This window comes from Allobosea sp. (assembly GCF_030695125.1).
GTDB lineage: Bacteria > Pseudomonadota > Alphaproteobacteria > Rhizobiales > Beijerinckiaceae > Allobosea.
Genome location: NZ_JAUYTP010000016.1, coordinates 1 through 230,686, shown reverse-complemented (window position 1 = coordinate 230,686; position 230,686 = coordinate 1). Strand labels below are relative to the sequence as shown.

At 67.0% G+C, this 230,686-nt stretch carries 198 protein-coding genes, 1 tRNA gene and 1 riboswitch (1 of these 200 cut by a window edge); of the genes, 97 read left to right on the top strand and 102 right to left on the bottom strand.

Annotation, left to right across the window (positions count from 1 at the left end):
* On the top strand, positions 1-1,073 hold the end of the coding sequence (locus tag Q8S38_RS04420) for a transglycosylase domain-containing protein (RefSeq protein WP_305679210.1). 1,075 nt of this gene lie to the left of the window's left edge; the window shows 1,073 of its 2,148 coding nt (coding positions 1,076-2,148); the start codon falls outside the window, past its left edge; it ends in the stop codon at positions 1,071-1,073.
* Positions 1,074-1,077: 4 nt separating this feature from the next.
* Here the strand turns inward: Q8S38_RS04420 and Q8S38_RS04415 are convergent, their stop codons facing one another.
* The 10 genes from Q8S38_RS04415 to Q8S38_RS04370 all read right to left on the bottom strand — a co-directional run bounded on the left by Q8S38_RS04415 (position 1,078) and on the right by Q8S38_RS04370 (position 13,362).
* Entirely contained in the window at positions 1,078-2,274 is a 1,197-nt protein-coding gene (locus Q8S38_RS04415) for a multidrug effflux MFS transporter (protein WP_305679209.1), read from the bottom strand.
* Positions 2,275-2,475: 201 nt separating this feature from the next.
* Positions 2,476-3,216: a M48 family metallopeptidase gene (locus Q8S38_RS04410; protein ID WP_305679208.1), complete on the bottom strand. Its 741-nt coding sequence runs from the start codon at positions 3,214-3,216 to the stop codon at positions 2,476-2,478.
* A gap of 76 nt (positions 3,217-3,292) precedes the next feature.
* A complete protein-coding gene (gene thiC, locus Q8S38_RS04405; protein WP_305679207.1) occupies positions 3,293-5,179 on the bottom strand; it encodes a phosphomethylpyrimidine synthase ThiC in 1,887 nt (628 codons plus the stop codon).
* A gap of 76 nt (positions 5,180-5,255) precedes the next feature.
* A riboswitch (TPP riboswitch) is annotated at positions 5,256-5,360 on the bottom strand.
* Between the two features lie 37 nt (positions 5,361-5,397).
* Entirely contained in the window at positions 5,398-5,595 is a 198-nt protein-coding gene (locus Q8S38_RS04400; RefSeq protein ID WP_305679206.1) for a hypothetical protein, read from the bottom strand.
* A 136-nt stretch (positions 5,596-5,731) separates the two neighbouring features.
* Entirely contained in the window at positions 5,732-6,772 is a 1,041-nt protein-coding gene (locus Q8S38_RS04395; RefSeq protein ID WP_305679205.1) for an OmpA family protein, read from the bottom strand.
* 941 nt (positions 6,773-7,713) lie between these two features.
* Positions 7,714-8,613 carry a polysaccharide deacetylase family protein gene (locus Q8S38_RS04390; RefSeq protein WP_305679204.1) on the bottom strand — a complete coding sequence of 300 codons (900 nt, stop codon included), beginning with the start codon at positions 8,611-8,613 and terminating at the stop codon, positions 7,714-7,716.
* A 161-nt stretch (positions 8,614-8,774) separates the two neighbouring features.
* Positions 8,775-10,478: a dipeptide ABC transporter ATP-binding protein gene (locus Q8S38_RS04385; RefSeq protein ID WP_305679203.1), complete on the bottom strand. Its 1,704-nt coding sequence runs from the start codon at positions 10,476-10,478 to the stop codon at positions 8,775-8,777.
* 160 nt (positions 10,479-10,638) lie between these two features.
* On the bottom strand, positions 10,639-11,568 hold the full coding sequence (locus Q8S38_RS04380; protein ID WP_305679202.1) for an ABC transporter permease: 930 nt from the start codon (positions 11,566-11,568) through the stop codon (positions 10,639-10,641).
* Positions 11,565-12,539 carry an ABC transporter permease gene (locus Q8S38_RS04375; RefSeq protein ID WP_305679201.1) on the bottom strand — a complete coding sequence of 325 codons (975 nt, stop codon included), beginning with the start codon at positions 12,537-12,539 and terminating at the stop codon, positions 11,565-11,567. The genes Q8S38_RS04380 and Q8S38_RS04375 overlap by 4 nt, the downstream gene beginning before the upstream one ends.
* A 121-nt stretch (positions 12,540-12,660) precedes the next feature.
* A complete protein-coding gene (locus tag Q8S38_RS04370; protein ID WP_305679200.1) occupies positions 12,661-13,362 on the bottom strand; it encodes a creatininase family protein in 702 nt (233 codons plus the stop codon).
* 238 nt (positions 13,363-13,600) lie between these two features.
* On the opposite strand from Q8S38_RS04370, the gene Q8S38_RS04365 reads away from it, so the two are divergent.
* The 6 genes from Q8S38_RS04365 to Q8S38_RS04340 all read left to right on the top strand — a co-directional run bounded on the left by Q8S38_RS04365 (position 13,601) and on the right by Q8S38_RS04340 (position 19,377).
* Positions 13,601-14,152: a MarR family winged helix-turn-helix transcriptional regulator gene (locus Q8S38_RS04365; RefSeq protein WP_305679199.1), complete on the top strand. Its 552-nt coding sequence runs from the start codon at positions 13,601-13,603 to the stop codon at positions 14,150-14,152.
* Complete coding sequence (locus Q8S38_RS04360; RefSeq protein ID WP_305679198.1) at positions 14,149-15,741, top strand: ABC transporter substrate-binding protein; 1,593 nt, start codon at positions 14,149-14,151, stop codon at positions 15,739-15,741. The genes Q8S38_RS04365 and Q8S38_RS04360 overlap by 4 nt, the downstream gene beginning before the upstream one ends.
* A gap of 194 nt (positions 15,742-15,935) precedes the next feature.
* Positions 15,936-16,889 (top strand): isoaspartyl peptidase/L-asparaginase family protein, encoded by a 954-nt coding sequence (locus tag Q8S38_RS04355; RefSeq protein ID WP_305679197.1) that lies wholly within the window; start codon positions 15,936-15,938, stop codon positions 16,887-16,889.
* 160 nt (positions 16,890-17,049) lie between these two features.
* Positions 17,050-18,090, top strand: coding sequence for a ketopantoate reductase family protein (locus Q8S38_RS04350; RefSeq protein ID WP_305679196.1), 1,041 nt, complete (start codon positions 17,050-17,052; stop codon positions 18,088-18,090).
* On the top strand, positions 18,063-18,818 hold the full coding sequence (locus Q8S38_RS04345; protein ID WP_305679195.1) for an SDR family NAD(P)-dependent oxidoreductase: 756 nt from the start codon (positions 18,063-18,065) through the stop codon (positions 18,816-18,818). Before Q8S38_RS04350 ends, Q8S38_RS04345 begins: the two co-directional genes overlap by 28 nt.
* Positions 18,802-19,377, top strand: a complete 576-nt coding sequence (locus tag Q8S38_RS04340) for a hypothetical protein (RefSeq protein WP_305679194.1) — start codon at positions 18,802-18,804, stop codon at positions 19,375-19,377. Before Q8S38_RS04345 ends, Q8S38_RS04340 begins: the two co-directional genes overlap by 17 nt.
* A gap of 291 nt (positions 19,378-19,668) precedes the next feature.
* On the opposite strand, the gene Q8S38_RS04335 is transcribed toward Q8S38_RS04340, so the two are convergent.
* The gene (locus tag Q8S38_RS04335) at positions 19,669-21,723 is read right to left on the bottom strand and encodes an NAD(+) synthase (RefSeq protein ID WP_305679193.1); all 2,055 of its coding nucleotides are present in this window, start codon (positions 21,721-21,723) and stop codon (positions 19,669-19,671) included.
* A gap of 289 nt (positions 21,724-22,012) precedes the next feature.
* Between Q8S38_RS04335 and Q8S38_RS04330 the strand changes: the two genes are divergently transcribed.
* The 6 genes from Q8S38_RS04330 to Q8S38_RS04305 all read left to right on the top strand — a co-directional run bounded on the left by Q8S38_RS04330 (position 22,013) and on the right by Q8S38_RS04305 (position 28,586).
* Entirely contained in the window at positions 22,013-23,353 is a 1,341-nt protein-coding gene (locus Q8S38_RS04330) for a nucleotide sugar dehydrogenase (RefSeq protein WP_305679192.1), read from the top strand.
* Positions 23,354-23,409: 56 nt separating this feature from the next.
* A complete protein-coding gene (locus Q8S38_RS04325) occupies positions 23,410-24,348 on the top strand; it encodes a Gfo/Idh/MocA family oxidoreductase (RefSeq protein WP_305679191.1) in 939 nt (312 codons plus the stop codon).
* Between the two features lie 21 nt (positions 24,349-24,369).
* Positions 24,370-24,957: an acyltransferase gene (locus Q8S38_RS04320; protein ID WP_305679190.1), complete on the top strand. Its 588-nt coding sequence runs from the start codon at positions 24,370-24,372 to the stop codon at positions 24,955-24,957.
* The gene (locus tag Q8S38_RS04315) at positions 24,954-26,114 is read left to right on the top strand and encodes a DegT/DnrJ/EryC1/StrS family aminotransferase (RefSeq protein WP_305679189.1); all 1,161 of its coding nucleotides are present in this window, start codon (positions 24,954-24,956) and stop codon (positions 26,112-26,114) included. The genes Q8S38_RS04320 and Q8S38_RS04315 overlap by 4 nt, the downstream gene beginning before the upstream one ends.
* Entirely contained in the window at positions 26,111-27,220 is a 1,110-nt protein-coding gene (locus tag Q8S38_RS04310; RefSeq protein WP_305679188.1) for a glycosyltransferase family 4 protein, read from the top strand. Before Q8S38_RS04315 ends, Q8S38_RS04310 begins: the two co-directional genes overlap by 4 nt.
* 124 nt (positions 27,221-27,344) lie before the next feature.
* Positions 27,345-28,586 carry a glycosyltransferase family 4 protein gene (locus Q8S38_RS04305; RefSeq protein ID WP_305679187.1) on the top strand — a complete coding sequence of 414 codons (1,242 nt, stop codon included), beginning with the start codon at positions 27,345-27,347 and terminating at the stop codon, positions 28,584-28,586.
* Between the two features lie 11 nt (positions 28,587-28,597).
* Here Q8S38_RS04305 and Q8S38_RS04300 read toward each other — a convergent pair whose 3' ends face one another.
* Positions 28,598-30,019, bottom strand: a complete 1,422-nt coding sequence (locus tag Q8S38_RS04300) for a glycosyltransferase (RefSeq protein WP_305679186.1) — start codon at positions 30,017-30,019, stop codon at positions 28,598-28,600.
* Between the two features lie 231 nt (positions 30,020-30,250).
* On the opposite strand from Q8S38_RS04300, the gene Q8S38_RS04295 reads away from it, so the two are divergent.
* From Q8S38_RS04295 to Q8S38_RS04220, 16 genes are all read left to right on the top strand, one after another.
* Positions 30,251-31,213 carry a class I SAM-dependent methyltransferase gene (locus tag Q8S38_RS04295; RefSeq protein ID WP_305679185.1) on the top strand — a complete coding sequence of 321 codons (963 nt, stop codon included), beginning with the start codon at positions 30,251-30,253 and terminating at the stop codon, positions 31,211-31,213.
* 59 nt (positions 31,214-31,272) lie between these two features.
* A complete protein-coding gene (locus Q8S38_RS04290; RefSeq protein ID WP_305679184.1) occupies positions 31,273-34,095 on the top strand; it encodes a glycosyltransferase family protein in 2,823 nt (940 codons plus the stop codon).
* Positions 34,096-34,113: 18 nt separating this feature from the next.
* Complete coding sequence (gene wecB / locus Q8S38_RS04285; RefSeq protein ID WP_305679183.1) at positions 34,114-35,151, top strand: non-hydrolyzing UDP-N-acetylglucosamine 2-epimerase; 1,038 nt, start codon at positions 34,114-34,116, stop codon at positions 35,149-35,151.
* Between the two features lie 47 nt (positions 35,152-35,198).
* Complete coding sequence (locus Q8S38_RS04280; protein ID WP_305679182.1) at positions 35,199-36,176, top strand: NAD-dependent epimerase/dehydratase family protein; 978 nt, start codon at positions 35,199-35,201, stop codon at positions 36,174-36,176.
* Between the two features lie 23 nt (positions 36,177-36,199).
* On the top strand, positions 36,200-38,104 hold the full coding sequence (locus Q8S38_RS04275; RefSeq protein WP_305679181.1) for a glycosyltransferase: 1,905 nt from the start codon (positions 36,200-36,202) through the stop codon (positions 38,102-38,104).
* Entirely contained in the window at positions 38,070-39,053 is a 984-nt protein-coding gene (locus Q8S38_RS04270; RefSeq protein ID WP_305679180.1) for an NAD-dependent epimerase/dehydratase family protein, read from the top strand. The genes Q8S38_RS04275 and Q8S38_RS04270 overlap by 35 nt, the downstream gene beginning before the upstream one ends.
* Before the next feature lies 1 nt (position 39,054).
* Positions 39,055-39,915: a class I SAM-dependent methyltransferase gene (locus Q8S38_RS04265; RefSeq protein ID WP_305679179.1), complete on the top strand. Its 861-nt coding sequence runs from the start codon at positions 39,055-39,057 to the stop codon at positions 39,913-39,915.
* Between the two features lie 56 nt (positions 39,916-39,971).
* Positions 39,972-40,697, top strand: coding sequence for a polysaccharide deacetylase WbmS family protein (locus Q8S38_RS04260; RefSeq protein ID WP_305679178.1), 726 nt, complete (start codon positions 39,972-39,974; stop codon positions 40,695-40,697).
* A complete protein-coding gene (locus Q8S38_RS04255) occupies positions 40,697-41,638 on the top strand; it encodes a methionyl-tRNA formyltransferase (RefSeq protein ID WP_305679177.1) in 942 nt (313 codons plus the stop codon). The genes Q8S38_RS04260 and Q8S38_RS04255 overlap by 1 nt, the downstream gene beginning before the upstream one ends.
* Before the next feature lie 7 nt (positions 41,639-41,645).
* Positions 41,646-42,401, top strand: coding sequence for a polysaccharide deacetylase family protein (locus tag Q8S38_RS04250; RefSeq protein ID WP_305679176.1), 756 nt, complete (start codon positions 41,646-41,648; stop codon positions 42,399-42,401).
* Positions 42,402-42,410: 9 nt separating this feature from the next.
* A complete protein-coding gene (gene asnB / locus Q8S38_RS04245; RefSeq protein WP_267520477.1) occupies positions 42,411-44,297 on the top strand; it encodes an asparagine synthase (glutamine-hydrolyzing) in 1,887 nt (628 codons plus the stop codon).
* A 204-nt stretch (positions 44,298-44,501) separates the two neighbouring features.
* Positions 44,502-45,668, top strand: coding sequence for an ABC transporter ATP-binding protein (locus Q8S38_RS04240; protein ID WP_305679175.1), 1,167 nt, complete (start codon positions 44,502-44,504; stop codon positions 45,666-45,668).
* Complete coding sequence (locus Q8S38_RS04235; RefSeq protein WP_305679174.1) at positions 45,665-46,882, top strand: ABC transporter ATP-binding protein; 1,218 nt, start codon at positions 45,665-45,667, stop codon at positions 46,880-46,882. The genes Q8S38_RS04240 and Q8S38_RS04235 overlap by 4 nt, the downstream gene beginning before the upstream one ends.
* A gap of 58 nt (positions 46,883-46,940) precedes the next feature.
* Entirely contained in the window at positions 46,941-47,675 is a 735-nt protein-coding gene (locus Q8S38_RS04230; protein ID WP_305679173.1) for an ABC transporter permease, read from the top strand.
* Between the two features lie 9 nt (positions 47,676-47,684).
* The gene (locus Q8S38_RS04225) at positions 47,685-48,395 is read left to right on the top strand and encodes a WbqC family protein (protein WP_305679172.1); all 711 of its coding nucleotides are present in this window, start codon (positions 47,685-47,687) and stop codon (positions 48,393-48,395) included.
* Entirely contained in the window at positions 48,388-49,062 is a 675-nt protein-coding gene (locus Q8S38_RS04220) for a formyltransferase family protein (RefSeq protein ID WP_305679171.1), read from the top strand. Before Q8S38_RS04225 ends, Q8S38_RS04220 begins: the two co-directional genes overlap by 8 nt.
* Positions 49,063-49,080: 18 nt before the next feature.
* Here the strand turns inward: Q8S38_RS04220 and Q8S38_RS04215 are convergent, their stop codons facing one another.
* The 5 genes from Q8S38_RS04215 to asnB (Q8S38_RS04195) all read right to left on the bottom strand — a co-directional run bounded on the left by Q8S38_RS04215 (position 49,081) and on the right by asnB (Q8S38_RS04195) (position 56,104).
* On the bottom strand, positions 49,081-50,145 hold the full coding sequence (locus Q8S38_RS04215) for an NAD-dependent epimerase/dehydratase family protein (protein WP_305679170.1): 1,065 nt from the start codon (positions 50,143-50,145) through the stop codon (positions 49,081-49,083).
* A gap of 55 nt (positions 50,146-50,200) precedes the next feature.
* The gene (locus tag Q8S38_RS04210) at positions 50,201-51,142 is read right to left on the bottom strand and encodes an NAD-dependent epimerase/dehydratase family protein (protein WP_305679169.1); all 942 of its coding nucleotides are present in this window, start codon (positions 51,140-51,142) and stop codon (positions 50,201-50,203) included.
* Positions 51,143-51,149: 7 nt separating this feature from the next.
* Positions 51,150-52,109, bottom strand: a complete 960-nt coding sequence (locus Q8S38_RS04205) for an NAD-dependent epimerase/dehydratase family protein (RefSeq protein ID WP_305679168.1) — start codon at positions 52,107-52,109, stop codon at positions 51,150-51,152.
* Positions 52,110-52,135: 26 nt separating this feature from the next.
* Entirely contained in the window at positions 52,136-54,073 is a 1,938-nt protein-coding gene (gene asnB, locus Q8S38_RS04200; protein ID WP_305679167.1) for an asparagine synthase (glutamine-hydrolyzing), read from the bottom strand.
* A 132-nt stretch (positions 54,074-54,205) separates the two neighbouring features.
* The gene (gene asnB, locus Q8S38_RS04195; protein WP_305679166.1) at positions 54,206-56,104 is read right to left on the bottom strand and encodes an asparagine synthase (glutamine-hydrolyzing); all 1,899 of its coding nucleotides are present in this window, start codon (positions 56,102-56,104) and stop codon (positions 54,206-54,208) included.
* Positions 56,105-56,428: 324 nt separating this feature from the next.
* Here asnB (Q8S38_RS04195) and rfbB point away from each other — a divergent pair, with 324 nt between their 5' ends.
* From rfbB to rfbA, 4 genes are read left to right on the top strand one after another with little or no spacing between them, the layout of a single operon-like run.
* A complete protein-coding gene (rfbB, locus tag Q8S38_RS04190; RefSeq protein WP_305679165.1) occupies positions 56,429-57,484 on the top strand; it encodes a dTDP-glucose 4,6-dehydratase in 1,056 nt (351 codons plus the stop codon).
* A gap of 18 nt (positions 57,485-57,502) precedes the next feature.
* Positions 57,503-58,060: a dTDP-4-dehydrorhamnose 3,5-epimerase gene (rfbC, locus tag Q8S38_RS04185; RefSeq protein ID WP_305679164.1), complete on the top strand. Its 558-nt coding sequence runs from the start codon at positions 57,503-57,505 to the stop codon at positions 58,058-58,060.
* Between the two features lie 5 nt (positions 58,061-58,065).
* Positions 58,066-58,959: a dTDP-4-dehydrorhamnose reductase gene (gene rfbD, locus Q8S38_RS04180; RefSeq protein ID WP_305679163.1), complete on the top strand. Its 894-nt coding sequence runs from the start codon at positions 58,066-58,068 to the stop codon at positions 58,957-58,959.
* 6 nt (positions 58,960-58,965) lie between these two features.
* Positions 58,966-59,841 (top strand): glucose-1-phosphate thymidylyltransferase RfbA, encoded by an 876-nt coding sequence (gene rfbA / locus Q8S38_RS04175; protein WP_305679162.1) that lies wholly within the window; start codon positions 58,966-58,968, stop codon positions 59,839-59,841.
* Positions 59,842-59,899: 58 nt separating this feature from the next.
* Here rfbA and Q8S38_RS04170 read toward each other — a convergent pair whose 3' ends face one another.
* The 7 genes from Q8S38_RS04170 to Q8S38_RS04140 all read right to left on the bottom strand — a co-directional run bounded on the left by Q8S38_RS04170 (position 59,900) and on the right by Q8S38_RS04140 (position 67,189).
* Positions 59,900-61,321, bottom strand: coding sequence for a phosphomannomutase (locus tag Q8S38_RS04170; protein ID WP_305679161.1), 1,422 nt, complete (start codon positions 61,319-61,321; stop codon positions 59,900-59,902).
* A 149-nt stretch (positions 61,322-61,470) separates the two neighbouring features.
* Positions 61,471-62,493, bottom strand: coding sequence for an L-glyceraldehyde 3-phosphate reductase (gene mgrA, locus Q8S38_RS04165; protein WP_305679160.1), 1,023 nt, complete (start codon positions 62,491-62,493; stop codon positions 61,471-61,473).
* 202 nt (positions 62,494-62,695) lie between these two features.
* Positions 62,696-63,778, bottom strand: coding sequence for an SGNH/GDSL hydrolase family protein (locus tag Q8S38_RS04160; protein WP_305679159.1), 1,083 nt, complete (start codon positions 63,776-63,778; stop codon positions 62,696-62,698).
* Positions 63,779-63,818: 40 nt separating this feature from the next.
* The gene (locus Q8S38_RS04155; RefSeq protein ID WP_305679158.1) at positions 63,819-65,651 is read right to left on the bottom strand and encodes a carbamoyltransferase family protein; all 1,833 of its coding nucleotides are present in this window, start codon (positions 65,649-65,651) and stop codon (positions 63,819-63,821) included.
* A gap of 8 nt (positions 65,652-65,659) precedes the next feature.
* Entirely contained in the window at positions 65,660-65,809 is a 150-nt protein-coding gene (locus tag Q8S38_RS04150; RefSeq protein WP_267520496.1) for a DUF5989 family protein, read from the bottom strand.
* 12 nt (positions 65,810-65,821) lie between these two features.
* Complete coding sequence (locus tag Q8S38_RS04145; protein WP_305679157.1) at positions 65,822-66,286, bottom strand: SxtJ family membrane protein; 465 nt, start codon at positions 66,284-66,286, stop codon at positions 65,822-65,824.
* A gap of 288 nt (positions 66,287-66,574) precedes the next feature.
* Positions 66,575-67,189, bottom strand: a complete 615-nt coding sequence (locus Q8S38_RS04140) for an HAD family hydrolase (RefSeq protein WP_305679156.1) — start codon at positions 67,187-67,189, stop codon at positions 66,575-66,577.
* Positions 67,190-67,319: 130 nt separating this feature from the next.
* Between Q8S38_RS04140 and Q8S38_RS04135 the strand changes: the two genes are divergently transcribed.
* Both Q8S38_RS04135 and Q8S38_RS04130 read left to right on the top strand, forming a co-directional pair.
* Positions 67,320-68,207 carry a protein-methionine-sulfoxide reductase heme-binding subunit MsrQ gene (locus Q8S38_RS04135; RefSeq protein ID WP_305679155.1) on the top strand — a complete coding sequence of 296 codons (888 nt, stop codon included), beginning with the start codon at positions 67,320-67,322 and terminating at the stop codon, positions 68,205-68,207.
* Positions 68,208-68,271: 64 nt separating this feature from the next.
* Positions 68,272-69,987 (top strand): MFS transporter, encoded by a 1,716-nt coding sequence (locus Q8S38_RS04130; RefSeq protein ID WP_305679154.1) that lies wholly within the window; start codon positions 68,272-68,274, stop codon positions 69,985-69,987.
* An 11-nt stretch (positions 69,988-69,998) separates the two neighbouring features.
* Here the strand turns inward: Q8S38_RS04130 and Q8S38_RS04125 are convergent, their stop codons facing one another.
* Positions 69,999-70,796 (bottom strand): undecaprenyl-diphosphate phosphatase, encoded by a 798-nt coding sequence (locus tag Q8S38_RS04125; protein ID WP_305679153.1) that lies wholly within the window; start codon positions 70,794-70,796, stop codon positions 69,999-70,001.
* Between the two features lie 237 nt (positions 70,797-71,033).
* On the opposite strand from Q8S38_RS04125, the gene Q8S38_RS04120 reads away from it, so the two are divergent.
* The 3 genes from Q8S38_RS04120 to Q8S38_RS04110 are packed head-to-tail and all read left to right on the top strand — an operon-like array spanning position 71,034 to position 73,722.
* Positions 71,034-71,726: a glutathione S-transferase family protein gene (locus Q8S38_RS04120; protein WP_305679152.1), complete on the top strand. Its 693-nt coding sequence runs from the start codon at positions 71,034-71,036 to the stop codon at positions 71,724-71,726.
* Positions 71,624-72,862, top strand: a complete 1,239-nt coding sequence (gene queG / locus Q8S38_RS04115) for a tRNA epoxyqueuosine(34) reductase QueG (RefSeq protein ID WP_305679151.1) — start codon at positions 71,624-71,626, stop codon at positions 72,860-72,862. The genes Q8S38_RS04120 and queG overlap by 103 nt, the downstream gene beginning before the upstream one ends.
* Positions 72,859-73,722, top strand: a complete 864-nt coding sequence (locus tag Q8S38_RS04110; protein ID WP_305679150.1) for an SDR family oxidoreductase — start codon at positions 72,859-72,861, stop codon at positions 73,720-73,722. The genes queG and Q8S38_RS04110 overlap by 4 nt, the downstream gene beginning before the upstream one ends.
* A gap of 16 nt (positions 73,723-73,738) precedes the next feature.
* On the opposite strand, the gene olsB is transcribed toward Q8S38_RS04110, so the two are convergent.
* From olsB to Q8S38_RS04070, 8 genes are all read right to left on the bottom strand, one after another.
* Positions 73,739-74,698: a l-ornithine N(alpha)-acyltransferase gene (gene olsB / locus Q8S38_RS04105; RefSeq protein ID WP_305679149.1), complete on the bottom strand. Its 960-nt coding sequence runs from the start codon at positions 74,696-74,698 to the stop codon at positions 73,739-73,741.
* Between the two features lie 102 nt (positions 74,699-74,800).
* Positions 74,801-76,885, bottom strand: coding sequence for an ATP-binding protein (locus Q8S38_RS04100; RefSeq protein ID WP_305679148.1), 2,085 nt, complete (start codon positions 76,883-76,885; stop codon positions 74,801-74,803).
* A 147-nt stretch (positions 76,886-77,032) separates the two neighbouring features.
* Entirely contained in the window at positions 77,033-78,571 is a 1,539-nt protein-coding gene (locus Q8S38_RS04095) for a YifB family Mg chelatase-like AAA ATPase (protein WP_305679147.1), read from the bottom strand.
* Positions 78,572-78,639: 68 nt separating this feature from the next.
* Complete coding sequence (locus Q8S38_RS04090) at positions 78,640-80,805, bottom strand: TRAP transporter permease (RefSeq protein WP_305679146.1); 2,166 nt, start codon at positions 80,803-80,805, stop codon at positions 78,640-78,642.
* Between the two features lie 207 nt (positions 80,806-81,012).
* Positions 81,013-81,987, bottom strand: coding sequence for a TAXI family TRAP transporter solute-binding subunit (locus tag Q8S38_RS04085; protein ID WP_305679145.1), 975 nt, complete (start codon positions 81,985-81,987; stop codon positions 81,013-81,015).
* A gap of 181 nt (positions 81,988-82,168) precedes the next feature.
* On the bottom strand, positions 82,169-82,723 hold the full coding sequence (locus tag Q8S38_RS04080; RefSeq protein ID WP_305679144.1) for a TIGR00645 family protein: 555 nt from the start codon (positions 82,721-82,723) through the stop codon (positions 82,169-82,171).
* Between the two features lie 68 nt (positions 82,724-82,791).
* Positions 82,792-83,451 carry a peptide-methionine (S)-S-oxide reductase MsrA gene (gene msrA / locus Q8S38_RS04075; protein ID WP_305679143.1) on the bottom strand — a complete coding sequence of 220 codons (660 nt, stop codon included), beginning with the start codon at positions 83,449-83,451 and terminating at the stop codon, positions 82,792-82,794.
* Between the two features lie 81 nt (positions 83,452-83,532).
* Complete coding sequence (locus Q8S38_RS04070) at positions 83,533-83,856, bottom strand: PetM family of cytochrome b6f complex subunit 7 (RefSeq protein WP_305679142.1); 324 nt, start codon at positions 83,854-83,856, stop codon at positions 83,533-83,535.
* A gap of 220 nt (positions 83,857-84,076) precedes the next feature.
* Between Q8S38_RS04070 and Q8S38_RS04065 the strand changes: the two genes are divergently transcribed.
* The 4 genes from Q8S38_RS04065 to Q8S38_RS04050 all read left to right on the top strand — a co-directional run bounded on the left by Q8S38_RS04065 (position 84,077) and on the right by Q8S38_RS04050 (position 86,695).
* Positions 84,077-84,166: transfer RNA gene (locus tag Q8S38_RS04065), tRNA-Ser, on the top strand.
* 115 nt (positions 84,167-84,281) lie between these two features.
* Positions 84,282-84,911, top strand: coding sequence for an ABC transporter permease subunit (locus Q8S38_RS04060; RefSeq protein ID WP_305679141.1), 630 nt, complete (start codon positions 84,282-84,284; stop codon positions 84,909-84,911).
* Positions 84,854-86,104 carry an NAD(P)/FAD-dependent oxidoreductase gene (locus Q8S38_RS04055; protein ID WP_305679140.1) on the top strand — a complete coding sequence of 417 codons (1,251 nt, stop codon included), beginning with the start codon at positions 84,854-84,856 and terminating at the stop codon, positions 86,102-86,104. Before Q8S38_RS04060 ends, Q8S38_RS04055 begins: the two co-directional genes overlap by 58 nt.
* Before the next feature lie 111 nt (positions 86,105-86,215).
* The gene (locus Q8S38_RS04050; protein ID WP_305679139.1) at positions 86,216-86,695 is read left to right on the top strand and encodes a hypothetical protein; all 480 of its coding nucleotides are present in this window, start codon (positions 86,216-86,218) and stop codon (positions 86,693-86,695) included.
* Positions 86,696-86,846: 151 nt separating this feature from the next.
* Here Q8S38_RS04050 and Q8S38_RS04045 read toward each other — a convergent pair whose 3' ends face one another.
* Positions 86,847-87,773: an NAD(P)H-dependent flavin oxidoreductase gene (locus Q8S38_RS04045; protein ID WP_305679138.1), complete on the bottom strand. Its 927-nt coding sequence runs from the start codon at positions 87,771-87,773 to the stop codon at positions 86,847-86,849.
* Positions 87,774-87,997: 224 nt separating this feature from the next.
* Between Q8S38_RS04045 and ggt the strand changes: the two genes are divergently transcribed.
* Positions 87,998-89,560 carry a gamma-glutamyltransferase gene (gene ggt, locus Q8S38_RS04040; protein ID WP_305679371.1) on the top strand — a complete coding sequence of 521 codons (1,563 nt, stop codon included), beginning with the start codon at positions 87,998-88,000 and terminating at the stop codon, positions 89,558-89,560.
* Between the two features lie 159 nt (positions 89,561-89,719).
* Here the strand turns inward: ggt and lepA are convergent, their stop codons facing one another.
* Together lepA and Q8S38_RS04030 are read right to left on the bottom strand one after the other, a co-directional pair.
* Positions 89,720-91,525: a translation elongation factor 4 gene (gene lepA, locus Q8S38_RS04035; RefSeq protein ID WP_305679137.1), complete on the bottom strand. Its 1,806-nt coding sequence runs from the start codon at positions 91,523-91,525 to the stop codon at positions 89,720-89,722.
* Positions 91,526-91,595: 70 nt separating this feature from the next.
* Positions 91,596-92,381, bottom strand: a complete 786-nt coding sequence (locus Q8S38_RS04030; protein WP_305679136.1) for a C40 family peptidase — start codon at positions 92,379-92,381, stop codon at positions 91,596-91,598.
* Between the two features lie 212 nt (positions 92,382-92,593).
* On the opposite strand from Q8S38_RS04030, the gene Q8S38_RS04025 reads away from it, so the two are divergent.
* On the top strand, positions 92,594-93,193 hold the full coding sequence (locus Q8S38_RS04025) for a helix-turn-helix domain-containing protein (RefSeq protein ID WP_305679135.1): 600 nt from the start codon (positions 92,594-92,596) through the stop codon (positions 93,191-93,193).
* The gene (locus Q8S38_RS04020) at positions 93,190-93,795 is read left to right on the top strand and encodes a GNAT family N-acetyltransferase (RefSeq protein WP_371125827.1); all 606 of its coding nucleotides are present in this window, start codon (positions 93,190-93,192) and stop codon (positions 93,793-93,795) included. Before Q8S38_RS04025 ends, Q8S38_RS04020 begins: the two co-directional genes overlap by 4 nt.
* Here Q8S38_RS04020 and Q8S38_RS04015 read toward each other — a convergent pair.
* From Q8S38_RS04015 to hrcA, 3 genes are all read right to left on the bottom strand, one after another.
* Entirely contained in the window at positions 93,765-94,016 is a 252-nt protein-coding gene (locus Q8S38_RS04015) for a DUF3297 family protein (RefSeq protein WP_305679134.1), read from the bottom strand. The genes Q8S38_RS04020 and Q8S38_RS04015 overlap by 31 nt on opposite strands.
* A gap of 94 nt (positions 94,017-94,110) precedes the next feature.
* Positions 94,111-94,725 (bottom strand): ankyrin repeat domain-containing protein, encoded by a 615-nt coding sequence (locus Q8S38_RS04010; protein WP_305679133.1) that lies wholly within the window; start codon positions 94,723-94,725, stop codon positions 94,111-94,113.
* 41 nt (positions 94,726-94,766) lie between these two features.
* Complete coding sequence (gene hrcA, locus Q8S38_RS04005; RefSeq protein WP_371125826.1) at positions 94,767-95,852, bottom strand: heat-inducible transcriptional repressor HrcA; 1,086 nt, start codon at positions 95,850-95,852, stop codon at positions 94,767-94,769.
* A 151-nt stretch (positions 95,853-96,003) separates the two neighbouring features.
* Between hrcA and rph the strand changes: the two genes are divergently transcribed.
* The 5 genes from rph to Q8S38_RS03980 all read left to right on the top strand — a co-directional run bounded on the left by rph (position 96,004) and on the right by Q8S38_RS03980 (position 99,373).
* Entirely contained in the window at positions 96,004-96,720 is a 717-nt protein-coding gene (gene rph, locus Q8S38_RS04000) for a ribonuclease PH (RefSeq protein WP_305679131.1), read from the top strand.
* 149 nt (positions 96,721-96,869) lie between these two features.
* Positions 96,870-97,505: an RdgB/HAM1 family non-canonical purine NTP pyrophosphatase gene (gene rdgB / locus Q8S38_RS03995; RefSeq protein ID WP_305679130.1), complete on the top strand. Its 636-nt coding sequence runs from the start codon at positions 96,870-96,872 to the stop codon at positions 97,503-97,505.
* 14 nt (positions 97,506-97,519) lie between these two features.
* The gene (hemW, locus tag Q8S38_RS03990; protein WP_305679369.1) at positions 97,520-98,701 is read left to right on the top strand and encodes a radical SAM family heme chaperone HemW; all 1,182 of its coding nucleotides are present in this window, start codon (positions 97,520-97,522) and stop codon (positions 98,699-98,701) included.
* 52 nt (positions 98,702-98,753) lie between these two features.
* A complete protein-coding gene (locus Q8S38_RS03985; RefSeq protein ID WP_305679129.1) occupies positions 98,754-99,044 on the top strand; it encodes a type II toxin-antitoxin system RelE/ParE family toxin in 291 nt (96 codons plus the stop codon).
* Complete coding sequence (locus Q8S38_RS03980) at positions 99,044-99,373, top strand: HigA family addiction module antitoxin (protein WP_305679128.1); 330 nt, start codon at positions 99,044-99,046, stop codon at positions 99,371-99,373. Before Q8S38_RS03985 ends, Q8S38_RS03980 begins: the two co-directional genes overlap by 1 nt.
* Positions 99,374-99,383: 10 nt before the next feature.
* Here Q8S38_RS03980 and Q8S38_RS03975 read toward each other — a convergent pair whose 3' ends face one another.
* Positions 99,384-100,592, bottom strand: a complete 1,209-nt coding sequence (locus Q8S38_RS03975) for a penicillin-binding protein activator (protein ID WP_305679127.1) — start codon at positions 100,590-100,592, stop codon at positions 99,384-99,386.
* Positions 100,593-100,782: 190 nt separating this feature from the next.
* On the opposite strand from Q8S38_RS03975, the gene rsmI reads away from it, so the two are divergent.
* The 3 genes from rsmI to gshB all read left to right on the top strand — a co-directional run bounded on the left by rsmI (position 100,783) and on the right by gshB (position 103,121).
* Positions 100,783-101,697 carry a 16S rRNA (cytidine(1402)-2'-O)-methyltransferase gene (rsmI, locus tag Q8S38_RS03970; RefSeq protein ID WP_305679126.1) on the top strand — a complete coding sequence of 305 codons (915 nt, stop codon included), beginning with the start codon at positions 100,783-100,785 and terminating at the stop codon, positions 101,695-101,697.
* A complete protein-coding gene (locus Q8S38_RS03965; protein ID WP_305679125.1) occupies positions 101,694-102,086 on the top strand; it encodes a YraN family protein in 393 nt (130 codons plus the stop codon). The genes rsmI and Q8S38_RS03965 overlap by 4 nt, the downstream gene beginning before the upstream one ends.
* 87 nt (positions 102,087-102,173) lie before the next feature.
* Positions 102,174-103,121: a glutathione synthase gene (gene gshB, locus Q8S38_RS03960; RefSeq protein ID WP_305679124.1), complete on the top strand. Its 948-nt coding sequence runs from the start codon at positions 102,174-102,176 to the stop codon at positions 103,119-103,121.
* Between the two features lie 31 nt (positions 103,122-103,152).
* Here the strand turns inward: gshB and Q8S38_RS03955 are convergent, their stop codons facing one another.
* Positions 103,153-103,932: a HesA/MoeB/ThiF family protein gene (locus Q8S38_RS03955; protein WP_305679123.1), complete on the bottom strand. Its 780-nt coding sequence runs from the start codon at positions 103,930-103,932 to the stop codon at positions 103,153-103,155.
* A 179-nt stretch (positions 103,933-104,111) separates the two neighbouring features.
* Between Q8S38_RS03955 and Q8S38_RS03950 the strand changes: the two genes are divergently transcribed.
* The 9 genes from Q8S38_RS03950 to Q8S38_RS03910 all read left to right on the top strand — a co-directional run bounded on the left by Q8S38_RS03950 (position 104,112) and on the right by Q8S38_RS03910 (position 113,571).
* Complete coding sequence (locus tag Q8S38_RS03950) at positions 104,112-105,113, top strand: BMP family lipoprotein (RefSeq protein WP_305679122.1); 1,002 nt, start codon at positions 104,112-104,114, stop codon at positions 105,111-105,113.
* Positions 105,114-105,240: 127 nt separating this feature from the next.
* Entirely contained in the window at positions 105,241-106,773 is a 1,533-nt protein-coding gene (locus Q8S38_RS03945) for an ABC transporter ATP-binding protein (protein WP_305679121.1), read from the top strand.
* Positions 106,774-106,882: 109 nt separating this feature from the next.
* Positions 106,883-107,983 carry an ABC transporter permease gene (locus Q8S38_RS03940; RefSeq protein WP_305679120.1) on the top strand — a complete coding sequence of 367 codons (1,101 nt, stop codon included), beginning with the start codon at positions 106,883-106,885 and terminating at the stop codon, positions 107,981-107,983.
* A 163-nt stretch (positions 107,984-108,146) separates the two neighbouring features.
* Positions 108,147-109,121 (top strand): ABC transporter permease, encoded by a 975-nt coding sequence (locus tag Q8S38_RS03935; RefSeq protein ID WP_305679119.1) that lies wholly within the window; start codon positions 108,147-108,149, stop codon positions 109,119-109,121.
* A 3-nt stretch (positions 109,122-109,124) separates the two neighbouring features.
* Positions 109,125-109,544 carry a cytidine deaminase gene (locus tag Q8S38_RS03930; protein WP_305679118.1) on the top strand — a complete coding sequence of 140 codons (420 nt, stop codon included), beginning with the start codon at positions 109,125-109,127 and terminating at the stop codon, positions 109,542-109,544.
* A 179-nt stretch (positions 109,545-109,723) separates the two neighbouring features.
* The gene (locus Q8S38_RS03925; RefSeq protein ID WP_305679117.1) at positions 109,724-110,536 is read left to right on the top strand and encodes a purine-nucleoside phosphorylase; all 813 of its coding nucleotides are present in this window, start codon (positions 109,724-109,726) and stop codon (positions 110,534-110,536) included.
* Entirely contained in the window at positions 110,536-111,300 is a 765-nt protein-coding gene (deoC, locus tag Q8S38_RS03920) for a deoxyribose-phosphate aldolase (RefSeq protein ID WP_305679116.1), read from the top strand. Before Q8S38_RS03925 ends, deoC begins: the two co-directional genes overlap by 1 nt.
* Position 111,301: 1 nt before the next feature.
* Entirely contained in the window at positions 111,302-112,630 is a 1,329-nt protein-coding gene (deoA, locus tag Q8S38_RS03915) for a thymidine phosphorylase (RefSeq protein ID WP_305679115.1), read from the top strand.
* Positions 112,627-113,571 (top strand): 2-hydroxyacid dehydrogenase, encoded by a 945-nt coding sequence (locus Q8S38_RS03910; RefSeq protein WP_305679114.1) that lies wholly within the window; start codon positions 112,627-112,629, stop codon positions 113,569-113,571. The genes deoA and Q8S38_RS03910 overlap by 4 nt, the downstream gene beginning before the upstream one ends.
* Here Q8S38_RS03910 and Q8S38_RS03905 read toward each other — a convergent pair.
* A complete protein-coding gene (locus tag Q8S38_RS03905; protein WP_305679113.1) occupies positions 113,565-114,425 on the bottom strand; it encodes an SDR family NAD(P)-dependent oxidoreductase in 861 nt (286 codons plus the stop codon). The two genes, Q8S38_RS03910 and Q8S38_RS03905, sit on opposite strands and share 7 nt — an antisense overlap.
* Positions 114,426-114,658: 233 nt before the next feature.
* Here Q8S38_RS03905 and Q8S38_RS03900 point away from each other — a divergent pair, with 233 nt between their 5' ends.
* A complete protein-coding gene (locus Q8S38_RS03900) occupies positions 114,659-115,315 on the top strand; it encodes a hypothetical protein (protein WP_305679112.1) in 657 nt (218 codons plus the stop codon).
* Between the two features lie 10 nt (positions 115,316-115,325).
* Here Q8S38_RS03900 and nth read toward each other — a convergent pair whose 3' ends face one another.
* On the bottom strand, positions 115,326-116,039 hold the full coding sequence (nth, locus tag Q8S38_RS03895) for an endonuclease III (protein ID WP_305679111.1): 714 nt from the start codon (positions 116,037-116,039) through the stop codon (positions 115,326-115,328).
* Between the two features lie 20 nt (positions 116,040-116,059).
* Between nth and Q8S38_RS03890 the strand changes: the two genes are divergently transcribed.
* A complete protein-coding gene (locus Q8S38_RS03890) occupies positions 116,060-116,602 on the top strand; it encodes a DUF2244 domain-containing protein (RefSeq protein ID WP_305679110.1) in 543 nt (180 codons plus the stop codon).
* Between the two features lie 7 nt (positions 116,603-116,609).
* Here the strand turns inward: Q8S38_RS03890 and Q8S38_RS03885 are convergent, their stop codons facing one another.
* On the bottom strand, positions 116,610-117,008 hold the full coding sequence (locus Q8S38_RS03885; RefSeq protein WP_305679109.1) for a hypothetical protein: 399 nt from the start codon (positions 117,006-117,008) through the stop codon (positions 116,610-116,612).
* A 285-nt stretch (positions 117,009-117,293) separates the two neighbouring features.
* Between Q8S38_RS03885 and Q8S38_RS03880 the strand changes: the two genes are divergently transcribed.
* A complete protein-coding gene (locus Q8S38_RS03880; protein ID WP_305679368.1) occupies positions 117,294-118,190 on the top strand; it encodes a methylated-DNA--[protein]-cysteine S-methyltransferase in 897 nt (298 codons plus the stop codon).
* A gap of 39 nt (positions 118,191-118,229) precedes the next feature.
* Here Q8S38_RS03880 and Q8S38_RS03875 read toward each other — a convergent pair whose 3' ends face one another.
* From Q8S38_RS03875 to Q8S38_RS03865, 3 genes are read right to left on the bottom strand one after another with little or no spacing between them, the layout of a single operon-like run.
* Entirely contained in the window at positions 118,230-119,249 is a 1,020-nt protein-coding gene (locus Q8S38_RS03875; RefSeq protein WP_305679108.1) for a proline racemase family protein, read from the bottom strand.
* Positions 119,250-119,260: 11 nt separating this feature from the next.
* Entirely contained in the window at positions 119,261-120,190 is a 930-nt protein-coding gene (locus Q8S38_RS03870; protein ID WP_305679107.1) for a PfkB family carbohydrate kinase, read from the bottom strand.
* The gene (locus tag Q8S38_RS03865; RefSeq protein ID WP_305679106.1) at positions 120,187-121,365 is read right to left on the bottom strand and encodes a fumarylacetoacetate hydrolase family protein; all 1,179 of its coding nucleotides are present in this window, start codon (positions 121,363-121,365) and stop codon (positions 120,187-120,189) included. Before Q8S38_RS03865 ends, Q8S38_RS03870 begins: the two co-directional genes overlap by 4 nt.
* Before the next feature lie 204 nt (positions 121,366-121,569).
* Between Q8S38_RS03865 and ugpB the strand changes: the two genes are divergently transcribed.
* The 4 genes from ugpB (at position 121,570) to Q8S38_RS03845 (ending at position 125,968) form a co-directional block, all read left to right on the top strand.
* Positions 121,570-122,892 (top strand): sn-glycerol-3-phosphate ABC transporter substrate-binding protein UgpB, encoded by a 1,323-nt coding sequence (gene ugpB, locus Q8S38_RS03860; protein ID WP_305679105.1) that lies wholly within the window; start codon positions 121,570-121,572, stop codon positions 122,890-122,892.
* Between the two features lie 169 nt (positions 122,893-123,061).
* Complete coding sequence (gene ugpA, locus Q8S38_RS03855; RefSeq protein ID WP_305679104.1) at positions 123,062-123,943, top strand: sn-glycerol-3-phosphate ABC transporter permease UgpA; 882 nt, start codon at positions 123,062-123,064, stop codon at positions 123,941-123,943.
* Entirely contained in the window at positions 123,943-124,791 is an 849-nt protein-coding gene (ugpE, locus tag Q8S38_RS03850; RefSeq protein ID WP_305679103.1) for a sn-glycerol-3-phosphate ABC transporter permease UgpE, read from the top strand. Before ugpA ends, ugpE begins: the two co-directional genes overlap by 1 nt.
* 100 nt (positions 124,792-124,891) lie before the next feature.
* Positions 124,892-125,968, top strand: a complete 1,077-nt coding sequence (locus Q8S38_RS03845) for a sn-glycerol-3-phosphate import ATP-binding protein UgpC (RefSeq protein WP_305679102.1) — start codon at positions 124,892-124,894, stop codon at positions 125,966-125,968.
* A 112-nt stretch (positions 125,969-126,080) separates the two neighbouring features.
* On the opposite strand, the gene Q8S38_RS03840 is transcribed toward Q8S38_RS03845, so the two are convergent.
* The 3 genes from Q8S38_RS03840 to Q8S38_RS03830 form a co-directional block, all read right to left on the bottom strand.
* Complete coding sequence (locus Q8S38_RS03840) at positions 126,081-126,722, bottom strand: redoxin domain-containing protein (protein WP_305679101.1); 642 nt, start codon at positions 126,720-126,722, stop codon at positions 126,081-126,083.
* A gap of 36 nt (positions 126,723-126,758) precedes the next feature.
* Positions 126,759-128,915: a protein-disulfide reductase DsbD family protein gene (locus Q8S38_RS03835; RefSeq protein WP_305679100.1), complete on the bottom strand. Its 2,157-nt coding sequence runs from the start codon at positions 128,913-128,915 to the stop codon at positions 126,759-126,761.
* 140 nt (positions 128,916-129,055) lie between these two features.
* Positions 129,056-129,949 carry a hypothetical protein gene (locus Q8S38_RS03830; protein WP_305679099.1) on the bottom strand — a complete coding sequence of 298 codons (894 nt, stop codon included), beginning with the start codon at positions 129,947-129,949 and terminating at the stop codon, positions 129,056-129,058.
* 334 nt (positions 129,950-130,283) lie between these two features.
* Here Q8S38_RS03830 and dnaK point away from each other — a divergent pair, with 334 nt between their 5' ends.
* The 3 genes from dnaK to dnaJ all read left to right on the top strand — a co-directional run bounded on the left by dnaK (position 130,284) and on the right by dnaJ (position 133,725).
* Positions 130,284-132,209, top strand: a complete 1,926-nt coding sequence (dnaK, locus tag Q8S38_RS03825; protein ID WP_305679098.1) for a molecular chaperone DnaK — start codon at positions 130,284-130,286, stop codon at positions 132,207-132,209.
* Positions 132,210-132,272: 63 nt separating this feature from the next.
* The gene (locus Q8S38_RS03820; protein WP_305679097.1) at positions 132,273-132,566 is read left to right on the top strand and encodes a hypothetical protein; all 294 of its coding nucleotides are present in this window, start codon (positions 132,273-132,275) and stop codon (positions 132,564-132,566) included.
* A 31-nt stretch (positions 132,567-132,597) separates the two neighbouring features.
* Entirely contained in the window at positions 132,598-133,725 is a 1,128-nt protein-coding gene (gene dnaJ / locus Q8S38_RS03815; protein WP_305679096.1) for a molecular chaperone DnaJ, read from the top strand.
* A 151-nt stretch (positions 133,726-133,876) separates the two neighbouring features.
* Here the strand turns inward: dnaJ and Q8S38_RS03810 are convergent, their stop codons facing one another.
* Entirely contained in the window at positions 133,877-134,068 is a 192-nt protein-coding gene (locus Q8S38_RS03810) for a CsbD family protein (protein ID WP_066620899.1), read from the bottom strand.
* 223 nt (positions 134,069-134,291) lie between these two features.
* Here Q8S38_RS03810 and Q8S38_RS03805 point away from each other — a divergent pair, with 223 nt between their 5' ends.
* Positions 134,292-136,493 carry an esterase-like activity of phytase family protein gene (locus tag Q8S38_RS03805; protein ID WP_305679095.1) on the top strand — a complete coding sequence of 734 codons (2,202 nt, stop codon included), beginning with the start codon at positions 134,292-134,294 and terminating at the stop codon, positions 136,491-136,493.
* 199 nt (positions 136,494-136,692) lie between these two features.
* On the opposite strand, the gene Q8S38_RS03800 is transcribed toward Q8S38_RS03805, so the two are convergent.
* The 4 genes from Q8S38_RS03800 to Q8S38_RS03785 all read right to left on the bottom strand — a co-directional run bounded on the left by Q8S38_RS03800 (position 136,693) and on the right by Q8S38_RS03785 (position 139,726).
* A complete protein-coding gene (locus tag Q8S38_RS03800; RefSeq protein WP_305679094.1) occupies positions 136,693-137,493 on the bottom strand; it encodes a MetQ/NlpA family ABC transporter substrate-binding protein in 801 nt (266 codons plus the stop codon).
* 185 nt (positions 137,494-137,678) lie between these two features.
* Positions 137,679-138,359: a methionine ABC transporter permease gene (locus Q8S38_RS03795; protein ID WP_371125825.1), complete on the bottom strand. Its 681-nt coding sequence runs from the start codon at positions 138,357-138,359 to the stop codon at positions 137,679-137,681.
* Positions 138,349-139,458 carry a methionine ABC transporter ATP-binding protein gene (locus Q8S38_RS03790; protein ID WP_305679093.1) on the bottom strand — a complete coding sequence of 370 codons (1,110 nt, stop codon included), beginning with the start codon at positions 139,456-139,458 and terminating at the stop codon, positions 138,349-138,351. The genes Q8S38_RS03795 and Q8S38_RS03790 overlap by 11 nt, the downstream gene beginning before the upstream one ends.
* A 7-nt stretch (positions 139,459-139,465) precedes the next feature.
* Positions 139,466-139,726: a hypothetical protein gene (locus Q8S38_RS03785; RefSeq protein ID WP_305679092.1), complete on the bottom strand. Its 261-nt coding sequence runs from the start codon at positions 139,724-139,726 to the stop codon at positions 139,466-139,468.
* 494 nt (positions 139,727-140,220) lie between these two features.
* Here Q8S38_RS03785 and Q8S38_RS03780 point away from each other — a divergent pair, with 494 nt between their 5' ends.
* From Q8S38_RS03780 to cysK, 8 genes are all read left to right on the top strand, one after another.
* Complete coding sequence (locus Q8S38_RS03780; protein ID WP_305679091.1) at positions 140,221-140,709, top strand: copper chaperone PCu(A)C; 489 nt, start codon at positions 140,221-140,223, stop codon at positions 140,707-140,709.
* 40 nt (positions 140,710-140,749) lie between these two features.
* A complete protein-coding gene (locus tag Q8S38_RS03775) occupies positions 140,750-142,066 on the top strand; it encodes a phosphopantothenoylcysteine decarboxylase domain-containing protein (RefSeq protein ID WP_305679090.1) in 1,317 nt (438 codons plus the stop codon).
* A 381-nt stretch (positions 142,067-142,447) separates the two neighbouring features.
* Positions 142,448-144,256 (top strand): type I secretion system permease/ATPase, encoded by a 1,809-nt coding sequence (locus Q8S38_RS03770; protein ID WP_465247589.1) that lies wholly within the window; start codon positions 142,448-142,450, stop codon positions 144,254-144,256.
* 1 nt (position 144,257) lies between these two features.
* A complete protein-coding gene (locus Q8S38_RS03765; RefSeq protein ID WP_305679088.1) occupies positions 144,258-145,574 on the top strand; it encodes an HlyD family type I secretion periplasmic adaptor subunit in 1,317 nt (438 codons plus the stop codon).
* Between the two features lie 367 nt (positions 145,575-145,941).
* Entirely contained in the window at positions 145,942-156,942 is an 11,001-nt protein-coding gene (locus Q8S38_RS03760; RefSeq protein ID WP_305679087.1) for a putative Ig domain-containing protein, read from the top strand.
* Between the two features lie 322 nt (positions 156,943-157,264).
* Positions 157,265-157,819, top strand: a complete 555-nt coding sequence (dut, locus tag Q8S38_RS03755; RefSeq protein ID WP_305679086.1) for a dUTP diphosphatase — start codon at positions 157,265-157,267, stop codon at positions 157,817-157,819.
* A 124-nt stretch (positions 157,820-157,943) separates the two neighbouring features.
* Positions 157,944-158,396, top strand: a complete 453-nt coding sequence (locus tag Q8S38_RS03750; protein WP_305679085.1) for an RrF2 family transcriptional regulator — start codon at positions 157,944-157,946, stop codon at positions 158,394-158,396.
* Between the two features lie 98 nt (positions 158,397-158,494).
* Positions 158,495-159,481, top strand: a complete 987-nt coding sequence (gene cysK / locus Q8S38_RS03745) for a cysteine synthase A (RefSeq protein ID WP_305679084.1) — start codon at positions 158,495-158,497, stop codon at positions 159,479-159,481.
* Positions 159,482-159,556: 75 nt separating this feature from the next.
* Here cysK and Q8S38_RS03740 read toward each other — a convergent pair whose 3' ends face one another.
* The 7 genes from Q8S38_RS03740 to Q8S38_RS03710 all read right to left on the bottom strand — a co-directional run bounded on the left by Q8S38_RS03740 (position 159,557) and on the right by Q8S38_RS03710 (position 168,078).
* Complete coding sequence (locus Q8S38_RS03740) at positions 159,557-160,840, bottom strand: sensor histidine kinase (protein ID WP_305679083.1); 1,284 nt, start codon at positions 160,838-160,840, stop codon at positions 159,557-159,559.
* Between the two features lie 203 nt (positions 160,841-161,043).
* Positions 161,044-161,481 (bottom strand): hypothetical protein, encoded by a 438-nt coding sequence (locus Q8S38_RS03735; RefSeq protein ID WP_305679082.1) that lies wholly within the window; start codon positions 161,479-161,481, stop codon positions 161,044-161,046.
* 4 nt (positions 161,482-161,485) lie between these two features.
* The gene (locus Q8S38_RS03730; RefSeq protein WP_305679081.1) at positions 161,486-161,848 is read right to left on the bottom strand and encodes a glycine zipper domain-containing protein; all 363 of its coding nucleotides are present in this window, start codon (positions 161,846-161,848) and stop codon (positions 161,486-161,488) included.
* Between the two features lie 129 nt (positions 161,849-161,977).
* Entirely contained in the window at positions 161,978-163,114 is a 1,137-nt protein-coding gene (locus tag Q8S38_RS03725) for an AI-2E family transporter (protein ID WP_305679080.1), read from the bottom strand.
* Positions 163,115-163,193: 79 nt separating this feature from the next.
* Positions 163,194-166,232 (bottom strand): DNA polymerase I, encoded by a 3,039-nt coding sequence (gene polA, locus Q8S38_RS03720; RefSeq protein ID WP_305679079.1) that lies wholly within the window; start codon positions 166,230-166,232, stop codon positions 163,194-163,196.
* Positions 166,233-166,346: 114 nt separating this feature from the next.
* Positions 166,347-167,276, bottom strand: coding sequence for a dihydrodipicolinate synthase family protein (locus Q8S38_RS03715; RefSeq protein ID WP_305679078.1), 930 nt, complete (start codon positions 167,274-167,276; stop codon positions 166,347-166,349).
* A 115-nt stretch (positions 167,277-167,391) separates the two neighbouring features.
* Positions 167,392-168,078 carry a fumarylacetoacetate hydrolase family protein gene (locus tag Q8S38_RS03710; RefSeq protein WP_305679077.1) on the bottom strand — a complete coding sequence of 229 codons (687 nt, stop codon included), beginning with the start codon at positions 168,076-168,078 and terminating at the stop codon, positions 167,392-167,394.
* Between the two features lie 217 nt (positions 168,079-168,295).
* Here Q8S38_RS03710 and Q8S38_RS03705 point away from each other — a divergent pair, with 217 nt between their 5' ends.
* Positions 168,296-168,505, top strand: coding sequence for a cold-shock protein (locus Q8S38_RS03705; RefSeq protein ID WP_054142513.1), 210 nt, complete (start codon positions 168,296-168,298; stop codon positions 168,503-168,505).
* A 200-nt stretch (positions 168,506-168,705) separates the two neighbouring features.
* Here Q8S38_RS03705 and Q8S38_RS03700 read toward each other — a convergent pair whose 3' ends face one another.
* Positions 168,706-169,944, bottom strand: coding sequence for a multidrug effflux MFS transporter (locus tag Q8S38_RS03700; protein WP_305679076.1), 1,239 nt, complete (start codon positions 169,942-169,944; stop codon positions 168,706-168,708).
* 250 nt (positions 169,945-170,194) lie between these two features.
* On the opposite strand from Q8S38_RS03700, the gene Q8S38_RS03695 reads away from it, so the two are divergent.
* Positions 170,195-170,911 carry a hypothetical protein gene (locus tag Q8S38_RS03695; protein ID WP_305679075.1) on the top strand — a complete coding sequence of 239 codons (717 nt, stop codon included), beginning with the start codon at positions 170,195-170,197 and terminating at the stop codon, positions 170,909-170,911.
* Between the two features lie 10 nt (positions 170,912-170,921).
* On the opposite strand, the gene Q8S38_RS03690 is transcribed toward Q8S38_RS03695, so the two are convergent.
* The 6 genes from Q8S38_RS03690 to Q8S38_RS03665 form a co-directional block, all read right to left on the bottom strand.
* Positions 170,922-171,869 (bottom strand): lysylphosphatidylglycerol synthase domain-containing protein, encoded by a 948-nt coding sequence (locus Q8S38_RS03690; RefSeq protein ID WP_305679074.1) that lies wholly within the window; start codon positions 171,867-171,869, stop codon positions 170,922-170,924.
* Positions 171,870-172,056: 187 nt separating this feature from the next.
* Positions 172,057-172,632: a hypothetical protein gene (locus tag Q8S38_RS03685; protein ID WP_305679073.1), complete on the bottom strand. Its 576-nt coding sequence runs from the start codon at positions 172,630-172,632 to the stop codon at positions 172,057-172,059.
* A 29-nt stretch (positions 172,633-172,661) separates the two neighbouring features.
* The gene (locus Q8S38_RS03680) at positions 172,662-174,443 is read right to left on the bottom strand and encodes an ABC transporter ATP-binding protein/permease (RefSeq protein WP_305679072.1); all 1,782 of its coding nucleotides are present in this window, start codon (positions 174,441-174,443) and stop codon (positions 172,662-172,664) included.
* Between the two features lie 144 nt (positions 174,444-174,587).
* The gene (locus Q8S38_RS03675; RefSeq protein ID WP_305679071.1) at positions 174,588-176,873 is read right to left on the bottom strand and encodes an NADP-dependent malic enzyme; all 2,286 of its coding nucleotides are present in this window, start codon (positions 176,871-176,873) and stop codon (positions 174,588-174,590) included.
* A 140-nt stretch (positions 176,874-177,013) separates the two neighbouring features.
* Positions 177,014-178,846 carry a methyl-accepting chemotaxis protein gene (locus Q8S38_RS03670; protein ID WP_305679070.1) on the bottom strand — a complete coding sequence of 611 codons (1,833 nt, stop codon included), beginning with the start codon at positions 178,844-178,846 and terminating at the stop codon, positions 177,014-177,016.
* Positions 178,847-178,932: 86 nt separating this feature from the next.
* Positions 178,933-180,756: a methyl-accepting chemotaxis protein gene (locus tag Q8S38_RS03665; protein ID WP_305679069.1), complete on the bottom strand. Its 1,824-nt coding sequence runs from the start codon at positions 180,754-180,756 to the stop codon at positions 178,933-178,935.
* A 287-nt stretch (positions 180,757-181,043) separates the two neighbouring features.
* Here Q8S38_RS03665 and mutS point away from each other — a divergent pair, with 287 nt between their 5' ends.
* Complete coding sequence (mutS, locus tag Q8S38_RS03660) at positions 181,044-183,695, top strand: DNA mismatch repair protein MutS (RefSeq protein ID WP_305679366.1); 2,652 nt, start codon at positions 181,044-181,046, stop codon at positions 183,693-183,695.
* Here mutS and Q8S38_RS03655 read toward each other — a convergent pair.
* The 4 genes from Q8S38_RS03655 to Q8S38_RS03640 all read right to left on the bottom strand — a co-directional run bounded on the left by Q8S38_RS03655 (position 183,692) and on the right by Q8S38_RS03640 (position 187,170).
* Complete coding sequence (locus Q8S38_RS03655; protein ID WP_305679068.1) at positions 183,692-184,564, bottom strand: C40 family peptidase; 873 nt, start codon at positions 184,562-184,564, stop codon at positions 183,692-183,694. The two genes, mutS and Q8S38_RS03655, sit on opposite strands and share 4 nt — an antisense overlap.
* 16 nt (positions 184,565-184,580) lie before the next feature.
* Positions 184,581-185,285, bottom strand: a complete 705-nt coding sequence (locus tag Q8S38_RS03650) for an META domain-containing protein (RefSeq protein WP_305679067.1) — start codon at positions 185,283-185,285, stop codon at positions 184,581-184,583.
* A gap of 64 nt (positions 185,286-185,349) precedes the next feature.
* Positions 185,350-185,703 (bottom strand): MarR family winged helix-turn-helix transcriptional regulator, encoded by a 354-nt coding sequence (locus Q8S38_RS03645; protein ID WP_305679066.1) that lies wholly within the window; start codon positions 185,701-185,703, stop codon positions 185,350-185,352.
* A gap of 81 nt (positions 185,704-185,784) precedes the next feature.
* The gene (locus tag Q8S38_RS03640) at positions 185,785-187,170 is read right to left on the bottom strand and encodes a leucyl aminopeptidase family protein (protein WP_305679065.1); all 1,386 of its coding nucleotides are present in this window, start codon (positions 187,168-187,170) and stop codon (positions 185,785-185,787) included.
* A gap of 115 nt (positions 187,171-187,285) precedes the next feature.
* On the opposite strand from Q8S38_RS03640, the gene Q8S38_RS03635 reads away from it, so the two are divergent.
* Positions 187,286-188,185, top strand: coding sequence for a tetratricopeptide repeat protein (locus Q8S38_RS03635; RefSeq protein WP_305679064.1), 900 nt, complete (start codon positions 187,286-187,288; stop codon positions 188,183-188,185).
* 143 nt (positions 188,186-188,328) lie between these two features.
* Here Q8S38_RS03635 and Q8S38_RS03630 read toward each other — a convergent pair whose 3' ends face one another.
* The 13 genes from Q8S38_RS03630 to Q8S38_RS03570 all read right to left on the bottom strand — a co-directional run bounded on the left by Q8S38_RS03630 (position 188,329) and on the right by Q8S38_RS03570 (position 203,328).
* On the bottom strand, positions 188,329-189,186 hold the full coding sequence (locus Q8S38_RS03630; RefSeq protein ID WP_305679063.1) for a MurR/RpiR family transcriptional regulator: 858 nt from the start codon (positions 189,184-189,186) through the stop codon (positions 188,329-188,331).
* A gap of 264 nt (positions 189,187-189,450) precedes the next feature.
* The gene (locus Q8S38_RS03625; RefSeq protein ID WP_305679062.1) at positions 189,451-190,923 is read right to left on the bottom strand and encodes an alkaline phosphatase family protein; all 1,473 of its coding nucleotides are present in this window, start codon (positions 190,921-190,923) and stop codon (positions 189,451-189,453) included.
* 4 nt (positions 190,924-190,927) lie between these two features.
* Positions 190,928-191,803, bottom strand: a complete 876-nt coding sequence (locus Q8S38_RS03620; protein WP_371125823.1) for an ABC transporter permease — start codon at positions 191,801-191,803, stop codon at positions 190,928-190,930.
* Positions 191,800-192,732 (bottom strand): ABC transporter permease, encoded by a 933-nt coding sequence (locus Q8S38_RS03615; protein ID WP_305679061.1) that lies wholly within the window; start codon positions 192,730-192,732, stop codon positions 191,800-191,802. Before Q8S38_RS03615 ends, Q8S38_RS03620 begins: the two co-directional genes overlap by 4 nt.
* Positions 192,732-193,733: an ABC transporter ATP-binding protein gene (locus tag Q8S38_RS03610; RefSeq protein WP_305679060.1), complete on the bottom strand. Its 1,002-nt coding sequence runs from the start codon at positions 193,731-193,733 to the stop codon at positions 192,732-192,734. Before Q8S38_RS03610 ends, Q8S38_RS03615 begins: the two co-directional genes overlap by 1 nt.
* Positions 193,730-194,725 carry an ABC transporter ATP-binding protein gene (locus Q8S38_RS03605; RefSeq protein ID WP_305679059.1) on the bottom strand — a complete coding sequence of 332 codons (996 nt, stop codon included), beginning with the start codon at positions 194,723-194,725 and terminating at the stop codon, positions 193,730-193,732. Before Q8S38_RS03605 ends, Q8S38_RS03610 begins: the two co-directional genes overlap by 4 nt.
* 13 nt (positions 194,726-194,738) lie before the next feature.
* Positions 194,739-196,373 carry an ABC transporter substrate-binding protein gene (locus tag Q8S38_RS03600; RefSeq protein WP_305679058.1) on the bottom strand — a complete coding sequence of 545 codons (1,635 nt, stop codon included), beginning with the start codon at positions 196,371-196,373 and terminating at the stop codon, positions 194,739-194,741.
* Between the two features lie 145 nt (positions 196,374-196,518).
* Positions 196,519-197,340 carry a sugar phosphate isomerase/epimerase family protein gene (locus tag Q8S38_RS03595; RefSeq protein ID WP_305679364.1) on the bottom strand — a complete coding sequence of 274 codons (822 nt, stop codon included), beginning with the start codon at positions 197,338-197,340 and terminating at the stop codon, positions 196,519-196,521.
* A 287-nt stretch (positions 197,341-197,627) separates the two neighbouring features.
* Positions 197,628-198,563 (bottom strand): metallophosphoesterase family protein, encoded by a 936-nt coding sequence (locus Q8S38_RS03590; RefSeq protein WP_305679057.1) that lies wholly within the window; start codon positions 198,561-198,563, stop codon positions 197,628-197,630.
* A 1-nt stretch (position 198,564) separates the two neighbouring features.
* Positions 198,565-200,124, bottom strand: coding sequence for an ABC transporter substrate-binding protein (locus Q8S38_RS03585; RefSeq protein ID WP_305679056.1), 1,560 nt, complete (start codon positions 200,122-200,124; stop codon positions 198,565-198,567).
* A gap of 83 nt (positions 200,125-200,207) precedes the next feature.
* Positions 200,208-201,101, bottom strand: a complete 894-nt coding sequence (locus tag Q8S38_RS03580; protein WP_305679055.1) for an ABC transporter permease — start codon at positions 201,099-201,101, stop codon at positions 200,208-200,210.
* Positions 201,098-202,036: an ABC transporter permease gene (locus Q8S38_RS03575; protein WP_305679054.1), complete on the bottom strand. Its 939-nt coding sequence runs from the start codon at positions 202,034-202,036 to the stop codon at positions 201,098-201,100. Before Q8S38_RS03575 ends, Q8S38_RS03580 begins: the two co-directional genes overlap by 4 nt.
* Positions 202,037-202,269: 233 nt before the next feature.
* Entirely contained in the window at positions 202,270-203,328 is a 1,059-nt protein-coding gene (locus tag Q8S38_RS03570) for a LacI family DNA-binding transcriptional regulator (RefSeq protein ID WP_305679053.1), read from the bottom strand.
* Between the two features lie 117 nt (positions 203,329-203,445).
* On the opposite strand from Q8S38_RS03570, the gene Q8S38_RS03565 reads away from it, so the two are divergent.
* From Q8S38_RS03565 to Q8S38_RS03550, 4 genes are all read left to right on the top strand, one after another.
* A complete protein-coding gene (locus Q8S38_RS03565) occupies positions 203,446-204,462 on the top strand; it encodes a TRAP transporter substrate-binding protein (protein ID WP_305679052.1) in 1,017 nt (338 codons plus the stop codon).
* A gap of 154 nt (positions 204,463-204,616) precedes the next feature.
* Positions 204,617-205,156, top strand: coding sequence for a VOC family protein (locus Q8S38_RS03560; protein WP_305679051.1), 540 nt, complete (start codon positions 204,617-204,619; stop codon positions 205,154-205,156).
* Between the two features lie 138 nt (positions 205,157-205,294).
* Positions 205,295-206,569, top strand: coding sequence for a ribulose-bisphosphate carboxylase large subunit family protein (locus Q8S38_RS03555; RefSeq protein WP_305679050.1), 1,275 nt, complete (start codon positions 205,295-205,297; stop codon positions 206,567-206,569).
* A gap of 8 nt (positions 206,570-206,577) precedes the next feature.
* Positions 206,578-207,870: a four-carbon acid sugar kinase family protein gene (locus Q8S38_RS03550; protein WP_305679049.1), complete on the top strand. Its 1,293-nt coding sequence runs from the start codon at positions 206,578-206,580 to the stop codon at positions 207,868-207,870.
* Between the two features lie 54 nt (positions 207,871-207,924).
* On the opposite strand, the gene Q8S38_RS03545 is transcribed toward Q8S38_RS03550, so the two are convergent.
* From Q8S38_RS03545 to Q8S38_RS03505, 9 genes are all read right to left on the bottom strand, one after another.
* A complete protein-coding gene (locus Q8S38_RS03545) occupies positions 207,925-208,902 on the bottom strand; it encodes a type II secretion system F family protein (RefSeq protein ID WP_305679048.1) in 978 nt (325 codons plus the stop codon).
* Between the two features lie 10 nt (positions 208,903-208,912).
* Positions 208,913-209,890, bottom strand: a complete 978-nt coding sequence (locus Q8S38_RS03540) for a type II secretion system F family protein (protein ID WP_305679047.1) — start codon at positions 209,888-209,890, stop codon at positions 208,913-208,915.
* A 27-nt stretch (positions 209,891-209,917) separates the two neighbouring features.
* Positions 209,918-211,363 (bottom strand): CpaF family protein, encoded by a 1,446-nt coding sequence (locus tag Q8S38_RS03535; RefSeq protein WP_305679046.1) that lies wholly within the window; start codon positions 211,361-211,363, stop codon positions 209,918-209,920.
* A gap of 106 nt (positions 211,364-211,469) precedes the next feature.
* A complete protein-coding gene (locus Q8S38_RS03530; protein WP_305679045.1) occupies positions 211,470-212,732 on the bottom strand; it encodes an AAA family ATPase in 1,263 nt (420 codons plus the stop codon).
* Complete coding sequence (locus Q8S38_RS03525; RefSeq protein ID WP_305679044.1) at positions 212,732-213,472, bottom strand: CpaD family pilus assembly protein; 741 nt, start codon at positions 213,470-213,472, stop codon at positions 212,732-212,734. Before Q8S38_RS03525 ends, Q8S38_RS03530 begins: the two co-directional genes overlap by 1 nt.
* A gap of 63 nt (positions 213,473-213,535) precedes the next feature.
* Complete coding sequence (locus Q8S38_RS03520) at positions 213,536-214,993, bottom strand: type II and III secretion system protein family protein (protein WP_305679043.1); 1,458 nt, start codon at positions 214,991-214,993, stop codon at positions 213,536-213,538.
* Positions 214,990-215,769, bottom strand: coding sequence for a Flp pilus assembly protein CpaB (cpaB, locus tag Q8S38_RS03515; RefSeq protein ID WP_305679042.1), 780 nt, complete (start codon positions 215,767-215,769; stop codon positions 214,990-214,992). The genes Q8S38_RS03520 and cpaB overlap by 4 nt, the downstream gene beginning before the upstream one ends.
* 147 nt (positions 215,770-215,916) lie before the next feature.
* Positions 215,917-216,426, bottom strand: a complete 510-nt coding sequence (locus Q8S38_RS03510; protein ID WP_305679041.1) for an A24 family peptidase — start codon at positions 216,424-216,426, stop codon at positions 215,917-215,919.
* Positions 216,427-216,586: 160 nt separating this feature from the next.
* Positions 216,587-216,760, bottom strand: a complete 174-nt coding sequence (locus tag Q8S38_RS03505; protein ID WP_305679040.1) for a Flp family type IVb pilin — start codon at positions 216,758-216,760, stop codon at positions 216,587-216,589.
* 468 nt (positions 216,761-217,228) lie between these two features.
* Here Q8S38_RS03505 and Q8S38_RS03500 point away from each other — a divergent pair, with 468 nt between their 5' ends.
* The 3 genes from Q8S38_RS03500 (at position 217,229) to Q8S38_RS03490 (ending at position 219,177) form a co-directional block, all read left to right on the top strand.
* The gene (locus tag Q8S38_RS03500; RefSeq protein WP_371125822.1) at positions 217,229-217,699 is read left to right on the top strand and encodes a pilus assembly protein N-terminal domain-containing protein; all 471 of its coding nucleotides are present in this window, start codon (positions 217,229-217,231) and stop codon (positions 217,697-217,699) included.
* A gap of 231 nt (positions 217,700-217,930) precedes the next feature.
* The gene (locus tag Q8S38_RS03495; protein ID WP_305679039.1) at positions 217,931-218,539 is read left to right on the top strand and encodes a TadE/TadG family type IV pilus assembly protein; all 609 of its coding nucleotides are present in this window, start codon (positions 217,931-217,933) and stop codon (positions 218,537-218,539) included.
* Positions 218,540-218,547: 8 nt separating this feature from the next.
* Complete coding sequence (locus Q8S38_RS03490) at positions 218,548-219,177, top strand: TadE/TadG family type IV pilus assembly protein (RefSeq protein WP_305679038.1); 630 nt, start codon at positions 218,548-218,550, stop codon at positions 219,175-219,177.
* A 121-nt stretch (positions 219,178-219,298) separates the two neighbouring features.
* Here the strand turns inward: Q8S38_RS03490 and Q8S38_RS03485 are convergent, their stop codons facing one another.
* The 7 genes from Q8S38_RS03485 to Q8S38_RS03455 all read right to left on the bottom strand — a co-directional run bounded on the left by Q8S38_RS03485 (position 219,299) and on the right by Q8S38_RS03455 (position 224,885).
* The gene (locus Q8S38_RS03485) at positions 219,299-220,015 is read right to left on the bottom strand and encodes a retropepsin-like aspartic protease family protein (protein ID WP_305679037.1); all 717 of its coding nucleotides are present in this window, start codon (positions 220,013-220,015) and stop codon (positions 219,299-219,301) included.
* 24 nt (positions 220,016-220,039) lie between these two features.
* A complete protein-coding gene (locus Q8S38_RS03480) occupies positions 220,040-220,948 on the bottom strand; it encodes a ribokinase (protein WP_305679036.1) in 909 nt (302 codons plus the stop codon).
* Positions 220,945-221,841, bottom strand: a complete 897-nt coding sequence (locus Q8S38_RS03475) for a 2-dehydro-3-deoxygalactonokinase (protein WP_305679035.1) — start codon at positions 221,839-221,841, stop codon at positions 220,945-220,947. Before Q8S38_RS03475 ends, Q8S38_RS03480 begins: the two co-directional genes overlap by 4 nt.
* 117 nt (positions 221,842-221,958) lie before the next feature.
* Complete coding sequence (gene pcaG / locus Q8S38_RS03470; protein ID WP_305679034.1) at positions 221,959-222,549, bottom strand: protocatechuate 3,4-dioxygenase subunit alpha; 591 nt, start codon at positions 222,547-222,549, stop codon at positions 221,959-221,961.
* Complete coding sequence (gene pcaH, locus Q8S38_RS03465; protein WP_305679033.1) at positions 222,539-223,249, bottom strand: protocatechuate 3,4-dioxygenase subunit beta; 711 nt, start codon at positions 223,247-223,249, stop codon at positions 222,539-222,541. The genes pcaG and pcaH overlap by 11 nt, the downstream gene beginning before the upstream one ends.
* Positions 223,246-224,019 carry a CoA-transferase subunit beta gene (locus tag Q8S38_RS03460; protein WP_305679032.1) on the bottom strand — a complete coding sequence of 258 codons (774 nt, stop codon included), beginning with the start codon at positions 224,017-224,019 and terminating at the stop codon, positions 223,246-223,248. Before Q8S38_RS03460 ends, pcaH begins: the two co-directional genes overlap by 4 nt.
* A 14-nt stretch (positions 224,020-224,033) precedes the next feature.
* The gene (locus Q8S38_RS03455; protein ID WP_305679031.1) at positions 224,034-224,885 is read right to left on the bottom strand and encodes a CoA transferase subunit A; all 852 of its coding nucleotides are present in this window, start codon (positions 224,883-224,885) and stop codon (positions 224,034-224,036) included.
* A 463-nt stretch (positions 224,886-225,348) separates the two neighbouring features.
* Here Q8S38_RS03455 and Q8S38_RS03450 point away from each other — a divergent pair, with 463 nt between their 5' ends.
* From Q8S38_RS03450 to Q8S38_RS03430, 5 genes are all read left to right on the top strand, one after another.
* Entirely contained in the window at positions 225,349-226,950 is a 1,602-nt protein-coding gene (locus Q8S38_RS03450) for an ABC transporter substrate-binding protein (protein WP_305679362.1), read from the top strand.
* Positions 226,951-227,016: 66 nt separating this feature from the next.
* Positions 227,017-227,958 (top strand): ABC transporter permease, encoded by a 942-nt coding sequence (locus Q8S38_RS03445; protein ID WP_305679030.1) that lies wholly within the window; start codon positions 227,017-227,019, stop codon positions 227,956-227,958.
* Positions 227,955-228,869: an ABC transporter permease gene (locus tag Q8S38_RS03440; protein ID WP_305679029.1), complete on the top strand. Its 915-nt coding sequence runs from the start codon at positions 227,955-227,957 to the stop codon at positions 228,867-228,869. Before Q8S38_RS03445 ends, Q8S38_RS03440 begins: the two co-directional genes overlap by 4 nt.
* Before the next feature lie 207 nt (positions 228,870-229,076).
* Positions 229,077-229,808: a Tim44/TimA family putative adaptor protein gene (locus tag Q8S38_RS03435; RefSeq protein WP_305679028.1), complete on the top strand. Its 732-nt coding sequence runs from the start codon at positions 229,077-229,079 to the stop codon at positions 229,806-229,808.
* 30 nt (positions 229,809-229,838) lie between these two features.
* Positions 229,839-230,686 (top strand): MltA domain-containing protein (locus Q8S38_RS03430; protein WP_305679027.1); only part of this gene is annotated, 848 nt, incomplete at its 3' end.

Genomic DNA, 230,686 nt, shown 5'->3' with positions numbered 1-230,686 from the left:
CAAAGCTGCAGTCCTCGGCCGAGACCATCCTGGTCGAGGCGCTGGCGGCGCAGGGCGCCAAGCAGGGCGTGAGCCAGGGCGCGGTCGTCTCGATGGCGAGCGATGGCGGCATCCGCGCCCTGATCGGCGGGCGCGACTACACCAAGAGCCAGTTCAACCGCGCGACAGCCGCCAAGCGCCAGCCGGGCTCGGCCTTCAAGCCCTTCGTCTATCTCGCGGCGCTTGAAAAGGGCCTGACGCCCGACACGATCCGCGACGACAGCCCGGTCTCCTTCAAGGGCTGGGAGCCCGAGAACTATTCGCGCAGCTATCGCGGCCCGGTCACGCTCCAGACCGCGCTGGCGCATTCGCTGAACACGATCGCCGCGCGGCTGATCAACGAGGTGACACCGCGCGAGGTGATCCGGACCGCCCAGCGCCTCGGCATCAACTCGGCACTGCAGTCCAACCTCTCTCTGGCGCTGGGCACGTCGGAGGTCACCCCGGTCGAGCTGACGGCGGCCTATGCGACCTTCGCCAATGGCGGCCAGAGCGTGCTGCCCTATGTCATCCGGGAGGTGAAGTCCTCCGCCGGCAAGGTGATCTATGCGCGGGCGGCGACGAGCTTCGGCCCGGTGATCCAACCGCAGCCCCTGTCGATGATGAACGCCATGCTGCACCAGGTGATGGTCAGCGGCACCGGTGCCAAGGCCAACATCCCCGGCTGGGAGGTCGGCGGCAAGTCCGGCACCACGCAGGATTTCCGCGACGCCTGGTTCGTCGGCTACACGGCAAGGCTCGTGACCTCGGTCTGGCTCGGCAATGACGACAACAGCGCGATGAAGCGCGTCGCCGGCAGCGGGCTTCCCGCCGAGATCTGGGGCAAATACATGAAGGCGGCCCATGCCGGCATGCAGCCGGCCCCGCTGCCGGGTGGCCTCTGGCAGGGCACGCCGCGGTCGATCTTCGATGGCGGCGCCCCGGTCGCCGGCACGCGGCCTCCGGCCAACACGCAGACGGCCGACAGCGACCGCGCCTGGGTGCCGCCCGCGCCGCAGGAGAAGAACTTCCTGGAGCGGCTGTTCGGCGGCTGATCCGTCAGGCCTTGGCGGCACGGATCGCCGCGCTCGCCCGAAACAGCACGAGCGCGGCGACGCCGATCGCCGACATCACCAGAGGCAGCGGCAGTGCGCCGCTCTTCAAGGCCTGCCCGACCAGCAGCCCGACGCAGGCCGAAAACAGCATCTGGCACAGCCCGGTGAAGGACGAGGCCGCGCCCGCCCGATCGGGGAAGGGCATCATCGCCGAGGCCTGGGATTGCGGCATGACCAGCCCGACGCCGCAGGCATAGAGCGCCATCGGCACGATGACGCCGAAAGGCCCCGCGAAGCCCGTCAGCACGCAGAGCAGCATCGCCAGCCCGCCGCCGGCGAGGCAGAGCACGCCGAGCGCGATGACGCCATCCATACCGCGCCGCCCGACGAGGCGCTGGGCCAGGATCGTACCGAGGATGAAGCCGAGCACGCCGAAGCCGAAGGAGAGCCCGTACTGCACCGGCGTCAGGCCGTGGATGCCGATCAGCACGAAGGAAGAGCCCGAGATGAAGGCGAAGAGCCCGCCATAGGCGAGCGAGGTCAAGCCGACATAGACGCGGAAGGCGCGGTTCTGGAGGAGTGTCCCGAAGCCCCGGATGATCGCCATCAGCGAGAGCGGCTCGCGCGAACGGGTGCGGATGGTTTCGGGCAGGAGGGCGATGACGACGCCGATCAGCGCGGCGGCGAAGGCGAGGGAGGCGACGAAGGTCGAGCGCCAGCCGAAGGCCTGCTGGAGCACCCCGCCCAGCACCGGCGCGATCGCCGGCACCACGCCCATGATCATGCCCATGCGGGCGAGTTCGCGCCCGGCGCGGGGCCCCTCATAGAGATCGCGCACCATCGCCCGGCCGAGCACGATCGGGCCCGACGCGCCGAGCGCCTGAACCGCACGGGCGAGCGTCAGCGCCTCGATCGAGGGGGCCAGCGCACAAGCCAGCGTCGCCACGACGAAGATGCCGAGCCCGACCAGCAGCACCGGCCTGCGGCCGAGCCGGTCCGACAGCGGCCCCCACAGGATCTGCCCACCGGCGAAGCCGAAGAGAAAGGCCGAGAGCGTCGCCTGCGCCCCGGCGACATCGGTTTCCATGACGCGGACGATATCGGGCAGGGAGGGCAGGTAGAAATCGGTCGAGAGCGGACCGAGCGCCGTCAGCATGGCGAGAACGGCGGTCATCGCCAGCGTGTCGGGGCGGAGTTTCATGCGGGTTACGGCTCGTCCTGGCTCGAAACCTCCTCGTCATCCTGGCCGAAACGAAGCGGAGCGCCGGGATTCATCATGGGGCGCCGTCGCGACCCTATGATGGATCCCGGATCTGCGCGGCTTCGCCGCTTGTCCAGGATGACGGGTTTGCCCGAGGATTAAGGCGCATTCCTCTAGGCTTCGTGTCAGGGGCTGTCGAGGCTACCCGTAGGCGTGCAGCCCTGCGCCATGGCGCTTGAGCCAGGCCTCCGCCTCCTCCGTGCGCGGGCAGAGCTTGTGCGTCAGCGCCCAGAAGCGATGCGAGTGGTTCATCTCCTTGAGATGGGCGACCTCATGGGCGGCGAGGTAGTCCAGCACCAGCGGCGGGGCCAGGATCAGCCGCCAGGAGAAGTTGAGGTGGCCCTGCGACGAGCAGGAGCCCCAGCGGCTGGTGGTGTCGCGGATCGTGATCTTGCGGGCGGGGATGCCGAGCGCGGCCGTATGCCGGGCAACCGCCGCCTCCAGATCGTCCAAAGCGGCGCGGCGCAGGAAATCCTTGATCCGGCGCGGCACATGGGCGCTCTCGCCGGCGACCGCGAGGATCGACGCGCCGTCCTTGTCCTGCGTGGCATGGGTCACGCCGCGGGCCTTCGACCAATGAACGATCCTGTGCGGCGTGCCGCGAAACGGGATCGTCTGGCCGGGCTCGAAGGGGATGCCCTGGGGGCGCTTGGCGACGCGGGCCGCGATCCAGCCGCCATGGTTCTCGGCGAAGAGCCGGCCGGTGGCGAAATCGGCGCGCTCGGGCAGGGTCAGGGTGATCTCGCCGCTCGCCTGCGAGACGCGCAGCGTCATCCGGCGCGCGCTCGCCCGCCGCTTCACCGCGACGGGATAGAGCACCCCGCCATGAGGAACCTCGATCCGCTCGGGATCGGGCTTGCGCTTGAAGAGGGAGAGCCGCATCGGCCGCGATTGTGCGGGATTCGCGGTCGATGCGGAAGGGGTCATCTGGTGGGCGGCATGCGCCCGCGGGGCAGCCTCACCCGACGGCGGGCCGGTAGAGCTTGCCGCCGCCGTCGCGGAACTCGGCCGATTTGGCAGCCATGCCTTCGCTGCGCTTCGTCTCGATCTCGGCGGCCGCCTGATCGAGCGCGGCACGCTCATTGTCGCCCATGGCCAGAACCTCGGCCCGCAGATCCTGCGTAATCTTCATCGAGCAGAATTTCGGCCCGCACATCGAGCAGAAATGCGCGACCTTGTGGGCGTCCTTGGGCAGGGTCTCGTCGTGATAGGCGCGCGCCGTGTCGGGATCGAGACCGAGATTGAACTGGTCCTCCCAGCGGAAGTCGAAGCGCGCGCGGCTGAGCGCATCGTCCCGGAGCCTGGCCGCCGGATGACCCTTGGCAAGGTCAGCGGCGTGCGCCGCGATCTTGTAGGTGATGACGCCGGTCTTGACGTCGTCACGGTTCGGCAGGCCGAGATGTTCCTTGGGCGTGACGTAGCAGAGCATGGCGCAGCCATACCAGCCGATCATCGCCGCCCCGATGCCGGAGGTGATGTGGTCGTAGCCTGGGGCGATGTCGGTCGTCAGCGGGCCCAGCGTGTAGAAGGGCGCCTCGCCGCATTCGTGCAGCTGCTTGGTCATGTTCTCCCTGATCTTGTGCATCGGCACATGGCCGGGGCCCTCGATCATCACCTGGCAGCCCTTGTCCCAGGCGACCTTGGTCAACTCGCCCAGCGTCTCCAGCTCGGCAAACTGGGCGCGGTCATTGGCGTCGGCGATCGAACCCGGCCGCAGCCCGTCACCGAGCGAGAACGAGACGTCATAGGCCCGCATGATCTCGCAGATCTCGTCGAAACGCTCGTAGAGGAAGCTCTCCTTGTGATGCGCCAGGCACCAGCGCGCCATGATCGAGCCGCCGCGCGAGACGATGCCCGTGACGCGGTTGGCCGTCAGCGGGACGTAAGGCAGGCGCACACCGGCATGGATGGTGAAGTAGTCGACGCCCTGCTCGGCCTGCTCGATCAGCGTGTCCTTGAACACCTCCCAGTCGAGCTTGACCGGGTCGCCGCCGACCTTCTCCAGCGCCTGGTAGATCGGCACCGTGCCGATCGGGACCGGCGCATTGCGCAGGATCCAGGAGCGGATGGCGTGGATGTTGCGGCCGGTGGAGAGGTCCATCACCGTGTCGGCGCCCCAGCGGATGGCCCAGACCAGCTTCTCAACCTCCTCGGCCGCGCCCGAGGTCACCGCCGAATTGCCGATATTGGCGTTGATCTTGACCAGGAAGTTGCGGCCGATCGCCATCGGCTCCAGCTCGGGATGGTTGATGTTAGCGGGAATGATGGCGCGACCGCGCGCGATCTCGCTCCGCACAAATTCCGGCGTGACGAACTCCGGCACGCTGGCGCCAAAACTCTCGCCATCGGCCAGGCGCTCGCGGGCGCCCTCCAGCATGGCGGCGCGGCCGAGATTTTCGCGATGCGCGACATAGATCATCTCGGGCGTGACGATGCCGGCCTTCGCAAACTCGTATTGCGTCGCCATCCGGCCCGTCTGCGCCTTCAGCACGGGGCGCTGTGCCGGGCAGGACGGCACGCTCTGGGCGGCAGCGGCATGGCCGTTGTCGGCTGGCGTCAAGGCGCGCCCTGGAATGGTCTCGAAGCCACGCCGGTCGAGCCAGGCGCGCCTGATCTGCGGCAGGCCCGCATTCAGGTCGACGGCCATGTCGGTCTCGGTATAGGGGCCCGAGGGATCATAGAGGCGCACCGGCGGCTCGGCATCGGTGCTCAGCGACACTTCGCGGAAGGGCACCCTGATCGCATCATCCTGTGGCGCCGGCACATAGATCTTGCGCGAGCCGGTGATCGGCCCGGTGGTGACGCCGGTCGGGGCACCGAAGGTTTTGGTTGGCTGGGAAGGCATTTTTGGATCTCCGCCTTTGAGGTCAGGAGATCCGGCGTCGAAGCGGTTCAAGCGCTGTGATGCGGTCGCAATGCGGGCATGCGCCGCGTTCCAGTCCCTCCGCCGGTATGACCCGGATCAGGTTCGATGGGTTCGGCTTGAAAAGCCGTCTCAGCCCTTGCGGGCACCCCTCGGAACGCGATCGAGGTTAGGCGGGTGGGCGGCGATGCGCAACCGCCTCAGGCGGTGATGTCGACGGCCTGGCCTTGTCCCGCAGGGAGAACGGCCTGCATCTGCTCGGCACTCTGCTGGAGAAGGGCGACGACGCTCTGATCAGCCTGCGCCTGCTGGCTCAGCATGATGGTCTGCAGCGCCTGCTGCGTGGCAGTCGCCTGCGTCGCGGCAAAGGTCTGCGCGATGGCCATGGAATCGCTCATCGGGGATCCTCCCTCGCATCGGTGATAGGCGGGGGATGTTGAGCCTTCGTGAACGCGATGCCGTGAAAGCCGGGTCTTCCCATGCAGGAAGGCCGCCTCGCGGCGGCCTTCCGTATCGAGCGTTTTGCCTGGGCGATCAGCCGCCCTGCCCCGCCAGAAGGGGTGTGATCCGCCGCAGCGTGACGCGGCGATTCAGGCGCTCGGCATCCTGGGTCGCGACCTTGAGATACTGCTCGCCATAGCCCTGCGTCGTCAGGTTTTCCGGCGGCACGCCAAAATCGCGGGTCAGGATCTCGGCCACGGACTGCGCGCGCCGGTCCGACAGCGACAGATTGTCGATCTCGGGGCCGACCGCATCGGTGTGCCCCTCGACGAGGAAGACCTCGTTCGGCGAGGCCTTCAGCGCGCGCTGGATCGAGTCGGCGATGACCGAGAGCCGCTGCGCCTGACCGGGCGCGATGTCCCAGGAGGCGGTCGCGAAGGTCACGGTGTCGATATCGACGCTGCGCATCTGCGCCCGCAGATCGGGCGAATAGCGGACCTCGTCCAGCGTATAGCGGCGCGGGATCGGCCCCAGCGGCGGGGCGACGATGGTGTCGTAGATCAGGCTTTCATCCGCCTGGTCGGCATCGACGACGTAGCGCTCGCGCGGGATGCGCAGCGCCGGTCGCTCCAGCACGACGATCTCGTCGGAGAAGCGGTCGCGCGGCCGGTCGCGGCGGGTGTTGTCGATGATCACGACCTCCCTGCCCTCGCGGTCCAGACGGGCACGCCGCAGCAGGCGACCGTTCTCGTCGGTGATGGTGACGATACGCGTACCATCGGCGCGCTCGAACACCGTGCGGTTCTCGTCGCCGCGACGCTCGGTGCGGGCCTCGAGGCCGAGATCGCGGAAACGCTGCGTCTCGTCGCGGCGGATAATGGTGCGATCATCGTCGCGGATGATGGTGCGGCCGGGTTCGCGGATGATGGTGACGTCGCCCTCGCGCCGCTCCTCGCGGCGACCGCGCACATCCTCCAGGCGGTCAGCGCCCTGCGTGGCCATGATGCCGCCGACGACGCCGGCGCCCAGGCCGATCGCGGCTGCGCCACCAAGACCGACACCGCCGCGGCGACCCTGGCGCGGGTCGCCTGCGGGAGCCTGGCTGGGAGCCGCACCCGGCGCAGCCGGCGGCACGGCCTGGGTCTGGCCGTCACGCGGCGGAGGCGGGGCTCCGGGGGCACGGCCGGAAGCCGGCGCGCCCGGCGCAGCCTGAGGCGCGGGCGCAGTCTGGGGAACTGGGGCGGTCTGCGGCTGAGCGGGCGCAGCCGACGGCGCCGGTGCGGCAGGTGCGGGGGCCGATGGCGCCACGCGCGGAACCGCGGGGGGTGCCGGCGGCGTCGGAGACTGCGGCGGGGCTGCGGTCGGCGCAGCCGGCGCGGAAACACCGGGCGCGGTCGCCGGTCCCCTGAGCGCCGGCGCCGTTGCGGGCGGCGCCGCGGTCGGCGCAACCGGCCGGTTGGGCTCCACTCCCGACGGGCGCGGCGGCGTCGGACGCACCGCGGGAACGCCATCCGCCGGCGGGATCGGGACGGGACGCGCGGCGGGGGCGCCTGGTGCGGGGTTTACCGGAGCGGTGATCGGCGGCACCGGACGCGGCATGGCCGGCTCGCGCCGGGGCTCGGGCGCGCCGGGAGCCGGCGCATCCGCGGGGGGAGCGGCCTGCGCGGGAGCACGCGGCGCCGCGGGCGCCTGGGGAGCGACGGGTCGCTGGACGGCGGGAGGCGCGCCTGCCGGCGCGTTGGGCGCGGCACCGGGGGCCGCAGGCCCGCCGGGGGCACGCGGCACGCCTGGGGCGCGTTCACGGCGCGGCTGACCGGGCTGATCATCGGCCGGGGGCGAGGCCTGGGCGAGCTCGAAGGACGAGGCGGGCGGAATGGTAGGGGCGGCGTTCGTGCCCTGTGCCAGGACGATCGCCGGGAGCATGGTCCCCACCAGTAGCCAGTTCTTATTGCGCGTCATGAGATCCGTTTTCCAGTTCAACTGCGAGCGAGAACGCGCCGAAAGCGCTGAACCCCTCCTGAACCAAAAACGGCGGAAATCCGGCCTTGTTCCTCCCCGACCGTCGCCTTGACCGCTCAGATTCCCGATTCGGCCTTCACGTAACCTGCGATCTCGGCATGGCTGGCGAACCAGACATCCGGCATCTCCTTGATGTGGGAGATCAGCTTCTCGAGGATCCAGATGCGCGAGCGGTAGGTGATGACATGCGGGTGCATGGTCAAAAGGAACAGCCCGCCTTCGTCATAGGCGCGGTCGAATTCGCGGCGGAAGATGTCGAACACGACTTCCGGCGCCGTATAGGGCCGCAGCGCCTGGAAGCGGTTCATGTTGAAATAGACCGCATCGTCGCGGATCCACTCGACCGGCAACTCGACCATGCCGGTCGGCTCGCCCTTCTCGACGATTTCATAGGGGTCGTCATCGGCGAAGAGCGAGGAATCGTAGAGCAGGCCGAGCTCGCGCTCGATCGACAGCGTCACCTCCGAGAAGTCCCAGGAGGGTGTGCGCATGCCGACCGGGCGGACGCCTGTGATCTTTTCCAGCGTGTCGGCGGAGCGCAGGTGGAGTTCGCGCTCAGCCTCGGCCGGGACCGCCGTGTTGACCTCGTGGATCCAGCCATGGAGGCCGATCTCATGCCCTTCCGCGATCACCCGGCGCTGCTCGTCGGGGTAGAGCAATGCGGTGACCGCCGGCACGAAGAAGGTCGCCTGGATGTCCTCCTTCTTCATCAGATCGAGAATGCGCGGCATGCCGACGCGGTTGCCGTACTGCCCCCAGGACAGCCGCCCGACCGACTTGCCGCCGTCGCGCAGTTCGTTGGTCTCGTGGTCGACATCGAAGGACAGCGCGACGGCGCAGCGCGCGCCGTTCTTCCACTTTGCCGGCTTCAGGTTGCGGCCGGCGCGGACGCGATCGACCTTGGCGCGCCAGGTCTCTTCCGGCCACTGCCAGGGGAGGAGTTCGGGTTCGGACATGGGTTGGGCTCCTGTTCATGCGGTTACGCGCGACGTCGTCCCGGGCGTAGCGAAGCGGAGACCCGGGACCCATGCCGGAACCGTTCAGGCATGGGTCCCGGGTCGGCGCGGCTGCCGCCGCTTGCCCGGGACGACGTCGCGGATGGACGAATGCGTCACACTCACGCCACCGGCAGCACCGGCACTGCCGCGAGAAGCCTCTTCGTGTAAGCGTCGCGCGGGTTGTCGTAGACCTCGCCGGCCGGGCCGCTCTCGACGATCTTGCCGCGATGCATGATCGCGACGCGGTCGCAGAGATGGCGGACGACCGAGAGGTCGTGGGAGATGAAGAGCAGCGTCAGGCCGAGTTCCTGCCGCAGCCGCAGCAGCAGATTGATGATCTGCGCCTGGATCGAGACGTCGAGCGAGGCGACCGGCTCGTCGCAGACGACGACGTCGGGCTGCATGGCGAGCGCGCGGGCGATCGCGACGCGCTGGCGCTGACCGCCGGAGAACTGATGCGGGTAGCGGCCGGCGAAGGCGGGGTCGAGCCCGACGGCGGCCAGCCATTGCGCGACATAGGTGCCGGCCTCGGCCCGGCCGACGAGGCCGTGGGCGAGCGGGCCTTCCGCGATGCTGTCGCCGATGCGCATGCGCGGGTTCAGCGAAGCGAAGGGGTCCTGGAAGATCGTCTGGATGCGGGTGGTGATCTTGTGGGGGCGATCACCCGCGCTCATCACCGGCTCGCCGTCGATCAGGACATGGCCGCTGTCAGGCGCATAGATGCCCGCGACCATCCGGCCGAGCGTCGACTTGCCGCTGCCGGATTCGCCGACCAGCCCCAGCGCCTCGCCGCGCGCGATCGACAGGCTGACGGCGTCGACCGCCTGCACCAGCGGCAGCGGGCGGGCGAGACCCGCCTTCTGCGCGAGAACCCGCACCACGCCCGCCTTGCGCTGGAAGCGCTTGCCGACGGTGTCGATGACGACATAGGGCAGATCGGCGCGGCGATGGCCCGACTCCGCCTGACGCGGCAGGCGCGGTGGCGGGGCCGCATCGGTGCCCGCCCCACGGGCCAGCATCGCGCCAGGCTTGGCGCGGGAGGGCAGCGAATCCAGCAGCCCTTGCGTGTAGGGGTGCTGCGGCCGGGTCAGGACCTGCAGCACGGGTCCCGCCTCGACGATCTTGCCATAGCGCATGACGCAGACATGGTCGGCGATCGAGGCGACAGTGGCGAGGTCGTGGCTGATCCAGATCAGCGCGGTGCCGAGCTGCGCGACCAGTTCCTTCATCTCGGCGAGGATCTCGGCCTGGATCGAGACGTCGAGCGCCGTCGTCGGCTCGTCGCAGATGATCAGCCGCGGCCGGTGCAGCAGCGCAATCGCGATGGCGACGCGCTGGCGCATGCCGCCGGAGAACTGGTGCGGGTAGAAATCGACCTTGGTCTCTGGGTCGGGAATGCGGACCTGGGCGAGTGCCGCAATCGCGCGCTGCCGGCGCTCAGTGCCCGTGACGCTCTCATGCGCCTCGAGCGCCAGGCCGATCTGGTCACCGATGGTCAGCATCGGGTTCAGCGTCATCATCGGGTCCTGGAAGACCATCGAGATCGCCTTGCCTCGAATGGCGCGCAGTTCATCGGGCGGCAGGCCGACGAGCTCGCGGCCTTCGAGCTTGACCGAGCCGCGCTCGATGCGGCCCGGCGGATCGAGCAGGCCGATGATCGAGAAGCCGGTGATGCTCTTGCCCGAACCGGATTCGCCGACGAGGCCCATGACCTCGCCGCGCTTCAGGCTGAAGGAAACGCCATCGACCGCCTTCACCACGCCGGCGCGGGCGTGGAAGAAGGTGGCGAGGTCGGTGACGTCGAGGAGGGGGGTGTCGGTCATCCGTTCCTCCTCCCTCCAACCACCGGGGTCATCCCGGGCGACCGAAGGGAGACCCGGGATCCATTCCGGAGCCCCACCTGCAAATGCTCAGGAATGGGTCCCGGGTCTGCGCTTCGCTCCGCCCGGGACGACGGCGCGTTTGGCGCTGGGCGAAAGCCGCTCATCGCTTCAGCCTCGGATTGACCTGGTCGCGGATGCGGTCGCCGACGAGGTTGATGGCGACGATCAGCACGATCAGGGCGATGCCGGGATAGATCGAGATCCAGTAGCGGCCCGAGAGCATGTACTGGAAGCCGTTGGAGATCAGCATGCCCAGCGAGGGCTCGGTCACGGGCAGGCCGACGCCGAGGAAGGAGAGCGTGGCTTCCAGCGCAATCGCGCTCGCCACCTGCACGGTCGCGACCACGATCAGCGGCGGCAGGCAGTTCGGGAAGATGTGCTTGAGCACGACGCGCCAGGCCGGCAGCGGCGTGGAGAGCACCGCCTCGACATAGTCCTTGCCGCGCTCGGCCGAGGCCGCACCATGCGCGGTGCGGGCGAAATAGGCGTATTGCGCGGCGGCCAGCGCCGCGATCAGCTGCATCTTGCCCTGGCCGAGCAGGGCCGAGAGGACGAGCGCCAGCAGGATCGCCGGGAAGGCGAGCTGGAGATCGACGACGCGCATGATGAAGGCTTCCCAGCGGCCGCCGAGATAGGCGGCGCCGACCCCCAGCGTGACGCCGACGGTGAAGGCGAGCGAGCCGGCGATCAGCCCCATCTGCAAGGATATGCGCAGGCCGTAGAGGATGGCCGAGAACAGGTCCCTCCCTTGCGCGTCCGTGCCCAGAATATGGGTGTAGCCGGCCGAGCCGACGAAGCCCGGCGGGCGGCGGGCATCCATCAGGACGAGATTGGCGAGATCATAGGGGTTCTGCGGGGCGACCAGCGGCGCGAAGATCGCGACGCCGAGCATCAGTACCACGACGGCGAGCGCCACGACCGCGACCTTGCTCTCCTGGAACTCGGCCCAGAAGCGCGCGACCGGAGAGATCTCTTTGCCAGAAGAGGACTTTGCGGGCGAAGAGCCTTGCTTGGACAAGGGCTGGCTCATCGCGAGCCCGCCCGGCGCAGCCGCGGATCGAGCCCGACATAGGCGAGATCGACCAGGAAATTGATCATGATGAAGACGAAGGAGACGAGCATCAGATAGGCCACCATCACCGGCCGATCGAGCGAGGTGATCGAATCGATGATCAGCTTGCCGATGCCGGGCCAGGAGAAGATCGTCTCGGTGACGACGGCGAAGGCGAGCGTCGAGGCGAATTCGAGCCCGAACACGGTGACCAGCGGGATCGCGATCAGCCGCAGCACATGCCGGCGCAGCACGGTCCATTCGGACAGGCCGGCGGCGCGGGCGAACTTGACCGTGTCCGACAGCATCGCCTCGCGGGTGCCGGCACGGGCCAGCCGCGTCATCAAGGCGAGCTTGAAGAAGGCGAGGTTGGCGGCGGGCAGCAGGAGATGGCTCAGCCCGTTGGCGGTGAGGAAGCTCCATTCGACGCCGAAGAGCGGCAGGGTCGCGCCGCGCCCGCCGGCCGGCAGCCATTGCAGTTCGACCGCGAAGGCGATGATCAGCACGAGGCCGATCCAGAAGGTCGGCACCGAGAAGCCGAGGATCGAGATCGTCATGATCGCCTTGGCTGCGAGCCCGTCGGGCCGGTAGCCGGCATAGATGCCGGCGGGAATGCCGATCAGGGCGGCGCCGCAGACGGCCGCCAGCGTCAGCTCCAGCGTTGCCGGCAGGCGCGACAGGATCAGGTCCAGCACCGGCATGCCGAAAACGAAGGAGCGGCCGAAATCCCCCTGCAGGATGCGACCCAGGAAGGTGAAGTACTGGACATAGAGCGGCTGATCGAGCCCGTAGCGCGCGATCGTGTCGAGCCGGATGTCCTGGCTGACATCAGGGCCGATCAGCACGTCGATCGGGTTGCCGATGGCGTAGACGCCGACGAACACCAGCGCCGACATCACGAGCATGACGACGAGCGCCTGCCCCAGACGGCCGAGGATGTGGGCTAGCATGGGCGCACTGCCACGGAGGAGCCGGCCCCAACCGTCATTGCGAGCGCAGCGAAGCAATCCGGAGCATGTCGCGCAAGCCCTTCTGGATTGCTTCGCTGCGCTCGCAATGACGTCGTGGCGCTCACGGCCAATCCTCCACCATCGCGGCGCGCGTCTCCTCGACGCCGACCTGCCAGAGGCTGAGCATCTCGTTGTCGGAGCGCTCGTAGCGACCCAGGAAATTGCCGTCGCCGAGGATCTCGCGCTTTTTGGTCGGGTTGGCGGCCTGGTAGAGGGCAGCGTTGAAGGGCGGCTTGACCGCGTCGGGCATGGCGACGCCCTCAAGCCGGGTCCAGGGGAAGTTCTCCATCCATGACGCGTGCGACGCCGCAGGGTCGATGGCCTTGACCGCCTCCTGAAAGCGCGGCCCTGCCCACCAATTGTGCAGCCGCACGCTGGCGTCGGTGCGCCTGCCCATCCATTCCGTCGCCAGCGTCATGATCGGCGCGTTGCCGCCATGGCCATTGACCAGCACGATGCGGCGGAAGCCCGAGCGGTAGAACGCCTCGAGCATGTCCTCCATCAAGGCGACATAGGTGCTCATGCGCAGCGAAACCGTGCCCGGATAGGCGGCGAAGGCCGGGGTCATGCCATAGGCCAGAACCGGGAAAACCGGCAGGCCGAGCGGCTCGGCGGCATCATCGGCGACTTTTTCGGCGAGGATCGCATCCGTCGCCAGGCTCAGATAGGCATGCTGCTCGACGCAGCCGAGCGGGAGGACGCAGCGGTCGTCACGCTGCGCCTGCGCCTCGATCTGCATCCAGTTCATCTGCGCAACACGCACGGCCTGATCCTTGCTAAAGACATGCGAGCGACGATGCTCTCATGGAACGCCGAGCAGCGGGGCTCCTCGACACGCCGCTCGGCCGAAAAACGGTCCGCCAGATCAGGCGGCTCTCGGTGGAGAAACGAATTGCGGGAGGACCGCTGCTCCATCATCCTCAATGCCTGCATCCTTGACTCTGCCCCTCGACAGCGTCAAGTTCCATTTGGAACTAAATTGAAGCAGGGAGGGCTTGGGCATGCGGCGTGCGCCGACGGCTCTGTCGCGGGTCGACCCGGAGCGCGAGCAGGCGCTGCGCGAACTCGATCCGCTGACCGTCACCAAGCTGTGGGACAATCCGTGCTGGTTGTCGTTCCGGCTGAACTTCGTCGCCTTTCGTTTCAACGACCCGGTCTATCGCTGGATCGAGACGCGCTACGGCCTCGTCCGGCCTGAATTCGTCGCACTCTATGCGGTCGGCCTGCGCGACGGCGTCGCGGCCAAGAACATCGTCGCCTCCTCGGGCCTGCCCAAGAACACGCTCAGCCGGTCGATCCAGAAGCTGCTGCAGCGGCGGCTGCTGCGCCGCGAGACCGACCATGACGATCTGCGCAGCTTTGTCCTGTACCTGACGGCACCCGGCCGCGCGATTTTCGAAGAAACCATGCCGCTGATGATCCAGCAGCAGACGGCCATGCTGTCGGCTCTCAGCGATGCCGAGCAGCGCCAGCTCTGCGAACTGATGGACAAGCTGGTCATCGCCTCACCGACCTGGCCCCACGATCTCGAAAAAGAGGGAACCGCACCATGACACCGACCAAGATCACCCGCATTGCCGCCCTGGCGCTGCTGCTGGGAGCCTCCGTCTCCACGGCCGCGCTCGCCCAGAACCTGACGATCGGCGTGCGCGCCGGCCCGGACTCGATCGACCCGCACTTCACCGCCACCGGCACACATGCCGAATCGCTGAAGCACATCTTCGACACGCTGACCTGGTCTGGCGACAAGCTGCAGATCGAGCCGCGTCTGGCCACGAGCTGGAAGGCGATCGCGCCCGACACCTGGGAGTTCAAGCTGCGCTCGGGCGTCAAGTTCCACGACGGGTCGGACTTTACCGCCGAGGACGTCAAGTTCTCGATCGAGCGCATCCCGGTCGTCTCCGGCCCCAATCCGACGACGATCTACACGCGGCGCGTCAAGGAGGTGAAGATCATCGACCCGCTGACGGTCCATGTCGTCACCGACGGCCCGGCACCGAACCTGCCCAACGACTTCATCCGCCTGTTCATCGTCTCGTCCAAGGCCGCTGCCGGACTGACCAAGGACAACGCCAACGAGACGTTCAATTCCGGCAAGGCCGCGATCGGCACGGGCCCCTACAAGTTCGTCTCCTGGACCCCCAAGGACCAGCTCGTGCTCGACCGGTTCGACGGCTATTGGGGCCCCAAGGAGCCCTGGGCCAAGGTCGTCCGCAAGGAGCTGCCCAATGACGCCGCCCGCGTCGCCCAGCTGAAGGCGGGCCAGGTCGACATCATCGTGCGCGCGCCGTCCTCCGACATCGCCACGCTGAAGCGCGACCCGAAGCTCACGGTCGCGACGATCGACACGGTCTATGTCTTCAACATGGAAATCGACATGCGGGACAAGTCCCCGCAGGTCAGCGCCAAGGACGGCTCCCCTCTGCCGAAGAACCCGCTGCAGGACCCTCGCGTGCGCGAGGCGATCGACCTCGCCATCGACCGGCCCGCGCTCGTCGAGATCGCGATGGAAGGCCTCGGCGCGCCGGTCAACCAGCTGGTGACTTCCAGCATCGCCGGCTTCAACAAGAGCCTGCCGCCGCTGAAGGTCGATCTCGCCCGGGCCAAAAAGCTGCTTGAGGAGGCCGGCTACCCCAACGGTTTCAAGACCTCCTTCTCCTTCACCAATGACCGCCTGCCGGGCGACCGCCAGGTCGGCACCTCGGTGGCGCAGATGCTGGCGCGGATCGGGCTCGACGTCACCGCCAATGCCCAGACGGCGGCCGTGTTCTTCCCGGCCCGGACGCGCGGCGAATTCTCGCTCGCCATGTCCGGCTGGGGCACGCTGACCGGCGAGGCCAACTACACGCTCTCCTCGGTCGTCCACTCCAACGACCCGGCCAGGAAGCTCGGCGCCTTCAACGTGCTCGGCTACAAGAACGCCGATCTCGACAAGCTGATCCAGGACGCCGCCGTCGAGCTCGACGAAACCAAGCGCAACGACCTGCTGTCGCAGGCCAATGCCATCGTCGCCAAGGATCGTCCGCGCCTGCCGATCGTCGCAGTCGGCTCGGCCTGGGCGATGCAGAAGGACAAGGTCACGATCGCCCCGCGCGTCGACGAGGACACCCTGGCGATGGACATCAAGCCCGCCAAGAAGTGACACCAGCCGCGTTCCCCTCCCCCTTTATGGGGAGGGGCTAGGGGTGGGGAGCGCAAAGGCAGCGCTCACACTCGATACGAGAGGCCCGACCCTAGTCCCATGTTCCTGTTTGCGGCCGCTCACCCGGTCGTTCGTCCCCCACCCCTTCCCCTCCCCACGAGGGAGAGGGGTTTGCGTCGAGGTTCCACACCCTGATGACCAAACCGATCGCCCTCGCCATCCATGGCGGCTGCGGCACGCTGCCCAAATCCGAAATGAACGAGGCGGAATGGGCTGACGCCCGGGCCGATCTCGCCGCCTCGCTGCGGGCCGGTTGGACCATTCTCAGCGCAGGCGGCAGCGCCGTCGACGCGGTCGAGGCGGCCGTGCGGGTGATGGAGGATTCGCCGCATTTCAACGCAGGCTATGGCGCAGCCTTCAACGCCGAGGGCGAGCACGAGCTCGACGCCTCGATCATGGACGGGGCGACGCTGGCCGCCGGCGCGCTCGCCGGCGTCAAGCGCATCCGCAATCCCGTCAGCGCGGCCAAGGCGCTGATGCTGCGCGGCGACCCGCTTCTGCTCGCGGGTACGGCCGGCGACACATTCGCAGCCCATGAAGGGCTCGACATCGTCGAGAACGGCCATTTCTCGACCGATCGGCGCCGCAAGAACCTTTCGCAGATGAAGATCCGCGAGCTGGTCGGCACGACCGGCGAGGCGAGCGAGGCTGAAAAGCATGGCACCGTGGGCGCCGTCGCGCTGGATGCCGAAGGGCATCTGGCGGCTGCGACCTCGACCGGCGGCTACACCAACAAGCCGGTCGGCCGCGTCGGCGATTCGCCGATCATCGGCGCTGGCACCTATGCCCGCGACGGGCGCTGCGCCGTGTCGGGCACCGGCAAGGGCGAGTATTTCATGCGCTACTGCGTCGGCCACGAGCTGGCGTCGCTGATCGCCTACAAGGGCCTGGGGCTGGAAGAGGCGAGCGCGACCGTTCTCGGCGAACTCACCGCCCACAAGATCGGCGCCGGGCTTGTGGCGATCGGCGCGGACGGCGGCATCGTCGCGCCCTACAACACGCAAGGCATGTATCGCGGCTGGGTGACGCCCGACGGGATCGTCCATGTTGCGACGCATGGCGATGTCGAGATCGCGGGTCGGGCCTGATGGCTGGCCGGTCGTCTTCCTCAGCCCTCATCCTGAGGAGCCGCGCAGCGGCGTCTCGAAGGATGGTTCAGGAGGTTCGCGCATTCACTGGACCATCCTTCGAGACGCGGCTTTCACCCGCTCCTCAGGATGAGGGCTCACACGCTCAGGAGCTGCTCGCATGACCACCGAACCGATCCTGATCTGGGGCGCCGGCGCCATCGGCGGCACGCTCGGGGCCTATTGGGCCCGCGCCGGCATCCCCGTGCTGCTGGTCGACATCGTGCCCGAGCATGTCGAGGCTTGCCGGACGACGGGGCTCTCGATCACCGGCCCGATCGAGGAATTCCGCCAGGTCATTCCGGCCGTGACGCCGGCCGAACTGACCGGGACCTACAAGCGCATCGTGCTGGCGGTGAAGGCCGGCGCGACCGACGAGGCGGTCGCGGCGCTCAGCCCCCATCTGGCGCCGGACGGCTATGTGCTCTCGGCCCAGAACGGGCTCAACGAGATCGCCATCGCAGCCGCCGTCGGCGCGCAGCGGACGATGGGCTGCTTCGTCAATTTCGGTGCGGACTGGCATGGCCCGGGCGAGATCCTCTACGGCAATGAGGGGGCCGTGGTCGTCGGCGAGATCGACGGCCAGATTACGCCGCGTGCGATCGAGATGCACAAGCTGCTGCTCGGTTTCGAGCCGAAGTCGATCCTGACCACCAATATCTGGGGCTATCTCTGGGGCAAGCTCTCCTATGGCGCGATGCTGTTCGGCACCGCGCTGACGGGCGATTCCATGTCGGCGAACTTCGCCGATCCGGCTCGGCTCGCGGTCTGGCTGACGCTCGGCCAGGAGGTCGCGGCAGTGGCGGCCGCGCGCGGCGTCAAGACGCTGGGCTTCGGCGAGTTCGACCCGATGGTCTTCGCACCCGGAAAGCCGGAATATCCCCAGATCGAGACCATCGCCTGGCTCGCCGACTACACCTCCAAGACCGCCAAGACCCATTCCGGCATCTGGCGCGATCTCGCGGTGCGCAAGCGCAAGACGGAGGTCGATCCGCAGATCGGCATCATCGCTCAACTGGGCGCCGAGGCCGGCGTGCCGACACCCGCGATCGAGACGCTGGTCACCCTGATCCACGACATCGAGGACGGCCGTCGGCCGCAATCCCCAGAGACCCTGAAAGTGCTGATCGACCGATGCAAATCCGTTTCGACAACCGCATAGCCCTCGTCACCGGCGCGGCCCAGGGCATCGGGCGCGCCATCGCGACCGCCCTGGTCGAGGCCGGCGCGACCGTCCACCTCGCCGATATCGACGCCGAGGGCGTGGCGGCCACGGCGGCTGCGATCGGCGCGATCCCGCATGCGGTCGATCTCGGCTCGCCCGAGGCGGCGGCGAAGCTCGTCGCCGACATCCTGGCCCAGAGCGGCCGGCTGGAACTCATGGTCCATGCCGCTGGCGGTGTGCGCGGCCAGGTCGGCCGGCCGATCGAGGCGATCTCGGAGACCGACTGGCGGGTGATCTTCGCGGCGAATGTCGATTCCGCCTTCTTCCTCGCCCAGGCGGCGGCACCCGCGATGAAGGCCGCCGGCCATGGCCGCATCGTCACCATCTCCTCGGGGGCGGGCCTGCGCCCGAGCCTGACCGGCATCCAGGCCTATTCATCCGCCAAGCATGCGCTGGTCGGGCTGACCAAGCAGTTGGCCTGGGAGTTCGGACCGCATGGCATCACCGTCAATTCCGTGGCGCCGGGCTTCGTCCGCTCCAACCCCGCAACCGAGCGGCAATGGGAGAGCTATGGGGCCGAAGGGCAGAAGCGCCTGATCGAGGGCATCCACACCCGGCGCCTCGGCACGCCCGCCGACATCGCGGCGGCGAGCCTGTTCTTCCTGAGCGAGCAGGCGGGCTGGATCACCGGGCAGGTGCTCTCGGTGGATGGCGGGCGCTCCTGAGGCTCGACAAGGGCCGCGTGCCGTTCCGCTCGACGAATGGCGTGACCGCGAAAACAAGGGAACGGTCTCCAGTCAGACGCCGTTCAGATCCGGCAGGCAATACTGCGCGCTCATGGAGGTCATCATGCGTCTCGCTGCATTTGCATTTTCATTCGTCCTGGCGGCTGTCTCGGGCGCTGCTCTTGCGATGCCAGCCGCCCCCATGCCGCTGTCGAACGAATTGACCCGCGTCCAGATGCAATGCTCGCCACAGAGCTGCATCGACCTGCGAACCGGCGTCTATACCGAGTCGACATGCGATCGGTATGGCTGCCGGCCGAGCAGCGGGCCGGTCGGTCGCGTCGGAGGCGGTCGCGGCCCGGCTTATGGCGGCGGCTATGACGACGGCTACGATCGCCGTTCGCGCCGGCAGGATTGGGATGACGGCCGTATTCGCGGAGGTGGCGGAATGGATTGCAACGCCAGCCGCTGCATCGACGGCGATGGCCGGGTCTGGGAGAGCACCTGCGATCGCCGCGGTTGCAGGCCCTTGCGGCCGGCCCGCGGACAACGCTGGTAGCTCCCATTCCGATCCGTTTTCCGGCTTCGACCAGCGACGCCGACGTGCGGCCGTCCTCTCCAGACACCTGACGGCGAACTGAACAGCCCCACTCGCTGCGCCGAGGGTGTCGGGATCGACATGGTTGCATCGAGCGAGCAGTCCGAGCACGCGATGCCAGGCAGCCTGGAAAAGGGTGGGCGCACCATCTTCGGGGACATCGGGCCGGGTCGCGATGGCGCTGGCCGGCCTCTGTTGTCGTCATCTGATCCCTGAGGCAGTCATCGGCCCTGCCTTCGGTCTTGCCCTGTGTTATTCCGGAATGCGCGCCAGATCCGCCAGCCAGGCTGCCGCCGAGGCGTCGCTGGGCGCGCGCCAGTCGCCGCGCGGCGAGAGCGAGCCGCCCGACGAGACCTTCGGCCCGTTGGGCATGGCCGAGCGCTTGAACTGGCTGGTCTCGAAGAAGCGGCGCACGAAGACGGTCAGCCATTTCTTGATGGTCGGGAGGTCGTAGGCGACCTGCTTGGCCACTTCCATATGCGGCGGCCAGTCGCCGCGCGTGGCATCGGCCCAGGCATGATGCGACAGGAAGGCGATCTTGCTGGGCCGGAAGCCGTAGCGCGTCGTGTAGAACAGGTTGAAATCCTGCAGCGCGTAGGGGCCGACGAAATCCTCGGTCTTCTGGCTCGGGCCCTCGCCATCACCCGGCACCAGCTCGGGCGAGATCTCGGTGGCGAGGATCGCCTCCAGCGTGGCCGAGGCCTCGGCGCCGAAGCGCTCCGTGCGGGCGACCCAGCGGATGAGATGCTGGATCAGCGTCTTCGAAACCGAGCCGTTGACGTTGTAATGGGACATCTGGTCACCGACGCCATAGGTGCACCAGCCCAGCGCCAGCTCCGAGAGATCGCCCGTGCCGAGCACGAGGCCGTTGTTCTTGTTGGCGAGGCGAAACAGCAGCGAGGTGCGCGCGCCGGCCTGCACGTTCTCGAAAGTTATATCGTAGACGGGCTCGCCCTCGGCGAAGGGGTGGCCGATATCGACCAGCATCTGCCGGCAGGCCGGGGTCATGTCGATCTCGGCGGCGGTGACGCCGAGCGCTTTCATCAGCCGCCAGGCATTGGTCTTGGTTCCCGCGCTCGTGGCGAAGGCGGGCAGCGTGTAGGCGAGGATGTTGGCGCGGGGCAGGCCGAGCGCATCCATCGTGTCGGCCGCGACCAGCAGCGCCTGCGTCGAGTCGAGCCCGCCGGAGACGCCGATGACGATTGTCTCGACGCGGGTGCTCGCCAGCCGCTGGCGCAGGCCATGCGACTGGATGTTGTAGGCCTCGAAGCAGAGCTCGTTCAGCCTGGCATCGTCCGAGGGGACGAAGGGAAAGCGCTCGACCTCGCGCCGCAGGCCGAGATCGCTCTCGCGGTCCGGCTCCAGCGCGAAGGCGATGCGGCGGAAATTCAGCCGGTCGCGCAGCGCATCGGCATTGTCGCCGAAGGTGTTCATGCGGATGCGGTCGAGCGCAAGCCGCTCGAGGTCGATGTCGGCGAGGATCAGCTGCGGCTCGGCCGCGAACCGCGCGGCCTCCGCCAGCAGCGCGCCGTTCTCGTAGATCATCGCCTGCCCGTCCCAGGCGAGATCGGTGGTCGATTCCCCCGTGCCGGCGGCCGAATAGGCGTAAGCCGCGATGCAGCGCCCCGAATGGGCCTTGCAGAGCGCATGGCGCCAGTCGGACTTGCCGATGGTGACGTTGGAGGCCGAGAGATTCAGCAGCACGGTCGCGCCCGCGAGCGCCGCGAAGGAACTCGGCGGCACCGGCATCCAGACATCCTCGCAGATCTCCATATGGAGGGTGAGATCGGGGACGTCCGAGGCGGTCAGCAGGATGTCGGTGCCGAAGGGCACCTCCTGGCCGCAGAGTTCGATCGAGGCGATGCCGGCGCGCTCGCCCGAGGCGAACTGTCGGCGCTCGTAAAATTCGCGATAGTTCGGCAGATAGGTCTTGGGCACGATGGCGAGGATGCGGCCGCGATGGATCGCCACGGCGCAGTTGAACAGCCGCCCCCCGACGCGCAGCGGCGCACCGACGACGGCAACCGCACGCAGCTTTCGGCTCTCCTCGACAAGCGCCGCCAGCGCGTCGCGCACGGCATCAAGGAGCGCGCTTTGCATGTGCAGGTCGTCGATCGCATAGGCGCTGAGGCCCAGTTCCGGGAACAGCACGACGGACGCACCGCCCTCATCGGCACGGCGAAGCAGCGGCAGCGTCTGCGCGAGATTGAAAACCGGATCGGCGACCTTGAGCCGCGGCGCCGCGCAGGCGAGCCGGATGAAGCCGTGGCTGTGGAGGTTGTGGAAGTTCCGATTGCCAAAGCTCATGGAGACCTCTCTCGTTCCAAGCCATCGCCAAGGCCTGGCCGCTTATTGCGCGAGCCGGCCGTTCTGAGCAAGGCACGTGCTGCTCTGGCGCGGCAGGCGCGACCTCGCCAACACCGAAACGCGGCGCTTCCCGCCCGGGCAAACCCCGGCTTACCGCTGATGTCTGCCCTGTTCCGCCAGCATTGCCGGATCCGCCGGCGTGCATTGACGCAGTATGTGAAGTCTGGAAGAAGCAGCCCTTCTTTGAGTGATTTCTGACGATCGATACCTGTCCACCAAGGGGTTAAATGTGAACTCGCCAGTCGCCCAGCGCTTCATCGAGCGGGTCGAAAGCCGAACGGCCGTCATCGGCATCGTCGGCCTCGGCTATGTTGGCATTCCGCTCGCTCTGGCTGCCTTGCGCAAGGGCATCAAGGTCATTGGCTTCGACATCGATCAAAAGCGTGTCGATGACCTCAATGCCGGCAAATGCGCGATCAAGCACATTCCGATGGATCTGATCGTCGAAGGCGTCCGCAACGGACATTTCGTCGCGACGGCCGATTTCGACCGCATGTCGGAGCCGGACGCGCTGCTGATCGCGGTGCCGACGCCGCTGACCAAGCATCGCGAACCCGACCTCTCCTATGTCGTCAAGACGACCGAAGCGATCGCCAAGCGTCTGCGCAAGGATCAGCTGATCGTGCTGGAGTCGACGACCTATCCGGGCACGACCGACGAGGTGATGCGGCCGATCCTCGAGAAGGTGACCGGGCTGAAAAGCGGCGAGGAGTTCTTCCTCGCCTTCTCTCCCGAGCGCGAGGATCCAGGCAACCCCGACTTCGGCACCTCGACGATCCCCAAGGTGGTCGGCGGCGACGGAGCCGACGCTCTTGCCATGTCGGTGGCTCTCTACAGCGCGCTCGTCGTCACGGCGGTGCCGGTGTCGTCGACTGCGACTGCCGAAGCCGTGAAGCTGACGGAGAACATTTTCCGCGCGGTCAATATCGCTCTCGTGAACGAACTCAAGGTGGTCTACGAGGCCATGGGGATCGACGTCTGGGAGGTCATCGACGCCGCGAAAACCAAGCCCTTCGGCTTCATGCCGTTCTATCCGGGGCCCGGGCTTGGCGGTCACTGCATCCCGATCGATCCGTTCTATCTGACGTGGAAGGCCCGCGAATACGACATCGCGACGCGCTTCATCGAGCTTGCCGGCGAAATCAATTCCCGGATGCCCTACAGGGTCGTGAACAGGCTCGCCGAACTGCTCGACACGCAGGTTCGCAAGAACCTCAGCGACGCGCGGATTCTGATCCTCGGCATCGCCTACAAGAAGAACATCGACGACATGCGCGAGAGCCCGGCGCTCAAGCTGATCGAGTTGATCGAAAAGCGCGGTGCCCATGTCGCGTTCCACGATCCCTTCATCCCGATCATTCCGCCGACACGCGAGCATGCCGAATTGACCGGCCGCAAAAGCGTCGGTATTGGCGCCGAGTCTCTGGCCGGGTTCGATGCGGTCCTGATCGCGACGGATCATGACGACGTCGATTATGGCACGATCGTTACCCATTCGAAGCTCGTCATCGATACGCGCAACGCCTGCGCCCGCAACGGCGTCATGGCCGCCAACGTCTTCAAGGCCTGAGCAAACCGGCGATCAACGCGACATCAAGCCAGAACAGACCCAACGAGAGCTGCCTCATGACAAGCTTCGCCCTGATCGGCGCCGCCGGCTACATCGCCCCGCGCCACATGAAGGCCATCAAGGCCGTGGGTGGCGATCTCAAGGTCGCGTTCGATCCCAATGATTCCGTCGGTGTCATCGACAGCCATTTTCCGCAGGCGCATTTCTTCACGGAATTCGAGCGCTTCGACCGGCATATCGACAAGCTGCGCCGCCGCGACGAGCGCATCGACTATGTCAGCATCTGCTCGCCCAACTACCTGCACGACGCCCATATCCGCTTCGGGCTGCGCGCCGGCAGCGACGTCATCTGTGAAAAGCCGCTGGTCCTCAATCCGTGGAACATCGACGGACTGATCGAGATCGAGCAGGACACCGGCCAGAAGGTCAACACCATCCTGCAGCTGCGGCTGCATCCTGCGATCCAGGCCTTGAAGGAACGGGTTGCGGCATCCAACGAGCGCCACGCCGTCGATCTGACCTACATCACCTCGCGCGGCCGCTGGTATCACGCGTCCTGGAAGGGCGACGAGGCCAAATCCGGCGGCGTCGCGACGAATATCGGCGTCCATTTTTTCGACATGCTGGCCTATGTGTTCGGTCCGCTGCAGTCGCAGACGGCCAATCTGCGTGAAGACGGCAGGGCCGGCGGCCTCCTCTGCTACGAGAAGGCCGACATCCGCTGGTTCCTGTCCGTCGACGCCAACGATCTGCCCGATGGCGTGAAGGGCCAGAAGACGACCTACCGCTCGATCACGATGGATGGCGAAGAGGTCGAGTTCTCGGACGGCTTCACCGATCTTCATACCCGCAGCTACGAGGAAATCCTCGCCGGCAAGGGCTATGGGCTCGAGGATGTGCGCTTTTCGATCGAAGTCGTATCGCAGTTCCGCCGCGCGCCTGTCGTGACGGCTGGCGAGAAACATCCCTTCGTCGCCAAATACGTCAAGGGCTGAGCCGTGGCCGGCGCTTCGCAGATGCAAGAGGATGCGCGCTTTCCGGGCGTCGCGATCCACGAAAGCGCCTATGTCGACGAGGGTGTCGCCATCGGCGCCGGCACCAAGATCTGGCATTTCGCCCATGTTCTCGGCCAGACGGTGATCGGCGAGAATTGCGTCCTCGGCCAGAACGTCATGGCGGGTCCGCGCGTCACCATCGGCAATGGCTGCAAGATCCAGAACAATGTCGCGCTCTATGACGGCGTCGACCTCGAGGACGATGTCTTCTGCGGCCCGTCCTGCGTCTTCACCAATGTCAACAATCCGCGCGCCTTCCTGAACCGCAAGTCGGAGTTCCGGCGCACGCTGGTCAAGACGGGGGCGAGCATCGGCGCCAATGCGACCATCGTCTGCGGGCACACGCTGGGAGCATTTTGCTTCATCGCGGCGGGCGCCGTGGTGACGAAGGATGTGCCGGATTTCGCGATGATGGCTGGCGTCCCGGCGCGCCGCATCGGCTGGATGAGCCACAACGGCGCCAAGTTGGGCGCCGATCTCGTCTGCCCCGAATCCGGGCGTCGCTACCGTGAGACGGGGCCCGACACTCTGGAGGAGGTCATCCGATGAGCGAGCGTCCCACGATCGAGTTCATCGACCTGAAAGCCCAGCGCCAGCATATCGGCCAGGCCATGGAAGACGCCATTCTCAAGGTCGTCCACGACGGCAACTACATTCTCGGTTCGCAGGTCGGCGAGTTCGAGGCAGGACTTGCAGCCTTCTGTGGCGCCAAACATGCGATCGGTGTCGCCAACGGCACAGATGCGCTGATCCTCGTCCTCGAGGCGCTGGGGATCGGCCCGGGCGATGCCGTGATCTGCCCCAGCTTCACCTTCGCGGCGACGGCCGAGGTGGTCGCCTGGATGGGCGCCACACCGGTCTTCGCGGAGATCGACGAGGCGACCTACAACATCGATCCCAAAGGCCTTGCCGCCGCGCTCGATACGGCCAGGAAGCACGGACTGAAGCCGCGCGCGCTGATCACTGTCGATCTCTTCGGCCAAGCCTGCGACTACGATCCGATCGAGGCGTTCTGCAAGCACAACGACCTTGTCCTGATTGCGGACTCAGCACAGGGCTATGGCGCCCGCTACAAGGGCCGGGTCGCGGGCGGGATCGGTGATTTCGCCACGACGAGCTTCTTTCCGGCCAAACCGCTCGGCTGCTATGGCGATGGCGGCGCCATCCTCACCAACAGCGACGCGCATGCCGAGCTGCTGCGCTCGCTTCGCTTCCACGGCAAGGGCTCGTACAAGTACGACAACATCCGTGTCGGCGTGAATTCGCGGCTGGACACGATTCAGGCTGCCGTTCTGATCGAGAAGCTCAAGGTCTTCGCCGAAGAGATCGCAAAGCGACAGCTCGTGGCCCAGCGCTACACCGAAGCGTTGCAGGGCCTGGTCAGGACGCCTGACGTCATGCCGGACTGCGTCTCCACCTGGGCGCAGTACACGATCCGGGTCGATGCCGAGCGCCGCGACGCCTTCCAGGACGCGCTGAAGGCCAAGGGGGTCCCGACCACGGTGTATTATCCCAAGCCCTTGCACCAGCAGACGGCCTACAAGCATTTCCCTGTCGCAGGGAACGGGCTGCCGATCTCCGAACGCGTGGCGCGCGAGGTCGTGTCGCTGCCGATGCATCCCTATCTCGACGAAGCGACGCAGGATTACATCATCGCAGCCGTGTGCGAGGTTCTGGCCCCGGCGAGAGAGTCGGCCGTGGTATGAGTCGACCGCGGCGGCTCGCCTATCTGTCGCTCGAGACGCCAAGGCCGGGCCAAGCCTCGCAGACGCACATTGCGGAGATCATCGCCAGCCTCAGGGCCTGCGGCTGGGACGTCGAACTCTTCGCGACGACGCAGGGCGGCGCGAGCACGCGCTCTTCGTTCCTGCGGCGGCTGCTCGACTATGCCCGCGTCCAGATCAGGCTGGCCCGCCGGCTCGGGGAATTCGACGCGGTCTTCGTCCGCTCGCACTTCATGGCCCTCCCGCTCGCCGTGCTGGCCCGATGGCGCACCGTCCCGGTCGTTCACGAGATCAATGGCACGGCGGCCGATATCGGCGTGACCTATCCGGCGCTCAAGCCGCTGGCGCCGGTGTTCTCCTGGCTTTACCGCGTCCAGTATCGCTCGGCCGCGCATTTGATCGCGGTCACCGCGGGCCTGGCCGACTGGGCAAGACGCTTCGCCGGCCACGACCGCGTCAGCATCGTGTCGAACGGCGCGAATACACAGCTGTTCCGACCGGACGGGGCGCAGGCCGGGATCGCCGATCGCTATGTCGTCTTCGTCGGCGGCCTGGTCGCCTGGCATGGCATCGACACGATGCTCGCAGCCCTCGCCGATCCGGCCTGGCCGGCCGATGTGAAGCTGGTCATCGTCGGTGACGGCATCGAGCGCGACAAGGTCGCCGCGGCCACGCGGGACCCCAGGCTCCTCTGGCTCGGCCGGAAGCCTTACGATGACATCCCTGCGATCCTGCGCGGCGCCCTCGCCGCGCTCTGTGTCATCGAAGATCAGGACGGGCGCTCCGCCACCGGCGTCGCGCCGCTGAAGCTCTTCGAAGCGATGGCCTGCGGGGTGCCGGTGATCGCGACCGACCTGCCGTTCCAGGCCGAGATCATCCGCGGCGCCGAGGCCGGCATTCTGGTCCCGACTGCCGCGCCGTCGTCCATCGCCGCGGCGGTGCACGCCCTGGCAGCCGATCCGGAGCACGCTTTGGCCCTTGGCCGCAGGGGTGCCGCCTATGTCGAAAACGAGGCCAGCTGGCGCCAGCGCGGGCGCGAAATCGACAGTGTCCTGCGCAGTTTGGTTTCGCGGGTGGGGACGAAATAACCCGCCCCCGTGCGAAGTTATCGTCAGGGCGCAATTCTCTTTCCTGACCGATCATGATAGCGCGAGCGGGGCACGGGTGTGCAGCTCGGCACCAAACTGAAGATTTGCGCGGATCTGAGATGCGTTGTTTCCTTGCCAGGCCTTCAGCGGCGCGCCGGCCTGCCCGCTGCGCTCAACCCGGGTGCGCAAGGCCGTGGTGACGACACGGATCGCGCTGGTCTGCGTTTCGCCGCTGCAGCACGACTCGCGGGTTCTGCGCCACGCGGCTTTGCTCGCCGATGCGGGCTATGACGTCCGCATCCTCGCGCAGGCCCCTCTCCCTCTGGCCCTGCCGGCTCAGGTTTCGGTCATGCCCGGCCCCGGCAGCGATAGCCGTGTGCGTTTCGGCATGGTGCTGCGGCAGGCGCCGGCGTCGCTGCTGCCGGCCAGCGCCGACCTGCTCTACTGGCTCTCCCCAACCCGTCTGGCGGCGCGGCGCGACCTGCTGCGCTTCAGGCCGGACATCGTCATCGCCAATGACTGGCGCGCTTTGCCGATCGCGCTCGCGGCCAAGCGGGCCAGCGGGGCGCATGTCATCTACGACAGCCATGAATTCGCCAGCGAGGAGTTCTCAGACAGCCGGCGCTGGCGGCTGCTCGCCCGGCGCCATGTCGCGCGGATCGAGGCTCGCCATATCCGCCAGGCCGATGCCGTCGTCACGGTGAGCGCTGGGATCGCCGATGCGCTGGCAGAGCGCTATGATCTGCCACTGCCGCTCGTGGTCTCCAATACGCCGAGCTGGCAGGAGACCGCGTTCAGGCCGACAGGCGATCCGATCACCGTGCTGTACAATGGCGCCGTCGTGCCGCGTCGCGGACTGGACGTGCTGATCGAGAGCGTGCGCCTCTGGCCGGAGGGGTTTCGCCTGATGATCCGAGGCCCTGCGCAAGGTGGGTACGACCAGCATCTGCGCAGCCTGGCCGAGGGGCTGGGCGAGCGTATTGTCTTCGCGCCCGCCGTGCCGCCCGACCAGGTCGTCTCGGCCGCCGCGGAGGCCGATATCGGCATCTTCCTTCTGTCGAACAGCACCACCCATGCGCGCTTCGCCATGCCCAACAAGATCTTCGAGTACATGCAGGCCGGCCTGATGGTGATCAGCAGCGACCTGCCGGAGATCCGGCAGGTGGTGGAGACCGCCAGCTGCGGCCTCCTGCTCGATCGCGACACCCCGCATTCCATCGCCGCCTGTCTCGCGGGCCTCGACCCGGCGCGCATCGATGCCTGCAAGAAGGCCGCGCTGAGGCGCGCCCGCGATCTGAATTTCGAGGGCGAAGGCGCCAAGCTTCTGGCGCTCGTCGCCCGGATGCCGGCTCGCGGACTGGGCTAAGGCCGGGCCCGTTACCGAAGGCCGTCGACGGGCACGACCGCCTGCTCGATCGCGGCGAACAGCCGGTCCGCCTCGGCTTCCCAGTTCAGCACTCTGGCAGCCGCGAGCGCGCGTTCTTTGCACGCGTCGATGCCGGCTCGGTCGAAGCCGTTGATCGCGGTAGCGATCGCCTCTGGCGTCACGTCCGGGATCAGGCGCCCGAGATCGTGCTGGCGCAGCAGCGCCGTCATCTCGGGCAGGTCGGAGACGCACAAGGCAAGCCCGGCCATGGTGTATTCGAAGAACTTGTTGGGCAGGACATGGACGTTCTGCTGGGAATGGCCGGGCAGCGCGAACAGGCCGACGTCGAAGCGTGCGGCTTCCCTGACCAGATCGATCATCGGCACCGGCGGCGCCAGCACCACCCGGCCGCCGAGCCCGGCCGACTCGATGCGCGACGCCAGGGCGGCGAGATAGCCGGCCGGTCCCGGCCCGCGGATGGTCAGATGAAACTCGGGGCGCCACCGGGCCACACTGTCGATACAGGCCTCCAGGCCGCGCCCGACATTGACGACGCCGTGATAGAGCACCTCGATCCGCTCGCCGGTCGGCCGGTAGGGGTGGGCCTCGTATTGCGGCATGTTGCGGATCAGAAGCGGCTTCTCGCGCAGCCCGTAGAGTTGATGCAGGCGATCCGCGATGCCCTGCGAGACGCAACTCGTCACCGCAGAACCGGTAATGCCGGCGCGCTCGATTGCGGCAATGACCGGGCGCTGCGTCAGCCGCCAGACCAGGCGCTCGGCATATTCGTCGACCGCCAGCTCATGGGTGTCATAGGCGTAGGGCACGCCTTGCTCGGCCGCGAGACGCCGCACGATCGGCAGCGCCGTCCAGTCATTGGCGAGCCAGATGTCGGGCCGGTGCTCGCGGGCGATCCGGTAGAGCCTCTCGAAGCGATCGTTGAGGGTCCAGTAGGTCGTCTCGGCATGCGCCGGATCGATATGGACGAGGACGAGGTCTTTGACACGCCTGGCCCGATGGAGGATGGCGAAAACCGGTCTCGTCAACGATTTGAACACAGCAACCGCCGCGCGGCGCTTGTGAGGCGGAATCCGATGCCAGATTGCACGCAAGCCGGAAGGCGACGGTATCGGCAGCCCTGAGCTGCTCGTTGCGGATGGGCCTGTCACCAAGCGCCCCGCAGGTGTTTCGACCAACCCGGGACCCGGGCCCGAGCCAGATGCCCGTGGCGAGGCCGCTCCAGGGTTCTCAATGTCGAAACAGGGCCATGCGGGCAATGGCGAGCGGGCTCCCGGCAATCCGAAGCCGGACACGTCCCACCCCCGGCCGTGAAACAAATCGCCCTGCCGCCGCACGCGCGGATCGTCGGGGATCGCGGAGAGACAGACCAGCCCGATAAATGGCTTCAACCCGCCAATATTCGCGCTATCCATAGAAATTACTCATTTTGAGGCCGCTATCATCGGGTCCAATACGGGATCAATACGCATGCGCAGCCAAGGCACTCGCACTGCGCCTTAGCCAACAAAGCCGTCACCGGCAACTTGCATTTCATCGTAAGGTGACGCACCAGTGGCGCCCGATGGGAGAGGCACTGACTCTCGTCATTTCGACGATCAGACAAAGGTCACTTCGTTACGGAAGTGTCTCCGGAGATATCGATAATGCTGCCAACATGGCTCAGAGAGCGTCTGCGGCCTCGGCCTCCCAGCCACGTCAATGGCGATCCGGCCCCATCCCCCGATCCTGCGGACCGCACGCTCGAAGCGACTGATCCAGGAATCGTCGAAGAGTATTGGACGGACCACAACGTCACCCTGCACCGCACCTTTGCGTCGGCAGAGGATTCCCTTGCAGATTTCTTCTGGCGGAACGATCAGTACTATCGCTATATAGAATTGATGCCGGTCTCTGGCTTCGACGGGCTGAGCGTGCTCGATTTTGGCTGCGGCCCTGGCTACGATCTTGTTGGATTCTCGACCCAGTCGAAGCCACGCCGACTGGTCGGTATTGATGTTTCCCGTTCTTCTCTCGCTGAAGCCAAGGCCAGGCTGGAGTTGCACGGTGCCGAGTTCGAGCTTTTCCATCACGACGTCGCGAATGGGCCGCTGCCAATTGCAGACGCGTCGATCGATCTTGTCCACAGCTCGGGTGTCTTGCACCACATGCCGGACATGGCGCCGGCCTTGTCCGAGTTGCGCCGCGTGCTCAAGCCGGGCGGTTCTGCGCAGTTCATGGTCTATCATCGGGACAGCCTATGGGTGCATCTCTATGTTGCCCATGAGAGGCAGATTCTGCAGCAGATAGACGCGGGCCTCGGGCTTGCCGAAGCGTTCCAGAAATCGACGGATGGCCCCAACTGTCCGATTTCGCGAAGCTATCGACAGCAAGAGTTCATCGAATGCGTTTCAAAATTTGGGTTCGAGATCGAAAGCTTCGGTGTCGCCGTCTCGGCTTGGGAAATGTCTCTGCTGGAAAAGCGCTTCGCTGCGATCATGGACGCGCGTCTTCCACGGGAAAGCCGCGAGTTCCTCGCTGGACTGCGCTTCGATGACCGCAATCTGCCGCTTGCGCGGGAGGGCGTGCATGCCGGAATCGACGGCTGCTATCGATTCAGGGCCGTCTAGAAAACGGCGAGTCGCGCACCATTGGAAGTGCAGAACAACATCAAATAAAAGAAAATAGCATGTCCAATACAGAAATTCGCCCTCGCACCGGCATAGAAATCAATACGGACTTCAATAGGCGGTTCCTGTTGATCTGCTTTTTCGACCCGAACGGTATCGCCACCGTATGGGAAAATATTGCCATCCTACAACGATACAGCCGATACAAATTTGAAATACTGAATTTGTGGCCGGGCCGCGGCGGATATCTGGCGATCCCCGCAACTGTGAATTTGGGCGATTACGCTGGGGTGATGATTCATCCCACGGCGGCTTATAATCCTGACAATCTATTCAATCTGGATAGCCTGCTCGAATTGAATTTCAGGCAGTATGACGGAATCAAAATCCTAGCGAAGCAGGATGAGCACTATAAATCGGCTGCGTTCCCCTCTTTTGTCGAGAGCAACCAGTTCGACATCCTGATGACCTGTATTCCGCTGGATGAAATATCCAAGGTTTATGGCGAAGATATATTGTCGCGCGTATCGGTTTTAAACACGCTGACAGGCTACGTCAGCGAAAAGATTCGTCATATTCCCTCCCTTCCTTACGAGGAGCGGCGGATCGATATTGCCTATCGAGGTTCGCTTCAGCCCGTCTCGTTCGGTCGTCTTGGATACGAGAAATGGCAGATTGGGGCGCAGGTGCTGGCGCATCCGTCCAGCAGCCGTCTTGCGCTCGACATATCGTCCCGCTGGGAGGACCGACTTTCAGGCATCGACTGGCTTGCGTTCCTTGGCCGGTCCCGAGCCGTGCTGGGGGTCGAGTCCGGCTCGAACCTGTTCGACTTTGACGGGAAGATTGCCGCAGCCTGCGACGAGCTCGCACGCGCCCACCCCGAGATGGATCCCTTCTCGGAGGAATTCTATCGCCTCGCCGAGCAGACGATCCTGCACTCCCACGAAGACAATGTGCGCTATGCGCAGATCTCGCCACGCCACTTCGAGGCCGCCGGCGCGCGCGCTTTGCAGATCATGTTCGAAGGCGTCTATTCTTCGATTTTCGAGCCGGGGAAGCACTTCTTTCCCTTGAAAAGGGATATGTCCAACTTCGAGGAAGCGATTGATCTGGTTCGGGATCCGGTCCGGGCCCAGCGCATGATCGACGCGGCCTATGAAGACGTGATCCTGAACGACGCCTATACCTACCAAGCCTTCGTGCAAGCACTGGACACCCGGATTACGGAGCGGATCGAACTCAAGGGCCTCTCTGCCCAACGCGCCAACAAGACATCCGAGAAGGCCAAGCCCAAGGCGCTCGTGATGTGCGCGCATGATCCGGTTGTCGATCCCCGCATCGGATGGTGGGCCGCGAGCTTCAAGGGCGACTACACAGTTTGCGAACTTGGTACCTATCGCTTTTCGGAAAAAGGCGATGCGCCGCGCGTCACGCATGTCGACGACGGTCACTCGCGTGTGCAGGTAGAGCGGACGCTCCACGGATCGCCGTGGAAATCGAGCAATGCCGAGAATGTCCTGAAGCTCGCTGGGGTGCGCGACATCGCATTGCTCGAGATATTTGCCAAATCCTCGGACGCTGAACTGCGTCGAGCGATTGGTGCACTGGATGCCGACGAGGTGGATTTCTATCGCTTCAAGGAACTCTGCCGCTATTTCGTCAACACGAACAGCGCGCTCCTGCAGGCTTCACTCAACATGGGGCGGTTCGATGTGATCGTCTGCGCCGACCTTGAAAGCCTTCCAGCCGCGATCGCTCTGAAGGGCTTGTGGAACTGCCACGTCGTCTTTGATTCACACGAGTACTGGCCGTTCTCGTATACCGATTTCCGCGCTTGGGAGAATGAATTCTGGAGCCAGCTTGAGGCACGTCTCGCAGCAAGCGCCGATCGATGCGTCACCGTTTCGGACACGCTGGCTGCGCATCTGACGTCGGAATACGGCTTACCCTTTTACAGCGTGCCGAATGCGACGCCGCTCGCGGATGCGCAAGCCCAGCTTGAGACCACTTGTTTGGATCGCGCGCGCGCAGAGGGAAGGCGACCGGAACATCACGACAAGGTCGTCTTTCTGTTTCAAGGCAACTTTGCTCCAGGCCGCGGCCTGGACCTGCTGGTCGAGGCTTGGTGCGACGTCCCCGAGGATGCCGTCCTGTACCTGCGCGGTCCGTCGAACGCGTACCGTGATACGATCGAGTCGCTTGCGCGCGAGAATGGCACGCTGAACCGGAGCGTCTACTTTCCCGATCCGGTTTTGGAGGGGGAACTCATCGCTTTCGCGCGCGCAGCCGATGTAGGGTTGATACCTTATGATTCCCGCCATTATGCCAACCGCTTCGCCTGCCCAAACAAGCTGTCGCAGTACATGGCGGCAGGGATTCCCATCCTCTCCAACACGATCGAGTATGTCGAACAGATCGTTGTCGGTGAGCAGATCGGCGATGTCGTGCCTTTCCACGACCAAAAGCGGCTCATCGCGGCGGTGGCCCGATGGACGTCCGACAAGGGCTTGCGGGATGCGTCAGGACTGAGAGCGAGACATTTCTTCGGGACGCAATTCAATTGGGACTCGGTGTCGGAGCGCATCCGTGCCGATATCGACAGGGTGGTCGGGATGGCGACGCCCGATGTGGAGCCAATTCGCTTCGGGTGGGCAGAGTCCGATCGATCTATGCAGCGCATCGTGCCTGTGAAGGCCGGTGCAATGATGAAGCCGCTTGAGGACTCGCCGCCTTCGAACAAGACGGCCGAGCAGCCTGTTGGCGCGGCGGCAGTGTCCGCTGAAAGTCGACCGCAGCGCTCAGCACTGCGCCATGTTTGGCGACTGCTTCCCCCGCCCGTCCGCTACTGGGTGGCGGACCAATTGCGGCGGTTGGTACGGTAGCCGTTAGGGAATGATTTCATGCAGGTAATCCTCACCGTGCTCGGCGCGCGGCCGCAATTCATCAAGGCTGCGCCCGTGAGCCGCGCGATCGCCGCCGCGGGCATGGACGAAATCATCGTCCACACCGGCCAGCATTTCGACGCGCAGATGTCGGATATCTTCTTCGACGAGCTCGACATCCCCAAGCCGCGCTACAATCTCAGCGTCAACAGCCTGGGCCACGGCGCCATGACCGGGCGCATGCTGGAGAAGCTCGAGGAGGCGATGCTGGCCGAGAAGCCCGACCTCGTTCTGGTCTATGGCGACACCAACTCGACCGTCGCCGGCGCCCTTGCGGCAGCCAAGCTGCATATTCCCGTCGCGCATGTCGAGGCGGGGCTGCGCTCCTTCAACCGGCGCATGCCCGAGGAGATCAACCGGGTGGTGGCCGACCATGTCAGCACCTTGCTGTTCTGCCCGACGCGCAGCGCCGTCGACAATCTCGCCCGCGAGGGCATCGTGGCGGGCGTCCATGCCGTCGGCGACGTGATGTTCGACACCACGCTGGCCGCCATCGAACGCTCCGGCGAACGCTCGCGCATCGTCGAGGCGCTTGGCCTCGCGCCGCAGAGCTACGCCATCGCGACCATTCACCGTGCCGAGAACACGGATGACGCCGAGCGTTTCGCGCGCGTCATCGCCTGGCTGGAGGCGGCCGCGCGCGAGCGGCCCATCATCATGCCCGTCCACCCCCGCACGCGAAAGCTGTTCGATGCGCGCGGGCTGGCGCCGGAGGGGGTGGTCTTGATCGATCCCGTCGGCTACCTCGACATGGCACGGCTCCTGCACAATGCGGCAGCAGTCTTCACCGATTCGGGCGGGCTGCAGAAGGAGGCCTATTTCCACCGCGTCCCCTGCGTCACGCTGCGCGACGAGACGGAGTGGGTCGAGACCATCGAGGCCGGCTGGAACCGGCTCTGGACCGGTCCCGATTATCAGCCGCGCCGGGATATCCCCGACTACGGATCAGGGCAGTCCGCGCCCGCGATCGCCGCGCTGCTGCGCGAAGCGATCTAGACCGACCTAGGCGCCCGGCGCATCGTCATCCCGCAGATGGATCAATCATGGATTTCAGTGGCAAAAAAGTAGTGGTCATCGGCGGTGCCGGCCTGATCGGTTCTCACACCGTCGACCAGCTCACGCAGACTGATGTTGGCGAGATCCTCGTCTATGACAATTTCGTGCGCGGCCGGGCCACCAGCCTCGCGGGCGCGCTGAAGGACCCGCGCGTCAAGATCTACGACGTCGGAGGCGATATTCTCCAGACCGATGTGCTGCAATCGGCGCTGGATGGCGCCGACGGCGTGTTCCATTTTGCGGCGCTCTGGCTGCTGCAATGCCATGACTTCCCGCGTTCGGCCTTCGACGTGAACATCCGCGGGACGTTCAACGTGCTGGAAGCCTGCGTCGCCCGGAACGTCAAGCGCCTGGTCTATTCCTCCTCGGCCTCCGTCTACGGCGACGCCGTCGAGGAGCCGATGACGGAAGACCACCCTTTCAACAACAAGAATTTCTACGGCGCGACCAAGATCGCGGGCGAGGCGATGGCGACCGCCTTCCATCATCGCTACGGCCTCAACGTCGTCGGCCTGCGCTACATGAACGTCTACGGCCCGCGCCAGGACTATCGCGGGGCCTATATCGCGGTGATCATGAAAATGCTCGATGCGATCGACCGCGGCGAAGGCCCGACGATTCTCGGGGATGGTTCGGAAGCCTTCGACTTCGTCGCCGTCGAGGATTGCGCCAAGGCCAATCTGTGCGCGATGCGATCGGACGTCGCGGGGCGCTTCTACAATGTCGGCACCGGGATCCGGACGTCCCTGCGGGAACTCGCCGAAAGGATCTGTCACCTGACCGGCAGCAACCAGCCGATCAACTATGCGCCGCGCAGCCAGGCGACCTTCGTGAAGAACCGGATCGGAAGCCCCAAAAGGGCTGCGGCAGAGATCGGGTTCACGGCTGAAATTTCCCTCGATGACGGGCTCCGCCGGCTGATCGAATGGCGCAAGCTCGATCAGCGCGCGGCATCGGCTTCCTGACCGCACCCGCTAGGCTCTGTCGCATGTACACCTTGAACATCCTGAAGCGCGGGCAACAGTGGAAGGATCATGTTCAGGCTTCGATCCTCGAACTGAGGCAGTCGATCGCTGAACTGTCTCAGGGGCAGAGCGATCTCAGCCAGCGTATCGACGATATCAACCTGCTTCTCGGAGAATTGAAGGCGCTCGCGCTCGCCCTGCAGGAGCGAATGGGCGACCACGTGGCGAACGCGGACAACAAGCGTTCTGTGGAACAGATCCTCGAAAGAACAGCGCGGACTCAGGCCCTCATCGACGAGGCTCTCTGCGCCAATTTCGAACGCAGGATTTTGAGTAAATATATACTAATTCCACCTAATTATTCAGTTTTCGCCATTCAGCGATGCGACGAGATTCTATTTCTTCTTGCCCCGAAAACGATTCATTCCATCAACTGCATCGACTACATCGATGCACTGGAAATTGCCTGCAAGACGGGCACTGCCGCCATCCTGATCTCGGCCGGCGCCGATGGTTCCTCCACCATCGTCCGGTCGCGTGACTTCATATCCGATCTCGCCGCGCATCCGGCAGAGGCCAAGGCCTGGCTGGAACACCGCCGTTGCAGGCTTCCGCGCAGCGCGGCGCCGGACCCGACCCTGCATCAAGTTGTCGGTGCGAAGGAACTCATCGACTTCGCGATGTCCGACGACGATCGAAAAGTGATCCATCCCTATCTGCCGCCCTATGTAAGCGCCGAGCCCAAGAGGCGCTCGGTGCTTTTTACGCGGCATTGCTATTACAACTTCTTCTACCTGGCCAAGGCGCTGCGCGCCCGGGGCTGGGACGCCGTTTCCCTGTCCACAGAGGCTGTCGATGGTCCAAACAGCTGGCTTTACCACGGGCAGGATCTGACCATTCACGACCCCGACCCCGCGAGGCACCGGGCCCTGATCGGAGAGTTCTACCGGAACAATGCCGACCGGTTCGGCATTTTCCACCATTATGGGCTTGGCGCATTCACCCTGTTCCCCGATTTCCACGACAGGGACAGCGCGTTCGGACAAATCCCCTGGGACATGGTGGAGGCGAAACGTCGCGGCGCGTTGCTCGGCTATTCCCACAGCGGCTGCCTAGACGGCGTTTCGCAATCGTCCTTCCGGAACTGGAGCCCCGACCTGTGCGAGAATTGCAACTGGGCCGCAGTCCCTGAGGTCTGCAGTGACGAGCGCAACCTCGGCTGGGGGAGCAAGCTGACCACATTGGTGGATCTGTTCTGCACAGAGACCGACCCCGGCATCGACTTCAAGGGCCATCCGAACGCCTTTCGCGGCCCGTTGACCTTCGCGAACGACCCGGACGTGTGGAAGCCCGAACTCGAGATTCCCGAGAGGTTCCGGCACGAGAAGAAGCCGGGAACGGTCGCGGTGTATCACGGGGTCGGCAACTACAAGACGCGGACCAAGAACGGGAAGAACGTCAAGGGGACACAGGCGGTCATCAACGCCATCGAACGCCTGCAGGCGGAAGGCATCGATATTGAACTCTATTTCGTCGACAACATTCCCAGCCGCGACAACCGCTTCGTGCAGGTGCAGGCGGACATCATCGTCGATCAGTTGAATTACGGCCGCTACGGCGCGCTGGCCCGCGAGGGCATGATGCTCGGCAAGCCGGTCGTCGGCCGCGTCAACAAGATCGAGCATGACGGATCGCCGGCCACGGCATGCATTCAGGAAACGCCGATCGTCCATGCCGACGAGAACACCGTGCTGGATGTGTTGCGCGACCTCGCCCTCAACAGTGCCAAGCGCGCGGAGATCGGGCGCGCCAGCCGCGAACACGCCATAAAGTGGTGGTCGGCCGACCGTCTGGCGGAACGCTTCGAGCGGGTCTACGACCATATTCGCGCGCATGGACGCCCTCCTGCGGAAGAGGATGTCCCGTGACCGGGGCCGGAAGCGGCCTCCTGAGAGCCGCAGAATGAAAGGCGCAGCGGCGCAGCGCCGCATCGTCGTCACGGGTGCGGCGGGACTGGTCGGGCGCTCGGTCGTGCAGCAGTTGGTGCGCCGTGGCGATGACGTCCTGGCCGTCCTGCGTCCCAACGTGTCCGCCAATGCTCTCCCGGCTGGTGTGTCAGCGGTCGAGATCGACCTCGGCGAAAAACCGGAACAGGCTCTGGCCGCCCTCGGGCGGTTCGATGCGCTGATCCACCTGGCGCAGGCGCCGGGCTGGCACGGATTTCCAAAGCAGGCCGGCGCGATCGCGCGAATCAACGTCGCGGCCAGCGCCGCGCTGGCCGAGGCCGCTATCGCGGCCGGCGCACGCTGCATGGTAATGGCATCCTCCGGCGGCATCTACGGCCCTTCGCCAACGCCGATCCGGGAAGAATCGCCGATCAAGCCGGGCGACGAACTGGGCTTCTATCTCGCCGCCAAGGCCGCAGCCGAAAGCCTGCTGGGATATTTCCGGCCCCACCTGTTGGTCCATGTCCTGCGGCCTTTCTTCGTCTATGGGCCCGGGCAGGCCCCCAGCTTCCTGCTGCCGCGGCTGGTGAACTCCGTTCGCTCCGGAACGGCCGTGCGCGTCGACGGCGGTACAGGCCCTGCGATAAACCCGATCTGGGTGGAGGATGCGGCGGCGGCGTTCATCGCGGCGCTCGGTTGCGACACGGCGGTGACCGCCAACATCGCCGGCCCTGATGTTGTTACTGTGCGCGAGATTGCCACCCTCGTGGCGGCCCGGCTCGGCGTGACGGCGAATTTCGACGAGACCGCGCGCGCGCCCGACAATTATGTCGCCGATACAAGCGTTATGGCGCATAAGCTCGGCGCAGCCACGACATCATTCGAGACCGGGCTGTCCGCGTTGATCGACAGGCTGCCGCCGGAGACCTGACATGCCTGCCAATCGCGCATGGGCCGACCTGCCCATCGACGAGAACATGACGCCGATCGACCTCGAAGGCATCGATCCGAATGGCTGTGCGGTCCATCAGGGCCTCGATGACATCCTCGACATTCTCGCCGCTCCGGTCAGCGGCAAGAATGTCGTCCGGGACGCGCGCGCGACGCCCGACGGGCACGAACTGGCGTTCCACCACGGCCGCCCGCTGCTGCTCCCTGATTTCGTGAACCAGCGGATCGTGGGCGACGAGGTTCGGATTGGGCTCGCGGACGCATCGGACGCCGCGCTCCAGTACATCTACCTCAACCTCGTCAAGAACTCGGGCGGCGAGCACAACACCCCCCTCTCCGATCTGTGGTATCGCCGCCATCTCCACCGGTCGCAGGTGCTGGTGCGGAGCGCGAAGGGGCTAGTGCTCGACGTAGGCTGCGACAACCCCGCGCTGAGCCGCAAGCTGTTCCCAGCCGGCGTGCGCTATTTCGGCATCGACCCTGGGCTCGGCGCCCGGTCCGAGCCCTGCCTCGTCGGCATGGCGGAGTTCCTGCCCGTCCGCTCGGAAACGCTTGATGGCGTCGCCTTCCTGACGAGCCTCGACCATGTGCTGGATTATCACGCGGCGCTCGACGAGGCCTATCGCGTGCTCAAGCCCGGCGGACAGCTCTTCCTCGGCACGCTGATCTGGACCCACCGCGCCGAGCTCATCCGCGACAACATCCATTTCCACCACTTCCGCCAACACGAGATCGAGGGTGCGCTTGCCGCCTTCCGCATCGACAGTCTGACGCGCTACGCGTGGAAGGGCGACGACCACCGCTTCGGCGTCTATCTCGTGGCTACCAAGCCGGGGGCGTGATGTCGGGGGGCAACGCAAAGGACGAAGCGTCGGAGGGCGGGAGTGGCCCCGTTCTGGTGACGCTCGACATCGACTGGGCGCCAGACTGGATCATCGAGGATATCGCAGAGCGGCTGTCGCGGGCTGGCGTGCGCGCCACCCTGTTCGCGACCCACGACAGCCCAGCCATGCGTGCGCTGGCGAAGGAGCCGCTGTTCGAGATTGGGCTGCACCCGAACTTCCTGCCGGGCAGCAGCCACGGAACAACGCCCGACGAGATCTTCGCTACGCTGAGAGGCTGGTATCCCGATGGGACCGCCTGCCGGACACATTCGCTGGTGATGTCCGAGCCGCTTCTGGCACGTATGGCCTGCGAGTTCGGCATCGAGATCGATTGCTCGGTCCATCTGCCGCGCGCATCCCATGTGACGCCGCACGAGTTGCACCTCTCGGAACAAGGGGATTCGCTCATCCGTCTGCCGCATGTCTTCCAGGACAACATGCACGCGATGGCGCGCCGGCCGTGGACAGTCGCGGGCGCGGAACTCGACACGCCGGGCTGGAAGGTGCTGAACTTCCATCCCGTCCACATCGTGTTGAACAGCGCGACGCTGGCGGTCTACGAGACCTTCAAGCGGCGTGGTCCGCTATCCTCGCTGACGCGGGACGACCTTCCGCCTGTCGACGCCAGCCTGCCTGGCACCGGCAGCCTGTTCGACACGGTGCTCGCGAACCTCTCGAAGCAGCGTTCGTTCACGGTAAGCGAACGCATCGCTCTCTGGAAAAGCGGGAGGCAGGGCTGATGCGCAGGCTGCGGATCGGGGTCATCGGCCGAACGGAGATGCTGATCGAGGCGGCGCGCCGGGCGCAAGCCGAGGGCCACGAGATCGCTCTTGTGGCGACCTGCAAGCCGTCCGGGCACGAGCTGGCGACGGTGGCAGATTTCGAGGCGCTGGCGAAGGCCAGCGGCGCGCCCTTCCTCCGCCACCGCGACCTTGCCTCGGAGCACGGACTCGATCTCGTGCGGCAGGCGCAATGCGACCTTGCGATCTCGATGAACTGGCTCACCCTGATCCCAGCGCACGTGCGGGCGCTATTCGCGCTCGGTGTTTTCAACGCCCATCCCGGTGACCTGCCACGCTACAAGGGCAACGCCTGCCCCAACTGGGCGATCCTAAACGGCGAGGAGCGGGTCGGGCTTTCCATCCACCAGATGGAGGACGAACTCGACGGCGGGGCCATCGTAGCCAAGCGCTTCCTTGCCCTGCAAGCTTCGACCACCATCGCCGATGTCTATGGCTGGCTCAGGACATCCATCCCGGAAGCATTCGGGGAGATGGTCGCGGCGGCGGCACGGGGCGAGTTGCGGCTGACGCCGCAATCCACCGCCCCGGAGGATTCGCTGCGCTGTTACCCGCGCCGGCCCGAGGACGGCAAGATCGACTGGCAGCAGCCCCTTGCCGCGATCGACCGGTTGATCCGCGCCTCGGGCCACCCGTTCGCGGGCGCCTTCGCGTGGCTGGAGGGCACACGCAAGGTGACGATCCTCGCCGCATGCCCGGTGCTTCCCCGCGAGCCTTTCCTTGCCATACCCGGGCAGGTTGCCTATGCAGTCGACGGCGATCCTGTGATCGCCGCCAACGGCGGCTACCTTAGGCTGACCGATTTGCGAGTTGACGGGTGCGTGGACGCGACTGACGCCAGGAACGCGGTCCTCTCCTCGCTGCGCAACCGCCTGACATAGAGCCAACATGCGCGACGAGAAGCAACATCTTCTGGAATTCTCGGATTTTACGGAAGAAAACTACCGCAACCTCCTGAGGCTCGCCAAGCGCAAGTACGTTTTCGCGGGCTACAAGGCTCCGCCCGCGGGGCCGCATGTCTTCTGGCGGCACGATCTCGACGCCTCCATGAACCGCTCGGTCAGTCTCGCGCAGATCGAGCGTGAGGAAGGGGTCATCGCGACCTATTTCCTGTTCCCCCGCTGCCTCTATTACAACCTGCTCAATCCGCTGACGCATGCGCTCGTCCGACAGATCATCGATCTCGGGCACGAGATCGCACTGCATTTCGACCCGACCCATTTCGGCAAGGGGCTGACGCGCGAACGGCTGATCGAGGCCATCGCCGCCGAGCGCGACCTGCTCAGGCGGGAATTCGGCGTGGAGCCGACCGCCGTGAGCTTCCATCTCTATGGCGTGCTCGAAGAGCCCATGCCCGACGACGACGAACTCGCCGGGCTGGTGAACGCTTATTCCAAGCGCCTGCGCGACACCTATGGCTATGTGTCCGACTCCAACGGCATCTGGCTGCACCGGCGGCTTCAGGACGTGCTGAGCGCGGCGTGCGAGGACCGGCTGCAGGTGCTCACGCATCCAGAATGGTGGACAGCCGAGGTCATGCCGCCCCGCGCGCGCTTACAGCGCGCGATCGACGGCCATGCCGACCTGATGGGCCGCTGGTACGACGAGACGGTCGCTCGGTCCGGCCGGCCGAATTTCCGGTAATCCAGAGCCATGTGTGGGGTCGCGGGCTATCTCAATCGCAACGGCGCGCCGGCCGACGAGCGCATCGTCGCCGCCATGCGCGACGCGCTGGCGCATCGGGGACCGGACGGCAAGGGGATGCACATCGACGGCCCGCTCGGCCTCGGCCACCGGCGTCTGTCGATCATTGACCTGCGCACGGTCGCCAGCCAGCCGATGCATTCGCCAGATGGTCGCTGGACCATCGCGTTCAACGGCGAGATCTACAATTTCCGTGAGCTGAAGGCGGAGCTCGACAAGGCAGGCTGGAGCTTCCGCACGCGATCGGACACCGAGGTGCTGCTGGCCGGCTGCGTCATCTGGGGCGTTTCCGCCCTCGCCCGCCGCATCGACGGCATGGCCGCCTTCGCGCTGTGGGACGCGCAGGAGCGCCGCCTTCACCTCGTGCGCGACCGCTATGGCGTGAAGCCGCTCTATCTCTGGCGCACGCCGGATCGGCTTGCCTTCGCTTCCGAGATCAAGGCTTTCCTCGTGCATCCCGACTTCAGGGTCCGGGTCAACCAGGCCGCGCTGCGCGAGTATTTCACGTTCCAGAACCTGTTCCGTCCCCACACGCTGTTCGAGGGCGTCGAACACCTGCCGCCGGCGACGATCCTGACGGTCGATCGCAACGGCGAGCGACGCGAGACCTACTGGGATTACGACTATTCGAAGCCCGAGCCTGTCGACGAGCAGGAGGCGGTCGCGACGCTGGAGAAGCTGATGGCGCAGGCTGTCGAGCGTCAGCTCGTGGCGGATGTGCCGGTTGGCGCCTATCTCTCCGGCGGCATGGATTCCGGCACGCTGGTGGCGCTTGCGCATCCGCATGTGCCACGGATGCAGACCTTCACGGCCGGGTTCGAGATGAGCCGGATAGAGGGTAACGAGACCCTGTTCGACGAGCGCCGCGCCGCCGAGCTGATGGCCTACACCTACAAGACCGAGCACTACGAGCAGGTGATCAACGCCGGCGATATCCGCTGGTCCCTGCCGCGCGTGGTGTGGCATCTTGAGGACCTGCGCCTTGGGATGAGCTACCCCAACTACTACATCGCCCGGCTTGCCTCGAAGTTCGTCAAGGTCTGCCTCTCGGGCGCGGGTGGCGATGAACTCTTTGGCGGGTACCCGTGGCGCTACTACCGCGTGTTCCGCTCGCTCGACCGCGACGACTATCTGTCGAGCTACTATGGCTTCTGGCAGCGGTTGACGACGGCCGACGACCGCAAGCGCCTATTCGGCGCGGCGGCCGACGACGAGGCGGAGATGTTCGACGTCTTCAAGTCGGTCTATGCCGACGCGCCAGGCCTCTCGTTCGACTCGCCTGAGGACCATATCTCGGCCTCGCTCTACTTCGAATGCCGGACCTTCCTGTCGGGCCTCCTGCTGGTGGGCGACAAGCTCTCGATGGCGAGCGGGCTCGAGGAGCGTTTCCCTTTCCTCGACAACGCGCTGGTCGACTTCGCCACGCGCCTGCCGGCGCGCCACAAACTCTCTGACCTCGAACACATGCTGACGGTGGACGAGGACGCCGTGCGCAAGAAGCTGCTGGCCGAGGATTCCTTCGCCGGCGGCAAGAGCTGCCTGCGGCAGGCGATGGCGCATGTGCTGCCGTCCGAGATCATGGACCGGCGCAAACAGGGCTTCTCGTCACCCGAGGCCTCCTGGTATCGCGGTGAGAACGCCGTCTATGTGCGCGACATGTTGCTGGGCAAAGACCTCGCCTCGACCGAATATCTCGATGCGGATTTCATCCGCGACACGGTCGAGGCACACATGTCAGGGAAGAAGAACAACCGGCTTCTCATCTGGTCTCTGCTGTCGTTCGAGCAATGGTGCCGGGTGTTCCTGGGCGGCGACCGGCCAGACAGTCGCCGATGAGCGCCATGATGCGGCCCCCCTGTCGCGCGCCAAGACAGGGAGGCTTGAGTGATCACGCCACTCATGGCATTGAGCGTCCCGTTGCGCATGCGCGGATTACCCCTCGCCGGGTGGCAACTGCTGGCGAACGGGGGGCAAGCTTCCAGCAAAGGCTGAGCGCGAGGCCCCGCCGCAAACTCCGCCCACAGGACCGATTGCCCGCTCATGAAGCCGACTGCCATCTCTGTGACGTGTTCGGGCGTCTGCAAGAGCTTTGCTCTGGTCGATGCCGGCAACGTTTGGAAGGTCGCATTCTCCAATTTCGCCGTTCTCGAGCGTTTCCATGCGCTGACGGACGTCACCTTCGAGGTTCCCAAAGGCGAGTTCGTCGGTGTTCTCGGCCGCAACGGCGCGGGCAAATCGACGCTCCTGCGCGTCATCGGCGGCGTTTATGCGCCTGATTCCGGCACGGTCAGCGTCAAGGGAAATCTTTCCGGGCTCTATGAACTCGGCCTGGTGGGAAACGCCTCGCTGACAGGCCGCCAGTACGCGGAGCGCCTGCTGACCACGCACGGCTTCAGGCGGCGCGAACGCGACGAGATGATCCTCGACATCCAGGATTTCTCGGAGCTTGGGGATCGTTTTGACGATCCTGTGCAGACCTATTCGGCCGGCATGGGCGCGCGGCTGTTCTTCGCCACCGCGACCGCAGGGCAATACGAGGTCTATCTGCTCGACGAAATCCTCTCGGTTGGCGATCAGCACTTTCAGGCCAAGTGCTGGCGGCGGTTGCGCGACCGGATTTCGCATGGCGCCTCTGGGATTCTCGTCACCCATGACTGGAGCGCCGTGCTTAAGCTCTGCACCACGGCCCACGTCATCGACCGCGGCAAGATCATCTTTTCGGGCCCCGCGGAACGCGCGTCCCGGATTTACCTCTATGGCAAGGACGCCGCCCCACAATACCGCACGGACATCGCCAAGCTTGCCGATCCGACGAGCCGCGCAATTTACCTGAACACCGGCGACGACCTCGCCTTGTCGATCCCTGTGGACGTCTTCGAGGATAGCGAGATCCGCGCGGCTTTCGTTGTCGAGCGCATGCAGCCCGGTTTTGGCTGGGAAAATGTGATGATGACGCGCTATCCGACCATCGTCGCCGCCAAGGCCGGCCGCCATCGGATCGACATCGCGGTGCAGCAGTTGCCGCTCGAGCCCGGAACTTACCAGCTCAGCGTGCAACTGGTGACGCCGGACCCTGAAAGACCCGGTCTCTTCATCCTCGTCGACAGCATCGGCTGGCTGAGCAACAACGGTATCACGCTCGACATTGCCGGAGAGGACGCGCGAGGAATCGCGCTTCCCGTTCGCTGGAGCGTCGCGGCACCATGAAGGCATCGATTTCCGTCAAAGACCTCAACAAGTCCTTCGCGCTGGCGGAAGGCGGCGGCGGGCCCGTCTCGCTGTTCGAGGCCTTGCGCATGGGCCGGAAGGAACTCGTGACGCGGCATGTCGATGCGTTGCAGGACGTGTCCTTCGACATCGGGCCGGGCGAGTGCGTCGGAATCATCGGCCGCAACGGCGCCGGGAAGACCACCCTGCTCTCGCTCATTTCAGGAATTACCGAGTCGACATCCGGCACGATCGAGGTCAAGGGCGACCTCCACGCCATGCTATCGATCGGCGCGGTACTGCGCGAGGAGGCGACCGGACGGGAAAATATCTACCTCGACGGCGCCGTCCACGGCCGCACGAAGGCCGAGATCGACGCGCTGGCCGACGACATCATCGCTTTTTCCGAGCTGGGCGAATTCATTGACCGGCCAGTCCGCACCTACTCCTCGGGTATGAAGGCACGGCTCGCATTCTCGATGGGCGCATTCATCGAGACCGACATCCTCATCATCGACGAGACGCTCTCGGTCGGCGACGCCACCTTCTCGGGTAAGGCCACGCGGCGCATGAAGGAAATGACGCAGGTCGGGCAGATCGTCGTCGTCGTCAGCCATTCGCTCTTGTCGATCGTCGACCTCTGCAACCGCTGCCTGTGGCTGGAGAACGGTCGTCTCATCATGGATGACGCGCCGGAGAAGGTGACGAAGGCCTATCTCGCCAGCGTCGAGAAGGCCGATGCCGAAGATCTGGTGCGAAAATTCGGCTCTCCGGTGCTGGCCCCCGATGTTACCGAGATCGGCCACCTGGCGGGCCTTGCCCTGTATCAGGACGGGGCTGCGGTCACGGCCTCCGCCAAGGCCTTCGCGCCAGCGGACATCCGGATCGCAGGAACATTGCAGGCCCCTGCCCCAGACACCGACCTACTCGTCAGCTTGTTGCGTGTCGATGGCAAGAAGGTCTGGAACGCGAAGCTGTCGGAGAACTCACGGGAGCCGCTGCCGAAAGGCCGTTTCGAAATCGGGATCGTCTTCGATCCGTTCGTGCTGGGCGAGAACCTCTACCGTCTCGACGCCAGCCTGATCCAGGGCGGGCGTGTCATCTCGACCCGGACGCTGACATTCGAGGTTCGGGACGAGGAAGGCCAGTTCGGCGGCAATCCGACGCTTTATTACCCGCTGACTGTTTCCGGACAGATCGAGAAAGGCGCCTGAAATGTCGATCTTCTATTTCGGCCGCAACGACATCCGCATGATCAACAGTCTGTTCCGGATGAACCTGGCCGACCGCTTTCTCGGTTCCTCTCTCGGGTTGGTATGGGCGATCCTCTCGCCGCTGCTCCTGATGAGCATCTTCGTGTTCGTCTTCACCTATGTATTCCCCGGCCGTCTGCCGGGGCGGGCGGGAACGCTGCCGTTCATCATCTGGCTCCTGAGCGGCTATGCGCCGTGGCTCGGGCTCAGCGAAGGGCTCAGCAGCGCAACGACTTCGGTTGTCGGAAATGCGGGCGTCGTGAAGAACATCGCCTTCAAATCCGAGATCCTGCCTATCGTCGGCGCGATGATGGGCGTGGTTCCACTCGCCGTCGGTCTTGTCGTTATCTTTCTGCTCCAACTCTTCGGCGGCGAGCCGATCAATGCCGCCGTGCTCGTCCTGCCGTTGATAATCCTGCTGCAGCTGTTCTTCGTGTCAGGGATGGGGCTGTTCCTGTCCGCGCTCAACGTGTTCGTGCGCGACACCGCCATCGCGCTGCCGAGCGTGCTGACGGCGCTCCTGTTCGCCTCGCCCATCTTCTATGCGCTCTCGTCCTACCCCGCGCCGATCCAGCGCTTCCTCGTCTACAATCCCTTCTACGTGATGGCGGAGTGCTTCCGGGCCCCCATCCTGCACGGCACGCTGCCGCCGCTCTGGATGCTCGTCTACATGGTGGTTGTGTCAACCGTGTTGTTCGTCGGCGGCTTGTGGTGGTTCCGCCGCCTCAAGTCCTTCTTCGACACGCGGCTCTGAGTGCGACGCATGGCCGGTCTCGTCGCCATCCACCAACCGAATTTCTTCCCGTGGATCGGCTATTTCGACAAGATCCGCCGGGCGGACGCGTTCGTCTTCCTGGACACCGTCGATTATCCCCGCTCCGGCTCCGGCAGCATGGGTTCGTGGAGCAATCGCGTGCGGCTCGCCATTCAGGGCGAGGCGCGCTGGGTCAGCTGCCCTGTGCAGCGCATGCCGCTCGGCTCACCCATTTCGGATGCCGTCATCGACGACCGTCAGCCGTGGCGTGACAAGCTCTTGAAGACGCTGGAGGCGAATTATCGCCGCGCTCCGAGGTATGGGGCCGCGCTCGCTCTCATCGAGCCGCTGATACGCGTGGCAGAGACCAATCTTGCCACCTTCAACATCGCGGCCATCAAGGCCATCGCCGCCCATCTCGGGGTGACCACCCGCTACCTGCGGCAATCGGAACTGCAGCACAGCGGCAGTTCGACCAACCTGCTGGTCTCCCTCGTCAAGGCGGCGGGCGGCGACGCCTACCTCGCTGGCGGCGGAGCGGACGGCTATCAGGAGAACCATGTCTTTGCCGAAGGCGGTGTCCGGCTGGTCATGCAGGGGTTCTCGCCGCGCGCTTATGGCGACGAGGCCCGCTTCATTCCGGGCTTGTCCGTCATCGACTACGTGATGTGGGATGGGCGTCCACTCGCTGAAGCCTTTCCGGACCCAGCCAATGCCTAACCGCCCGACAAAGACCATCGTACTGCTGACCAGCGTCGAGGGCGACCTGCTCAACGCCGTCGTGGCAGCGCTCACCCACGCGGGCGCAGGGCCCGCAGTCACGCGGACGCTGGAGGACCTGCGACAGGCGGACACAGGCACACTCGTTTCCTTCGGAACGTCCGTCATCGTCCCGCGCGACGTGCTCGAACGCTTCGAGGGCAGCGCCTTCAACGTGCATCCCGCCTCGCCGGATTATCCGGGGCGCGATCCGCATCATTTCGCCGTCTACGATGGCGTCGCACGCTATGGAGCGACCTTCCACGTGATGACAGCCAAGGTCGACGACGGGCCGATCCTCGATGTCGAATGGTTCGATGTCCCGCCCGGCTGCGCGCCTGGACCGCTGCTCGACCTCGCCAATGCCGCATCCGTGCGCCTTTTGCAGCGTCACGGGCGGGCGTTGGCCGAGGGGCTGCCGATTGTGCCGGCCGGCGGAATGCGCTGGGGCGCGCGGAAGCGGGCCCGCGCCGATTTCAGGGCGATGTGCGCGCTGACGCCGGACATCAGCGCCGAGGAGTTCCAAAAGCGTTTCGCGGCTTTCGACGGCGGCGTTTACAACAATCTGACCGTCCAGTTGCATGGCTGGACGTTCAGGATCGACAAGGCCGCCGGCCGAAAGAGCTGACGGCCGCAGCCTGCCCGCTTAGGCCGAATAGGTTCTCAAATCCGGCATGAAATGCGCGTGGCTCGTCATGCAGCGCAGGATGACGGGCTTGTTGGCCTTGGTCCACTCGACCGTCCGCCTGATCCCCTCCTCGTGGCCGACCTCCGCGGCAAAGCCGAGCTTTTCGCGCGCCTTGTCAGTCGCGGCGAAGCGCTGGCCGGAGCGATCCCAGTCGCGTGCGGGCGTCAGTGCGATCGGCGTTTCATTCCCCGTCGCAGCATTGATGCGTTCCGCCAGTTCCCGGATGGAAACTTCGGCGCCGGAGCCGAGATTATAGATCTCGCCGGCCTCGCCCCGCAGCGCGCAGGCCATCAAGCCGCGCGCCATGTCCTCGACGAAGATGAAGTCGCGTGTGGCGATGCCGCCATTCTCGACCGGCAGCGCCTCACCATGCAGCGACTTCCAGATGAAGGTGGGGGTCACGTTGCGCCAGACCGTCGCCGGCGTGCCGCGCCAGCGACCGGCGCCGAGGATTTCGCCCGGCCCATACACGTTCTGGAAGCGCGCCTTGACGAAGGGCATGCCAAAGCGGGTGAAATAGTAGTTTCCATACATCTCGCCGATCAGCTTCGAGATCGAGTACGGGCTGTCATGGAAGAGCGAGACCGGCGCGTCCTCGTCCGTCGCGGTGGCGCCATCGAAGGTCTTGGCGGCGACGGCGCAGCCGGCGGCGGAATAGACCACCTTCTTCAGGCTCTTGATGTCCTTCAACCGCTCGAACAGCTTCAGGCTGGTCAGCGTGTTGTTGTCATGGTCCATCAAGGGATCATGGATCGAGGACTGGTTCCCGTGGAAGCAGGCCAGATGATAGGCATAATCCAGGTCGTCATCGAGGTCGCGCAGGATGCGATCACTGGTGATGGGCCCGGAGACCAGATGCACGGCCGGGTCGTCGGGGACGTTGACGGCGTCGGCCGAGAGGAAGTTGTCGACGATCGTCAGTTTGCGGGGCTTCTCGCGCAGGATCTGCTTGACGAGGTTCGAGCCGACGAAGCCGGCGCCGCCGACCACCATCACGTTCTTGCCAGCGAAGCTCTCGGTCATGGATGTATCCGTTCGGAAGATGATGCGGCAGCGTGGAGGGCGGCGAAAAGGCTGGTCAAGCCTTTGAAGGCGGTGCCTTCAGATGGCTGTAGAGTGCGGTGACGCCATGATCGTCGTACCATGACAACATGCGCCGGATCGTCTGCTCGAACGAGTAGCGCGGACGCCAGCCGAAGGTCGCAATGGTCTTCGATGGATCGAGAACGACCGCCGGAACGTCGTCGGCGCCGGGCTCGACCTCGGGCACCGGCTCCTTCAGCTCGATTCCGAGGTGATCGACCACGATGTCGAAGATCTCCTTGATCGTGTGCCCCGTACCGGTCGAAACGTTGAAGAGTCCGGTCGGTGCACCATCGGCCATCACCGCATCCATGACCGAGAAAAAGTCGTCCATGTCGATGAAGTCGCGCACGGTCTTCGAGCAGAAGCAGCCCTTGCCGGCTTTCAGCCTCGTATAGAACGTCGGGATCGGGCCGATGGCGAGGCGGGGCCCGGTGACATTGGCGAGACGCAGCGAGACGAAGGGCAGGCCGGACATGGCGAGATAGTTTTCGCCGGCCTGCTTGGAGATGCCGTAGCTGGTAAAGGGGCGCGCCGGTGCGTCGGCGGGAATCGGCAGCCGATCGGGTCGGCCATAGCCGAGAGCGGTGTGGAAATTGACGAAGCGCTTGATGCCCGCCGACCGCGCGGCCTCGACGACATGGATCGTGCCCTCGACATTGGTGCGCGTATCCTCGAGCCAGTCGTCGGGATCCTTGTAGGCCGCGGCGGAATGGACGACATGGCTAGGCTTGAACGCGGCGAACAGCTTGTCGACCAGGGCGCGGTCCTGAACGTTGCCATCGACAACGGTAAGCCCCGGATGCGCCTCCGGCAGCGAACCGCGGTGACCGGTCGCAAAATTGTCGAGCACCAGGACTTCATACCCGGCTTCGAGATAACGCTCGGTCAGGTTCGAGCCGAGGCATCCGGCGCCGCCCGTGATGAGGATACGCATGCTCGCCTCAGCCCTTGGCCGGCGTCTTGATGTCGGCGCGGGCTTCCTTGAGGTGGGTGTAGCCGCCGACGACGCCCTCCTTCTCCCAACGCTCGACCGACAGCCGTGCGATCTCGTCGAGCGGTGTGAACTCGACATCGCCGAAATCGGCGAAGGTCCGAGAGGGATCGAGCAGGATGGAAGCAGCGTCGTCCGGTCCGAGCGGCTTCACTTCCGGCTCCGGATAGTCATTGAGCTTCATCGCCTTGACCACCGCGTCGTAAAGCTCGCGGATTGCGACGTCCTTGCCAGAGGAGAAGTGGTAGGTGCCGTTGCCCCGGCCGTCCGCGGCCTGGACCACGACCTTGGCGAGATCTCCCGCATAACAGAAATCGCGCCGGGCCGGCGTCACGAAGCACTTCTTTCCTTCGGCAAGCCGGCCATAGAAGATCGGCAGCGGGCCGGAGACATTGCGCGGCCCAATGACGTTGGCGAGGCGGAACGTCACCCAATCGACGCCTGCGAACTGGACATAATGTTCGCCCGCGGTCTTCGAGATCGCATAGCTCGAATTGACCGGGTTGATCGGATGGTCGAGCTGGATCGGCTGCTGCAGCGGCTTGGTGCCGTAGCAGAGGGCCGTCTGGAAATAGATCAGCCGGCCGACCTTATGGAGCTTGCAGCCCTTGGCGATGTTGGCGCCACCGACAGCATTGACCAGCGCATCGGTCTCCCAGTCATCCGGATCCTTGTAGGATGCGGCCGTATGCACGACGACATCCGGCTTGAAATCGCTGAAGAGCTGATCGACGAGCTTCCAGTCGGTGATCGAGCCCTCGACCTGCGTCAGGCGCTCCTGATCGAGAAGGTTGTCCTTCCGGCCAGTGGAGAAGTTCTCGAGCGACATCACGCTGTCGCCGCGCGCCAGGAACATATCCGCCACGGTCGAGCCGACCTGGCCGGAGCCGCCCGTAATGAAGACCTTCATGATTCTGATCCCGTAAATTGCTGGAGTTATTCGGCCGCGACCGGTGCTGGCTCGATCTCGTCGAGCATGCGCCGATAGGAGGCGGCGCGGTCGTGGAAGGTCTGCTGCCAGAGTTCGAGGCTGAGCAGACCCCAGGTCTTGCGCGAGAAGCGCTCGGCCTTGTCAAAATTGGCGAGGATCGCGTCAGAGTTGAAAAACTCGCGCCGCCGGCTCTTCTGGGTGGCGAAGATATCTGCGACCATGTCCTTGAGTTCGCCCGAAAACCACTCCTTGAGCGGCACGGGGAAGCCCATCTTGTCGCGCCGCTGCGCCAACTCCTGTGGCAGATCGCCCGAAAAGGTCGACTTGATGAAGTGCTTCATCTGGCCGCCCTTGAACTTGATGTCGGCAGGGATGGTCGCCGCAAACTCCACGACCGAATGGTCGAGCAGCGGCACGCGCGATTCCAACCCATGCGCCATCGACATCCGGTCCTCGACCTGCAGAAGGGCGGGCAGGAGGCACTTGAAATCGAAATGCGTCATCGAGTCGAAATAGGCTTCCTTCTTCACATTCCGCTCGGAGTTAAAGATCGCCTGGAAGCGTGAGAACACACCGGCTCTGTCGAGCGCCGACCAATCGACCTCATCTTCCATGTCGGAGGATCGATCGATCAGTCGGAAATAACGCTCGTCGAGCGGGCCGAACAGACCCTTGGAAAACAGTTGCCGGATCAGGGGCTTGTATTCCTGCAACACCGTCAGGTGCGGAATGATCGATTCAGGCGTCACGACAAAATTGCCGTTGCGCTGAGTACCATCGATCGAGGCTTTGATCGCCTGTTCGAGATAGGCGATCAGATAGCGCGCATACCCGCCGAAAATTTCGTCGCCACCTTGTCCGCCCAACACCACCTTGACGTGGCGGGCGGCCAGTTCAGAGACCATGTATTGCGGAAAGGACCCTGGGCCGCCCACGGGCGTGTCGAGATGGTAGAGGACCTTCTGGATATTGTTCCGGAAATCATCGGCGGTGATGTCGATCTGGTGCAACTCGATCCCGCCGTCACGGCAAGCCGCTTCGGCATACGCGCTCTCGTCGTAGCCTGGGAATTCGGTAAATTTTCCGTGGAATCCGATGCGCCCGGAGGCTTCCTCGCGCCCGGCCAGGATGCCGATCAGGCTGGAATCGATGCCTCCTGAGATATAGGCCCCAACCGGCACGTCGGAGCGCAGATGCATGCGGACCGAATCCGCCAATCGTCCACGCATCTCCTCTGCAAACCAGCGCGGCGTGTGATCCCAGTCGATGTCGTAATGAACGTCCCAATAGCGAAAAACTTTGATTTCGCCGTTCTCGACCGTCAAGGCATGGCCTGGCAGGAGCGTATGAACCTGCTTGAAAAGCGTCTTTTCGCCGATCGTGTATTGAAAAGTCATGTACTCGGCGAGCGCTTCCGAGTCTGTCGCGATGTCCGGCAGGATCGGCAGCAGCGCCTTCATCTCTGAACCGAAGTAGAGCGTGCCATCAACCACTGCATAATAGAACGGCTTGATGCCGAAACGGTCTCGCGCCGCAAAGAAGCGCTCCCCGTCCCAGAGGCCGAATGCGAACATGCCGCGCAGGTGCTTCAGGCAGTCCACACCCCATTTCGCATAGGCGGCCAGCACGGTCTCCGTGTCAGACGAGGACCGGAAAGACCAACCGGACTTCAGCTCATCCATCAATTCGAGATAGTTGTAGATTTCGCCATTGAACGTGACGACCGCGCCACTCTGCCCGACCATCGGCTGGTGCCCGTTGGGCGACAGGTCGATGATGGCAAGCCGACGATGGGCAAGGCCACAGACGTCCGATGGAGCGCGCCAAAAACCGTGACCGTCAGGGCCACGATGTGCAATCAACTGATTCATGGCGGCGAGTGCACTGTCGAGCCGCTTAATCGGCTGGCGCGTTAAAGATACCGCTCCGACGATGCCGCACATTCGGGATACTTTCTTTGGTAGCACTCAGGTTGGCGCAATTTGCCGGTCGCGCCGGCAGGCCAGACCTCGGCACGACAGCGTTTAGCAGGGCGATCGAGGCTTGTCAGCTTGAGGGGATCAATCCGCGCATCGTCACATCGTGACTCCGACACGCTCGCCCCAAATGCCGAGATTGATGATGCGCCACAGCGTGAAATCGAGCGGGCGGTCACCGTCGAGCATTTCCCTTGCCAACGCCCGAACCCCGTCCGCGTTCATCAGGCCGGGGAAGCGAGACAGAGTTTTCTCGATCCCGTCCTCGACAAGCCCTCGAAGAGGCCCGCGAAACCAGATTTGTTCCGGCGTAGCAAAACCGAGTTTGTCGCGGCGCTCCCGAATGACTTCCGGCAGGACATGGGACATCCCCTTGCGCAGGACGCGCTTGGTGTCGCCGCCAACGATTTTGTGGTCGTTGCCCAGGGCCAGATTGAATTCGACCAACGGATGATCGAGGAAGGGGACCCGCGCTTCGATGGAGTGGGCCATCGAGTTCCGATCTTCCCAATGCAGCAGCATCGCCAGATTGGAACCGTAGGTCAGCGTCATGCACAATGTGCGGATATCCGCGACGGTCGGCAAGCCGAGTTCGTCGCTGGCAAGCTGTAAAGCGCCCTTGGGGTTTCCCTTGCTGCGAATGATGTCGGTTCCCAGCCAATCATGCTGCGTCAGCGCGCGATGCTGGCTACGCAGCAACCCCGCAACCTTCGGCGGCAACAGCGGAACAAGATGATTTCGGATCTGCTCGTAGACAGAAGTGCCATGATAACGGTTGCGCTCGATGATCGTGCGTATCAACTGCCCGAACTGCCGGCGGCGCGTTAAATCTGCCATATAGTACGAAAAGCCGCTGTGGTATCCGGCCAGCTGCTCATCGGCCCCCTGGCCATCAAGCATCACCTTGACACCGACACGCTTGGCCTCCTCGAAGACACACCATTGCGCGAAAATCGACGTCGAGCCGAAGGGCTCGTCCTGGTGCCAGGTAATATCCGATGCACGTTGAAAGACATCTTCTGCTTTGGGAAAAATGAAATGCGGCTCGGTGTGAGCATGCGCGACGACCGCATCCATAAAGGGCTTCTCGTCGACACTTTTTTCAGCGTAGCAGGCTGAAACTGTATTGACCTTCGCCCCTCCTTCGCCAGAACCCATCATGCCCGACATCAGACAGACAATAGCGGACGAATCCAGTCCTCCCGAAAGACACGATCCAACAGCAACGTCTGATCGCAAGTGCAGCTTGACGGATTCAGTTAAAAGCTCGCGGAACCGTTCACCTGCCTCCTCCTCAGAGATAGACAGATCGCCCGCAACAGCCGGATACCAGCGACGCACCTTGACTTCGATCGCGCCGGCTTCGCTGGCATCAATGCTGACGCATTCTCCTCCGCGGACCTGGCTTACGCCTTCGAACATCGTCTCCGACGTATGATCCGAGATGCCGGAGCTGAGAAAATCATGCACCCGGGCTATGTTCATGCGATTGGTTGCGCTCGGCAGTCCCAGCAGCTGCTTGATCTCCGAAGCGAACGCGACGCCGCGAGGCGAGGACGTCATATAGAGCGGCTTGATCCCGTACCGGTCCCGCGCGGCAAAGAGCTTCTTGTCACGGCGATCCCAGATCAGGAACGAAAACATCCCGCGCAAACGGGGCAAGGCGTTTTCGCCCCAAAGCAGGTAAGCCCGGAGCAGAACCTCCGAATCGGATTCGCTGACGAAAACCTCGCCTTTTGCGCGCATCTCCTCGCGCAATTCGATGTAATTGTAGATTTCGCCGTTGAAGACCATCTGGTAGCGGCCAGACGCATCGCCCATGGGCTGAAGCCCCGCGTCTGAGACGTCGATGATCGCGAGGCGCCGATGGCCCAGTGCCACGGGGCCCTTGGGTGACGAATAAACCTCCCAGCCGCGCCCGTCAGGGCCGCGGTGGGCGACGATGTCGATTCTTGCAGCATCGGGCTCAAATCCGATCGACCCGAAGATTCCGCACATGAGCTTTTCTCGAAAAAATTCGTTGGATTGCACCGAATGTGCAGAGGCGGGCTTATAACGAGGCCGATCCGGTTCGTCGAGAACCGTCCAAGCCCGCAAACCTTGATCTCAAAGCCTGCCGCGTGAGCCCACGCATCTCCCAGTGGTGGCCTTTAATGCCATGACCTGCTCGCATGACTGTCAGGAAGGGCGCCGTCGTCCGGTCATTTCAATCGGCAATCGTCCGCCAGCCGAGCCGCCACTCCTTGACAGATGGCGGCCGGCTGGCTCTTCCATCCACCAGGATCGACACCGAACCTCTCTCCTGCTCCGGAGCGCCCTGGCGTGTCACTGAAATTCCTCGTCACGGGCGGTGCCGGCTTCATCGGCTCGGCGGTCGTGCGCAAGCTGATCGGCGAGACGGAGGCAAACGTCTGCGTCGTCGACAAGCTGACCTATGCCGGCAATCTCGCTTCGCTCGCGCCGGTCGCCGGCAGCAACCGCTACCGCTTCGAGCAGGTCGATATCGGCGATGGCGAACGGGTGCGCGCGATCTTCTCCGACTTCGACCCCGACATCGTCCTGCATCTGGCGGCCGAAAGCCATGTCGATCGCTCGATCGACGGGCCCGGCGACTTCATCCAGACCAATATCGTGGGCACCTTCGCGCTGCTGCAGGAGGCGCTGCGCCATTGGCATGGGCTCGACCAGGCTCGCAAGGCGGCTTTCCGCTTCCACCATGTCTCGACCGACGAGGTCTTCGGCTCGCTTGGCCCCGAGGGCTTCTTCCGCGAGGACACGGCCTATCAGCCCAACTCGCCCTATTCGGCGTCCAAGGCAGCCTCCGACCATCTGGTGCGCGCCTGGCACCACACCTATGGCCTGCCGACGGTGATGACCAATTGCTCGAACAATTACGGGCCGTATCACTTCCCCGAAAAGCTGATCCCGCTGACGATCATCAACGCGCTCGAGGGCAAGCCGCTGCCGGTCTATGGCAACGGCCTCAACGTGCGCGACTGGCTCTATGTCGACGACCATGCCGATGCGCTGCTGACGGTGGCCGCGAAGGGCGTCGTCGGCGAGACCTATAATATCGGCGGCCATAACGAGAAGACCAATCTCGATGTGGTGAAGTGCATCTGCGCCCTGCTCGACGCGTTGCGCCCCGACCCGGCCGGGCCGCATGAGCGCCTCATCACCTACGTAACCGACCGGCCCGGGCATGATGCGCGCTATGCCATCGATGCCGGCAAGATCGGCCGTGAACTCGGCTGGACGCCGAAGGAGACGTTCGACACAGGCTTGCGGCGCACGGTCGAATGGTATCTGGCCAATCCCGGCTGGTGGGGCGATATCCGCTCGGGCGTCTATCGCGGCGAGCGCCTCGGCGCGGCCTGAACGAAACCGGACGAACCCATGCTGAGCGTCGAACCGACCGCGATTCCCGCCGTCAAGATCATCACCCCGAAGAAGCATGGCGACCATCGCGGCTTTTTCTCCGAGGTGTACAACCGCGCCGCGATGGCCGAGGCCGGGATCGACCTCGTCTTCGTGCAGGACAATCACTCGCTCTCGGGACCCGTCGGCACGTTGCGGGGGCTCCACTTCCAATCGCCGCCCTTCGCGCAGGACAAGCTCGTGCGCGTGACCCGGGGGCGCATCCTGGACATCGCCGTCGATATCCGCGCCTCTTCGCCGAGCTTCGGCCGGCATGTCGCCGTCGAGCTCTCGGCGGAAAACTGGCGCCAGCTCCTCGTGCCCGTCGGCTTTGCGCATGGCTTCGTGACGCTCGAACCCGACACCGAGGTGCTCTACAAGGTCAGCGCGCCCTACGGGCCTGCCAACGACCATGGGCTGGCCTTCGACGATCCGGCGCTGGGGATCGACTGGCGCCTGCCGCTTGGCGACCTCGTGCTGTCGGACAAGGACCAACGGCACCCGCGGCTGTCCGATCTGCCGCGCTATTTCGACTGATCGGCATGCGCATCACCGTGACCGGACATTCGGGACAGGTCGTGCGCGCCATGGGCGAGCGCGCGCCACAGGGCGTCAGCGTCACCGCGCTCGGCCGGCCGGAACTCGATCTCGAACGGCTCGAGACGATCGCTCCGGCGATCCGTGCCAGCCGACCGGATGTCGTCGTCAACGCGGCGGCGTTCACCGCCGTCGATCTGGCCGAGAGCCAGGACGAGACGGCGCGGCTGGTCAACGGTGCGGCGGCCGGTGAGGTGGCCAAGGCAGCGGCTGCGCTCGGCGTCCCCGTGATCCAGATCTCGACCGACTATGTCTTCGACGGCCGGCTCGACCGGCCCTATCGCGAGGACGACCCGGTCGGCCCGATCTCGGCCTATGGCCGCAGCAAGCTCGAGGGCGAGCGCGCGGTGGCCGCCGCGACGGGCAACCATGCGATTCTGCGCACCGCCTGGGTCTACAGCCCCTTCGGCAGGAACTTCGTCAGGACGATGCTGCGGCTGGCGGAGACGCGCGACTCGGTCGCCGTCGTGGCGGATCAGTCCGGATGCCCCACCAGCGCGCTCGAAATCGCCGATGCGATCTTCACTGTGGCGCGCAATCTCACCGAGAGCCCGGATAAGGCAGCCCTGCGCGGCATCTTCCATATGGGCGCGCAAGGCGCGGCCGTTTGGGCCGACATCGCCGAGGCGATCTTCGCCGAGCGCGAGCGACTGGGGTGCTCGCCCGTGCGGGTCGAGCGCATCGCCACCGCCGATTATCCGACACCGGCCCAAAGGCCGGCAAATTCGAGGCTGGATTCCGCCAGGCTCGCCGCGATTCACCGGGTCACGCTGCCGCCCTGGCAGGACGCGCTGCGGTCCTGCGTGCGCAGGCTCCTGACCGAACACCAGACGGGATAGACGACGATGAAGGGGATCATCCTGGCCGGCGGCTCCGGCACGCGACTCCATCCGATGACGCTGGCGATGTCGAAGCAGCTTCTGCCGGTCTACGACAAGCCGATGATCTATTATCCGCTGTCGACGCTGATGCTGGCCGGCATCCGCGAGGTGCTGATCATCTCGACGCCGCACGACCTGCCGCATTTTCAGCGCCTGCTCGGCGATGGCTCCGACTGGGGCATGGCGCTGTCCTATGCGCAGCAGCCGCATCCGGGCGGTCTGGCGCAGGCCTACATCATCGGCGCCGATTTCGTCGCGGGCGAGCCTTCCGTCCTGATCCTCGGCGACAACCTCTTCTACGGCCATACCCTGCCAGAGATGATGGCGTCGGCCGCGGCGCGCCCCAAGGGCGCCAGCGTCTTCGCCTATCACGTTCGTGATCCCGAGCGTTATGGCGTGGTCGAGTTCGATGCCGCCGGCGCGGCGATCTCGATCGAGGAGAAGCCAGCGGCGCCGAAGTCGAACTGGGCGGTCACCGGGCTTTACTTCTACGATGCCCAGGTCGTCGACATCGCCGCCAGCCTCAAGCCGTCCGCGCGCGGCGAGCTTGAGATCACGGACGTCAACCGCGTCTATCTGGAGCGCGGCGAGCTCTCCGTCGCATGCATGGGCCGCGGCTTCGCCTGGCTCGACACCGGCACGCCCGACAGCCTGCTGCAGGCCTCGGAATTTGTCCGGACGCTCGAAAGCCGGCAGGATCTGCGCATCGCCTGCCCCGAGGAGATCGCCGCGCGACAAGGGTGGATTTCTCCGCTGCAGCTCGCCGCGCTGGGAGAGAAGCTCAAGAAGGGCGATTACGGTCAGTATATCCTGCGGATCGCGCGCGAACTGGCGCGGTGATGCAGGACGCGCGTGGGACGCCTCGCTGCGATGGCGTCCTTCGGGGCCGTCGCGCCGGTCAGGCCGTCGCCCGCCGCGCGATATCGAGGCCTTCCTGGAGCAGGGCGTCTGCTCCGGCCTGATCGGGCGCCTCGACATAAACCCGCAGTTCCGGCGCATTGCCGGAGGCGCGGATATGGACCGTGGTGCCGTCGCCCAGCGTGAGGCGCAGGCCGTCGCGCCGGTCGCGGGCCGCCACGCCGCCATGGCCGGCAAACGCCGCATCGCGAAAAGCGGGGTTGTCCGCGTCGAGCCTGGCGATGAAGGCGGCCGTCTTCTCCTGAGGCACCTCCTGGAGGCGATTCGATAGGGCGATGGCAAAATTCTGCTCGGCGGCGAGGCGGCTCAGCGGCTTCTGGGCGCGGGCAGTGGCCGTCAGGGTGGCGAGGATCGGCAGCATCGCGTCGCGGGTCGGCAGGGCGGCGAGGCTGACGCCCTCATGCGCGACATCCGAGCCGAGCAGCACGCCGCCATTGGCCTCGAAGCCGACCACGAGGCGCGCGCCGGCTGCCGTCGCCTCCGCCATGCCGGCGATGACATAGGGGGAGCCGACGCGGGTGCGGACCACCTGCTGGAACAGGCCCAGCCGCTCCAGCGCCGAGTTCGAGGTCACAGGCGTCACGATCGCGTCCGCACCGAGAAAGGCCGCCGTCAGCGCGCCGACGAGATCGCCGCGGAGGAACCGGCCCGCCTCGTCGGCGACCAGCGGGCGATCGGCATCGCCATCGGTCGAGACGATCGCGTCGAGCTTCTGGCTGCCGGCCCATTCGATTGCCAGCGCCACGTCCTCGGGACGCAGCGCCTCGGTGTCGACGGGGATGAAGCGGTCGGCGCGTCCGAGCGGGACGGGCGTGGCCCCGAGCGCGGAGACGAGATCGCAGATCACGTCGCGCCCGACCGAGGAATGCTGGTAGACGCCGACCGTCAGGCCCCGCAGGGCATCCGCGCCGAAGAATTCGCGATAGCGGGCCTGGTAGGCGGCCAGCGCATCGTGCCTACGGGGCGTGACGGGCTCGTCGGGGACGACAGCGAGGTTCAGTTTCGCATGCCAGGCGAGGATCCGCGCCTCGTCCGCCTTATCGATCTCGCCCTGGCGGCGGTAGAATTTGAGGCCATTGCGATCATCGGGGATATGGCTGCCGGTGACCATGATGGCCGGCGCGCCGCGCTGCGCGGCCGCGAGTGCCAGTGCCGGCGTCGGGATCGCCCCACAATCGACCGCAACCAGCCCGGCATCGACGATGGCCCGTGCGCATTGCGCCGCGATCAGCGGGCTCGACGAGCGCAGATCCCGCCCGATCAGAACCTCCCCGCCTGGCCCCGCCGCGCCGTCCTCGCCGATCACCGCGCAGAAGGCGCGGACATGGCTGTAGGCCGGCAGGCCGACGAGCTCGGTGACGAGGCCGCGCAGACCCGAGGTTCCGAATTTGAGACTCGTCATCGGGACCACCTGTCACGGGTGCGGATACGGTTCATGCCGTCGTTGCAGACGGCTTCAGGGCGCCAGGGTTCCTAATCTGACGCGGCCACCGAAGGCAACGGGGTGCCGCAAGACGATGCGCGGCCAGATCGGCCCCGCATCGTCCCCGCTCAGCGCTCGGCCGACGCCGCCCAGATGTTGACGCCGCCCTCGCCGGCATGCTGGTCGATCAGCTTCAGCTCCTCGGCGCTGAAATCAGGGCGCTTGAGGGCGGCGACGCAATCCTCGACCTGTTCGGGGCGGCTGGCGCCGATCAGGGCCGACGTGACGCGGCCGCCGCGCAGGACCCAGGCGATCGCCATCTGGGCGAGGCTCTGGCCGCGCCCGGCCGCGATCTCGTTCAGCGCCGCGATGCGCTTCAGATTGTCGTCGGAGAGGAAGCCGTCGCGGAAGGACGGCGCCTTCTTGGCGGCGCGGCTGCCATCGGGGACACCGCCGAGATATTTCGAGGTCAGCATGCCCTGCGCCAGCGGCGAGAACACGATCGAGCCGATGCCCTCCTGATCCAGCGTGTCGAGCAGGCCGTCCTCCTCGATCCAGCGGTTGATCATCGAATAGCTCGGCTGGTGGATCAGGCAGGGCGTGCCGAGGCGGCGCAGGATGGCGGCCGCCTCGCGGGTGCGCCTGGCGTTGTAGGAGGACAGCCCGACATAGAGCGCCTTGCCCTGGCGCACGGCTGTGTCGAGCGCTCCCATCGTCTCTTCCAGAGGCGTGTCGGGGTCGAAGCGGTGCGAATAGAAGATGTCGACATAGTCGAGCTTCATCCGCTTCAGGCTCTGGTCGAGGCTGGAGAGCAGGTATTTGCGACTGCCCCACTCGCCATAGGGGCCCGGTCCCATGCGGTAGCCGGCCTTGGTCGAGATCACCAGTTCGTCGCGATGCGCGGCGAAATCCTGGCGCAGGATTGTCCCGAACGCCGTCTCCGCCGAACCCGGTGGCGGCCCGTAATTATTCGCGAGATCGAAATGGGTGATGCCGAGATCGAAGGCGGTGCGACAGATCCGCCGGCCGAGATCGGGCGCGGTGGTCTCGCCGAAATTGTGCCAGAGGCCGAGCGACAGGGCCGGAAGCTTGAGACCGCTGCGGCCGCAGCGGTTGTAGGTCATCTGGTCATAGCGGGTTTCGCTGGGCATGGTCTGGCGTACGCTCCTGGCTGTCCTGTTCGAACGTGATCGTAGCCTGCGTGCGCGGGCCGCAGCAATCGTGGCGCGACGCCATCGCTGCTTGCGCGCGAGATTGCGGCGAGCGGCCATTGCCCTGTTTTGGGCGACGCTCGACTGCAGCCGTGCCGTTCTGCGGCTCGGCTGTTTCGGCGGCGACGACCTCGCCGCCGGGCTAGGGGGGCGGCGCCAGCAAGAACTGCGCGATAGCCCGAGCGGCGACATGATGGCCGTGCGCATTCCAGTGCGCGTCCGACGGAAAATCGAAACGTTTTTGTTGCTTGGCCCAATCGGCAGCAAAGACCGGGTGAAGATCCAGAAACGGCAGCCCTTGAGCCCTGGCCGTGTCCGCAACGATCGCGTTGAGAACAAGCGCTGGGCTGGAGACCACGCCTGCTTGGATGGCGCCTCGGTCTCCATCCATCACGAGATGCAGCGAAGCACCCGCACTGCGCGCCAAGGCAGAGAGCCGGGCGAAGGCGTGGTGCGTCGCAACGCGGATATCGGCTTCGCGAGGCAGCACTTCGCTGACATCGATGTTGGCCGCATAGCGCGGATCGGACGCGCGCGCCGGGCCGAGAAAAAAGTCCGCCAAGGTTTGCGGCCGCACCTGCCAGCGATACAAAAAGTACCGGGCGATCGCGGTGCGTCGTAGGAATTCCAACGCCCCAGGCCGCCAGGGCTCCGGCGGCAGTTCCCCAAGAAACCTTCCGTTGGTGATGTTGAATTTCAGGAAGCTCGACGTATAGCGCCCAGGCCGCAACACGAAGCTCTCATCGAAATCGTTATGGACCAGGACCACGACGATCCGGTCGGGACGAAAGCGTGCCACCTCGCGCTCGACCATGTGCACATACTGGCTGAGGGGCGCGCCTGAAATGCCGAAGCGGTAAGTCTCGACTGGACGCTCGCCCGACATCGCCTGCGCGACGCCTTCAACGAAACTCATGCTCACCGGAACCTGCAGAGCCTCGACGAAGCTGTCGCCGACAAAGGCGATGCGGGAGACGCCCGGCCGGCGCTCGGTCGCATAGTCGGCAAGCGGTGAGTTCCAGCCCTGTGCGTTGATCGAAAAGGGGGCCGCGATATCGTCGCGCACCCGCCAGACTCCCGTCTGGCCCGGCGCGTAGCGAACCACGTCGTTGATGAGGGCGTTGCGCGGCACGTCGCTGCCAGGCAGCACGATCCTGAAAACGAAGAATTCGCAGATCGCGAGGAAGAACAGCGCGCTGGCGACAGCAAGCCCAAGGTTGAGCATGGCTTCGCGCCGGCGCGTGAATCGGGCGGACCTCACGACTTCAGTCGAGTTCGAACGAGGACTTGTAGTCATGCATCAGTCCCGGGTTCTGCAACTCCTTGCGGAGCAGACAATCGCCGACGATCAACATCTCGATGTCCGAGCCCATGAAGCAGCGGAATGCGTCCTCCGGCGTGCAGACGATCGGCTCGCCGCGCACGTTGAAGCTGGTGTTGATGAGTACGCTGCACCCGGTCGCCGCCTTGAAGGCGCGGAGCAGTCCGTGGAAGCGAGGGTTTGTCTCGGCATGCACGGTCTGGAGTCGCGCCGAATAATCAACGTGAGTGACCGCCGGAATGTCCGAGCGAACGACATTGAGCTTGTCGATCCCAAACAAGCCTTGCTCCTCGGGTGTCATCGCGTGTCGCCGCGCCTCGACGACGTCGGCGACGAACAGCATATAGGGCGATGGGCCCTCATGCTCGAACCAACTGGAGACGTCCTCCGCAAGCACGGCCGGTGCGAACGGCCGGAACGATTCGCGGTACTTGACCCGCAAATTCAGGGTCCGCTGCATGACAGGGCTGCGCGGGTCGCCCAGAATCGAGCGGTTGCCGAGCGAACGGGGGCCAAACTCCATCCTCCCCTGGAACCAGCCGATCGCTTGGCCTTCACCGAGGGCCGCGACCGTCCTGGCGAGAAGTTCCTCCTCTTCGAGCGTCTCGAAGACGGCTCCGGCGGCGGTAAGGCGCGCTTCGGTATCGGACTGGCCGTAAGCAGGGCCGAGATAAGCGCCAGACATTGCGTCGAGCGTTTTGGGCGTTTCGCGCGCTCCGCCAAACTGGAGGTGATGCGTCGCAAGCGCAGCCCCCAGCGCGCCGCCGGCGTCTCCCGCGGCAGGCTGAACCCACAGGTTCTTGAAACGCCCATCGCGCAGAATCTTTCCGTTCGCGACGCAATTGAGCGCGACGCCACCGGCGAGGCAAAGATTCCGCTCGCCGGTCTCGATCGACAGCGCCCGCGTCATCCTGAGGACGATCTCTTCCGTGACAGCCTGGATCGAGGCGGCGATATCCATGTGGAAAGGGCGCAGCGGAGATTCAGCGCTGCGCGCTGGTTCTCCGAACAGCGCCTCGAAACGCGGGTTGATCATGGTTAACCCGCCCATATAGTCGAAATAGGTCTGGTCCAGCCGGAAGCTACCATCCTCCTTCAGGTCCACCAGGCGGTCGAGGATGGTCTGCGCGAAACGCGGCGCGCCATAGGGAGCAAGCCCCATCAGCTTGTATTCGCCGGAATTGACCTTGAAGCCGGCATAATGCGTGAAGGCGGAATAGAGCAGCCCCAGCGAATGCGGGAAGTGCAGTTCCTTGACGATATCCAAAGCCGCGCCGTTGCCGAGCGCGACCGACGTCGTAGGCCATTCGCCGACGCCGTCGAGGGTCAGGACCAGTGCGCGTTCGAAAGGCGAGGGATAGAACGCGCTCGCCGCATGGCTCAGATGGTGTTCGCAGAAGTGCAGGCGCGCCGGATCGAAGCCCGCATCGATGGCTTTGAGCTCGTCGGAGAGTAGGCGCTTCTGGAAGAGCTTCTCGCGCAGCCAAAGCGGCATGGCGGTCAGGAACTGCCGAAAGCCAGCGGGCGCGACCGAGAGATAGGTTTCGAGCAGCCGCTCGAACTTCAGGAACGGCTTTTCATAGAACACGACGGCGTCGAGTTCGGAGAGAGTGGCTTTCGCCTCCGCAAGACAGTAGCGGACGGCGTTCGCCGGAAAGACGGCGTCGTGCTTGACCCGGGTAAAGCGTTCCTCCTGTGCAGCGGCAAACGGCCGGCCATCGACCACGAGCGCAGCAGCGGAGTCATGGTAGTAGGCAGACAGCCCCAGAATGCGCATCTGCGACCCTAAAACAGGGTGTAGACAAAGGGTGCGATCGCTGAGCCCTTGGTCAGCACGAGAAGTCCGCCCAAAAGCGCCATCATCAAGACGATCGGCATCAGCCAGTACTTCTTACGAGCGAGCATGAACTCGCCGAGTTCGCTCAAAAAAGACATCGCTGCGGTCCCTCAATATTGTTTTGTCATCGGGCCTGGCGCCGTCTCTCGAGGGAGCCAGTAGCTCGCCGCCGCCCGGTCGGGCCGAAGCGGGATCGGGCGCTTGCCGAGCGCGCGCATCAAAAGCCCTATAGGCGTCATGACGACGAAAAACATCAGCCCCATCACGAGTGGATTGACGATGGCGTGAAGCAGCAGTCCAAACCGAAACCACAATCGGTTCAACGGGTCCAGCGTTCGCGGCACGACCAGCGCGGCCAAACCGAAGACTGCTACGAAACCGGCCCAGACCGCCGCCCAAGCCCACGCGCCGCGCCACAGCGCAATGGTACACAAAACAGCGAAGAAGACGGCCATGACGAGGCCGAATTGCCGCGCGGAGCCGGGCGTGAGCTTGTCTTCGCGATGCAGCGACTCGCCAGCAAGCTGGCCGGAGAGCTTCTTTCTCGCGCCGGTTCCGGAAGGGCGTAACGTCAAGATAGCTCCTGACCGATCAAAGCCGATGACTTATAGGACACTGCTCGCCATGGCAATCGGCCGCCGCAGTCAGGTCGGAACTGAGCGGAGCTGGCGCAGATGAGGTTTAGGCGCGTTTGCATGGAATATTGGAGCGGATGGCGGGGACCGAATCCACACGGCCAACCGCAGCCAACCACCTTCCGGACTTAGACCGGCCAGATCCTATCGAATTTGCACTTGCGGCAACACCGGCGCTGGCACGCAAGTCACGCATCGCACCAAGCCGGTCTGTCGCCTGAGGCAGCGTCAGAACGCCACGCCGTGGCGGGCGAGTTCCGCGCGCAGGTCGATCGGCTCGACGAAATGCACGCCCTTCATGCCGACGCTGCGCGCCGCCTCGATGTTGCGGCCGCTGTCGTCGACAAAGATGCAGTCGGCCGCCGCCAACCCGTATCGCTGCAGCAGGATCCGGTAGATCTCCGGATCGGGTTTGATGACGCCCTCATGGGCCGAGACGACGACGCCGTCGAAGCTCTGCAGGAAGGGGAAGCGGATCAGGCACTCCGCCCATTTCTCGCGCGAGAAGTTGGTGATCCCGTAGACCTTCTCGCCGCGCTCCCGCAATTCCGCGAGCACGGCGACGCTGTCCTCGATGATGCCGGGCACGGCCTCGTGCCAGCGCTCGTCATAGGCCCGGATCTGGCTTTCCCATTCCGGGTGGGCGGCGACCAGCAATGCGACGCCCTCCTCCCAGCTGCGGCCGCGATCCTGCTCGAGGTTCCAGGCGGCGGTGCAGACATTCTGCATGAACCAGGCCCGTTTCTCGTCGTCGGGAATCATCTCGCGATAGACATGAACGGGATCCCAGCGGATCAGGACATTGCCGACATCGAAGACGACGGTGGGCATCTTGGCAGGCATGCTGAGGTTCCGGTGGGTTGAGGGTCCGATCGTTCGTCCGCCTTCGTTCACGCCCTTGTGTGCAGCGCGGCGAGACAGCGATGCGAAGTCTCGCGTATCCGAGGGGACAATTGCAATCGCGGAGAGCGACATGAGCTCATGGTTGCCATGGCTGGACCGGCAGGGGCGCGTCTCGGGCCTGCGCGCGGCGGCCTTTGCGCTTGTGCTGCTGCCCGCGCTGATCCTCGCCTATGAGGCCTGGGCCGGCCAGCTCGGTGCCAAGCCCTGGACACGCGCCGTTCACGACACCGGCACCTGGGCGGTGCGGCTGCTCCTGGTCACGCTTGCGATCTCGCCGCTACGGCGGGTGCTGGACTTTGGCAAGCTGCTGGGCATCCGGCGGATGCTGGGGCTGTCCGTGCTCGCCTATGCCGCCGCGCATCTGATCCTGTACTGCATCGATCTCGGCTGGGATGTGGGTCTGATCGTCTCGGAGATCGTCAAGCGCTTCTATCTGATCGTCGGCATCACCGCGCTGATCGGGCTTGTCGCGCTCGGCGCGACCTCGACGGACGGCATGATCCGGCGGATGGGCGCCAAGGCCTGGCAGCGCCTGCACATGCTGATTTACCCGATCGCCCTGCTCGGCCTGCTGCATTTCGCCCTGCAGTCGAAGATCGACGTCACCCAGCCGGTGCTGATGTCCGGGCTGTTTGCGCTGCTGATGGTCTATCGCGGGCTGGAGCGCTTCAAGATCGCACTGACGACGCCGGTGCTGGTCGCCGCCGCGCTGGGCACCGGGCTTGCCACCGCGCTCTCCGAAACCGCCTGGTATGCGTTTGCCACCGGCGCCTCGGCCTGGCTGGTGTTCCAGGCCAATGCCGACATTCTGGTCTATCAGGAGCTGGCTTCGATGCGGCCCGGCCATTGGGTTGCGCTCGTCGGGCTCGCGGTTGCGCTGGTCAGAGCCTTCAGGGGACGCCAAAAACCAGAGCCTCGCCGCGCGCGGGCCGGCGCGCCGGCCCAGGCCGTGTCCTGACCGCAGGGCCGCCCGCCGCGCAATCGCGGTTGGCAGGTGCGGCCTGAGGTTCTAACCCTATGACATGCCTGACGATCCCAATGCCCAGCCGATAGCCGACGTCGCCCAGGCTGAACTGGCCTCGGACGGCGTCGCGCCGGACCCGGAGCGCAATTCGCCGTTCCTGCCGCTGCGCCAGCCGATCTTCAGGGCGGTCTGGTTTGCCAGCCTCGCCTCGAATTTCGGCGGCCTCGTCCAGATGGTCGGCGCCTCCTGGATGATGACGGCGATCGCCGATTCGCCCGACATGGTCGCGCTCGTCCAGGCTTCGACGACCCTGCCGGTGATGCTGTTCTCGCTGGCGGCGGGCGCGATCTCCGACAATTACGACCGGCGCCGCATCATGCTGACCGCGCAGGGCTTCATGCTCTGCGTCTCGATCCTGCTGGCGCTTTCGGCCTGGCTGGATGTGATGACGCCCTGGCTCCTGCTCGGCTTCACCTTCCTGATCGGCTGCGGCACGGCCTTAAACAACCCGGCCTGGCAGTCCTCCGTCGGCGACATGGTGCCGCGCAAGGACGTGCCGGCGGCCGTGACGCTCAACAGCGTCGCTTTCAACATCGCCCGCAGCGTCGGCCCCGCCATCGGCGGCGCGATCGTGGCGGCGGCCGGCGCGGTCGCCGCCTTCGTCATCAACGCCTTCAGCTATATCGCCCTGATCACCGTGCTGGCGCGCTGGAAGCCGCCGCACGTCGAGCGCGTGCTGCCGCGCGAGACGCTGCTGATCGCGATGGGCGCCGGCGTGCGTTATGTCGCGATGTCGCCCAATATCCGCAGCGTCATCCTGCGTTCGTTCGCCTTCGGCTTCGGCGGAATCGTGGCGCTGGCCCTGCTGCCGCTGATCGCGCGCGACCTGGTCCAGGGCGGCCCGGTGGTGTTTGGCGTGCTGCTGGGGGCCTTCGGGGCGGGCGCGGTGATCGGCGCCTTCATGAGCGCGCGTCTGCGCCGCATGCTGACGACCGAGGCGCTGGTGCGCGCCACCTTCGCGGCTTACGCGACAGCCGCCGCGATCATCGGTGTCAGCACGACGATGTGGCTGACCATGCCGGCGCTGGCGGTGGCAGGCGCCTGCTGGGTTTTGACGCTCTCGACCTTCAACGCGACGGTGCAGCTCTCGGCGCCGCGCTGGGTCGTCGGCCGGGCTCTGGCGATCTACCAGATGGCGGCGTTCGGCGGGATGGCGGCGGGAAGCTGGGCCTGGGGCCAGGCGACGCTGCATTTTGGCCCCGAGCAGGCGCTGCTGCTCTCGGCCTTCGCGCTTCTGGCCGGCGCGGCGCTCGGCCTGCGCTACCAGTTGCCACCGCTGGAGGCGCTCAATCTTGATCCGCTCAGCCGCTGGCGCGAGCCCAAGGTCGCCGTCGATATCGAGCCGCGCAGCGGACCGGTGATCGTCACGATCGAATGGCTGATCCGCGAGGAGGACGTCGTCGAGTTTCTCAAGGCGATGGCGGAACGCCGCCGGATCCGCCGCCGCGACGGCGCCCGCCACTGGACGCTGCTGCGCGACCTGACGGACCCCGAGCTCTGGGTCGAGCGCTACGACACGCCGACCTGGGTCGAATATGTCCGCCAGGCGCAGCGGATGACGCTGGCCGACGCCGATATCGGCGAGCGCGTCAGGGCCCTGCACAAGGGGCCCAACCCGCCGGTCGTCCACCGCATGATCGAACGCGAGACCGCAACCCTGCCGCGCGGCCTACCCCCGCAGCATCCCCCTGAGTCGATGGGGCACGACAGCTGAGGCGGACGGCTTCAGCCGACGATCCAGAGCCCCGCCAGGCCAAACAGCCCGACGACGATCCGCCACCAGGCGAACAGCGCAAAGCCGCGCTTCGAGACGAAGTCGAGAAAGCTGCGCACCACGATCAGCGCGGCGACGAAGGCCGCGACGAAGCCGATGGCGATCAGCGTGACGTCGTCGAAGGTCAGCGTCTTGTAGCTCTTCAGCAGATCATAGGCGAAGGCGCCCGCCATGGTCGGCATCGCCAGGAAAAACGAGAACTCGGCGGCGGCGCGCTTGCTGGCGCCCATCAGCATGGCTCCGACGATGGTCGAGCCCGAGCGCGACACGCCCGGGATCATCGCCAGGCACTGGAACAGCCCGATCTTCAGGTACATCGACAGCGGGAACGTCGTGGCGTCCTGATGCTTTTCCTCCAGCTCGAGGTCGTCGACGACCAGCAGGACGAGGCCACCCGCGATCAGCGTGCAGCAGACGATGAAGGGGTTGAACAGCACGCCCTTTATGAAGCCGTGCAGCACAGCGCCGATCAGTGCGGCGGGCAGGAAGGCCACGAGCACGCCGATGACGAAGCGCCGTGCGGCGGGATCGCTGGGAATGCGCAAGGCGATGTCGAGCAGCCGGCGGAAATAGACCAGGGTGATGGCGAGGATCGCGCCGAGCTGGATCAGGACCTCGAAGGATTTGCCGTTGGATTCGAAGCCGAGGAAATGTCCGAGCAGCAGCAGATGGCCGGTCGACGACACCGGCAGGAACTCGGTCAAGCCCTCGACGATGCCGAGGATGAGCGCCTCGATCAGATTTTCCATGGACGGCTCTTTTCTCTCGGGGCGTGCGCGGCGTCGCTTAAACCCCGAGCAGCGATAAGCCCAGCTCTTTGCGAATTGGTTACCAAATCCCCAACCCGTTCACGGGGTTTTGCGCTCAATCTCGCCTGGCGGGTTGTGACGCCACGGTCGCCGTTTTATAGCGGGCGCCCGGCGCATATCGGCATGCGTTTGTCCGGCGGCCCTGCTTGCGCCCCACCTGCCTGTTTCAAGAGTGCCATGGCGACGCTGCATCATTATCCGCTATGCCCGCATTCCCGCTTCATCCGGCTCGTGCTCGGTGAGTTTGGTATGGACGCCACCCTGGTCGAGGAGCGCGTCTGGGAGCGCCGGCGCGAGTTCCTCGAACTCAATCCCGCGGGAACGACGCCGGTGTTTCGCGAGGAGAACGGGCTGTCGGTTCCCGGCGCCGGCCCGATCGCCGAATATCTCGACGAGACGCGTGGGCTGGCTCTGGCCGAGCGGCGCCTGCTGCCCGAAGGTCCCGGCGAGCGGGTCGAGGTTCGCCGCCTGCTCGACTGGTTTGGCCTGAAATTCAACGAGGAGATCACCGCTCCGCTCGTGCTGGAGAAGGTGATGAAGCGCTTCATGGCGCGCGACGAGGGCGGCGGCCCGCCGGAAATGAGCGCGATCCGCGCCGCGCGCGCCAATGTGCGCTATCATCTGCGCTACATCGCCTGGCTCACCGCCAAGCGGAACTGGCTGGCTGGCTCGGAACTGAGCTATGCCGATCTCGCCGCGGCGGCGCATCTCTCCTGCGTCGACTATCTCGGCGACGTGCCTTGGGAAGAGGACGAGGCGGCGCGCGCATGGTATGCGAGGATCAAGTCGAGGCCGAGCTTCCGGCCGCTGCTGAGCGACCGGATGCCGGGCATGGCGCCGAGCGCCCATTACGACAATCTGGACTTCTGAAGACCGAGCGCCTCAAGCAGGCGGTCATCGGGCGCGCCCTCAGCGAGGGCTTCTCCGTCGCGCGTGTCGCCTCCGTCGACGCCATTCCCGATGCGCCCGCCCGTCTCGCGGCCTGGCTGGCTCAGGACCATCATGGCGAGATGGGCTGGATGGAGGAGCGGACGGCGCAGCGCGCCGACCCGCGCCAGCTCTGGGCCGAAGCCAAATCGGTGGTGATGCTGGGCATGAGCTATGCCCCCGACAGCGACCCGCTGGCGATGCTGGGCCAGCCCGACAAGGCGGCGATTTCGCTTTATGCCCGCCGACGCGACTATCACGACGTCATCAAGGGCAAGCTGAAGAGCGTCGCCGGGCTCCTGGCGGCCCAGGGCGGCGTCGATGTGAAGGTCTTCGTCGACACCGCGCCGGTCATGGAGAAGCCGCTGGCACAGGCGGCGGGGCTCGGCTGGCAGGGCAAGCATACCGTCCTTGTCTCGCGCGAGCACGGCTCCTGGCTGTTCCTCGGGGCGATCTACACCACCGCTGATTTGCCCGTCGACGAGCCCGAAACAGACCATTGCGGCTCCTGCACGCGCTGCCTCGACATCTGCCCGACCGACGCCTTCCCGGCGCCCTACCAGCTCGATTCACGGCGCTGCATCGCCTATCTGACGATCGAGCATCCCGGCCATATCGACGCAGAGCTTCGGCCTGGGATCGGCAATCGCGTCTTCGGCTGCGACGACTGCCTCGCGGTGTGCCCCTGGAACAAGTTCGCGGAGGCCGCGCACGAGACGCGGCTGTCGCTGCGCGACGAGATCGAAGGGTTGCAGCTGACGGAGCTCGCCCGCCTTGACGACCCCGCCTTTCGCACGCTGTTTGCCGGCACGCCGGTGAAGCGCACCGGCCGCGACCGCTTCGTCCGCAACGTCCTGATCGCGATCGGCAACAGCGGCCGGCATGAGCTCGCATCGAGCGCGGTGTCTCTGCTCCGCGACTCCTCGCCGCTGGTGCGGGCGATGGCGGCCTGGGCGCTGATCCGGCTCGATCCGTCGCAGGGCCGTGCGCTTGCCGGCGAGGCGCTCGCGATGGAAAAGGATGAAGACGTGCGCCGCGAATGGCTCGCACTGAGGCCTGCACCGGAATTGCCCGCATGAAGCTCCTCATTCTCGGTGTCGGCTACTCGGCCGGCTTCTTCGCGCAGGCCGCCCTGGCCAAGGGCTGGCAGGTCACCGGCACGGTGCGCTCGACCGAGAAAGCGGAGCGCCTCGGGCGTGCCGGCCTCCGCATGCTGGTTTTCGACGGAACGACCGTCTCGCCCGCACTAAGCGCCGCCATTGCCGAGGCGGAGGCTGTGCTGGTTTCGGTGCAGCCGGGCGAGACCGGCGATCCAGCCTTCCAAACGCTCGGCCCGGCCCTGGAAGCGGCGCCGGCTTTGCGCTGGATCGGCTATCTCTCGACCATCGGCGTCTATGGCGACCATGGCGGCGCCTGGATCGACGAGACGACCGCGCCGATCGCCGGTTTCCGCTCGCAGGTCAGGCTCGGGATCGAGCGCGACTGGCTGGCGCTGGGCGCGCGGAGCGGCACGGCCGCGCAGATCTTCCGCCTCTCGGGGATCTACGGGCCCGGCCGCAACCCGATCGTGAAACTCCGGCAGGGCACGGCGACGCGTCTGGTCAAGCCCGGCCAGGTCTTCAACCGCATCCATGTTGACGACATCGCCGGCGTGCTGATGGCCTCAATCGCGGCGCCGCGGCCGGGCGCGGTCTACAACGTCACCGATGACGAGCCGGCTCCGCCGCAGGATGTCGTGGTCTTCGCAGCCCAACTCGCCGGCATCGAACCGCCGCCGGAGACGCCGTTCGATCCCGCGAAGCTGTCGCCCATGGCGGCGAGCTTCTATGGCGAGAACAAGCGGGTCTCGAATGCGCTGGTGAAGCGTGAGTTCGGCTACAGCTTCCGCTACCCGACCTATCGCGAGGCGCTGCCGGTTCTGCTGGCCGAAGGCGACTGACGCCCCCTCGCGTCACTCACGCCGCGTAACGCTGCCCCTCATCGCCGTAATAGGCGACGTAGCGCTGGTCGATGGCCGCCACGGGGAGGATCACCAGCACGTCGGTGGTACCGAACTGACGATCGACCACGGCGCCTGTGCCGAAGCGCGCGCCCAGCCGCAGATAGCCCTTGATCAAGGGCGGCATCTGCTTGAGCGCGAGCTTCGCATCGACCATCTGCGCCGGCAAACGATCCATCTCGACATGGTGGGCGCCATGGGCCGCCGCTCGCCATTCCCCCTGCGAACAGGCATGGTGGTGCAGGAAGCTCAGCGGCAAGGCGAGTTTGTCGGGGTCGGTGCCGTCGAAACTGGCGCAGCCGAACATCGCATCGATGCGGTGGTGGCGGATATAGGCCCAGATGCCGTGCCAGAGCAGCTCGACGGTCTTCTTGCTGCGATAGGGCTCGAGCACGCAGGAGCGGCCCAGTTCCAGGAACTGCTTGCCCGGATGACGCGCGATCATCGGCGCGAGATCGAACTCGCCCTGGGTGTAGAAGCCGCCGAGCCTGGTCGCGGCGCCCTGCCGCATCAGCCGGTAGGTCCCGACGATCTTCGGCTTCACGCCGCCGAAACGACCGCGCGCAGCATGGTCGATGACCAGGAGGTGGTCGCAGGCCGCATCGAAACGGTCGGCGTCGCGGCGGAACATGCGGGAGACCGCGTCGGGCTTGGCCGACATTTCCTGGTAGAACACGCGGTAGCGCAGGCGCTGCGCCCGCCAGATCTCGCTGGCGCCGCGCGCCAGCCTGACCTCGAGCGAGCCGCTGCGCCCGAGCGTCCCAGCCAGCGGATCGGGCGTCGCCGGCTGGCGGCCGAGGCGCCGGATGGTATCGCCACCCATCAGCATGAGCGGCGACAGCCGCGAGAACAACAGGCTGCCCGCCGCGCCATACCGAGCCGGCTCAACCGATTGTCCGGGGATGTCGGGTGCCATGCGCGTCTTGTCCCCCATGCCGCCTTAGCTGGCAACACGAAGTATTTGCGCCACGCATCTGACAAGTTCGCGACAGAACTGCGTCGAAGTGGTGACGCAGCGCTAGGCGGAGCGGCTGAGGCTCTGCGACCCGGCGACGCGGTCGAGCCAGCGCTGCAACGCGGCGCGCTCCAGCGGTTTGGCCAGGCAGTCATCCATGCCGGCGGCGAGCGCGGTCGCCCGGTCGCCCTCGGCGACATTGGCACTGACGGCGATCAGCGGCAGCGCGGCCTGCTCCGGGCAAGCGCGCTCCCTCTCCCGGACAGCGCGGGCCACCGCCAGGCCATCGAGCTCCGGCATGCGAATGTCGAGCAGGACCAGATCGAAGCGAGGGCCCGTGCCATCGAACGCGGCCTCGATGGCCGCGAGCGCCTGGCGCCCATCGTGAGCCCAGATCGCGGCACAGCCCAAGCGCTCCAGCGTGCGCGTCGCCAGAAGGGCGTTGATCTCGTTGTCCTCCGCCACCAGCACGGTGAGGCGCGGGCTCGCGGTCACCGACAGCCGCGCGCCCAGGACCTCGGGCGGCGACGCCATCGGCTCCGGCCGGGGCGACAGCCGCTCATAGAGCGAGCGGGCGCGGACCGGCTTGACCAGGAAACCGGTGAAACCGGCTTCACGCGGCGAGCCGAACTGCCGGCGCTCCAGCGGCGACAGCATGATCAGGCAGTCCGCCACGCCTCCGCTCCGCGCGGCGTTGGCAAGCGCGACGGCGGGTTGGCGACCGAACGCCTGGTCGATCAACGCAGCGTCCCATGGCGTTCCCGATTGCAGCAGTGCCAGGGCCGCCTCGGCATCGGCGGCGAGCGTGGCCCTGCCGCCCGCGGCCGCGATCGTCTCGCGCAGATAGCCGGCGGCGAAGGGCGCGCCCGAGACGACCAGCACGCGCTTGTCACCCCAGTCGGGCAAGGCGGGGGCGACCGCGTCGTCCGGCGCCGGCAAGGGCAGCACGACCCGGAACACCGAGCCACCACCGGGCCGGTCATCGACGCCGACGGACCCGCCCATCAGCATGGCGAGCCGGCGCACGATGGCGAGGCCCAGCCCCGTGCCTTCATGCCGGCGTGCCGGCGAATGGTCGGCCTGCTCGAACTCCTCGAAGATGGCCTGGCGCCGGCCCTGGGGAATGCCCGGGCCGGTGTCGACGACGTCGATCGCGATCATGCCATCATGGCGACCGATGCGGATGCCGACGCCGCCGGTTTCGGTGAACTTGATCGCGTTGCCGACGAGGTTGAGCAGGATCTGACGGAGCCTGTCGCGGTCGCCGACCAGATGGGTCGGCAGATCGGGTGCCAGCAAGGCGGCGAGCTCGAGGCCCTTGGCCTGGGCGCGCGGCGCCATCAGTTCGGACACGGCCTCGACGAGCAGGCCGAGATCGAACTGCTCGCTGGCGAGTTCGAGCTTGCCGGCCTCGACCTTGGCGAAGTCGAGAATGTCGTCGACGAGGCCAAGCAGCGCCTCGCCCGAGGTGCGCAGCGCGCGGACATAGGTCGCCTGCTCGGGATCGAGCCCGGTGTCGCCCAGCAGATCGGCCATGCCCAGGATCCCGTTGAGCGGCGTGCGGAATTCGTGGCTGACGGTGGCGAGGAAGCGCGATTTCGCGTCGTTGGCGCTCTCGGCGCGGGCGCGGGCCTCCACCAATTCCTGCTCGGCGGCGATGCGGGCGGTGATGTCGCGACCGACACGCTGCAGGACAGCGGTTCCCAGCGCGACCGGCACGACCGTCTCGACCCAGGAGATCCAGCGCTCGCCTTCGGGCGTCGCGAGGCATTCGTCGAAGACGCGCGCGCCGCCATCGAGCGCCAGAGCCGGCCGGGAGGCGACGACGTGCGGCTGGGCGGTGGAGCCGACGATCTCGGCCTCGTCACGCCCGAGCAGCGTCGCATAGGCGCCGTTGGCGTAGACGATGCGGGCGCCGTCCCGGCGCACGATCAGGTCGCCCTGCGCTTCGATCAGGCTGCGGTAATGCTCCTCGCTGTCGGCCAGCGTCCAGAGCCGGTCGTTCAACGCCTCAACGTCCCCGGCCAGTTCCGCCGCCTGGCGGACGATGCGATCGCGTTGGCGCAGCAGCATCAGCACTGCGACGCCTGCAAACAGCGCCAGCAGCACGACCGCACCAGCCGCAAAGGAGGATGACGAGAAATCCATGCCGCCACCCTAGCAAGGGCGCGTTGAAGAAAGGTTGGGCGAAAGCGCGAATGCGAGGGGTCGCTTGCGGCAAAGCGTTAACCAAACCCGGCCTGTCCGGACGCGCCTCAGGCCGCCTCAGGCCGCTTCAGGCTGCTTCAGGCTGCTTCAGGCTGCTTGGGCCATCTGGTCGCCGCGCGAACGATAGGACAGGGCCTCCGCCAGATGGATGCGGCCGATCTTCGCCTCGCCGTCGAGATCGGCCAGCGTGCGGGCGACCTTGAGCACGCGATGATAGGCGCGCGCGGTCAGGCGCATCGCATCGGCGGCCTCGCGCAGCAGGGTGAGCCCCGCATTGTCGGGCCTTGCGATCTCGTCGAGCACCTGGGCCGGGCATGCGGCGTTCGTGGCGATATGGGCCAGGCCCAAAGCCTCGAAACGCGCCGTCTGCAGCCGGCGCGCGGCCGCCACGCGGGCTGCGACCTGCGCCGAGCCCTCGCTTGCCGACGGCAGGATCAGATCGGAGGCTGTCACGGCGGGGACATCGATGGTGATGTCGATGCGGTCCAGCATCGGGCCGGAGATGCGGCCCTGGTACTGCGCCATGCAGCGCTCATTCTGCTGGCGCCGGCAGGCGAAGCCGGGCTCTGTCGCCTTGCCGCAGCGACACGGGTTCATCGCCGCGACGAGTTGGAAACGAGCCGGGTAGACGGCGCGGTGATTGGCCCGGGAGATCAGCACGTCGCCCGTTTCCATCGGCTGGCGCAGCGCGTCGAGCGCCTGGGCCTGGAACTCGGGCAGCTCGTCGAGGAATAGCACGCCATGATGGGCGAGCGAGACCTCGCCGGGCTTGGCCTGGAGACCGCCGCCGACGAGCGCCGCCATTGAGGCCGAGTGGTGGGGCGCACGGAAGGGCCGCCGATCGGTCAAGGCGCCGTCGGCGAGATGGCCCGCCACCGAGAGCACCATCGAGACCTCGAGCAGTTCGCGCGGGCTAAGTGGGGGCAGAATCGAGGGCAACCGGCTCGCCAGCATCGACTTGCCGGCACCGGGGGGCCCGTTCATCAGGAGATTATGACCGCCGGCAGCGGCGATCTCCAGCACGCGCTTGGCGCTTTCCTGGCCCTTGATGTCGGCAAGATCGGGCAGCGGACCGGATTGGCGCGCGACCGCGGGCTCGGGCCGCGCCATCACCTGCGTGCCCTTGAAATGGTTGGCGAGCTGGATCAGCGAGCGCGGCGCAAGAATGTCGATATCGGCCGCGGCCCAAGCGGCTTCCGGACCCGAGGGATGAGGGCAAATGAGTCCCTGCCCCCGGCCATAGGCCGCGATCGCAGCCGGCAGAACGCCGGCAACCGCCGTGATCGAGCCGTCGAGCGCGAGTTCGCCCAGCACGGTGTAGCCCGCCAGCGCATCAGTGGGGATCGCGCCGATCGCCGCCATCACCGCGAGCGCGATCGGGAGATCGTAATGGCTGCCCTCCTTGGGGAGGTCGGCCGGGGCGAGGTTGACCGTGATGCGCTTGGCCGGCAGGGCCAGGCCCGAGGCGATCAGCGCGGCGCGCACCCGCTCCTTGCTCTCGCCCACCGCCTTGTCGGGCAGCCCGACCAGAATGAACGCGACGCCGCCGGGCGTGACCTGGACCTGGACATCGACGGCGCGCGCCTCGATGCCCTCGAACGCCACCGTCGCGACCCGCGTCACCATCAGCGCCACCCCATGCCCGCGGGAAGGCTAGCTCAGCTTCAGGTGCGACGCAAGAACAGATCGGGAACCTACACTGCGGCTGGCACCGCCCGTCTGGCCGCGACCTGACGCAGCAGCACCGGCGCGGCAATGACGAGGCCGATCAGAACGCTGGTCGGCGTCGCCAGGATCATCGGCAACGCGGCCAGGGCAATGACGAGGCGCTCCCACATCCGCAGCGGCGCCAGGAACCAGCCGGCGAAGGCCGCCGAGAGCAGGGTGATGCTGGCGATGCAGGAGGCGGTCGAGCCGACGAGCTCGGTCCAAGTGAAGCCAGGCGCCATGATCAGCATCGAGGGCGAGAACACGAAGACGAAGGGCACGAGAACCTTGCCGAGCGCCAGCCGGAATGCCGTGTTGCCGGTCTTGAACGGATCGGCACCCGCCATGCTCGCGCCTGCATAGGCGGCGATCGCGACCGGCGGGGTGATGTCGGCGAGAACGCCGTAATAGAACACGAAGAAATGCGCCACGAGCGGGTTGACCCCGAGCATGCCGAGCGCGGGCGCCGCCACGGTGACCATGATGATGTAGTTGGCCGTGGTCGGCACGCCGCAGCCGAGCAGAATGCAGACCAGGCCGGTCAGCACGAGCGTGAAGAACAGCGTCGCGCTCTTGAGTTCGAAGGGGAAGAACGGGATCAGGTCGGAGACGCCGCGCGCCCATTGATCAGCCAGCGAGGTGACGATCCAGGAGATCTTGAAGCCGACGCCGGTCAAGGTCACCACGCCGACGATGATGCCGACGGTCGCCGCCGCCGCGCCGACACCGATGGCGTATTTCGCGCCGAGGATGAAGGCGTCGATCATGTCGTCGACGCGCTTGCGGCCTTCCGTCGACTTCATCAGCACGCCATGGGCCATGACCAGGAAGGCGGCCGCCGTAAAGGCGAAGTTGACACCGGGCACGCGCAGGAACTCGGTCGGCGCGGCCAGCCCGATCGCCAGCGCGAAGACCATGGCCGAGGCGGCGCGGTGATGCGCGAGGCCAACGAGCATGCAGCCGGTGATGCCCCAGAAGGCGGCGAGATAGGGGGTGTAGCCGGTGAACAGCACCATGATCAGCGCAAACAGCGGCGCGATCGTCGGCCAGTCGCGGGCGAAGACCTCGGAGAGCTTCGGCGCATCGGCATCGGTCATGCCGCCCATGCCGGTCTTGCGAGCCTCGAAATGCACCTGCATCAGCACGCCGTAGAAATGCATGAAGGCCGGGATGATCGCGGCGATGATGATGGTCGCGTAGGGCAGGTTGAGGAACTCGACCATCAGGAAGGCGGCGGCGCCCATGATCGGCGGCGTGATCTGGCCGCCCGTCGCTGCGGTCGATTCCACGGCCGCCGCGAAGTGGCGCTTGTAGCCGAGGCGGATCATCATCGGGATCGTCAGCGAGCCCACGGTCACGGTGTTGGCGACCGACGAGCCCGAGATCATGCCAAACAGCGCCGAGCCGAAGATCGAGACCTTGGCCGGCCCGCCGGCATAGCGGCCTGCCACCGCCGCGGCGACGCCGAGGAAGAGCCGGCCCAGCCCGATGCGGGTGGCAAGCACGCCAAACAGCACGAAGTGGAAGACGTAAGTGGCGACGACGCCGAGCGCGACGCCATAGACGCCCTGGCTGGTGAGATAGAGATGGTTGATCAGGTTCGACCAGGTCGAGCCCGGATGCAGGAAGATGCCGGGAAACCAGTTGCCGAAGATCGCATATGTCATGGCGAAGAGCGCGATCATCGGCAGGCCCCAGCCGATGGCGCGGCGCGTCGCCTCGATCATCAGGATGATGGTGATCGACCCCATCACCACGTCGAGCGTCGAGGGGTTGCCGATCCGGAAGACCATGTCCTCGAAGATCCAGGGGACATAAAGGCTGGAGACCGCCACCGCGAGCGCGAAGATCCAGTCATAGAGCGGCACGCCGCCGGGGCTCCAGAGCGAAGAGTCGTGGACCGTGCGACCCTGGCTCTTGCGGGCCGAGAAGACCAGGAAGATCAGCCCGAGCACGAAGGCGAGGTGGATGCCGCGATGCGTCGTCTCGCGCATCAGGCCAAAGCCGGCGGTGTAGTAATGGAAGGCCGAGAGCGCGAGCAAAAGCCCACCAACGAGCAGCGCGGTGCCGTGCGGCACCTTGCGGAACTGCATCTCGGGATCGAGTTCTTCCTCGAGCTTGGCGAGTTCGGCGGCGGAAGGCTGGCTGGTCATGGGGATGGTCCGCTTGTTGGGGCATCAATACACGCGCGCCGTCATCCCGGGCGGAGCCCTCGGGTCCGATCTTCGATCGGCCCAAGGATGAACTCCGCGGAGACCCGGGATCCATGCCGGAGCGGTTCAGGCATGGATCCCGGATCAGCGCCGCTTCGCGGCTTTTCCGGGATGACGGCGCGCTTGGTGTTAGCGGTTGGTGCCTGCTTACTTCAGCAGGCCGGCTTCCTTGTAGAAGCGCTCGGCACCAGGATGCAGCGGCACGCCCAGCAGGCCGTTGAGCGCGGTCGCCTTCTGGATCGCCTTGCCCTTGGCGTGGCCGGAATCGAGCGCGGCGCGGGCCTTGTCGCTCCAGAGCGCCTTGGTGACGGCATAGACGGTATCGGCCGAGATCTTGGACGAGGTCACCCAATGGGCGCCGACCGCCACTGTCTTGACCGCTCCGACGTCCTTGTAGGTGCCGGCGGGAATCTCGTCGACGGCGAAGAAGGGGAAGTCCTTGGCGAGCTTCTCGGCCGCCGGGCCGGTGATCGGCAGGATGTCGATGCCCGAGCCGGTGGAGGCGAGCTCGGAGATCGCTGCCGCCGGGAAGCCGCCGGTGAAGAAGAAGGCATCGACCGAGCCGTCCTTCATCTTCTCCGCGGCCTGGTTGGGCTTGAGATATTCGGGGGTGATGTCCTTTTCGCCGATGCCGAAGGCGGCCAGGATCGCCTTGGCGTTGAGCAGCGTGCCGGAGCCGGGCTCGTCGAGCGAGACCTTCTTGCCCTTGAGGTCGGCGACGCTCTTCACATTGGAGGCCTTGCGCACGACGAGATGGACGCTCTCGGGGTAGAGATTGGCGATCGAGCGCAGATCGGTGACCTTGGGCTTGCCCTCGAACACGCCCGTGCCGGAATAGGCCCAGAAGGCGACATCGGCCTGGACGAAGCCCGATTCAGCCGCGCCGCCGACGATGGCGTTGACGTTGGCGACGGAGCCGTTGCTGGCGACGGCGGTCGAAATCAGCTGCGGCGGCGACGAGATCGCGTTCGCGATCAGACCGCCGATCGGATAATAGGTGCCGGCCGTGCCGCCCGTACCGATGCGGAAGAAGGCGGGGGCCTGGGCGAGCCCCATGCCGGCAGCGAGTGCAACACCGCCGAGGGCCAGGCCGGCTGCGACGAAAATCCTACGCGTCTTCATGTCTGACACTCCCATTGAAAGCCGGAGTGTTCAGGGCTTTGGCCGCGGGATCAAGGCCATGCCTGGCAATCCCCCAGCGTTTCGTCAGCCGACCGCGCAATATCGTGGCTTTTTTGCGATTTGAGCCCGACGGTCGGCGCGGGGGCGGATCCAGGACCGGCGCCGTGGCGCTCCGCCGCCCTCACTTGCTCGCTTTGGCCTCGCCCGAGATCCGGTCCGTCCAGGCCATCAGCACGCCGGACACGACAAAAACCACATGCACCACGACATACCACATCAGGTCGCGGTCGCTGGTGCCCTTCACGTTCATGAAGGCCTTGAGCAGCTGGATCGCCGAAATCGCGACAATGCAGGAGATCAGCTTGAGCTTGAGGCCCGAGAAATCGATCTGCGACATCCAGGCCGGCCAGTTGCGGCTGGTCCCGATATCGATCTTGGCGACGAAATTCTCGTAACCCGAGAAGATCACGATCACGATCAGCGAGCCGGTGAAGGTGAGATCGATCAGCGCGAGCACGCCAAGGATAACCTCGGCCTCGGTCGCGGTCAGCACATGGCTGATGAAATGCCAGGCCTCCTGCAGCGCCTTGATCAGCAGCCCCGCCAGGGTGACGACCAGCAGCAGGTAGAAGGGCGCGAGCAGCCAGCGGCTTGCCGACAGAACCGTGCCAAGGCCCCGCTCGGCGGGGCCGGCGCGATAGACCGTCTCGCCGTCGTCAGCCTTTTCGCCCACCATTGCCGCCCCCCATTCCCTGTGCCGGTCCGCATCTGGCATGCCCCTCCCGATGCGGCAAGGCGTCCCGGCTATTGCGCCGCGACGCCGACGCCGATCGGACAGGAGACGCCCGTGCCGCCGAGGCCGCAGTAGCCGGCCGGGTTCTTGGCGAGATATTGCTGGTGGTAGTCCTCGGCGTCATAGAAGGCAGGCGCGTCCACGATCTCGGTGGTGATCGGGCCGTAGCCGCGCTGCTGCAGCGCCTGCTGGTAATCCGCCCTGGACCGCTCGGCGACGGCGCGCTGCGCCTCATCCTGCAGATAGATGCCGGAGCGATACTGCGTGCCGACATCATTGCCCTGGCGCATGCCCTGCGTCGGGTCGTGGCTTTCCCAGAAGGTTTTGAGCAGGCTCTCATAAGGCAGGACCGCCGGGTCGAAGACGACTTTCACGACTTCGTTATGGCCAGTGCGGCCCGAGCAGACCTCCTCATAGGTCGGGTTGGGCGTGAAGCCCGCGGTGTAGCCGACGGCGGTGATCCAGACGCCCTCGCCCATCTGCCAGAATTTGCGCTCCGCGCCCCAGAAACAGCCCAACCCGAAGACCGCCACCTGCAGGCCGTCCGGATAGGGGCCGGCCAGCGGCCGCTTGTTGAGAAAATGCCGCTCGGCGGTCGCGATCGGGCCGGCGCGGCCTGGGAGCGCCTCATGGGCCTCGGGGAGGGCCGTCTTCTTGCGCTGGAAGAACATGTCGAGCTCCGTAGCTGGTTGCGGACCCCGATATAGGCATCCCCCCGCGCTGGCGACAGGCGCGCGCGGCGCTCAGCCGCTTCACCGTCGCGTGACGATGCCGATTTCGGGATCGGGCGCGGCGCCGAGTTTCAGCAGCAGGAACCCGAGCAGCAGTGCGAGGAGCGCAGCCGGCGAAAGCAGCAGGTTGATCAGCACAGGGTCCCACAACCAGGCCGGCAGGTTGCGCTCGACCAGGGGCTGGAGGGCCTCGCTGCGGAACCCCGTCAGCGTCGTCAGCGCCAGGCTCACCGGTGTGTAGTGCAGGCCGGAATTGGCGATCGAGCGGGCGCCGTCGATCACGAGCGAGACGAAGCCGGCTGCGACGAGCAGATAGCCGAGAAGCCGCAGCAGGAACCGCACCATCCGTTCTCCCGACCGACCCGCCGCCCGATCGACGGGTTCGCGCCCTCCATGCGATGGCCGACGGGGCGAACCGCCTCGCTTGTGGCCATCGATCTCTCCCCCGATTTGCCCCTTCGCCCTGCGCTTTGCAACCACGGCCAAACCCGATTTCGCCCGATCTGTCGATCGTCGACAGATCGCCCTTGAAAGAAGCCGGCTCGGCGGTCATAAGCAGCGCGCCGGACAGGTGGCCGAGTGGTTGAAGGCGCACGCCTGGAAAGTGTGTATGCGGGAAACCGTATCGAGGGTTCGAATCCCTCCCTGTCCGCCACACCTCATCTTTCCAGTCCATCGCGCGATATCGTGCGGTTCCGCTCATCTGCGGCGTGTTGATGTATGGCGGTGTCTTCGGCCTGCCGGTCGCCACCACGACGAACTAGGGCGGTGTGCCGCTCTCCTTCATGCTCTCCTTCGTCGGGCTGGCGCTGGGTTTCCCGCTCGGCGTGGCACTGGCACTGGCACGCAGCTCCAAGCTGCCGGCGATCCAGGTCATCGCCATCATCTTCATAAAGGTCGTCCGCGGCGTGCCGCTGGTCTCGATCCTGTTCATGGCCTCGGTGATGCTGCCGCTGTTCATGCCGGACGGGCTGACGGTCGACAAATTGCTGCAGGCGCAGATCGCGATCATCATCTTCGCTGGCGCCTCTATCGCGGAAACGGTGCGTGCCTCGCTGCGCGACACGAACTGGCAGGGCATCGCCGTGATCGAGGGCTATGTTTTCGCGGCACTGGTCTATGCCGTGTTCAGTTACGCGATCGGTTCCTACAGCCGCTACCTCGAACGCCGGCTGAAGACCGACCACGAACGCAGCGCGCCCGGCGGGGGACGGGGGCCGCAAGGTCGCCGCCTTTGCTTTTCGGATAGGCGGCGGCGGCCGTCTCGCCTAGATACGGGGCACGCCTTCGGGCGTGGCGCGTCGCGGACATTCCTCCGGGCGCCTTGCGCATGGATCTCCGGATGCCCACCGCCCCTTCCCCCGCCCTGCCGACCGCCGACGCCTTCGACCTCCTCGTGATCGGCGCCTCCTATGCGGGGCTCGCGATTGCCGCGGCCGCCCGCGAGGCCGGCTTTGCCGGCCGCATTGCGCTGGCGGGCGACGAGGCCGAGCTGCCCTATCAGCGGCCGCCGCTGTCGAAGGGTTTCCTGCTCGGCAAGGCCGGAGCCCATCTGCCGCTGAAGGCGGCCTCCTTCTTTGCCGAGGCCGGCATCGCCTTCCTGCCGCGCCGCCATGCGGTGACGCTCGACCGCGAGGCTCGACAGGTACACTTCGCGGACGGCTCGGTGCTGGGATACGGGCAGCTCGCACTCGCGACCGGCGCGCGGGCAGCGGTGCTGCGCTGTGAGGGCGCCGCTCTGGACGGCGTTCTCGCCCTGCGCTCAGTCGACGACGCGCATTCGCTCAACGCGCGGCTCGCGGCGGCGCAGGCGATCGTGATCATCGGCGGCGGCTTCATCGGGCTCGAGGTCGCATCGGCGGCTGTCACGCTGGGCAAACAGGTCACGGTGGTCGAGGCCGGGTCGCGGCTGATCGGCCACGCCGTCGCGCCAGAAATCTCCGCCTATATGCAGGGCGTGCATCAGCGTCAGGGTGTCGCCATCCGCCTCGACACGCGCGTCGAGCGCATCGAGGGCGAGGGCGGCAAGGTGACGGCGGTCCTCTGTGCAGACGGTTCGCGCCTGCCCTGCGATCTCGTGCTGGCGGCGGTCGGGGCCGTGCCCAATGTCGAGATGGCCGCGACTGCTGGGCTCGCGCTCGATGACGGGATCGCGGTCGACGCCTTCGGGCGGACCTCCGACCCGCTAATCTTCGCGGCCGGCGACTGCACCAGCCACCCGAATGTCCATGCGCGGCGGCGCCTGCGGCTGAGTTCGGTGCAGAACGCCAATGATCAGGGCCGCGTCGTCGGCGCGACAATCGCCGGCCGGGCGGAGCCCCATGCCGCCGTGCCCTGGTTCTGGTCGGACCAGTACGACGTCAAGCTGCAGATGGTCGGCATCGGCGTTCCGGGTGGCACCACCGTGCTGCGCGGCTCGCCGGCCGAGGGGCGCTTTTCTCTGTTTCGCTACGATGGCGAGCGGCTTGCGGCGATCGAGAGCATCAACCGGCCGGCCGACCATATGATGGGCCGGCGCCTGATCGCGGCCGGCGTCTCGCCGACGCCGGAGCAGGCGGGCGACCCCGCCTTCGACCTGCGCTCGCTGGCCTGACCACCCAAGGCGGGTAGGCGCCGGCCCAGCCTTGAAAATGCCGCTTGCAAGGCAGGCGGAATGGGAGTGGCATGCCGCAAGGGCAGACGAGCCCTTGCGATGGAGACGACCATGTTGAGGAATGCCATCCTTGCCGGCGCTGCCCTGTTGGCGTTGACGGCCCTGCCGATCACTCCCGCGGCGGCCCTGACGATGAAGGAATGCAGCGCCAAATATCAGGACGCCAAGAAGGCCAACACGCTGAAGGGCCAGAAATGGAACGACTTCCGCAAGGCCCAGTGCGCCGATGACGACGCCGACGAGGCCGAGGCCGCCGCTGCCGTGAGCGAGCCGGCCAAGCCGGCCGTGACGCCCGCCAGCGCCCCGGCGACCACGGCGGCCAAACCCGCCGCGACGGCGAAGGCGAAGCCCGCCGTGTTCCCGAAGGCGGTGGCGTCGAAATACAACGACCTCACGGCCGGCAAGGCACGCCTCAAGACCTGCGCCGACCAGTACAACGCCAACAAGACCGCCAACGCCAATGGCGAGCTGAAGTGGATCGAGAAGGGCGGCGGCTACTGGAGCCAGTGCAACGCCAAGCTGAAGGGCTGATTGGGCGGCAGCGGGCTCCGAACCAGCACCGTCATCCCGGGCTTGCCCCGGGATCCATCGGAGGGCTCCGGCGCCCTATGATGGATCCCGGATCTCCGCTTCGCTGCGTCCGGGCTGACGGCGCGGATGGCCCCACGATCTGAGCGTGCAGTCAGCCCGCGAGCGAGGCCCGCGCATGACGGTATTCGGCCAGCAGACGCGCGCCCAGCTCGGCTGTGGTTGGCACGTCCTCGATCGCGCCGACGCCCTGGCCGGCCGACCAGATCGTCTTCCAGACCTTGGCCTCGTTGCCGAGATCGAGCTTGCCGTGGGAGACCAGATTGTCGGGGTCGAGCCCCGCGGCCTGGATGCTCTCGCGCATGAAGTTGGCGTTCACGCCGCTGATGGCCGGCGTGTAGAGGATGTCGGCGGCCTGGCTGCGCAGCAGCATCGCCTTGTATTCGGGGTCCGCCATGCTCTCGGTCGTGGCGATGAAGCGCGTACCGAGATAGGCAAGATCGGCGCCCATCATCTGCGCGGCTGCGATCTGGGCGCCTGTCGAGATCGCACCCGCCAGCACGATCGTGCCGGCAAAGAAACGCCGGATCTCTGAGACCAGCGCGAAGGGGCTCATCGTGCCGGCATGGCCGCCGGCGCCGGCCGCGACCGCAATGATGCCGTCGACGCCGGCCTCGGCCGCCTTCTGGGCATGGCGCAGGCTGATGACGTCGTGGAAGACCAGTCCCCCATAGCCATGCACGGCCTTGACCAGATCGGGCACCGCGCCAAGCGAGGTGATGACGAGCGGCACCTTGTGCTTGGCCGTGATCGCCAGATCCGCCTCCAGCCGCGGATTGGAGCGGTGGACGATGAGGTTGACGCCGAAAGGCGCGGCATCGGGCACATCCGCGAGGCGCCCCTCGATCTCGGTCAGCCAGGCGGCGTAGCCCTCGCTCGTGCGCTGGTTCAGCGCCGGGAAGGTGCCGAGGATGCCGGCCTTGCAGGTCTCGACCACGAGATCGGGGCCCGAGACGAGGAACATCGGAGAGGCGATGGCGGGCAGGCGCAGGCGCCCGGCAAGCGAGGCAGGTAGCGGCACGGTCTTACATCTCCCCAGCTTCGGTTTCTTGACCCCGGTCGTATCAGCGCGCGCGCGCGCGGGAAACCCGTTGCAGAGCGAGGATGCACCCGGGGAGCTTGCCAAACGCCGCAGGCTGCGCGAGTGCGGATATGACAGGCCGACAGAAGCCGGCCGAGCCTTGGGAGACCGACGTGAGCAACCCGAACCAGCGCGATTTCGAACTCCCCGGCCGTTCCGTGGTGATGGGCCGGCGCGGCATGGCCGCGACCTCCCACCCGACCGCGACGCTCACCGCGATCAATATCCTCCAGGCCGGTGGCAATGCGATCGACGCGGCGGTCGCCGCCTGCGCCGTGCAATGCGTGGTCGAGCCGGGCTCGACCGGCATCGGCGGCGACTGCTTCGTGCTGATGGCTCAGGGCGGCAGCGACAACGTCCTCGCCTATGACGGCTCGGGCCGCGCGCCGGCTGCGGCGACGCTCGACTGGTATCGGGAGCAGGGCTTCAGCGAGATTCCGCGCCAGTCCCCCCATGCGGTGACGATTCCGGGCTCCGTCGAGGCCTGGGCGACGCTGGTCAAGGACCATGGCCGCCTGCCGCTGGCGCAGCTCCTGCAGCCGGCGATCGATCTGGCGCGGGACGGCTATGTGGTGGCGCCGCGCGCCGCCGCCGACTGGGCCGGACAGGCCGCGCTGATGGCGAAGGACGAGCCGACCGCGCGCGTCTTCCTGCCCGGCGGCCGGGCGCCGCTGGCCGGCGAGATCCACCACCAGCGCGAGCTTGCCGCGACGCTGCAGGCCATCGCCGAGAACGGGGCGAGCGCCTTCTATGAGGGAGAGATCGCGCAGGACATGGTCGACCGGCTGCGCGAGCTCGGTGGCCTGCATACGCTCGAGGATTTCCGCGAGGCCAAGGGCGGTTACGTCACGCCGATCCGTACCCGCTTCCGCGGCCATGACGTGTTCGAGTGCCCGCCCGCCGGTCAGGGCGTGATCGCGCTGATGATCCTCAACATTCTCTCGGGCTTCGAGCCGGGCGACGACCCGCTCTCCGCCGATCGGCTGCATGTCGAGATCGAGGCGTCCCGGCTCGCCTATTCGGTGCGCGATGCGGTGCTGGCCGACCCGAGCCAGAGCAAGGTCCCACTCGACTGGCTGCTCTCGGAGGAGCTGGCGGCGCAGCTGCGCAGCCAGATCGACCTGAAGCAGGCGATCAAGGAGCTGCCGAGCTTCGCGCCCACCGAGGTGGAGCATGCCGACACCGTCTATATCAGCGTCGTCGACGGCGACGGGATGGCGGTGAGCTTCATCAACTCGGTGTTCCACCCCTTCGGCGCGGCGCTCGTTGCGCCCAAGAGCGGCGTGCTGCTGCAGAACCGCGGCCAGGGCTTCGTGCTCAAGGCCGGCCACCCCAACGCCATCGCGCCGCGCAAGCGCCCGCTGCACACGATCATCCCCGGCATGATGCTGCGCGACGGCAAGGTCTGCCTCTCCTTCGGCGTGATGGGCGGCCACTATCAGGCGATGGGCCACGCCCATCTGGTCAGCAAGCTGCTGGATTACGGGCTCGACCTGCAGACCGCGATCTCGCTGCCGCGCGTCTTCCCGCGACCGGGGCAGGTTGCGATCGAGGCTGAGAAGACCCTGCCGGCGGCGGTGAAGGCCGAGCTGGAGCGGCGCGGCTTCACCTTCACCGCGCCGGGCGCGGCGATCGGCGGCGGCCAGGCGATCGCGATCGATCCCGTCACGGGCGTGCTGTCGGCCGGCTCCGACCACCGCAAGGATGGTTGCGCGCTGGGCTGGTGAGTTTGGCGCTCACCATGATCAGGCCGTCATCCCGGGCGACCGCAGGAAGACCCGGGATCCATGCCGGAACCGTGCCGGAATGGATCCCGGATCGGCGCCGCTAACGCGGCTTGTCCGGGATGACCCGCGTTTGGAGCGGAACCGGGAGAGCGTTGCCGCTCAGTCGTCCATCTTCAGCGCGGCGATGAAGGCTTCCTGCGGGATCTCGACGCGGCCGAACTGCCGCATCTTCTTCTTGCCTTCCTTCTGCTTGTCCAGAAGCTTGCGCTTGCGCGAGGCGTCGCCGCCATAGCACTTGGCGGTGACGTCTTTGCGCAGGGCGCGGATGGTCTCGCGGGCGATGATCTTGCCGCCGATCGCCGCCTGGACGGGGATCTGGAACATGTGCGGCGGGATCAGATCCTTGAGCTTCTCGCACATGGCGCGGCCGCGGGAATCGGCGCGCGAGCGGTGGACCAGCATCGAGAGCGCATCGACCGGCTCGGCATTGACCAGCACCGACATGCGCACGAGGTCGCCCTCGCGGTAGTCGGTGATGGCGTAGTCGAAGGAGGCGTAGCCCTTCGAGATCGACTTCAGCCGGTCGTAGAAATCGAACACGACCTCGTTCAGCGGCAGGTCGTAGACGACCTTGGCGCGCGCGCCGACATAGGACAGGTCGGTCTGGACGCCGCGGCGGTCCTGGCAGAGCTTCAGGACCGAGCCGAGATACTCGTCGGGGGTGAAGATCGTCGCCTTGATCCAGGGCTCCTCGATCGTCTCGATCTTCATCACGTCGGGCATGTCGGCGGGATTGTGCAGTTCCAGCACCGTGCCGTCGCGCAGGTTGAGACGGTAGACGACCGATGGCGCGGTCGAGATCAGGTTGAGGTTGAACTCGCGCTCCAGCCGCTCCTGGATGATCTCGAGATGCAGCAGGCCGAGGAAGCCGCAGCGGAAGCCGAAGCCCAGCGCAGCCGACGTTTCCATCTCGTAGGAGAACGAGGCGTCGTTCAGGCGCAGGCGGCTCATCGCGGCGCGCAACGTCTCGAATTCCGCAGCGTCGACCGGGAAGATGCCGCAGAACACCACCGGCTGCACCGGCTTGAAGCCTGGCAGGGCCTGGGGCGTCTGGCGCTTCTCGTCGGTGATGGTGTCGCCGACCGCGGTGTCGGCGACCTCCTTGATCGAGGCGGTGAAGAAGCCGACCTCGCCGGGGCCGAGTTCCTTGACCTCGGTCATCTTCGGCTTGAACACACCGACACGGTCGACGCCATAGGCGGCGTTGGCGCGCATCATCCGGATGGTCATGTTCTTCTTGAGCACGCCGTCGATGACGCGCACGAGCACGACGACGCCGAGATAGGCATCATACCAGCTATCGACGAGCAGGCATTTCAGCGGGGCCTCGCTGTCGCCCTTGGGGGCCGGCAGCTTCTGGACGATGGCCTCCAGCACGCCCTCGATGTTGATCCCGGTCTTGGCCGAGATCGCGACGGCCTCGGAGGCGTCGAGGCCGATCACGTCCTCGATCTGCTGCTTGATGCGCTCGGGCTCGGCGGCGGGCAGGTCGATCTTGTTGAGGACGGTGACGATCTCGTGGCCGGCGTCGAGCGCCTGATAGACGTTGGCGAGCGTCTGCGCCTCGACACCCTGCGAGGCGTCGACGACGAGCAGCGAGCCCTCGCAGGCCGCTAGCGAGCGCGAGACCTCATAGGCGAAGTCGACATGGCCGGGCGTGTCCATCAGGTTCAGGATGTAATCCTTGCCGTCCTGCGCGCGATAATCGAGCCGGACGGTCTGCGCCTTGATGGTGATGCCGCGCTCTTTCTCGATATCCATCGAGTCGAGCATCTGCTCGCTCATGTCGCGCGCCGCCACCGTGCCGGTGGTCTGGATCAACCGGTCGGCCAGCGTCGACTTGCCGTGGTCGATATGGGCCACGATCGAGAAGTTGCGGATGTTGTCGAAGGACTTCGTGCTCATGCGCGGGCCATAGCAGCGAAGCTTCATCCCGCCAAGGGTTTGCGGCGTCGCGGATTTGGGGCGTGGGCGGCTATTGCGCCGCGGCCATCTGCGGCTCGTGGGCGGCCGGCTGCCGCGCCCAGGTCAGTGTGCGGTAGTCGAAGCCGGCCTCCAGCGTCGGCTTGACCACGGCGAAATAGGGCGAGATGTCGAAATCGCGCGGCATGTAGAGCGAATGGTGGCGGATATGCAGGATTTCCTCGAAATCCGCCTCGTCCATCGCCTGCGCATATTCGATCGTCGGCAGCACGGGATAGCGCGCCGCCTCAAAAGCCTGGGCGATCAGGGTCGAGCAGATCGCCCGCGTCGGATCGCCAGAGCCGAGCGCAATCATGCGCCGGCGCCAGGATTTCGGCGCCCAGGGCAAGGGAATCAGCCAGCGCATCAGATCGAGGATGTTCTTGAGATCGTACTGGCTGCCGAGCCGGCCGAGCACATAATCGACGACGATGTCGCGGCCTTCCGGATCGAGCGCCTGGGGCCGGCAGATGCGGGTGCCAAAGGCGCCGTATTTGGAGAGCGGCGAGAGCACGCAGCCGACATCCATCTCGACCTCGGCCAGCACCAGCGGCTCGCCCTCGTCGGTGAACTGACCAGTGTCGCCGACATAGAGCGCCGCATGCGACCAGGTTGATTGCGTCAGGTATTTGATCGCGGCCGAGACCTTCATGCTGCCTTCGACGAGGAGGACGTCCCCGGGCTGCAACGCCGCCTGCAGCCGCGCGAGCGCCCTGGCGTCCGCCGGGCGTGGTTCCGGCCTGCCGCGGGTGATGAAACCGACGACGGAGCGCCCAAGCCATTCGAGACCGCGATTCATCGCCGTTCCCTTCGGTCGTTTCCCCTCGACCAGCGCCCTTTCGGGCGTCGTTTCAGACATTGAAGCGGAAACCCCTGAGTTTTTGGCAAAGGCGGCGCCGGTCGCGGCGACAAGCTGCAAATGTGGTGAAATTGGCGTTGACGCCGCTTGCCCGAGGCTGGCCAGCCGCCGGCAGAGGCTTGCATTATCCGATATCATGGAATTATTCTCTGATGATGGATGATGAAGCCACGATCGATCTCGACCGGCGCCTGGGCGCCCGCATCAAGGCGCTGCGCCAGACCCGCGATCTGACGCTGGACCAGCTGGCGCAGCGCTCCGGCGTCAGCCGCGCGATGATCTCGCGGGTCGAGCGGGGCGAATCGAGCCCGACCGCCACGCTTCTGGACCGGATCTGCACGGGACTCGGCATCGTGCTGTCGGCCCTGTTTCGCGATGAGCACCAGGCCGGGCCGCTGGCACGGCATGCCGAACAGCCGGTCTGGACCGATCCGGCCAGCGGCTATGTCCGGCGCAATGTCTCGCCGGCCGGAACAGGCTCAGGCGTCGAGATCGTCGAGGTCGAGATGCCCATGGGCGCCCGCGTGCTGCTCGATGCACCGCGGGGCGGCTTCCGGCTCGACCAGCAGATCTGGGTTCTCGCCGGCGAGATCGTCATCACTGTGGGCGGGCGCGAGCACAGTCTCTGCGCAGGCGATTGTCTCGCCATGCTGCTCGACGGCCCGATCGCCTTCCAGAACCCGGGCGAAGGCCCGGCACGTTATGCGGTCGTGCTCACCGCAGCCGACAGCCGGGGTGGACGACCGACATGACCGAGACCGACGACATCATCTTGCGAAACGACATGGCGATCCTGCGGCTCGACGCCGCGCAAGCGCAAGGAGCCATCCCGGCGCTCGTCGACATCCTCGCGGACGCGGTGGCGGGCGGCGCGTCGGTGGGCTTCATGGACTGGAACGGGCCCGCCGACTACGCCGCGTTCTGGGCCGGCGTTGTCGAAGACGTTGCGGCGGGGCGGGTCATTCTCTTTGTCGCGCGATTGGCCGGAGAGATCGTCGGCACCTGCCAATTGCAGCTCGTCGGCAAGCCAAACCAACCGCATCGCGCCGAAATCGCCAAGGTGCTGGTGCATTCCCGCGCGCGGCGGCGCGGTCTCGGCGAAGCGCTGATGCAGGCGGCCGAGGCGGCGGCGCGACGGGCCAACCGCGACCTGCTGGTGCTCGACACCGACGAGAACGGCGCGGCGCGCCGGCTCTACCAACGCCTCGGCTGGACCGAACTCGGCACGATTCCGCGTTACGCCCTGATGCCGGACGGGCGCGACTGCGGCTCGACCTTCTTCTACAAGCAGCTTGCTTCTACAAGCAGCTCGATTGAGGACGCTCAGGCCTCAGGTTGCGCCTGGCGGAAATAGGGCTCGACCTCGCCCTTGAGCTTCACCGTCATCGGATTGCCGAAGCGGTCCTTGGCGGTGCCTGCGGTCAGGCGCACCCAGCCCTCGCTGACGCAGTATTCCTCGACATTTGTCTTTTCGACGCCCTTGAAGCGGATGCCGATGTCCCGCGCAAGCAGTTCCTCATTGTAGAACGGGCTGTTGGGGTTGGAGGAGAGGCGATCGGGGAGCGTGTCGGTCATGGCGGGAGCCTCGAGAATCGCGTGTCGGGAGGCGGCAGGGCCGCGTTAGCGGCACAGGTAGCGCGATCCGGCCTCGATGCCAAATCGCCGGGCTTCAGCGGCCGCCAGCCTGTTCGATCAGGCGCGCGATCGCCTGCTGGCCGCGCTGGCGGGCATGAGCCAGAGGCGTCACGCCATCCTTGTCAAAGAGGCTTGGATTGGCGCCGGCGTCGAGAACCAGCCTTGCGACCTGCTGGTGGCGGGGACCGCCATCGCCGAGGATCACGATCTCCAGCAGGCAGGTCCAGCCGAGATCGTTGATATGATCGAGGTCGATGCCGCTGGTCAGCAGGAGCTTCACTGCCTCGACATGGGCGCGCTCGCAGGCCGGGATCAGTGCATTGCCGCCATAACGGTTGCGGATCGACAGGTCCGGCCGGCGCGGCAGCATTGCGGCGATGATCTCGGCCCGGCCCAGCGCCCCTGCAAGCAGCCAGGGCGTGTCCCGATTGGCGGCCTGCGTGTTCGGGCTTGCCCCGGCCTCGAGAAGAATCTTTGCGACGGCGACATGATCACCGGCGACCGCATGCAGAAGTGCGGACCGGCCCTGTCCGTCCTGCGCTTCAAGCGGAGCGCCTTCGTGGAGCAGGCTTGCGACCTCGACCAAACGTCCAGCTGCCGCGGCCTCGATCAGGGCGGCACCAGTGGCCAGGGCGGGACTGCACGTCATCATCATCCCCAGCGCGAACCCGCATAAAGCCCGGATCGGCTTCACCGCTCCCCATCCAGCAACCGGCCGACGACCTTGGCCGTGTAATCGACCATCGGCACGATGCGGGCATAGTTCAGCCGGGTCGGGCCGATAATGCCGACGACGCCGACGATGCGCTGCTCGGAATCGCGGAAGGGGGCGGCCACCATGGAGGAGCCCGACATCGAGAACAGCTTGTTCTCGGAACCGATGAAGATGCGCACGCCATCGCCCGCCTCGGCGCGCGAGAGCAGGTCAATCACGTCGGTCTGGGTCTCGAGGTCGCCGAAGAGCAGGCGGATGCGCTCGAGATCCTCCTGCGCCTTGAGGTCCTCCAGCAGATTGGCCTGGCCGCGTACGATCAAATGACGGTCGCTGGTGGGGCCGGAGGCGGTGGCGATGCCGCTCTCGACCAGCCGCGCCGTCAGCGAATCGAGTTCGCTTTCCATCTGGGCGCGGTGCTGGGCGATCTCGGCGCGCAATTCGCCGAGCGTCTTGCCCATGATGCGGGCATTGAGGAAATTGGCGGCCTCCGTCAGCGCCGAGGCCGGGAGGCCCGGCGGCAGCGCCAGAAGCCGGTTCTCGACCGTGCCGTCATCGGCGACCAGCACGACCAGCGCACGCGTCGGGTCGAGCCGGACAAACTCGATATGTTTGAGCCGCGCATTGGCCTTGGTGGTGACGACGACGCCGGCGCCGCGCGACAGCCCCGACAAAAGCGCCGAGGCCTCGGTCAGCGTGCCGTCGAGCGTGCGCCCGGTGGCAGCGGCCTTCATCTGCGCCTCGATCCGGGTGCGTTCGTCCGAGGTCAGGTTGCCGACCTCCATCATCGCATCGACGAAGAAGCGCAGGCCTCTCTCGGTGGGGAGGCGGCCCGCCGAGGTGTGCGGCGCGTAGATCAGCCCGGCCAGTTCGAGATCGGTCATGACGTTGCGGACCGTCGCGGGCGACAGCGCCATCGGCAGCAGGCGTGCGATATTGCGCGAGCCGACCGGCTCGCCCGTGGTCAGGAAGCCGTCGACGATCTGGCGGAAGATCTCGCGCGAGCGCTGATCGGTCTCGATCAACCCGCTCGGGGATTCGGGGCGCGGCGTATGGGCGCTCATTTCGGGCGGAAATGCGGGTTCGACATGCTGTGATTGTCGGCTTCGGCTTTCGGGGGATCAAGCGAAAACGCGCGCGGCCAGCGCCCAACCTTGCCCCGCCGGACCCAACCGCCTACAAGCCGCCATTCTCTCAGACATTCAGGATACCGCCATGCGACCCTCCAAACGCGCCGCAGACGAGATGCGCAAGGTCACGCTCGAACGCGGCGTGGTGCGCTATGCGGAGGGCTCCTGCATGGTCTCGTTCGGCGAGACGAAGGTGCTCTGCGCCGCGACCGTCGAGGAAAAGGGGCCGCCCTGGCTGCGCGGCACCGGCAAGGGCTGGGTCACCGCCGAGTACGCGATGCTGCCGCGCGCCACGCATGAGCGCAACCGCCGCGAGGTCACCTCGGGCAAGCCGTCGGGCCGCACGCAGGAAATCCAGCGTCTGGTCGGGCGCAGCTTACGCGCCGTCGTCGATCTGACCGCGATCGGCGAGCGCCAGATCGTGGTCGATTGCGACGTGCTCCAGGCCGATGGCGGCACCCGCACGGCCTCGATCACCGGCGCCTGGGTCGCGCTGCACGATGCGCTGAAATGGATGGAGAGCCGCTCCATGCTGAAGGGGTCCAACCCTCTGAAGGACCATGTCGCGGCGATCTCCTGCGGCATCGTCGCCGGCAATCCGGTGCTCGATCTCGACTATATCGAGGATTCCGGCGCGCAGACCGATGCCAATTTCGTCATCACAGGCACCGGCGGCCTCGTCGAGGTGCAGGGCACGGCCGAGGGCGCGCCGTTCTCCGAGGAAGAACTGATGGCGCTGATGCGGCTCGCCAAGGGTGGCGTGAGCAAGCTCGTGGCGCTGCAGAAGGCGGCGGTGGCCTGATCGGCCTTCGTTTGCCTCGTGAACCTGTCGCCATCCCGGACGCAGCGAAGCGGAGATCCGGGATCCATCCTAGCGTGCGACGCCCTCCGATGGATCCCGGGACAAGCCCGGGATGACGCTGCGTTTCCGAGCCAGGAAGGTCTGGACCCGTGATTGAACACCGCCTCCTCACCGGCAAGGTCGTGATCGCGACCCACAACAAGGGCAAGCTCGTCGAAATGCGCGAGCTGATGGCGCCCTACGGGATCGAGCTGGTCTCGGCCGGCGATCTCGGCCTGCCCGAGCCCGACGAGACCGGCTTCATGTTCTCGGAGAATGCCGCGATCAAGGCGGTCGCAGCGGCGAAGGCGTCCGGCCTGCCGGCGCTGGCGGACGATTCCGGCATCTGCATCGATGCGCTCGACGGGGCGCCGGGGCTGTTCTCCGCGAACTGGGCCGGGCCGGGCAAGGATTTCAAGCCAGCGATGGCGCGTGTGCTCGCCGAGATGGCCAAGCGCGGCGCGACGGCCCTAGAGCAGCGCCGGGCCCATTTCGTCTCGGCGCTGGTCATCGCATGGCCGGACGGCCATGAGGAGCTGTTCGAGGGGCGGGTTTACGGCACGATCGTCGACGCGCCGCGTGGCACGGGCGGATTCGGCTACAACCCAATCTTCCAGCCCGATGGTTACGACGTGACCTTCGCGGAGATGTCGAGCACCGTGAAGAGCGGCGCCGACGACGCCCTGTCGCACCGGGCGCGTGCGTTCAAGCTGCTGGCGGCCGCCTGCCTGCGGAAGCCGAATTGACCGGCGTGGCCGCCCTGGCCGGGACGTCGCCCATCCTGCATCCAACGGCGGATGCGGGCTTCGCCGTCTATGTGCATTGGCCCTTTTGCCTGGCCAAATGCCCTTATTGCGACTTCAACAGCCATGTCCGGCTGCAGCCGCCCGACCAGGCGCGCTATGTCGCGGCCTTCCGGCGCGAACTCGCCCATCGTGCCGCGCTGGCGCCCGGCCGGACCGTCACCTCGATCTTCTTCGGTGGCGGCACGCCCTCGCTGATGGAGGGGCGGACCGTCGGCGCCATTCTCGACGCCATCGGCGAGGCCTGGGCGATCGACCCGCATTGCGAGGTCTCGCTCGAAGCGAACCCGACCAGCGTCGAGGCCGGGCGTTTCGCCGATTTCCGCGCGGCCGGCGTCAACCGCGTCTCGCTGGGCGTGCAGGCGCTCAACGATGCCGATCTCAAGGCGCTGGGGCGGATGCATTCGACGCGAGAGGCGCTCGATGCGGTGGCGATCGCGCGCCAATATTTCGAGCGCTACTCCTTCGACCTGATCTATGCCCGCACGCCGACGCAGACGCCGGCCTTGTGGCGGGAAGAGCTCGAACTGGCGATCAGCCACGCCGCCGAGCATCTGTCGCTCTACCAGCTCACCATCGAGCCCGACACCATGTTCGAGCGGCTGTACAAGGCCGGCAAGCTCGCGATCCCCGACCATGAAGCCGGCGCCGTGCTCTACGAGATCACGCAGGAGATCACGGCCAAGCATGGGCTGCCGGTCTACGAGATCTCTAACCATGCCCGGCCCGGCGCGGAATGCCGGCACAATCTCGTCTACTGGCGCTATGGCGAATATGCCGGAATTGGCCCCGGCGCCCATGGACGGCTCGTCACAGCCGAGGGACGGATGGCGCATTCGACCGAAAAGAGCCCCGAGGCCTGGCTCGCTCGCGTCGAGGCTGAAGGGCATGCGCTGGTCGAGAACGAGCGCCTCGATACCGTGGCTCAGGGCGACGAATATCTGCTGATGGGCTTGCGTCTGGTCGAGGGAATCGACCCCGCCGTGTTCAAAGCGCTGTCGGGACGGGCGCTGAACGAACGCCGCGTCGCGAGCCTGGTGCTGGACCGGGTTTTGACCCGCAAGCCGGGTGGCAAGCTTGCCTGCACGCCCGAAGGCGCGCTGGTTCTGGACGCGGTGGTGGCGGATTTGGCGGCGTAGCGTGTAAAGCATCGCTTTACGGACCGAGCCTCGGCTGCTAAATTGTCCGGCGATGCGAATCCGGAACGTCAGGCACAAGGGCTTGCGCCGGCTGGTCGAGGCGGACGATGCGTCCGGTCTTCAGCCGCAAGTCGTCGACAAGCTGAGCAAGATGATCGCGTTTCTGCAGGACATGCAGGGCCCCGACGAACTTCGTTTGGTGCCGACCTGGAAGGCCCATGTGCTGACGGGCGATCGGAAGGGTGTCTGGAGTCTGTTCGTGACGAAGAACTGGCGCCTGACCTTTCGGGTCGAGCAGAACGACATCGAGATCATCGATCTGGACTATGAGGATTATCACTGATGGATGATGGAACCCGACCCACCGAGGGCTACCGGCTGAAACATCCGCCGCATGTCGGAAGCTTCCTCAAGACCGAGATCATCGAACCCGCCGAATTGTCGGTGACGGCTGCGGCAACAGTGCTGGGCGTTACGCGCCCGGCGCTTTCCGCACTCCTGAACGAGCGCGCCGCGCTCTCCGCCGATATGGCGCTGCGTTTCGAGAAGGCCTTTGGCCTCTCCATGGATACGCTGATGCGCATGCAGAACAGCTTCGACATCGCCCAGGCCCGCAAACGCGCGGGCAGCATCGACGTCAAGCCATTCGTGCCTGCCCCGAAAGCCGCCTGACAACCAGCCGCTACTGCGTGCGCGGCCCGAGATCGCGCGGGGCGGCGTTGATCGTGACGATCTGGCCGTTGCGCAGTTCGAGGACGGCGAGCCCGCGGTCGATCTGGCCGTCGGGGCGGAAGCGGAAGACGCCATCGGCGCCGGCGAAGCCCGAGGCGTTGGTCAACACCGATTCCGAAAAGCGCTGGGACCCTTGCGTGCGCGCCAGCGCGGCCGCCAGGGAGACCGCGTCATAGGCCAGCGTTGCGGTGCGCGTCGGGGCGCTGTTGAAGCGGGTCTGGTAGCGGCCGGCGAAGGCGTTGAAACCGGCGGTATCGGGCGAGGCGAACCAGCCGCCCTGGATCGCCGGCACGCGCGCGACATTGGCGTCGTTCCAGACGCCGGTGCCGAGCGGCTTGACCTTGGCCGGGTCATAGCCGGCCTGCTGGAGCGCCAGGCCGAGCGCCGGCATGGTGTCGGCGGCGGCGGGCACGAACAAGGCGTCGGCCTGCTGCAGCGCCGGAGTCAGCCGCGCTGCGGCGGCGTTCATCGAATTCTGGTCTGGCGTAAAGCGCTCGATCACGACGACGCGGGCGCCGCGGGCCGCAACCGCCTGCTGGAACGCCGCTTCGACGACCTTGCCATAGGCCGTGTCGGGCACCATCGCGGCGAAGGATTTGCGGCCCTGCTGCGAGGCATAGGCGATGACGCGGTTGACGTCGTTCTCGGGCGGGAAGGACAACAGATAGACGCCGCGCCCGGCGACGTTGGTGTCGCTGGAGAAGGCGATGACCGGGCGGTTGGCGCCGCGCGCGACCTGGCCGGCCGCCTGGACAGAGGGCGCGAAGAGCGGCCCGATGATCAGCTCCGCGCCTTCGCGCAGCGCCTCCTGCGCGGCGGCCTGGGCGCCGTCGGGCGTGCCGCGGTCGTCCTTGACCAGCAGCGTCAGGTCGGCGTTGGGGAATTCGGCCAGCGCCATCTCGGCCGCGTTCTTCAGCGAGTTGCCGACGACGGCGCCCTGCCCTTCCGCGGTCAGCGGCAGGATGAGACCGACCTTGACCTTGCCGGTGCCGATCGTCTGGCCCGTGCTCGGCTGCGGCTGGCCGGATGTCGCGGCGCTGTCGAAGCCCGGCAGCCCGCTGGGCCCGCCGCTGCAGGATGCGAGCGCGAGGCAAGCAAGCGCGGCCAGCGAAGGCAGGCTTCGCCGCCGGACCGGTTCGATGAGCCGATGACGCAACACGGGCGATCTCCAGATCTCGGGCCGGACCGGCCGATGAGCCGTCCGGCGGTGCAGTCCCCCGACCGAGGGACTCTCCTGCCAGCGCGGCATGGTATTTTCAAGTTGTTAACTCTGTGTTGCACGCCGCAGCCGACATGACGGCCGGGAGCCGCGATGGCGCGCAGCGCATAGCTGTGGCAGGTTCGCGCCGATGTCGAACGCCCCCACGCCAGCGCCGCGCGCAACCAGCTACACCGCCTTCGGGGTCAGGGCGGAAGCCGAGCCATTATCGCCGGGCCTCCATATCGTCGCGACGCCGATCGGCAATCTGCGCGACATCTCGTTTCGGGCGCTGGCGACGCTTGCCGCGGCGGACGCGATCCTGGCCGAAGACACCCGGACCTCGAAGACGCTGCTCGTGCATTACGGTATCTCGACGCCGCTCTACCCCTATCACGAGCACAACGCCGAGCAGATGCGGCCGAAGATCCTCGCCAAGCTGCGCGAAGGCGGCAAGCTCGCTCTGATCTCGGACGCCGGCACGCCTCTGGTCTCCGATCCCGGCTACAAGCTCGTGGCGGAACTCGTCGCGGAAGGGCTGCCGGTGACGGGGATTCCGGGCCCCTCGGCCGTGCTGGCCGCGCTGGTGCTGGCGGGACTTCCGACCGACCGCTTCTTCTTCGAGGGTTTTTTGCCGCCCAAGGCGGCGGCGCGGCGCGGGCGGCTGACCGAACTCGCCACCATTCCGGGCACGCTCGTCTTCTTCGAATCGCCGCGGCGGCTGGCCGAGATGTTGTCGGATGCCGCCGCCGTGCTGGGCGAGCGGCCCGGCGCGGTGGCGCGCGAGCTGACCAAATACTACGAGAATGTCCGGCGCGGACCGCTTTCGGCGCTCGCGGCCCATTACGAGGGCGAGGAAGAGGCCCGCGGCGAGATCGTCGTGATCATCGGCCCGCCCGGAGCCGAGGAACTGGCGCCGGCCGGGGACCTCGTCGCCGAGCGGCTGCGGGCGGCACTCGCCGTGGTGTCCCTGAAGGAGGCCGTGGCCCAGGTCGCGGCCGAGACCGGCCAGCCGCGCCGCAAGGTCTATGCGCGCGCGCTGGAGCTGACCCGCGAGGAGCCTTGACGGGGGGCCGGACCGGCGAGACCCGCAGCCGCCGGGCGCGACGCTCCGGCGTCACCGGCGCACGGGCGGAGTGGCTCGCGATCCTCTGGCTCGCCGCCAAGGGCTACCGCCCGCTCGCCCGGCGATTCGGCGGCAAGGGCGGCGAGGTCGACCTGATCGTGAAGCGGGGGACAACGATCGCCTTCGTCGAGGTGAAGGCGCGCGGGGCGATGGGCGATGCGCAGACCGCGATCACGCCGGAGAAGCACCGGCTGGTGGAGGCGCGGATCCGGCAGTGGCTGGCGCGCAACCCCTGGGCGATGGAGCATCATCTGCGCGCCGACGCCGTCTTCCTTGCCCCCCGGCGCTGGCCGCGCCATGTGCCAGGCGTGTTTGAGCTTGTCTTGTGACGCAAGGCACGCCACTTGCCGATGCGGGCCGCGTGGGCCGATAAGGACGCGCACTCGACCGTCGTCCGCCTCATCGGAGCGCACACCATGACCCTCACCGTCGCCATCCAGATGGACCCGATCGAGCGCCTGCGGGTCGCGGGCGATACGGGCTTTGCGCTGATGCTCGAGGCGCAGGCGCGCGGGCACACGCTGTTCACCTACACGCCCGACAAGCTGTCGATGCGCGACGGCACGGTGACGGCGCCGATCCGCCCCGTGACGGTGCGCGACGTCGAGGGCGACCATTTCACGGCCGGCGCCGAGGTGCGGACCGATCTGTCGACGCTGGATGTCGTGCTGCTGCGGCAGGATCCGCCCTTCGACATGGCCTATGTCTCGACCACGCATATGCTGGAGCGCATCCACCCGAAGACGCTGGTGGTCAACGACCCCTTCCATGTCCGCAATGCGCCCGAGAAGATTTTCGTCACGCATTTCCCGGAGCTGATGCCGCCGACGCTGATCACCCGCGACAAGGCCGAGATCGAGGCCTTCCGCGACGAATTCGGCGAGATCGTGATGAAGCCGCTCTACGGCCATGGCGGCGCGACGGTGTTCAAGACCAGCAAGGACGACCCGAATTTCGGCTCGCTCTACGACCTCTTCGCCAATCTCTTCCGCGAGCCCTGGGTGGTGCAGGCCTACATCAAGGAGATCTCGGAGGGCGACAAGCGCATCATCCTGATCAATGGCGAGGCGGCGGGCGCGGTCAACCGCGTGCCGGCGGTCGGCGATCTGCGCGCCAACATGGTGCGCGGCGGCGCGGCAAGGCCGACCGACCTGTCGGCCAAGGAGCTCGAGATCTGCGAGGCGATCGGGCCTTCGCTGCGCGAGCGCGGCCTGCTGCTCGTCGGCATCGACGTGATCCATGGCAAGCTGACCGAGATCAACGTCACCGCGCCGACCGGCGTACGCGCCATCAAGAAGCTCGGCGGCCCCGATCTCGCGGCGCAGCTCTTCGACGTGATCGAGGCCAAGGTCGCCCATCGCTGATGAGGCGGCCGCCGCGCCGCGACGGGACCCGCTATCCGGCCGTTGTGCCGTTCAGGCTGTTGGTCTCGTCCCAGCCATAGCGCATCGTCTCGAAGCGCATCGTCAGCACATCGACCAGCAGGAGCCTGCCGACCAGCGGCTCGCCGAAGCCGGTGATGGCGCGGAGGACCTCGAGCGCCATCAGCGAGCCCATCACGCCGGGCAGCGCGCCGAGGATGCCGGCCTCGGCGCAGGTCGGCACCGTGCCCGGCGGCGGCACGTCCGGAAAGAGGCAGCGCCAGGTCGGATTCGGGCGGCCGTCTGCGCCCGTCTCATGGGCGCGGATCGTCGTCAGCGAGCCGTCGAAGCGGCCGAGCGCCGCCATGACGACGGGCTTGCGCTCATGGAAGCAGGCATCGGAGACGGCATAGCGCGTCGCGAAATTGTCCGAGCCCTCGGCAACGACGTCGTAGAAGGCGATCATCGCCCGGGCGTTGTGCGGGTCCAGCCGCGTGACATGCTCCTCGACCACGACATGCGGGTTCAGCCGCTTGACGAAAGCCGCCGCCGCCACGGCCTTGTGGGCGCCGATGTCGTCCGTGCCGTAGATCGTCTGGCGCTGCAGATTCGACAGCGAGACGATGTCGTCGTCGACGATGCCGATATGACCGACGCCGGCCGCGGCGAGGTACTGGATCAGCGGCGCCCCGAGGCCTCCGGCACCGACGACCAGGACCCGGGCGCGCTTGAGCTTCTGCTGGCCGGGGCCGCCGATCTCCGGCAGCACCAGATGGCGCGCATAGCGCTCGACCTCGTCCTCGTTCAGGCTCATGGGCGCAGGGTTAGGCCGATCCCGCGCCGGGGGCAATCGCAACCGCCGCACTGACGACCCTTTGAAGACGCAAGTCCCGATCCGAGCTGTGGGACCCGCTTGGCCGCGCCCGAAAGCCATGCCATCGTGAGGGCCAGATGGAGCGACCAACGCTCCCGGACATCGACAGGGGACCTCGTATGCATCTCAAAACGCTCGCGCTGGCGCTGGCCGGCGTCGCCCTCTCGGCCGTCGTCGCGATGGCGCAGACCGCGGTGAAGCCGGCCATTGTCTACGACAAGGGCGGCAAGTTCGACAAATCCTTCAACGAGGGCGTCTTCGCGGGCGCGGAGAAGTTCAAGACCGAGACCGGGGTCGAGTTCCGCGACTTCGAACCGACCAACGACGCGCAGATCGAGCAGGCGCTGCGCCGCTTCGCCCGCGACGGCCATTCGCCGATCATCGCGGTGGGCTTCTCGCAGGCGACCGCGCTGCAGAAGGTCGCGGCCGAGTTCCCGGCGCTGAAATTCACGATCATCGACATGGTCGTCGACCTGCCGAACGTGCAGTCGGTGGTCTTCAAGGAGCATGAGGGCTCCTATCTGGTCGGCCTGCTCGCCGGCATGGCGTCCAAGACCGGCAAGGTCGGCTTCGTCGGCGGCATGGACATCCCGCTGATCCGCAAATTCGCCTGCGGCTATGTCCAGGGCGTCAAGGCGGCCAAGAAGGACGCCGAGATCTTCCAGAACATGACCGGCTCGACGCCCGCCGCCTGGAACGACCCGGTCAAGGGCGGCGAGCTCGCCAAGTCGCAGATCGACCGAGGCGCCGACGTGATCTACCACGCCGCTGGCGGTACCGGCATCGGCGTGCTGCGCGCGGCGGCCGACGCCGGCAAGCTCGGCATCGGCGTCGATTCGAACCAGAACGGCCTGCAGCCCGGCAAGGTGCTGACCTCGATGCTCAAGCGCGTCGACGTCGCCGCCTATTCCTCGTTCAAGGCGGCCCGCGACGGCAACTGGAAGGCGGGCATCTCGGTGCTCGGCCTGAAGGAGGACGGCGTCGGCTGGGCACTCGACGACGCCAACAAGGCGCTGATCACGCCCGAGATGAAGGCCGCCGCCGACAAGGCGCGCGCCGACATCATCAGCGGCGCCGTGAAGGTCCACGACTACATGTCGGATTCGAAGTGCGCGGTGTGAGGCCTTTGGCGTCGCACGACATCCGGACGTCATTCTCGGGCGCAGCGAAGCGCGGACCCGAGAATCTCCGGCAAGAGATGCTCGGGTCAGGCCCGAGCATGACGCTTTGGGCTCACGCTTCCGCGTCATGACGGCACCGACCCCCGCCATCGCCCTCACCGGCATCTCGAAGCGATTCGGCCCGGTGCAGGCCAATCGCGACGTGTCGCTTTCGGTGGCGGCCGGCTCGATCCACGGCATCGTCGGCGAGAACGGCGCTGGCAAGTCGACGCTGATGTCGATCCTCTACGGCTTCTACGAGGCCGATGCGGGCGAGATCGCTGTGGCGGGCCGGCCTTGCGTCATCCGAACGCCGGCGGACGCGATCGCGCTCGGCATCGGCATGGTCCACCAGCACTTCATGCTGGTGGAGACGCTGAGCGTCGTCGAGAACGTCGTGCTCGGGGCCGAGGGCGGCGCCTGGCTCAGCGGCGGCGTCAAGCGGGCGCGGGCCGAACTGGCGCGGCTGTCGGAGCAATTCGGGCTGGCGATCGATCCGGACGCCATCGTCGGCGATCTCTCGGTCGGGCTGCAGCAGCGCGTCGAGATTCTCAAGGCGCTCTATCGCGGCGCGCAGATCCTGATCCTCGACGAGCCCACGGCCGTGCTGACGCCGCCGGAGGCCGACCAGCTCTTTGCCCTGCTGCGGGCGCTGCGGGAGCAGGGCAAGACGGTCATCCTGATCACCCACAAGCTGCGCGAGATCATGGCGATCACGGACCGCGTCTCGGTGATGCGGCGCGGCGAGATGGTCGCGCACCTGGCGACGCCCGAAACCTCGCCGCCGGAGATCGCGGAGGCGATGGTCGGCCGGCGCGTGCTGCTGCGCGTCGAGAAGGAGGCGCGGCCGCGCGGGGCGAAGGTGCTTGAGGCGGTCGGGCTCGACATGGTCGACGCGCGCGGCGTCGCGCTGCTTTCAGGGATAGACCTGACGCTGCATGAAGGCGAGATCGTCGGCATCGCCGGCGTCGCCGGCAACGGCCAGAGCGAATTGCTCGAGGTGCTGGCCGGCCTGGCCCAGCCCTCGCGCGGCGTCATCCGGCTGAACGGGCAGGTGCTGACCTCGGCCGACCGCAATCCGGCGCGGCTGCGCAAGCTCGGCCTGATGCATGTGCCGGAGGACCGGCTGCGGACCGGGCTCGTCACCGCCTTTCCCGCCGCGGAGAACGCGATCCTCGGCTATCAGGACGATCCGGTGCTGGGGCCCGGTCCTTTTCTGTCACCGGCGACGATCGCCGCTCGGGCGCGGGACACCTTCGCGGCCTATGACGTGCGCCCGCCGGACCCAGGCCTGAAGACGGCGAAATTCTCGGGCGGCAACCAGCAGAAGATCGTGCTCGCCCGCGAGATCGAGCGGGCGCCGAAGGTGTTGCTGGTCGGCCAGCCGACGCGCGGGGTCGATATCGGCGCGATCGAAGCCATCCACCGCCGGCTGATCGCCCTGCGTGATGCCGGCGTCGCGATCCTGCTCGTCTCGGTCGAGCTCGAGGAGGTGATGGCGCTGTCGGACCGGATTCTGGCGATGTGCGGCGGGCGCATCACCGGCGAACGGCTGGCGAGCGAAGCCGACGAGCGCGATCTCGGGTTGCTGATGGCCGGCGTGACGGAGCAGGCGGCGTGAGGGTGCGGCATGCGCAACGGACGTCATGCTCGGGCTTGACCCGAGCATCTCTTGCCGGAGATTCTCGGGTCTGCGCTTCGCTTCGCCCGAGAATGACGGTGGACACGCCATGAGCGCCGCCCCGATCGAACTGCCGCGCTGGGCGGACACGGCGCTGGTTCCGCTGGTTTCCGTCGCGGCGGCGCTGGCCGTATCCGGGCTCGTCGTCATCGGCATCGGCGAGAGCCCGCTGGAGGCGACCGCGCTCCTGCTGCGCGGCGCGCTCGGCTCGGCCGAGGGCATCGGCTTCACGCTCTACTACACGACGAATTTCATCTTCACGGGGCTCGCCGTCGCGGTCGCCTTCCATGCCGGGCTGTTCAACATCGGCGGCGAGGGCCAGGCCACAATCGCCGGCATCTTCGCCGCGCTGGCCTGCCTCTGGCTGGCGCCGCTGCCCGGCCTGCTGCTGGTCCCGCTCGCGATCCTGGCGGCGGCGGCGGGCGGGGCGCTCTACGGCTTCATCCCCGGCTGGCTCCAGGCCACGCGCGGCAGCCATGTCGTGATCACCACGATCATGTTCAACTTCCTGGCGGCGACGCTGACCGTCTATCTGCTGGTGGAAGTGATCGGCAAACCCGGCTCGATGCAGCCGGAGACGCCGGAATTCGCCGCCCATGCGGTCCTGACCCCAATGCACAAGCTGCTGGCGCCGCTGGGCATCACCCTGCCCTCGACGCCGCTGAACAGCGCCTTCCTGCTGGCGCTCGCCGCGCTCGTCGCCGTCTGGGCGCTGATCTTCCGCTCGCGGCTGGGTTATGCGATCCGCACCGTCGGCGCCAATCCGAGAGCCGCGACTTACGCCGGCATCTCGCCCGCGCGCATCACCATGGTCGCCATGGCGATTTCGGGCGCGCTCGCCGGCGGGCTCGCCGTCAACGAAGTGATGGGCGTGCAGCACCGGCTGCTGCTCGATTTCACCGCCGGCTACGGTTTCGTCGGCATCGCGGTGGCGCTGATGGGGCGCGGACACCCGGTCGGCGTGGCGCTGGCAGCGCTGCTCTTCGGCGTGCTCTACCAGGGCGGGGCGGAGCTCTCCTTCGACAAGCCGAGCATCACCCGCGATATGGTGGTGGTGATCGGCGGAGTCATCATCCTCTTCGCGGGTGCGCTCGACGGGCTGTTCCGGCGGGCGGTGGCGCTGCTGCTGCGGCCAGGGCGGGTGGCATGAGCGCGCGACCCCTCCTGTCATTCCGGGGCGGCCCGCAGGGCCGAACCCGGAACCCACGACCGGGTGAGCCCGGCTGCAGTGGCTTCAACCATTCGCGCCCCGTCGTGGGTTCCGGGTTCTTCGCTGTGCGAAGCCCCGGAAAGACAGGGAGGGGCGGCTGACCATGGACGCGATCGCCACCTTCGCCGTCGTGCTCGACTCCGCGATCCGTCTCTCGGTGCCGCTGCTCTGCGCCGCGATGGCTGGCCTCTGGTCGGAGCGGGCCGGGGTCGTCGATATCGGGCTCGAGGGCAAGATGCTGGTCGCCGCCTTCGCCGCCGCCGTCATCGCCGCCCAGAGCGGCTCGGCCTGGGCGGGACTCGGCGCCGGCATCCTCGCCTCGGTGATGCTGTCGCTGGTCCACGGCTTCGCCGCGATCACCTGGCGCGGCAACCAGATCGTCTCCGGCGTCGCCATCAACATGCTGGCGGCGGGGCTGACCGTGATCCTCGGCAATGCCTGGTTCGGCCAGGGCGGGCGCACGCCCACGCTGGAGGGCGCCGCGCGCTTCGGCGAGATCACCCTGCCGTTTGCGCAGACGCTGCGGGAGCAGGTGCCGGGCTTTGGCCTGATCTATGACGAGGTGGTCTCGGGCCAGTCCGCGCCGGCCTATCTCGCGCTGTTGGCGGTCGTTCTGACGGCCCTGGTGCTGAAGCGCACCCGTTTCGGCCTGCGGCTGCGCGCCGTCGGCGAGAACCCGGCGGCTGTCGATACGGCGGGCATCTCGGTGGCCGGGCTACGCTATGGCGCCGTGATCATCTGCGGCGTGCTGTGCGGGCTGGGCGGGACCTATCTCGCCGTCTCGCAATCGGCCGGGTTCCTGCCGCATATGACCGCCGGCAAGGGCTTCATCGCGCTCGCCGCCGTGATCTTCGCCAATTGGCGGCCCTGGCCTGCGCTCTGGGCCTGCCTGCTCTTCGGCGGGCTCGACGCGGTGGCGATCCGGCTGCAGGGCGTGGCGCTGCCTGGCATCGGGCAGGTGCCGGTGCAGGCGATCCAGGCTTTGCCCTATCTGATGACGGTGATCCTGCTTGCCGGCTTCATCGGCAAATCGACGCCGCCCAAGGCCGCCGGCATGCCTTATGTGAAGGAGCGCTGAGCCATGGCCGGAAGCACCGAGGCGATCGATTTCGAGGCGCTGTTTGCCGCTGCCGCGCGGGTGCAGACCTTCGCCTATGCCCCCTATTCGCGCTTTCGCGTCGGCGCCGCGATCCTCGGCGAGGACGGCGTCGTCTATCCCGGCTGCAATGTCGAGAACGCCGCCTATCCGTCCGGAAGCTGCGCCGAGCAGGGCGCGATCTCGGCGATGATCGTCGGGGGCGGCCGACGCATCCGCGCGATCCTCGTGGTCGGCGACGGCGACGAACTGGTGACGCCCTGCGGCGCCTGCCGCCAGCGCATCCGCGAATTCGCCGCGCCGGAGACGCCCGTCGCGATCGCGGGGCCCGGCGGCATCCGGCAGATGTTCTCGCTGGCGGAGTTGTTGCCCGCCTCCTTCGGACCGGACAATCTGCGCCGGTGACGCTGTTCTTTGTCGTGTGGCCGAACGCCTTTGTCTTTGACCGACGTGTTTCTGCAGCCTCATCCTGAGGAGCGGACGACAGTCCGCGTCTCGAAGGATGCTCGCAAGCGTACTGGACCATCCATCGAGACGCCGCTACGCGGCTCCTCAGGATGAGGGCTTTAGGGGATCGTAACGGAATGAGCATCGACACCGCCTTCACGGAAGCGGCCGAGGCCGTCCGCGCCCATGGCGCGACGGGTCCGATCGACTGCGCCATCGTGCTGGGCACCGGGCTCGGCGGGCTCGCCGACCAGCTGGAGGATGCGATCCGCATTCCCTACGCGGCGATCCCCGGCTTTCCGGCGGGTGGCGTCTCGGGCCATGCGCGGCAGCTCTGCATCGGCCGGCTCGAGGGCAGGACGGTGCTGATCTATCAGGGCCGGGCGCATTACTACGAGGGCGGCGACCCGGCGGTGATGCGGGTGCCGCTCGGCATGCTCTGCGAGCTTGGGGCGCCGCCGCTGATCCTGACCAATGCCGCAGGCTCGCTGAAGCCGCAGATGCCGCCGGGCAGCCTCGCTGTCATCACCGACCACATCAATCTGAACGGGCCGAACCCGCTCGTCGGCGACGCCGGCGACGGGCGCTTTGTGCCGATGGTCGACGCCTATGACCCGGCGCTTCGGGCGGGCCTGGCGCGCGCCGCGGCGGCCGAGGGGCTGTCGCTGGGCGAGGGCGTCTATATGTGGTTCTCTGGCCCGAGCTTCGAGACGCCGGCCGAGATCCGGATGGCGCAGGTGATGGGCGCCGATCTGGTGGGCATGTCGACCGTGCCTGAGGTCATCCTGGCGCGGCGGCACGGCTTGCGCGTCGCGGGACTGTCGATCGTCACCAATATGGGCGCGGGCCTGCATGGCGGCGCGCCCCATCACGACGAGACCAAGGAAGTGGCCGGCCGGGCGGCGGCCGACCTCGCCCGCCTGCTGCGCGCCTTCCTGAGGAGCCTGTGATGCCGGCATCCACCCTCGCGACTGCGCGGCGGGCTTTGTCCCTGCTCGACCTGACCGATCTCTCCGACAATGCCGACGAGGCGGGGCTGGCCGCGCTGTGTGCGCGGGCCGTCGGTGCGCCGGGCCCGGTCGCGGCGATCTGCATCTGGCCGCGCTTCGTGGCGCAGGCGCGCACGATGCTGGGGAGAGCGCCTGTCAAAATCGCGACGGTCGTGAATTTCCCGCAGGGCGACGCGACGGGCGCCGAGGTGCTGGCGGAGACGCAGGGCGCGGTCGCGGCGGGAGCCGACGAGATCGACCTCGTCCTGCCCTGGCGCGCCTTCCTCGCCGGCGACGCAGCGGGCGCCGAGGCCATGGTCCGCGCCGTCAGGGAGGCCTGCGAGGGCCGGACGCTGAAGGTCATCCTCGAAACCGGGGAGTACCCCGATCTCGACCGGGTGCGCGCCGCCTCCGAACTCGCCATCGCGGCCGGAGCCGATTTCATCAAGACATCGACCGGCAAGACCACGCATTCGGCCAGCCTGCCGGCGGCCCGGACGATGCTGGAGGTCATCGCGGCGAGCGGCCGGCCGGTGGGCCTCAAGCCCTCGGGTGGGATCCGCACGCTCGCGGATGCCGCGGGCTATCTGGAACTGGCCGACGCCATCATGGGGCCGGACTGGGCGAGGGCCGAGACCTTCCGCTTCGGCGCGAGCGGGCTGCACCAGGTGCTGGTCGACGCGATCGCGGGCGGGGCGTCGGGCATGGCGAGCGGGTCATACTGAGATGAAGCTGACGCAGGAAATCATCGCGGCCAAGCGCGACGGCGCCGAGCTGCCCGAGGCCGACATCCGCCAGATCATCGCCGGCATCAGCGACGGCGGCGTCAGCGAGGGGCAGGCCGCCGCCTTCGCCATGGCGGTGTTCTTCCGCGATATGAGCGCCAGGGAGCGCGTCGCGCTGACGCTGGCCATGCGCGATTCCGGCACTGTGCTGAACTGGGACGATCTGCCCGGCCCCGCGCTCGACAAGCACTCGACCGGCGGCGTCGGCGACACGGTCAGCCTGCCGCTGGCAGCGGCGGTGGCCGCCTGTGGCGGCTATGTGCCAATGATCTCGGGACGGGGCCTCGGTCATACCGGCGGCACGCTCGACAAGCTCGATGCGGTGCCCGGCTATGTCACGCAGCCAGACAACGATCTCTTCCGCAAGGTGGTGCGAAGCGTGGGCTGCGCCATCATCGGCCAGACGGCCGATCTCGCCCCGGCCGACAAGCGGCTTTATGCCATCCGCGACGTCACCGCGACGGTCGAGGCGATCCCGCTCATCACCGCCTCGATCCTGTCGAAGAAGCTCGCGGCCGGGCTGCACGGGCTAGCGATGGACGTGAAATTCGGCTCCGGCGCCTTCCTGCCCGACCCCGCCAAGGCGCGCGCGCTGGCCGATGCGCTGGTGAGCGTCGCCAATGGCGCCGGGCTGCCGACGACGGCGCTTCTGACCGACATGGACGAACCGCTGGCGAGCGCGGCCGGTAATGCGCTCGAAGTCTCCTATGCGCTCGATCATCTGACCGGAAAGCGGCGCGAGCCGCGCTTCCACGCCGTCACGGTCGCGCTTGGCGCCGAGATGCTGATGCTCGGTGGGCTCGCCACCGACATCGACGACGCTAAGGCGAAGATCGAGGCGGCTTTCGCCAGCGGCGCGGCGGCTGAGCGGTTCGCGAAGATGATCGCGGCGCTGGGCGGGCCGGCCGACCTGCTGGAGAAGCCGGAGCGCCATCTCGCCCGGGCGCCGCTCGCGCGGCCCGCCTTCCCGGCGGCTCCCGGCATCGTCCAGGCGATCGACACGCGCGGCGTCGGGCTGGCGGTGGTCGCGCTCGGCGGCGGGCGGACGCGGCCGCAGGATGCCATCGACCATGCCGTCGGCATCGTCGATCTCGCAGGGCTCGGCGAGGCGGTCGGCCCCGACCGGCCACTCGGCATCGTTCATGCACGCGACGAGGCCGGCCATGCCATGGCCGAGAGGCGCTTGCGCGAGGCCTATCGCCTGGGAGAGGGTGCGCCGCAGCGCGGCGCGCTGATCGCCGAACGGATTACGGAGAGTACGAACGCATGAGCCTGCTGCTGGCAATGACGGGATGGCATGTCGAGGATTGGCGCGCGCGCTTTGCGGCGCTGCTGCCGGATATGCCGGTGGTGATCCTGGGGGAGCCCTTCGACCGGCGCTCGGTGCATTACGTCGCGAGCTGGAAACATCCCGAGGGCAGCCTGTCGGGCCTGCCGAACCTCGCGGCGGTGTTTTCGCTGGGCGCCGGCGTCGACCATCTCTTTGCCGATACGCGCCTGCCGGAGGTGCCGATCGCACGCGTGGTCGATCCCGACCTGACGACGCGGATGAGCGAATATGTCGTGCTGCACTGCCTGCGCTATCTGCGCCAGCAGCCGCGCTACGACCGTCAGCAGATCGACAAGAGTTGGGAGGACGACCGCAACCAGCCGGCCGCGCGCGCCGTGCGCGTCGGCATTATGGGGCTCGGCGAACTCGGACAGGACGCCGCCCGCAAGCTCAAGGTGATGGGTTTTGATGTCGCCGGCTGGAGCCGCTCGCCGAAGACGATCGACGGTCTCGCGACCTTCTCCGGCAGCGACGGCATGGTGGATTTCCTTGGCCGTACCGACATCCTCGTCAGCCTGCTGCCGCTGACGCCGGACACGCGCGGCCTGATCGACGCCAAGCTGCTCGCCGGGCTTGCCCAGGGCGGGCGCCTCGGCGGGCCGTTCCTGATCAATGCCGGCCGGGGCCGGCTGCAGGTCGAGGCCGACATTCTGGCTGCGCTGGAAGCCGGCACGCTGAAGGGCGCCACGCTCGACGTGTTCGAAACCGAGCCGCTGCCGGCGGAGTCGCGGCTCTGGGCCCATCCCGCCGTAACCGTGACGCCCCACAATGCGGCGATGTCGGAGCCCGAGGCGATCGCGACGCTGATCGCCGCGCAGATCCGAAGGCTCGAGGCCGGCGAGCCGCTGGAGCACGTCGTCGACCCCGCGCGCGGCTACTGAGCCGCGGGCGCCTTCTTGAGGAAGGTCTTGAACGCCTCGGCGTGATCGGGGTGCCAACGTGACAGCGGCGGGCGGTTCTCGATGAGGTCGCCCATGGCCCAGGCCATGCGCTTCTCGTCGAGCGCGCGCGGCGTGTCGTTGTCCGGGCAGAGGATGTAGAAGTCGCCCTCTTCCAGCCGCTCCAGCATGAAGGCGACGGTCTCGTCGGGCGTCCAGGCGCCGTCGGGCTTATCGGTGCGGCCCCGCGCCGTCAGCTCGGTGAAGACGAAGCCGGGGATCAGCAGATGGGCGCTGATCCGGCAGCCGGCGCGACCGCGCAGATCGTGCTGCAGGGCCTCGGTGAAGGCCTTCACCGCCGTCTTCGAGACGTTGTAGGCGGGGTCTCCGGGCGGGGTGGTGATGCCCTGCTTCGAGCCGGTGTTGATGACGAGGCCGGGCTGACCGCTCTCCAGCATGGCCGGCACGAAGACCTGGGTGCCATGGATGATGCCCCAGAGATTGACCGCGAGGATGCGCTGCCAGTCCTCGGCCGGCGAGAACAGGGCACTGCCGGGCTGGATGCCAGCATTGTTCATCAGCACATGCACGGCCCCGAAACGCCCCATCACCTCGTCGCGCAGCGTCTCTAGCGCGCCGCGGTCGGCAACGTCGAGCGGCCGGGCGAGCACGGGTATGTCTGCGCCCGCGAACTCCGCCAAGGCCAAAGCGAGGGTGGTTTCGTCGCGATCGGCCAGGACGACGGTCATGCCGCGCCGAACGAAGGCGCGGGCCGCCGCCAGACCGATGCCGGAGGCCCCGCCCGTGACGACTGCCACATGGCCGGGGCCAAGAACTTCCATCGCTGTCGTCGTCATGTCGAACCTTTCGGGGTGCGCGAACGGCAAGTGCCGCCGTCATGTCTGCGGCCGTCCTGTCACCCGATGCGGGCGCGATGATGGCGCGGAACCGGATCGCAGCGATCGCCCCAGGAGGCGCCGAAATCCACAGCCGCCCGAGGCCGCATGAGGCGATGGTTGCAGATTTTGGACCTTGCCTGCCGCATGGCGAGCGCTAGACATTCTCGGAAACGCATCGCGAGACCTGCCCCGTGACCCGCTTCTCTGGCCTGCCCCGTCACCGCTTCGCCGCCGTTCTCATCATGGCCGCCCTGCTCGGGGCCTGCCAGGCGACGCCGCAGCTGACGCTCGCCTCGTCACCCGCCTATTCGCCGGAATGGTGCGCGGCCGCGAAGTCGCTCGCCCCCAACTCCGGCTCGAACCTGTTCGCCACCGGGCGCTGCCATGAACTGGGCATCGCCGGCTTCCCCAAGGAAGAAAACCTCTACCTGTTCTACTACACGCAAGGCGCGCGCTGGGGCAGCCTGCAGGCTGCGGAGGCTCTGGCACGGCTCGGCCAGCCGGTGCCCGATGCCGATCTCCAGGCCGAGGCGCGCGACAGAGCCGACCAGCGCCGGGCCGATGCGGCCATGGCCGCCGCGATCCGCGGCAGCGTCAACCCGCCCGGCCCGCCGCGCCCCTCGCCGCTGCCGATGACGCCGACGGTGCGGATCCCCACCACCACGTTCCAGCCGACCCGCATCCAGCCGACGCCAATGCGGCCGGCGCCTTCCATGACGATCCCGACACAGTCGACCCAGCAGCAGGGCCGGACCACGACGCAATCCCGGCGCGAATGCACGAACGGCGTCTGCAAGACGGTGACGACCACCTGCATCAACGGCAGCTGCACCACGACCAGCCAGTAGCGCTTTCGCCTCAGGCGACGCGCTTGTCGGGGGAGTCGCAGAGATCGTTCAGCAGGCAGCGCCCGCATTCGGGCCGCAGCGCCTTGCAGGTGTAGCGGCCGTGCAGGATCAGCCAGTGATGCGCGTGGCGGCCGAAGGCCGCAGGCACTGCCTTCTCCAGCCCGAGCTCGACCTGCAGGACGTTCTTGCCCGGCGCGATGCGCAGCCGGTTGGCGACGCGGAAGACATGGGTGTCGACGGCGTGGGTGATCTCGCCGAAGGCGATGTTGAGCACGACATTGGCCGTCTTGCGGCCGACCCCGGGCAGGCTCTCCAGCGCCTCGCGCGTCGTTGGAACCTCGCCGCCGAACTGCGCGATCAGCTTTTCGCAAAGCGCGATGACGTTCTTCGCCTTGGTGCGGAACAGGCCGATCGTCCGCACATGGTCGCGCACGACATCCTCGCCCAGCGCCAGCATCTTCTGCGGCGTGTCGGCGATCGCAAACAGCTTGCGCGTGGCCTTGTTGACGCCGACATCGGTCGCCTGCGCCGAGAGCACCACCGCGACCAGCAGGGTGAAGGGATTGACGTAGTCGAGCTCGCCCTTCGGCTCGGGATTGGCGGCTTCGAAACGCGCGAAGATCTCGCGCACGCCAGCGGCGCTGCGCGCACGCGATTTCGTGATCCGCGCAGGCGCAGGGGCGCGGCGCTTTGGCCCAGGCTTGGCCCTGTTTTCTTGCGTCATCGGGGCGTTATAGTCGCGCCATGGACCTCGGCAAGCGCGTTTCAACAGGGCCGGACGACGACGCCCCGGCCGCCGCCGAGCGGCCGGTCTTCGACGCGACGATCAGGCCGCACCGCTCGCTCGACCGCAACGCCTTCCGCATCGTGATGACGCTGATGTGCCTCGCCGCGATCGCGTCCTCGATCCCCTTCATGGTGCTCGGCGCCTGGCCGGTGGCGGGCTTCATGGGGCTCGATGTCGTCGCGCTCTTCATCGCCTTCCAAGTGAATTTCCGGCATGCGCGGGCCTTCGAGCGCGTCGTCGTGACGCCGCTCGAAGTGCGTCTGCGGAAGGTCTCCCATCAGGGCCAGGAGGCGGTCTGGCGCTCCAACCCGGCCTGGACCAAGCTGGAACGCCAGACCGACGAGGATTACGGGCTGCTGGGACTCGACCTCGTCTCGCGCGGACGGCGCGTCGCCGTTGCAGCCGCTTTGTCGCCGGGCGAACGTGAGGGCTTTGCCGACGCGCTCGGACGCGCCCTGGCGACGGCGCGGCGCGGGCCGGATTACGAGCGCCTGCCCTGATCCGCTGTCAGATGCTGTTGGGCTGAGCCCGCTCGAACACGGCTTCCACTTGTAGTCCCGTTCCGCTCATCAGCAGATAGAGGCGCGAGCCTTGGTTGACCAGCCGCAGGCGGAAGAACTTCCCCGAGTGAGGGCTGGTTCCGCCCGGCCTCCAGCGCCCGCCGCCAGCAGCCGTGGCCAGGTCGTCCGCCGGCTCTGCCCGGACGCTGCCGGACCAACCGTTATTGGCCCTGACGTCGAATGACGCATCGCCTTTTGCAATCTCGATCTGGCATGTGCGGCATTCACCTGCATTCGATCGCACTTGCCGCCAAACACCGACGATACTGCCGTCCTGAGCTTGGCTCGGGGTCTCCAACAAGCATGCGGCGCCCAGCACTACGAGCAAGATTGCCGACCGCTTCATCTGCGTGAATCTCCGGCGATGTCGGGCCTAAACTGGCAACGTTCGAAGATGAAGCCAACCGTCTTTTGACGACCACGTTAACGGTCCATGACGATCAAGCCCGGATGGTGCGACCATGTTCCGGAACAGCGCAGCTTTCGGGTGGAGGCCGTGCCTGGCGCCGCCTAGTGTCACCGCATGATCGATGATGCGAAGGTGCCGGCGATGAACGCTCCTCTCCAGAAGCTCGACGCGATGAAGCCGACCCGCTTTTCCGACGCCGTGCTCGCGCGTGCGGCCGAGGCGATGCCGGCGGCGGCCGCGTTTCCGACGGTCGCACCCGGCTCCGACTACGACACGGTTCGGCGGATCCTCGCCTACATCACCGAGAACTGGCGCGCCCAGCCGACGATCGAGGCGATCGCGGAGGCCGCCGGTGCGACGCCGACCGATGTGCACCACCTGTTCCGGCGCTGGTGCGGGCTGACACCCAAGGCCTTCCTGCAGGCGATCACGCTCGACCATGCGAAGGGTTTGCTCGGCGCGTCGGCCAGCGTGCTCGACACGGCGCTCGAAGTCGGTCTGTCGGGGCCAGGGCGGCTGCATGATCTCTTCGTGACGCATGAGGCGATGTCGCCCGGCGAGTGGAAGGCCGGCGGCGGCGGGCTCGCCCTCGCCTACGGCTTCCATTCCTCCCCCTTTGGCGAGGCGCTGATCGTCGCGACGCCGCGCGGGCTGGCCGGGCTCGGTTGGGTCTCCGATGGGCTCGACGGCGGCAAGGTCGTCGGCGGGCGGGCGGAGGCGCTGGCGGACATGATGCGGCGCTGGCCCCATGCCGCATACCGCTTCGACCCGCAGGCGACGGCGCCCTATGCCGCACGCATCTTCGATCCCGCCGCCTGGTCGGCGGAGACGCCGCTGCGCATCGTGCTGATCGGCACGGATTTCGAGGTCCGGGTCTGGGAGACGCTGCTGCGGATCCCGGTGGGCCGGGCGACCACCTATGGCGCCGTCGCCAGCCGGATCGGGAAGCCATCCGCCTCGCGGGCGGTCGGCATGGCCGTCGGCAAGAACCCGATCTCCTTCGTCGTGCCGTGCCATCGCGTCATCGGGAAATCGGGCGCGCTGACCGGCTATCACTGGGGGCTGACGCGCAAGCGCGCGATCCTCGGCTGGGAGGCCGGGCAGATCGCCACCGGATGAGGTGGCGGCGCCGGTCGGACCAACGCACCCCCTGCGCCGTCAGCCGCGCGCGATCTCGGCGAAGCGCACCGGCAGCGCGAAGCCGTGACCCAGCGGGTCGTCGGCCTCGATGGTGAAGGTCCCCTCGCCCGCGAAATGGCCGGTGCCGCCGACCGCGACGGTGACCGCACCGGCCGACGGCCCCGCCAAGGGCGCGACCACGCGGCCGGTGAAGGTGCCGCCGGTGATGCTGCGGAAGCGGCGGGTCGCGCCGGTCTCGACGAAGCCCTTGGCATGGTCCAGCGCCATGCGCGCCGTGACGCCCGAGCCCGTCGGGGAGCGGTCGATCTGGCGCTCGGCAAAGATGCAGAGGTTGAAGCTTTCCTCGTCGGCTTGAGCCTCGTCGGTGATGATCGTGCCGTAAAGAAAGCCGAGATCGGGCTCGGTCGGATACGTCACCGGCAGGCTGGCGCGCAGATGGTCGGTGAGGGCGGCCGCCGCATCGGTCAGGGTTGCGACCGGCGTTTCGAACAGGTCGAGCCCGAAGCGCGAGGCTGGGAGGATGCAGTAGAAGGCGCCGCCATAGGCGATGTCGGTGACGACCTCGCCATAGCCCGGCAGCGTGACGACGAGATCGCGGGCGAAGACGAAGGCCGGCACGCTCTCGAAGACGACGCTCTCCACCCGGCCGTCGCGCACCGAGCATGCCAGCCGCAGCAAGCCGCAGGGGGCCTCGATGCTGAAGCGCGTCACCGGTTCGACCGCCGGCACCAGCCCATGCTCGATCGCGTAGCGGCCGAGCGCGATGGTCGCGTGGCCGCACATGGTCGAGTAGCCCTCGTTGTGGGTGAACAACACGCCGAAGGCGGCCTCCGGGTGGGCGGCCGCGACGGGGATGACACCATACATCCCGGCGTGGCCGCGCGGTTCCAGCATCATGGCGCGGCGCAGATGGTCGTGGTTCTCGCGCGCGTCGCGGCGCTTCTCCAGGATCGTCGCGCCCCTGAGCAGGGGGTAGCCCCCCGTGACGATGCGGACCGGCTCGCCGCAGGTGTGATAGTCGAGATAGCGGATCTGCATCGGACCTCCCGTCAGACGGCAATGCGGCGCGGCGGATCGCAGCCGGGGCGGGTGCAACTGTCAGCCGCCACTGCGCAGGCGAAGTCGAGCGCCGCCTGGAGATCGTCGCGGCCGGCCCCAGCGAAGCCGCGTCCCAGCAGCCCCCGTGCCGCCAGTACGGCGACGAAGCCGCCGATGAAGGTGTCGCCGGCCCCGATCGTGTCCGACACCGTAACGGGGGCGGCGGCCGCGGTGAGAGGTGCCCCCGGGCCGTGACAGACGGCGCCGTCGGCGCCTCTCGTGATGAGAACGAGCGACGTGCCCCAACCCCGCCAGCGCGTGACGACACCCTCGACCGGCTCGCCGGGATGGAGCCAGGCCAGATCCTCGAGGCTGGCCTTGACGATGTCGGCGAGGCCGATGCGGGCCTCGATCAGCGCGCGGGCGCGATCCCGCTCCGGCAGGACCGAGGCGCGGATGTTGATGTCGTAGCTGACGGTGGCGCCGGCGGCGCGGGCGCTCGCCGCCAGGATCGCGGCAGCCTCCCCGGACGGCCCGGTGGTGGCGCCGAAGGAGGCGGCGTGGAGATGGACCACGCCCGGCGGCATCACCCTCAGGGCGCAGGCCGCCTCCGCATGGGCCGTGCCCTCGAGATGAAGCGCGAATTCCGGCGTGCCGTCCGGCCCCAGCGGCGAGACGATCGCAACGGCGGTCGGGCGCGCGCTGTCCTGGACGAAGCGCCTGTCGATGCCCTCCGCCGCCAGCGCGGTGCGGAAGCGCCGGCCGAGCGCATCCGTCGAGAGCGCGCCCGCATAGGCCGGCCTCGCCCCGAAACGGGCTAGCGCCAGGGCCGCGTTGAAGGCCGAGCCACCGAGCACGGCCTCGTAATGGCGGCCCTCGGCGTCGCGCGGAATGAAATCGCCGATCGCCTCGCCGACGACGAGGATCTCGCCTGGGCTCACAGCAGCCCGCGCTTCGCCAGGCTGCGCATCAGATGCGAGGCGCCGAAGGTCCAGGGCTCGCAATGGTCGGTGCGCTGCATGCGGTTGACCAGCGCGCCGAGTTCCGGGGCGGCGATGGTGACGATGTCACCGTATTTGTGGGTGAAGCCGCCGCCGGGCGTATCGCGGTCCTTGATCGGCGCGAACATGGTGCCGAGATAGAGCGCGGCGCCGTCCGGATACTGGTGATGCGGGCCGATCATCTGGCTGGCGAGATCGGCGGGATCGCGGCTGATCCTGGCGATCGACGACGCGCCCTCCAGCGTGAAGCCATCCTGCCCCTCGACGGTCAGCGCCACCGTGGTGTTGCGGACGTGGTCGAGCGTGAAGCCGGCATCGAAGAGGCGGATGAAGGGCCCGACGGCGGCCGCGGCGTTATTGTCCTTCGCCTTGCCCAGCAGCAGCGCCGAGCGGCCCTCGACATCGCGCAGATTGACGTCGTTGCCGAGCGTGGCGCCGACGATGCGGCCGTCGGAGGCGACGACCAGCACGATCTCCGGCTCGGGATTGTTCCAGGTCGAGGACGGGTGCAGCCCCGCATCGAAGCCGGTGCCGACGGAGGACATCGGCGGCGCCTTGGTGAAGATCTCGGCGTCGGGCCCGATGCCGACCTCGAGATACTGGCTCCAGGCGCCCTGCCCGATCAGCACCTCCTTGAGGTGCATCGCCTCGGGCGAGCCGGGCTTCAGCTTCGAGAGATCGTCACCGATCAGCTTGCCGATCTCGCTGCGGATGGTGGCGGCGGCAGCGGGGTTGCCCCGCGCCTTCTCCTCGATGACGCGCTCCAGCATCGAGACCGCGAAGGTGACGCCGGCAGCCTTCACCGCCTGCAGGTCGAGCGGCGAGAGCAGCCAGGGCTTGCCTGCGTCGCGGTCGTCGATCGGGGTGTTGGCGAGAATATCGGCCAGGGTGCCGACCGGCTCGCCCTGCGCGGCGCGCAGCGCGGCTGCGGGGTCCTGCGTCTCGCAGAGATCACGGCTGGTCGGAAAGGTGCTGGTGATATCGACGAGACTGTCGCCGCGCAGGGTGACGATGGCGGGCCCCGCGACATCGGGTCGCCAGACGCGGCCAAGCAGGGCTGCCGCGGCAGCATCCTTCGGGAGGGTCTGGTCGGGCGTCAGAGACAGGCGCGGCATGGCAAGGGTCCATCAGTGGCGGGCTGGGCGGCGAGAACAGCGCCTTCGCGGCGAATGTGCAAGAACTTCTGCACAAGCCCGTGGCGGGACGACGCTTGCGCCTGTCATCAATTTGTCATTGAAACGTCGCCGGCCCTTCATGCTAGCTTGCGCACCAAGAACAACAGTGGCTTCGCCTATTGCGGAGCCGAGAGGGAGAGAATGATGACAGCGAAATCTCGCATTCTGATGTCTGTTGCCGCCGTCGTGCTGGCGGGCGCCACGCCGGCTGCGGCGCAGACCGAGCTGCAATGGTGGCATGCCATGACCGGCGCCAACAACGATGTCGTCGTCCGGCTCGCCGAGGAATTCAACGCCTCGCAGAAGGACTTCAAGGTCGTCCCGGCCTATAAGGGCTCCTATGCCGACACGCTGAACGCAGGCATCGCCGCCTTCCGCGCCGGCAATGCGCCGCATATCATGCAGGTCTTCGAGGTCGGCACCGCGACGATGATGTCCGCCAAGGGCGCCATCAAGCCGGTCCAGGTCATGATGAAGGAAGCCGGCGAAACATTCGATCCGCAGAGCTATCTGCCGGCGATCACGGGCTACTACTCGACCACCAAGGGCGAGATGCTGTCCTTCCCGTTCAACTCGTCCTCCACCGTCATGTGGTACAACAAGGACGCCTTCAAGAAGGCCGGCCTGAACGCCGACGCGCCGCCCAAGACCTGGCCCGAGGTGTTCGACGCCGCCAAGAAGCTCAAGGGCGCCGGCTACGACAAGTGCGGCTTCTCGAATGGCTGGGTGACCTGGGTCAATGTCGAGCAGCTCGGCGCCTGGCACAACGAGCCGGTCGGCACGAAGGCCAACGGCTTCGACGGCTTCGATACCGAGTTCGTCTTCAACAAGGGCGTCTTCCTGAAGCACCTGACCAATCTGGTCGAGATGCAGAAGGACAAGACCTATGATTACTCCGGCCGCACCAACACCGGCGAAGGCCGCTTCACCTCGGGCGAATGCCCGATCTTCCTGACCTCCTCGGCCTTCTTCGGCAATGTCCGCGCCAACGCCAAGTTCGAATGGGCGAATGCGCCGATGCCGTATTATCCCGACGTGGCCGGTGCGCCGCAGAACTCGATCATCGGCGGCGCCTCGCTGTGGGTGATGGGCGGCAAGAAGGCCGACGAGTACAAGGGCGTGGCCAAGTTCTTCACCTTCCTGTCGGATGTCGACCGGCAGGTGAAGCTGCACACCGAGTCGGGCTACCTGCCGATCACCAAGGCCGCGTACGACAAGGTCAAGGCGTCGGGCTTCTACAAGGACAAGCCCTTCCTCGAGACCCCGCTGCTCTCGCTCAACAACAAGGCCCCCACGGACAATTCGCGCGGCGTTCGCTTCGGCAGCCTCGTGCAGATCCGCGACATCTGGGCCGAGGAGATCGAGGCGGCCCTGAACGGCCAGAAGACCCCGAAGGCGGCGCTCGACGCGGCGACCGAACGCGGCAACCAGACGCTGCGCCAGTTCGAGCGGACGGCCGGCCGCTGATCGCCTGACCAAAAAGGACGACGCGTCGTCCCGGAGACGAGCATGTCATGGTCGGGCTTGACCCGACCATCTCGGAAACCAGAGACAACTGGTCATGAGATTCTCGGGTCGAGCCCCAGAATGACGTGCCTCGATCCTCCGGGACGAAGCCCATGGTTTGAGAGCCGGAATGCAGAAGAACGCCTATTTCACCGGCCTCACGGTCCCGCTGCTGCTGCTGCTGCCGCAGCTGGTGATCACGGTCCTGTTCTTCTACTGGCCGGCAAGCCAGGCGGTCTGGCAGAGCTTCCTGCTGCAGGATGCCTTCGGAATCTCGACGGATTTCGTCTGGTTCGAGAACTACATCACGCTGTTCTCCAACCCCGGCTACTACAAGGCCCTGATCAACACCGCGATCTTCTCGAGCTTCGTCTGCGTGTTGTCCTTATCGATCGCGCTTTTGTTTGCGGTCATGGCGGACCGGCAGCTGCGCGGCGGCGAGATCTACAAGACGCTGCTGATCTGGCCCTATGCGGTGGCGCCGGCCATCGCCGGCGTGCTCTGGCTGTTCATGTTCGATCCGTCGCTGGGAATGCTGGCGCGGGGGCTGCAGTCGCTCGGGATCGCCTGGAACCCGCGGCTTGACGGCAATCATGCGATGGCGCTGGTCATTCTGGCGGCGACCTGGAAGCAGATCAGCTATAATTTCCTGTTCTTTCTCGCCGGGCTGCAGTCGATCCCCAAGAGCGTGATCGAAGCCGCCGTGATCGACGGGGCCGGTCCGTGGCGGCGGTTCTGGACCATCGTCTTCCCGCTGCTCTCGCCGACGACCTTCTTCCTACTGGTCGTCAACATCGTCTATGTCTTCTTCGACACCTTCGGCATCATCGACACGGTCACCGGCGGCGGGCCTTCGGGCGCGACCGAAACGCTGGTCTACAAGGTCTATTCCGACGGCAAGGGCGGCTCGGATCTCGGCGGCTCCGCGGCGCAATCGGTCATCCTGCTGATCATGGTGATCGCGATGACGGCCGTGCAGTTCCGCTTCATCGAGCGCAAGGTGAGCTACTGATGGTCGAGGACCGCCGCCTGGGCGATGCGATCGCCTATATCGTCCTGTCGATCGGCGTGCTGATCGTCGCGTTTCCGGTCTGGCTGACCTTCGTCGCATCGAGCTGGGACAACGCCACCATCATTAACGGCCAACTGCCGCTCTATCCGGGCCCCTATCTGTTCGACAACTACTACCGGATCCTGTTCGTGGGCACCTCCGGCTCGACCCGCGAGCCTGTCGCCAGCATGATGCTGAACTCCTTCGTCATGGCGATGGCGATCGCGCTGGGAAAGATCGTGATCTCGGTGCTGTCGGCCTATGCGGTGGTCTATTACCGCTTCCGGTTCCGGATGGCGGCGTTCTGGATCATCTTCGTCACGCTGATGCTGCCCGTAGAAGTCCGCATCTTCCCGACCTTCAAGGTCGTGTCCGACCTCAACATGCTCGACACCTATCAGGGCCTCGCGATCCCGCTGATCGCCTCGGCCACCGGCACGCTTCTGTTTCGCCAGTTCTTCATGACGATCCCCGACGAACTGCTCGAGGCCTCGCGGATCGACGGCGCCGGGCCGTTCCGCTTCTTCAAGGACACGGTCATACCCCTCTCGATCACCACGATCGCGGCTTTGTTCGTGATCCAGTTCATCTATGGCTGGAACCAGTATCTCTGGCCGCTGCTGATCACCACCAAGGACTCGATGCAGACCATCGTCATCGGCATCCGCAAGATGATCGTCACCTCCGACGCGCTGACCGAATGGCCGCTCGCCATGGCAACCGCGATGCTGGCGATGCTGCCGCCGGTGCTGGTCGTCATCGTCATGCAAAGGCTCTTCGTGAAGGGCCTGGTCGAGACGGAGAAGTAGCACTCGTCATGCTTGGGCTCGACCCGAGCATCTCATCCCGAGAGATCCCCGGCTCTCCGCCTTCGGCTCCGGCCGAGGATGACGACTAGGAAACGACAGAATGGCCCAGGTCACGCTTACCAACGTCAAGAAGATCTATCCCGGCGGCGTCGAAGCCGTGAAGGGCGTCTCCTTCGACATTCCCGATGGCGGCTTCTGCGTGCTCGTCGGCCCGTCGGGCTGCGGCAAGTCCACGCTGCTGCGCATGGTGGCGGGGCTGGAGACGATCTCGGCCGGCGAGGTCTCGATCGGGCCGCGCGTCGTCAATCAGATCGGGCCCGCCGAGCGCGACATCGCCATGGTGTTCCAGAACTACGCGCTCTACCCGCATATGAGCGTCTACGAGAACATGTCCTATGGCCTGCGCAATCTCGGCACGCCCAAGGACGAGATCGACCGGCGCGTGAAGGAAGCGGCGCGCATCCTCGCCATCGAGCCGCTGCTCGACCGGCGCCCCAAGCAGCTCTCGGGCGGCCAGCGCCAGCGCGTCGCAATGGGCCGTGCGATCGTGCGCAAGCCGCAGGTCTTCCTGTTCGACGAGCCGCTCTCCAATCTCGACGCCAAGCTGCGTGTGCAGATGCGCGTCGAGATCAAGAAGCTGCAGCGGGCGCTCGGCGTCACCGCGATCTATGTCACGCATGACCAGGTCGAGGCGATGACGCTGTCGGACAAGCTCGTCGTGATGAATGCCGGCCAGGTCGAGCAGATCGGCCTGCCGGCCGAGGTCTACAAGAAGCCGGCGAGCAAGTTCGTCGCCACCTTCATCGGCTCGCCGCCGATGAACATCCTGCCCGGCACGATCGACGGCCCCGGCATCGTGGCATTGGGCGATGCGATCCTCGAGGCGCGCGACCTGCGCCAGGACCTCAGCCCGCAGACGCCGGTCGAGGTCGGCCTGCGGCCCGAGGATGTCGAGATCGCCTCGGAGGACGAGGCGGGCTCGCTGCCCTTCGACGTCGAGTTCATTGAGGAGCTCGGCGCGACGCAGCTGTTCCACGGCCAGCTCGCCGGCCTGCCCTTCGTGATGCAGGCGGCGACCGATGCCGTGGCTGCGGTCGCCGGCCGGATCTGGATCACGGTCGATCCCGACCGGGTGCATGTCTTCGACAGCAAGACGGGCGCGCGGCTGGGGCGATAGGACACGTCATTCTCGGGCGAGCGAAGCGCAGACCCGAGAATCTCTTGCAGGACAAGGCACCGGTTTACGAGATGCTCGGGTCAAGCCCGAGCATGACGCGTGGAACCGGCCCTCAACTCACCGGCGCGTATTTCACCGCGCAGCCATAGGCCCTGGTGCTCGCCTCGGACACCGGCTTGCCGGCCTTCAACTCAGCCACCGCCTGGCGGATGTAGCTCTTGGCGCCGGTGAGGCTGGCGGCGCTGGCGGCGGGCTTGTCGTCGATGGCGCCCATATAGGCGAGCGTGCCCTTCGGATCGACGATGTACATATGCGGCGTTGTGGTGGCGCCATAGGCGCGGGCCATCCTGCTGTTGGGGTCGAGCAGGACGGCGGCCGGCGCGGCATCTCTGCTCCTGGTCAGCTCGTTGGCTTTCGCGCCGTCGACATGGCCCTGCTCGCCGACCGGTGAGGAGATGACCGAGAGCCAGACGACGCCCTCCTTCGCCATGTCCTTCTGCAGGGTCTGCATGGTGGCGCTGGTGTAGTGCTTCCGGACATAGGGGCAGTCGTGATTGGTCCATTCGAGGATCACCGTCTTGCCGGCAAATTCGGACAGCTTGCGGGTCTTGCCGTCGGCATCGACCGCCTCGAAAGCCGGGGCCGGCGCGCCGATCTTGGCGGCGGATTGGGCCAGCGCCGGCCCGGCGGCGAAAGACAGGCCGGCGATGGTGAGGCCGGCGAGGAAGGTCTGGCGGGTCAGGTGAGCTTTCACGTCTGTCTCCTGTCTTTCGGGGCGGGGTGAACGGGTTTAGCGCGAGGCTGTCTTGAGAGGTTTGCCGGCAGCGCGCTGCGCGGCCGTGACGATCATGTCCGGCGTCAGCAATTGCGGGAGAACCTCGGGCTGCGCGCCCTTCTGGCCCGGATAGAACAGATAGAGCGGCACGCCGGCGCGGCCCTGCTCGGCCAGGGCGAAGGCGATCCGACTGTCGCGATTGGTCCAGTCCGCCTTGAGATAGACCACCTTGAGTTCCGAGAAGGCGTCCTTGACCTCCTGCCGCGAGAGCGCGACGCGCTCATTGGCGAGGCAGGTGATGCACCAGGCCGCGGTGAAGTTGACGAAGACGGGGCGTCCCTCGGCCTGGAGCGCCGCGACGCGCTCCGGCGACCAGGCCTGGACGTCGCCGGCCCGCGCCTGCGTGGTCACGGCGGGCACGGCGCTCTGGATCACAAACCAGCCGGCCGCGAACGCAATCAGGACGGCGAAGGCCGACGAGACGAGACGACCGAGCCGCGCATCGCGCGTGACGCCGACGAGCCAGACGATGAAGCCCGCCGCCAGCACCGCCACCAGCGCCGCAAGAACGCCACCCGGCCCGGCCTGGACCGAGGCGACCCAGATCAGCCAGATCGCGGTGGCGAACATCGGAAAGGCGAAGGCCTGCTTCAGGATCAGCATCCAGCGGCCGGGCTTCGGCAGAAGGCGCAGCAGGCCCGGCGCGAAGGACAGCGCCACGACCGGCAGCGCAAAGCCCAGCGCCAGCGACAGGAAGACGGAGAGGCCGAGCACCGGCGGCTGCGTCACTGCATAGCCGATGGCCGCGCCCATGAAGGGCGCCGTGCAGGGCGTCGCGACGACGACCGCCAGCGCCCCGGTCATGAAGGCGCCGAGCCGCCCGCCGCGCGTGGCGAGGCCGTGACCGACGCCGACAGCCGACGTCCCGACCTCGAAGGCGCCGAGCAGGTTGAGGCCGATCAGGGTCATCACCACCGCAAGCGCGATGACCAGAGGTGGCGATTGCAGCTGGAAGCCCCAGCCGACGCTCGTCCCCAACGCGCCCAGCGCGATGACCATGACGGCGAGCGCCATGAAGGTGACGACCACGCCCGCCAGAAAGAGCAGGCCCTGTTCGCGCACCTGCGCGCGGCTCGCCTGGGCGAGCTGGGCGAAACCCAGCGCCTTGATGAAGAGGACCGGCAGCACGCAGGGCATCAGGTTGAGGATCAGCCCGCCCGCGAAGGCGAAGAGCAGCGCCGCCCAGAGCGTCAGATCGGCCCCCTCGACCGGCAGCGGGATGCGCACCAGCGGGGGCGGCGCAACGGCCGTCGCGGCTGCGCCGACGAGGGCGGGGTCGACCGCGGCGGTCAGGGCGAGCGCGCGCGGCATCCCGCCCTCGGTATAGGTCAATACGCCAGCGAGTTCGGCGTCGGCGACCTTGAAGGCGCTGGAGCGGGTCAGTCGGAGCAGCATGCCGTCCGATGCGGACGCCACAGCCTGCTTCGCGGCATGGTCGATCAGCGTGTCCGAGAACGGGAAAAAGCGCAGATCGGTCGGCGCGCCCGACAGCCCCGGCAGCGTCAGCGCGAGGCCCTCGCCATCGGCGACGAGCCGCCCCTTGAACGCGGCGGGCGACGGCAGCGCGGCGCGCGTGGCGTCGATACGCGCCTGCGCCGCCTCGTCGACGATCGCGGCGGCTGAAACCGGCAGTTCGAGGGTAAAGGCGGCTTCCTCGGGAATGCAGATCTTCTCGCAAACCAGCCAGGTCGCGGCCGCCTGCAGCGTCAGACGCTCGCCGACCTTCGCATCCTGGGGAACCGTGATCTCGACCGGCAGGACGACCGTACCCTCGAAGCCGAAATTCACCAGCGGCTCGACGGGAATGGCCTTGGGCGCGGGCCACTGGATTCCACCGGCCGTCGCGCCTTGAGACAACGTCCAGGCGATGCGGGTCGGCTCGCCGGAATCGCCGGGATTGGCCCAGTAGGTGTGCCAGCCCGGCGCGATCTTCTGCACCAGCGCGACCTGGAAGCGCTCGCCTGGGACCACCGCATCACGGCTGGAGAGCAGCGTCGCGGCCACACGGGGCGTCGAGACCGCCGCCGTCTCCGCAGCGATGGCAAAGCCCGGCGCGAGCAGCGCCAGAGCGAGCGCCGCCTGCCAGACCCGTCTGGTGAGAGTGGAACCCATGATCGTCGTCGTCATCCTCGCCAACAGGCCAAATCCAGTGCCTCATCGTAGCACGGGACGCCAATGACAAGGCAGTGAGGCACGCGCAGGGCTTAAATGCCGATCGCGGCCATCGTCACAACGCGCGCATCGTCGGCGCCTTACTGCGGCGTCAGCGGCAGCGGCCCGGCTCCGGGGGCGGGCGCCGCCGGACGCGGTGGCCTTGGCCTGACCGGCGCCTTGGCCGGTTCGTTCGACAAGCCGAGCCTGGCGCGGATCGAGGCGGCGCGGGCCTCGGTCAGGCGCGCCCCGCAGAAACCAAGCTGGCCCTCGCGCTGAAAGGAGCGGCAGACCAGTTCGCGCTCGGCGGAGAAACTCGCCTGCTCGCGCGCGATCGCCCGCTGCTCGACGGCATCGGCCTTGGCCGTCAGCACCCGGTAACCCTCGCGCACCGCGCGCTCGGCAACGCCACGGGCGCTCTCGATCTCCTTGGCGCGGGCGGGCAATGTGCGGGCATCGGGGCCCCAGAGTCCGCGGGGATCGATGCGGCAGGCGGCGGCCTCGACGACACAGGGCTGCGCGGGCTCGACGACCAGAAAGGCGCCATCGAGCACGTCGAAGACGATCGGACAGATCGGCGCCTCGAGCCGGTAGCGCGGCACGCCGGCTGGTCTCCCGAGCGACGTGACGGGCAAGGGCGCTTCCCCGAACGACACGGCGCAGGGCTCGACCAGATTGCTCGACTGGAACCCGTCGGCGGTGAGCTTCAACCCGAACCCCGTCGCCGTCTTCTCGAAGACGGCCTCGCCCAGGCCGCCATTGTGCCGCAGCACGCGCCCGATGATGGCCTCCTCGCCCGCGACCCTGATCGCCGGCATGGTCGGGGCGCGCGGTGCGGCCGGCGCGGCTGTGCCGGGCGGGGCCGCCTGCTGCGTGCCGGGCGCATTGAAGGGCTGCGCTCCCGGCAACTGCATCGGCTGCGCCTGCACGGCTTGCGAGGCACCGACGAAAGCCAGGAGCGCGAGACGGAAGGCGAGATGGGTCGGTCGGATCACGAAAAGCCCATTTTCGAACGGGAACAGCTGCTTTTGCATGAAATGGAGACGGCCTGGACGCAAGGGCACATCCGCAACACTCGCCAGCATTGCGCGCCCGTCAACCGTGACGCCAAAAACCGGCATCGCCGTGGATTCTTAATCGGCTCGCCTGTCTTGCAAGGGCGGGAACACCCTCCCTATATACGCCGCCAAGGGGCGGTTTCACGACCGCCAAACGTGGAATGCCGGTTTCGTTCGCCGCAACAGGTGGGGGCGAGCCGGTCCATGGGCCGGAAGGTGGCGGTTTTCGCCGCAAGCCGGCGATCTGCTCAATTTAAAAGGGATCCCCTCCATGGGTAAAGTCATTGGTATCGACCTCGGCACGACCAACTCCTGCGTCGCGGTCATGGAAGGCTCTACGCCTAAGGTTATCGAGAACTCGGAAGGCGCCCGCACCACGCCGTCGATCGTCGCGATCACGGATGATGGCGAGCGTCTCGTCGGGCAGCCGGCCAAGCGCCAGGCCGTCACCAATCCCGAGCGCACCTTCTTCGCGATCAAGCGCCTGATCGGCCGGACCTTCGACGATCCGATGACGCAGAAGGACATGCATCTCGTCCCCTACAAGATCAAAAAGGCCGCCGCCGGCGACGCCTGGGTCGAGGCGGACGGCACCGACTATTCGCCGTCCCAGATCTCGGCCTTCACGCTGACCAAGATGAAGGAGACCGCGGAGGCCTATCTCGGCTCGTCCGTGACCCAGGCCGTCATCACGGTTCCCGCCTATTTCAACGACGCCCAGCGCCAGGCGACGAAGGATGCCGGCCGCATCGCCGGCCTCGAAGTCCTGCGCATCATCAACGAGCCGACGGCGGCCGCGCTCGCCTATGGCCTCGACAAGAAGCAGGCCGGCACGATCGCGGTCTATGACCTCGGCGGCGGCACCTTCGACGTCTCGATCCTCGAGATCGGCGACGGCGTCTTCGAAGTGAAGTCGACCAATGGCGACACCTTCCTCGGCGGCGAGGACTTCGACATGCGCCTCGTCGAGTATCTCGCGGACGAGTTCAAGCGCGAGCAGGGCATCGACCTGAAGAAGGACAAACTCGCCCTCCAGCGCCTGAAGGAAGCCGCCGAGAAGGCCAAGATCGAGCTTTCGACCACGGCCCAGACCGAGATCAACCTGCCCTACATCACGGCCGACGCCTCAGGCCCCAAGCACCTCGCCATCAAGCTCTCGCGCGCCAAGTTCGAGAGCTTGGTCGACGACCTCGTCCAGCGCACCATCGAGCCCTGCAAGAAGGCGCTCAAGGATGCCGGTCTTTCGGCCGGACAGATCGACGAGGTCGTTCTCGTCGGCGGCATGACCCGCATGCCGAAGGTCCAGGATGTCGTGAAGCAGTTCTTCGGCAAGGAGCCGCACAAGGGCGTCAACCCGGATGAAGTCGTCGCCATCGGCGCCGCGATCCAGGCCGGCGTGCTGCAGGGCGACGTCAAGGACGTGCTGCTGCTCGACGTGACCCCGCTGTCGCTGGGCATCGAGACGCTGGGCGGCGTGTTCACGCGCCTGATCGACCGCAACACCACGATCCCGCCCAAGAAGAGCCAGGTCTTCTCCACCGCCGAGGACAACCAGGGCGCGGTGACCATCCGCGTCTTCCAGGGCGAGCGCGAGATGGCCGCCGACAACAAGATGCTCGGCCAGTTCGACCTGATGGGCATTCCGCCCTCCCCGCGCGGCATGCCGCAGATCGAGGTGACCTTCGACATCGACGCCAACGGCATCGTCTCGGTGACCGCCAAGGACAAGGCCACCAACAAGGAGCAGCAGATCCGGATCCAGGCATCCGGCGGGCTCTCCGAGGCCGACATCCAGAAGATGGTCAAGGACGCGGAAGCCAACGCGACCGAGGACAAGAAGCGGCGCGAGCTGGTCGAGGCCAAGAACCAGGGAGAAAGCCTCGTCCACTCGACCGAGAAGTCGCTGAAGGATTATGGCGACAAGGTTTCGGCCGCCGACAAGACGGCGATCGAAACCGCGCTCGACGCCCTCAAGGCCGCGCTGACCGAGGACAATGCCGAGACGATCGCCTCGCGCACCACCGACGTGATGCAGGCTTCGATGAAGCTCGGCGAGGCGATGTATGCCGCTAGCCAGGCCGAAGGCGCAGCCGACCCGGATGCCCCCGCCACTGAGGCCAAGAAGGAAGACGACGTCATCGACGCCGACTTCAAGGACGTCAGCGACGACAAGGGCGACAAGAAGAAGAGCGCCTGAGCGTGCTACAGATCGCCCCGGACCAGTCCGGGGCGATCGCTTTTCGGCGAAGGGGCAGACGCAATGCTGAACATTCCGAATGGCGAGTTCACGCTCGATGCATTTCGTAATTTATTGCGAGAGCATGACGACTCTGTGCATCGCCAAATTCAGGTTGATCGAGCAGGGAATGTATTTTTTGCAAGCCGCGTCGGACCACCCTACGATTCAAGTATAAAATTTATGCTTGAAATCTGGATCGAGGGAAACGACTACTCAGGACCGGAAGCCGCAGAAGACGACAAGTATGTCGAGGGAGAGTATAATTCGATAATCGACGCATGGCAGAACGGCCGCGTCGGCATCATTGATTTCTGACGATACCCCTGACACTATTGAATTTGTAAACATGTCCAAGCGCGACTATTACGAAATCCTCGGCGTCTCCAAGACGGCCAGCGAGGCGGAGCTGAAAAGCGCCTTCCGCAAGCTCGCCATGGGCTGCCACCCCGACCGGCACCCCGGCGACACGGCGGCCGAGGCCAAGTTCAAGGAATTGAACGAGGCCTATCAGGTGCTGTCCGACGGGCAGAAGCGCGGCGCCTATGACCGCTACGGCCACCAGGCTTTCGAGCAGGGCGGCGGCCAGCAGGGGCCGGAATTCTCCGACTTCATGTCGGACATCTTCGATTCCTTCTTCGGCGATGCCCGTCGCGGCGGGCCGCGCAGCGCCAACGGCCGCGAGCGCGGCGCCGATCTGCGCTACAATCTCGAAATCGGGCTGGAGGATGCGTTCGCGGGCAAGAACGCCTCGATCCGCGTGCCGACCTCGATTGCCTGCGAGGTCTGCTCGGGCACCGGCGCCAAGCCGGGCTCCAAGTCGCGGCAATGCCCGACCTGCGGCGGCCACGGCAAGGTGCGCGCCAATCAGGGCTTCTTCTCGGTCGAGCGGACCTGCCCGACCTGCGCTGGGCGCGGCGAGATCATCGACGACCCCTGCAAGAACTGCCAGGGCGCCGGCCGGGTCACGCGCGATCGCACGCTCTCGGTCAACATCCCGGCCGGTGTCGAGGATGGCACCCGCATCCGGCTTGCCGGCGAGGGCGAGGCGGGCCTGCGTGGCGGACCGGCGGGCGACCTCTACATCTTCCTGTCGATCCAGCCGCACGCGATCTTCCAGCGCGACGGGGCCGATCTGTTCTGCCGCGTGCCGATCGGGCTCGTGCAGGCCGCGCTCGGCGGCGAGATCGAGGTGCCGACGCTGACCGGCGAGCAGGCGCGGGTGAAGATCCCCGAGGGCACGCAGACCGGCAAGCAGTTCCGCCTCAAGGGCAAGGGCATGAGCGTGCTGCGCTCACGCGAGGTCGGCGATCTCTACATCCAGGTCGTGGTCGAGACACCGCAGAAGCTGACCGCGCGCCAGCGCGAACTGCTGCAGGAGTTCGAGCGCGAGAGCTCGGGCGCCACCCATCCGGAAGCCGCCGGCTTCTTCGGCCGCGTCAAGGACTTCCTCGGCGGCATCGGCGGCACGGCCTGATTCCTGTCGTGATTGCGAGCGCAGCGAAGCAATCCAGAGCGGCCGGCTCCACTGGATTGCTTCGCTGCGCTCGCAATGACGATGAGCGACATCTCACAACAAAACGGGCCGCCTTGCGGCGGCCCGTTCTTGGTCAGGCTCTGACTGGAAATCAGGCCTTGTCGACCACTTTCTTCACGGCATCCTTGCCCTTGCCGAGCGCCTGCTGGGCTTCGCCCTTGCGCTCCTGAGCGAAGCCCTCTGCCTCGAGCTCGGGCTTGTCCAGCGCCTTGCCGGCGGCCTGCTTGACGTTGCCGGTGGCCTCGTTGGCCATGCCCTTGACCTTGTCCATGGTGCTACCCATCGTCTTGATCCTTCCGTGAAACCGTTGCCGCCCTCGCGGCTTGCGGGAGGAAAACCAGCGGCCCGAAGGAAGGTTCCCAAAGAATTTTGCAGGCCTGCGACCGGCAGCAGAAGGGCCGGCGCCCGCCTGGATGCGAGCGCGGCGACAGACCGTCACGCAACCGTCATGCAGGGGCCATAGCCGAAAGGCCGACGCCATCCTTTCCCGGCACGAGGACAATCCCATGCGCCAGCCCCTGGTTCTTGCCGCGCTCGCCTCTCTGATGCTCAGCGGCACCGCGCTCGCCGAGCCGATGTTCAACCGCATCGCCACCTTCCAGGTGCCGCTGAACCTTCCCGCGGATCGCGACCCGGCGAAGAAGACGGTTGCCGAGATCATCGCCGCCAATGAGGACGGCACGCTGCTGGCCTATACCGATGGCGAGCAGAAGGCGCTCGGGCTGATCGACATCACGACGCCCGCCGCGCCCAAGCCCGCCGGCTTCATCCCGCTCGGTGGCGAATCGACCTCGGTCGTCGTTCTCGGCGACAAGGCCTTCGTCGCCGTCGTGACCTCGGGCGACAACTTCAAGGAGCCGGCCGGGCATCTCGCGACCGTGGACCTCAAGGCGAAGCAGGTCGTGGCGACCTGCGATCTCGGCGGCCAGCCGGATTCAATCACGCTCAGCAAGGACAAGACCAAGATCGTCATCGCGATCGAGAACGAGCGCGACGAGACGCTGAACAAAGGCGCGCTGCCGCAGCTGCCGGCCGGCAACCTGACGCTGATCGGCCTCAAGGACGGCGCCGTCGATTGCGCCTCGCGCCAGATCGTCGACCTGACCGGCATCGCCGCGGTCGAACCGACCGATCCGGAGCCCGAATTCGTCGACGTCAACGCCGACGGGCTGGCGGTGGTGACGCTGCAGGAGAACAACCACATCGCCATCGTCGACACCAAGACGGGCAAGCTGGTGGCGCATTTCCCGGCGGGCGCGGTCGATCTCAAGGGCATCGACAAGACCCGCGACGGCCAGATCCGGCCCGTCGAGGAACTCAAGGGCGTGGCGCGCGAGCCCGATTCGGTGCGCTGGCTCGACACTGACCGGTTCGTCACTGCCAATGAGGGCGACTGGAAGGGCGGCTCGCGCGGCTTCACCATCTTCCGCAAGGACGGCTCGGTCGAATTCGATTCCGGCGCGACGACCGATCATCTCGCGATCAGCCTCGGTCATTATCCCGAGCGCCGCTCGGCCACCAAGGGCAGCGAGCCGGAAGGCATGGAGGTCGGGACCTATGGCAACGACCAGCTGATCTTCGTCGGGCTGGAGCGCGCTTCGCTGGTGCTGGTCTACAAGGACGAGGGCCCGGGCCGCGCCCCGCGCTATCTCCAGGCGCTGCCGGGCGGCATCGCGCCGGAGGGGCTGCTCGCCATTCCCCAGCGCAATCTCCTCGTTTCGGCCTCCGAGGCCGATCTCGTCGCCAAGGGCGGCCCGCGGTCCGCCGTGACGATCTATCAGCGCAGCGAAGCTCCGGCGGCCTATCCGACGCTCGTCTCGGGCGAGGTCGACGGCGCCCCGATCGGCTGGGGCGCGCTGTCGGGTCTGTCGGCGCATCCGACGCTGGCCGGCCGGCTCCACGCCGTCACCGACAGCGCCTATACGCCCTCGCGCATCCTCGAGATCGACGCCACGCAGAAGCCGGCCCGCATCACCGGCGCCATCACCGTGACCAAGGACGGCAAGCCGGCCGCCTATGATCTCGAGGGTATCGCCACCCGCACCGGCGGCGGCTTCTGGCTGGCCTCCGAGGGCAACCCCGAGCACAAGGACAAGCCGACCCAGAGCATGCTGCTGCGGGTCTCGGCCAAGGGCGAGGTCGAGGAGGACATCCTACTGCCGGACGAGTTGGCGAAGCAGGCGACCCGCTTCGGCTTCGAGGGCGTCGCGGTGACCGGTTCCGGCGCTGAGGAGACGATCTGGCTCGCGGTGCAGCGCGAGTGGAAGGACGACCCCAAGGGCAAGGCCAAGATCCTGGCCTACAAGCCCGCGACGAAGACCTGGGGCGTGCTGCACTACCCGCTGACCACTCCGACTGCGGGCGCCTGGATGGGCCTGTCCGAGCTGACCGCGCTGGGTGATGACCGCTTCGCCGTGATCGAGCGCGACAATCTCTTCGGCGCGAAGGCCGTCAAGACGCTGGCGACCTTCTCGGTCAAGGGGCTGACGCCGGCGCCGCTCGGCTCGGCGACGATCCCGACGGTCGAGAAGACGCTGCTGCGCGACCTGACGCCGGCCCTGATGGCGCTCGGCGGCTATGGCCTCGACAAGGTCGAGGGCATGGCGCTCGACCGGGACGGCAACCTCTTCGTCGTCACCGACAATGACGGCGTCGACGATTCCTCCGGCGAGACGCAGTTCCTGGCGCTGGGCAAGATCGCCAACTGAGCGCCAGCTCGCGCGTCATTCTCGGGCGAAGCGAAGCGCAGACCCGAGAATCTCAGGCCGGGCAAGGCAAGGAGCCATCTTGTCATGAGATGCTCGGGTCGAGCCCGAACATGACGATGGCCAACAAAAAAGCCCCGGATGCTCGTCGCATCCGGGGCAGGCGCCTGGCGAGATGACAGCCAGGTGGGGAGGAACGGGATTACCAGCCGGCGAGCACGTTGCCCTTGAAGCGCTCGGCGACGAAGGCCTTGATGTCCGCCGACTGGTAGGTCTCGACCAGCGTCTTGACCCAGGGCTTGTCCTTGTCGGCGGCGCGGACCGCGATAACGTTCACGTAGGGCCCCTTCGGGTCCTCGCGCAGGATCGCCGAGGTCGGCTCGATCTTGGCATCGACGGCGTAGTTGGTGTTGATCGCGGCGGCGGCGACGTCGGCCATCGTGCGCGGGGTCTGCGCCGCCTCGACCTCGATGAACTTCAGCTTCTTGGGGTTGGCGACGATGTCGATCGGGCCCGGCTTGAAGCCGACGCCGTCCTTGAGCTTGATGACGCCCTTGTCCTGCAGCAGCAGCAGCGAGCGACCGCCATTGGTCGGGTCGTTCTGGATCGCGATCGACGCCCCATCCGGCACATCGGCCCAGCTCTTGTGCTTGGCCGAGTAGATGCCGAGCGGGAAGTTCACCGTCAGGCCGACGCTGACCAGCTTGAAGCCGCGGTCCTTCACCTGGTTGTCGAGATAGGGCTGGTTCTGGAAGGAGTTGGCTTCCAGTTCGCCGGCGTCGAGCGCCTGATTGGGAACGACATAGTCGGAGAACTCGATGATCTTGAGGTCGATGCCCTTCTTGGCGAGCAGCGGCTTCACCTGTTCGAGGATTTCGGCATGGGGGCCGGGCGAGACGCCGATGCGGACGACCTGCGGGGCCTGGGCGAGGGCCGGGACGGAGAGGGTGAGCGCGGCGAGGGCCGTGGCGGCAATGGCGGCGCGGCGGGTGATCGTGGTCATGCGGGCAGTTCCTTTGCTTGGGGCGAAAATCCCAGCCCTCATCCTGAGGAGCCGCGGCACGCGGCGTCTCGAGGGATGCCCCAGCCTGCGCAGGAGCCTCCTGGACCATCCTTCGAGACGCAGGCTCCGCCTGCTCCTCAGGATGAGGGCTGAGGGGTGATGACCGGGGTGAAAGCCCGGATTCTTCAGGCGTGGCGCAGGCGCTTGTTGAGCCGGCGGGCGAGATGGTCGCCGATGGTCTGGACGGTCTGGACCAGCACGATCAGCACGGCGACGACGGCGGCCATGACCTCGGGCATGAAGCGCTGGTAGCCGTAGCGGATGCCGAGATCGCCCAGCCCGCCGCCGCCGACCGCACCGACCATGGCCGAGAAGCCGATCAGGCTGACGATGGCGAGCGTCAGGCCGAGCGCGATCGCCGGTAGCGCCTCGGGCACCAGCACCTTGCGGACGATCTGCAGGGGCGTCGCGCCCATCGACCGGGCCGCCTCGACCAGCCCCTGATCGACCTCGCGGATCGCGCCCTCGATCAGGCGGGCGATGAAGGGCGTCGCGGCGACGGTGAGCGGCACGATCGCGGCGTTGGTGCCGATAGAGGTGCCGGCGATCAGCCGCGTGAAAGGGATGATCGCGACGACGAGGATGATGAAGGGGGTCGAGCGCGTGGCGTTGACGAGCGTGCCGAGCAGCGTGTTGACGAGGGGTGCGGCGAAGAGTTCGCCGCGCTTGCTGGTGGCGAGGAAGACGCCGAGCGGCAGGCCGAGCACCGTGCCGAGCCCGGCGGCGATCGCCACCATTTGCAGCGTGTCGAGCGTCGCTTGCCCGATCAGGGCGAGAATCTGGGGCGAGATGATCTCAGGAAACATGGCCGATGACCTCCGCCTTGAGTTCGAGGCTGTTGAGTGCGCCAAGCACGGCCGCGAGCTCCGGCTCGCGCGTCGGCACCGAGACCAGCAGGCTGCCGAAGGGCTTGCCCGCGATGGCGTCGATGCGGCCGGCGAGGATGTTGACGTCGACGCCGATGGTCGAGCTCAGCCGGCTGATCACCGGCGCCGTCGCGTTCTCGCCGGTGAAGGTGATGCGCAGCACGGTGTCGTCGCCCGGCTTGGCGTCCTTGCGGATGCGACCAGTGAGATAGGCCGGCAGTTCGACGCCTGTGACCGCCTCGACGAAGCGCGCCGTGGTCGGGTGCTGCGGACGGGTCAGCACCGAGAAGACATCGCCCTCCTCGACGATGCGCCCGTCCTCGATCACCGCCACCCGGTCGCAGATCTCCTTGATGACGGGAATCTCGTGGGTGATCAGCAGGATGGTGAGGCCAAGATCGCGGTTGACCTGTTTCAGCAGCGTCAGGATCGACTTCGTCGTCTCGGGATCGAGCGCCGAGGTGGCCTCGTCGCAGAGCAGCACCTTGGGGTCTGTCGCCAGCGCGCGGGCGATGCCGACGCGCTGCTTCTGGCCGCCGGAGAGCTCGGCCGGATAGCGCTCGCGCTTGTCGGCGAGGCCGACGAGATCGAGCAGGCGCGCGACCTTGTCCTCGATCTGCGCCTTCGGCGTGCCGGCGATCTCCAGCGGCAGCGCGACATTGCCGAAGACCGTGCGCGAGGAGAGCAGGTTGAAGTGCTGGAAGATCATGCCGGTCGTGCGGCGGCGGGCGCGCCAGCCGGCCTCGGTGAGGCCGGTAACGTCCTCGCCCTCGATCAGGAGACGGCCGGAGGTCGCCCGCTCCAGCCCGTTGACGAGCCGGATCAACGTCGACTTGCCGGCGCCGGAACGGCCGATCACGCCCACGATCGCGCCCTTGGGCACGTCGAGGTCGATGCCCGACAGCGCGGAGACCGACCCTTGCGCACCACGGGCGGCGTAGGTCTTGCCGATCTGCGCGAAGCGGATGATCGGGGCGGGCTGGTCCGGCACGGGGCCGGGTTCGACGCGGAAGGCGTCGGGCTTCACGGGAGCGTTCATGGTGACCTCAGGACGGAAACGGGTCGGGGCGGCGCCGGGGCGAAGCCAGCTGCCGTGCCGCCCGCTCGGCGGCGCCCGGCGTGGCGAAGCGATGGCCCTCGAGCGCGTCGAAGGCGGACGCGGCGGAAATGAAGGTGAAGACGCGCTCGTCGTCGCGACGGCTGACAAGGCCGGCCTGCGTCTCGCCGATCTCGATGACATAGGCCTGCTGGCTACGCAGCGGCAGGCCCTGATCGGGCCGGCCGGCGCCGGAGGAGGAGATGTTCATGGCTGGACTCCCGCCGCATCGCGGCGCTGGTGGAGATCTGAGGAGGTTCGGGATGGCTCGCCGATGCGAGCGCAGAAACCGTCAGAGTCGACAGCGACAGGCTGTGGAGCGGGGCGGGAGGGCGCGGGGCGAGGTCGCTTCGGTCATGGTCTTCTCCTGTCGGATGGAGCCCACGACCGCGTCGTGGCGCTTTAGCGTTTGGTGACGCGGCGCAAGCTGCTCGCTCAAATCCCCGCGGCCGTTCGGCAGGACCGAATGACAAGATTGAATCTGGCGGACGAAATCCTTTTTGTCAATGCGATCGTTCTTTTAAAGAAACGAAATGGACAAGATCGCTCGCCTTCGCGCTGGCCTCGCGGGAGAAGGATCGCCTCCCGCAACAGGTTCCGACCGTGCCGACCTGCGGCTCCGCCGCGCCTTGACGCCACCGGCCACCACAGTTCATCAGCACGGCCATTCGTGCCGCGAGGCGCCTTTTTTGAACAGGACCTGCAATGACCAAGGCCTTTCTCGCCGTCCTGGCGGCGCTCTGCGTGTCGCTCGGCGGCACCGCACTGGCGCATGACTACATGGTCGGCGCCCTCAAGATCGATCATCCCTGGAGCCGGGCGACGCCCGGCGGCGCCAAGGTCGGCGCCGGTTACCTCACCATCGCAAACACCGGCCCGGCGGCGGACCGTCTCGTCTCGGTCTCGGCTCCGACGATCGCCGGCCGCACCGAGATCCATGAAATGGCCATCGCCAATGGCGTGATGACGATGCGCCCGCTCGATGCCGGCATCGCGATCCCGGCCGGCAGCAAGGTCGAGTTCAAGCCCGGCGGCTACCATGTGATGTTCATGGAGCTGAAGCAGCCGCTCAAGCAGGACGGGCGCTTCAAGGGCACGCTGACCTTCGAGAAGGCCGGCTCGGTCGAGGTCGAGTTCGCGATCGAGGCCGTCGGCGCGCGGGGCGCGGGACATGGTGCCCATAAGGGGCATTGAGGGCCGGCCCGAAGCGCCCCATGACAGCCCGGCCTGCGCGATGCTAGGAAACAGCACCCCCGGTTCAGGAACGCTCGCCTTGTCCGCCTCCCGCTCCATCCTGCTTATCATCGGCGGCGGCATCGCCGCCTATAAATGCCTGGAGCTGATCCGGCGGCTGAAGGACCGCGGCATCGCCGCGCGCTGCATCCTGACCAAGGCGGGCGAGCAGTTCGTGACGCCGCTGGCCGTCTCCTCGCTCGCGGGCGAACGCTGCTTCACGGATCTGTTCTCGCTGACCGACGAGGCCGATATCGGCCATATCGCGCTATCGCGCTCGACCGATCTTTTGGTCGTGGCGCCCGCCACCGCCGATCTGATCGCCAAGATGGCCAACGGACTCGCCAACGACCTCGCCTCGACGGCGCTGCTGGCGACCGACAAGCGCGTGCTGATCGCGCCCGCGATGAACCCGAAAATGTGGGAGCACCCGGCGACGCGCCGCAACATGGCGCAGCTCCGGAAGGATGGCGTGCTCGTCGTCGGCCCCAACTCCGGCGCCATGGCCGAGCGCGGCGAAAGCGGCGTCGGTCGCATGGCGGAGCCTGCCGAAATCATCGCCGCGATCGAAAGTGCGCTGGCGGGCGAGGCGCCCTCCTCGCAGCGCGCGATCGGGTTTCTCGGCCGCCTGCCCGGCGGCGGCCCGGACGCGCCGGGCCCGCTGGCCGGCCGGCATGTGCTGGTGACCTCGGGGCCGACGCATGAGGCGATCGACCCGGTGCGTTACATCGCCAACCGCTCCTCGGGCAAGCAGGGCCACGCGATCGCGGCGGCAGCCGCGGCCGCCGGGGCGCGCGTGACGTTGGTGTCGGGCCCCGTCGCCATCCCCGATCCCGAGGGTGTCGAGACGGTTCATGTCGAATCGGCGCGCCAGATGCTCGCGGCCGTGGAGGCGGCTCTGCCGGCGCAGATCGCGATCTTCACCGCCGCCGTCGCCGATTGGCGGGTGGCCGACGAAGCCCCCGAGAAGATGAAGAAGGATGGCGGCGGTCTGCCACCGCTGGCCCTAGTCGAGAATCCCGACATCCTCGCCAGCGTCGCACAGCGAGCGACCGACCGCCCCGATCTGGTCGTCGGCTTCGCCGCCGAGACGCAGAATGTCGTCGCCTACGCGCAGGCGAAACTGGCCAAGAAGGGCTGCGACCTGATCATCGCCAACGATGTCGGCGGCACGGGGGTGATGGGCGGCGACGTCAACACGGTGCATCTGGTCACGCGCACGGGTGTCGAAAGCTGGCCGACGCTCGCCAAGCCGGAGGTCGCCAGCCGGCTCGTCGCTCACCTGGCGCGGCTGGTCACCCCTCAGGGCGGCGCGTGAATGCGGGGATGCCTCCGGCAAGGCCATCCCCTGAGGCGGACGCGGTTTTGATGCAGCCAAGCTGATCTTGTCGGCGCAGCTCGAGCGCCGGGCCGCCCATCGCAGCCCCATCACCGAAGCCGCTTGTCGCAACGACATGGAAGCCGTCTGCAAGTTCCTGCCGAGGCGACGGGTCTTGGCGCGCATCTTGCGCGAGGTGAGGCGCTGGAAGCACAGCGCCTGCGACGACGCAATGCTTCGACGTCTCCGAAGCGATGCCCCCTTGGCTTTCGAAAGCCTCACGCCGCGGCGCGGCTTGGATCGATGAGCTTTTGCAGATCGGCTCGAGGGCGCCGTTGATACTGTGGCGACTTCCACAATCGTTGTGACACCATCTCGGCGATGGGTTATCGCAGGGTTAGCAGCGATGCTGCAGAGCCTGCCTCAGAGAGCGGGCGCATCGCTGCCGGGGTGTTGAAGATGCGGGTTCGGGGCAATGAAGTCGCGGTCGCGCTCGAGGAATGCAAGCGCGCTTTTTGGTCCGTCGGCCTGGTGAGCTGCGCCGTCAACGTGCTGATGTTCGCCGGCCCGATCTATATGCTGCAGGTCTATGACCGGGTGATTCCGGGCCGCAGCATCCCGACGCTGGTCGGGCTGACATTGATGCTGGTCGCCGCCTTCGCGTTCCAGGGCTTTCTCGATGCGGTCCGCAACCGGCTCGTCATCCGGATCGGGCGGCTGCTCGACGAGCGCCTCGCCGGGCCGGTGCATGGTGCCGTGGTCCTTCTGGCCCGACAAAACCGCCCGCCCGGCGAGAGCGGACAGCCGGTTCGCGATCTCGACATGATCCGGGCCTTCCTCTCGGGTCCGGGGCCGGCGGCGATCTTCGACATGCCGTGGATCGTCGTCTTCGTCGCGGTCTGTTTCTTCATTCACCCGATCGTCGGCGCGGCGGCGATCGTGAGCGCGCTCGTGCTCATCGGCCTGACGGTGCTGACAGAGTTCAGCGGGCGCGACGCGCAACGCGAGACCTTGCGTGAAACGGCCGGGCGGCAATCCCTGATCGAAGCCGCGCGGCAGAACGCCAACACGGTCAAGGCGCTCGGCATGACGCCGGCGCTGCGCCAGCGCTGGCTGGCCGCCAACCGCCGCTATCTCGACGCGATGCAGCGCACCAGCGACACGATCGGCGGGTTCGGGAGCGCCTCGCGCACATTGCGTCTCCTGATCCAGTCGCTCGTGCTGGGGCTGGGTGCCTATCTCGTCATTGTCGGCGACATGACCTCCGGGGCGGTGATCGCCTGCTCCATCATGATCGGCCGGGCGCTTGCGCCCGTCGAGTCGGCGATCGGCAGCTGGAACGGCTTTACCAATGCGCGTCAGGCCATCGCCCGGTTGAAGCGTCTTTTTGCAGCCATGCAGGCGCCGGCCGACGCGACCGAACTGCCGCCGCCGGTCGCCTCTCTCCAGGTCGAGAATCTCGTCGTCGCCGCCCCCGGCGCGATGGGTGCGCTGCTCCAGCAGATCAGCTTCGGGCTCAAGGCCGGGGACGCGCTCGGGATCATCGGCCCGAGCGCTGCAGGAAAGAGTTCGCTCGCTCGCGTCCTCGTCGGCGCCTGGCCGGCCGCGCGCGGGGCGGTGCGGCTCGATGGCGCCCTCATCGATCACTGGGACCCTGTCGCGCTCGCGCGCCATATCGGCTATCTGCCGCAGGACGTGAGCCTGTTCGACGGCACGGTGGCCGAGAACATCGCGCGGATGGCGATGGAACCCGATGCCACGGCGGTGGTCGCGGCCGCCAAGGCCGCAGGCGCCCATGAGATGATCCTGCGCCTGCCGGGCGGCTACGACACGGTGATCGGCGAGGGAGGCGTTTCGCTTTCCGGCGGACAGCGCCAGCGGATCGCCCTGGCACGGGCGCTCTATTGCGACCCCTTTCTGGTCGTGCTCGACGAGCCCAACGCCAATCTCGACCGCGAGGGCGAGGCTGCGCTGACGGAGGCGATCTTCAGCATCAAGGCGCGGGGCGGCATCGTCGTGGCGATCGCGCACCGCCCGAATGCAGTCATCGCCTGCGATTACGTGCTTTATCTCGGGCAGGGCACGCAACTGGCCTTCGGCCCGCGCGACGAGGTTCTCCGCAAGATCCTGGCCGCGCCGGCGGGCGCCAACGATCCCGGGCGTGCCGAACGCCGCAGCGAGGTCGCTTAAGATGAACGCGCCTGCGCCCAAACTCACGGAGGTCCATGCGAGCCTCGCCCGGCTGAACCGCGTCGCGGTGGTCAGCGTCGCGCTGTTTGTCTTCGGCATCGGGGGCTGGGCCTGGGCGGTCAACCTTTCGGGCGCCGTGATCGCGGCAGGCCAGGTGGTGGTCGAGGGCAGCCTGCGTCGCGTCCAGCATCCGACCGGCGGCGTCATCGGCCAGATCGCCGTGACCGAAGGCCAGGCCGTTGCGGCCGGCGATGTGCTGGTGCGTCTCGACGACACGCTGACGCGCGCCAATCTCGGCATCGTGCGCTCGCAGATCGACGAGCTGGCGGCGCGCGAGGCCCGCCTGCTGGCCGAACGCGACAGCGAGGCTCAGATCCGCTTTCCCAGCGATCTGGTGCTGCGCCGGGCCGAAGCCTCGGTCGAGCGGGCGCTCGCGGGCGAGGAAAGGCTGATCGAGGCGCGGATACGCTCCCGGGACGGACAGAAGGCGCAGCTGCGTGAGCGCGCGGCGCAGTTCAACGAGGAGGCTCAGGGCATCTCGGTCCAGATCGCGACGAAGGAAAGGGAGGAGGCGCTGATCGCCGAGGAGTTGCGCGGCGTCGCGCAGCTGTTCAAGCAGAACCTGACCTCGATGCAGCGCTACACGGGCCTGCAGCGCGACCAGACGCGGGTCTCGGGCGAGCGCGGCCAGTTGCTGACCGAGCGCGCCCGGGTGCGCGGCAAGATCTCCGAGGTCGAACTGCAGATCCTTCAGCTCGATCAGGACATGCGCACCCAGGTGCTCGGCGACCTGCGCGATACCCAAGGCAAGCTCGGCGAGCTGCGGGAGCGGCGGATCGCCGCCGAGGATCAGCTCGCCCGGGTCGAGATGCGCGCGCCGATCTCCGGGCTGGTCCACCAGCTCACCGTCTTCACCGTCGGCGGCGTCATCAGCCCGGGCGAAACCCTGATGTCGATCGTTCCGCATGACGAGGCCCTCGTCGCCGACGTTCGGGTCCTGCCCACCGACATCGACCAGCTCGCTGCGGGCCAGGAGGCGATCGTGCGCGTCCTCGCCGGCAATCAGCGCACCATTCCGGACCTGCGTGGCCGGGTCGTCCGCATCGGCGCCGATCTGACGCGCGAGCAGCAAACCGGCATGACCTATTTCACGGCCCGCATCGCCCTGCCCGACAGCGAAATCAGGCAACTACAGGAGCTGAAGCTCGTCCCGGGCATGCCGATCCAGGCTTTCATCAAGACGCAGGACCGGTCGGCGCTCGATTATCTCCTGCGCCCGCTGGTCGAGCAGGCGGGCCGCGCCTTTCGCGAACGCTGAAGCGGAGTCCGAAGACCCGGGCCGATTGTCAGCAGACGAAACGTGATCGCATTTGCGCCGATCTGCCTGATATTCTGATTGTCTGAGAGCCGATTGACCCGACGAAAGCGTTGGGCCAGGCGCTGCCAAGAAACGTTTGGCAACAAATCCCAGCTTTATTGATCGGGACGCTGGATGTCGGGGCGACCACTGGCCCGAGACGCCTGGAGGCGGCGCATCCCGGCGGATACTAACGATCCAATATTTTTACTATGCGCTGACAGCGATTCCTGACGGCTTTTGCTTCGCCAGGTCCTTTACGGCAGGCCCTACCCTGCGTAATGATCGCGATGCGGTAACATTTTATTAAGTTTATTTCGGAGCTGCCATGCCCGCCCCGACTGGTCTTTCGCTGTCCAACCTCGCCGTCATCGAAAACAGCCCCTTCAACACGATCGTCGGCCTTCTGGCGGCAACGGATTCCGATCCGGGCGATGGCATCGCGCGCTACGAATTGGTGACGCCGGGTACGCCGTTCAGCGTCTTCAACAACGAATTGCGCGTCGTGGGCCCCGTCGATTTCGAGCTGCAGCCGAACTGGACCCTGACGATCCGGGCCTATGACTTTTCCGGCAACTTCGTCAGCGCGGACTTCACGCTGTCCGTGGCGGACGCGATCGAGGGCACGGCCAATGCGGACACGCTCAACGGCACGGGCGGCAATGACATCATCCAGGGTCTCGCCGGCAACGACACGCTGACGGGGCAGGCCGGCGCCGACCTCATCGACGGCGGCTTCGGGCGCGATCGCGTCAACTACGGCAACGAAGCCGGCTCAGGACCGGCGATCGTCAACCTCTCCACCGCAGCCATTCAGTATGATGCGGACGGGGCCGGGCCGGGCGCGGCGGTGACGGTTGCAGCAGGGACGGCGATCGACACCTTCGGCACGGTCGACACGCTCGTCGGCATCGAGGATGTGAGGGGCACGTCGCTGGCCGACTATCTCGTCGGCGGCGACGAAGCCAATCTGTTCCACGGTCGTGGCGGCGATGACTACATGCGCGGCAACGGCGAGGCCGACGAGTTCATTGGCGGCAGCGGCAACGACACGCTCGACGGGACCGATGTCGTCAATGACGGCGACCCCACCGATCTGGTTTTCGCACAGTTCGCAACCGGCGACCCGCTCGCGAGCGGCGTGATCGTCAATTTCGGGGATGCCGCCGTGACCGTCGGCGCCGAGATCGTCGCGGGACACACGACGCGCGACGCCTATGCCTCGACCGATACGCTGATCGACATCGAGATGGCGCGCGGCACCTATAATGCAGATCACTTCTTCGGCGGCGACACGAACAACGACGATTATGAAGGCTTCGAGGGACTGGCCGGCAATGACGTGATCGACGGCGGCAGCGGCTTCGACGAGGTCCGCTACACCAATGACGCGGTCTACCAGAACGCCGCCGCGGTGTTCGGCACGCAGGGTGTGGTGGTCAACCTCTCGACCACGGCGAGAACGGTCGATCTCGACGGTGCCGGCCCGGCGGCGCCCGTGACTGTCGCGGCGGGGACCGCCCGCGATGGCTATGGCGACACCGACACGCTGACCTCGATCGAGGGCGTTCGCGGGACCAATGCCGGCGACTGGATCTATGGCGGAGACGCGAATGAACGCTTCCGCCTCTTCGGCGGCAATGACTTCGTCGATGGCGGTGCCGGCATCGACCAGGTCGATTACCGGCGCGAATGGACGGGCGGCAATGGCGTCACCGTCGTGCTCGGCGGCACCGCGACGATCAACGGCGTCGGGCCAGGAGCGGCGCGCGATTCGAGCGGTGCGACGGATACGCTGCTGAACATCGAAGACATTCGTGGCACCGACGGCGCCGACGTCATCGTCGGCGACCACGGGGCAAACTGGCTGCGCGGTCAGGGCGGCGGCGACAACCTGACCGGCAATGGCGGCGCGGACATCCTCGACGGCGGCGGCGGCATCGACCGCGCCAATTACGGCAATGAGTCGGGCGGCATTGCCGGGCGCGGCGTCATCGTCAACCTGTCGGGCACGGCGATCACCGCCGATATCGGCAACGGGCCGACCCTCGTCGCGGCCAGTTCCGCGATCGACACGCATGGCGCGACCGACACGCTGATCTCGATCGAGAACGTGCGCGGCACTGGAAACGCCGACTTCATCGTCGGCGACGGCCAGTCGAACACCGTCTTCGCGCGCGGCGGCGCGGACGTCGTCATCGGAGGCGGTGGCAATGATTTCCTCTATGGCGGCGGGGGCGCCGACATTCTCGACGGCTCGGTGGCGGGCGGAGACGGCTTCGACGTCGACACGGCCTTCTACCAGTCCGATCTGACCGATACGCTTTCGACCGGCATCCACGTCAACCTCTCGGGCGCGGCCGTGACGCTGACCGATCCCGTTCCCGGCGCGGGCACGATCACCATTGCGGCGCATTCCGCCAAGGACCCGCTCTATACCGGAGCGACCAGCGAGGCCGTCGATACGCTGATCGATATCGAGGCCGTGCGCGGCACGATGCTGTCGGACGTGCTGGTCGGCGGCGACACGCAGAACGACGCCTATGAGAGCTTCGAGGGCCTCGGCGGCGACGACTACATCGACGGCGGCTCGGGCTTCGACGAGGTCAGCTATGCGAACGGCACGTCTGTCGGCGGCACGCAGGGCGCGATCGTCAATCTGAGCGCGGCCGACCGCGTCGTCGGCGGCGTCACGGTCGCCGCGCAAACGGCGCGCGACGGCTTCGGCGGCATCGACCGGCTCATCAGCATCGAGGGCGCGCGCGGCTCATCCTTCGCCGACACGCTGATCGGCGGCGACGGCAATGAGCGGTTCTCGGGCCTCGCGGGCGCGGATGCGATCGACGGCGGCAGCGGCAACGACACCGTCTCCTATCTCTTCGACGCCGCTTTCGGCGGCACACAGGGTGTCCAGGTCAACCTAGGCGAGACCGTTATCGGCACGCTTGCGGCCGGAACGGCACGCGACGGTTTTGGGTCCGTGGATACGCTGGTCTCGATCGAGAACGCCCATGGTACCAATTTCGCCGATACGCTGATCGGCTCGTCGGCTGCCAATGCGTTCAACGGATTCGGCGGCAATGATTTCATCTCGGGCGGCGCCTTCGTTCAGGCGAGCGTCTTCACCGGAGACGTCAACGACCGTGTGTTCTACAGCGGGTCGCTTGCCGATTATGCGATCACGCGCGGCCAGTTCGGCGCGACCTATGTCGTCACCGATCTGCGGGCCGGCTCGCCGGATGGCACCGACCAGATCTCCAACATCGAATATCTGCACTTTGCGGACCAGATCCTGGACCTGCGCCAGACCTACAACAGCGCACCGACCGGGATCACGGTCTTCAGTTCTCAGGTGCAGGAAAATGTCCAGGGCGCCTTCGTCACCGGCCTCAACGTCGCTGATCCGGATTTCGAGACCGTCTTCTCCTTCTCGGTGTCGGATATCCGCTTCGAGGTCGTCAACGCGGGCTTCTACCAGCTCAAGCTGAAGGCCGGCGTCGCGCTCGATTTCGAGGCGGAACCGACCGTGAGCTTCGACATCACCGCCACCGACCACTGGGGCGGCAGCTTCACCCAGGCGCTCACGCTGACCGTTCAGAACATGAACGACGCGCCGGTCGTCGCGATTCCGATCCCCGACCAGAATGCCACTCTCGGCCAGCCTTTCAGCTACATCATCCCCGCTGGAACGTTTTCGGACCCGGAAGGAAACGCGCTTCAGCTCTTCGTGCAGAATCTGCCCGGCTGGATGACCTACAACCCGGTCACACGCGAGCTCTCGGGCACCCCGATGCCCGGCGCCCCGAATGCGATCATCACGGTCTCCGCCAATGACGGCGCCGGCGGGCAGGTGTCCGACAGTTTCAGCGTCTCGGTCGCCGGGGCCTTCAACCAGTTCCCGGTCATCGTGACACCGATCCCCGACCAGGTGGCGCGGATCGGCCAGCCCTTCAGCTACACGATTCCGGCCGGAGCCTATGTCGATCCCGAAGGTCAGCCGCTGACCATCAACGTGATGGCGCCCGCCGCATTCTGGCTCAGCTACGATCCGGCGATGCGGACGATCTCGGGGACGCCGCCGGTCGGCGCGGGAACCGTCTCGGTCAACGTGATGATCTCGGACGGTTCGGGAGGCATGGCGTCCGACAGCTTCAACCTGTCGGTCGGGTTCGCAGGCCAGGATCTGCCGCCGACGCTGCAGTCGGAGGTGCTGAACCAGTTCGTCACGGTCGGCCAGCCCTTCAGCTACACGATTCCGGCAAACGCCTACTTCGATCCCGAGGGTCAGCCGCTGACCATCAGCCTCGTCGGCCAGCCGGCCTGGCTCAGCTTCGATCCCGCGACGCGCACGATATCGGGCACGCCGCCGGTCGATTTCCTGCAGGCCTCGCTGGCGGTGTCGGTGTCCGATGGCATCAACCCGCCGGTCACGGATGGCTTCACGGTGACACGGGCTGGCTATCTCAATCAGCTTCCGGTCGTGGCGACGCCGATCCCGGATCAGGTGGCGCGGATCGGCCAGCCGTTCAGCTACACGATTCCGGCCGGAGCCTATGTCGACCCCGAGAGTCAGCCGCTGAACATCAACGTGATGGCGCCGTCGGCCTTCTGGCTCAGCTACGACCCCGCGACCCGAACGATCTCGGGCACGCCGCCGGCGGGCGCATCGACCGTCTTCGTCGATGTCATGATCGCCGACGGGTTCGCCGGACCGGCCTCCGACCGTTTCACCCTTTCGGTGGGGGCGGTGGGGCAGGACCTGCCGCCGACGCTCCAGTCGGAGATTCTGAACCAGTTCGTCACGGTCGGCCAGCCCTTCAGCTATACGATTCCGGCGAACGCCTATTTCGATCCCGAGGGGCAGCCGCTCACGCTCGCCCTCATCGGTCAGCCGGCCTGGCTCAACTTCGACCCCGTGACGCGGACGATGTCGGGAACGCCGCCGGCCGACTTCCTGCAAGCCTCGCTGGCGGTGTCCGTCTCGGACGGTATCAATCCGCCGGTCATCGATGGCTTCACGGTCCAGCGGGCGGGATATCTCAACCAGTTCCCGGTCATCACGGCACCGATCCCGGATCAGGTCGCCACGATCGGCCAGCCCTTCAGCTACACGATCCCGGCCGGGGCCTATGTCGATCCCGAGGGTCAGCCGCTGACCATCAATGTGATGGCCCCGACCGCTGTCTGGCTCAGCTACGATCCAGCCACACGCACAATCTCGGGCACGCCGCCTGCTGGCTCGTCCACAGTTTCACTGCATGTGTCGGTCTCGGACGGCTTTGGCGGCATCGCCTCTGACTTCTTCAACCTCTCTGTCGGGGCCGGCGCGCCCAACCAGTCCCCCACCGCGATCGCGCTGTCGGGCCTCACCGTCGCGGAAGGCGTGCCGAACGCCGTCGTCGGCACGGTCACCGTGACCGACGCCGACAGCACGAGCTTCACCTTCGCGGTGTCGGATGCGCGCTTCGAGGTGGTCGGCACTCCGGGTGCCTATGTCCTGCGTCTGGCCGGTGCCAACGTGCTCACCGCCGAGCAGGCGGCGAACATCGCCCTGACAGTGACCGCCACCGACGGCACCGGCAACAGCTTCGCGCAGGGCTTCGGCCTGACGGTCCTGAACACGCAGATCGAGGGCACGAACGCCGGCGAGTTCATCGTCGGCGACGACACCGCCCAGGTGATCAACGGCCTCGGCGGCAACGACTTCCTGTTCGGCCAAGGCGGCGACGACACGCTGAACGGCGGCATCGACAATGACGGCCTTTCCGGCGGCGCCGGCAACGACACGCTGATCGGCGAGGACGGGTTCGACTACGCTCAGTACAACCTGCCCGCCGATGCCGGCGCTTTGACCTACGCCGTCGGTGGCGATAGCGCGACCGTCTTCGCCGGTGGCGTTGCGGTTCTCGCAATCCAGCGCGTCCTCGGTGGCGGCTATACGGTTCAGGATCTGCGCCCGGGCTCACCGCTCGGCACCGACACACTGGCGAGCGACGTCGAAGCCGTCTTCGTCTTCCTCGACGGGCCGGCGGGTCAGCCTCCTGCCCAGGTTCTGACGCTCAACCTCGTGCCCCGGATCGACACCGGCTTCGTCCAGGGCGGCATCTTCGGCGACCTGATCGACGCCACAACGATTCCCGGCGTCGACGCGGCCCAGAACATCGGCATTCAGGGAGGCGAGGGCGACGACGTCATCATCGGTCATGACGGCTCGAACTTCATCACCGGCGGCGCCGGCGACGACGAGATCTCCGGGGGCGGCGGCTTCGACACGGCGAGCTACGCGCTGCCGACCGGGACGGCGGGGACGCTGTCCTCGGTCACCACCGGCAACATCACGCTCGTGCGCCTGACCGACGGCGCGATCGTCACCGACGTCTTCCGCGTCACGTCTTCGGGATCCGCCGTCACGGTCGAGGATCTCAGGCCCGGATCGCCTCTCGGCACCGACACCGTCTATGTCGGCTCGGGCCCCGTGTTCCAGACCGAGCTACTCAACTTCCAGATCAGCGGCGTCGGCAATGCGCCGCCCGTCCAGAGCCTGTTCCTCAATATCGCGCCCCAGGGCTTCACCAATGCCGGCGGCGGCTTCATCCAGGGCAGCATCGGCGGCGACACGATTTCCGCCAATGTCTTCTTTCCGCTCGCCGGCAGCGCGGATGCGATCAGCATCGACGGGGGCCTCGGCGACGACATCATCAGCGGCCATGCGGGCTCGAACTTCATCACCGGCGGAGCGGGCGACGACGTCATCAGCGGCGGCGGCGGCATCGATTCGGCGGCGTTCACCCTGCCGCTCGGCACGGCCGGTACGCTGAGTTCCGTCACGGCGGGCGCGGTCACGCTGGTGAAGCTGACGGACGGTGCCACGACGAGCGACGTCTTCCGGATCACGCAGACGGCGAGCGGCTGGACCATCGAGGATCTGCGGCCCGGCTCGCCGCTCGGCACCGATACGCTGGACGAGACGATCGAGACCCTCTCGGTCGGCATCGATGGCGGGCCGGGCCTGCCGCCCGTGCAGTCGCTGTTCCTGAACCTGGCGCCGCAGTTCTTCCCGAACGGCAATGGCGGGTTCGTGCAGGGCGGGCTGGGCGCGGATGTCATCTCGGTCGCAGCACTCGCTCCGGCCGCCGGCGTCAATGACGGCGTCACCGTCAGTGGCGGTGCCGGCGACGACGTCATCACCGGCCATGGCGGTCCCAACGCTCTCGAAGGGGGCGGCGGCAACGACGTCATCGGCGGCGGCGGCGGGCGCGACGTGGCGCAGTATGCGCTGCCTGCCGGCACGACCGGCTTCATCGGCTCGGTGCGCGACGACAACAACGTCGTTCGCCTCACCCTGAACGACAATGGCAGCATCAGCGACCTGTTCTCCATCGTCCGGAACGGCAACGGCACCTGGACGGTGAGCGACCTGCGCCCCGGTGCGCCGCTGGGCGTCGACACGCTGGGCGCCGATGTCGAGCAGGTCTTCGTCTTCGTTCCGTCGTCGCCCGCGGCGATCACGATCAATCTCGTCCCGCTGACCGAAACGGTGAGCGGTGTCACCTCGGTATTCGGCTCGATCGAGCCGGACGTCCTGACGGCGAGCGGCTCCAACAACAGCCAGATCAACCTCTTCGGCAATCTCGGCCATGACACGCTGACCGGCCATGGCGGTTCGAACTATCTCTCCGGCGGGGTCGGCAACGACATCATGGACGGCGCGGGCGGCAACGACACGCTCGTCGGCGGAGGGGGCGCGGACCAGATCAACGGCGGCTCCGGAACCGACCTCGTCAATTATGGCGACGAGACAGGGGTCAGCGGCGTTATCGTCAATCTGTCCGGTGGTTCTGTCACTGTCGGCGGCACGGTCTTCGCTGCCCGCACCGCCCGCGACAGCTTCGGCGGCACCGACACCCTCTCCGGCATCGAGAATGTCCGCGGCACGATCTTCGCCGACACGCTGATCGGCGACGATCTCGAGAACGATCTGCAGGGTGGCGGCGGCGCCGATACGCTGATCGGCAACGGGGCCTCCGACAGCTTCAACGGCGGTGGCGGCAACGACATCATCGACGGTACGGCCGTCGCCGGCGACAGCGACGACAGCGACCAGGTCTACTATCAGGGCACGAACGAGACCGTGACCGGCGGCGTCCGCGTCAATCTCTCGGCGACGGCGATCACCCATCTCGATGGCGGCGTCATCGCGGCCCGCTCCGGCCAGGACACGTTCGGCGGCGTCGACACGCTGATCGACATCGAGATGGTTCGCGGCACCAATTTCGCCGACGTGATCTACGGCGGAGACGCCGGCAACGACGCGTTCGAGGCCTTCCGGGGACTCGGCGGCGTCGACCATATCGATGGCGGCTCTGGCTATGACGAGGCGCGCTACGACCGGGACGCGCAGTTCGGCGGCACGGCCGGCGTGGTCGTCAATCTCAGCGGCTCCAGCCGCACGGTCGATCGCGACGGGGCGGGGCCGCAGGCGCCGATCACGATCGCGGCGGGCACTGCGATCGACGGCTTCGGCTCCGTCGATACGCTCGTCGGCATCGAAGGCGCGCGCGGCACGGCTCAGTCCGACATCTTCATCGGCGGCAGCGAAGACAACACCTTTATGGGCTTCGCCGGGGCCGATTCCTTCGATGGCGGCGGCGGCACCGACACGGTGCGCTACGATCAGGAATTCAACAACGGCGGCGCGCCGGTCGGCATCCGCGCCAATCTGAGCACGACGACCCAGATCCTGGGCGGCATCGCGGTCGCGGCCGGCTCAGCGATCGACAGCTTCGGCGCCACAGACAGCCTGACCAGCATCGAGGCGATCCGCGGCACGCGCTTCGACGACATCGTCCATGGTGGCAATGCGGGCGAGACGCTGCGCGGCGACGGCGGCAACGACATCTTCTACGGCAATGGCGGCATCGACACGCTGAGGCTGAACGGAAACCGCGCCGATTACAGCGTGACCGCCATCGCGCCCGGCCGGTTCGAAATCGTCGATCTGCGGGCCGGTTCGCCCGACGGCATCGACACGATCTACGATGTCGAGCGCCTGCGCTTCCTCGACAGCACGATCGACATCTCCGTGCCCGAGGCGGCGCCGACGGACATCATCGCCACCGGCCCCCTCTCGGTGCAGGACACCAGCGGCGCGGGCACCACGGTCGCCACCTTCGGCGTCGTCGATGCCGGCGATCTGGGTCCCCACAGCTATGCCCTGGTCGGCGGGGCGACGGACCGCTTCGCGATCGTCGGCGACCGGCTCGTCGTGGCGCCCGGTGCGAGCTTCGACGCCGAGAACGAGCCGGTGGTCTCGGTGACCGTGCGCGTGACCGACCCTGGCGGCCTGAGCTATGACGAGACGTTCGCGATCACGATCGGCAGCCGCAGCCTCGGCGGCTCCGGCAACGACACGCTCACCGGCACGGGCGGCGCCGACAGGCTGTTTGGCCAGGGCGGCAACGACATCCTGATCGGACTCGATGGCGACGACACGCTCAATGGCGGCACCGGCACCGACGAGATGCAGGGCGGCGCCGGCAACGATTCCTATGTCGTCGACGATGCCGGAGACGTGGCCAGCGAGGATGACGGGTTCGGCGGCGACGCCGGCGGCCTCGACAAGGTCACGGCCTCGGTCAGTTTCACGCTTGCTCAATACATCGAGAACCTCACCCTCAGCGGCACGGCCGATATCGACGGCACGGGCAATGCGCTCGACAACCGGCTGCTCGGCAATGCCGGCGCCAACGTCCTCGACGGCGGCGACGGCGAGGACACGCTCAACGGCTATGGCGGGTCCGACACGCTGCGGGGCGGGCAAGGCAATGACCGGCTCGATGGCGGGACGGGCGTCGACGCCATGTTCGGTGGCGCCGGCGACGACATCTATTACGTCGACGACGCCCTCGACATGGCGAGCGAGGATGACGGGTTGGGCGGCGATGCCGGCGGGCTCGATCTCGTCATCGCGACCGCCAGCACGGTGCTCTCCGCCCATGTCGAGGATCTTCGGCTCGTCGGAAGCGACGCCATCGACGGCACCGGCAATGACGACGACAATTCGCTACTGGGCAACAACGCCGCCAACCGTCTCATCGGCCTGGGCGGCGCGGATGTGCTGACCGGCTATGGTGGCAACGACATCATCGAAGGCGGCGAGGGCGACGACGTCCTCACCGGCGGCGACGGCGACGACATTCTGCGGGGTGGCGAGAACGACGACGTGCTGAAGGGCGGCGCCGGCTTCGACGCCATGTTCGGCGGCAGCGGTGACGATCTCTACTATGTCGACGATCTCGGCGACACCGCCAGCGAGGACGATGGCTTCGGCGGCGATGCGGGCGGCTTCGACACGGTCTATTCCACCGTCAGCTTCGCGCTGGCGGCCGGCATCGAGGTGCTCAGGGCCAGCGGCTCGGGGGCGATCTCCCTGACTGGCAACGCCGGCGACAATTCGCTCTACGGCAACGCCGCGGCCAATGTGATCGAGGGGGAGGCCGGCAACGACCTGCTCAGCGGCGGCGGCGGCGATGACGTGCTCAGCGGCGGCGACGACGATGACCGCCTCCTCGGCGGCGACGGCGCCGACCAACTCTTCGGCGATGCGGGCAATGACCGCCTCGACGGCGGGGCCGGAGCCGACTTCATGAACGGCGGCGCCGGTGACGACATCTACTACGTCAACGATGTCGGCGACGTCATCAGCGAGGATGATGGCTTCGGCGGCGACGCAGGCGGCTTCGACATCGTCTACAGCAGCGTCGATGTCACGCTCGGGGCCGGCATCGAAAATCTCTATCTCACCGGCTCTAGCGCGGCCAATGGAACGGGCAACGGTCTCGACAACCGCATCCTCGGCAACAGCGGCGACAATGTGCTGAGCGGGGGCGACGGGGCGGACCAGCTTGTCGGCAATGCCGGCAACGACGTGCTGATCGGCGGCGCCGGGACCGACAACCTGAACGGCGGCGCGGGGATGGACCGCCTCATCGGCGGTCTGGCGCGCGATGTTCTCACCGGTGGTGCGGACGCCGACACCTTCGTCTTCGAGGCGCTGCCGGACACGCGCGACACCATCACCGACTTCCAGACCGGGCTCGACAGGATCGAGATCTCGAGCGCGGCCTTCGGGGGCGGTCTGACGGCGGGGGGGAGCGTCAACCTCGTCGTCAACGGCACGCTGGCAGCCGGCGTCGCCGGGTTCACCTACAACTCGGCGAACGGAGCCTTGGCCTGGGACGCCGATGGCCAGGGGGGCGCTGCCGCCGTGGCGGTGGCCGTGCTCACCAACAAGCCCCTGCTGACGGCCAGCGACTTCCTGCTGGTCTGATACAGGTCTGGCACCGCAAGCCGCGGTGCAAGACCCCATGGGGCTTCAGCGCGGAGATCGCGTTCACCGTTCCGGGCGTCGCCACCTGGGCGCGAAGGACGTCGCGCCACGGCCGAAGCCGCAGAGACTTACGGCCGGATCCCATCGATGAGGGATTGTTTCTCGTCCCGGAGGGCGACCTCCCGGCCACCGATCGGAGATTTTCGCCGACGCCGTCCTCCCGACGGTGACGACATCAGGACAACAGCTCTTCGAGAAATCGACCGCCGCAAAAACTCACAATCCGGCATCACTGGGCCATCACGATGTTCGATTGCGCTTGATGAAAAGCAGCCAGTGCGCCACCCATCGCGATCAGCCTTTCTGGTCACTGACCTGGCGCGGAGAATGTTCGTTGAACGTGGACAGTTTAAACCCGGTCTTCGAAATGAAGGTTCTGGATCCTCGCATTCACGAGTGGGGTCTGCCTCGCTTCCAGACCGCTCAGTCGGCTGGCATCGATCTCTATGCCTGCATCGACGAGCCGCTCACGCTCCAGCCCCAGGCCGAGCCCATCTTGATATCGTCGGGAATCGCGATCCTGATGAACGATCCGAACATGGTGGCGTTCCTGCTCGCGCGATCGGGTTTGGGCCACAAGAAGGGGTTGGTTCTCGGCCAGGCCGTCGGAACCATCGATGCCGATTATGCGGATCAGATATTCATCAGCGCCTGGCTGCGAAATCCTCCCGGCAGCGCGCCATTGGTCATCAATCCCGGCGACAGGATCGCTCAGCTTGTCTTTCTACCGGTCGTAAGACCGAGTTTCCGCGTGGTTGAGGCGTTCAGCGCGGCAACAGCCCGGGGACGAGGTGGATTTGGTTCGACAGGGATTTAGTAGGATAGAGCGGCGCCGATCAAATGCGAATGCGAGCGGCTGTGAAGCGGGCATCGCAGGTGGCAGATCGCCCCGCTGTGCTATGGCGGTCAGGGGAGAGTAAGGCAGTGAAGGGGATTGTTGCGTGATCCTGTTGTCCCGGCGCAGCCAGCTCGCCATCGCGGCGGTGGTCGACATCGCCTTGCATGCGCGGCCATCGCCCGTCGCGGCCAAGCTTCTGGCGGCGCGGCACGATCTGCCGCCGCGCCATCTCGAGACGCTGCTGCAGGCGCTGGTCAGGGTCGGCATCCTCAAGGGCGTGCGGGGCCCGCGGGGTGGCTACGAACTGGCCCGCGAGCGCCGCCGGATCACGGCCGGCGACATCGCCCGCGCGGCGATGCAAGAAGCCGGAGACGACTATCTCGAGCCCTCGCCGCAATCGCGCCTGGTCGACGACGTCGTCGGCCCGGAGGTGATGCGCGCCTCGCAGGCCTTTCTCGCCGTGCTCGACGGCGTCAGCGTCGAGGAACTCTGCCGCCGTGCGCAGAACACCGAAGGGTTCGACCAGAACCTGGCCAGCGCCGATTTCACGATCTAAAGATGTGATTAACTGAATTTATCGACATCGTACGTGAATTGGTCTAGCGTCGGCTCCCGATCGCCGGCTGGAAGGCCGACGCCACAAGGAGCATTTTCATGCCTCAGGCAGCGCGCAAGCAGGATTCCGCAGCGGCGAAGGCGCCCGGCCGCGGCCGCATCTACGAATCGATCACCGACACGATCGGCGACACGCCGCTGGTCAAGCTGAACCGCCTGCCCGCCGAGCGCGGCGTCAAGGCGACGATCCTGGCCAAGCTCGAATTCTTCAACCCGATCTCCAGCGTCAAGGACCGCATCGGCGTCAACATGGTCGATGCGCTCGAGGCCTCGGGCACCTTGAAGCCCGGCGGCACGCTGATCGAGCCGACCTCCGGCAACACGGGCATCGCGCTCGCCTTCGTGGCGGCCGCGCGCGGCTATCGCCTGATCCTGGTGATGCCCGAGACGATGTCGCTGGAGCGTCGCAAGATGCTGGCGCTGCTCGGCGCCGAACTCGTGCTGACGCCCGGCCCCGGCGGCATGCGCGGCGCGGTGGCGCGGGCCGAGGAGCTGAAGGCGGAAATCCCGGGCTCGATCATCCCGCAGCAGTTCGAAAACCCGCACAACCCGGAAATCCACCGCCAGACCACGGCCGAGGAGATCTGGAACGACACGCAAGGCGCCGTCGACATCTTCATCTCCGGCGTCGGCACGGGCGGCACCATCACCGGCGTCGGGCAGGTGCTGAAGGCGAAGAAGCCCGGAGTGAAGATCATCGCTGTCGAGCCGGAGGATTCGCCTGTGCTGTCGGGCGGCGCGGCCGGTCCGCACAAGATCCAGGGCATCGGCGCCGGCTTCGTGCCCGGCATCCTCGACCGCTCGGTGATCGACGAGGTGGTGACCGTCGGCAACCAGACCTCGTTCGAGACCTCGCGCGCGCTGGCCAGGCAGGAAGGCATCCCGGGCGGCATCTCCTCGGGAGCCGCGATCGCGGCGGCGCTGGAAGTCGGCGCGCGGCCGGAGAATGCCGGCAAGACGATCGTGGTGATCATCCCCTCCTTCGCCGAGCGCTACATTTCGAGCGCTCTGTTCGAGGGGCTGTGACTGCAGCTCCCCGTTTGCGGATCTGAATCCTGCAAGGCCCGGTCCCCCGACCGGGCCTTTTGCGTCAGGGACGCCTCAGGCGCGCTTGGGGAAGATCAGGGTGACGCAGGTGCCGGGCCTCTCGCCGGCGGGGTCGAGAGGCGCCGTGGTCATCGTCGCCTGCATGCTGCGCAACAGGCTCGCCAGAACGGTCTGCCCGAGGCCCTTGGCCTCGATTTCGGCCGGCATGCCGACGCCATCATCCTGCACCGACAGCGCCAGCGCCGGCGCGCCATCCGCCATCGTCTCATCGAAGCGGATGACGATCTTGCCCGCCATGCCGCGCGGAAAGGCATGCTTGATCGCGTTCGTCACCAGCTCGTTGACGATGACGACGAAAGAGACCGCGTCGCGCCCCGGCAGGCGGATTGCGTCCATGGCGAGGACGATCTCGATCGGGCGCCCCTCGGCGGCCTTGCCGATTTCGGCCAGCAAATCCTCCATATAGGGACGCGCCTCGATCTCGTCGGTGTCGAGATCGAGCCGCAGGCGGCGCTGACCGGCGGCGATCGCCTGGATTCGCGACTGCGCCTGCTGGAGCGCCTCGCGAACGGCAGGCTCGCGGCTCTGTCGGCTCTGGACATTGAGCAGCGCCGAGACCATGGCCAGGTTGTTGCCGACACGGTGACTGACGTCGCGCAGCAGCGCCTCGATGCGCAGGCGCTCATTCTCCAGCTCCAGCGTGCGCTCGCCGACGATCTGCTCCAGCGCAGCGTTGCTCTCGGACAGGGAAACGCTGCGGCGCTGGCGGATGCGCAACTGCTGCCAGGCGGCGAAAGCCAGCCCTGCCAGAGCCACGACCATCCCGATGCTCGCCCAGAGCCGGCGCCGCTCCTCATTGCGGTTGAGCGCGACCAGGCGGATATTCTCGCTGTGCTGGATTTGCTCGATCAGACTGCGCAACGCCTCCATCGCGGTGATGCCCTGCCCGTCACGAATGACGGCGAGCGCCGCGGCCTGGCGTCCTTCGCGCATCAGTCCGATCGTGGCGTCGAGTTCTGCGAGCTTGCGCTGCACCGGCTCCCGCAGCGCGACGACACGGGCCTTCTGCTGCGGATCGGGCGCGACGAGGCGCTCCAGCCGCTCCAGCGCGGGCGCCACGGCGCCCACCCCATCGGTGAACGGCTCGAGATAGGAGGCCGAGCCGGTCAGAAGGTAGCCGCGCTGTCCGGTTTCCGCATCGCGCAGATGGCCGAGAAAGCGCTCCGAGCTTTCTCGCACGGCAATCGCGCGCGAGACGCGTTCGGCGGCCTGCTGCGCCTGGAGATTGATCCAGGCGGCCAGCACGATCGCGACGGCCACGACGCCGATCGCGATCACGGTTGTGGTCGCGGAACGCAACCTCGCCCGCAGGGCTGGAATTGTCGGAATCAAGAAGCGCGCGCGAGGCGTCGTTTGGGAGGTCATCGGTTCCCTCTTAACGGGTGGGGACCATAAACCCTATGTAAAATGACACGGTCCACCGGACCGGCGCGCCGTGGCTCAAGGCGACGGCGCCCTCCTGCCAGCCGTTGGTCATCGTCTCAAACGTCGTCATCGTCCGCATTGCCGCCGCTGAAGACCTGCCGGCCGAGCAAGGCGCCGAGCACCACGACCCCGCCGACCAGCGCCACGCGCCAGCCCTTGCGGGACGTCAGGCCCGAACCGATCAGCGTCGCCGCCAGGGGCGCCGCCGCCATTGCGGTGGCGGCCAGGGAACGGGCCGGACGACGCCTGTTCTTGACATAGAGCGCGATGGCGAAGGCGAGGACCGCCGCGACCAGCAGCCCGCCCGCGACGAACAGGCTGGCCTCGGCCGTGCCGTAACGCAGGGCCAGCACTGTGTGCAGCGCGCTCAGCGCGTAGCCGAAGGCGCAGAAGAGCAGCAGCGCCGACAGCCCCATCAGACCGTAGACGATGACATTGCGCCTGACGACGCCGGAGACCTCCGACGCGATATAGGACCCGATTCCCCCCAACATCGGTTCAGCGCGCCGAAAGGAAGCCGACGAACAGGCCGACAGCCGCCGCCAGCCCGAGCGCGCGCAGGGGGCGCTCGCGGATTTCGGCCTCGATCAGGCGCTGCAGGTCGGTCGCCTGCTCCTTGGCCACTTCGGTGAGGCGATCGGTGTCGACGCCGACGGAGCGCAGCTTCTCGCCGACGGTCGCGACCAGATCCTCCGCGCCGCGCGTCAGGCTGTCCTCGATCGCACCGGCCTCGCGCTTGACCCGGTCCGCCGTCTGGCGCGCCTCATTGGCAATCGTTTCGCCGCCCTCGACGAGATCGTCCTTGGCGCGCTTGACGGCCGCGGTGGCCTGGCGCTTGGCGGATGTGGCGGTCGTGGTCATGTGCTTGATCCCTTCGTGACACTCGGTATCGATCCAGAGCCCAGGCCGGCGCTGCGCCGCAGCGCGGAGCGCCCGGTCGGGCTTTCGGGGCCAACGCGTCTTGGCCCTGCAGGTTCCGCCGCAGCGGACTCACGCCGCCCTCGCGGGCGATTGGTCCTGGTTGTCTTCCTCGGCCTGCGCCGCGCGATAGCGGGCAAACTCTTCCTGAGCCACCATGGCGACGAGCAGGATCGGTGTCGAGAGGACCGCACCGACCGGTCCCCAGAGCCAGAGCCAGAAAATGAAGCCGATGAAAACCAGAAACGGCGAAACCGTCAGCCTGCGGCCGACGAAGACCGGCGTGATCGCGTTCCCCTCGATCAGATGGATGACGAAATAGGCGGCCGCCGGCCAGATCGCGGTGAGCAGGAAAGGCGCGTCGATCAGCGCCCCCGCAAACAGCATCACCGTGACGATGATCGGCCCGATGAAGGCGAGGTAGTTCATGACGAAGGCCAGCGCGCCCCAGAACACCGGATAGGGCAGGCCGGCCAGCCAGGCGATGGCCATGGTCAGGAGACCCATCCCGAGATTGATCAGCGTGACCAGCCCGAAATAGCGGGCCACGCGGGTCTCGATCTCCTGGAAGAAGGCGCCGGCCGACTTGCGGGCGCCCCGGCCGAGGCACAGGCGCAAGGCACGCGCCTTCAGATGCCGGCGCGTCGCCAGCCAGAAATACACGGTCGCGACGAAAATCAGCATTCCGCCGGCCACCGTCGAGGACGACACCGCGATGTCGATCAGCGGGTTGCCCTGGGAGATGTTGAGTTCGGCGCCGCTCTTGCCCATCAGCGCGGCGATCGCCGCCTTCGCCTGGTCCATGACGGCGAACGCACCGGCGAGCTTGGTCTTCAGCGCCGCCATCATCGCCGGACCCTGGTCGCTCCAGCCCGCCATCGGCACGGCGAGAACCGTGATGGCCGCGGCGATGACGCCGAGGAAAAGCAATACGATGATCGCGGCCGCCAGATGCTGGGGCACGTTGCGGCGGACCATTCCGTCGACCGCAGGGCCGAGCACGAGCCCGAAGATGATGCCGGCCGTGATCGGCAGCGCGATGACCTTGGTCAGATGAAGCGAGGCGGTGGCCAGGATCACAAAGATGCCGATGGTCGCGTAGCGAACGATCAGATCATGCTCGGACGGCGTGACATCCTCATGGAGATCCTCGACCTCCGGCTCCGCCAGATAGCGCGGGAAGGGTTTCCAGACGGATGAGGTCAGCATTTTTCGGGTCCAACGCGGCGCAAACAGCGCCCCCCGGCGCGTCGCATGCCATAACGTCGGCTTCCCGGGAAAGGTTCCGTCAGTGCGCCTCGTCCCAGTTGCCCGCCGCGCGGGCATCGACCTGGAGCGGCACCCGCAGCTGGACCGCCGGATGCGGCGCCTCGACCATCACCCGCCTGATCACCGGCAGCGCCGCCTCGACCTGGTGGTCGGGCACCTCGAAGACCAGTTCGTCATGGACCTGCAGGAGCATGCGGACATCGAGCCTGGCTGCCACCAGCGCGTCCTCCATGCGGATCATGGCGCGGCGGATGATGTCGGCGGCCGAGCCCTGGATCGGTGCATTGATCGCCTGGCGCTCGACGAAGGCGCGCTCGGAGGGGTTCTTCGAGGCCACCGCCGGGAAGTGGCAGATGCGCCCGAAGATCGTCTCGACATGGCCGTTGGCGCGCACGAAGGTCTTGGTTGCGTCCATGTAGTCGCGGATGCCGGGGAAGCGCTCGAAATATTTGCGGATATAGGCGCTCGCCTCCTCGCGGCCGATGCCGAGCTGGTTGGCCAGCCCGAAGGCCGAAATGCCGTAGATGATGCCGAAATTGATCGCCTTGGCGCGGCGGCGGACCTCGCTCGGCATGCCCAGGACGGGCACGCCGAACATCTCGGAGGCGGTCATCGCATGGATGTCGATGCCATCCGCGAAGGCCTGGCGGAGCTGCGGGATCTCGGCGATGTGGGCGAGCAGGCGCAGTTCGATCTGGCTGTAGTCGGCCGAGACCAGCTTGTAGCCCTTCTCCGGAATGAAGGCGGTGCGGATCTTCCGGCCGGCCTCGGTGCGGATCGGGATGTTCTGCAGGTTGGGCTCGGAGGAGGAAAGCCGGCCCGTCGTCGTGGCGGCGAGTGCGAAGGAGGTGTGCACGCGCTGGGTCTGCGGGTTCACATAAGCCGGCAGCGAGTCGGTGTAGGTCGATTTCAGCTTGGAGAGCTGGCGCCATTCCAGGATTTTGGAGGGCAGCGGGTGGCCCTGCTCGGCCAGCTCCTCAAGAACGCCCGCGCCGGTCGCCCATTGGCCGGTCGCGGTCTTCTTGGCGCCGGAAAGCCCCATCTTGCCGAACAGGATGTCGCCGAGCTGCTTGGGCGAGCCAATCGTGAACTTCTCGCCGGCGATCTCGTAAATCTCGTCCTCCAGCCGCGCCAACGATTGCGCGAATTCGCCCGAGAGCCGCGACAGGATTTGCCGGTCGATCGCGATGCCGCGCGCCTCCATGCGGGCGAGCACGGCGATCAGCGGGCGCTCCAGGGTCTCGTAGACGGTGGTCCGACCCTCCGCCGCCAGGCGCGGCTTGAGCACGCGCCAGAGCCGCAGCGTGACGTCGGCATCCTCGGCGGCGTAGTCGGTCGCCTTGTCGAGCGCGACCTTGTCGAAGGTCACCTGCGCCTTGCCGGTGCCGGCAACCTGCCCGAAAGTGATCGTCTCATGGCCTAGATGCAGTTCGGAGAGCCGGTCCATCCCGTGGCTGTTGTTGCCGGCATCGAGCGCATAGGAGATCAGCATCGTGTCCTCGACCGGCGCGACGTCGAGGCCGTAGCGCGCCAGGAGCACGAGGTCGTATTTGAGGTTCTGGCCGATCTTCAGCACGCCGGGGTCGGCCAGCAGCGGCTTCAACGCCGCCAGCGCCTGGTCGAGCGGGATCTGGCCTTCGACCATGCCGCCGCCGAAGAGATCGCTGCCGCCGCGATGCTGCAGGGGGATGTAGCAGGCCTTGCCCGGCGCGACCGCGAGCGAAACGCCGACGAGATCGGCCTGCATCGGGTCGATCGCGCTGGTCTCGGTATCGACCGCGACCTGGCCGGCCTGATAGGCGGCGGCGATCCAGCGATCGAGCGTCTCCAGATCGCGCACGCAGTCATAGGCGGTGCGGTCGATCTTGGCGGCGATCGCCTCGTTCTTTCGTGAGGCCGCGAGATCGGCGGGTTTCAGCCAGCCATCGCTCTCTGAGGCCGTCACCGGCTGGGTGACGGCGGCGCTCGCCACCTGGCCCAGCGAGGGCTGCCCGTCGCCGGCATCGCCGCCGACATAAAGCGCCTTCAGCTCGGCCGCACGCGCGCCGCCGGGCGCCAGATCGGCGTCGGCATCGATCGCCGCGACATCGGCCTCATAGGCCTCGCCGACGCGCTTGGTGATGGTGGTGAACTCCATCGCCTTGAGGAAGGCGACGAGGCGGACGGGATCGGGCTGGCCCAGCGTCAGATGCGACAGCGGCGTCTCGACCGCGACGTCGTCGACCAGCGTGACGAGCTTGTGCGAGATGCGGATCTTCTCGACAATCTCGGGATTGGTCAGCGTCTCCCGGCGCTTGGGCTGCTTGATCTCGCCGGCGCGGGCGAGCAGCGTGTCGAGATCGCCATATTCGCCGATCAGCTGGGCCGCGGTCTTGATGCCGATGCCGGGTGCGCCGGGAACGTTGTCGGTGGCGTCTCCGGCCAGCGCCTGGACGTCGGTGACCCTGTCGGGCATCACGCCGAAGTATTCGACGACCTCGGGCTCGCCGATCCTGCGCTCGGCGCGGAAGCCCGCGCCCTTCTTGGCGTCGCCTGAGGCGGGGTCGTACATTGCCACGCCTGGGCGCACGAGCTGCATCAGATCCTTGTCGGCGGAGACGATCAGCACATCGGCACCGGCCTCGCGCGCCTGGCGGGCATAGGTCGCGATGAGGTCGTCGGCCTCATAGACATCCTGCTCGACCGGCAGCAGCCCAAACGCGCGCACGGCCTCGCGCATCAGCGGGAATTGCGGGATGAGGTCCGGCGGCGGATCGGAGCGGTTGCCCTTATAGGCCGGGTAGATTGCCTTGCGGAACGAGTTCTCAGACTTGTCGAAGATGATGGCGAGATGGGTCGGACGCACGCCGAGCACGCCCTCGCGGACGAACTGGAAGAGCTTGGTGGCAAACAGCCGGACCGCGCCGGAGGGCAAACCGTCCGAGCGGGCGTTGTATTTCCGGTCCTGGTTGATCGACTGGAAATAGGCCCGGAAGATGAAGTTGGAGCCGTCGACCAGGAAGAGATGGTCGCCGGGCTTCAGATCCGGGGCGGCAGTGGTGTTGGCTGTCTCGCTCATGGCGCGGACCATAGTGGGCCCGCGCCGGCAATGTCCATCGGCCGCCGCGGCCGATTCGCAAGAAGCTGTCAGCAGCCGAACCGCCGGCCCAAGGACCGGCGGCTGGCCCGTTTTTCAAAGCGCGGCGCGCTTGTCGGTCCGTGCGACGCGGGCGAGCAGATAATCGACCTCTGCCCTGGCGGTCGCGCTGATCGCGGAGCCGGGCTTGCGCTGGGCGTCGCTCTTGAGGATGCCGCGCTTCATCAGCGTGTATTTGCGCACGGCCAGGCCCACGCCCTGCTGCTGCTCGTAGCGCATCAGCGGCAGATGCGCGTCGAAGATGTCATGCGCCTCGTCGCGCTTGCCGGCCTGCTGCAGCTTGACGACGTCGATCAGCAGCTCGGGGAAGGCGTAGCCGGTCATCGCGCCATCGGCGCCGCGCTCCATCTCGAAATCGAGGAAGAGGCCGCCATTGCCGGTGAGGATCGAGATCGGGCGCAGGCTGCCGTCGCCTTGGAACTTGCGGAGCGCCGAGATCTTTTCCAGCCCCGGCCAGTCCTCGTGCTTGAGCATGACGCAGGAGGGGTTGTCGGTGACGATCTTGCGGATGACCGCCGGCGTCATCACCACCGACAGCGTCAGCGGGTAATCCTGGATGACGAAGGGGATGTCGGCGCCGATCGCCTCGACCGCCTGGGCGTAATAGCCGGTGATCTGGTCGTCGGTGCGCAGCGAAGGCGGCGGCGCGATCATGACGGCCGCCGCGCCCAGCTCCATCGACTGGCGGGCGAGGCTGCGCATGGCGGCAAAGCCCGGTGCCGAGACGCCGACGATCACGGGCTTGCCCGGCATGCCGGCCACCGCCGTCTTGACAATGCGAAGCGATTCCTCCGGCTCCAGCTTGGGCGCCTCGCCCATGATGCCGAGCACGGTCGTGCCGTCAGAGCCGATCTCGTCATAGAAGGCGAAAAGCTTCTCGGTGGAGGCCCAGTCGACCGAGCCGTCGGGGTTGAACGCGGTCGGCGCGATCGGGAAGACGCCATTGGCGTCGGCGGTGAGGGTCATGGTCGGGGACTTTCGGCTGGGGTGGTTTTTTCGACATTGACGTCAACGACGCCCTCCCCGCCATCCCGGACGCAGCGAAGCGGATATCCGAAGTAACGGGGGAGGTTCATGCGCTTCAGATGATCCGCGTGCGGACGGTGCCGACGCCGGCAATCTCGCCTTCGAGCACATCGCCGCTGACGACGGCGGCGACGCCCTCGGGCGTGCCGGTGAAGATCAGGTCGCCCGGGGCGAGTTCGACCAGGCCGGAGAGATAGGAAATGGTCTCCGGCACGTTCCAGATCTGCTTGGCGAGATCGGAATTCTGGCGCGGCACGCCGTTGACGACGAGTTCGATCTTGCCCGCAGCCGGGTGGCCGATCTGGCTGGCGGGCGCGATCTCGCCGACGGGGCCCGAACAATCGAAGCCCTTGCCCATGTCCCAGGGCTTGCCGCCCTTCTTGGCGGCGGCCTGCAGATCGCGGCGGGTCATGTCGAGGCCGGCGGCATAACCGTAGACGTGGGCGAGCGCGTCGGCCTCGGCGATGTCCTTGCCGCCTGTGCCGATCGCAACGACCAGCTCCATCTCGTGATGAAGGTCGGCGGTCTTGGGCGGATAGGGCATGTCGGCGCCGTTGATCAGCAGAGCATCGGCGGGCTTGGTGAAGAAGAACGGCTCCTCGCGGTCGGGATCGCCGCCCATTTCGCGGGTGTGTTCGGCATAGTTGCGGCCGACGCAGAAGACGCGGCGGACCGGGAACATCCCGCCGCCGGCTACCGGCACCGCCGTGATGGCGGGCGGGTCGATCACGTAATGGGTCATGGCGAAAGCTCTCCTGCGGGAATTTCGCCGTCGTTCATGCGGGAGGCCAAGCCGGCGAGCAAGACCCCAACCCGCGCGCGGCGTTGCTCCTGCGGCATGCCACCGCGGCAGCTCGCAGGCTCGTTGTGCGGCGCGTCATTGCAACCTGAGCGAAATGCCCCATACAGTAGGGCCGGTCGGCATAAGCCGACCTGAACAGAGACTGAAGGAACAGCACGTGAGCACGGGTACCGTGAAGTGGTTCAACGAGACCAAGGGCTATGGATTCATCACGCCGGACCAGGGCGGCCAGGATGTGTTCGTGCATATCAGCGCTGTCGAGCGCTCGGGCATGCGCGGCCTGAACGAAGGCCAGAAGATCAGCTATGATCTCGAAGCCGATCGCAAGACCGGCAAGTCCTCGGCGGTCAATCTCAAGACGGCCTGATCCGACACCTAGACGGGAGGCCGATCGGCGGCGTCGCTTCCCGAGCCAATGCGAATCTCTATCGATCTATCCGGACTGAAGACGATTCCCGGCATGCCCGTCGCCCAGATGGCGGCGGTCGAGGGCCCGAGAGCTCCCCGCTCGACCGGGCCCCGCACCCAACCGGCCCGACAGCGGCCGAGATCGCTGGCGCAGCGTCGCTAGCTCCGCTTGGCGGCTGGGCGAAACAATCGCCCCTTTTCCGCGATCAGCACGATCGCCAGCGCGACCACTCCACAGAACGCGAAGCCCAGCGTCAGCGGCACGACCGTGCCGTCGAAATGCTGGCCGATATAGAAGCCCAGAAGCGCGCCGCCGATCGTGGTGACGAACCCCTGGACCGAGGAGGCCGTCCCGGCGACATGGCCGAGCGGGTCCATCGCCATGGCGCCGAAATTGGGCGCGACCAGCCCGAAGCAGAACATCGCGGCAGCCTGGAAGGCGGCGAAGCTCCAGAGCGATTCGTAGCCCCACCAGGCGACGAGGGCGTGGGCACCGGTCAGGCCGATATAGGCCAGCAGCGCACCATGGGAGACACGGCGCATGCCGAGGCGCCCGACGATGCGCGCATTGAGCAGCGAGGCCGCCGCCATGAACATCGCGATCAGCGCGAAGATCGTCGTGAACCATTCCGGCGCGTGGAAGACGTCGACGAAGACCTGCTGCGCCGAGTTGATGAAGCCGAAGAGGCCGCCGAGCACGAAGGCCATCGCCAGCATGTAGCCGACGGCGAGCCGCGTCGTCAGCGTGGTGCGGAAGGCCGCGACCACCGTCGCGAGCTCGATCGGCCTGCGGTCCTCGGGGCTTTGCGTCTCGCGCAGGCTCAGCACGACCCAAAGCATCACCAGCGCGCCGAAGATCGTCAGCACGCCGAAGATCCAGCGCCAGGGCGCGACCCAGAGGATCGCCTGGCCGATCGAGGGCGCAAGGATGGGCACCGCGAGAAAGACGATCATCGCCAGCGACATGACGCGCGCCATGTCGCGGCCGGAGTAGCAATCGCGCACGATCGAAACGACCAGCACGCGGCTCGCCGCCGCGCCGACGCCCTGCAGGACTCGCGCTGCCATCATGGCTTCGAAGGAGCCGGCAAAGGCCGCAGCGACGCTGGCGGCGACATAGACCGTAAGCCCGAACAGCAGCACGGGCCTGCGCCCGTAACGATCCGACAGCGTGCCATAGACGATCTGCGCGCCACCGAAGCCGAGCAGATAGGATGTGATGATCCATTGCCGCTCATTGGCCTCGACGAGACCGAGCGCTTCAGCCATCTGCGGCAAGGCGGGCAGCATCGAATCGATCGCGAGCGCATTGGCCGCCATCAACGCGGCCATCAGCGTGACGAAGGACCGGAAGCGCATGCCGTGGCGGGGCCCGGCCGGGTTTGAAGCGTCGGTCATGGCGGCCTGTTTGCGGGCGCGCCCGCCCGTAACGGCGGAAGCGAATGGTCGTGCTGCCCCTGGCGAGCCGTCTAGACCCTCGTAAAACGCGTGACAACCCGGTCCGACAACGGTTCGGCATGCGCAGCGCGGGAAACGGGCCGGTCGGCAAGGCTCAGGCAAGCTCCACGGGGCATCGATGGTGATCGCCGCTTCGTCAGCCCCAAGCGAACCTGCTATCGTTACGGGTGGGTGGGGAGCGGGAATTCGGATGGTCGAGACGGGAGCGACGCGGCAGGTGGCGATGGTGCAGGGCCTGCTGACGATCGAAGGCGTGCCCGAACGGTTCGTGCAGGGCTTCGGGCGCCGCCTGCGGCTCAGCGCCGGCGATCTGCGCCATGTCGCCGGCGTCGCCAGTCGCGATGGACGGCTCGACGATGCGACGCGCATTCTCGGCCGGGCAAGGCTGGTGGGGGATCGCCTGCAGCGGGCGGGTTTTGCAGGAGAGGCCGGTCAAATCGGCCTGACGCTGCGGTCCCTCGCCCCGAGCGAGGACGGGCGCATTCTGATGCTGCTGGGTTTCCGCGACGATGACGCGGATGGCGGCGGCTTCTTCTGCGATATCTTCGCGCCACCACCCGTGTTCGAGGCCCTCAGCGACGCCGTTCATGCGGGCACGGCGCAGGCACTCTCGGTGTCGGCGGCCACGAGCCTGTGGGTGCGCGAGAGCCAGCGTGACGCTGTGCCGGACCTGCCGGTCGACTGGCATCTGGGGCTGGAGCCCAACGGCCGCGACAGCACGCCGGCGCGCGGGCGGGTCGAGACGCTGGAATGGCATCTGGCGCCCGCGCCGAGCCCCGAACCCGGCGCCCCGGCAGAGGACGAGCCGCACGAGACGACGGCCGATCAACTCTCCGCGCTCAACTGGAGCCTCAAGCAGATCGCGCTGGTGCTGACCTTCCTGCTGATCGTCGTGGCGCTGAAATGAGGGCGGCGGTTCAGCGCTCGTGGCGCCTGATGCGCCGGACCATTTCGTTGAGCGCCAGCAGCACGAGCGCCAGGATGAAGGGCAGGATGTAGTAGACGATCCGGAAGATCAGCAGGGCGCCGAGCACGGGTTCGAAGGGCAGCCGGCTCAGCGCGACCAGCATCGTCGCCTCGAAGACGCCGAGCCCGCCGGGCGCATGGCTGGCAATGCCGATCAGGCAGGCGAAGACATAGACGGCGAGGAAGCTCGGATAATCGATGCCGTGGCCGCCGGGCAGCAGCACGAACAGCACGGCCGCCGCCGCGCAGACCTCGGCCGCGCCGAGGAACATCTGGCCCAGCGTGATGCCGAGGCCGGGCAGGGGCAGGTTCCAGCCGCGGACGCGGATCGTGCGATCGCCGCTGGCGATCCAGACGAGGTAGCCGAGCGTGCCGACCGCGACCGCCGCGCCGACCGCCTGCACCACCAGGGGCGAGGTCCGCGCCAGGACCGCGACCGAGGGCGTGGCATAGAGCAGGCTGACGCAGAGGATGGCGCCGAGCCCGAGCCAGAAGGTCAGCCCGGCGATGACGGTCAGGCTCGCAACCTCGGAGGCGCGCACGCCCTTGGGCGAATAGATCCAGTAGCGCACGGTGCCACCGGTGACGATCGGAAAGCCCAGCGTGAAGGAGACCGAATAGCTGGTGAAGGAGGCTAGCGCGGTGGTGCGATAGGGGATCGAGAGCCCCAGCCGTTTCAGCGCCAGCGCGTCATAGCCGGTCAGCAGCAGATAGCTCAGCGCGGTGAAGGCGCAGGCCAGGCCGAGCTGGCGCAGGCTGGCATTGGCGAAGGCGTTGGCGAGTTCGCCGGGCTCGATCTCCTGGACGATGTACCAGAGCACCACCAGCGAGGCGCCGAAGATCACGACGCTGGCAAGCGGCCCCAGCCACCACCAGCGACTGCGCTTGCGCGGAAGCATTCCGGGCTCTGGCTCGCCAAAGGACATACGCACTCATGGTCGGTTTCGCGCCGGAGGCGAGAGCCAGAGGCGCCGATTGCGGGCATGAGGCGCGGGCGGCCCCGGCGGGACACATAACGCCTGCGCGCCAATCCACAAGGCGGCCCGGCGCGACGAAACGGCTCCGCAGCCTCGCGTCCGTCCGGGATCAGACCGTTTTCCTGAACACGCGCAGGGTCTTGTAGGTCGCGACCTCCTCGACAGGCGCCGTCTTCGCCCAATCGGCGATGATGGGCTCGGCGGTCGCATAGGCAAACGAGCCCGTATAGAACAGCAGGTAGCCGCCGGCATCGGTCTGGCTCGTGAACAGGTCGATCACCTCGCGGTCGGTGAGCGCGCCATAGGCGTCGTTCGCCTCCGTCCTGAACTCGCAGGCGTGGAACAGAGTGACGATGTCGAAACGCGGCAAAAGCCTGGCGTTGCTGGTGTAGATGTCGCCGAAATAGGCGCTGTAGGTCTTGCTGATTGTCGGGTTGCCGGTCGCGAGCTTGACGAAGGCGTCGTATTCCTTGGGCGAGGCGGTGATGCTCAGCACCGTGCAGTCGAGTTCGGGCTCGGCGCAGCGGATGCCGACATAATGGTGGCCGCCGCTGCCGAAATGATAGATGCGCTGGCCCGACAGGCCCTCCTCCTCCAGCCATTCGACGAAATGCACGTCGCAGGGGCACTGCTCGACGCGCAGACCCCAATAGACGTCCCAGATGTTCATCGCGGCAGCAGTCATCGTAGCAGGCTCCAGAAAAGCGGTGACGGTCATTCGGCGGGTTCGACATGGGCCGGCACGGAGCCGGGCAGCGTGGCGGAATCAGAGGCGGGGTGGCGCTGCGCCATGCGCACGACGCCCCCGGCGCGCTTCAGCAGGAGGCGGTGCGTCGCCGCCTCGGCGAAGCCCGCGCCCTGGCCGAAGGCGATGATGATCGCGTCCGGCCGCGCGGCGCGCAGCTCGCCTAGAAGTTCGAGTGCGGCGTCGGTATCGAAGGCGCTGGTCGCCTCGTCGAGGAGAATGACGTCGGGATGTTCGAGTTCGGCCCGGGCCAGAGCGAGGCGCTGCCGGTCGCCGGTCGCCAGCTCCTTGTCCCAGTCGCGGCTTTCGTCGAGCAGCGGCGCCAGCGCCGACAGGCCGTAGCGGCGCAACGCGCTCTCCAGCTCGTCCTGCGGCAGCGCCCTGCCCGTCTCCAGCACGGCGCGCAGGCTGCCCTCCGACAGGTGCAGCTTCTGCGGGACGGCCGTGACGAAGGCGCCCGATGGAAGCATGATCGCGCCGCGTCCCCAGGGCCAGAGGCCGGCCACCGCCTGGACCAGGGCGGCCTTGCCGAGGCCGAGTTCGCCCGAGACATGCAGCGTCGCGCCCGGCGGCACGGAGCAGGAAATGTCGGCGACGAGCGTGCGTCCGTCGCGGTCGATCAGCGTGACTTCGTCCAGACCAAACAGCCCGTCCCGGCTGGGCGAAATCGTCAGATGCTCGCCCGGCGGCTCGACATCGACCCGCTCCAGCGCGTCGGCGAGCTCGTTGACGCGCCGCGCCGCTGCCAGCCATTCGGCGATGCGCATAAAATTGTCGAGCAGCCAGTTGAAGGCGTTCTGCACCGCCACGAAGGCCGCCGCGACCTGGACGACGCCGCCCAGCGACATCTCGCCGGACAGGTATTTGGGCGCGGCCAGCAGCAGCGGCACGACCGGCACCAGCGCGCCGCTGCCGTTGGTGATCCAGGTCAGCCGGCCGCGCTGGCGGATCATGGCCAGCCAGCGGCCGACCAGGCCGTCATAGGTGTGCGCCACCGCGCGGCGCTCGCCGGCCTCGGTGCGGGCGAGCGCGATGGTCTCGCCATGGTCGCGGATCCGCATCAGCGAGAAGCGCAGCCGCGCCTCGCCTTCGTTGCGCGCTGCGATCAGGCTGGGCAGGCGCCGCCCGACGATGGTGACGAGCAGGGAGACGAGGATCGCGTAGACGATCGCCGCCAGCACGAGATAGGCCGGGATGACGATCGCGGCGTCGCCCGAGCGCAGGGTCAAGGCGCCGCCGATCTGCCAGAGAATCTCGATGAAGGTGATGATGGTGATCACCGCCGAGAGCAGGCCGATGGCGAAGTCCACCACCGGCTCGGTCGCCCAGCGGACATCGTCGGCGATGCGGTATTCGGGGTTGGCCGGCTCGTAGCCCGAGAGGCTGAGCCGGAAGAAGCGGCGCTGCCCCACCCAGGAATCCGCCAGCCTGGCCGTCACCCATTGCCGCCAATGGACCTGGAAGGTCTCGCGCGAAACCAGGATCACGACGCCGAGCCCGGCCACGATCAGCACCAGCACGGGGAAGACCGCCATCGCGATCATCGCGCTTTCGCTGTCGCGCTTCTCCAGCGCATCGAAGAACCAGCCGTTCCAGCGATTGACGGTGACGTTGGCGAAAACCGACAGGATGATCGCCGCCGCCAGCAGCAGGGACCAGAACCAGGCGCGACCGGCGCTCGCCCCGCGCCAGAAGCCCCCGGTGAGCTGTCCAAAGCGCAGCGCGACCTGCCGATCGCTCGGCGCAGCCATCATCGCTCCCGGCGTCTGCCTGTGCGCCTGCACGAACCCCGTCATCCCCCAGCCACCGATGCCCGGTGTCGGTGACAGGCTGGAGGGCGCCGAATGAACTCAGAATGAACGGACGGTCGGAACGATCCGCCGGTCACCCGGGCGTCAGCCGCCGATGTTGAAGGCGGCCAGCGCCGCCATGTTGACGATGTCGCTGTCCTTGGCGCCAAGCGGCACGATCTGGACCGGCTTGTCGAGCCCGACGATCAGCGGGCCGATCACGGTCGAGCCACCGAGTTCCTGCAGCATCTTGGTCGAGATCGAGGCCGAGTGGAACGCCGGCATGATCAGCACATTCGCCGGCCCGCTGAGGCGGCAGAACGGATACTGCGCCATCAGATCGCGGTTGAGCGCGACATCGGCAGCCATTTCGCCGTCATACTCGAAATCGACGCGCTGCCCGTCGAGCAGCTTGACTGCCTCGCGCACTTTTTCGGAGCGCTCGCCGGCCGGGTGGCCGAAGGTCGAGAAGGCGAGCATCGCGACCTTCGGCTCGTAGCCCAGGCGCCGTGCGACGCCGGCGGCCTCGATCGCGATCTCGGACAACTCCTTCGCCGTCGGCATCTCGGTGATGGCTGTGTCGGCGACCAGCACCGTGCGCTCGCGCGACAGCACGATCGAGACGCCGATGACGCGATGGCCCGGCTTCTCGTCGATGACGCGGCGGACCTCTTCCAGCGCAATCGAGTAGTTGCGGGTCACGCCCGTCACCATCGCATCCGCATCGCCGAGCGCGACCATGGCGGCCGCGAAATGGTTGCGGTCCTGGTTGATCAGGCGCTGGCAGTCGCGGAAGAGATAGCCCTGACGCTGCAGGCGCTCGTAGAGATACTGGGCATAGGCCGCGTTGCGCTTGGAGAGCCGCGCGTTCTGGACCGAGATGCCCTTGGTCTCGAGGTCGATGCCGAGGAAGGTCGCAGTCTCGTAGACGCGCTCCTCGCGGCCGACCAGGATGGCGTGGCCGAGCCCCTGGTTGACGAAGGAAACCGCGGCACGGATCACCTGCTCCTCCTCGCCCTCGGCGAAGACGACGCGCTTGGGATAGCGCCGGACGCGCTCGAAGATGCGGTTCAGCGTGCCGGCGACAGGGTCGCGCCGCGCCGAGAGCTGCGCCTTGTAGGCGTTCATGTCGACGATCGGCTTGCCGGCGACGCCGGTCTCCATCGCCGCCTTGGCCACGGCGACCGGCACGACCTGGATCAGCCGCGGATCGAAAGGCACCGGGATGATGTAGTCCTTGCCGTAGCGCGGGCGGGAGCCCTGATAGGCGGCGGCGACCTCGTCGGGCACGTCCTCGCGGGCGAGCGAGGCGAGCGCCTCGGCGGCGGCGATCTTCATCTCCATGTTGATGGTCTTGGCGCGGACATCGAGCGCGCCGCGGAAGATGAAGGGGAAGCCCAGGACGTTGTTGACCTGGTTGGGATAGTCCGAGCGCCCCGTCGCCATGATGGCGTCGTCGCGCACGGCATGGACCTCCTCCGGCGTGATCTCCGGATCGGGATTGGCCATGGCGAAGATGATCGGGTTCTTCGCCATCGAGGCGACCATGGCCGGCGTCACGGCGCCCTTCTGCGACAGGCCGAAGAAGGCGTCCGCACCGTCCATCGCCTGCGCCAGCGTGCGCCGGTCCGTGATGGCGGCATGGCCCGACTTCCACTGGTTCATGCCCTCGGTGCGGCCCTGGTAGATCACGCCCTTGGTGTCGCAGAGGATGACGTTGTCGGGCTTGAAGCCCATCGCCTTGAGCAGCTCGGTGCAGGCGATCGAGGCGGCGCCGGCGCCGTTGATGACGAGGCGCGTGGTCTTCACGTCGCGCCCGGTGAGGTCGAGCGCGTTGATCAGGCCGGCGGCGGCGATGATCGCCGTGCCGTGCTGGTCGTCATGGAAGACGGGAATGTCCATCAGCTCGCGCAGGCGCTGCTCGATGATGAAGCATTCCGGCGCCTTGATGTCCTCGAGATTGATGCCGCCGAAGGAGGGGCCGAGATAGCGCACCGCCTCGATGAACTTGTCGGCATCCTCGGTATCGACCTCGAGATCGATCGAATCGACGTCGGCGAAGCGCTTGAACAGAACGGCCTTGCCCTCCATCACCGGCTTGGAGGCGAGCGCGCCGAGATTGCCGAGCCCGAGGATCGCCGTGCCGTTGGAGATCACCGCGACGAGGTTGCCGCGGGCCGTGTAGTCGTAGGATCGGCTGGGATCGGCCGCGATCGCCAGCACCGGTACGGCGACGCCGGGCGAATAGGCCAGCGACAGGTCGCGCTGCGTCGCCATCGGCACCGTCGCGACGATCTCGAGCTTGCCCGGACGGCCCTCCGAGTGGAACAGCAGGGCTTCCTGATCGGTGAAGGTCGGGCGGGTGCGTTTGATCGGCGGCTGGTCGGGCATGGGATTGTTCTTTTTTGTCGGCGTTTCCTGGAGGACGCGGACCATAGGCAAGCGCCAGCGCCCCCACAAGCCGCACGCGTCGATCATCGCTCATGCACAGGCGGGATCGAGCCGCGCCGCGACGGCGCAGATGACGCCGTTCACAGACGCCGGCGGACACCCGCGACGAAGTCGCCGACATACTGGTCGAGCTGGCCGGTCTGCTCCTCGACCGTGCGGGCCGCATCCACGACGAGGCGCGCGGCATCCCCGGTCACCCGGGCCTCGTCACCGACCGCGCCGACATTGCTCGTGACCAGAATCGCGCTGCCGGCGACGGCCTGCGCGTCGGCGGCAATCGTGGAGACGATGTCGGCCTGCCGGTTGACCACGCGGGTGAGCACACCGGAGCTCTCTTCCATGTCGCTCATGGTCTTGTCCATGAACGCAACCGCGCCGGATGCAGTGGCAGCCGCGAGGCGGATTTCCTGCAATGTCGCGGCGATGTCGCGCGTGGCCTTCTGGGTCTGCTCGGCAAGGTTCTTGACCTCGGCGGCGACGACGGCAAAGCCCCGCCCCGCAGCGCCGGCCCGCGCCGCCTCGATGGTCGCATTGAGCGCCAGCAGGTTGGTGCGTGCCGCGATGTCCTCGATGAAGTCGAGCACATCGCTCGCCTTGTCGGCGGCGCTGTTGAGACCCGCGACGTCGCGCTGGGTTTCGCGAACATAGCTTGCCGCCTCATGCGCGGTCTGGTCGGCATGTTCGGTCTGGCGGGTCAATTCGCGGATCGAGGCCTCGATCTCCTCGGCCGCCACGGCGACGCTGCCGATCCGGCTTGAGGCGCTCTCGGCCTCGCGCGTCGCGGCAACGGCACGGCTCGTGGTGTTGTCGGCGCTCTGGGCCATGGCGCTGGCCGCCTGGTACATGCTGCGGGCCGAACGGGCGACGTCCTGCAGCGCCTTTCCGACCGTGACCTCAAGCTGACCTGCAAGTTCGTCGAGCTGGCTGCGTCGTGCGGCCTCGATATCGGCGCGGCGTGTTTCCAGCGTCTGTTCGTCGGTCACGTCGAACAGGATACCGTCCCAGATCAAGGTGCCGTCCGGGAGGCTGCGCAGCGTGGCTTCGCTGCGCAGGGCAACGATCGCGCCGTCCTTGCCGTGATAGCGCAGATGCAGACGCCAGTTGTCCTTCTCGTCGAAGCCGGTCCGGCAGGCCTCCTCGAAACGGACCCGGTCCTCGGGGAGCATCCTGTCGATCCAGACGCGGGCGTCACGCTCGACATCCGCCTGCCGGATTCCCAGCAGATCGCCAAGCTGGAACGAGGCGAAGCGATAGCTGACCGTTCCGTCGGGACGCAGGATGCGCTGATAGAGCGTGCCGGGCACACGCTCCGCCAGCGTTCTGAAGCGATAGGATATTTCACGGCGTTCAGCGTCGATGACGATGATCAGCGCGGCCATCGTGGCGCCCAGCACGTTGACGACCAGGGTCGAGGGCAAGGCCTGGGACAGCATCTGCCAGATCAGGTCCCAGCTGGGCAGGAAGAGCAGAGGCGGCAGCAGGACGACGCCGGCGGCCAGCGCCACTAGCGGAACATCCTGTCTGGACGCCGTGCGTTCGCTTATGGGCTTGCGCAGGAAGATGCCCAGTCCCAGCGCAGCGCTGAGCAGGATGCCCGCGATACCCATGGCCATCCCGCTGCCGCCATTGGCATAGCGCGCGATCCCGAGACCACCCGACACGACCACGGCGGCCACCGGCCCCCCGAAGGCCGCCGCCAGCAGGGACGCGACGTTGCGTGAACTCACTGTGACGCCGGGTTCGAGCATAAAGGGATTGGCCATGCTCAGCAGCCCCGCCCCGGTGAACAGCAGGCCGACCGTCAATCGGTATGCGACGGCGTGGCGTTCGAGCAGGGGCGTCACCACGGTGACCGCGAGCGCCGCCAGCAGGATGAAGGAGAGGCTCTCGATGAGAGCGACGATCAGCAGCATCGGGAAAATGTCCGGGTAACGATACCCTAACCATCGGCGCGATTGCTGAACGGTCTCCTAACGACGCCCCATTGGCACGGGCTGGCTCAGAGGCGGCGGCGCAGACTGCCGACGAACTCGCCGACATAGCGATCGAGCGAAACCGTCTGCTCGTCGACCCTGCGGGCGACATCGAGGACCCGTTCAGCCGCACTGCCGGTCACGGAAACCTCGTCGGCCACCGATCCGACGCTGGCGGTGACGGCGCTCGTGCTGCCGGCGACGGCCTGCGCATCCACGGTGATCGTCGAGGCGATGTCGGCCTGGCGGCTGACGACCCCCGCGATGGCCCCCGACGTCTGCTCGATCGTCGTCATCGTGCCCTCGATGTGAGCGACTGCGTCGGACGCCGTCGCGGCTGCGCCACGGATGTCCTGCAATGTCGTCGCGATGTCGCGCGTCGCCTTCTGGGTCTGTTCGGCGAGATTCTTGACCTCGCCGGCCACCACCGCAAAGCCGCGTCCGGCGGCTCCGGCGCGCGCCGCCTCGATCGTGGCATTCAGCGCCAGCAGATTGGTACGCGATGCGATGTCCTCGATGAAATCGAGGACGGAGCTGACCTTGTCGGCGGCTTCGCCCAGTCCGGCGACGTCGCGGCGGGTGGTGCGGACGTAGCTCGCCGCCGCGCGCACGGTCTGGTCGGCATGTGCGGTCTGGCGGGTCAGTTCGCGGATCGACGCCTCGATTTCCTCGGCCGCGACCGCGACGCTGCCGACGCGACGCGAGGCTACGTCGGCTTCGCGCGTGACCTCGCCGGCGCGCAGCGCCGTGTTGTGGGCGCTGCCGGCCATCGCGTTGGCGGCCTCATGCATATCGCGAACGGAGGTCGCGACCTCCTGCAAGGCCTTGCCGACGGTCACCTCGAGCTGCGTGGCAAGATCCTCGAGCGCGAGCTTGCGATCGTCGTCGAGCGCCTGCTGCCGCTCGGCAAGGGTGCGCTCCGCGGTGACATCCGTCATGATGCCATCCCAGCAGATCGAGCCATCCGTCAACCGACGCGGTGCGGCATCCGTCCGCAGCCAGACGAGGGAGCCGTCATCGCGCCGGTGCCGGGCTTCGAAGCGCCAGGGCTTCAGGGTCCGCTCGGCGGCGGCCTTGGCATTGGCCTTGGCCAGAAACTCACGGTCTTCCGGCAGCATCCAGCGCAGCCAGCTCTCCGGATCGCGCTCGACCTCCTCACGCGTGACGTCGAGAAACTCCTCGATCCGGGAATTGGCCAGCTTGTGGTGGATCGTGCCGTCGGGCTTGAGGATCTTCTGGTAGAGGACGCCTGGCATGTTGGCGGTGCAGGCTTCCAGCCGCAGCATCGCCTCAACCCGCTCGTGATCACTCTTGATGATGAACCCGATCAATAGCGAGCCCAGGACATTGACGGCGGTCGCGGACGGGCCGGAAATGGCCACGATCAGATCCCAGGCCCTGGGAAACGGGACATAGGCCACAATCATGGCGACCGGCATCCAGGCGGCGACGAGGCTCAAGCCGACGAAACCGCCGATCGTCAGGACTCGCCCCGAGCGCCGGAGCCAAATCGACACGGCGACCCCGATGGCCGAGCACAGGACGAGGCCGACGACCCCGGCTTCCGCCCCAGCGCCACCGATGTAGATCCTGACGGCGGCCATGCCCGCAGCGGAGACGACCGCTGCGACGGGACCGCCCAGAGGGCCCGCGAAAACGGCGGCAAAATTGCGGAAGTCGAGCAGAATGCCGGGCTGCACGATGATCGGATCGAACATGCTGGCAGAACCGCCGGCGGCGAACACCAACCCGATGACGATCTGGCGAAGCGTGTGATGTTCACCCAGGCGCTGCGTCGCCAGCGGGACAAGCACCGCAGCGACGATCAGGTAACCGAGACCTCTGGTCAATTCCAGTAGCATATGGCCTTGCCTGCTGCGGCTGAAGACGGCGTCTCCCTGATCTACTTCGATTGCTGCTAACGAATCCTGAACCTTGTTGCAGTCTGGGATCGGTTGGCCGCATCCACATCAAAAAGCCCATAGGACCCACGGGCACAGGCGCAATGGTTTCCAAGGCGGCCTCAAAACGCTAGCGTTTTGGGACGATGCAAACAGCCAGCCCCGCTCTCCCCGATCAGGCCGATCAACCCGTCACAGCCGTGGCCGCCCGTGAGGAAACGGCCCGCGTCACGCCGATGATGGCGCAATATGTCGAGATCAAAGCCGCCAATCCCGATTGCCTGCTGTTCTACAGGATGGGCGATTTCTACGAGTTGTTCTTCGCGGATGCCGAGATCGCCTCGCGCACGCTGGGAATCGTGCTGACCAAACGCGGCAGGCACCAGGGCGACGACATCCCGATGTGCGGCGTGCCGGTGGATCGCGCCGACGACTATCTCCAGAGGCTGATCGCGGCGGGCCACCGCGTCGCGGTCTGCGAGCAGATCGAGGACCCCGCCGAGGCGAAGAAGCGCGGGCCGAAATCCGTGGTGCGGCGCGACGTGGTGCGTCTGGTCACGCCAGGCACCATCACCGAGGAGCGCCTGCTCGAACCCGGCCGCGCCAGCCTGCTGGTCGCCGTGTCCAGGCGAAAGCTCGGCGATGCGAGCGCGCTCTACGGCATCGCCGCGATCGACATCTCGACCGGGCGCTTCAGCGTGATGGAGGCGCCCCAGGAGCGGCTCGCGATCGAGTTCGCCCGGCTTGAACCGCGCGAGATCGTCTGCCCCGATGCGATTCATGACGATCCGGAGCTGAAGGCGTTCTGGCGCGAGGTGGGCGTGCCGGTGACGCCGCTGGCGCGCGAGGGGCTGGATGCGGCCTCCGCCGAGCGCCGGCTGCAGGCGTTCTTCGGCGTCGCCACGCTCGACGCCTTCGGCAGCTTCAGCCGGGCCGAGGTCGCCGCGGCCGGCGCCGCGCTCGCCTATGTCGAGCGCACGCAGTTCGGCGCCCGCCCGCCGCTGTCGCCACCGGTGCGCGATGCCGGCTCCGACACGATGCTGATCGATGCCGCGACCCGGGCCAATCTCGAGTTGACGCGGACCTTGGCGGGCGAGCGCGGCGGCAGCCTTCTGGCGGCGATCGACCGCACGGTGACGCCGGGCGGGGCGCGGCTGCTGGCGGAACGCCTGGCGGGCCCGCTCACCGATCCGCAGGCGATCGCGCAGCGCCATGACGCCGTCGAGGCGCTGGTCGCCGACGGCGCGCTGCGCGAAGACCTGCAGGCCATGCTCGCCAAGGTGCCCGATATCGCGCGGGCGCTGGCACGGCTCTCGCTCGACCGCGGCGGGCCGCGCGACCTCGCGGCGCTGGGCGCAGGCCTCACTGCCGCCCGCGCCATCGTCGCTATGCTGCTGGGCCGGGCTGCATTGCCCGCCGAGCTCGCCAAAGCCTCGCGCGCCCTGTCCGAGATCGACCCCGACCTGCCGACCCGGCTCGAGGCAACGCTCGCCGACGAATTGCCGCTCAACCGGCGCGACGGGCGCTTCGTGCGCGAGGGCCACGATCCCGCGCTCGACGAGTTGCGGCTGCTCCAGGTCGATTCGCGCAAGGTGATCGCGCAGTTGCAGGCGCGCTACGCCGCCGAGACCGGCTGCCGCACGCTGCGGATCAAGCACAATTCGATGCTGGGCTATTTCGTCGAGGTGCCCCAGGCCATCGGCGAGGATTTCCTGAAGGAGCCCTGGCGGGCGGTCTTCGTGCATCGCCAGACGATGTCGGACGCGATGCGCTTCTCCTCCGTCGAGCTCGGCGGGCTTGAGGCGAAGATCGCGTCGGCCGCCGACCGCGCGCTCAAGCTCGAGCTTGGCATCTTCGCCGCCCTGAGCGAGGCCGTGCTGGCCCATGGCGAGCCGATCAAGCGGGCTGCGGCCGCGCTTGCCGAGATCGATGTCGCGGCGGGGCTGGCCGAACTCGCCGCACGCGAGGGCTGGTGCCGACCGCTGATAGACGCCAGCGAGGCCTTCACCATCCAGGCGGGCCGCCACCCCGTCGTCGAGGCGGCGTTGAAGCGCGACGGCAAGCCCTTCGTCGCCAACGAGACCGAGCTTTCGCCGCCCGATCCCGCCGCGAAGGGCGGCCGCATCTGCCTGATCACCGGCCCCAACATGGCCGGTAAATCGACCTTCCTGCGCCAGAACGCGCTGATCGCGGTGCTCGCACAGATGGGCGCCTTCGTGCCGGCGGCGAGCGCCCATATCGGCATTGTCGACCGGCTGTTCTCGCGCGTCGGCGCCGCCGACGATCTGGCGCGGGGCCGCTCGACCTTCATGGTCGAGATGGTCGAGACCGCCGCGATCCTCAACCAGGCCGGCCCGCGCGCGCTCGTCATCCTCGACGAGATCGGGCGGGGAACCGCGACCTTCGACGGCCTCTCGATCGCCTGGGCGGCGATCGAGCATCTGCACGAGGTCAATCGCTGCCGGGGGCTGTTTGCGACGCATTATCACGAGCTGACCGCGCTCGGCGACCGGCTGGCGCGCGTCAGCAACGCGACCGTGCGCGTCACCGAATGGAACGGCGAGGTCATCTTCCTGCATGAGGTCGTGCCGGGCGCCGCGGACCGATCCTACGGCATCCAGGTCGCCAAGCTCGCCGGGCTGCCTCCGGCCGTGGTCGAGCGAGCGCGGGCGATCCTGAGCGAGTTGGAGAAGAGCGAGCGCGAGAAGCCCGCCGCCTCGCTCGTCGACGATCTGCCGCTGTTTGCCGCCCCGCAACGGCGGGCAGCGCCGGCACCGGCCCAGCCGGCCGAAGATCCGCTGCGGCTGGCGCTGGGCGGACTCGATCTCGACGAGATGACGCCGCGCGAGGCGCTGGAGGCGCTTTATCGGCTGAAGGGGCTGGGTTAGCCGATCCGCCGGATGCTCGTGATCGCGCCGAAGCTCTTGGCCTGGATGCGATCGCGGGCGGTGCGCAGCGGCTCACTCATCACGGTCATTGAATAGGCGGTGGCGTGGAGCAGGGTGTCCGGGTCGGTGAGGATGCCGACATGGCCTTTCCAGAAGACGAGATCGCCGCGCTGCAGGCCGCGCAGGCTGTCGTCAAAGGTCACGGGCTGGCCGATCGCCTTCTCCAGCATGTCGGAATCGCGTGGCGAGGCGATTCCGGCCGCCGCCAAAGCGAGCTGCGTCAGGCCGGAACAGTCAAGGCCGAGGCTGGTCTTGCCGCCCCAGAGATAGGGCACGTTCAGGAACTGCTCGGCGACGCCGACGAAATCGGGCGCGGGCGTCGCCAACGACGCTACATGGCCGGCGAAGACGTAGCCGGTGGCATAGCGGCCGAACTCCGACAGGGTGGCGAACTCGCCGGACTCGCCCGTCACCGTCACGCCCGCCCCCAGCGAGAGTGCCGCCAAGGGCGGCAGCTTCATCGAGGGGCCGGGATAGACGAAGGTCCGCAGGGCGCTGACCCGGTGGGTCGGAGCAAGGGAATCGGCACGCAGGGCGTCGTCGGGAACATAGCCGACATAGCCGTCCGAACGGAGCTGGACCCAGGCCCAGCCCTCGAACCGCTCATAGACGTCGACCGCCTCGCCGCAGAGCGCCTCGGTATCGAGCGGCGCATCGGGGCGCGGCTCGCGACGCACGGGCGCAAAAGGGGCGGCGACCCGCATCGCAACGGGATCGACAAAGGCGCGCGCCTCGACGAGGCCTTCCAGATGGCGGGCCGCCAGATCGGGGCGAGACGGCGTGAGCCGGCGGTCGAGCGTCGTGTTCATGTGTCGGGGATCCATCTCAGGGGCGGCGCGCCACCAGCGCCGCTCCGTCCTTGCCGTTGAGGACGAGGGCGCCGTCGCGGCGAATGTCGAAGCTGCGGACGCCTTCAAGCCGGCGCAGCAGAACCTGCTCCTGCGCCATGACCGCAGGGTCGCAGGCCATCATCGTCGCCGCGGCGGGACCCAGCGTGAGACCTTCACCGGTCAGCGTGTAGGATGTCCGGAAGCGGTTGCACGACCCGTCGCCGGCAAGCCCGCCATCGGCGAGAAACTCCAGTGTCGGCCGGGTCTTGCCGAGCACGCGCCGACCGGCCACGTGCGTGATGCGCCATGCGCCAACAGTGAGAAGATCACGCGGTTCGCCGCCACAGCCCCGCAGGACCGGCTGACGTTGCAGGATCGCGACGGTGTCGGGATGCGGCATCCCGCTCATCGTGTCGCGGCAGAGACGGCGCTCGATCGCGATCCTGGCCGGGCGCCCTTCGAAAACGACGTCGTAGCGCGCGCGTCCGCCGTTCCTTCGCGCCCTTGGCGTTGGCGCCTGCAAACGTTCGCCGCTCGCCATCTCCAGGGCGATGATGTCCTGCGTGATGGACAGTCGCCAGCCCGGCTCCTGACCGCGCGCGGTATAGGGCGGGGCGCCGAGCGGGGCCGCCAGTGCACCCTGGCTCAGGACGAGAGCGAGGAAACCGGCGAATGGGCCGAGGCGGCGTGTCCAGACCATGATGATTCCCCGACGCAGGTGGCGAGCATAAGCGCAACGCCCCCCTTCCGTCACCCGAGCCCGTTCAGCCGCCGCCGATCTCCCGGGCGCGCTCGACCACGAGATCCGCCAGTCGCTCCACCGCGAGCGCACCGGCGACCGTGCGCTGGATCACGACGTTGCGGCGGTCGAACTCGTCGCGCTTGCGCGTCACGAGGCCGAGCTTGCCCATGCTGTCCAGAGCCCGGGTGATGACCGGCTTGGTGACGCCCAGTTGCGCCGCCAGACCGCGCACCGTGTGCGGCGGCAGCTCCAGATAGATCGTCAGCAGGATGGCGGTCTGGCGCGCCGACAGGTCGGACTGCCCGTCCCGCACGAGATCGAGATGGACCTGGCGCCATAATCTGAGCGCCTGAGAGGGCCTGATCTCCAGAGGCATGAGCGCGTGCGGTCCCGATCGTTACGGGTCCGTATCATTATCGCGCGGCCCGGCCGGCGCAATCGCCTTCTCGCGACAGCCTTAACCGAGCGGGTAGAGCTGCCTGACCAGCGCATAGGTCAGCCGCGCCGCCTGGCATTCGCCACCTTCCGGCCGTCCGGGCTTCGGGGAGGGGTTCCAGGCATAGATGTCGAAATGGGCGTAGGAATCGGTCTTCTCGACGAAGCGGTTGAGGAAGAGCGCCGCCGTCACGGAACCGGCGAAGCTGCCGCCCGAGACATGGTTGAGATCGGCGATGCGGGAATCGAGCATCCGCTCGTAAGGCGACCAGAGCGGCATGCGCCAGACGGGGTCGTTGACCGCCTGCCCGAGCCGCATGATCTCGGAGGCGAGCCCGTCGTCATGGGTGTAGAAGGGCGGCAGCTCCGGCCCCAGCGCGGTCCGGGCGGCGCCGGTCAGGGTGGCGTAGTCGATCAGGAGTTCGGGCGCCTCCTCATCGGCCAGCGCCAGGGCGTCGGCCAGGATCAGGCGCCCCTCCGCATCGGTGTTGCCGATCTCGACGGACAAGCCCTTGCGGCTGAGCAGCACGTCGCCGGGGCGGAAGGACGAACCCGATACCGCGTTCTCGACTGCCGGCACGAGCAGGCGCAGCCGCACCGGCAGCTCCGCCAGCATGATCATGCGTGCCGCGGCGATGGCGGCGGCCGCTCCGCCCATGTCCTTCTTCATCAGCAGCATGCCGGCGGAGGGCTTGAGGTCGAGCCCGCCCGTGTCGAAGGCGACGCCCTTCCCGACCAGCGTGACCTTGGGATGGGCCGGATCGCCCCAGACCAGGTCGATCAGCCGCGGGGCACGCGGCGAGGCGCGGCCGACCGCATGGATCATCGGGAAATTGCGGGCAATGAGGTCGTCGCCGACGATGGCGGTGACCACAGCGCCGGCCTCGTCCCCCAGCGCGCGGATCGCCGCCTCGATCTCGGCGGGCCCCATGTCGTTGGCCGGCGTGTTGACGAGATCGCGGGCGAGCGCGACGGAGCCGGCCATGCGGAGCAGATCCTCGCCGTCCATGCCCTCGGGCAGAACCAGGCGCGCGGTGGCGGGGGCGGGCTTGCGGTAGCGCTCGAAACGATAGCCCTGGAGCAGCCAGCCGAGCGCAGCGAGGTCGGGATCGCCCATCTCGCCGCTCAGCACATAATCGCCGGCCGGCAGCAGGGCCGCCAGCCGCCCCGGCGCGAAGGGGTCGCGCCGGCGCGCATCGGCGCCCTCGACGCCCAGCAGCACGGCGGCGACCGCACCCGACGCGTCGGGCAGGACGACATGCTGCCCGGGCCCGGCTGTAAAGCCCTGCGCCTCGGCGAAGCGGCGCGCTTCCAGCGGTAGACCGGCGAGAACAACCGGCAGACCGGCTTTCGTGACGCAATGGACGGGGATCGCGGCCGGAGACGCTGCAACGAGAAGGCTGTTCACGAGGATCGGATCCCTGATGGGAGAGGCCAGCGGGGGCCGGTTAAGGATGCGTTAGGGTTAACGTTTTATCACCACAGCAACCACATCTGCCAATCGTGGCGAGGCGGCGAGACCCATGTTGTCCAGTCATCTGTCTTCCATGTTCCCGCCGCGCCGTCACCCCCCGGCGCCCCTGCGCCGGCTCTCGCGCCCGGTGCTGGGCCTGGCGATCGGCCTCGCCTCCCTCGCTCTGGCCGGCTGCCAGAGCAGCGGCGGAATCGGCGACGTGACCGGCTCGATCGGCCGCAGCGCCGCGCAGCCGCGGACCGCAGCCGACTGGCACGCCGAGAGCGAACGCTGGAGCAAGCGCTACGAGGCCAACCCGAAGGACCGCGACGCGGCGTTCTACTATGCCCGCGCCCTGCGCGCGCTCGACCAGAACGCCCAGACTCTGGCGATCCTGCAGAGTGCCGTGCTGACCCATTCCAATGACCGCGAACTGCTCGGCGCCTATGGCCGCTCGCTCGCCGACAACGGCCGGCTCAAGGAGGCCGACGACGTGCTCTCGCGGGCGCATTCGCCGGAGCGGCCCGATTGGCGGATCCTTTCGGCCCAAGGCACCGTGGCCGACCAGCTCGGCGAGCATGCCCGGGCGCAGCAGATCTACCAGGCGGCGCTCAAGATCGCGCCCGGCGAGGCGACCGTGCTGTCCAATCTCGGCCTGTCGCTGGCTCTGTCCAAGCAGCTGCCGGAGGCCGAGCGGGTGCTGCGCGAGGCGGTCTCCACCGGCAAGGGCGATGCCCGGGTGCGCCAGAACCTCGTGCTCGTGCTCGGCCTGCAGGGCCGTTTCGCCGAAGCCGAAGCCCTCGCGCGCCAGGACCAGAATCCGGCGGAAGCCGCGGCGACGATCGCCTATCTCAAGCGCAGCGTGAGCCAGACCAACAGCTGGGACATGCTCAAGACGGGCGGCGCCAAGCCCAAGCCCAAGGCCGCGCCAACCCAGGCGCAGGCGCCGTCAGCGACGCCCCAGGGCTAGACGCCGACCTGGGCCCATCGCGGCATCTTGGCCCGCGCCGCGCGCCATGGTCTTTGCGTCAACCTCACGATGGCCGAGCCGGCCGCCCTCACGACCTGTGAGCGTTCGGTCGCCGAGGCATCGGGGCGAGCGCGGCGAAACCCCTAGTCCAGCGCGCTGTCGGTCCTTTTGGTCGAGAGGATGTCGTAGGACAGCTTGATCGCATCGAGCGCCTGGGACCAGCGTTCGGTCGCCAGGCGCGCATAGAGCACGTCGATGACCACCATCTGCGCGATGCGGCTGGAGAGGGCCTCCATCCGGTACTTGGTTTCCTGGGCGGCGGTATACAAAACGACGTCGCAATGCTGCTGCAGCGGCGACTTGCCATAGTTGGTGATGCAGATCGTCCGGGCGCCGGACTGACGCGCGATCCGGGTCGAGGCGATCGTCTCCCGCGTCCGGCCCGAATGGCTGATCGTGATGGTCGCGACACCGGGTCCCGTGAAGGCTGCGCTGACCGCCTGATTGTGCGAATCGGTGACGGATTTCGTCGGGATGCCGAGCCTCAGAAAACGGGAGGCGGCGTCGTCGGCGATCGGCGCGGCGGTGCCGACGCCGAAAAACTCCAGCCGGCTGGCTGCGGCCATGAAGCCCACCGCGCGGTCGACGGCCGCGGGATCGAGCACCTTGAGCGTATCCTCGATCGCCAGAGCATGGCTGGAGCCGATCTTGCGGGCGATCGTGGCGGAATCGTCCGTCGCCACGACATCCTCGTGCAACAGAGACTGACCCGCCGCGATTTCCTGGGCGATCGCGATCTTGAGTTCGGGAAAGCCCTTTCCGATCACCTGCTGGCACAGGCCGATGACACTTCCCTCGCTGACTTCGGCGATGCCCGCCAGCTCGCTGACGGACATCCGGATCACCTTCTCCGGCGCGGTCGTCATGACAGTGGCGATGCGCCTGGCCGCCGGCGGCATCTCGAGCAGGGATGCTTTCAGCCGCGCCAGCACGAAGTCCATCTCTTCCCTTTCCGCAGATGACGGTGTCGCCACCCGTCCAACCCGATACCCCCTTGCAGTCGGAACGCTCCTGGCACCCGAGGGCTCGATCCGGGTGCCGACGATCGAATCACGGACGGATTCGCGGCGCAAACAGAGCTTTATCACCCTGCTCATCTCACAGCCGGTGGTGATGGTCGAGCCGACGAGGCGGCCATGACTATGCGCAACGGGGGGAAATCGTCGAGCCGGCCCTGCGGCCCGCGATCGAACCTTCGGGCAAGCTCAGCCGAGCCGGCCGCCATGGACCGGGAACAGGTGCTCGCCGCGCCGCGTGATGCTCAGCTGCTGCCGAAAGCCGCCGGTGCCTGCCTCGAAGGTCTCGGTCTTGGCGGCGTGATGGCGAATATCGGCCCTCATCAGGCTGGCGCCGCGCATGCTCGCCGGCGCGGCGAGCCCGAGGAGATCGAGGATCGTCGGCGCGATATCGACGATGCCGGAGGGGGCCTGCGTCGCGCCGGGGGCGCCGCCACGCGCGGCGCCGCCCAGGATCAGCACCGTATTGAGCTCATGCCGGTTGAGGCCGCCATGCATGCCGCCGCCGACCGGAACGCCGCCCGTGATCAGGCCGAGGCCCGGCAGGCCGTGAGGGTCGATGCTGGTGTCGGAGCGCAGCACATAGACGAGTTCCGGCTGCCGCGCATGGTCGAGGCCGACGAGCGCGGTCGAGAAGGTGCCGTCGACCGCTCCCTGCACGGGATCGTCCGACGGCGTGAACACCATGCCGATCTCGTCGCGCTGCATGAGCCAGCGCGCGATCTGGTCGCGCCGGTCCATATCGCCGTCGACCATCCGTATTTCGCCCATGTTGCCGCCCGTCACCGTGACGGCGGCGCCGTTGATCGCCCGGGCCGAGGCGCGCGCCGCCTTGTGGCCGGCCTCGCCGAGCAGGCCGGCGATGTCGGCTATAGCCGAGCTGGAAATCTGGCCGTGATCGGAGGCGACGATGATGGCGATGTCGTCGGCGTCCGACCGGGCTTCGATGGCCGCGCGGATGCGCCCGAACGCGGCATCGACTTCCGTAATGATCGCGGTTGTGTCCTGGGAGGCCAGGAACTTGTAGTGAAACGACGTGTCGGGCTCGTTGAACCAGATCAGCGCGACATCCGGGTCCATGCCGCCGAGCACATGCTCGACGAAGACCCGCGTGACGTACTCCGTCTCCTCGAAGCGCGGGAGGGTGCGCGCAGGCAGCGGCCCGAAGCGCTCCACCACCTCGTCGACGGCATGCGGCGTCCGCGTGGCCTCGGAGCCCATGACCGAGAACGTCCAGTGGCCATGGGCGGCCGCGCGCGGATTGATCGCATAGGTCGAACCAGCCGAACCGGAATGGACCACGGCAAAGCTCTTGCCCTGTGCCGCCAACCGGTCGCCAAGCGTTTCCAGAGCGATCAACGGCCCATTGAGGCGCTCTTCGGCGAGAGCGAGGTCGGCAGCCAGCGAGGTGTCGAGCACGAAATCGGGGGAAACCGCGGGGAAATAGAAGCTGTTGCCGACGATGCCATGCAGCGCCGGCGGCGCGCCCGTGGAGATCGAGGAGGTCGCCACCCGCGTCATCGACGGGAACACCGAGCGCGCCTCCCGGAACCAGGCGCCCTCGCCGGCGAAGGCCGCCAGATTGGGCATGCGCTCCGGCGTCACCATGTCGGGCCTCAGCCCGTCGAACACCACCACAACGACCCGTGACGCTTTTTGCATGGTGCTATCTCAAGGTTGGATCGAGCTTGTCGCGCAGCCAGTCGCCGAGCACCGAGACCGCCAGCGTGGTGAACACGATGGTCAGCGCCGGCGCGAGCATGATCCAGGGCGCGCGCGTGATGTATTCGCGGCCATACCCAACCATGTTGCCGAGGCTCGTCATCGGCGGCTGCACGCCGAGCCCGAGAAAGGACAGGCCGCTTTCCAGCAGGATCACCTCGGGGAAGACCAGCGTCATCGAGACGATCAGCGTCGAGGCGATATTGGGCAGGATGTGGCGCAGATAGACACGGATCGGCGAGGCGCCGAGCTGGCGGCAGGCCGAGGCGTAGCCCTGCGCGCTGGCGGAGATGGCCAGTCCGCGCGAGATGCGGGCATAGCGCTCCCAGCCGAACAGACCCATCAGGCCGATCAGCAGCGCCAGCGAATTGCCGAAGAAGGCCAGCACCGACAGGGCCAGGATCAGGAAGGGCATCGAGGCCTGGAAATCTGCCAGCATGAGAACGATCTGCTCGACCAGGCCCCGGAAATAGGCGGCGAGGAAGCCGAGCGTCGTCCCCAGCACCGCGGAGATGATCGAGGCGCCGAAGGCGATCAGCAGCGAGATGCGGATCGAGATCAGCAACCGCGAGAGCACGTCCCGGCCGAGTTCGTCGGTGCCCAGGATATGGGGCAGCGTCCCCGGCGGCACGAGCCGGTTGCGCAGGTTCGGCGCGGTGTAGACGAAGGGGCTGATCAGCGGCGCGACGATGGCGACGAGGACCATCGCGATCAGCCAGAGAAGCGCGATCTTGACCAGGAGCGGCATGTCCTGGCCCGGCCAGCGACGGCCAAGCGCGGGATGGCTCGCGGTGGCGGGGGAGAGCGCCTGATCACTCATGCCGCTTTTCCCACCGTCTGCCGCAGGCGCGGATCGAGGAAGCCGTAGAGAAAATCGACGATGAGGTTGGAGCTCACCATCGTGGCGGCGACCAGAAGCAGGATGCACTGCACCACCGCCAGATCGCGGTTCGAAACCGCAACGACCAGCAGCCTGCCGACACCGGGCCAGGAGAACACGCTCTCGACCACGACAGCCCCGGCGATCAGCGTGCCGATCATGAAGCCGATGATCGTCACGGTCGGGATCGCGGCATTGGGCAGGGCGTGACCGATGATGACGTCGCGCCACGGCACGCCCTTGGCGCTGGCCGTGCGAATGAAGGGCTGGCCGAGCACTTCGAGCATGGCGCTGCGGGTGAAGCGCGCGAGCACTGCCGCTCCGCCGATGCCGAGCGTCAGCACGGGCAGGATCGCATGGCGCCAGCTGTCCTGGCCGCCCGACGGCAGCCAGCCAAGCTTGACCGCGAAGACCAGCACGAGCGTCAGGCCGAGCACGAAACTGGGGATGGTGAAGCCCGCCACCGAGAGCATCATCACCAGACGGTCGGCTAGGCTGCCGCGATGCAGGGCGGCGTAGATGCCGGCGGGAACGCCGACGCACAGCTTGATGGCGAGCGCCGGCAGCGTCAGCGCCAGCGTCACCGGAATGCGCTCCGCCACCAGTTCGATCGCGGAGCGGCCGTCGCGCATCGAGCGGCCGAGCTCGCCCTGCGCGATCGCCCCGAAATAGTGGAAATACTGAAGCCAGAGCGGATCATCGAGACCCCAGGCCGCCCGGAAGGCGGCGATCGCTTCGGGCGGCGCCTCGGGGCCGAGGATGATCTGCGCCGGATCGCCCGACAGGCGCAGCACGATGAAGGCGAAGGTCACCACCAGCGCGATGGTGATCATGGCGCGGCCGAACCGGATGGCGAAATAGCGCAGCATCACGCAGCCTTGCCCATCATCGTGCTGGACGGTTCGACCAGATGGCAGGCGACACGGCGGCCAAAGCCCTGTTCGACGGATCGCAGCACGGGGGCTTCCCGCTTGCAACGATCGATGGCCAGCGGACAGCGGGGATGGAAGCTGCAGCCGCCGGGCCGGTTGGCTGGGTTCGGCGGCTCGCCCGTCAGCACGATGCGGGCATGACCACTGCTGCGCTTTGTGACCGGCGCCGCCGAGACGAGGGCGCGCGTATAGGGGTGCAGCGGCGCGGCGAACAGATCATCCGCATCGCCCTCCTCGACGAAATCGCCGAGATACATCACCGCCACGCGGTTGGAGACCTGCCGCACCACGCGCAGATCATGGCTGATGAACAGCATGGCGAGCCCAAATTCGGCCTGCAGATCGACGAGAAGATTGACCACCTGCGCCTGGATCGACACGTCGAGCGCCGAGACGGGCTCGTCGCAGACCAGGAAGTCCGGCCTGGTCATCAAGGCGCGCGCCAGCACGACGCGCTGGCGCTGGCCGCCGGACAATTCGTGCGGATAGCGGGTCATCTGTTCGGCCGACAGCCCGACGCGGGCGAGCATCTCCTGCGCCAGCGGAAGGCGCCGGGCCGGTTCGCCGATCTTGTGGATGTCGAGCGGCTCCTGAACCTGGACGATGACCGGCAGGCGGCGGTCGAGCGCGCCGAGCGGGTCCTGATAGATCATCTGCATGCGCGCGCGCTGCGCCCGCCAGGCGGGCGAGCCCGAGGCCGGCATTGGCTGGCCGGCAAAGCGGACCTCGCCTTCGTCGGGAGCCTCGAGGCCGAGCGCCATGCGGCCCATAGTGGACTTGCCGGAACCGGACTCGCCGACGATGCCGAGCGTCTCGCCGGCGGCGATGCTGAAGCTGACGCGGTTGACCGCGCGAACCTGGGTGATCGCGCCAAACAGGCCCCGCCGCGAACCATAGGTCCGCGACAGATCCGTGGCGGTGAGAAGGGCTTCGCTCATGCCAGCTCAAGCTCGCGCTCGACCGTGGGAGCCGGAACCTCCGGCTCGAACACGCAGGCCACGCGCCTGCCGGTTGCGGCGTTACGCAGAGCGGGCAGCGTCTCCCGGCAGATCTCGGCCGCCTGCGTGCAACGCGGTGCGAAGGCGCAGCCCTTTGGCAGCGCGCGCGGATCGGGCACCACACCGGGAATCGAGACCAGCTTGCGACGCGCGCCACCGAGCGGCGGCAGCGAGTTCAGGAGACCCTGCGCATAGGGGTGATGGGGCGCGGCGAAGAGTTCGGCAGCCGGCGCTTCCTCGACGATGCGCCCGGCATACATCACCGCGACGCGGTCGCAGGTTTCGGCGATGACGCCGAGGTCGTGGCTGATCAGCACCAGCGCCATGCCCATCTCGCGGCGCACCGTGTTGATCAGATCGAGGATCTGCGCCTGGATGGTCACGTCGAGCGCCGTGGTCGGCTCGTCGGCCACCAGGATGTCGGGCTCGCCGGCCAGCGCCATCGCGATCATGACGCGCTGGTTCTGCCCGCCGGAGAACTCGTGCGGATAGGCGGAGAGGCGCCGTTCCGCATCGGGAATGCCGACGAGATCGAACAGCCGCTTGGCCTCGGCCTTGATCGCACGACCGGACAGCCCGCGGTGCAGCGACAAAGCCTCGCCGATCTGCGTGCCGACCTTGAGCACGGGATTAAGCGCGCTGGTCGGGTCCTGGAAGATCATGGCGACGCGGCCGCCGCGCACCTTGTCGAGTGCAGCGGGCTTGGCGCCCACCAGTTCCAGATCATCGAGCCTGGCGCTGCCGGAGATCTGCGCCTTGCCGGGCAAGAGGCCGAGCGCCGCAAGCCAGGTCACGGACTTGCCGGAGCCCGACTCGCCGACGAGGCCCAGCGCCTCGCCCTTGCCGATCGAGAGATCGATGCCGTGCAGCACGGTCACGCCATCGAAGCGGACCGTCAGACCCGACAGGGTGAGGCGCGTGGCGGGGGCCATGGTTGCGCCCGCCTCAAACATAATTGCCGGGCCGGAAGTCCATGGCGAAGGCCGGCGAGGCCTTCCATTGCAGGGCCTTCGACTTGGCGGTGAAGGTCGCATTCTGGTGCAGCACCGTATAGGCGGGGTCCTCGCGCTCGCAGATCTCCAGCATGCGGCGGAAGGCGGTGCGGCGGCGGGCCCGGTCGGTCGAGGTCTCCAGAACCTCGCAGAGCTGGTTCATTTCGGTGTTGGTCCACTCGCCGATCTGCTGCTGCTGGCCGTTGGGGCCGTGCTGGTTGACGATCGACGACACCGGATCGCTGAAGGGGGCGGAGTTCGACCAGTCGCGCACCGCACGGCTGTCGTTGCGCTGCATGATCTGCGACCAGTTCTCGACCGAGTTGATCTGCACGTTGAGGCCGACCGAGCGCCACATCTCGGTGAGAACCTGCGCGGTGGCGTTCTGGTTGGTGTAGTAGTTGTTCAGCAGGCGATAGGGGATCGGATCGCCCTTGTAGCCGGCCTGCTTCAGCAGGTCGGCGGCCAGCTTCGGGTTGTATTCCGGGACCGTCCAGTCGGCGTGGAACATGTCGCCGTAATACTCCCACTGCAGGCCGGCGGGCACCTTGGTCCGCCCCGCCCAGAGCGAGTCGACGATGGCCTGCCGGTCGATGGCGTGGGTGAAGGCGCGCCGCACCAGCGGGTTCTGCAGCTGGGCATGGTTCTTGTCGAACACCGTCAGGCGGTGATTGAGGATGGTGCCGCCCTGCACCTCGAAGCCGGCGTTCTTCTCGATGTCGCTGATCTGGTCCGGCGGGATGTCGCAGGCGAACTGGTACTGGCCGGAGAGCAGGCCGGCGATACGGCTCGGCACTTCCGGCACCTCGACGAAGCGGATGCGCTTGAGCGGCGGCCGGCCGCCCCAGTATTCGTCATGGGCCTCGAGCGTGAGCGAATTGTCGGGCCGGAACTCGGCCACCTTGTAGGGGCCGGTGGTGATCGGCTTGCGGGCCCAGTCGAGATAGCTGGCGGCGTCTTCCCAGCCCTTGCGGCTCATGATGTCGGAGCCATAGCGCGCCAGGCGGCCTTCCAGCGTCACGTCCGGCGTCGCGTTGTAGAAGCGGACGGTATACTTATCGATGGCGTCGACGCGCAGCAGATCGGGCCAGGCCCGACGCGCCACGGCAGGAATTTCGGCCGGGAGTTCCTTGCCAGGACGCGGCGTCGGGATCGTCTCGAAGGCCTTGATGGTCGAGCGGTTCTTGGCCTCGGTGTTGCCGAACATGCGCTCCCGCGAGAAGGTGAAGACGACATCCTCGGCCGTCAGTTCGGCACCGTTGTGGAACTTCACGCCCTGTCGCAGCTTGAGCTCGACGGTCTGGTCGTCGATGCGCTTCCACTCGGTGGCGAGACCCGGGCGCGGCATCAGATTGCCGAGCCAGTCCTTGCCGATCAGCGGCTCCCAGAGCGAGGTGAAGAAGATGCGCTCGCCGACATTGGACTGCTCGCGCAGGACATCGAGCGTGTTGGAGTTGACGATCTTCTGCACGGCAATGGTGATCGACGGGCGGTTGTCCGACTGGCCGATGGCGAATTGCGGCAGGGCGGATGCGCCCAGTGTCGCTGCGCCGAACTGCAATGTCTTGCGTCGCGTGAAAGCCACCATGACCGTCTCTCCGTCTCGTGAAACACCGCTGCCGGGCTGCGTCGGGAAGGCGCCCGATCCACAGACCGGGCTCCCAGCGCCATGGACTGAGTTATATTCAGTCAGGACAACAGTCGGATGACACGAAGCTCGGTCGACTGAGGAATTACTGCGCCAATCCCAGGGCGAGCAGATGGTCGGCGCCGGCCCTGACGGTGTCCTTGTTGCGGACTTCGAGGATCAGACGCGGGTTGCTGTTCAGCCCCGCGAGCGCGCGGAAGACGGAACTCCAGCGGATGTTGCCCTCGCCGGGATTCCAGTGGCGGTCGGCATAGCCATCCGTATCCTGGAGATGGACGTGGTGGAGCATGTCGCCTGCGGCGTGAACGAAGTAATCGACCGGCGGGCCGCCGGTCGAGCCATGGGCATAATTGGCGTGGCCGGTGTCGATCGAGACGCGGACGAACTCGCTGTCGAAGGAGCGGGCGAGGTCGACGCGGATATGGGCGTCCTTGTCCTCGATGTTCTCGATGACGAGCACGACGCCCATGTCGGCCGCACGCCGGACGGCGTCGCCGATCGCGGCATGCGTCAGTTCGATGGTCAGCTGGCGCGCATTCTGGTGATCGTCGAGGTTGTTGTAGTCCCAGGTCGTGTAGGGCGAATGGATCACCATCTGGGTCGCGCCGAGATGGGCGCAGACATCCAGCCCCTGATGCATGCGCTTGTGGACGATGGCCCGCACATCGGGGTCCTTCGAGGCGATGTTGAAGCCCCAGAACGGCCCGTGAATGCCCAAGCGCCCGGTATGGCCGTCGAGCGCCTTCAGGACATCGTCGGCCAGCGGCTTCCAGTCGCCGTTCAGGACGTCGGCCAGGAAAAAGTCCTGCACCTCCACATCGCGCTGTTTGTCGAGAATCCAGTCGCGGTGAAGGCGGAGACCGGCGAGCGGGAGCGCGGCGCCGAGAATGGGCAAGGCCTGATGCATGGTCATAGGGACGGTCCAGAGTAGCGGGGGGAAATCGGAACGGGCGCTTCAGTAAAGACGCTGCCGCAACGGCTTTGAATAATCCACAAGGCAGTGACGCGGGGATGACAGCTTCACTCAATAGACGAGCAAGAGCCGATTCTAACGGGCTGCGTAGCCGGCTATCAACAGTCGGGCGACAACCGTCGGAGCAAGCCAATCTCGGTCCCCGGCAAGCCCGCCGCATTTTGGCCACCGGAAGCCCGAAGCCACCTGCGCACGGCATCAGCCGGGGTCGCAGGCCGGGATCAATGCGACGCCGAATCCGACGCGATCTCTTCACCCGTCATGCCGGCCGCAGCGAGGTGCCTCCGCAGGGGCCGGGGCGGCATGTTGGTGGTGGTGCCGCCAATCTCGGTCCAGCGCGAGGTATCCTGCGCGATCATCATGCGGGGCTCGACGAGCTCGTGGCGAATCTTGCCGCCGTCGAGCGTCCAGACCAGATAGCCCGGCCGCGACCAGCGCCGCCATTTGCGCCATTGGCGCTCGAAATGGACCATCGCCGTCGGCGGAGCCCAGACGATGCCCATGCCTTGATAGCGGATGCGGCGATAGACGTGCAGATGACCGCAGGCGATCACCTTGACGCCCGCATCGCGACAGGTTTCCAGCAGCGCCCGCCGCGCCGGATGAGGCACGCATGAGGTGGTCGGGCGCTCGTCCTTCGGGTCGGTCTCGAAGGGCGGCATATGCATGAACACCATCGCCTGGCGGGTGCCGCGCGAGGCGAGCTGCGTGCGCAGGAAGGCCAACTGCGTCGCCTCCTCCGCCAGGCCCGACGCCATCACAGCGCTATCGAGCCCGATGAGCCGCCAGCTCCCGAGATCGTGGCTCCACCACATCGGGCCCACCGCCGTCGTCCAGGCTGCCATGCGCGCCGTGTCGATCGGCTGGTCGAGCCGCGAGAAGGGCGGGGCCTCGCCGATGTCGTGGTTGCCCGCCAGCGTCAGCACCGGTGCCGGCAGGCGGTCGAGCTGCGCTTTCGCGAAGCCGAGATCGGCCGGCCGCAACGGCCCGTTGAACGAGATGTCGCCGGTGTGGACGATCAGATCAGGCTGCAGCGCCTGCATCTCGTCGACGAAGACATCGAAATTGTCGATGAAATAGGCGTGGGTTTCCGACAGATGCGTGTCCGAAACCTGGACGACGCGAAGGGGGCGGTCGGCGCCGTTGGCTTCGTTCATCTCAGGCGAAGCTCAGATTGTCGGCGCGCAAATCCATGAAGAAGAAGCTGTAGGGCGTCCAATTGACCTTCTTCTTCACGCCGTAGGTTTCCAGCGGCTGGTATAGGATCGTGCCGGGGCAGGCGTCCTCATAAACGTCGAGCATCTGGGCAAACAGCGCCTTGCGCTTGAGCGGATCGGTCTCGCCGAGCAGGGCGCGACCGGCCGTGTTGAAGGGGGCGGCATCCGCCTCGGCAAAGGCCTTGGTGGTCTGGAAGGCCGAGGCCGGGCCCCAGCTCGGCCAGATCGCGCCAAGCGGATCCGGGAAGCGGGTCGAGTTCGAGGTGTTGCCGACCTGCTGACCGGGGCCCTGCATCTGGGCGAAGTTCTCGACCACCTGCAGGCGCGCGTCGATGCCGACCGCCTTCCACATCTCGACGATGATCTGCGCGGCATCGAGCGCGCCGGTGTAGTAGTTCGGCATGGTGCGATAGGTGATCGGCTCGCCCTTGTAGCCGGCTTCGCGCAGCAGCGTGCGGGCCCGGTCGGGGTTGAAGGGGAGACCACGCCCTTCGAGGAACATCTCGCCATATTCGGGATAGTTGTGCGAGGGCGGGATCACCGCCTTGCCCAGCCACAGCGCATCGACCAGCTTCTGCCGGTCGATAGCGACCGCCAGGGCCTGCCGGATGCGCTTGTCCGAGGTGCCGGCGCCGCGCGCATCGAAGGTCAGCAGATGGCTGTTGGCCAGCACGACCGAGCGCGCCTCGACATCCTTGTAGCTCGACATGACCTGGATCTGGTCCGGCGGCACGTTGGTGATCAGGTCGAACTCGCCGGAGACGAGGCCGGCGATGCGGGTCGACAATTCCGGCACTTCGCGGAAGGTGACGCGCCGCGCGTTGGGGCGGCCCATCCAGTAGCCGTCGAAGGCCTCGAACTCCATGAACTCGTTGGCGCGCATGCGGGAGAACCGGAAGGGGCCGGTCCCCACCGGGTTCTTGCCGAAGCCGTCGAGGCCGACCTGCTCGTAATGGCGCTTGTTGACGATCCAGGAGCACCAGGAGGCGAGTCGCTGCTCCATCAGCACATCGGGCGCACGCGTCTTGAACCGCACGGTGTGCCGGTCGATCGCCTCGACGGCCTCGAGCGTCCCGAAGAACGGGCGACCGCCCGGGATCTCGGCCTTGTCACCCCAGAGACGGCCGTCCCGGAAGGTGTAGGCGACATCCTCGGCGGTCATCTCGTCGCCATTGTGGAACTTCACGTCCGGCCGGAATTTCACCACCAGCGAACGCGGATTCTCGCGCTCCCAGGACAAGGCGAGATGCGGCAGCAGTTTCGAGCCGCCACCGCCCGGCTGGCTCTTGAAGTCGCGCCGGATCACCGTGTCGAAGACGGAATAGGTGACGCGCGTGCCGACATTGTTCAGCTCCATCGCCGGCTCGAGAACCTTGGGCAATTCGGCGACGGCCACCGTCAGGGCGGGGCGCCTGTCGGTCTGCGCAAAGGCATGCGGGGTGGTGACGACGAACGGTGCGGCAACGGCGCCCTGAACGAAACGACGGCGATTGAGCGACATGGCGAACCCTCCAAAACGGCTTCTGACGGCTATTGCGCGCATGCGACACGGCCATGACGTATTGAATAAAACTCAGGATTTGATCAGGCGGGACTGTCGAGCGTCGGGTCGAGCCGGTCGCGCAGCCAGTCCCCGAACAGGCTGACGGACAGCGTCGTGAGGAAGATCACCAGGCCGGGGCACACCGCGATCCACCAGGCTTGCAGGAGGTAGTTGCGGCCCGCGCCCAGCATCTGGCCGAGCGATGTGCCGGGCGGCTGCACGCCGAGACCCAGGAAGGACAGCGTGGTCTCCAGCAGGATCACCCAGGGAAAGGTGATCGTCATCTGCACCACCAGCGAGGCGGCGATATTGGGCAGGACATGCCTCAGGTTGACGCGATTGGTCGTCGCCCCCAGCGCCTTCACCGCCCGCACATAGAGGGCCGCTTGCTCGGAGATCACGAGGCCGCGCACGAGACGGGTATAGCGCTCCCAGCCTTCGAGACTGACCAGCACGACGAAGATCAGCAGGTTCGACCCGACCAGGGCGATGAAGGCGATGGCGATGAAGAAAGCCGGCAGGGCCGCCTGCACATCCACCATCATCATGATGACATCGTCGAGCCAGCCTCTGCGGCGGGCGGCGACGTAGCCCAGCACGGTTCCGATCGCCGCGCCGATCAGCGTTCCCGCCAGCGCGATCGCGATCGAGGTCCGGATTCCGTAGATCATGCGGCTGAGAATATCGCGCCCGAGATGGTCCGTGCCCAGCACATAGGCCCAGTCCCCGCCCCAGAACACCGGCGGGCGGAGGCGGCGGGCGAGGTTCTGCGTGGCAAAATCATAAGGCGCGATCACGGGCGCGAGCAGCGACACGACGACCATCAGCATCAGGAACCCGAGCGCCAGCCGGATGCTGAACGGCATGGCGCGCGTGGGTGCTGGACGCGCGCCGGCCGCGTCGGTGCGGCCCATCAGAGGCTCGGTGGCGCTCATGAGGCCTGGCCCTTGGCGCCCAGCACATCGATGCGCGGGTCGATCAAAGCGTGGATGATGTCGACGGCCAGGTTCGAGACGATGATGACGCCCGCGACGAACAGGATCGCGGTCTGAATCACCGCCAGATCGCGCACGCCGGCCGACGACACCAGCAGGCGGCCGACGCCGGGCCAGGCGAAGATCGTCTCGGTGACGGCGGCGCCGGCAAACAGCAGGCCGGTTTCGATCCCCAGAAACATCAGCAGCGGCACCGCCGCATTGGGAAAGACGTGGCGCAGCAGCACGGGCAGCCGCGGAACGCCCTTGGCGCGTGCCGTCCGCACGAAACTCTGGCCCAGGACCTCGAGCATCGCCGTGCGGGTAAAGCGCGCGATCTTGCCGAGCAGGCCCGCCGCGAGCGTCAGCGTCGGCATGACCAGATGCCACCACGTTTCCGTACCCGACGATGGAAGCCAGCGCAAAGTCAGGGCAAACAGCAGGATCAGCAGGATGCCGAGAAAGAAGGTCGGGATCGAAAAGCCCAGCACGGCGATGGACATGACGATCCGGTCCAGCGCCGAATTATGCTTCAGCGCGGCCAGCATCCCCAGCGGAATGCCGATGATCAGCGCCAGGCAGAGCGCCGCGGCGGCCAGGAGCAACGTGTTGGGAATGGCCTCGGCCACGACGATGGCGGCCGAACGGCCATCCGCGAACGACACCCCGAGATCGCCGCGTGTCACGGCAAGCAGGAAGCGGGCGTACTGCTCCGCAATCGGTCGATCGATGCCCCAGCGCTCGCGATACTCGGCCTTAACCTCGGGTGTGGTATCGTCGGGCAGGAGAATATCGGTCGGGTCGCCGGCCAGCCGCAGGACGACGAACACGGCCGTGACGCAGATGGCGAGCGTCAGAAATGCCCGCATCATCCGCCGGACGATGAAGTTCAGCATGCCGTTCCCATCCGCGACCGGTGACCTTCGCCTCGGAGCGGGGCCACTGTCTGTCCCCTGCTGGATTGCAGAATCCTCAGTCGCCTAGGGCCGCCAGGTGTCAGCGACGTGACAGCCGCAAGGCCAGCCCATCCGTCGGTGAGCGCGACGTCTGGACGGCACGTCCTGGCTGCACGGGCCGGCCGAGGCGCAATGCTGCCGCGGTCGCCACCCGCGAGAGCGGTATCCCGTCGCTAGGGAAGGTTTTCCCGGAGGACGATCTCCGTTCGCGGCCGCTCGATGCCCTGCGTCGCGAGCCGGCCGGCACGCAGATTGGCGAAGATGGAGACGCAATCCATCATCGCGGCCTGCGGATTCTGGGTGATCACGGCGTCCATCGCCCCTTCGATCAGGAGGCTGCGCGTGTCGGGCGTCAGGCCGTGGCCGACGAAGACGACCTCATGCTGCCGCCCTGCCTCCTTCAGCGCCCGCGCAATCCCCTCCGGTCCGCCGCCGATATTGTAGATGCCGGCGAGATCGGGGTGCTGCGCCAGCAGCGTCTTGGTCTGCCGGTAGTTCCTGGCCTCCTCGTCATGCCCTTCGCGCAGGCCGACGACCTGGATCGCGGGAAACAGATCCTCGAACAGATGCAGGAAGCCCATCTCGCGCTCTTCATGAGCCCGGTAGCTCAGGCTGCCGGCGATCATCGCAACCTTGGCGGGCCGGGCGCCGATGAAGCGGGCGATCAGGTAGCCGGCAGTTCGCCCCGCCGAGCGGTTGTCGAGCCCGACATAGGCCACGCGCCTCGTGTTGGCGATGTCGGAGATCAGCGTGACTGCGGGGACACCGCGCTCGGCCAGCGAGTCGACCGCCTCGCGCACCGTCGGATGCTCGAGGGCCATGAAGGCGATGCCATCGACCTCTCGCCCGATTTTCTTGAGGTGCTGCGCCAGCAGTTCGGGCTTGAAACTCTCGATGGTGTCCACCCGCGCCCGCATGTTGAAGGACGCCAGCTGCGCCTGCGAGCCGCCGATCAACCGGCCGAGCATGCCGAGAAAGCGGTTGCTGCCGGCCGGCAACAGGAAGGCCAGCCGCCAGGGCCGCAACGCGCTCGCGGGCTGCGCCTCGTCGATGACGTAACCGATCTCGCCCGCCGCCTTCAGCACGCGCTGGACCGTGACGGCCCGCACGCCGGGGCGTCCGTTCAAGACACGGTCCACCGTCGCGGTCGAGACGCCGGCCTGCTGCGCGACATCGTCGATCCGGGTCGAGCGGCGACGCTGGGGCCGGGCTTCGGCGGGGTCTATGCTCATCGAAAACCCATCAAAAACCATCAAGAATTGAGTTTGACGTCCATCAGCACGGCTTCCTATCGTTTGCGGAAGAAAACCACAAACAAACAGATCGCACAGCGATCCAGGGAGGTAGAGATGACTGTTCCGACCCGCCGCTCGGTCCTGCGGAGCCTTGCCGCCACGCCTGCGATCTCGTTCATCGCCATGCCGCATGTCGCGCGCGCAGCAGAGTTCGACCTGAAATACGGCAACAACCTGCCGCTGAGCCACCCGCTCAACATCCGCGCCCAGGAGGCGGCCGAGCGCATCGCCAAGGAGAGCAACGGCCGGGTCGAGATCAAGATCTTCCCCAACAACCAGCTCGGCGGCGACACCGACATGCTCAGCCAGGTGCGCAATGGCGGCATCACCTTCTTCACGCCCTCGGCGCTGGTCATCGCCACGCTGGTGCCGGTGGCGGCGATCAACGCGGTGGGCTTTGCCTTCGCCGATTACGACCAGGTCTGGAAGGCGATGGACGGCAAGGTCGGCGCCCATGTCCGCGAGGCGATCGCCAAGGCGAACCTGTTCGCCTTCGAGAAGATGTGGGACAACGGCTTTCGCCAGATGACGACGTCGGGCAAGCCAATCGAGACCGCCAAGGACATGGCCGGCCTGAAGATCCGCGTGCCGGTGAGCCCGCTCTCGATCTCGATGTTCAAGGCGCTCGACGCCGCCCCCGCCAGCCTGCAGTTCTCGGAAGTCTATTCGGCCCTGCAGACCCGGGTCGTCGATGCGCAGGAGAACCCGCTCCCGATCATCCAGGTCGCGAAGCTGTTCGAGGTGCAGAAGAACTGCGCGATCTCGAACCATATCTGGGACGGCTTCTGGTTCATCGCCAATGGCCGCGCCTGGCGCGGCCTGCCGGCGGACATCCAGAAGATCGTCGGCGACGCGATCAACGATGCCGGCGTCAAGCAGCGCGGCGACATCAAGGCCCTCAACGCGACCGTCCAGGCCGATCTCCAGTCCAAGGGGCTGGCCTTCAACAAGACCGATCCCGAGACCTTCCGCGCCAAGCTCCGCGAGGCCGGCTTCTACAAGGAGTGGCAGGAGCGGTTCGGCGCAGAGGCCTGGGGACTGCTCGAAGGTGCCGTCGGCAAGCTCGCCTGAGCGACGACCCACACCCTCGACCCGGGCGAAGGCCAGGACCGGCGGCGCCCCGCCGCCGGGCGTTCCGGCCTTCGCCTCATCGCAACCGTCTCGTGAACGACCCCGGACGCCTGCGATTCAAGGCCTCCGCCACCGACATGACAAGGGCATTCCCATGAGCCGCTTCTTCGGCCAGATCCGCCAGGCGGGCTATGTCGTCCCCGATATCGAGGCCGCGATGGATTACTGGAGCCGCGTGCTCGGCGTCGGTCCGTTCTTTTACAACCCCAAGGTTCCGATCCGGAACTACCGCTACCGGGGCCAGTCCTACGAGCCGCACAACTCGGTTGCGCTGGCCAATTCCGGGCCGCTCCAGATCGAGCTGATCCAGTGCCGCAACGCCGTGCCCTCCATGTACAAGGACTTCACCGATGCCGGCCACTCAGGCCTGCAGCATGTCGCCTACTGGACCTCCGACTACGACGCCGATCTCGAGCGGCTGACGAAACAGGGCTTCGAGCCGGTGATGTCGGGCGAGGTCGGCGAGCGCGGGCGCTTCGTCTATTTCGACACGCATTACCACCCCGGCACCGTGATCGAACTCTCGGAGGTCGCCGGCCCCAAGGGCGAGATGTTCCGCCTGATCCGCGAGGCGTCGGAAGCCTGGGACGGCAAGGACCCTGTCCGGCCGTTTCCGGATCTCAGCACGCTCTAGAGCCGACAGCACCAGGCGCGCCATGGTCGGGCTCGACCCGACCATCTCTAAAACCAGTGCGTTCCGGTCTCGGGCTTCTCGGGTCCGCGCTTCGCTGGTCCCGAGAACGACGCCGCCGGAATGGCAGGAATGACGCCGATGAACCCAGCCCGCTTCGAGGCCACCTACCTGATCGAAACGCCGCTCGACCCCGCCAGGGTCGCCGAGATCATGGCGGGCGAGCAGTCGAGCGGCACCTTCACCCGGGTCGCAGGCGAGACCGACGAATTGCGCAGCCGCACCCGTGCGGTCGTGACGTCCGTCGCGGAATGCGAACACGCCGACGCTCCCAGCCTGCCCAATGCCTGGCTGGCGAAGAAGGGCATCGGCGGTCCCTGGCGGCGCGCGCGCGTCTCCATCTCGTTCCCGGTCGACAATGTCGGCGCCAATCTCGCGACGCTGGCCTCGATCGTCGCCGGCAACCTCTATGATCTCGGCGAGGTCACGGGCCTGCGGCTCGACACCATCACCCTGCCGGCCGCGTTCAGGACCCGCTTTCAGATGCCGCGCCAGGGCATCGCCGGCACGCGTGCGCTCACCGGCGCGAGCGATGGACCGATGGTCGGCTCGATCATCAAGCCCAATGTCGGCCTGAGCCCCCAGGAGACGGCCGCGCTCGTCGGCACGCTCTGCGAGGCCGGGCTCGACTTCATCAAGGACGACGAGATTTCAGCCGATCCCCTCCATGCGCCGCTGGCGCAGCGCGTCCCGGCCGTGATGGCGGTGGTCCGGCGCCATCAGGACCGGACCGGCAAGGCGGTGATGATCGCCTTCAACATCACCGACGAGACCGACGCGATGAAGCGTCATGCCGACCTCGTGGCGCGCGAAGGCGGGACCTGCGTCATGGCGAGCCTCAACTGGTGCGGCTTCTCTGCGGTCGAGACGCTGCGCCGCGCGACGGACCTCGCCCTGCATGGCCATCGCAACGGCTTCGGCGCGCTTTCGCGCCACCCGATGCTCGGCATCTCGTTCCAGGCCTATCAGACGCTCTGGCGGCTGGCCGGCGTCGACCACATGCATGTCCACGGCTTGCAGGGAAAGTTCGCGCAGGAGGACGAGGAGGTCGTGTCCTCGGCGAAGGACTGCGTCACGCCGCTCAGCCAGGGCATCGACGACCGCGTGCTGCCAGCCTTCTCCTCGGGCCAATGGGCCGGCACCGCGCAGCCGACCTTCGACGCCATCGGTCACTGCGACCTGCTGTTCATGGCGGGGGGCGGCATCCTCGCCCATCCCGGCGGGCCGGCGGCCGGGGTCGCCAGCATCCGCCAGGCCTGGGCGGCGGTCGCAGCCGGCCAGACATTGACCGAAGCGGCCATCGCGCATCCGGAGCTGCGGCAGGCGCTCGCCTTCTTCGGCAGGTCCACGGCTTGATCCCCGCCATGGCCGCCCCTGGCCCCCGCTATGGCTGGTATGGCGACGATTTCACCGGCGCGACCGACACACTGGCCACGCTGGCGGAGCGGAACATCCGGGCGTTGCTGTTCCTGCGCCTTCCGACCCGGGAACAGCGCACGGCGGCCGGCCCGCTCGACGCGATCGGTCTCGCGGGCGCCACGCGCGCCATGGCGCCTGACGCCATGGCCGGGGAACTCGCCCTGGCCGGTCGCTTCTTCGCCGAGACCGGCGTCGGCATCCTCCACTACAAATGCTGCTCGACCTTCGACAGCGCGCCGCATATCGGCAGCATCGGCGCGGCGGCGCGGGCGCTGCGACCGCATTTCCCCCACCCGCTCCTGCCCGTCGTCGGTGGCCAGCCCAATCTCGGACGCTACTGCCTGTTCGGCCAGCTCTTCGCGGCGGCCGGCAGCGGTGGCGCGGTCCACCGGATCGACCGCCATCCGACGATGAGCGTCCACCCGGTGACGCCGATGGCGGAAGCCGATCTGCGCCGGCATCTGGCGGCGCAGGGGCTCGAACCGGTCGCGCTCGTCGATTACCGCGCCTATGATCGGGCCGAGGCCGAGGGCGCGCTCGGGCTGCCTCCCGGCCCCGGCCCGCATACCGTTCTGTTCGACGTGTCCCGCAGCGAGGACCTCGCGGTCATCGGCGCGCTGCTTTGGGCGCGCATGACGGAGGGCCCGATGCTCGCCATCGGCCCGAGCAGCGTCGCGCTGGCGCTAGCGACGTCGTGGCCGGGGCGTCGGCAGCCCGCGATCGCGTCACCGGCCCCGCCACCGCGCAACGGTCCGGTTCTGGCCCTCGTCGGCAGCCTGTCGCCCGTGACACGGCTCCAGGTCGCGGCTTCATCGGCCTACGCGCCCATCGGCATCGACGCCCATTGCCTGCTGTCGGAACCCGCCTACGGCCTGGCGCTGGCACAGGATGCCGAGGCCATTCTCGCCGGCGGACAGAACGTCATGCTTGTCACCGAGGCGGTGCGGCAGGCCCCCGCAGCCGCCACCGACGTCGCGATGGCGACCGGGCGGCTCTTGCAGGGCATCCTGAGTGCGGTCGCGATCCGCCGCCTCGTCATCGCGGGCGGCGACACGGCGAGCCTAGCCGTCCGGTCGCTGGACATCTGGGGACTGTCTTACCGCGCGCCTCTGGCACCAGGCGTCCCGCTCTGCCGGGCCCATAGCGACGTGGCGCGCCTCGATGGTCTCGATATCGTGCTGAAGGGCGGGCAAATGGGGCCGGCCGATTTCTTCGATGCCGTAGCCGACCCGTGCTGATCAGGCGGGTGAGAGACCGGCCCGCGAGCCGGATCCGCCTCCGCCTGCCGAGCGTCACTGCAGCTTCATCACCTGGATCGCCGCCGGCATCATGATGATGACGAACAGGACCGGCAGGAAGAATAGGATCATCGGCACGGTCAGCTTCGGCGGCAGGGAGGCGGCCTTCTTTTCGGCCGCCATCATGCGCTGGTCGCGGCTTTCCTGCGACAGGGTGCGCAGCGCAGTGCCCAGCGGCGTGCCGTAGCGCTCGGCCTGGATCAGCGCGGTCGAAACCGATTTGACACCTTCGAGACCGGTGCGCGCCGCCAGGTTCTCATAGGCCTGCCGACGCTCGGACAGATAGGACAGCTCCGCCGTGCAGAGGGCGAACTCCTCGGCCAGAGGAACCGACTGGCCGCCGATCTCGGTCGCCACCTTGCGGAAGGCGTGTTCGATCGACATGCCGGACTCGACGCAGATCAGGAGCAGGTCGAGCGCATCGGGAAAGGCGATCTTCATCGAAGCCTGGCGCTTGCCGATCTGGTTCGACAAAAACACCTCCGGCGCCTTGATGCCGAGATAGGCGCCGCCGACGGCCATGCCGACCCGGATCAACAGCGACTGGCCGAAGTCATTGATCACGAAAACGTAAAACAGCGTGAACAGGAACAGGCCGATCGGCATCACCAGACGGAAGAACAGAAAGGTGACCTCGGCCTGCTGGCCGCGATAGCCGGCCATGGCGAGCTGGTTCTTCGCCGTCTCGGTTCCGAGCCAATCGCCCAGCTTGAACTGCTGGACGATGTTTCGCATGAAGACCTTCGGTTCCTGCCGCAGCGAAACCCGGTCTGTCGGGCGGTTCAGCCGCTCGCGCTCGCGGGCACGGATCTTCTCGCGCTCCGTGGCGACGTTCTTCATGCGCTTTTGAAGATTGGTCCCTTCCGTCAGCGGGATCGCGATCGTCAGAACCGTTGCGGCGGCGGCGATCGCGACGAACAGCGCCAGCAGGAACTGACTGTCGGCGATCTTGTCCGCGATCAGGGCAATCATCAGCGTCGCCTCAGATGTTGAAGTTGATCATCTTGCGCATGACCAGAATGCCGATGAGCATCCAGATTCCGCAGGCGACGAGCGCGAACTTGCCCGATTGGGTGAGCCAGAGCAGCTCGATGTAGCGAGGGGTCGTCACATAGACCAAGCCCGCCACGACTGGCGGCAGACTGCCGATGATCGCCGCCGAGGCCTTGGCCTCCATCGAGACGGCATTGATCTTGTCGCGCATCTTGCGACGCTCGCGGATGACCTTCGACAGGTTGCCGAGCGTCTCCGACAGATTGCCGCCGGTCTTCTGCTGGATCGCCAGCACGATCCCGAAGAAATTCGATTCTGCGCAGGGCATGCGCTCGTAGAGCTTCGCGACCGCGTCCGTCAGCGGCAGTCCGAGCGTCTGGCTCTCAATGATCAGGCGAAACTCCGTCTTGACCGGCTCGGTTGCCTCGGTCGCGACGATCCGCAGGCAGTCGTTCAGCGGCAGGCCGGCCTTGATGCCGCGGGTGATGACGTCGATCGCATTGGGAAACTCGACGCCGAACTTCTTCAGGCGCCGGTTGCGGCAGTATTTGAGGAACCAGGGAGGCATGCCGAAGGCCCCGATGAACAGGCCGATCAGCCCCAGCCACGGATTGCCGCTCAACACGAAGAGGATGAAGCCCGTTCCGACCGACATCATCGCGCTGACCGTATAGAATTTCTTGCGGTTCCAGCTCAGGCCTGCCTGCTGGATCTTCTGTTCGAGCGTCAGCTTGTTGCGGGCATTCTCGCGGTTCTCGATCTCCTTCAGGCTCTGGGCGATCTGGCCGCGCTTGGCCCGCGCCTGCGCCTCGCGATCGAGTCCCCGCGCGGCGACGGGAGCAGCAAACTCCTTGCGGCGCTTCTCGGCGCGCGCCTCGCCGCTGAGCATCGGGTAGAACAAGGCATAGACGACGCCGCCAGCCGCCAGCGTCGCGAGAAAGAAGACCGCGATGAAGCTCAGATCCATGGCCGCCGCTCCGGCTGTCGCGCTCGATCAGGCCGCATCGGCTTCGCCCTGCTCGAGCGCGTCGATCGCCGCCGCCAGCCGCTGTTCCTCGCCGTAATAGCGGGCGCGCTCCCAGAAGCGCGGGCGGCCGATGCCGGTGGCGCGATGGCGGCCGATGAGCTTGCCATGGGCGTCCTCACCCATGATGTCGTAATTCACGATGTCCTGGGTGATGATGACGTCGCCCTCCATCCCCATCACCTCGGTGATGTGGGTGATGCGACGGGAGCCGTCGCGCAGGCGCTGGGCCTGGATGATCACGTCGATCGACGAGCAGATCATCTCGCGCAGCGTCTTCGACGGCAGCGAGAAGCCACCCATCGTGATCATCGATTCGATACGGCTGAGGCATTCACGCGGGGTGTTGGCGTGGAGCGTGCCCATCGAGCCGTCATGGCCGGTGTTCATGGCCTGCAACAGGTCGAAGGCCTCGGGTCCACGCACCTCGCCGACGATGATCCGCTCGGGGCGCATGCGCAGGCAGTTCTTGACGAGATCGCGCATCGTCACCGCGCCGGTGCCCTCGAGATTGGGCGGGCGGGTTTCGAGGCGCACGACATGCGGCTGCTGGAGCTGGAGCTCGGCGGCGTCCTCGCAGGTGATGACGCGCTCGTCGAGGTCGATATAGTTGGTCAGGCAATTCAGCAGCGTCGTCTTGCCGGAGCCCGTGCCGCCCGAGATGACGATGTTGCAGCGGACGCGGCCGATGATCTTCAGGATCTCGGCGCCGGGCGGCGAGATCGCGCCGAACTTGACGAGCTGGTCGAGCGTCAGCTTATCCTTCTTGAACTTGCGGATGGTGAGCGCGGGGCCGTCGATGGCCAGCGGCGGGGCGATGACGTTGACGCGCGAGCCGTCGGCAAGGCGGGCGTCGCAGATCGGCGAGCTTTCGTCGACGCGGCGGCCGACCTGGCTGACGATGCGCTGGCAGATGTTCATCAGCTGCGCGTTGTCGCGGAAGCGGATGTTGGTGAGGGTGATCTTGCCGCCGACTTCGATGAAGGTCCGGGAGGCACCGTTGACCATGATGTCGGCGATGTCGTCGCGCGCCAGCAGCGGCTCGAGCGGGCCATAGCCGAGCACGTCGTTGCAGATGTCGTCGAGCAGTTCCTCCTGCTCGGCGATCGAGAGCACGACGTTCTTCAGCGAGATGATCTCGTTGATGATGTCGCGAATTTCCTCACGCGCCGATTCGCCGTCGAGCTTCGCGAGTTGGGAAAGGTCGATCGCCTCGATGAGAGCACCGAAGATCATGCTCTTCATCTGATAGTATTCGTCGGAGCGCTGCTGCTCCGCCGGTGCCGGCGGTGGCGGTGCGCGGCGCGGGTCGGCCGCCGGCGGCTCCGACGGGCGCAGCGAAGGCGCGGCGGCCGCCGGCGCCTTCAGCGCCAGGGCTGGCGCGGCGGCTCCACCCGGGGATCGCTTTCCGAACATCTCAACCCTCTCGCACGCAAGCTGGCGCCGCGATCCGCCGCAGGCGCGAAATGCCGGCGCCCGCCACGATCTTGCTGCCAGCCGTGATCGGCAGTTTCCGCATCGCTCAGGCCTTGCGACGCAGCTTGGCGACGAGCGGCTCGAACAGGCTGCGCTTGCTGCGCTTGGCCTCGCCGCGACCCGTCAGGCTGCTGGCGATCTGGACGAAGGCCTCGGCGGTCTTGCCGCCGGCCTGAACCTCGGCGATCATCTGGCCGTTATTAGCCGCCGTGCCGAAGAGCTGGGCGTCGAAGGGGATCGAGGTCAGGACCTCGACGCCGAGCGCCTTGGCGAACTCTGCCGCGTCGATCTCCGGCCGCTTGGGCATGCCGACCTGATTGAGAACCAGTTTGGCGCCGGAATCATTGGGGCGGTTTGCCCGCGCCAGATCGATCAGGTTCTTGGCGTTGCGCAGCGAAGCGAGTTCGGGGCCGGCGACCACCACGATCTCATCGGAGGTGATCAGCGCCCGCCGGGCCCAACCGCTCCAGACATGGGGCACGTCGAGCACGACGCAGGGCACGGTGGCGCGCAGCAGGTCGAAAAGCTGGTCGAAGGCATCCTCGGGCAGGTCGAGTGTCCGGTCGAGCATCGCGGGCGCCGCCAGGAGAGCGAGATTGTCGCTGCAGCGCGAGAGCAGCCGGTCGAGCATGTTGGCGTCGAGGCGCTCGGGCGCGAACACCGCCTCGGCGATGCCCTGCGGCGGGTCCTGGTTGAAGTCCAGCCCGGCGGTGCCGAAGGCGATGTCGAGGTCGACGATCACCGTCGAGGCGTCGAGGTTGCGGGCGATCGCCCAGGCAACGTTGTGCGCGACCGTCGAGGCGCCAACGCCGCCCTTGGCGCCCATCACCGCGATGATCCGGCCGAGATTGCGGGCGCCGGGCGAGATGTAGAGCTCGGACAGGGTCTTCAGCACATCCAGCGTGCTCAGCGGCGCGATGAGATACTCGCTCACGCCCCGGCGGATCAGGTCGCGATAGAGCTGGACGTCGTTGACATGGCCGATGACGACGACCTTGGTGCCGGCGTCGCAGCTCTCCGAGAGCGCGTCGAGATGACCGACGAGGCTGGCGGGATCGGACACCGTCTCCAGAATGATGATGTTGGGCGTCGGCGCGGCACGGAAAGCCTCGACCGCCGCGGCCGGGCCGCCCATGTGGATGCGGGCATGGGCCTTGTCCATGCGCCGATCGGCGATGGCGGCCTGCATGGTGGCGGCGACGGCCGGCGTCTCGCAGAAAGCCTGCATGGTGACGCGCGGCAGCGGCACCACGACCTCGTCGGTCGCCACGCCCGCTGTCGGAGCCTCGAAGTCCTGCCCGGCGCTCATCAGCGGCCTCCGACGGTCGAATTGATCTGCGGCGTTTCCTGGCGGTACTGGGTCGAGGGATCCTTGCCGTCGCGGATCTTGGCGATGGCGCCCATGCGCTTGGCGATATCGGGGCGGCCCTCGCTGCGGGCGCGAACGAGATCGATCGGGTCGGCGACCTGGGCGGCGAGCGTCGCCTGGCTGGAACAGCCGAAGTTCCAGTACGGCTCGTTGGACATGCCCTCCTTGAAGCTGGAGACGCCGGTGTCGGCGGGCCATTGCCCGCAATCATGCGGCAGGCCGGCCTGCAGCGAGGCGAAGGTCAAGCGGATCGGCGAGGCAAGGTTGGCGTCGGCGACAGGATAGGTCCGCACCGACAGGGCGTTGCCGGAGACGCCGCCGCGCGCCAGCGCCGCCCGGATGCCGTTGAGCGTGTCGTGAGCGGCCATCTCGCGGCGTGTGCCCGTCGGCACCTGGGCGACGAGCCCGCCCTTGCCGGACCGGCGGTATTCCTGGGCGAAATCGGCGACGTCCTCGGCCTGGCGGGCGTCGAGCCCGCCGCCCGAACGGCCGACGAAGACGTCGAGCGAGCGGGGCGCGTCGCGCAGCACGATCGGGTGTCGCTCGCGGACATCGACGGGGACCCGCGACTCGGCGAGGTCGCCCTTGCCCGCACAGGCGCCAAGCAGCGCCGCGGCGAGGAGGACGGTGCCGAGCCCTGCGGGCCGGAACCGGTTGTTCTGCTGCAATCGAGCCATCATGGTCTCGCCATCCCTTGCGCGTGCGGCCTTAGCCATCGAACCTTGGCCATCGAGCCTTGGCCGTCAGTCGGCGATGAAGCCGACGCGGCCCTTGTAGGCTTGCGGCAGCGGTCCGCCGCTGGTTCCGTAGATCTTGTTCAGGCGCCCGAGCAGGATCGCCTGCGCATCATGGGCGTCGACGAAGCCATCATCGGGCCGCTGGACCTGGTTGGGCTCCATCGGCTTGGCGATGTAGGGCGTCGCCGTGATCATCAGCTCGGTTTCCTCGCGCTGATAGTCGCGCGAGCGGAAGAGCACGCCGATGATCGGCAGGTTCATCAGCCCGGGAAAGCCGTTGATCGAGGATTTGGAGACGCGCTGGATCAGGCCCGCCGTCGCCAGCGTGCCGCCCGAGGGCAGCTCGACCGTCGTATCCGACTTGCGGACACGGAAGGCGGGGGCGTTGACGTTCTGCGCCGTCGAGGTGTTCGAGGTGTTGCTGAGCCGGAGCTGGTTCTCGAAGTCGAGCTCGGTCACCTCGGTGGCGATGCGCATGCTGATCTTGTTGTCGGAGAGCACGATCGGCGTGAAATTGAGCGCCACGCCGATCGGGCGATAGGTGATGCCCAGCGTGCACAGATTGTTGGCGTCGCAGGTGTAACCGCTCGGGACGGGAACCTCGCCGCCGGCCGTGAACTTGGCGCTCTCGCCCGAGATCGCGGTCACCGTCGGCTCCGCGAGGACGCGTGAAAGGCCGGCGCGCTCCAGAGCGCGAAGCGTGAAATTGGTGGAGTTGCCGATGCCGGCGGTGATCGCGGTCGCGGCTAGCGCCTGGGGCTGCAGCGGCAGCGGGTTGTCGATCGTCGGCATGACCGAAAAATTGCCGAGCTTCCACTCGCCGGTGGAGTTGATTCCGAGTTGCTTGATCGCCTTGCGCGAGACTTCCGAGACGACGACCTTGACCATGACCTGGTCGCGGCCGCGGATCGTCAGCGAATTGATGACCGCGCCCTTGGAGGAGGAAAACAGCCCGGCCGTGGTGCCGACGAAGGCGTTGGCGATGTCGACGGCCTGTGTCGCCTCCGAGGCGTTGGCGACATTGCCGACGAGCAGGATCGAGTTTCCGGCCGGCTTGATCTCGATCTGGGCCCGCGGCAAGGCGGTGCGCAGCGTCTGGCGCAGCACATTGAGATCGCGCCCGACCTCGATCTCCAGGGCCGTGATCTGGCGACCCTCGCCATCGATCACGAACATCGAGGTCGAACCGTCGGCAATGCCGATGATGAAGAGCTTGCGCGCCGAGCGGACGACGGCGTTGGCGACCTTCGGGTTGGCGACGAAGACCTCCTTGGCGTCGCGCGGCAGCTCGACGATGAGCGAGCGTCCGATCGAGAGGTCGAGCTTGCGGGCGATGGCGTGCTCGCTCGTGCCGACGTTGAGGACCGGCGCCGGCGTGCTGGTCTGGGCGAGCGCCGCGCCGAGGGGCGACAGGGCCAGAACGGCCGAGAGGACGGAGGAGAGGACGATACGATCCCGGTTCACTGGTTCGCACTCCTCATGCTGACGCCATATTTCACGATCGTCATCGCTCCTTCGCTCGTGGAGCCGGTCACGGCCTGGCCGGCATCCTTGAGGCTGCGCAGCGAGAGCGACAGGGTGCCCATCTTCTGGGCGCGAAACAGGGTCTCGGCCTGGCCGGGATCGACCTCGAGGGTCGCCGTCTCGCCGATGACGACCTTCTCGCCATTGCGCTCCTGAACATTCTGGCCGATCGCCAGGACGCGCAGGTTCCGCAGGATCGTGTCGCTCAGAAAGGCATCGCCCTCGCCGTCGACGGCCGGGCCCTTCATCGTGACGACCACGTCGACGCGGTCGTTGGGAAGGATGAAGCCGCCCGCCGTGTTGGCGCCGCGGCTGTCGGTCGAGATCGCGACGGCGCGCATGCCAGACGGCAGGATCGCCGAGAGGAAGCCGGTGCCGTCGGTCTTGATCAGCTTTTCGCGGCGGATGGGCTCGGCTGCCAGCATGCCGTAGCGGACGACCTGGCCGGCCAGTTCCGCTTCGGCCTGCGGCGCCTCGTCCTTGCGGACAACCCCGGCGGGCACACTGGCGAGCGGCCAGTCCAGCCAGCGCATGTCGGCGGCGGCGACGACGTTGCCGACCGGAATGTCGGCCGCGGCGACCAGAACCGGCACCGTCGGCGCCTGTTCGATGCGTGCCGCGGGCGCAGGGGCCTCGGACGGCTTGTTGATCAACATGGCGGCACCGATACCGGCGACCAGCGCGACCAGGAGAATGATGATGCGGGCGGGACTCATAGCGACTGACCCTCAGCCAAACCCAGTTGGCTCTCGAAGCGGATCGTCGGCTGGAATCGTCAACTTATGGTTAACTGGACGTATCTTTTTACGCTGCGGCAGTCCGTCGCCGGCGGGAGACGCGAAATCTCCCCCGCGCAACTCCGATCACGCGCCGACGGCCGCCCGCCAGAGCGACGTTTCCGGCAGGATCAGAAGCGCGGAAAACGCCAGCGCGATGCCATAGGGCACGCCTTCCTTGGCGGAATGAAGCCGGAGCAGCCAAGGCCAGCCGGCGAAAGCGGGAAGCGGCGAGGACCGCAGCATGAGGACGCCGAACGTCAGGACGCCGCCAAACATGCCCGCGACGCCCAGATAGGGAAGCAGTTGGTCGAAGCCGAACCAGAGGGCCGTCACCGCGGCAAGCTTGGCGTCTCCACCGCCGATCCAACCGGCGGCGAACATGCCGAAGCAGACAACGAGAACCAAGGCTCCGGCGGCGAAATGCATCGCGATCTGGTGCAGAGAAATCCCCAGCAGGGCCGCGCATGCGAGGAACCCGACCAGGAGAACAAGACAGAGACGATTAGAGATCGTCATGGTGAAGAGATCGCTCGCCGCAGCATAGGCCATCGCTGCAGGGAAAAACACCAGCATTGCCACGAGAGAGACTGACATGGTGAGACCTCCTTGCTGACGTCGAACTCAAACACTATGGCGGACGAGATCTGAGATTTGTCTTACCGTCAGAGCGGCGTTGTCTTGAGAAACGCAGCCCCTCAACGCAAAAGACGCCCTGGCGAACCAGGGCGTCCCTTTCGCGAGATTGCGAAGACGATCAGTTCTTGCCCTTGAGCTGGCCGCCGATGTCGGTGAAGGTCGTCTTCAGGCTCGTGCCGAGCGTGGTCATGCCGGCGATGGCGGCGACGGCGACGAGCGAGGCGATCAGGCCGTACTCGATGGCGGTGGCACCGGATTCGTTCTTGATGAAGCTCTTGACGAGGTTGGTCATGATAAAACTCCTTTACACCACGGTTTGACGGCTGCCTTCGCTCTGAAGCGGCTTCGGTCAGCGACAAATGGACATTACCGCGCCCCCCTTGCCGATCGGTTAAGGCGATAGAAGAATTCGCCCGATCTTGCAGACATCGTTTCGTTGGTTAACGTACGATTGATGTGACCGAATGAAGTCTAAATCTAGATTTTCATTGTGTCATCGGCAGTCATGATAGCTCCAATACGATATTTTTTGCCGCGATAACTAGGCCTTCCGCGCAATCGCAGAGGGCTCTTGCAGGCTTTCGAGGCCGTCTTTCGCTTGGTCATCGGCTCCGTGACCCGATCAAATCAATCGCCGGCACCCAATTAGGGATTGGTTCATCATTTTGCGCTTTCCTGACGCTCTCGGAAATCTTGAGGCAGCGCGATGTCCACTCTCCCGGCAGCAGGATCGCGGTCCCGGCCAGGCTCGGCCTGGACCATGACGGCTCTGGCCGCAGGCTTCGGCACCATGATGCTGGCGGCCGGCCTGTCGCCGGCGGGGGCGGCTCCGCAGCCGACGAAGGCGGAAAGCGTCATCGTCATGGTCGATCACGCCAAGGTCGTGCGGCTGCCCGAGAAGGCCCAGACCGTCATCGTCGGGAATCCGGCCATCGCGGATGTGGCCGTGCAGAAGAATGGCGTGATGATCGTCACCGGCAAGAGCTTCGGCGTCACCAACCTGATCGCGCTCGATGCGAGCGGGACGCTGCTGGCGGAATCGCTCGTGCGCGTGGGCGCGGATTCCGACTCCATGCTGACAGTTCAGCGCGGCCTCGAGCGGGAAAGCTATTCCTGCACTCCGGTGTGCCAGCCAACCGCCGCGCTCGGCGACGCCTCGAAGCATTTCACCGAGGTCGGCTCGCAGGCCAGCGCGCGCAACGGTGCGGCTTTGGGCGCCAGCAAGCGCTGACGCGAGCGGCCCTAAGGTAAATCATCGGCTAACCGTGTTTCGACCGGGCCCGATACGGGTCTAACGGATCGGCAAGGCTTTGCCGCTATGACTGGCAAGGTCGATGGAGCCGATGCCGCCTCCGACGATGGCCCAGGCGAGAGCCGGCGCGACGCCCCGCGGCACGATCTGCGACGCGACAACCGGGTCTCGAACGACATGACGACTCCCTCTGCGAGCAAAACGACAGACATGCCGGCGGCGCCTGCCGATGCCGTTCCCGACGCGGCTCCCGCCCCAGGCCGCCGCGTGCGCGTGCTGGCTCGGTTCCGTCGATCGCAGGACGGCGCGACGGCGGTCGAGTTCGCCATGGTCGCCACGCCCTTCCTGATGCTGCTGGCCGCCATCATCGAAACCGCGATGATGTTCTGGACCAGCCAGGTCCTCGAAGAAGCGGTGTCGCAGACATCCCGCCGGCTGCTGACCGGCGAATCGCTGACCCGCTACACCGGAAATACCGCGGCCAACACCGCCGCCTTCAAGAACGACATCTGCGCCAGTTCCCCGGGGCTGGTCGATTGCTCCAAGCTCGTCATCGACGTGCGGACCTACTCGTCCTTCGCCGGCGCGAAGACCGGCGTCGACGGCAGCAATCCGATCACGGCGGGGGGCCTCAACACCACCGGATTCGGGTTCAACCAGCCCCAGCCGCAGCAGATCGTGGTGGTGCGTGCCGTGCTCGAATATCCGCTGACCTTCACCTCCTGGTCGTCCAGCCTCGCCAATATCGGCGAGGGCCGCCGCGGCATCGTCGCCTCGACGACCTTCCGGACCGAACCCTTCAACGCGCCCGCGACATGAGGTTGCCAATGACGCGCGCCTTCTCCCTCATCCGAAATCGCGCGGCGCTGCGCCGCCTGCTGCGGCAGTTTCGCCGCAATCCGCGTGGCGTAGCGGCCGTCGAATTCGCGATGATCCTGCCGGCGATGCTGGCGATCTATTTCGGCATCGTCGAAACCGGCCAGGGCGTCATGATCGACCGCAAGGTCACGCAGTTGACCCGGTCCCTCGCCGATTTGACAGCGCAGGCCCAGGCCGGCACGATCTCCAACACCGAGATGAGCAACATCTTCGACGCGGCCCAGACCGTGATGATGCCCTATACGGCCGTGGCGGCCAAAATGTCGGTGCATCATATCGTGATCGATTCCGCGGGCGTCGCGAAGGTGTGCTGGAGCGAGCAGCGCAACTCCACCAAGCTCGCGCGCGGAACGACGGTGTCCATCCCGACGGATCTACGCTTGCCGAACACCTCGCTCATGATGGCGCAGGCGAGCTATGATTTCACGCCTGTCGTGGGCTGGATCATCACCGGCGGCCCGCTCACGATCGGCGGGGACCCGATCTACATGCGGCCGCGCCTGGGCAAGGCGGGCGGCAACGCCAGCATCGAGCAGATCGAGCGCACCGGCGTGGCGATGTGCCCAGGCTTCGGCTGAGGCGAGCGCGGAAGGCGTCCGGTTGTTTCCGGCCACACCGGCGCGCCCTGATCCGTTCCCCGGTTGAGACGTGAGGCCGATGCGCAGACTCGGCTGTGCCGGGGGGATGGAAAGCAGCCGCTCAGCCGCGCAACACCATGCGGCCCGTCTGGACCTCGTAGCCCCTCAACTTGCCGAGGAACGACGTCCCGAGCAGGCTCATCGAGAGCGCGCCTTCCGGCAGGACCACCGCCTCGACATTGCGCACCAGGATCGAGCCCAGCCGGACTTCGCGCAGGTTGACCCGCGCGCCCTTCACGGTGCCGTTGGCAGTGCTGAGCGTCATCTTGTAGTCAGCTCTGGAGGGCTGGATGCCAAGTGCGCGGGCATCCTTGGCCGTTAGCGCGACGACGCTCGCGCCGGTGTCGACCAGCATCTGGATTCGCAGATTGTCTATCGAGGGATGAACCACATAATGGCCGCGATAGTCGGCGGCGACAGTCAGCGTCGGCGGCTCGCTCGGACGCGCCGCGACGGCCTTTGCCTGGTCCGTCCTTAAGGGGGCCGATCGCTCGCCGGTCGTCATCGAGGCCGCGCTCGGCGCGTCCTCCACGCCGACGAGGCGGGCGAGTCTGTCCCCATAGACGACGGCGCTCAGCGCAGCCGAGCCGGCGATTCCCAGCGCCCAGATGATCGGCCTTTGCGCCATGACGAGCCTGCCTCCCCGTTCCGTCTCGAGCAGGATGCCGGGCGAGTGCCTGCCGAAGCGTGAAGACAAGCGCTCGGATTGGGCCATTTGCAGATCCGGCACGCTCGGGACCCCGAACAGACTTAACGACGACTTGCAGCAGCCGGACAAAGAGGCCTTGGCGCGGGCGGGCAGCTACAGGAAGGACTGCCCGACCAGGGCCTCGATGGCGTCCTGGCGCGGAATGCTTGGCTGGGCACCGGCCAGCGTGCAGGCGAGCGAACCGGCCGCGAGCCCGCGTTGCAGGGCGCCGGAGAAGCCGTAGCCGGCGGACAGCGCCGCCGCGAAGGCGCCGGTGAAGCTGTCTCCCGCCGCCACCGTATCGACCACGCTGACGGCGGGGGCCGCGAGCCGGCGGCGGACGCCGCCATGCCAGCCGACGACACCCTGCGCGCCGAGCGTGACGATGCAGTCGATGCCGAGCTCGCCGTCGCAGCGGCGGGCGATGTCGTCGGGCTCCCGCTCGGCCCAGCCCAGCGACTGCGCCAGCACCAGCGCCTCGTGCTCGTTGGCGACGAGCATGTCGAGGCCGGCGAGCAGCGCGGGATCGGGAGGGCCTGCGGGCGCGAGGTTGAGGATGACGCGGCCGCCGGCCTGCTTCATGCGCTGTGCCGCCATGAGGCATTCCGTTTCCGGCACCTCGCGCTGGAGCAGCAGGATGTCGCCCTCGCCGAGCGGCAGCGACGCCAGGGGCATCGCGCTCGCCTGGGCATTGGCGCCGGCGGCGACGACGATCTGGTTGGCGCCGTCGGCATCGACGGCGATGAAGGCGGCGCCGGTCGGCGCCGCGACGCGCGCGACATCGGCGAGGTCGACCCCGTCCTGCGCCAGCAGCGAGAGCGCGATGTCGGCGAAGGCATCGGTCCCGACCGCGCCGACGAGACGCACCTGAGCACCCGCGCGGCGGGCCGCCAGCGCCTGGTTGGCGCCCTTGCCGCCGGGATGGAGGGCGTAGGACGGACCCATCACGGTCTCGCCGGCGCCGGGCAGACGCTCGACCGGGGTAACCAGATCGACATTGAGCGAACCGAAGACGACGATCATGCCGCGATGGCTCCGGCGAGACGGCGGATGCCGGCGACGAAGGCGGCTTCCGGCGTCGTCACAAGGGCCTGCAGCCCCGCCGCGGCCAGCCCGCCGCCATAGCTCTCCGCCATGGCGCCGTCGGCGACGAGATGGACGGTGTCATGCCGCCCGAACAACGCCAGCGCGCCCGCGATCTCGTGGCCGACCAGCAGGGCCGAGAGATAGGGCCCGACGGCCGAACCCGGCAGCCGCCCGGCCAAGACCTCGGAGCGGGCCGCGAAGGCGGTGTTGAGCAGGCCGCCGGGGCGCCGCGAGGCGGCAAAGCCCGCCGCAAGGCCGAGCCGTGCGCCCTCCTCGCTTTGCTCCTCGGCGAGACGGGAGAGGATCGAGTTCTGCCGCAGCAGGCCCCAGATCTCGCCGGTCATGAAGCTGGCGAAGCGGGTGATCCGTCCACCCTCCACGAGGGCCCATTTCGAATGCGTGCCGGGCAGGCAGACGATGCCGTCCGCCAGCCCGAGCCCGACGATCAGGGTCTCCTCGCCGCGCATCACGTCGAAGGCGCCTTCGTCGCAGGAGAGGCCGGGCAGGATCAGCGCAGGCGTGCCGTCGGCCAGCGCGACCTTCAGGCCGGCCGCGGTTATGGCATCCGGCGAAGCGGGGCACGGGACGTAAGCCGCCTCGACCCAGCCATTGCGGCTGCCGACCATGCCGGCCAGCACGATGTCCGCCTCGGGCGCCATCCGGCGCAGGTCGCCGGCGATGGCCTCGAAGGCGGAAGGGAAGCCCCCTGCGGGAACCGACTGGATGCCCTGGTCGGCGCTGCGGCGCTCCAGAACCTCTCCCCTTTCCGAAAGAAGGAAGGCGCGGGCGCGGGTCGTGCCCCAGTCGAGCGCGATCAGGGGTCTGGGCATGGGGAAGGCTCCGGCGGGTGGCTGACGCTCCCGTCATTCTCGGGCGAAGCGTAGCGCAGAGCCTGAGAATCTCCTGCGGGAGATGCCCGGGTCAAGCCCGGGCATGACGACCGGCGTTCACGCCGCGAAAAAGACCGTCTCGTTCTCGCCCTGCAGATGGATATCGAAGCGGAAGCTGCCATCGGACTCGCGCGTCGCAATCAGCGTGTGGCGTCGCTGCGCCGGGACCAGCGCCAGCACCGGATCGGCGGCATTGCCCGGCTCGCCTTCGAAATAGATCCGCGTCGCCAGACGGGTCAGGATGCCGCGGGCGAAGACGGAGAGCGAGAGATGCGGCGCTTGCATCGTCCCGTCCGGGGCGGCGACAGTGCCGGGGCGGATGGTCTCGATCTGGAAGGCGCCCTCGGCGGTCGCCTCGATGCGGCCGAAGCCGGTGAATCCAGCATTGCCGGCGGCGTTGTAGCGGCCCTGCGCGTCGGCCTGCCAGGTTTCGATCATGGCGTCTCCCACGGGGGCGCCGTCGCCATCATAGACCGTGCCGACAATGCGGATGCGCTCGCCGGCGACGCCCTCGGCCGCGACGGTCCCGGTGGCGAGCTCGCTGCCGCCATAGGCGCGCGGCGTCAGCGCATAGGCGAAGAACGGGCCGATGGTCTGCGACGGCGTGATGCCGAGGGGAGCCTCGGCCGTTTGCGGATCAGTGCTCATGGGGCTCCTCCACCGGCGTCGCGTTGCGGCCGCGCAGGACGATGTCGAACTGATAGCCGAGCGCCCATTCCGGCTCGGTCGTGGCGAGGTCGAGGCGCGAGACGAGGCGCTCGCGCACCTGCGCGTCGGTGATCGACTGGAAGATCGGATCGTATTTGAACAGCGGATCGCCCGGGAAATACATCTGGGTGATCACCCGCGACAGGAAGCTCGGCCCGAAGAGCGAGAAATGGATATGGGCGGGGCGCCAGGCATTGTGATGGTTGCGCCAGGGATAGGCGCCGGGCTTGACCGTGACGAAGCGATAGCGCCCTTCCGCATCCGTCAGCGCGCGGCCTGCCCCGGTGAAGTTGGGGTCGAGCGGGGCAGGATGCTGATCGCGGACATGGACATAGCGCCCGCCGGCATTGGCCTGCCAGATCTCGATCAGCGTGTGCGGCACAGGGCGCCCGTCCTCGTCGAGGACGCGGCCCGAGACGATAATGCGTTCGCCGAGCGGTTCGCCCGCATGCTGGCGTGTCAGGTCGGAATCCCCAGCCGCGACCGCGGTATGGCCGAAGACCGGGCCGGTCGTCTCCGAAAGGGTGTGCGGCAGCAGGATCAGCGGCTTCGACGGGGCGCGCTTCACCGTCGAGCCGTAGGCGGGCGAGGCGTTTGCCGGATGCGCGGCCAGGCTTTCGCGCGGATAGATCAGGCTCATGCCGCCACCCCATGGGCTTGCTTGGTGCGGGCGTGGAGATCGCGCAGCACCGACAATTCCTGCTCCGTCGCAGCCGGCGTCTCCGCGACATCGGCCGCGAAACGCAGCGGCCAGGCACAGCCGGCCTGGACCTGATCGCGCGTCACGCCCGGATGCAGCGAGACGACGGTGAGTTCGGCGGTGTCGGGATCTGGCTCCAGCACGCAGAGATCGGTCATCACCTTGGTCGGCCCCTTCGTCTTCAGGCCGAGCGCGGCGCGGTCACCCTTGCCCTTGCCGTGGCCGAAGGAGGTGATGAAGGGCAGCCTGTCGACGAAGGCGCGGGTGCCCATCGCCATGGTGATGAAGATCTGGCCGCAATTGCTGGCGATCTCGGGCGCGCCACCGCCGCCGGGCAGCCTCACTTTCGGAGCGTCGTAGGGGCCGACGACCGTGGTATTGAGATTGGCGAAGCGGTCGATCTGCGCGCCGCCGAGGAAACCGATGGTGATGCGGCCGCCCTGCAGCCAGCAGCGGAACATCTCCGGCACCGACACCGTGGTCAGCGCCGTGTCGCAGAGTTCGCCGTCGCCGATCGAGAGCGGCAGGACGGTGGGCCGCGTCGACAGCGTGCCGCTCTCGTAAATCAGCGTGATCTTCGGCGCGTGGGTCAGGCGGGCGAGGTTGCAGGCGGCGGACGGGTTGCCGATGCCGACGAAGCAGACATCCTCGTTGGTGAGGAGCCGGGCGGCGGCGATGGTCATGATCTCGTTGGGCGTGTAGGCGCTCATCGGTCCTGTCTCCCTCACGCGGCCGCGACGGCGAAGCGACGCGCCTGCGCCGCAAAGGACTCCGGCCCGCCGGCGAGCACGTTCTCCTCCATCCACTTCAGGAACACCGCCTTGTCGCGGGCGATCTTGTCCCAGGCGATGTAGAAGGCGTTGTCGCGCTTGTAGTAGCCCTGGGCATAGGAGGGATGAGCCCCGCCCGGCACCTTCACGATCGCCGTCACCGTCCACGAGGGCAGGATGACCGCATTGGCGTTGCGCGGGCCGAAATCGTCGACGATCTCCTCCACCGTCACCACCGAGCGCTTCGACGCCAGGACCGCCTCCTTCTGCACGCCGACGATGCCCTCCAGCAGGACATTGCCCTCGCGGTCCGCCTTCAGCGCATGGATGATGGCGACGTCCGGGCGCACCGCCGGCACGGTCGCCAGCACTTCCCCGGTGTAGGGGCAGGTGACGGAGCGGATGTTCGGATTGACCTTCGGCAGGTCGACGCCCTTGTAGCCACGGAACACGGCGAAGGGCAGGTTGGCCGCGCCCGCCTCGAAGGCGTTGGCCATGGCGGCATGGGAATGCTCCTCGATGGCGACGCGCCCCTGCTCGATCTCCTCGCGGATGCGGTGCAGCGAGCCGACGCCGGGATTGCCGGCCCAGGAGAAGACCAGCTTCCTCGCCTGTCCCATGCCGACGATCTGGTCGTAGATGATGTCCGGCGTCATGCGGATGAGGGTTAGGTCCTTCTGGCCCTGGCGAATGACCTCGTGTCCGGCGGCGTAGGGAATGAGGTGCGTGAAGCCCTCCATGGCCACGCTGTCGCCGTCCTTCAGATGGGTGGCGATGGCATCGCGCAAGGACATGAACTCGGCCATGGCCTGTTCTTCTCCACCTTTGTGTTTCCTTGCCGTGACTCCTTGCGCCGGCAGGGCGGCGTGTCAAGTGCGCTATTCGGACATTTGGGCGATTAACGCCCAAATACACTGCCCCGTCCCGGCCTGCGGTCCGAGTTTCTGTCAGGGCGCCCTTGCGCCGGACGAAATTGTCGCAGTCGCCCGTGCAGCAGAAAATGCATTTCGCCTCTGCGTGAACGGCCCGGCATGCCGAGAATGCAGTCGTGGCGCCATTTTGTGCAGGAAAATGCGGCAGGTCGCGGCGCCGCACAGCGGCCGGCAGGTCCGGCGCCTAGGAAAAGACCCTATGGCACGACGCTTGCGACGGGTTAGGCTGCGCCGTCCGAGACCCGGAAGACATATCCGGACCAATGGTCAGGCGCGCATCCGCCGCTCCGCACCAGGGTCGAAGGCGGGATCGGATTTCCAGGGGAGTACCACCACGATGGACCGCAGAACTTTCATCAAAGCAGGCGCCGGCGCCGGACTTGCCGCCGCCTCGGGCGGCCTTGCCGCCCCGGCCCTGTCGCAGGGAGCGGCGGCAAAGACGCTGCGCTTCGTGCCGCAGGCCAATCTCGCCAACTTCGACCCGATCTGGGGCACGCAATATGTCGTGCGCAATGCGGCGGCGCTCGTCTGGGACACGCTGTATGGCGTCGACAGCACCCTGACGCCCCAGCGCCAGATGGTCGAGTCGGAGGAGGTCTCGTCCGATGGCTTGACCTGGACCTTCAAGCTCCGCACGGGACTGAAATTCCACGACGGCTCGCCGGTCCTCGCCAAGGACTGCGTGGCCTCGCTCATTCGGTGGTCATTCCGCGACCCCATGGGCCTGATGATCAAGGCCATCCAGGAAGAGATCGTCGCCGTCGACGACCGCACCTTCCGCTGGAAGCTGACCAAGCCCTATCCGAAAATGCTTCTGGCGCTGGGCAAGAACAACTCGCCCTGCTCGTTCATCATGCCGGAACGCATCGCCAAGACCGATCCCTTCCAGCAGATCAGCGAGTACATCGGTTCCGGCCCGATGAAGTTCGTCCGCAACGAATGGGTTCCCGGCGCCAAGGCGGTATTCGAGAAGTTCGCCGACTATGTGCCGCGCGCCGAGCCCGCCTCGTGGCTCGCCGGAGGCAAGCGGATGCTGGTCGACCGGATCGAATGGGTCATCATGCCCGATCCGGCCACCGCGTCTGCCGCCCTCCAGAACGGCGAGATCGACTGGTGGGAGAACCCGATCGCCGATCTGGTTCCCGTGCTGCGCCGGAACCGCAACATCCGTGTCGACATCGGTGACCCGCTCGGCAATATCGGCGCCTTCCGGCTCAACCACCTGCATCCGCCGTTCAACGATGTGCGCGCCCGTCGGGCCATCCTAATGGCGCTGGATCAGGAGGAGTTCATGCGGGCCATCGTCGGCTCCGATGACAGCCTCTGGAAGCCCCTGCCCGGCTATTTCACTCCCGGTACACCTCTCTACACCGAAGAGGGAGGCGAGATCCTGAAAGGGCGTCGCGACATCGAGGGTGCCAAGCGCCTCCTCGCCGAGAGCGGCTACAAGGGCGAGCCCGTTACGATGGTGGTCGCCCAGGACCAACCCGTGACCAAGGCGCAGGGCGATGTCGCCAACGAGCTGCTCAAGCGGATCGGAATGAATGTCGACTTCGTGGCCACCGATTGGGGGACCACCGGTCAGCGGCGCGCGCTGAAGACGCCTCCGTCCCAGGGTGGCTGGAACATCTTCTTCTCGTGGCACGCCGGCGCCGACTGCACCAACCCGGCGGGCTACACCGCTATTCGGGCCAATGGAGAACGCGCCTGGTTCGGATGGCCGGACGTGCCCGCCGTGGAGGCTGAGGTGACGGCCTGGTTCGAGGCAAAGAACCTCGACGAAGAAAAGGCGGCGATCGCCCGCCTCAATAAGGCTGCGCTGGACAATGTCGTCTTCGTGCCGCCCGGGTTCTTCCTGACCTACACGGCCTGGCGCAGCAACGTGACCGGCATCACCAAGGGGCCGCTGCCGTTCTTCTGGAACGTCGCCAAGGCCTGATGAAACGTCTCGGCCGGGGGGCGGCTTCGTCCGCCTCCCGGTTCCTCACATGAGAAGATCCTGTCGATGTTCGTCTACATTGTCCGCCGCATCGTCGCGACGATCCCCGTCATGGCCGTGGTGGCGCTTTTCGTCTTTTCCCTGCTCTACATCGCGCCCGGAGACCCGGCCGCCGTCATCGCCGGCGACCAGGCGACGCCCGATGACGTGGAGAAGATCCGCCAGAGCCTCGGCCTCGACCGGCCGTTCCTGATCCGCTTCGGCGAATGGGTCTGGCAGATCGCCCGCTTCGATCTCGGCACCTCCATCTTCACCGGCCTGCCGGTCACGCAGCTCATCGCCCAGCGCATCGAGCCGACGCTGTCGCTCATGGTGGTGACGCTGATCCTCGCCGTCACCGTCGCCGTGCCGATGGGCGTCATCTCCGCCTGGAAGGCCGGGACGCTGATCGACCGCGGCATCATGGCCTTCGCGGTGTTCGGCTTCTCGGTGCCGGTCTTCGTCGTCGGCTACATCCTCGCCTACATCTTCGCCCTCGAGCTCGACTGGCTGCCCGTCCAGGGCTACACGCCGCTCTCGCAGGGGCTCTGGCCCTGGTTCCAGAATCTCATCCTGCCGTCCATCGCGCTGGGCATGGTCTATATGGCGCTGATCGCCCGCATCACCCGCGCCACCATGATGGAGGTCCTGCAGCAGGACTACATCCGCACGGCCCGCGCCAAGGGCATCGGCGAGCGCGGGGTCCTGTTCCTGCACGCACTCAAGAACGCCGCGGTTCCGGTCATCACCGTCATCGGCATCGGCGTGGCGCTGCTCATCGGCGGCGCCGTGGTCACCGAGAGCGTCTTCGCCATTCCCGGCCTCGGCCGCCTGACGGTCGACGCCATCCTCAGGCGCGACTACCCCGTCATCCAGGGCCTCGTCCTGCTGTTCTCCTTCGTCTACGTCCTGGTCAACCTCGCCGTTGACCTCGTCTACACACTCGTCGATCCGAGGATCCGCTATTGACCGCGCATAGCTCCGATACCCCCGCCGCGACGGCGCAGGCTGACGACGCATCCGGCGTCGCTGCCGAGCCGAAGACCCGCGTCGGCCTCGTCCGCCTGGTGCGTCGCTACCCGACCATCACCATCGGCGGCACGCTCGTCATCGCCATCATCCTCATGGCCATCTTCGCGCCCTTCCTCGGAACGAGCGACCCCACGGCCATCTCGACACGCATGCGCACCCGCGAGCCGTCGGCGCAATTCTGGTTCGGCACCGACATGCTCGGCCGCGACATCTATTCGCGCGTGCTCTACGGCGCCCGCGTCTCGCTGATCGTCGGCTTCTCGGTGGCGATCCTCGCCTCCGTCTTCGGCCTCGCCATCGGCCTCATCGCCGGCTACATCCGCGCCGCCGACGCGATCATCATGCGCGTCATGGACGGCATCATGTCGATCCCCTCCATCCTCCTCGCCGTGGCGCTGATGGCGCTGACGCGCGGGTCGGTCGGCAATGTCATCCTCGCCATCACCATCGCCGAGATCCCCCGCGTCTCGCGTCTGGTGCGCGGCGTGGTCCTTTCGCTGCGCGAACAGCCCTATGTCGACGCGGCGGTCGCCGCCGGCACGCGCACGCCGATGATCATCGTCAAGCACATCTTGCCGAACACGCTGGCGCCGATCATCGTCCAGGCGACCTATATCTGCGCCTCCGCCATGCTGACCGAGGCGATCCTGTCCTTCATCGGGGCCGGCACGCCGCCGATCATCCCGTCCTGGGGCAACATCATGGCCGAGGGCCGCGCGCTCTGGCAGGTGAAATTCTACATCGTGCTGATCCCGGCCATCTTCCTGTCGGTCACCGTACTCGCGGTAAACCTGCTCGGCGACGGCCTGCGCGACGCGCTCGACCCGCGTCTCGCCAAGCAGTTCTGATCTCTCCTTCCGGTGTCCGGGTGCGGATCTCGCCGCGCCCGGTCGCCGTTCCGGGCCGTCCGCGGCAGCGGAAACTGCGGCACGACCGCACGGCGGACTGGCGGCCCGAAAAAAATGCCTTATTTGAGAGCCTCAATACGGTTACACTGACGGTCCGTTCGCGGCATCACGTCATCTGCGACCGGGCGGCCCCTCCAGACGGCGATCATGAACAACGTGTTCGACATCTACACGATCATCTTTTTGGCCCTCGCGGTCTTCATCTTCTTCCGCCTGCGCAGCGTGCTGGGGACGAAGACCGGTAGCGAGCGTGACCCGTTCCAGCCGCGTGACAACAATCGCGACCTGCCTCCGGGCGCCCGACCGCCCGCCCAGGGTGGCGAGGTCATCCCCATGCCGGCGCGCAACGGCGCCGCGCCCATGGCGCCGCCGGTCCCCGTCGATCCTGCTGCGCCGCGCTGGGGCGATCTTGCCCTGCCGGGCACGCCGCTCGCCCGCGGCTTCGACGCCATCGCGTCCCGCGACCCTTCCTTCGACCCGGCCGGCTTCATCGGCGGCGCCAAGGCGGCTTACGAGATGATCGTGCTGGCCTTTGCCGGCGGCGACCGCAAGATGCTTCGCGACCTCCTCGCCAAGGATGTGTTCGAGGGCTTCGAGGCGGCCATCCGTGATCGTGAGACGCGCGGCGAGCAGGTCGAGACCCGCTTCGTCGGTATCGAGAAGGCCGAGATCGTCGACGCCCAGCAGCGCGGCGACCAGGCCCAGGTGACGCTGAAGTTCGTCTCCCAGCTCGTTACCGCGACGCGCGACCGGGCCGGCGCCGTCATCGACGGCTCGCCCGACCGGGTTACCGACGTGACGGACGTTTGGACCTTCGCCCGCAACGTCACGGACCGCGACCCGAACTGGCGCCTGATCGCCACCGAAGCCGGCGGCTGAGCCGGCCTTTCGCCGTCCCGGGGGCCAACCATGAGGCATCGCCCGATCCTCCGCCTTGCGGCAGCGGTCTGGGCGGTGGCGGCCCTGACGGCGCCCGGCCCGCTTCATGCCGGCTCCAACGACCTCCTGCTGATCCTGAAGGTTCCGCCACCCGCCGCGCCGGACGGTACTTCCGTTTCCGCGAGCCCCGCCGCCGAAGCACCGCCTGCGGCGACCGGCCCTGCGCCCGCTGACCCTTCTCCGGCCGGTGCCGTGGCGAGCCCTGCGCCGGGTGAGGCCTCGCCTGCTCCCGCTGCTGAGGCACCCGCGCCTGCCCAGCCCGGAGACCCGGCGGCGACTGCCGGGACGGAGCCACCCGCGCCGCCACAGCCGCACGCCTCCGGCTTCCCCTTCGTCTTTCCCGAGACCTGGAGCGAGGCCGGCAGCTTCGCCGCCCTGCCGGGGTGGGCGGAGGACCGCCAGGACCTGACCTTCCGCGCCTTCCGCATCTCCTGCCGGCAGCTCATGGCGGCCCGCAACCCGCCGCGCTCGGCGCCGGACATCTGGCGCGCGCTGCGCGACATCTGCCCGCGGGCGCTCGCCCTTTCCGATCCCCTTCCGACGGAGGCGGCGCGCGCCTTCTTCGAGGCCGAGTTCCGCCCGGTGCGCATCGCCCGCTTCGGCGAGCGGATCGAGGAGGACGGCTTCCTCACCGGCTATTACGAGCCGGAGGTCCCGGCATCGCGGGAGAAGACCGAGGTCTTTACCGCCCCCTTCCTGACCAAGCCCGACGACCTCACATCGGCCCGCGGCCGCTCGGCGGGGTTCGATGCCCGCTCCGGCGCCGGCCGCTGGGTCGGTAGCCGCTTTCTGCCCTATTTCGACCGCGGCGAGATCGA

Coding starts and splice junctions, on each gene's coding strand:
- Q8S38_RS04415 (WP_305679209.1), bottom strand. CDS start 2,274: ATGAAACTCCGCCCCGACACGCTGGCGATGACCGCCGTTCTCGCCATG.
- Q8S38_RS04410 (WP_305679208.1), bottom strand. CDS start 3,216: ATGCGGCTCTCCCTCTTCAAGCGCAAGCCCGATCCCGAGCGGATCGAG.
- thiC (WP_305679207.1), bottom strand. CDS start 5,179: ATGCCTTCCCAGCCAACCAAAACCTTCGGTGCCCCGACCGGCGTCACC.
- Q8S38_RS04400 (WP_305679206.1), bottom strand. CDS start 5,595: ATGAGCGATTCCATGGCCATCGCGCAGACCTTTGCCGCGACGCAGGCG.
- Q8S38_RS04390 (WP_305679204.1), bottom strand. CDS start 8,613: ATGTCCGAACCCGAACTCCTCCCCTGGCAGTGGCCGGAAGAGACCTGG.
- Q8S38_RS04385 (WP_305679203.1), bottom strand. CDS start 10,478: ATGACCGACACCCCCCTCCTCGACGTCACCGACCTCGCCACCTTCTTC.
- Q8S38_RS04380 (WP_305679202.1), bottom strand. CDS start 11,568: ATGAGCCAGCCCTTGTCCAAGCAAGGCTCTTCGCCCGCAAAGTCCTCT.
- Q8S38_RS04375 (WP_305679201.1), bottom strand. CDS start 12,539: ATGCTAGCCCACATCCTCGGCCGTCTGGGGCAGGCGCTCGTCGTCATG.
- Q8S38_RS04365 (WP_305679199.1), top strand. CDS start 13,601: ATGCGGCGTGCGCCGACGGCTCTGTCGCGGGTCGACCCGGAGCGCGAG.
- Q8S38_RS04360 (WP_305679198.1), top strand. CDS start 14,149: ATGACACCGACCAAGATCACCCGCATTGCCGCCCTGGCGCTGCTGCTG.
- Q8S38_RS04355 (WP_305679197.1), top strand. CDS start 15,936: ATGACCAAACCGATCGCCCTCGCCATCCATGGCGGCTGCGGCACGCTG.
- Q8S38_RS04350 (WP_305679196.1), top strand. CDS start 17,050: ATGACCACCGAACCGATCCTGATCTGGGGCGCCGGCGCCATCGGCGGC.
- Q8S38_RS04345 (WP_305679195.1), top strand. CDS start 18,063: ATGCAAATCCGTTTCGACAACCGCATAGCCCTCGTCACCGGCGCGGCC.
- Q8S38_RS04340 (WP_305679194.1), top strand. CDS start 18,802: ATGGCGGGCGCTCCTGAGGCTCGACAAGGGCCGCGTGCCGTTCCGCTC.
- Q8S38_RS04335 (WP_305679193.1), bottom strand. CDS start 21,723: ATGAGCTTTGGCAATCGGAACTTCCACAACCTCCACAGCCACGGCTTC.
- Q8S38_RS04325 (WP_305679191.1), top strand. CDS start 23,410: ATGACAAGCTTCGCCCTGATCGGCGCCGCCGGCTACATCGCCCCGCGC.
- Q8S38_RS04320 (WP_305679190.1), top strand. CDS start 24,370: ATGCAAGAGGATGCGCGCTTTCCGGGCGTCGCGATCCACGAAAGCGCC.
- Q8S38_RS04315 (WP_305679189.1), top strand. CDS start 24,954: ATGAGCGAGCGTCCCACGATCGAGTTCATCGACCTGAAAGCCCAGCGC.
- Q8S38_RS04310 (WP_305679188.1), top strand. CDS start 26,111: ATGAGTCGACCGCGGCGGCTCGCCTATCTGTCGCTCGAGACGCCAAGG.
- Q8S38_RS04300 (WP_305679186.1), bottom strand. CDS start 30,019: ATGGATAGCGCGAATATTGGCGGGTTGAAGCCATTTATCGGGCTGGTC.
- Q8S38_RS04295 (WP_305679185.1), top strand. CDS start 30,251: ATGCTGCCAACATGGCTCAGAGAGCGTCTGCGGCCTCGGCCTCCCAGC.
- Q8S38_RS04290 (WP_305679184.1), top strand. CDS start 31,273: ATGTCCAATACAGAAATTCGCCCTCGCACCGGCATAGAAATCAATACG.
- wecB (WP_305679183.1), top strand. CDS start 34,114: ATGCAGGTAATCCTCACCGTGCTCGGCGCGCGGCCGCAATTCATCAAG.
- Q8S38_RS04280 (WP_305679182.1), top strand. CDS start 35,199: ATGGATTTCAGTGGCAAAAAAGTAGTGGTCATCGGCGGTGCCGGCCTG.
- Q8S38_RS04275 (WP_305679181.1), top strand. CDS start 36,200: ATGTACACCTTGAACATCCTGAAGCGCGGGCAACAGTGGAAGGATCAT.
- Q8S38_RS04270 (WP_305679180.1), top strand. CDS start 38,070: ATGGACGCCCTCCTGCGGAAGAGGATGTCCCGTGACCGGGGCCGGAAG.
- Q8S38_RS04265 (WP_305679179.1), top strand. CDS start 39,055: ATGCCTGCCAATCGCGCATGGGCCGACCTGCCCATCGACGAGAACATG.
- Q8S38_RS04255 (WP_305679177.1), top strand. CDS start 40,697: ATGCGCAGGCTGCGGATCGGGGTCATCGGCCGAACGGAGATGCTGATC.
- Q8S38_RS04250 (WP_305679176.1), top strand. CDS start 41,646: ATGCGCGACGAGAAGCAACATCTTCTGGAATTCTCGGATTTTACGGAA.
- asnB (WP_267520477.1), top strand. CDS start 42,411: ATGTGTGGGGTCGCGGGCTATCTCAATCGCAACGGCGCGCCGGCCGAC.
- Q8S38_RS04240 (WP_305679175.1), top strand. CDS start 44,502: ATGAAGCCGACTGCCATCTCTGTGACGTGTTCGGGCGTCTGCAAGAGC.
- Q8S38_RS04235 (WP_305679174.1), top strand. CDS start 45,665: ATGAAGGCATCGATTTCCGTCAAAGACCTCAACAAGTCCTTCGCGCTG.
- Q8S38_RS04230 (WP_305679173.1), top strand. CDS start 46,941: ATGAACCTGGCCGACCGCTTTCTCGGTTCCTCTCTCGGGTTGGTATGG.
- Q8S38_RS04225 (WP_305679172.1), top strand. CDS start 47,685: ATGGCCGGTCTCGTCGCCATCCACCAACCGAATTTCTTCCCGTGGATC.
- Q8S38_RS04220 (WP_305679171.1), top strand. CDS start 48,388: ATGCCTAACCGCCCGACAAAGACCATCGTACTGCTGACCAGCGTCGAG.
- Q8S38_RS04215 (WP_305679170.1), bottom strand. CDS start 50,145: ATGACCGAGAGCTTCGCTGGCAAGAACGTGATGGTGGTCGGCGGCGCC.
- Q8S38_RS04210 (WP_305679169.1), bottom strand. CDS start 51,142: ATGCGTATCCTCATCACGGGCGGCGCCGGATGCCTCGGCTCGAACCTG.
- Q8S38_RS04205 (WP_305679168.1), bottom strand. CDS start 52,109: ATGAAGGTCTTCATTACGGGCGGCTCCGGCCAGGTCGGCTCGACCGTG.
- asnB (WP_305679167.1), bottom strand. CDS start 54,073: ATGTGCGGCATCGTCGGAGCGGTATCTTTAACGCGCCAGCCGATTAAG.
- asnB (WP_305679166.1), bottom strand. CDS start 56,104: ATGTGCGGAATCTTCGGGTCGATCGGATTTGAGCCCGATGCTGCAAGA.
- rfbC (WP_305679164.1), top strand. CDS start 57,503: ATGCTGAGCGTCGAACCGACCGCGATTCCCGCCGTCAAGATCATCACC.
- rfbD (WP_305679163.1), top strand. CDS start 58,066: ATGCGCATCACCGTGACCGGACATTCGGGACAGGTCGTGCGCGCCATG.
- rfbA (WP_305679162.1), top strand. CDS start 58,966: ATGAAGGGGATCATCCTGGCCGGCGGCTCCGGCACGCGACTCCATCCG.
- Q8S38_RS04170 (WP_305679161.1), bottom strand. CDS start 61,321: ATGACGAGTCTCAAATTCGGAACCTCGGGTCTGCGCGGCCTCGTCACC.
- mgrA (WP_305679160.1), bottom strand. CDS start 62,493: ATGCCCAGCGAAACCCGCTATGACCAGATGACCTACAACCGCTGCGGC.
- Q8S38_RS04160 (WP_305679159.1), bottom strand. CDS start 63,778: ATGCTCAACCTTGGGCTTGCTGTCGCCAGCGCGCTGTTCTTCCTCGCG.
- Q8S38_RS04155 (WP_305679158.1), bottom strand. CDS start 65,651: ATGCGCATTCTGGGGCTGTCTGCCTACTACCATGACTCCGCTGCTGCG.
- Q8S38_RS04150 (WP_267520496.1), bottom strand. CDS start 65,809: ATGTCTTTTTTGAGCGAACTCGGCGAGTTCATGCTCGCTCGTAAGAAG.
- Q8S38_RS04140 (WP_305679156.1), bottom strand. CDS start 67,189: ATGCCTGCCAAGATGCCCACCGTCGTCTTCGATGTCGGCAATGTCCTG.
- Q8S38_RS04135 (WP_305679155.1), top strand. CDS start 67,320: ATGAGCTCATGGTTGCCATGGCTGGACCGGCAGGGGCGCGTCTCGGGC.
- Q8S38_RS04130 (WP_305679154.1), top strand. CDS start 68,272: ATGCCTGACGATCCCAATGCCCAGCCGATAGCCGACGTCGCCCAGGCT.
- Q8S38_RS04125 (WP_305679153.1), bottom strand. CDS start 70,796: ATGGAAAATCTGATCGAGGCGCTCATCCTCGGCATCGTCGAGGGCTTG.
- Q8S38_RS04120 (WP_305679152.1), top strand. CDS start 71,034: ATGGCGACGCTGCATCATTATCCGCTATGCCCGCATTCCCGCTTCATC.
- queG (WP_305679151.1), top strand. CDS start 71,624: ATGGTATGCGAGGATCAAGTCGAGGCCGAGCTTCCGGCCGCTGCTGAG.
- Q8S38_RS04110 (WP_305679150.1), top strand. CDS start 72,859: ATGAAGCTCCTCATTCTCGGTGTCGGCTACTCGGCCGGCTTCTTCGCG.
- olsB (WP_305679149.1), bottom strand. CDS start 74,698: ATGGCACCCGACATCCCCGGACAATCGGTTGAGCCGGCTCGGTATGGC.
- Q8S38_RS04100 (WP_305679148.1), bottom strand. CDS start 76,885: ATGGATTTCTCGTCATCCTCCTTTGCGGCTGGTGCGGTCGTGCTGCTG.
- Q8S38_RS04095 (WP_305679147.1), bottom strand. CDS start 78,571: ATGGTGACGCGGGTCGCGACGGTGGCGTTCGAGGGCATCGAGGCGCGC.
- Q8S38_RS04090 (WP_305679146.1), bottom strand. CDS start 80,805: ATGACCAGCCAGCCTTCCGCCGCCGAACTCGCCAAGCTCGAGGAAGAA.
- Q8S38_RS04085 (WP_305679145.1), bottom strand. CDS start 81,987: ATGAAGACGCGTAGGATTTTCGTCGCAGCCGGCCTGGCCCTCGGCGGT.
- Q8S38_RS04080 (WP_305679144.1), bottom strand. CDS start 82,723: ATGGTGGGCGAAAAGGCTGACGACGGCGAGACGGTCTATCGCGCCGGC.
- msrA (WP_305679143.1), bottom strand. CDS start 83,451: ATGTTCTTCCAGCGCAAGAAGACGGCCCTCCCCGAGGCCCATGAGGCG.
- Q8S38_RS04070 (WP_305679142.1), bottom strand. CDS start 83,856: ATGGTGCGGTTCCTGCTGCGGCTTCTCGGCTATCTGCTCGTCGCAGCC.
- Q8S38_RS04055 (WP_305679140.1), top strand. CDS start 84,854: ATGCCCACCGCCCCTTCCCCCGCCCTGCCGACCGCCGACGCCTTCGAC.
- Q8S38_RS04050 (WP_305679139.1), top strand. CDS start 86,216: ATGTTGAGGAATGCCATCCTTGCCGGCGCTGCCCTGTTGGCGTTGACG.
- ggt (WP_305679371.1), top strand. CDS start 87,998: ATGGGCCGGCGCGGCATGGCCGCGACCTCCCACCCGACCGCGACGCTC.
- lepA (WP_305679137.1), bottom strand. CDS start 91,525: ATGAGCACGAAGTCCTTCGACAACATCCGCAACTTCTCGATCGTGGCC.
- Q8S38_RS04030 (WP_305679136.1), bottom strand. CDS start 92,381: ATGAATCGCGGTCTCGAATGGCTTGGGCGCTCCGTCGTCGGTTTCATC.
- Q8S38_RS04025 (WP_305679135.1), top strand. CDS start 92,594: ATGATGGATGATGAAGCCACGATCGATCTCGACCGGCGCCTGGGCGCC.
- Q8S38_RS04020 (WP_371125827.1), top strand. CDS start 93,190: ATGACCGAGACCGACGACATCATCTTGCGAAACGACATGGCGATCCTG.
- Q8S38_RS04015 (WP_305679134.1), bottom strand. CDS start 94,016: ATGACCGACACGCTCCCCGATCGCCTCTCCTCCAACCCCAACAGCCCG.
- Q8S38_RS04010 (WP_305679133.1), bottom strand. CDS start 94,725: ATGACGTGCAGTCCCGCCCTGGCCACTGGTGCCGCCCTGATCGAGGCC.
- hrcA (WP_371125826.1), bottom strand. CDS start 95,852: ATGAGCGCCCATACGCCGCGCCCCGAATCCCCGAGCGGGTTGATCGAG.
- rph (WP_305679131.1), top strand. CDS start 96,004: ATGCGACCCTCCAAACGCGCCGCAGACGAGATGCGCAAGGTCACGCTC.
- Q8S38_RS03985 (WP_305679129.1), top strand. CDS start 98,754: ATGCGAATCCGGAACGTCAGGCACAAGGGCTTGCGCCGGCTGGTCGAG.
- Q8S38_RS03980 (WP_305679128.1), top strand. CDS start 99,044: ATGGATGATGGAACCCGACCCACCGAGGGCTACCGGCTGAAACATCCG.
- rsmI (WP_305679126.1), top strand. CDS start 100,783: ATGTCGAACGCCCCCACGCCAGCGCCGCGCGCAACCAGCTACACCGCC.
- gshB (WP_305679124.1), top strand. CDS start 102,174: ATGACCCTCACCGTCGCCATCCAGATGGACCCGATCGAGCGCCTGCGG.
- Q8S38_RS03955 (WP_305679123.1), bottom strand. CDS start 103,932: ATGAGCCTGAACGAGGACGAGGTCGAGCGCTATGCGCGCCATCTGGTG.
- Q8S38_RS03950 (WP_305679122.1), top strand. CDS start 104,112: ATGCATCTCAAAACGCTCGCGCTGGCGCTGGCCGGCGTCGCCCTCTCG.
- Q8S38_RS03945 (WP_305679121.1), top strand. CDS start 105,241: ATGACGGCACCGACCCCCGCCATCGCCCTCACCGGCATCTCGAAGCGA.
- Q8S38_RS03940 (WP_305679120.1), top strand. CDS start 106,883: ATGAGCGCCGCCCCGATCGAACTGCCGCGCTGGGCGGACACGGCGCTG.
- Q8S38_RS03935 (WP_305679119.1), top strand. CDS start 108,147: ATGGACGCGATCGCCACCTTCGCCGTCGTGCTCGACTCCGCGATCCGT.
- Q8S38_RS03930 (WP_305679118.1), top strand. CDS start 109,125: ATGGCCGGAAGCACCGAGGCGATCGATTTCGAGGCGCTGTTTGCCGCT.
- Q8S38_RS03925 (WP_305679117.1), top strand. CDS start 109,724: ATGAGCATCGACACCGCCTTCACGGAAGCGGCCGAGGCCGTCCGCGCC.
- deoC (WP_305679116.1), top strand. CDS start 110,536: ATGCCGGCATCCACCCTCGCGACTGCGCGGCGGGCTTTGTCCCTGCTC.
- deoA (WP_305679115.1), top strand. CDS start 111,302: ATGAAGCTGACGCAGGAAATCATCGCGGCCAAGCGCGACGGCGCCGAG.
- Q8S38_RS03910 (WP_305679114.1), top strand. CDS start 112,627: ATGAGCCTGCTGCTGGCAATGACGGGATGGCATGTCGAGGATTGGCGC.
- Q8S38_RS03905 (WP_305679113.1), bottom strand. CDS start 114,425: ATGACGACGACAGCGATGGAAGTTCTTGGCCCCGGCCATGTGGCAGTC.
- nth (WP_305679111.1), bottom strand. CDS start 116,039: ATGACGCAAGAAAACAGGGCCAAGCCTGGGCCAAAGCGCCGCGCCCCT.
- Q8S38_RS03890 (WP_305679110.1), top strand. CDS start 116,060: ATGGACCTCGGCAAGCGCGTTTCAACAGGGCCGGACGACGACGCCCCG.
- Q8S38_RS03885 (WP_305679109.1), bottom strand. CDS start 117,008: ATGAAGCGGTCGGCAATCTTGCTCGTAGTGCTGGGCGCCGCATGCTTG.
- Q8S38_RS03880 (WP_305679368.1), top strand. CDS start 117,294: ATGCCGGCGGCGGCCGCGTTTCCGACGGTCGCACCCGGCTCCGACTAC.
- Q8S38_RS03875 (WP_305679108.1), bottom strand. CDS start 119,249: ATGCAGATCCGCTATCTCGACTATCACACCTGCGGCGAGCCGGTCCGC.
- Q8S38_RS03865 (WP_305679106.1), bottom strand. CDS start 121,365: ATGCCGCGCCTGTCTCTGACGCCCGACCAGACCCTCCCGAAGGATGCT.
- ugpB (WP_305679105.1), top strand. CDS start 121,570: ATGACAGCGAAATCTCGCATTCTGATGTCTGTTGCCGCCGTCGTGCTG.
- ugpA (WP_305679104.1), top strand. CDS start 123,062: ATGCAGAAGAACGCCTATTTCACCGGCCTCACGGTCCCGCTGCTGCTG.
- ugpE (WP_305679103.1), top strand. CDS start 123,943: ATGGTCGAGGACCGCCGCCTGGGCGATGCGATCGCCTATATCGTCCTG.
- Q8S38_RS03845 (WP_305679102.1), top strand. CDS start 124,892: ATGGCCCAGGTCACGCTTACCAACGTCAAGAAGATCTATCCCGGCGGC.
- Q8S38_RS03835 (WP_305679100.1), bottom strand. CDS start 128,915: ATGGGTTCCACTCTCACCAGACGGGTCTGGCAGGCGGCGCTCGCTCTG.
- dnaK (WP_305679098.1), top strand. CDS start 130,284: ATGGGTAAAGTCATTGGTATCGACCTCGGCACGACCAACTCCTGCGTC.
- Q8S38_RS03820 (WP_305679097.1), top strand. CDS start 132,273: ATGCTGAACATTCCGAATGGCGAGTTCACGCTCGATGCATTTCGTAAT.
- dnaJ (WP_305679096.1), top strand. CDS start 132,598: ATGTCCAAGCGCGACTATTACGAAATCCTCGGCGTCTCCAAGACGGCC.
- Q8S38_RS03810 (WP_066620899.1), bottom strand. CDS start 134,068: ATGGGTAGCACCATGGACAAGGTCAAGGGCATGGCCAACGAGGCCACC.
- Q8S38_RS03805 (WP_305679095.1), top strand. CDS start 134,292: ATGCGCCAGCCCCTGGTTCTTGCCGCGCTCGCCTCTCTGATGCTCAGC.
- Q8S38_RS03800 (WP_305679094.1), bottom strand. CDS start 137,493: ATGACCACGATCACCCGCCGCGCCGCCATTGCCGCCACGGCCCTCGCC.
- Q8S38_RS03795 (WP_371125825.1), bottom strand. CDS start 138,359: ATGTTTCCTGAGATCATCTCGCCCCAGATTCTCGCCCTGATCGGGCAA.
- Q8S38_RS03790 (WP_305679093.1), bottom strand. CDS start 139,458: ATGAACGCTCCCGTGAAGCCCGACGCCTTCCGCGTCGAACCCGGCCCC.
- Q8S38_RS03785 (WP_305679092.1), bottom strand. CDS start 139,726: ATGAACATCTCCTCCTCCGGCGCCGGCCGGCCCGATCAGGGCCTGCCG.
- Q8S38_RS03780 (WP_305679091.1), top strand. CDS start 140,221: ATGACCAAGGCCTTTCTCGCCGTCCTGGCGGCGCTCTGCGTGTCGCTC.
- Q8S38_RS03775 (WP_305679090.1), top strand. CDS start 140,750: ATGCTAGGAAACAGCACCCCCGGTTCAGGAACGCTCGCCTTGTCCGCC.
- Q8S38_RS03770 (WP_465247589.1), top strand. CDS start 142,448: ATGGGTTATCGCAGGGTTAGCAGCGATGCTGCAGAGCCTGCCTCAGAG.
- Q8S38_RS03765 (WP_305679088.1), top strand. CDS start 144,258: ATGAACGCGCCTGCGCCCAAACTCACGGAGGTCCATGCGAGCCTCGCC.
- Q8S38_RS03760 (WP_305679087.1), top strand. CDS start 145,942: ATGCCCGCCCCGACTGGTCTTTCGCTGTCCAACCTCGCCGTCATCGAA.
- dut (WP_305679086.1), top strand. CDS start 157,265: ATGAAAAGCAGCCAGTGCGCCACCCATCGCGATCAGCCTTTCTGGTCA.
- cysK (WP_305679084.1), top strand. CDS start 158,495: ATGCCTCAGGCAGCGCGCAAGCAGGATTCCGCAGCGGCGAAGGCGCCC.
- Q8S38_RS03735 (WP_305679082.1), bottom strand. CDS start 161,481: ATGTTGGGGGGAATCGGGTCCTATATCGCGTCGGAGGTCTCCGGCGTC.
- Q8S38_RS03730 (WP_305679081.1), bottom strand. CDS start 161,848: ATGACCACGACCGCCACATCCGCCAAGCGCCAGGCCACCGCGGCCGTC.
- Q8S38_RS03725 (WP_305679080.1), bottom strand. CDS start 163,114: ATGCTGACCTCATCCGTCTGGAAACCCTTCCCGCGCTATCTGGCGGAG.
- polA (WP_305679079.1), bottom strand. CDS start 166,232: ATGAGCGAGACAGCCAACACCACTGCCGCCCCGGATCTGAAGCCCGGC.
- Q8S38_RS03715 (WP_305679078.1), bottom strand. CDS start 167,276: ATGACCCTCACCGCCGACGCCAATGGCGTCTTCCCGATCGCGCCGACC.
- Q8S38_RS03710 (WP_305679077.1), bottom strand. CDS start 168,078: ATGACCCATTACGTGATCGACCCGCCCGCCATCACGGCGGTGCCGGTA.
- Q8S38_RS03700 (WP_305679076.1), bottom strand. CDS start 169,944: ATGACCGACGCTTCAAACCCGGCCGGGCCCCGCCACGGCATGCGCTTC.
- Q8S38_RS03695 (WP_305679075.1), top strand. CDS start 170,195: ATGGTCGAGACGGGAGCGACGCGGCAGGTGGCGATGGTGCAGGGCCTG.
- Q8S38_RS03690 (WP_305679074.1), bottom strand. CDS start 171,869: ATGCTTCCGCGCAAGCGCAGTCGCTGGTGGTGGCTGGGGCCGCTTGCC.
- Q8S38_RS03685 (WP_305679073.1), bottom strand. CDS start 172,632: ATGACTGCTGCCGCGATGAACATCTGGGACGTCTATTGGGGTCTGCGC.
- Q8S38_RS03680 (WP_305679072.1), bottom strand. CDS start 174,443: ATGGCTGCGCCGAGCGATCGGCAGGTCGCGCTGCGCTTTGGACAGCTC.
- Q8S38_RS03675 (WP_305679071.1), bottom strand. CDS start 176,873: ATGCCCGACCAGCCGCCGATCAAACGCACCCGCCCGACCTTCACCGAT.
- Q8S38_RS03670 (WP_305679070.1), bottom strand. CDS start 178,846: ATGCTGCTGATCGTCGCTCTCATCGAGAGCCTCTCCTTCATCCTGCTG.
- mutS (WP_305679366.1), top strand. CDS start 181,044: ATGATGGCGCAATATGTCGAGATCAAAGCCGCCAATCCCGATTGCCTG.
- Q8S38_RS03655 (WP_305679068.1), bottom strand. CDS start 184,564: ATGAACACGACGCTCGACCGCCGGCTCACGCCGTCTCGCCCCGATCTG.
- Q8S38_RS03650 (WP_305679067.1), bottom strand. CDS start 185,285: ATGGTCTGGACACGCCGCCTCGGCCCATTCGCCGGTTTCCTCGCTCTC.
- Q8S38_RS03645 (WP_305679066.1), bottom strand. CDS start 185,703: ATGCCTCTGGAGATCAGGCCCTCTCAGGCGCTCAGATTATGGCGCCAG.
- Q8S38_RS03635 (WP_305679064.1), top strand. CDS start 187,286: ATGTTGTCCAGTCATCTGTCTTCCATGTTCCCGCCGCGCCGTCACCCC.
- Q8S38_RS03630 (WP_305679063.1), bottom strand. CDS start 189,186: ATGGACTTCGTGCTGGCGCGGCTGAAAGCATCCCTGCTCGAGATGCCG.
- Q8S38_RS03625 (WP_305679062.1), bottom strand. CDS start 190,923: ATGCAAAAAGCGTCACGGGTCGTTGTGGTGGTGTTCGACGGGCTGAGG.
- Q8S38_RS03620 (WP_371125823.1), bottom strand. CDS start 191,803: ATGAGTGATCAGGCGCTCTCCCCCGCCACCGCGAGCCATCCCGCGCTT.
- Q8S38_RS03615 (WP_305679061.1), bottom strand. CDS start 192,732: ATGCTGCGCTATTTCGCCATCCGGTTCGGCCGCGCCATGATCACCATC.
- Q8S38_RS03610 (WP_305679060.1), bottom strand. CDS start 193,733: ATGAGCGAAGCCCTTCTCACCGCCACGGATCTGTCGCGGACCTATGGT.
- Q8S38_RS03605 (WP_305679059.1), bottom strand. CDS start 194,725: ATGGCCCCCGCCACGCGCCTCACCCTGTCGGGTCTGACGGTCCGCTTC.
- Q8S38_RS03600 (WP_305679058.1), bottom strand. CDS start 196,373: ATGGTGGCTTTCACGCGACGCAAGACATTGCAGTTCGGCGCAGCGACA.
- Q8S38_RS03595 (WP_305679364.1), bottom strand. CDS start 197,340: ATGCATCAGGCCTTGCCCATTCTCGGCGCCGCGCTCCCGCTCGCCGGT.
- Q8S38_RS03590 (WP_305679057.1), bottom strand. CDS start 198,563: ATGAACGAAGCCAACGGCGCCGACCGCCCCCTTCGCGTCGTCCAGGTT.
- Q8S38_RS03585 (WP_305679056.1), bottom strand. CDS start 200,124: ATGTCGCTCAATCGCCGTCGTTTCGTTCAGGGCGCCGTTGCCGCACCG.
- Q8S38_RS03580 (WP_305679055.1), bottom strand. CDS start 201,101: ATGAGCGCCACCGAGCCTCTGATGGGCCGCACCGACGCGGCCGGCGCG.
- Q8S38_RS03575 (WP_305679054.1), bottom strand. CDS start 202,036: ATGCTGAACTTCATCGTCCGGCGGATGATGCGGGCATTTCTGACGCTC.
- Q8S38_RS03570 (WP_305679053.1), bottom strand. CDS start 203,328: ATGAGCATAGACCCCGCCGAAGCCCGGCCCCAGCGTCGCCGCTCGACC.
- Q8S38_RS03565 (WP_305679052.1), top strand. CDS start 203,446: ATGACTGTTCCGACCCGCCGCTCGGTCCTGCGGAGCCTTGCCGCCACG.
- Q8S38_RS03560 (WP_305679051.1), top strand. CDS start 204,617: ATGAGCCGCTTCTTCGGCCAGATCCGCCAGGCGGGCTATGTCGTCCCC.
- Q8S38_RS03555 (WP_305679050.1), top strand. CDS start 205,295: ATGAACCCAGCCCGCTTCGAGGCCACCTACCTGATCGAAACGCCGCTC.
- Q8S38_RS03550 (WP_305679049.1), top strand. CDS start 206,578: ATGGCCGCCCCTGGCCCCCGCTATGGCTGGTATGGCGACGATTTCACC.
- Q8S38_RS03545 (WP_305679048.1), bottom strand. CDS start 208,902: ATGATTGCCCTGATCGCGGACAAGATCGCCGACAGTCAGTTCCTGCTG.
- Q8S38_RS03540 (WP_305679047.1), bottom strand. CDS start 209,890: ATGGATCTGAGCTTCATCGCGGTCTTCTTTCTCGCGACGCTGGCGGCT.
- Q8S38_RS03535 (WP_305679046.1), bottom strand. CDS start 211,363: ATGTTCGGAAAGCGATCCCCGGGTGGAGCCGCCGCGCCAGCCCTGGCG.
- Q8S38_RS03530 (WP_305679045.1), bottom strand. CDS start 212,732: ATGAGCGCCGGGCAGGACTTCGAGGCTCCGACAGCGGGCGTGGCGACC.
- Q8S38_RS03525 (WP_305679044.1), bottom strand. CDS start 213,472: ATGATGGCTCGATTGCAGCAGAACAACCGGTTCCGGCCCGCAGGGCTC.
- cpaB (WP_305679042.1), bottom strand. CDS start 215,769: ATGAGTCCCGCCCGCATCATCATTCTCCTGGTCGCGCTGGTCGCCGGT.
- Q8S38_RS03510 (WP_305679041.1), bottom strand. CDS start 216,426: ATGTCAGTCTCTCTCGTGGCAATGCTGGTGTTTTTCCCTGCAGCGATG.
- Q8S38_RS03505 (WP_305679040.1), bottom strand. CDS start 216,760: ATGACCAACCTCGTCAAGAGCTTCATCAAGAACGAATCCGGTGCCACC.
- Q8S38_RS03500 (WP_371125822.1), top strand. CDS start 217,229: ATGACGGCTCTGGCCGCAGGCTTCGGCACCATGATGCTGGCGGCCGGC.
- Q8S38_RS03495 (WP_305679039.1), top strand. CDS start 217,931: ATGCCGGCGGCGCCTGCCGATGCCGTTCCCGACGCGGCTCCCGCCCCA.
- Q8S38_RS03490 (WP_305679038.1), top strand. CDS start 218,548: ATGACGCGCGCCTTCTCCCTCATCCGAAATCGCGCGGCGCTGCGCCGC.
- Q8S38_RS03480 (WP_305679036.1), bottom strand. CDS start 220,948: ATGATCGTCGTCTTCGGTTCGCTCAATGTCGATCTGGTTACCCCGGTC.
- Q8S38_RS03475 (WP_305679035.1), bottom strand. CDS start 221,841: ATGCCCAGACCCCTGATCGCGCTCGACTGGGGCACGACCCGCGCCCGC.
- pcaG (WP_305679034.1), bottom strand. CDS start 222,549: ATGAGCACTGATCCGCAAACGGCCGAGGCTCCCCTCGGCATCACGCCG.
- pcaH (WP_305679033.1), bottom strand. CDS start 223,249: ATGAGCCTGATCTATCCGCGCGAAAGCCTGGCCGCGCATCCGGCAAAC.
- Q8S38_RS03460 (WP_305679032.1), bottom strand. CDS start 224,019: ATGAGCGCCTACACGCCCAACGAGATCATGACCATCGCCGCCGCCCGG.
- Q8S38_RS03455 (WP_305679031.1), bottom strand. CDS start 224,885: ATGGCCGAGTTCATGTCCTTGCGCGATGCCATCGCCACCCATCTGAAG.
- Q8S38_RS03450 (WP_305679362.1), top strand. CDS start 225,349: ATGGACCGCAGAACTTTCATCAAAGCAGGCGCCGGCGCCGGACTTGCC.
- Q8S38_RS03445 (WP_305679030.1), top strand. CDS start 227,017: ATGTTCGTCTACATTGTCCGCCGCATCGTCGCGACGATCCCCGTCATG.
- Q8S38_RS03435 (WP_305679028.1), top strand. CDS start 229,077: ATGAACAACGTGTTCGACATCTACACGATCATCTTTTTGGCCCTCGCG.